Source organism: Pectobacterium brasiliense (genome assembly GCF_016950255.1).
Taxonomy (GTDB): Bacteria; Pseudomonadota; Gammaproteobacteria; order Enterobacterales; family Enterobacteriaceae; genus Pectobacterium; species Pectobacterium brasiliense.
On the sequence record NZ_JACGFN010000001.1, the window covers coordinates 2648042 to 2878727 of the forward strand.

Here is a 230686-nt window from a genome sequence, read left to right on the forward strand (position 1 = left end):
CAACCACTCTGCCCTATCACCCAGATGTAAACCTACAGGTGTAAAAAAAGGAACGCGGTTTGAACGTCCGCGCTCCTTCTTACAACACAACCCTTGGCCGTTATTTAGCGGCAGCGGTTTCCGCACCGACCAGGCCGACCTTGAGGTAGCCCGCTTTACGCAGTGAATCCATCACGCTCATGATGGTTTCATAATCGACGCTTTTATCCGCCTGAAAGAAGATGGTCGTTTCTTTGTTGGCACTGGTTTTCGCATCCAGCACCTGCGCCAGCGACTGCTCGCTAACCACCTCTTCACCCAGGAACATTTGCTTATCTGCTTTTACCGTCAGATAGAGCGGTTTTTCAGGTCGCGGCTGCGGTGCTGCTGATGAGGCCGGCAGATCGACACGAATGTCTACCGTTGCCAGCGGAGCCGCCACCATGAAGATAATCAGCAGAACCAACATGACGTCAATGAACGGCGTGACGTTAATGTCATGCATTTCACCGTCATCACTCACGTCCTCCTTCAAATGCATCGCCATGACTTAACCCACCCGCAGTTTATGCGCTGCTGAAGACGCCCGGTTATCGTTGCTGGCAGCCACGTCGAGATCGCGACTTTGCAGCAGCAGCACTTGTGCAGCCACATCGCCGACCATCGCTTTGTAGCCAGCAATCGAACGAGCAAAGACGTTATAGATGACCACCGCAGGAATCGCAGCAACCAGACCAATCGCCGTCGCCAGCAGGGCTTCGGCAATACCCGGAGCAACGACCGCCAGGTTAGTGGTTTGCGTCTGTGCGATACCGATGAAGCTGTTCATGATGCCCCATACCGTACCGAACAGCCCAACGAACGGGGCAACCGCGCCGACCGTCGCCAGATAGCCGTTACCACGCCCCATGTGACGCCCGGTAGCCGCCACGCGACGTTCCAGACGAAACGCGGTGCGTTCTTTAATTCCGTTGTTGTCATCAGAACGTGCGGAAAGCTCCAGTTCGTTCTGCGCATCAATCAGCAATTGCTGTGCGACGCTACCGGCTTTGAACGCGTCTGCGGTTTCCAGCGCGTCGTCCAGCGTTTTAGCCTGTTCCAACGCCAGATACTCACGGCGCAGGCGGCGTTTCGCGCCAGACATCTCAACGCTTTTACTGAAGAAGATCGCCCAGGTAATTACGGAGGCCAGCAGCAAACCGATCATCACCGTTTTCACCACGGCGTCGGCGTGCTGGTACATACCCCAGACGGACAAATCGGTTTTCATCAGGTTATTGGTGCCCGGTGCCGCACTGGCAGGCAGCGAGAGGGCTGACGTTGGGGCCTGCGCATCGGTCGTCACAGGAGCGGAAGGCGACGCAGCAGCAGGCTGAGCGACGGGTGCTGCATTCTCTGTCGATAACGGTGCCGTTGCTGGAGCCGCAAACGCATTTCCACTTAGTCCCGCCGTACACAGCAGGATAACCAGCACGCTACGGGAAAATGCGCTGAACGCACCACGTTTTTTTTGCCAGGTTGATAACACCTGTTGAGTTGTATTACTGACAGCCATCTTCACGCTGTGCCTCCACCATTCATTCAGTACGATACCCGCAGGTACTATGACGCAATAACGCAGCCTGAAATGATACCAAACCCTGAACGAATTGATAGTCGTTCTCATTATTATTTACATCAGATAACGCACTTTCCTTGCGTTTTGACAGGGTTTAAGGGGGTATTTCTCGAACATCGATAGGAAAAGCATAAGAACGACAAGAAGAAGAGCATTCAGGAATATATCAGGCGGGAGATCCCCTAAAACACGGTGCGATAGCCACGGTTTTTACGATCGGTTTTTTGTGATCAACATTAAGTTATCACACCATTTCATGATGACTGGCGATAAGTTCACTGAAATAAATAGATACATATGCACATAATAAGATAAATAAAAACACCAAGTTACGTATATTCCTATAAGTCAAATAGGAAAAAAGCCCATATAAAACAGCATTTCATATTAGCTTTTTCTTTTGTGACACGAGTCATTCTACGAAGTTGTATAATAGGTTAGCTTAATTCACAGAGAATACTGACTCACGCCACAATAATACGTAATAGGCGGTCTTCTTCTCATCATTAAACCCACTCTTCATTACGCTATTTTCATGGGTTTATATTTTTAAATCACCCTTTGATTATCGATAATCTCACCCACCTCTGGAGATAATTCAATGAAGCTGTCGAAAACATTGATCGGCGTTTGTCTGGGTTCTACTGCACTCCTGCTGAGCCAAGCGATTCAGGCACAACAAATTAAAGCCTCTGATGTTCACCCTGAAGGTTACCCTAATGTCGTTGCCGTTCAGAAAATGGGAGAAAAATTAAAAGCCGCTACAAATGGCAGGCTGGAAATTAAAACCTTCCCCGGCGGGGTATTAGGTGATGAGAAACAAATGATTGAGCAGGCGCAGCTCGGTGCGATTGATATTATCCGTGTATCCATGACGCCCGTTGCCGCTATTTTACCGGAAATAGAAGTCTTCACGCTGCCCTATATTTTCCGTGATGAAGATCATCTGCATAAAGTGCTGGATGGAAAAATCGGTCAGGAAATTGGTGACAAGATTACTCATAGCAGTAAATCAAAATTGATTTTTCTGGGCTGGATGGACGCAGGCACGCGTAACTTAATCACCAAACAACCGGTAGCGAAACCAGAAGACCTCAAGGGTATGAAAATTCGCGTTCAAACCAGTCAGGTTGCTCTTGCAACGCTGAAAGCCATGGGCGCTAACGCCATCGCCATGGGCACTAGCGAAGTCTTTAGCGGCATGCAAACCGGCGTGATTGACGGCACCGAAAATAATCCGCCGACCTATGTTGCACATAACTACATGCCTGTTGCCAAGAATTTCACCTGGAGCCGCCACTTCATTATTCCTGAACTGTTCCTGTATTCCAAAACCAAATGGGATAAGCTTTCCAAGGAAGATCAGGATCTTATCCTGAAGCTGGCGAAAGAAGCGCAGCAAGAACAGCGCGTGCTGTGGAATGAATATACTCAGCAATCTCTGGATAAAATGAAAGCCGGCGGCGTTCAGTTCCATGAAATTGATACCGAGTACTATTTCAAAGCCACCCAACCCGTTCGCGATCAGTTTGGTGCCAAATATCAGGATCTGATTAAAGCCGTTGCTGACGTCCAATAATCAGTACCTCATCTCAGCGGATAAATAGCCTGCTATTTATCCGCCACCATTAATAGCCTGATATCAACAATGATCCTTTGCTTATCACTCAGCGAAGTGAGTATAGGTGGAAAAATGGCACAGTCTTATCTTTCCAGTATGGATGTACTCTATCGTATTGCCATGTGGGTTTCTGGTCTGGCGTTATTAATTATGACGCTAATAATTCCTGTCGGCATATTCGCACGCTATGTTTTAAATGCGGCATTATCCTGGCCAGAACCCATTTCGATTATTTGTATGGTGACGTTTACTTTTGTCGGTGCGGCAGTCAGTTACCGTTCTAACTCACATATTGCCGTCAGCATGTTGACCGATAGATTGTCAGAATCCGGTAAGAAGGTTTGCATTCATCTATCGAATCTTCTGATGCTTTTAATCAGCCTGTTTATTCTCTATTACAGCACCGTGCTTTGCATGGAATTATGGGAACAGCCCGTTGCGGAATTTCCATTATTAACCGCAGGTGAAAGCTATTTACCACTGCCTATCGGATCGTTAATCACCGTGCTCTTTATCATCGAAAAAATGTTTTTCGGCCCGCAGGATAAACGCCCTGTGGTCATGCTTGGCAGTGCTTAATTCGGAGCCAATCCCATGGATGCATTTATTCTTGTTGCCACGCTGGCAGTGCTGTTGGCGGTCGGCGTTCCCGTCGCCTACGCAGTAGGGCTGAGCGCGATTGTTGGCGCGTTCTGGATCGATCTGCCGCTTGAAGCGGTCATGATTCAGATTACCAACGGCGTGAACAAATTTTCGCTGCTGGCGATCCCTTTCTTTATTTTGGCTGGGGCCATTATGGCCGAAGGCGGTATCGCACGGCGGCTGGTCAGCTTCGCTTACATCTTCGTCGGCTTTATTCGCGGCGGCTTATCGCTGGTTAATATTGTCGCATCGACGTTTTTCGGCGCGATATCCGGCTCCTCAGTAGCAGACACCGCCTCTATCGGTTCGGTGATGATCCCAGAAATGGAGAAGAAAGGTTATCCACGCGACTTCTCCGCCGCCGTCACCGCCAGCGGCTCCGTGCAAGCCATTCTGACACCGCCGAGCCACAACTCCGTAATCTACTCGCTGGCCACTGGCGGTACGGTTTCCATTGCTTCGCTGTTTATTGCGGGGATCCTGCCTGGCCTGCTGCTCAGCCTGACCCTGATGGTGATGTGCGTCGGTTTCGCACATCGGCGCGGTTATCCAAAAGGCGAACGCGTACCGTTCCGTCAGGCGCTGAAAATCTTTGTCGATACCCTGTGGGGGCTGATGACCGTCGTCATCATCATGGGCGGGATCCTATCCGGTATTTTTACCGCGACCGAATCTGCGGCCATCGCCTGCCTGTGGTCTTTCTTCGTGACCATGTTTATCTATAAAGATTATAAATGGTCAGAACTGCCTAAGCTGATGTACCGCACAGTGAAAACCGTCACGATCGTAATGATCCTGATCGGCTTCGCCGCCGCGTTCGGCGCCATCATGACCTACATGCAGCTGCCAAGCCGCATTACCGAGTTTTTCACCTCCATTTCGGATAACAAATACGTCATCCTGATGTGGATTAACATCATGCTGCTGCTGGTCGGTACGCTGATGGACATGGCGCCGCTGATCCTGATCCTGACGCCTGTTCTGCTGCCTGTCGCCCACTCGCTCGGCATCGATCCGGTGCATTTCGGCATGATCATGCTGGTGAACCTCGGGATCGGCCTGATTACACCACCGGTGGGGTCGGTGCTTTTCGTCGCCAGTGCGGTGAGTAAGCAGAAGATAGAACAGGTCGTTAAAGCGATGCTGCCCTTCTACTGTGGGCTCTTCTTTGTGCTGATGCTGGTCACCTATATTCCGGCCATCTCGCTCTGGCTGCCTAAGTTCTTTGGCGTCCATACGGGTTAACGCACACCCAATTGCGCTAATGTTGGTGACTAAGTATGGATTTACTCGCCCAGTTCCTGTGCTCGCCCTAACGGGCTGCCACAAGTGGCATTTAAAATGCGTTTGCATTTTATAGGGGGAAACACGGTGATGAGGTTCCCGCAGGGATGCCTCGTACCGTGTAGCCCCCGGTATCTCGATCTTTAAACGATCGGTATTGCGCTATGTTTTTTGAATTATCGCGAATAACATGGCGCTTCTTGCATTCTTCCTGAAATGTTTTCATCTACCTCCCATCTTATCCTACTTAAGCCCACACGCCGCCCAAGCCGTGATAACGTAGACCTCATCAATCGAACGCTTATAAATCCAATCGTGCCCCCGCCATTCCCTCCGCGTTCGCCGTCGGGAATCGTCGGCGTAGTGAGTCATCCGGCAGAACTGAACAGAAAAGGTGATAGTGGTTATGACAAGCAAAAAAACGGCAACAGCGTTAGTCGCCGCAGGACGCAGCAAGAAATTCACCCACGGCTCCGTCAACCCCGTTATTCAGCGCGCGTCCTCTCTGGTATTTGATACAGTACAAGACAAGAAACACGCCACGATTAACCGCGCCAAAGGTGCGCTGTTCTATGGGCGCCGTGGCACGTTGACCCATTTCTCGTTTCAGGAAGCGATGGTGGAACTGGAAGGCGGCGTAGGTTGTGCGCTGTATCCTTGTGGTGCGGCTGCCATTTCTAACGCGATCCTCTCTTTCGTGGCGGCTGGTGATCATATTCTGGTAACGGAATCGGCCTACGAACCCACGCAGGATTTCTGCACGAAAGTGCTCAACAAGCTGAACGTCGGCACCACCTATTTTAATCCGCTCATCGGTGCTGATATTGCCGAACTGATCCAGCCCAATACCAAAGTGGTTTTTCTTGAATCGCCGGGCTCTATCACCATGGAAGTCCACGATGTGCCAGCCATCGTCCAGGCCGTGCGTCGAATCAACCCCGAGATCGTTATCATGATTGATAATACCTGGGCGGCGGGCATTTTATTCAAGGCGTTCGACTTCGATATTGATATCTCGATTCAGGCTGGCACTAAATATATTGTCGGCCATTCCGATGCCATGATAGGCACTGCGGTCGCGAATGAACGCTGCTGGGCACAGCTGCGTGAACACTCTTACCTGATGGGACAAATGGTCGATGCCGATACCGCCTATGTCGCCAGCCGTGGCCTGCGCACATTGGGCGTTAGACTCAAACAGCATCAGGAAAGCAGTATCCGCATTGCGAAATGGCTGGCGGAGCAACCCGAAGTCGCGGTGGTTAACCACCCGGCCTTACCTGAGTGCAAAGGGCATGAATTCTTCGTACGCGACTTTAAGGGCTGCAACGGCTTGTTCTCTTTTGTGTTGAAAGAGAAATTAAGCAAAGAAGCGTTGGCGCACTATCTGGACAATTTTGAACACTTCAGCATGGCGTACTCCTGGGGTGGCTTTGAGTCGCTGATTCTGGCGAATCAGCCGGAAGATCTGGCCGCCATCCGTCCTGCTAGCGGCGTGGATTTTACCGGCACTCTTATTCGGTTACATATTGGACTTGAAGACAGTGACGATCTGATTGACGATCTGGCCGCGGGTTTCAGCAGGCTGAGCGCCTAGTCTGGCAAGGCGTCAGCAAGCTCACCGCTGGAAATAAAATACAGGCAGGAAACAAAATATAGAAAGTGTGACGGCCATAAAACCGCCGTATCTTGATTTCCCCTGCGGCGCGGTGGGTAATGCGTTATGATAATCATGAGTCAACGCTTACCCAAAAACCGCGTTACCTTAACCAAAACTAAGCATTAAGCCCTGTCGTATCCTCATCATGCGGCAAGGCGTTTTGCCCATATCGATCTTAGGGCTTGATAAGCAGTAGATTTCAGGTAGCCCAGCGTCCCACGCCGCAACCTGAAAGATAGTGAATATCGTCACTGGCGGGAAGTAATATGAGTGTGGTTCACGACATTATTCAGGCGCTCTGGCAGCAGGATTTTAGTGCACTGGCCGACCCCCACGTCATTTGGGTGGTTTACGGCATTCTGTTCACGACACTGTTTCTGGAGAACGGTCTGCTCCCTGCCTCTTTTCTGCCTGGCGATAGCCTGTTGCTGCTCACTGGTGCCATGATTGCCAAAGGCGTGATGAGCTTTTTCCCTACGATGATTCTGCTCACCATCGCTGCCAGCCTCGGCTGCTGGCTCAGCTACCTTCAAGGGCGCTGGTTAAGTGATACGCGTTTGGTAAAGGGCTGGCTGTTGCAGCTTCCCGCCCATTACCACCAGCGAGCCCATCACCTGTTTCACCGCCACGGCCTGATGGCGCTGCTGGTTGGCCGCTTTTTAGCGTTTATCCGCACGCTGCTGCCAACGATGGCGGGCATTTCCGGGTTAAACAATACGCGCTTTCAGATTTTCAACTGGCTCAGTGGGTTGCTGTGGGTCGGCGGGATTGTCACGCTCGGCTATGCGCTCAGCCACATCCCGCTGGTCAAACGCTATGAAGATCAGGTGATGACCGCGCTGATCCTGCTCCCGATTATTTTGCTGGTTAGCGGCCTGATCGGCATGGCTGTCATGGTGTGGCGCAAAAAGCGTGCGGTCGCCTAATCGGGCAACGGCACGCTTTCTTCACGTCTTCAGCTTTCCTCTACCGCCATGTTACTGGCCTTTGCTCTCGTGACTTCATCGCTCGGCGTCGCACCGAAATAGCGCTTAAATTCCCGGCTAAACTGCGACACGCTCTCATACCCTACGCGGGCCGCCGCAACGCCCGCTCTCAGCCCCTCGTTGATCATCAACACACGCGCTTTATGTAAGCGGTAAGATTTCAGGTACTGCAACGGCGATGTGTTGGTGACGGCCTTAAAGTTGTGATGAAACGCCGAAACGCTCATGTTCACTTCAGCCGCCAGCTGTTCCACATTCAGGCTATCGGCATAGTGGTTTTCAATACGTCGCAGAGACCTAGCAATCTGGCTGAAGTGCGTGTGCCGATTCACCAGCGCCTGTAACGCCGCACCACGTTCACCGCAGAGCATATGATAGATAATCTCGCGCACAATCGCTGGCCCCAGCACGCGAGCATCACGCGGGTTATTCATCGCATCCAGCAGCCGTTCAACGGCACATAAAATTTCATCGGTCAGCGGGGCACTGTTCACACCGCACGTACAGGAGCAAGGACGGATCGCACTGTCATCGTCACCGATGTCGATCAGCAAATCCTGAAGCATCTGGATATCGATACGGATCGCCATCCCCACCAGCGGGTGTTCAACGCTGGCTATCGTTTCACATTCGAACGGCAGCGGCACCGTCATCAACAGGTAGTTTTCCGGGTCATACTGGAACGTTTTCCCGCCCAAATAACCAATCTTTTGGCCCTGAAAAATGATGACGATCGTCGGTTCATACATCACCGGCACACGCGGATGGTGCTGTTCCGTATACAGAATTTTGACCTGCGGGACGAGCGAAGGCGTGGCCCAGCTTTTAGCTGAACACCGTATTGCCTGCTGCACGATGCGCTGCCGCACGCTTTGCTGCTGTTCTGCTGGATGCTGTGCATCTTGTTTCTGAACATCTTGTTTCTGAACAAGCTGCTCGCATTGGCTTTCCGTCGACATGCTTTGGCTGTCCGTCAACATGTATTGGGTTTGCGTCAAAATGGTGTTCTCTCGCTACGGGTTTGCTTTCCCTGTCAGAAGCCTCTCTCCTGACAGAAGAAACAAAATGACATACTCGCGAATTATTACCACCCTTTTCTCCTGTGTTTTGGAGAAATAGGCAATAAGCAAACAGAAATGTGCATTGAACGTCTTACGTGGGTTGATGACAATATTGAGCATACCGTTATCCTTTCATCCCACGGGAAAAGACATGAATAAAACGATTGAACTGTTCACCTCACACCGCAGTGAACGTAGCTATCTTGATAAAGCGATTCCCGATGACGTGCTGGATGCCATTATTCAGTCTGCGCATCTGGCACCGACGTCCGTGAACTCTCAGCAGGTCTCGCTCATCGTCACCCGCGACCCAGAACGCAAAGCACGCATTGCCGAATTGGCTGGCGGCCAGCCGTGGATTGCCCAGGCACCGGTCTTCATCACCGTAGTGCTGGATATGCATAAAACGCAGGTTGGGATTGCCATGAGCGACAAGCAGCAGCACGCGCATGAAAGCCTCGAAAGCCTGATTTCCGGCACAACGGATGTCGGCATCGCACTCGGCACGCTGATGGCCGCCGCACGCTCGTTTGGGCTGGGCATCGTCCCTATTGGCGGCATTCGTCGCGACCCACAGGCGATGATCGACTTTCTGGAACTGCCTGAACTGACGTTCCCCGTTGCAGGCGTTGCGATTGGCTACGTGGATACCCCAGCGCATCAGAAACCGCGCCTGCCGCTGAATTCCTTCCGCCATGATGAAACCTATCATCAGGACGTTCTGCCTGCGGCGATTGAGCAATATAACCACACGCTGGTGGCACACTGGCAGCAAACCGGCCGCGCAGACGGCGACAACTGGGGTGATAACACCGCCAGCTACTATCAGCACATTTATTTCCCGAAAGTCTTACCCGCGATCCTCCAACAGGGCTTTAAACTGGACAAATAACCTATGCTAAATTTCACACTTCATACCCCTACCAAGATTTTGTTTGGCGAAGGCCAGATTGCTGAATTAGGCAAAGAAATTCCTGCCGATGCCCGTATCCTCATCACCTACGGCGGCGGCAGCGTGAAGCACAATGGCGTGCTGGATCAGGTCTATCGTGCCTTAGAAGGCCGCAATGTCCGTGAGTTTTCCGGCATTGAGCCGAACCCGACTTACGAAACGCTGATGAAAGCTGTCGAGGTCGTCCGGGCGGAGAAGATTGACTTCCTGCTGGCGGTTGGCGGTGGATCTGTCGTCGACGGCACGAAATTTATCGCTGCCGCCGCAGACTATCAGGCTGCACAAGACCCGTGGCATATTCTGCAAACCGGCGGCGCGGAAATCGATCGCGGCGTCGCGATGGCGGCGGTGCTCACCCTGCCAGCGACCGGTTCGGAATCCAACAACGGCGCGGTCATCACGCGTAAATCGACCAACGATAAGCTCGCTTTCCGCTCACGCCACACTCAACCGCTTTTCGCCGTACTCGACCCAGTCGTGACGTACACCCTACCCGCTCGCCAGATCGCAAACGGCGTGGTCGATGCCTTCGTTCACACCGTTGAGCAGTACCTGACGTATTCCGTCGATGCCAAAGTACAGGATCGTTTTGCAGAGGGCTTACTGCTGACGCTGGTTGAAGAAGGCCCGCGCGCGCTGGCTGAACCGGAGAACTACAAGGTCAGAGCCAACGTAATGTGGAGCGCGACCATGGCGTTGAACGGTCTGATTGGCGCAGGCGTGCCGCAGGACTGGTCAACCCACATGCTGGGACACGAATTAACGGCGCTGCACGGCCTTGACCATGCCCAGACGCTGGCTATCGTTCTTCCTGCCATGCTGACGGCAAGAAAAGCCCAGAAGCGCGACAAGCTGCTGCAATACGCCGAGCGCGTCTGGAACCTGCGTGACGGTAGCGAAGATCAGCGCATCGACGGCGCAATTGCCGCCACACGTGACTTCTTCGAGACAATGGGCGTACCGACCCGTATGTCTGACTATCAGTTGGATGGCAGTTCCATTCCGACGCTGGTCGCCAAACTCAGCGAGCACGGCCTGACCGCTCTGGGCGAACATCGCGACATCACGCTGGAAGAAAGCAAGAAGATTTACGAAGCGGCGCGCTAAGCGCCTCTTCACCAAATCATTCGAGTTACAGGAGAAAACGCTATCGTTTAAACCACGCCTATATCAGATGATATACCCTCAATGCTGTGTCTGTTAAAGGGAGCCAATCGGCTCCCTTTATCATCAGGCACTATATAGCCGACGAATTTTTCTACTAGAATGAAATCATATGCCTGTTCCTGAGAGGGATCACGTTGCCCTATGGCCGTGGTATGAACAGGCCGCCCATCCAGTTAACCCTATGATATTTTTATGGGTTAACGGATATAAAAGGAGAATGAGATGACGCAACCGAAAGTTAAGCTGGCGGACGGCAATATCATGCCCCAGTTGGGCCTTGGTGTCTGGCGAGCAAGCAGTGAGGACACGGTGATCGCCGTGACTGAAGCATTGTCCATCGGTTATCGGGCGATCGATACCGCCGCGATTTATAAGAACGAGGAGGCCGTTGGTCAGGCACTGAGTTCCGCGAACCTGCCGCGTGAAGAGGTGTTCATCACCACCAAGCTCTGGAATGGCGATCACACCGATCCCCAAAAAGCGCTGGAAGAGAGCCTGAGAAAACTTCGGTTAGATTATATCGATCTCTACCTGATCCACTGGCCGCTCCCGCAACAGAATACCTTCGTGGATGCCTGGCGCGGACTCATCAAACTTCAGGAACAGGGTCTGGCGAAAAGCATCGGCGTCAGCAATTTCCATATTCACCACTTACAGCGGCTAAAAGAAGAAACGGGCGTCTTGCCGGTTATCGATCAGGTCGAACTTCACCCCCTTCTCCAGCAAAGGCAACTCCACGCTTGGAATGCGACGCACCATATCCAAACTGAATCCTGGAGCCCGCTAGCGCAGGGCGGCGAAGGCATTTTCGACCATCCTATTATCCGTAAACTGGCGACAAAATACGGCAAAACGCCGGCACAGATCGTGATCCGCTGGCATCTCGACTGCGGGCTGGTCGTGATTCCTAAATCGGTCACGCCGTCGCGTATCAAGGAAAACTTCGAGGTGTTTGATTTCCGTCTGGATAAAGACGAGCTGGGTGAAATTGCCAAGCTGGACTGCGGGAAACGTCTGGGATCGGACCCTGACGAACCGAGAAACGACTAATCTACCTTCGATGCCAGCCTGCACCGGGCTGGCATTTTTCTTCTCATCTAATCAGCAAACTGAATCTCATACACATCGCTACGGCAATGTGCTTCGCTGTATTCCAGCAGTTCACCCCGTTCGTTATAAACATGCAGCTGGCAATACAACGCTGGAGCCTCCGCCGCAATACCAAGAAGCGCAGCAATTTCTGCCGTACAGGCAATCGCTTTGAAACGATAGCGTTTTTTGTCCGGTGTGATGCCACGCGTAATCCAATACTGATAGAGAGACTGCTCAAGCGCTTCGGGATCGGGTAGAAATTCTTGCGGTATCCAGGTCGTTTCCAGCGAAACGGGCTCACCATTGCTGAGCCGGACGCGTCGCAGATAGGTCACGGCCTCGCCTTCCGGCAGAGACATTTTCGCGGCGATTGCAGCGGGTGGAACCTGTATTGCCTTTTCTAACCAGAGACTGCCGGCGACGCCGCCTTGTTTCAATATCAGCGCAGTGAACCCTTCATCCTCCGTGCTCAGCGCGTAGTTAAGCCGTTGAGCCACGCGGGTTCCCACCCCTTGCTGTCGCACAATCAGCCCTTTTTCTTCCAGCAGTGACAGGGAACGGGAAACCGTTACGCGCGATAATCCCAACTGCTGCGCAATCAGTCTTTCCGCGGGTAAGAACTGGCCGGATAACGTCTTACGGCGGCCGATTTCTGATTCAAGCAACGACGCGAGCTGCATGTACCGGGGCGCCGACGGCGCTCCAGCCAGTTGATCCCTGACCCAAAGCAGTAATTCCCGCATAGTGCAGCCTTTTTAGTGACACAGCGTTCTGGCTGCGTACAGGTTAAAACAGAAAGTGAACCTGATTTCATAGCGAAACGAAACGCTCAGACGCTGACATTGTTGTAATAAAAAATGTTCTTTTAGCACGAATCTGACCCGAAACAGTACGCGACGCAAAACGCCATTCACCCTTAATTAATAGCAACATCAATATATAAGGTATCGTCCGCGCGGCTCCGCATCTTTAATTTTGGTTTGTCTGAATAGAGGTGGATCACATTAAGAAACAGATGAGGATCGGGAACATTGCCGTCTGACGAGCAGGCTGCGCATCAGACGGGCTGCCGTTATCTTTGTCACGGCAAAAGGGGGAGCACGGAGAAGCTGACAGGCTAGCAGTTGGTTTACATCCCAGACTGTACGATGAGCTGTCCTGTCGAGCCGCGATCGGCCAGCTCCAGCGTCTGGCTGTAATACAGGAAGGGGAACGCCATTGAAGAAGGCTGCGTGAAATAAACCAGCAGCTCGACATCGTTATCCACCCACACCGTATCTTTCCAGCCGCTGTCTTCCACCGCCGGTGGCCGACCATTCGCGCTGCGCACCAGAAACTTGACGCCCTGAATGTGGAAAGCCTGCGGCGTATCAGCGTGGATAATCCAACGCTCGCAGCGGCCAAGCTGGGTTTGTACATCGGCACGCGTCATATCCCACATCGCGCCATTGATGCCAGGCAAGCTGTCACCCAGACGGAATTCGCGCGTGCGGCTGATGCTACCTTCAATGATGTTGTCGGCCAGCAAACGCATCGGCAGGTTATCCGTGACTAATGGCAACAGCCCCGTCGGCTTCAGCGTAAGTATTTGCGTAGAAATCAGGATGCTGGAAGGCTCAAACAGCCCGCGCAGACGATCCATAATCCCAGCCGACTCGCCTGCCGTTAGCGTCACTTCTTCGCCTTGCGACATGTCGACCAGAATTTCGCGCCGTTCACCGGGTGCGAGAGAAAGCTGGTTTACCGCCATCGGAGCCGGCAGCAACCCTTGATCGCTGGCGATCACATGCATCGCTCGCCCATCACTCAACCGCATCACGTAACGTCGGGAGTTCGACGCGTTCAGCAATCTCAGGCGAACCCAGCCACGGGACACTTCAACAAAGGGATTTTGCACGCCGTTGACGAGCAGCGAGTCGCCCACGAACCCACCGTTAGAAGGCGGGTTATAGAGAGGGACACCAAAGTTATCCAGTCGTTTATCCTGAATAATCAATGGGAAATCATCAACACCGTAATGATTGGGAAGCGGCAGGGATTTACTGGTGCTGTCTTCCACCAGCCATAGCCCAGCTAGCCCGTTATAGATATGCGGGGCCATACGGTTCGGCGTATTCGCATGATACCAGCAGGTCGCTGCTGGCTGACGAACGGGCAACACCGGTGACCAGTCGGTTCCTGGAGAGATGATGCGAGCCCCGCCGCCCATCAGCGGCCCCGGCACCTGCAAGCCGCCGATCGTCATCGCGACAGGCTCATTCAGGCGGTTGCTGTAAATCAGCTTAACGTCATCGCCATCATAAACCCGCACCGTCGGCCCTAAATAGCGGCCATTGATTCCCCAAATGGAGGTCTTACGGTCACCGGAGAATGCCCAATGGGCACGCTGCATGGTCAGAAAAAGCGGCTGGCCTCGGCGCGACTCCAGTAATGGCGGTATCGGCAATGCGGCGGGATTCCCACTGGCTTTGGCTGCCAGTGGCGTCATACCCGCACATAACGCAAGGCCCGATGCCTGAATAAACTGACGTCGGCTGAGTGACATAATGACTCCGTAAATCCAATAAACCGTAAGCAAAGTTTATCTTCCGATTCGTTCTTGAATAGACAATCGGAAGAAATAATCGCGTAACTCGATGGGGTAAGTTTATTTTTTGTCTGCGGCTTCGCGCGCCGCGACTTCCGCATCCAGCTCCGCAATCTTGGCCGCCATCACATCATGACAGTGTGCAGCCAGCTCGCGAACCTGATCTTTGGTATATGCGCGGGTATCAATCGGCGGCAACATTTCTACGATAACGAGTCCGTTATTCCAGCGGTTCAACTTCACCTTGTTGCTGGTCGTAGAAACGCAAATCGGCACAATCGGCACCTCTGCGCTAATCGCAGCATGAAAGGCACCCGTTTTGAATGGCAGCAGGCCGCGTCCACGGCTGCGTGTACCTTCGGGGAACATCCAGATAGACGTGTTGCGCTCTTTAATATGCTTCACGACCTGGGCAATGGTGCCATGCGCTTTAGTACGGTTTTCACGATCAATCAGCAAGTTACCTGTCAGCCAATACAGTGGCCCGAAGAACGGGATCCACAGCAGGCTTTTCTTGCCCACAGTAACGGTACGAGGCTGAACCGCGCTGGATACCGTGACCATATCGTAGTTGTTCTGATGATTCGCGATATAGATGCAGTTGCCGTAATGCGCAGCTTCTTCCGGTATCCGCATTTCTACTTTCAGGCCAAACACCACGGACAAGCGACCAAAAAGATGGCCGAAGGTCGCGACATGGCGGGGATTTCGAGGGCTGAACAGGCAGTAAAACAAGCCAAAAATACAGATCAAAATCGAAAAGATAACGACAATAAAAAAACGCAAAATGGATAACATAGCAACCTCATTAGCCGACAGCCGCCGCTAGTATAGCGATTTCGCGCTAAAACACACGGTGATTCAATTTGCTGCAAGATGGCAACCGGAAACTAAAGAAAGGCGGTATAACACCGCCTTTCTCAACATGCACATGACAATATAGAGGAATTATTCTTCGCTGCTGCCGGTGCTAATCTGCTGTGGTGCATCCACCTCAATTCGGTCAATGCGCTGTAGCCCACGCAGCAATGTGCCTTTCCGCCCACGCTCTCCTTGATACTTCTGAAGCTCGTTTGGACGCAGCACCAGCTTACGCTTACCGAAGTACAGCGTGACGGAAGCCTGTGGTGGAAGCAGATACAGCCAGGTCAGACGGTCTTTACCCTCCGCAAAATCAGCCGAGGAGATAGACACAATCTTGTTACCCTTGCCTTTCGACAGCTGTGGCAGATCGGAGACTGGGAACAGCAGCATTCTGCCTGCGGCGGTGATCGCCATCAGCAGATTATCGTCGCCTTTGATCTCGATCGGTGCGAACGCCTTCGCGTTATCCGGCAGCGTAATAATCGCTTTACCCGCGCGGTTACGCGCCACCAGATCGTTGAAGGTACAGACGAAGCCGTAGCCCGCATCGGATGCCATCAGCAGCGGCTGATCGTCTGCGGCCATCAGCACCTGTTCAATCGTCGCGCCCGGCGGCGGCGTGAGTTTGCCCGTCAGCGGCTCACCCTGACCGCGCGCAGAAGGCAGCGTGATCGGATCCAGCGCATAGCTACGACCGGTGGAGTCAATGAACACCACGGGCTGATTGCTCTTACCTTTCGCGGCGGCGCGGAAGCTATCGCCCGCTTTGTAACTCAGTCCGGCAGGATCGATGTCATGCCCTTTCGCGCTCCGTACCCAGCCCATTTCTGACAGCACAATGGTAACCGGTTCGGACGGCACAAAGTCGTGCTCACTCATCGCTTTCGCTTCGCCACGTTCGTGCAGCGGTGAACGACGTTCGTCACCATAGGCTTGCGCATCCGCCTGAATTTCTTTCTTAATCAGGTTGCTGAGCTTACGGTCTGACGCCAGCAGCGCTTGAAGCTGATCGCGCTCTTTTGCCAGATCGTCCTGCTCACCGCGGATTTTCATCTCTTCCAGCTTGGCCAAATGACGTAATTTCAGCTCCAGGATCGCTTCAGCCTGCGTTTCACTCAGGCTGAACTGGCGCATCAGAACGGGCTTCGGCTCATCTTCCGTGCGGATGATATGAATGACTTCATCAATATTCAGGAACGCGATCAGCAAGCCTTCAAGGATATGCAGGCGCTTGAGCACTTTTTCCAGGCGGTAGTTCAGACGGCGGCACACGGTGTCGCGACGGAATACCAGCCATTCGCTCAGGATCTCGACCAGCCCTTTCACGCTCGGGCGACCATCCAGACCGATCATGTTCATGTTAACGCGATAGCTTTTTTCCAGATCGGTCGTGGCGAACAGGTGGTTCATCACCTGATCCATATCGATCCGGTTTGAGCGTGGCACCAGTACCAGACGGGTTGGATTCTCGTGATCGGATTCATCACGCAGGTCTTCGACCATCGGCAGCTTCTTCGCACGCATCTGGCTGGCAATCTGCTCCAACACTTTGGCACCGGAAACCTGATGTGGCAGCGCGGTAATCACGACATCACCGTCTTCTTTCTTCCACACCGCACGCATACGCACGGAACCACGGCCATTCTGGTAGAGTTTGCGCACTTCATCGCGCGGCGTGATGATTTCAGCTTCTGTCGGGAAATCCGGCCCTTGAACATGCTGCAATAACTCGTCCAGCGAGGCTTTCGGGTTTTCCAGCAGCATGACCGCGGCGGCGGCAACTTCACGCACGTTGTGCGGCGGTATGTCCGTGGCCATCCCGACGGCGATCCCGGTAGTGCCGTTCAGCAGAATGTTAGGCAGACGCGCAGGCAGCATCTTCGGCTCTTGCATCGTGCCGTCAAAGTTCGGGGTGTAATCGACCGTGCCCTGCCCGAGTTCAGACAGCAGCACTTCTGCATATTTGGAGAGCCGCGATTCGGTATAGCGCATGGCGGCGAAGGATTTCGGGTCGTCCGGCGCCCCCCAGTTCCCCTGACCATCCACCAGCGGATAGCGATAAGAGAACGGCTGCGCCATCAGCACCATCGCTTCATAGCAGGCGCTGTCGCCGTGCGGGTGGTATTTACCCAGCACGTCACCCACGGTACGGGCGGATTTTTTAAACTTGGCGCTGGCATTCAGTCCCAGCTCAGACATCGCATACACGATGCGACGCTGCACAGGCTTCAGGCCATCGCCAATGAACGGCAATGCCCTGTCCATGATGACGTACATGGAATAATTTAGGTATGCATTTTCGGTAAACGTGCGCAGCGCAAGGCTTTCTGCGCCGTCATGAGTCATCTCACTCATTTATCTCACTTCCCTCACATCGCGGCGCGATGGTTACGCTTTCCGGCACGCCATAGCGGCGGTATGTTTGGCGGGAATAGTACCTTATCTGATGAGGTGATGTCACAGAGAACAATGCCACAAAACAAGGGGAAACCTGCCTTTTATCGCTAGACCGACGTAGGCGTGGCCCCCTACAGATGAAGGCTATCGCACCAGAGAATCGCGCGTGATTGTTTTAATAGACTTCGCTCCTGTCAGCGTCATCGCCACCCTCATCTCTTTTTCAATCAATGTCAGCAGATTGGCGACGCCTTCACGACCATGTGTAGCCAAGGCATAAAGATACGCACGCCCAAGTAAGACGCTATCGGCCCCCAATGCAATCATCCGAACCACATCCAAACCATTGCGAACACCGCTGTCCGCCAGAATAGCGATATCCCCTTTTACCGCATCGGCGATAGCAGGCAAGGCTCGCGCCGAGGAGAGCACGCCATCCAGTTGGCGCCCACCATGGTTAGAAACAACAATACCGTCTGCGCCGAAACGTACAGCATCACGAGCATCCTCTGGGTCGAGAATACCTTTGATCACCATGGGGCCGTCCCAAAATTCACGAATCCATTCCAGATCTTTCCAGGAAATAGAGGGGTCAAAATTTTTCGCCAACCAACCAATATAATCTTCCAACCCGGTCGGCTTACCGAGATAAGCTGAAATATTACCCAAGTCGTGTGGGCGTCCATTCAGCCCGACATCCCAGGCCCACTGCGGATGCGTTGCCGCTTGCCAGTAACGACGCAGCGCCGCATTCGGACCACTCATACCGGAATGCGCATCACGATAACGTGCCCCTGGCGTCGGCATATCGACGGTAAACACCAGGGTAGAACACCCCGCAGCTTTCGCGCGCTCCAAGGCATTACGCATGAACCCGCGATCGCGCAATACATAGAGCTGGAACCACATTGGCCGTTTAATCGTCGGCGCCACTTCTTCAATCGGGCAGACGGAAACGGTCGACAACGTAAAGGGAATGCCTTTAGCATCCGCAGCCTGTGCGGCCTGCACCTCACCACGGCGAGCATACATACCGCACAGGCCTACAGGTGCCAGCACCACTGGCATTGACAACGTTTCGTTAAATAGCCGGGTCTCCAGCGAGAGAGCGGACATATCGTTGAGAACACGCTGGCGAAGCGCTACCTGTGACAGATCTTCCACATTGTGGCGCAGGGTATATTCCGCATAGGCACCACCGTCAATGTAGTGAAACAAGAAAGGAGGCAGGATGCGCTGCGCTGCTGCCCGATAGTCGCTTGCTGCTGAAATAATCATTCGTTGTTCTCCTTAGGAATATCCATTTTATCATCTGGCAAACGGGTAATTCGCGCCTGCCGGGCAAGATCCTCATCAAAACGTTTAATCGTCGTATGGACGAAACCGAGATGGTTCATCATTGCCTGCCGTGCACCGTCGGCATTACCGGCGAGAATGGCATCCAGTATGATCTGATGCTGCTCCGTCAGTTTTGCGAATACCGGTGGAACAAGGTACATACGCTGGCGGCTCTGCTTCACGGAAGATTGCAGCAGTTCAAAGAAACCACGCATGGTCTGAAGCAATACAATGTTATGGGATGCTTCAGCGATAGCGAGGTGAAAACGCACATCCGCGCGCGAAGCAAGTTCAGGGTCTTCACTTTGCGTGGCTTCAAAACAGAGACGGATTTTTTCTTTTTCCTCCTCCGTTGCACGCATCGCGGCATGCCATGCAGTGCTGGCCTCAATCGCGTATCGGGCTTCCAGGATGTCAAAGCTGTAATCTGGATCGTCCTCCATTAACGTTTTCAGCGGCTGTACAATATTTTGCTCAGACCAGGGATCATGCTGCCAACGGACAAAGGTACCGCCGCCACGACGGCTCACCAACAGGCCTTCACTTACCAACTTAGCCAATGCTTCTCGCAACGAGTTGCGAGAAACACCAAGTTGTACCGCTAGTTGGCGTTCTGCGGGCAACCGCGAACCCGCCTCCATATTTTGTGTATTAATCAAGGCACGTACACGATCCGCAACATCGTCCGTCAAACGTCTGGGCATCACTATCATGGGATCATCCAGGTAAAAACGTAAGCCTGAAGCGTCGTGATCACACCCACAATACAAGTGAAGATCAGACTGTGTTTTACAGTGAAACGGAATAAATCCGACTCTTTGCCGATCAAACCGACTGCTGCGCAGGCAATTGCAATAGACTGCGGAGAAATCATTTTTCCGGTCACGCCTCCCGTGGTGTTCGCCGCCACCAGAAGTACGTCTGAAACACCAATTTGCTGTGCGGCCGTTGCCTGTAACGCGGCAAACAGCGCATTCGATGACGTATCAGAACCTGTCAGAAATACACCGAGCCAACCAAGGAACGGAGAGAAGAACGTGAAGGCGCTACCAGTATGTGCCAGTGCAAGTGCCAACGTGGACGATAAACCGGAATAGTTTGAAATAAACGCGAATGCCAACACCATTCCAATTGAATAAATCGGCAATGCCAGTTCTCTCAGCGTACTGCCAAAGGTGGATATCGCCTCCTTTGGCTTCATACGTAGCCATACAATAGACAGGATCGCCGCAAACAGAATGGCGGTCCCCGTAGCCGACAACCAGTCAAATTTATAAATTGCGGCATATGGCGTGGGTTCGCCAACCACCGGCGGCATACGGGCCACCATGTTGTCGAGGAACGGTACAGAAATATTGATAACCAGATCGTACAGCGCGCCGCCTTTTGCAAATAAAGCCTTAAACGGCGGCACGCTCCAGATGGTAACCGCCGCGGTGAGGAATAGAAAAGGCGACCAGGCACGAATGATCTGTCTAACCGTGTAGTGAGTAGGTGTTTGCGTTGACTCAGTTTTTGACGCATCAATATCGTCAAAGCGGAAAATGCGTACGGGTTGCCAGCGCTTCAAAAATAGCGTCAAGCACACCAGCGATACGAGTGAGGAGATAATGTCCGGCAATTCTGGGCCAAGAAAGTTAGAACTGAGAAACTGAGCGATGGCAAAGGAACCACCAGCAACAATGACGGCGGGCCAGGTTTCTTTTATACCCCGCCAGCCATCCATAATCGCCATAATCCAAAAAAGGACAATCATCGTCAGGAATGGCAACTGACGGCCTACCATTTTGCTAATTTCGAAGCTGTCCAGCCCCGTCACCTGACCCGCAACCAGAATCGGAATCCCCATAGCACCAAACGCGACTGGCGCAGTATTTACTATCAGACACAGTCCGGCCGCGTACAGCGGGTTGAAGCCGAGGCCAACCAGCAACGCGGCGGTAATCGCCACGGGTGCGCCAAAACCGGCGGCCCCTTCCAGAAATGCACCGAAAGCGAAGCCAACAATCAGCATCTGCAAACGTTGATCGGGTGTAATCGACAGTATCGACGAACGAATGACATCGAACTGTCCGGTTTTCACCGAAATTTTATAGACAAATACCGCCGCGATGATAATCCATGCAATCGGCCATAGCCCGTAGAAAAAGCCATAGAACAGGGAGGCGAACGCTTTCTCCACAGGCATGTCGTAAAGGAACAATGCGATGAGCAACGCGATAGCCACTGTCCAACTGGCAGCAACATAGCCTTTCAGCTTGAGCTTAATTAAGGCAAGGAAAAAGAACAGGATTGGCAGTAATGCGATCAGACTCGACAACCAGATATTCCCAATGGGATCGTAATTTTGTTGCCATATGTTCATGCAGGTCTCCACGGGCCATAAAAAATCACGGTGAGTCTTCGCTCATTTCTACACTGCGCGATTTGTAAAATTGGCCCTTCCAATTTATGTTGTAGGGGAAATGACAACAAATAGTTAATTGCATGTTGACCAAAAGCAATAATTATGTGATTCATTTTCGCGATATTGTGAACAAATAAACGTATTCGACGATTATTGGTTGGGCCAATAGTGAAGTGAGATGGACTGCAACAGCGTTGCCTTGACAGCGGCTATGTCAATCCCAGCAGCGCCGTGCATATCGCTGAAACATCAAGATACACAGGGAAACCATCGGGGGATCCGCCTCTGCGAGAACCCCCACTGTCTTTTTCTCTGACGCTGTCTTCTCCCTAACGTCAGACTTATGTGAACAATAATCCCCGTTTGATTTTTTATTCCCCTAACACGACTTTCTCAGATTATTTTTTTCTACACGACTCAGCGAAATAATTAATATGCAGAGGAAATCAGGGTTATCAGCATCGATAACGTGATCGCGATCTCAATTAATATTCCGTCAGCACCATGTTTTAATTTTGTCCTATTCAGCGGACAGCATTTAGTATTGTCCCTATCGACTATCACGACTAGATTAATCACTACAGCATTCTATTTAAATAAACGCACAGAGAAAATAAAACAGGAAATTATTTAGAAAAAGTTATCAATTCGATAAGCATCAGAAAATCTAAAAATTCATGAGGGTAATATGATGCAGCCACTCACCTCTCGCCAGAACCGTTTATTGAAATATCTGTTACAACACCAGGGATATGTAACGGTTAAAGATATTGCACATTACCTGGATGTGTCGGAAAAAACTGTCTATCGTGATATGCAATTTGTTGAAGCCTTCCTTTCTGTCTGGAATATTTATCCAGACAAAAAGGTCGGTGCGGGAATCATGTTAACCACGGATGACGACAGACACCTCGCGTTGCTGGAACAGCAAATTGTCGTGGACGACGGGGACACCGATGCCCTCATCAACAATGCTCGCCGCGTCAAAATTGCCTCGCAGCTGTTAAGCGATACGCCTCATGAAACGTCCATCAGCAAGCTGTCAGAACGCTATTTTATCAGCAGCGCCTCTATCGTTAACGATCTGAAAATCATCGAAAGCTGGCTACATCCACTGGGGCTGGCGCTGGTGCGCAGTCAGAGCGGCACACACATTGAAGGCAGTGAAAATCAGGTGCGTCAGGCGATGGCCTCGCTCATTAATGACGTAATGCACCATAAAGAACCCGGCCCGCTTAGCCATTCTCGTCTCGACCCCGGCAGCTATAAGGCGCTGATTAATTATTTCGGTGAAGAAGACGTGTCCTTCGTCGAATCGCTGTTACAAGGCATGGAGGGGCAGCTTTCTTATCCGCTCGGCGAGCCTTATTACATCAACATTTTCACGCATACTTTAATTATGATGCACCGGATTGCGCAGGGGAAAGCGTTAATGATGGCGGAAGAATCCGTTCATCAGCAGGTTGATAATCGCATCTTCTCTGTCGCTCAAAATATGGTGAGCCAAATAGAGCAGCGAGTCGAGAGCACGCTGCCTTCGGATGAAGTCTGGTTCATTTATCAATATATTATTTCTTCGGGCATTGTGATGGAGGAGCGGGAAAATAACCAACTGCTGCGTTATCAATTCTCTAACGGTGAATCACGCAGAATAACGCGCGCCTTGACACAGATATTTTCTGATTTAATCAATATCGACCTGCGCACGGATAAGTTATTACATGAAGGATTGCTTATTCACATTAAGCCGTTGCTGAACCGTATGAAATACCAAATACATATTCGCAACCCGTTATTAGACGATATCAAAAGCGAATTTGTCGATATTTATGAAATGACTCAGCAAGCCATGAGTGAAGTCTGTCAGCGGTTTCAATTAAAACCGGTCGCTGAGGATGAAGTCGGCTATTTGACCATTCATTTTCAAGCCGCATTGGAACGCCAAATTGCGCATAAACGTATTCTGGTGGTGTGTTCCAGCGGTGTCGGAACGTCGCATCTATTGAAAAACCGTATTCTGCGCGCGTTTCCTGACTGGATTATTGTTGGCGTGATCTCGGCCAGCAATATGCAAACGTTTTGCCAGCAGGAAGAAATTGAGCTGATTATTTCCACGATTCATCTGGAAGAACAACACATTCCTGTCGTCTATGTTTCTGCCTTTTTTAACGACGATGACATTAAGCGCGTGACCGAAAAAGTTATCACTAATCAGCTGCATCAGGCCGTCCCTCACTGATTTCTCGGCCGAACGTTAATTTTTTAATTTTATAGATGAGGTGTGCTCAATGGATATCAATAAAATACTGAATGCCAATCGCGTGAAGTTAAACATGTCCGCGACCAATAAAGATGAAGCCATTAATGAATTAACCGATCTGTTGTATGCCGATGGCGCTATTACCAATAAACAGGATTTTATTCACGATGTCTGGTTACGTGAAGCCGAAGGCTCAACCGGTTTTGAAAACCATATTGCGATCCCTCATGGGAAATCCTCCGCCGTCAAACAAACCACGCTCGCGATTGGCCGCACCCGTCAGGATATTCCCTGGGAGACGCTGGACGGTAGCCAGGTTCGCTGCATCATTCTTTTTGCCGTGCGTCTGGAAGATCAGAACACGACACACATTCGCCTGCTGTCTCAGGTTGCCAGTGCACTGGCCGATGATGAGGTGATTGCTCAACTGCTGGACGAATCCGATCCCCATAAAATTATTCGGCTGTTTAGTCAGTACGCAGAAACAGCGCCCGTCACTCCGACATAAAACGAGGCTCAAAATGAATATTGTTTGTGTTGCCGCCTGCACGGCAGGCATTGCGCATACCTATATCGCACGCGAGAAACTCATTAAGGGTGCGAACGCCTTAAATTACGCCATTAAAGTGGAAACCCAAGGCACCATTGGTACGGAGAATGAATTAACGCCCGAGGAGATAGCCGCAGCCGATGTCGTTATTTTGGCTATCGATATCAAAATAACAGGCGAAGAGCGATTTAAGGGTAAACCCGTCGTTCGAGTAAAAACGGAGGTCGTTATTAAATCTCCAATTAAATTTCTGGAAAAAGTCGCTAGTTCTTTAGCGGGTGCCTGAATAGCTAATTTTCGGGGTAATCATAATGAACACCAGAAAAATCACCGTTGGACAGGAAATAAAACGGCATCTCCTTACCGGTATTTCCTGGATGATCCCGCTCATTGTCGCCGCCGGGATCTGTATTGCCCTCGGTCAGGTGATCGGCGGCCCGGATGTCGGCAAGCAAACCGGCAGCATCGCGTGGATGCTCAACCAGATCGGCGGCTGGGGCATGGGGCTGATTGTACCGCTGATCAGCGCCGCTATCGCTTACTCCATTGCCGATCGTCCCGGCTTCGCTCCCGGCCTGATTGTCGGCTTTATCTGCGGTCAGATTCAAACCGGGTTTATCGGCGGGATTCTCGGCGGCTTCTTAGTCGGCTATACCGTGCTGCTGCTGCGTCGCTACATCAAGCTGCCCACCTCGATGCAGGGACTGATGCCTGTCATGATCCTGCCGCTGCTCAGCACCATTATCGCCGGGCTGCTGATGATGACGTTTATCGGCCAGCCCATCGTCTGGCTGCAAAAAGCGCTGATTCATCTGCTGGAATCCATGCAGGGCGGCTCGAAATTCCTGATGGGGGCGATTTTGGGGGCGATGGCAACCTTCGATTTCGGCGGACCGGTGAACAAGACGATGTCGCTCTTCGCGGACGGCATGCTGGTCGATGGCATCTACGGACCGGAAGCCGTCAAATTTGTCGGCTCAATGATTCCGCCTTTCGGCATCACGCTGTCCTTCCTGCTGACCCGCTACAAATACACCCGCGCTGAAAAAGAGGCGCTAAAAGCCGCCTTCCCGATGGGGATCTGCATGATTACCGAAGGGGTGATCCCGATTGCCGCACGCGACTTGTTCAGGGTGGTTGCCAGCTGCGTCGTCGCCTCGGCCATTGCGGGCGGACTCATCATGGTCTGGGGCGTGGAGGCGCCCGTGCCACACGGCGGCATGTTTGTGGTTCCGCTGTTTACCAAGCCGCTGATGTTCTGTCTGGCGCTCGGTATCGGCACGGTCATCTGCGGCGTGATGCTGTCGCTGATTAAGAAACGCGTCACGCAGGCAGATGAAGAGTTCGACGACGTTGACGACAGCAGCGTTCGTGACGAAGACATTAAATTCACTCTCGAATAACAGGAGCCGCCATGTATGCCGCAATGAAAACCCTCATTGATGACGCGTATCAACAGCAGTATGCCGTGCTCGCCATCAACTGTTTCAATCTGGAGACCGCACGTGCGGCCATAGCCGCCGCCGAGCAACAGCGTGCGCCGCTGATTCTTAATGTGTATCAGGGCCACAGCACGCACTTTCCGCCGCACCTCGCGGTGCCGCTAGTCAACGCGCTGGCCGAGCAGGCCACCGTTCCAGTGGCGCTCAGTCTGGATCACGGCACAGCTTTCAGCCTGATTGGGCAGGCGTTCCGCGCCGGCTTTACCGGACTGATGATCGATGCCTCCAGCCATCCGCTGGCGGAAAACATCCTGCGCACAAAGCAGGTAGTCACCATCGCGGCGACCGCAGGCGTCTGTGTGGAAGGCGAGCTTGGGCATATCGCCGATGCGCCCGTCTACGACCAAGAGGATGCCGCAGTGAAAATGACACAGGTGGAAGACGTCATTCCCTTTATCCGGCAAACCGGTATCGACCTGCTTGCCGTGTCGGTCGGCACCGCCCATGGCATTTATCCACCGGGGGTGACGCCACGGATTGATTTTGAGCGTCTCGAAGCCCTGCATCGGGAATCGACCGTGCCGCTAGCGCTGCACGGCGGTAGCGGCACCAAGGCCGACGATATTCGCCGCGTCAGCCGTCACGGTGTCGCCAAAATCAACGTTGGCGCAGCCGTTTTTGAAGCAGGAAAAACCGTGTTGCAGCGGGCGCTGCATCAGCACCCAGCGACAGAGCTGTCCGACCTGCTGGCGACGATGGAATCCGCCTGCCGCGATGTGGTCGCCGATTATCTCAGTTGGTCCGGTTCCGCCAACCAAGCCTGATCGTTCGTCCTTTACCGACTTTCGCCATCAGTGGTTTTCCACTGGTACAGGAACATTTTGCCCTTTATCCGACACAGGAGAGACATAACATGTTGATTTCAATGACCGATATCCTTAAGCCCACGCGTGAACATCGCTTCGCTATCGGCGCCTTTAACGTGGCCGACAGCTGCTTTATCCGCGCCGTGGTGGAAGAAGCCGAAGCAACGAATACTCCAGCCATTATCTCTATCCACCCGAGCGAGCTGGAATTCGTGACCGATGAATTCTTCGCCTATGTGCGAGAAAGAACATTGCGTAGCCCGGTGCCGTTTGTCATCCACCTCGATCATGGCGCGTCGATCGCACACGTCCTGCGCGCTATTCAGTGCGGATTTACCTCCGTGATGATCGACGGTTCGCTGCTGCCTTATGAAGAAAACGTGGCGCTTACGACCGAAGTGGTGAAGCTGGCACATGCCGTTGGTGTTTCCGTGGAGGGGGAATTAGGGACGATTGGTGATACTGGCACCACGATAGAAGGCGGCGTTAGCAAAGTGATCTACACCGACCCCGAGCAGGCGGAAGATTTCGTCAACCGGACGGGCGTTGATACGTTAGCCGTCGCTATCGGCACCGCGCACGGTATCTATCCCAAAGACCTGAAGCCAGAGCTGCAAATGCATATCCTGCGGGATATCTCGCAGCGGGTCTCGATTCCGCTCGTCCTGCACGGTGGTTCCGCCAACCCAGACGCCGAAATTGCCGAAGCGGTAACGCTTGGCGTGGGCAAAATCAATATCTCCAGCGACATGAAATTCGCCTATTTCCAGAAAGCGCGGGAAATCCTCAGCCGTGAAACCTGGTGGGATCCGAATGCCATCTACCCAGAACCGATTAAGGCGGCAAAAGAGGTGATTCGCTACAAAATGGCGCTCTTCGGTTCGACAGGCAAAGCCGATTTATATTGATACCCAATGCGTCAGGTTGGCATGTTCACGAAACCAATCTGGCGCTTCACGATAAAAACAACATATTAATAGTGCTAATTAATTTTATTAACCTAATTCTGAAAATCAAACGTTCTGTCTTTTCAACCCCGTCTATACTTTAATTATTTTAATCAAATAGCTTTCCAGTGTCATTTACTAACGACATGAAATAGTAGACAAAAAAGGGGATTTTATGAACGCAACAGCTGAACTTTACGAATCAAAGAAGATTTCATGGGGCAGTATCATCGCTGGCGTTGTCACCGTATTAGCCGTTTCTTTACTGCTTTCCACATTAGGCACAAGTTTCGGCCTCGCCATTGTCGATCCTTTATCGGATGAACCGGTCAGCGGCGTTGGCACCACCGTTCTACTGTGGTCGTCTTTATCTATTATCATCAGTTTGGCTGCGGGCGGATTTATTGCGGGGAGGCTGGCCGCGATTGATGGCATCATTCATGGTTTTATGGTCTGGGCAACAACACTGCTCGTGGCCGTGATTCTCGGCGGGATGCTGATTGGCGGTACACTGAAAGCAACGGGTAATGCACTAGGCTCTGTCGCTTCTGCGACAGGTAGTGCGCTGTCCGGCGCAGGTTCGGCCGTGGGAGGGGGTCTTCAAGGGCTGGCGAATCTTGGTTCTCAGGCATTTGGTAACATTGAACTAGATTCTTCATTACAACCGGAAGAAATCACTCAGGAAGTTGCCAACGCGCTGCGTAAAAGTGATATCGACTCCCTCCATCCTGACTATATGAAACAACAGTTGGAGGCCGCGAAAAAAGATATTAGCACAGCGGTGAAAGCCATCGCGGTAAACGGTGAAGACAGTGAAAAAGTGATTCAGGACCTTCTGGCCAAACTAAAAAAACGTGGTGAAGCATTAACTCAGGATGTCGATCGTGACAGCCTGACCAAAACGCTAGCGGATAATACCAGCCTGTCACAGGACGAGGTGAATAAAACCGTCGATAATCTGATTGCCGCGAAAAACAAAACCGCTGAGTTAGTGAATACCCGCTTGCAGGATGTCGAAGCCAACATTGAGCAGGCAAAACAGCAGTATGAGGCGCTAAAACAAAAAGCACGTGAGCAAGCTGCAGAAGCCGCCGCCGCAGGTGCGAAAGCCGCGCTGTGGTCCTTCTTTGCGCTGTTAATTGGTGCCATCGTCAGCCTGTTTTCTGGTCTATGGGGGGTTAAAACCAGCGCACGCTATCGCCACACTGCACAAGTATAGGGATGAACGCCGCGTGATAGTGTTTGTCACAAGACAGTAAAAAAACGGCCACGAAGATAACCTAGTGGCCGTTTTTTATCGGATAAATACACCGACGTTAGACCTCGATCTCCGCCTTGTCGCCCTTCTCTTGCAGCCAGTTGCGGCGATCTTCAGAACGTTTCTTCGCTAGCAGCATATCCATCATCGCCATCGTCTGATCGACATCGTCTTCGTTGATGGTCAACTGCACCAGACGGCGAGTGTTGGGATCCAGCGTGGTTTCACGCAGCTGTAGCGGGTTCATTTCGCCCAGACCTTTAAAGCGCTGTACGTTAGGCTTGCCTTTCTTGCGCTTAAGCTGTTCCAGCACGCCCGCTTTTTCCTCTTCGTCCAGCGCGTAGTACACCTCTTTGCCCAGATCGATACGGTACAACGGCGGCATGGCAACATAAACGTGCCCGCCCTGAACCAGTGCCCGGAAATGGCGGACAAACAGCGCGCACAGCAGCGTCGCAATGTGCAGACCATCGGAATCCGCATCCGCCAGAATACAGATCTTGCCGTAACGCAGTTGGCTGAGATCGGCGCTGTCAGGATCGATACCGATCGCGACTGAAATATCGTGTACTTCCTGCGACGCCAGAACCTCATCGGAGGACACTTCCCAGGTATTCAGGATCTTACCTTTCAATGGCATGATCGCCTGGAATTCACGTTCGCGCGCCTGCTTCGCCGACCCGCCCGCCGAATCCCCTTCTACCAGGAACAGCTCCGTCCGGTTAAGATCCTGCGAGGTACAATCGGCCAGCTTGCCAGGTAGCGCTGGCCCACTGGTCAGCTTTTTACGCACCACTTTCTTGGCGGCGCGCATACGGCGCTGAGCGCTGGAAATCGCCAGCTCGGCCAACTGCTCCGCAGCCTGTACGTTCTGGTTCAGCCACAGGCTGAAAGCATCTTTCACCACGCCGGACACAAACGCGGCGCACTGGCGAGAAGAAAGGCGTTCTTTGGTCTGCCCGGCAAACTGCGGTTCCTGCATTTTGACCGACAGCACGTAAGCACAGCGTTCCCAGATGTCATCTGCACTCAGCTTCACACCGCGCGGCAGAATATTGCGGAATTCACAGAATTCACGCATCGCATCCAGTAGTCCCTGACGCAGGCCGTTAACGTGCGTCCCGCCCATTGGCGTCGGGATGAGGTTAACGTAGCTTTCCGTCAGCAGCTCACCGCCTTCCGGCAGCCAGAGCAGCGCCCAGTCCACGGCTTCCGTATCGCCAGTAATCGACCCCAGAAACGGTTTTTCCGGCAGCGTGATCAGACCATTTACCGCCTCGCACAGGTAGTCATTCAGGCCATCCTGATAGCACCAGCGCTGCTCGGTGTTGTTAACTTTATCTTTGAAGATGATTTCCACACCAGGGCATAAGACCGCTTTGGCCTTAAGCAGATGTGTCAAACGGGAGACGGAAAAACGGGCGCTGTCGAAGAATTTTTCATCCGGCCAGAAATGCACGCGCGTTCCGGTGTTACGACGTCCGCAGGTGCCGGTCACGGTGAGTTCCTGCACTTTATCGCCGTTTTCAAACGCGATGTCGTACACCTGACCATCGCGCTTAACGGTAACTTCAACGCGGGTAGACAGGGCGTTCACCACGGAAATCCCTACGCCGTGCAAGCCGCCCGAAAACTGGTAGTTTTTACCGGAAAATTTGCCGCCTGCATGCAAACGACACAGGATCAGTTCAACGGCGGGTACGCCTTCTTCCGGGTGGATATCCACCGGCATCCCACGACCGTCATCAATGACTTCCAGCGACTGATCGGCGTGCAGAATCACATCAATTCGGCGTGCATGACCCGCCAGCGCTTCATCAACGCTGTTATCTATGACCTCTTGTCCCAGATGGTTAGGACGCGTGGTATCGGTGTACATTCCCGGACGACGGCGCACCGGTTCCAGTCCGCTGAGTACTTCAATCGCATCAGCGTTATAACTTGATTGAGCCATAGTTTGCGTTAATTCTTTGAGTTCAGTGAATGGTGTTTAACGAACCGCTTTCGGCGGATCGTTTTTCAATGCATAGGTGGCGATTCAGTCTGTCGTGAGCCCTAAAAAATTCACAATCGGTGCGAAAAAGTGCTCAAATCCGACAAAGGCATGATTGCCCCCTGACTCCACAGTTTGACGGCAGGCCGTGTAATACGCGACTGCCTGACGATAGTCCAGAACCTCATCCCCTGTCTGCAACAGCAGCCAGAGCAAATCCGGCGATTCCAGTCGGTCAACCTGCATGACCTTCAGATCGTAAACGTGCCGAGACTCTAGCACATATTTTTCACCGGTGTAGGGGTTCTGATATTCGCCAAGATGGTCCAGCAACAGTTCAAACGGCTTCACCGCAGGGTTCACCACCACGGCAGGCAGCATAAAACACTGGGACAGCCAGGTGGCATAATAACCACCGAGGGAAGAGCCAACAATGCCCACCGGACGACCGGCCCGCTCCATAATCAGCGACTCCATCATCTCAGCCGCCTCTGACGGATACGGTGGGAGCTGTGGAATCACCATATCAATTTCAGGATGCTGCTCTGCCAGCCACGTTTGCAGAGCCGTCGCTTTCGCCGACTGTGGCGTACTGTTGAAGCCGTGCAGATAAAGAAGCGTTGGCATTAGTAACCGTCCGAATCCATGTCAGGCAGGAATTCGCTGCCTGAGAGGCGATAGACCTCGGTTTCCAGACGGCCATCCGGCAGCAGGTCCAGATAGCGCCAGCCCGGTGCCACGTCATCAATGGTGAAGTTAGTACAGTGCGGTTTGAACTGTACGCAGGTCGACGGCGTGGCCAGCAAGCGGCGGCCATGCCAGTCAAAATCCATCTCCTGATGAATATGACCACACAGCACGGTGTTCACCTGCGGATAGCGATCCAGCACCGCAGACAGATTATGTGCGTTACGCAAGCTATGCTGATCGAGCCAGGTACAGCCAGAAGGATGCGGATGATGGTGCAGCAGCAGCAGCGTAAAGCGATCGGGCTGACTTTTCAGACTGCGCTCCAGCCATTCAAGCTGGTATTCGCTCAGCTCTCCGTGTGGGACGCCGAACACCTGACTGTCCAACAGGATGATCTGCCACTTGTCGCCCAGCAGCACATGCTTGGACGGTGCAATACCGGCGTCAGCCAGCGCATCGACCATCGCCGGTTGGAAATCGTGGTTACCCGGGAGCCATACGCAAGGTGCAGGGATCTGCGCAATCCCGCGAGAGAAATGGTGATAGGCTTGCAGCGTGTGATCCTGCGCCAAATCGCCCGTCGCGACGATCAAATCAAACGCATCCTGCCGAGCCTGGATGGCATTCAGCACAGCGTGATAGCTACGATAGGTGTTGATACCCAGCAAGGTTTCATGCTCGCCCGCAAAAAGATGGGTATCTGTTATTTGTAAAATCCTGACTCTGGCGCCACTCGCCACAGGCAGTGTCAACAGGCTTTCCAAATGGTGTCCTTGGTTACGTAAATCTGTCTCTACCCGTCATCTTCCAAATTGCAGAATACGCTGCCTTCCCTTGTTGGTTCGACTGTCGTCGTCCTGCGTCTTGAAATCTATTGGGTATCAAAAACCGGTATCGACATCGAACCATACGCCAAACAATACTTTAGCCAATCAGCAAGAAACTGATTAATTTGATGCTTTTCGTCACGTTGATGTAACTTCTTATTAGGATAATCATAACGTGCTTTGAAGCGAAAGATCTGCTGGCTGGCACACACTTCCGCAACCAACGCATCATGATACAACCTAACGCTCATCATTGGCAGGCTCCAGTAACTGACAGTGGGCGCTGTCTGCTTAATTTCCACCAATGAGGTATAGCGAGTAGACTCAAGAATCGTCAGTTGATAGACCGCATTATTGACGTGATAAACCGCGATTTCGCCGACTTCATCAATTTTTGGCAGCAAACGCCGCAATTGCATGAAGTTGGTTTCACATAGCCTCATCATGGCCGGGAAATCCGGAGTATAACGTTTCATAAATTCAATCCACCCACTCACGTTTCAGTTCTTCATGGTGCAACGCCAACCATTGCAAGGCAATGACAGACGCCGCGTTATCAACGATGCCTTCTTCAACCCATTGATAACTTTGTTTACGGCTCACCACATGTACGCGGATATCTTCATTCTCTTCCGCCAGACCGTGGATACCTTTCGCAGTACGCGTATCCACTTCGCCCACGATCACCGCCAGACGCTCGCTGGTGCCGCCGGGGCTGGCAAGATAGCTGATTATCGGTCGGCAACGGCCAACCCTTAATCCGGCTTCTTCCTCTGCTTCGCGCCGCGCCACTTCTTCATGGCTTTCTCCTGGCTCAATCATGCCAGCCACCAGCTCAAACAGCCAGGGAGACGCGCTGGTGTCGTAGGCAGCGATACGAATCTGTTCGATTAATACCACTTCATCACGCACCGGATCGTAAGGCAGTAACACCACGGCATGGCCACGTTCGAAGATCTCACGGCTGACCTCACCGCTCATGCCGCCATTAAACAAGCGATGACGGAAACGGTAGCGCTCCAGCGAAAAAAAACCGTCGTACAGCGTTTCGCGTGCAATAATTTCTACATCATCTTTGGTGAAAGTAACCGGACCGGATACGGAAGACGCCATGGCTGTACTCCTGTAACAAGTATTAATGGAATCCGGTATTGTATGGCGGAATCCGCTGTCATTATACTCATCATTGTTTTTGAACGTTTATTAGGCGTGACGTCGGCCAAGTGAGGGGATTCTCACCCATCGCATCACTTTTCGGTGCCTTACTGAACAGAAAAACGCCGCACTGAATCATCCAACAGGTCAATTTACCTGGACCTGTGGGCATATTCCGCTGAAAGATGGCACGTTCAGCTACCTTATCCTATTGGCAGATTCTGATAGAATCGACAATTATTCGTCTACAGACAGCGCTACCATAGCGAGATTGCTGCACAACAAGGAATGCAAATGAAGAAATTGCTCCCTCTTCTTATTGGTCTGAGCCTGGGTGGTTTTAGCGCCATGAGTCAGGCGGAAAACCTGTTACAAGTCTACCAGCAGGCAAAAAGCACCAACCCTGATTTACGCAGCTCTGCGGCAACCCGCGACGCCGCGTTTGAAAAAATTAATCAAGCGCGCAGCCCGTTACTGCCTCAACTTGGTTTAGGCGCTGACTATACCTATAACAGAGGCTACCGTGACAGCAAAGGCGTAGACAGCAACGTCAAGGGCGCTTCACTGCAATTGACCCAGACCTTGTTCGACATGTCTAAATGGCGTGCGCTGACGTTGCAGGAAAAACAAGCGGGTATTGAAGACGTTACCTATCAGACCGCTCAGCAAAACCTGATGCTGAACACAGCAACCGCCTATTTCAACGTCCTGCGGGCTATTGACTCGCTGTCCTACATCAATGCGCAGAAGCAGGCGATTTATCGCCAGTTGGATCAGACCACACAGCGTTTCAACGTGGGTCTGGTTGCGATTACCGACGTCCAGAACGCCCGTGCACAGTATGACAGCGTGCTGGCAAATGAAGTGTTGACCCGCAATACGCTGGATAACGCGTTAGAATCACTGCGTCAGATCACCGGCAATTTCTACCCACAGCTGGCCGGTCTGAACATCGAGCGTTTCTCCACCCAGAAACCTGAAGCGGTTAATAACCTGCTGAAAGAAGCGGAAAATCGCAACCTGAACCTGTTGTCCGCACGTTTGAGCCAGGATTTGGCACGTGAGCAGATTCGCTCCGCCGAAACAGGCTACATGCCGACGTTGGATCTCACCGCATCGACGGGCGTGAGCGATACCCGCTATTCCGGTTCACGGACAAATAGTGGCAACTTCAACGACAGCGACGCCGGGCAGCACAAAGTCGGCATCAACTTCACCCTGCCACTCTACAGTGGTGGCGCGACTAACTCTCAGGTGAAACAGGCGCAGCATAGCTATGTTAGCTCTAGTGAGTTACTGGAAAGCGCACACCGTTCTGTGATCCAGACAGTCCGTTCATCGTTTAACAATATTTCTGCGTCCATCAGCAGCATCAATGCTTACAAACAGGCGGAAGTGTCTGCACAAAGCTCTCTGGATGCAATGGAAGCGGGTTATCAGGTAGGCACGCGCACCATCGTTGACGTACTGGATGCCACCACTACGCTGTATAACGCCAAACAGCAGCTCTCTAGCGCTCGTTATGATTACCTGATCAATCAGCTAAACATAAAGTCCGCACAGGGCACGCTGAGCGAAACCGATCTACAAGCGCTGAATGCGTCACTGGGCCAACCGGTATCCACCACGCCAGCCGTAACTGACAACAGCGCCCCGCTGACCACTACTGCCTCGGCGCAGCGTTAATCGGTAGCCGCGTTTGAAAGCATCAAATACAGGGGAACCACGGTTCCCCTTTTTTATACCCGTGCTTTTTCCACAAAATAACGCGACAGCACCAGAAAGCAGGAACCACCTTCTTTCGCTATAAAGCGAAACGTTGCACAACAGAATGTATAGCAACGTAAAGACACCTTCAGTTACACCTATTGCCGCTTTAAATTCAAGCAGCCTTCCCCTATTCTTAGGCACACTTATTTGTTATTGGCCGTGATGCTTTGCTCTGGGATAAACACGATGAAACGTACAAAAAATATTAATCAGGAAACGTTCCGCAAGGAATGGCGGACGCACCGTCTGGCACCTGTTGCTTTGGCCGTCAGCGCCGTATTTTTCCTCGCGGGTTGCGAACAAACCGATGAAACCGTCTCCCTCTATCAGAATGCGGATGATTGTTCGTCAGCGAACCCGTCAATGGCTGCCCAGTGCACCACTGCATACAATAATGCGTTAAAAGAAGCAGAAAAAACGGCACCAAAATACGCAACGAAAGAAGACTGCGTAGCGGAATTTGGCGAAGCGCAGTGTACTCAAACGCCTGCACCAGCACAGGCCGGTATGGCAGCAGAATCTCAGCAGGGCGGCGGTATGTCCTGGATGCCGTTGATGGCCGGTTACATGATGGGCCGAATGATGGGTGGTGGTGCCGGTTTCGCACAGCAGCCGCTGTTCAGTCCAAAAACGCCAGCCAGCCCGGCCAATGGCCAGTTCGTTGATGCCGCTGGTAAAAACTACGGCAACGCGACAACAGGCCGCACGATGACCGTGCCGAAAACCGCACTGGCACCGAAGCCTGCAACGACCTCAACCATCACGCGTGGTGGCTTTGGTGAAACCGTCGCGAAGCAAAACAGCATGCAGCGCAGCAGCGCCAGTTCAAGTTCCAGCTCTTCCCGTAGCATGGGCGGCTGAGGACGTATTAGATGAAGCGGATAGATATTACAGCGCGTCCTGACTGGCAGGAAAAAGCCACCGAATTTGGTTTTCGCTTCCACACCATGTATGGCGAGCCCTACTGGAGCGAAGAGGCTTACTACCAGTTCACGCTTGCTCAGATCGAAGAGCTGGAAGAAGCCACAGCCGAGCTGCACCAGATGTGTCTGCAGGTGGTGGAAAAAGTCGTCAACAGCGACGCTCTGCTCGCCAAATTCCGAATTCCCAAACACACCTGGGAATTCGTCAGACATTCATGGCGCACCAATCAGCCTTCGCTGTATTCACGCCTCGATCTGGCATATGACGGCAAATCCCCAGCCAAGCTGCTGGAGAACAATGCGGATACGCCAACGTCTCTGTACGAAGCGGCCTTTTTCCAATGGCTTTGGCTGGAAGATCAAATCAACGCCGGAAACCTGCCGCAGAATTCAGACCAGTACAACAGCATTCAGGAAAAGCTGATCGAACGCTTTGAAGAGCTAAAGCTCAATCACGGCTTCGGCCTGCTGCACTTCGCCTGCTGTCAGGATACGGAAGAAGATCGCGGCACGGTGCAATACCTTCAGGATTGTGCGCTGGAAGCCGGTCTGCCGAGCGAATTTCTGTACATTGAGGAAATTGGCCTCGGTGAGAAAGGCCAGTTCACCGACCCTGAAAATCAGGTAATTGGTAATCTGTTCAAGCTGTATCCGTGGGAGTTCATGCTGCGCGAGATGTTTTCCACCAAGCTGGAAGATGCGGGCGTGCGCTGGCTGGAACCGGCCTGGAAAAGCATTATTTCCAATAAAGCGCTGCTGCCAATGCTGTGGGAAATGTTCCCGAACCATCCCAACCTGCTTCCTGCCTATTTCGCGGAAGATGAACACCCTGAACTAGACAGCTACGTCATTAAGCCGCTGTTTTCACGCGAAGGGGCGAACATCCAGATCGTCGAAAATGGCAAAGAGATTGCGTCAGCCGACGGCCCTTACGGCGAAGAAGGGATGATCGTCCAGCAGTACCATCAACTGCCAAAATTCGGCGACAGCTACACGCTGATTGGTAGCTGGCTGGTAAACGATCAACCTTGCGGTATCGGCGTACGTGAAGATCGCGCCCTGATCACTCAGGATCTCTCGCGCTTCTATCCGCATATCATTCTGGATTAAGCCGCAAAATTGAAACTAATAAGGCACGGTGAAAACCGTGCCTTCTCATTTCTGCCACAAAAAGCGGATTATCCCACCTGCACCGACAGCATACTCAGCGAACCCATTTCAAGCCCATCGACCGGAATGCCGATCGCCTCTTTACCGTCCCAGCTTCCCAGCACATAGAGCAGCGGGAAATAGTGATCGGGCGTCGGGTTGGATAATGCGGCACCGTCATGCTGCATAAAATTAACCAGCGGATGGTCGTCGCCCTGATAAGTCAGGTTATCACGCACAAATTGATTGAACGAAATGGCCCACGGATACGGCTCAGCGTCGCCGTCCCATTTCACCATCCGCAGGTTATGCACGACGTTGCCACTCGCCACAATCATGAAGCCTTCATCACGCAGGGCTGCCAGTTTGCGCCCTAATTCGTAGTGATACGCGGCAGGCTGCGTGCCATCCACGCTCAGTTGCACAACGGGAATATCCGCATCGGGATACATCTTGATCAGCACACCCCAGGAGCCGTGATCCAAACCCCATTGGCTCTGATCGGCGGTAACGGGATACGGTGCCAGCACCTGTTGGATCCTCGCCGCCAATTCAGGCGAACCGGGTGCCGGATACTGGGTATCAAACAGCGCCTGTGGGAAGCCGCCAAAATCATGGATGGTGCGTGGGTTTTCCATCGCCGTTACGGCGGTGCCACGGGTATACCAGTGGGCAGAAACCGCGATAATCGCCTTCGGACGCGGCAGCGTCTCACCCAGCGTTTGCCATGCCTGCGTATACACATTGTTTTCCAACACGTTCATCGGGCTACCGTGGCCGAGGAACAGTGCAGGCATCCGGGAAGTGTTGTTCATAGTCATATCCTCTGAAAGATGTCAGCGAGCGTGCAGCCGCACGCGATAGCCTTACTTTACGCGCTTTATGACACAGAAAAAGTCAGAGTTATGTGATGGAGAACATCAATTAATTTGAAAGGTATGGCATACATGGCAGGATGAAAGAAAAAGCCTCCTGCCGAAGCGGCGGTTTTATGATGAAGGGCGTTGACCGTTGAGCCGCTTTCTTTCATAAAAAGCGTCGTGGACAGTCATTCATCTTACCTGCCCCCACAAAGCAAAACCCCGCCGAAGCGAGGTTTCATAATGAAGGGCGTTGATCGTTGAGCCGCGTTCTTTCATAAAAAGCGTCGTGGACAGTCATTCATCTTACCTGCCCCCATAAAGCAAAACCCCGCCGAAGCGGGGTTTTATGATGAAGGGAGTTGACCGTTAAGCCGGGTTCTGTCGTGGACAGTCATTCATCTAGGCCAGCAATCACTCACTGGCTCAAGCAGCCTACCCGGGTTCAGTACGGGCCGTACCATGTGAACCCCTATTTGGCCTTGCTCCGGGTGGAGTTTACCGTGCCACGAACTGTTGCCAGTCGCGCGGTGCGCTCTTACCGCACCCTTTCACCCTTACCTGATCCCACTTGCGTGGGCCATCGGCGGTTTGCTCTCTGTTGCACTAGTCGTAGGCTTGCGCCTCCCAGGCGTTACCTGGCACCCTGCCCTATGGAGCCCGGACTTTCCTCCCCTCCACCTGTCTCCCCCGAAAGGGACGGCAGTGAAGCGGCGACTGTCTAGTCAACTCCGGCGCGGATGATAGGGCAAATTGCCCTACTTGTCATCCTCCGATTCACCGCTATCGCCTTCTTGCTCCAGCCCATAGCGGTAAAGCGCGTTTTTCTTCACTCCGTGAATCTCTGCCGCCAGCGCCGCCGCTTTCTTCAACGGTAGCTCGGCACGCAATAGCGTCAGCGTGCGCAACGCTTCCGCAGACAGCGCGCTGTCGTCAACCTGATGCCCTTCCACAATCAGCACCATTTCCCCTTTGCGCCGATTCTCATCTTCTTTCACCCAGGCCAGTAGTTCGCCCACGGGCGCACCGTGAATCGATTCCCAGGTTTTGGTGATTTCACGAGCCAGCACCACGTAGCGCTCAGCTCCCAGCACCTCACTGATATCCTGCAGGCTGTCCAAGAGACGATGTGTGGATTCGTAGAAAATCAGCGTACGGGGTTCTTCCCCTAGCTCACGCAGCTTATCCTTGCGACCTTTGGTTTTGGCGGGCAGAAAACCTTCATAGCAAAAACGGTCAGACGCCAGACCGGACGCGGAGAGCGCCGTTATCGCCGCGCAAGCGCCCGGCAGCGGCACCACGCGAACGCCTGCTTCACGGCAGCGTCGAACCAAATGGTAACCGGGGTCGTTAATCAGCGGCGTGCCCGCATCTGAAACCAGCGCGATGCTTTGTCCTGACTGCAATTTAGCCAGTAAGACATCCGCTTTTTGTTGTTCGTTATGATCGTGTAATGCGAACAGTCGCGCATTAATCGCAAAATGTTGTAACAGCAGACCGGTATGGCGGGTATCCTCTGCGGCGATCAGATCAACGCTCGCCAATACCGCTAGCGCACGCTGCGTGATGTCGCCCAGATTGCCGATTGGCGTGGGGACAATGTAGAGGGTAGATGCAGAAATGTCTGCTTGTTGGTCTTGATTCATTGTTTCATCCGGGTTGCCGATTTAATATTGAGCATCTTTAAAAAAAATCACTGGATACAGTATGCTTCCCTTTCATTTCGTCCGTACCCAGGCAGGGCGTGTTATCCCTGTTTTGTTAGCGGCACTGTTTCTCGCAGGCTGTCCAAGTCATGCACCGCAGAGCCCACAACCCGAGGTTCAGGGCAAAGCCGACGCATCATCCGATTATTATCTGCAACAGATGCAGCAAAGTAGCGATAATAACAAGGCTGACTGGCAATTACTTGCTATTCGTTCCCTGTTACAGGAAGGGAAAGCCCCTCAGGCAAGCCAGCAGTTCAATGCACTGCCAGAAAAGTTGAGCGCAGCGCAAAAGCAAGAACAGCAGTTACTCAGTGCGGAACTGTCCGCTGCCCAAAACAATATGGATGCGGCTAAAGCAGCGCTGAGCCAGCTTGATGTGGGCGCGCTTTCCGATGAGCAAAAGCAGCGTTACTACCAGACGCAAATCAAAACAGCACAAGGTCGTACGTCCATTGAGCTGCTGCGAGCCTATATCGCTCAAGAGCCGCTGCTGAAAGGCGACGAGCATCAGATGAACCTCGATCAGACCTGGCTGGCGTTAACGCAAATGTCGCCACAAGAGTCGAACTCTCTGCTGATTAATGCGAATGAAAATGTGCTGCAAGGCTGGATCGATCTGCTTAATAACTATCAGGATAACCGTACTTCTCCCGATCAGTTAAAGAGTGCGATTCAGGATTGGCAAACTCGCTATCCACACCATCCTGCTGCAAAAACGCTACCTACGCAGTTGAATCAGGTCATTAACTATCAGCAGTCATCGGTGAACAGCATCGCATTGCTGTTGCCACTCAATGGTCAGGCGCAGGTTTTCGCCAATGCCATCCAGCAAGGCTTTAACGCAGCCAAGAACGGTCAGATAGCCACCGCAGCCGTATCTGCGCCTGCTGCAGCACCGTCAGCGGACGCCACGCAAGCTGAACAGGTCACCCCATCGTCAGAGGGTCAGAATGCCCAATCGCCCGCGCCTTACAGCGATCAGGCGGTAGCCTCCCCGACGCCTGCATCGGAAGCACAGGCGACAAGCGCTGGGCTGTCCAGCTCACTCCCGGTTAAAGTGTATGATACGTCCTCACAACCGCTGGCGAATATTCTCACACAGGCACAGCAAGATGGCGCTTCGCTGGTCATCGGTCCGTTACTGAAAAATGAAGTCGATCAGTTGGCGAACAGCCAGTCACCACTAAATATTTTGGCGTTGAACCAGCCGGAACACGTCGAAAATAGCGCTAACATCTGCTACTTCGCCCTCTCTCCAGAAGATGAAGCCCGAGACGCGGCAAAATTTATCCATCAGCAGGGTAAACAGCAGCCGCTGATTCTAGCCCCCCGCGGAGCACTGGGTGACCGTATCATTAACGCATTCGCTCAGGCCTGGAACCAGCAAAGCGGCACCAGCGCTCTGCAACAGCGCTTTGGCAACACGGCAGAGTTAAAACAGGCCATTAATAGCGGCGCGGGCTTAAGCCTGAACGGTCAGCCTGTTAACGTGTCGCAACAGCAGGCACAGCCAGGCACCACCATCGGCGGCTTGACCATCCCGTCACAGGTTCAACCGACGACCAGTTCGTCTGTCAGCGGTAATATTGATGCGGTCTATATCATCGCAACGCCAGACGAGCTGGCGCTGATTAAGCCGATGATCGACATGCGCACCACGTCACGCGCACGTCCGGCGCTCTACGCCAGCTCACGTAGCTTCCAGGCTGGATTAGGGCCAGACTTCCGTCTCGAAATGGAAGGGTTGCAGTTCAGCGATATTCCGCTGTTAGCCGGTGCGAACCCAGCGCTGATGCAGCAGGTCAGCAGCCAGTTTAAAAACGATTACTCGTTAGTCCGTTTGTATGCCATGGGGATGGACGCCTGGACGCTCGCCAGCCACTTCGGTGAAATGCGCCAGATTCCAGGCCACCAGATCCCTGGGGCAACAGGAATGCTGAGTTCAGGGCCGGATTGCACCATCAATCGGCAGCTAACCTGGCAGCAATATCGTCAGGGCCAACTGGTACCCGTTCTCTGAATCAGCGAGCGGCTGGCGCAGTTTACGAACAACAGGCCCGGCGTTATCTTGAACGCGCGGGTCTGACCTTCACCGCTGCGAATGTTACGCTACGCGGCGGGGAACTGGATTTGATCATGCGCGATCGCCATATTTGGGTGTTTGTCGAAGTGCGCTATCGGCGCAACGCCCATTTTGGTGATGCCGCAGCCAGCGTCACCCGACGCAAACAGCAGCGGTTGTTGCATGCCGCCGCCGTGTGGTTGGCACAGCGAGGTGCCAGCTTTGACACAGTGGATTGCCGTTTTGACGTGCTGGCAATTACAGGCGAACAGTTCGACTGGCTCCCTAACGCCTTTGCCGCACAGGGATAATATTTTTACCACTCAGGGATATCTTATCCTTGATGGACTTCAATTTACGTAGGTTAATTCAACGTGCTGGATAGAATAAAAGTTTGTTTTACCGAGAGTATTCAAACGCAGATTGCAGCGGCAGAAGCCTTGCCAGACGCCATTTCCCGTGGCGCGATTGCGATGGTGCAGTCTCTGCTAAACGGCAACAAAATTCTGTGCTGCGGTAACGGAACATCAGCAGCCAATTCGCAGCATTTTGCCGCCAGCATGATTAACCGCTTTGAAGCGGAGCGCCCCAGCTTACCAGCTATCGCACTTAATGCGGATAATGTGGTCTTAACTGCGATAGCGAATGACCGCTTGCATGAAGAGGTCTATGCCAAACAAGTCAGAGCGTTAGGTCAGGCTGGCGACGTACTGCTGGCCATTTCAACCCGTGGCAACAGCCGCGATATTGTTAAAGCCGTAGAGTCTGCCGTTACCCGCGACATGACGATTGTCGCGCTGACCGGCTACGATGGCGGAGAACTGGCCGGGCTGCTCGGGCCGCAGGATGTGGAAATTCGCATCCCGTCACACCGCAGCGCCCGTATTCAGGAAATGCACATGCTGACAGTAAATTGCCTGTGCGATTTAATTGATAACACACTTTTTCCACACCAGAACGATTGAAGGAGCACTACATGAGGATAAGTTCTGCATTTGCCGTGCTGTCTATCGCCCTGCTGCTACAAGGCTGTGTCGGGGTTGTTGCTGTTGGCAGTGCCGTGGCAACCAAAACGGCCACGGACCCGCGTACCGTAGGCACGCAGGTTGACGATGGCACACTGGAAGTCCGCGTGACGAATGCAATCAGCAAAGACGAGCAGTTGAAAAAGGATGCCCGTATCGTTGCAACGGCTTATCAGGGGAAAGTATTGTTAACAGGGCAAGCACCGAGCACAGAAATGGCAAACCGGGCTAAGCAAATCGCCCTCGGCGTGGAAGGCGCAGCTGAAGTCTACAACGAAATACGCCAAGGCACGCCGGTTTCAATGGGAACCGCCTCCATGGATACCTGGATCACCACCAAAGTGCGCTCACAGATTCTGGCAAGCGACACGGTTAAATCCTCTAACGTAAAAGTCACAACGGAAAACGGCGAAGTCTTCCTGTTAGGCCTGGTGACACAGCGTGAAGGCACCTCTGCCGCAGAGATCGCCAGTAAAGTTGGCGGCGTGAAGCACGTCACTACAGCCTTCACCTACCTGCAATAACGCACTTTTTTCTTTAAAAAACAAAAAACCGCTGATGTTGTCATCAGCGGTTTTTTTATCTCTGCGCTTTTTTATCCCGATTCAGGAAAACGTATCTTCGCCCGATTAGGAACCCAACAGAATTATGGCGTAGCCGGATTAAGCAGCCAGAGTGCTCGGCGGGTTTCAACGCTGATGTGGCTCGGTTCTTTATCGCGCGCACCAGCTTCACCGGTGAGCAATTCCGCAAAGCCCGCCTGCCTGATTTGCGTCTGGTAACGAGGCGTTTTCAAACCACGATCCGCCTGCAATAACAGCGGAATCAAGCGGCTGCTTTGCCTGTCCATCGTTTTGCGCGGCCACGCCTTGTTTTCATCCAGATACGGTGCCATAAAATCCAACGCCTTTATCACGCTGCTTCCCTTCGGCGTGTGGTACTGCCAGATATTCTCGCCGACGCGGGAAGCCAGCATCGCCATACCCGTTATCGCCTGAAGGTTGAAGTAGCTGTAATGGAAAGAACGGGTACGCGCCAGCTCTTCCGGCTGAGCCCCATCCGGTTGCAGTTGGTGATCCAACTTTTCCCGCTGCAATTGCGCCATGGATTTCACCACGTCGATTTTCCCCAGATACCATGCAATCCCCGCGACCTGTACCGTATACCAGCTACCGTGGTTGTTCTGGGCGGTTGCCTCTTTTTTCCCCAGCTTGCTGGTTTGTAGCCAGTGCAGATAATCGCTCATCCATGTCTGCATCTGCTGTTCATCCTGCGCCGTCCAGCCCGGAGCGTGACGCAGCATAATCAACGAATCGACAATACGGGTGGAAAAATAGCGCCCGTCCAGCACGCCCGAGCCCCTGCCCGGCGCGATGCCCGGCACGCCCTGCGCGAAGTCGAGGTTAGGGTTCATACGCGTAGCGGGGTCGATAAACCAGGTACGGATCATCGACATGGCCTTGTCAGCATAAGCCTGTTTGCCAGAGAAGTACCACGCCAGCGTCAACGCCTGCGTTTGGGCCGTGAATTTTGCCAGCCTTACCCCATCGGTCTCCTCATCCTTGCTGGCAGGGTTTACCTGCCCATCACGACGAATCCAAGGCAAACCATCAGCTTTGTCGGGATCGGGCCACCAGTAGGCGCTGAGGCTCAAATAATCATGCTTTGAACCACTGGGTGGCGTGGATTTCTTTTCCGTCACGCTAGGGTTATTTATTTTCAGCGCGCGATCGGCTTCCGAAATAAGCTGCTCATACGCCATTCGCGTCTGCGGCTTTTCCGTTTTCTGCTGTATCTGCTGTTTTACCGAGGATAGCTGAGACTGCTGCAAGAAGGCGTAGGGATTATCGGGGGATGCCGCTTTAGGCTCCGCGTCCGCACGGGCAACAGAAGCCACACAACACAATGCAACCAGTAAACCTGACCAATAACGTAACCGCATACTTTCTCCTGGTGTCGAAAACACGACCGTTAACGCAAAAATTTCTCGGTATACTAACGAACAAAGTACCTTAATTCAGGTTGTTATCTCGCAAAAACGCGTCGCCACCCATCTGTCTCATCTGGCGCAAGATCCACTGCTGACGTTGAATAACATAGCCGGAGGGCGCATTCGCACGAAAGCGAATGGGGTTCGGCAGCACTGCCGCCAATAAGGCAGATTCGCTTGCCGTCAGCCTGCTAGCAGATTTGTTGAAATAACGTCTGGCGGCCGCTTCCACGCCAAAGATGCCGGGGCCAAATTCGGCGATATTCAGATACACAGTAAGAATCCGCCGTTTCGTCCAGACCAGCTCAACCCCGGTGGTAATACCCGCTTCAAGCCCCTTGCGCACCCAGCTACGCCCATCCCACAGGAACAGGTTCTTCACCATCTGCTGTGAGAGCGTAGAAGCACCGCGAATCCGCTGCGTATTGCGCTCGTTATGCTTCAGTGCCTGACCGATCGCATCAAGATCGAAGCCCCAGTGATCGGGGAATTTTTGATCTTCCGCCGCCATCACCGCCAGCGCCATTTCCGGGGCGATCTCCTCCATCGAAACCCAGTCAGAATGGGCAACGTAGGAGAATTCGCCTTTCAGCCATGCGCTGATCTGCCTGTCGACCATCACCGCAGAGAACGGTACAGGCAGGAAGGAAAACAGCAGGATGCCAGCCAGCCACGCACCGATGACAACCAACAGACTCCGAACAATCAGGCGCTTCAGCCACGTGAATAAGCCTCCACGCCCTCGTTTCCACCTCATTCGGTGAGATCCAATACGCGAGCAACGAGCTTATCAATGCCTTGTGCCGCTTCGCTGATGGAGTTAGCCAGCATATAGGCCGGTGTGGTCACGATTTTATGCTCTTCATCAACCACGATATCATCGACCGGACAAACCACGTGGATACCCCCCATCTCGTCGACGGCTTCAGCGGTATCGATATCGTTACCAATGGTTACGCGAACAGGTACACCCAAAATCGTTGGCAGCAGTGCGGGTGAGATGCAAATAAAACCAATTGGTTTATTTTGCTTATAAATTTCCTGTGTGAGCAATTGCAGCGTTTCATCAATCTGACACGCCGTTCCCTGCGTCGCGAAGTCACTTAAATTTTTCGCAGCGCCAAAACCACCCGGCACAATCAGCGCATCTAAATCTTGTGCATTTGCTGCAGAAAGCGGCTGGATTTTTCCTCTGGCGATCCGTGCTGATTCTGCTAAAACGTTGCGATTCTCACCAGTTACGTCACCTGTCAGGTGATTAACCACCTGTAATTGTGGTTTATCTGGCGCAAAGCAAACCGCTTGCGCGCCCGCGCGATCTAGCGCAAGTAACGTCAACACGGCTTCATGAATCTCGGAACCGTCATAAACACCACAGCCACTAAGGACAATGCCGACTCGTTTCATCATCTTTTCCTTCATTTCATTACATCAACTAATTGATTTTTTAATTGACAAACACTAATCTACATCACACATTTTAATGATTCTTGTAACAAAGATTTCTACATTTGCTATTTTGTTGCTTGATGAAGATGTACAGTAGCTAGGTTTTAGTCGTTGTTGTAAGTTGTAGTCGTTAAGAGCAACGTTGTAGTTGTTAAGAACATAGTTAAGACACGAATATCCGCACTTGCGAGTTTACAAACCCTGAGATCTAAATGCAGGTGCATGTTTTCCCTGGTGTTGGCGCATAATTCGCGCACCCCGACTTCGGTCGGGGTCATTTTTTTCTACCGTATGAAAACGTGCAAAGCCCTCGCATCCCCATCCCCCCAGAATCGTAAACACCGCTCAATCTGCCGCCGTTGGCACTTTTTGCATGATATCGCGTGAGACGAAAAAAATTGTCCAGCTGCTTTGCTCGCCACGTCCCTGTGGCCGCAACAGATGGTCTCAACGCAACAAACCGTATCAGGATTCTTTTTCTGCCTTTGCTACCCAATCACGAAGTACCTGAACGTCATGACGCCAGTCGTGCTTAAGTTCATCAACCCATTCCTGCACGTTATCCCACCATGCCGGTAGCGATGAGGTCTGAATCTGCTGGGCAACTTGCTGCAGATGCCGTAACCCAACGGAACCCGCCGCCCCTTTGATTTTGTGCCCTTCTTCCGTAATGCCTTTCTGGTCACGCGCTGTCATGTTGGAATCCAGAATCGCCAGATAGCCCGGCATCATCTGTTCAAACATCTCCAGACTCTGGTGGATCAATTTCGGTCCCACCAAATCCAGATACTGTTCCAGCATCGGGATATCCAGCAGATCTTCTTCTGCGTTTGCCATTTCATCCTCCTCCTCAACCACCGGTTCTTCCGTCCACACCGTATGCGTGTCCCAGAACTGTTTGATGACAGCCGTCAGCGCAGGCACCGACAGCGGCTTACTGAGCACGTCGTCCATACCCGCATCCAGATATTCACGTTTATCTTTCAGTACGTTCGCCGTCAGCGCCACCAGCGGTGGCATGCTGCGTTTGCCATAGCGTGAACGCAGCTGACGTGCCACGTCCAGACCGGTCATATCCGGCAGTTGGATATCGAGCAGCACCAGATCGAACTCATCGGGATCGAACATATCCAGCGCTTCCTGCCCGGTCATGGCGACATCCACGCTATTACCCAGTTTTTCCAGTACCGAACGTGCGACGACGACATTGAGCTCGATATCCTCCACCAGCAGAACGTGCAGCGCCGGTAACGGCAAATCATCGTCGTCGTCCAGACCGCTTCCCGCTTCATCGACGCTCGGAGCCGTCACTGTCAGAGTGAAACAGGAGCCCTTGCCTTGCGTGCTGGAAACCTGGATATCACCTCCCATGTTCTGTGCCAGACGTTTCGACACCGCCAGACCGATTCCCGTGCCCGTTGCGGGCTTCCCACCGTGCTGGTCTTTGACCTGATAATACATGGCGAAGATTTTTTCCAGCTCATCCGCCGGAATGCCCATCCCGGAATCTTCCACTTCAAAGCGCAGACGATCGCCCTTTTCATGCCAGACGCGCACCACGATTTCGCCTTTTTTGCCGTTCTCACCTTTCGGCGTGAATTTCACCGCGTTACTGAGCAGGTTCCACAGAATCTGCCGCAGGCGCGTTCCGTCGGTAATGACTTTCTGCGGCAACGGCTGATGCTGGTCCATAATCAGCTTCAGGCCTTTCGGTTCCGCCAGCAGGCCGCCAAGGTTTTCCAGATCCACCAGAAAACCGGTGAAATCGATCGGCTGGTTATCCAGTTGCACCTTACGGCGCTCCTGTTTGTCCATCTCAATCACGTCGTTAAAGATATTGCCCAGCGTAATCGCGCTGACGTGGATGGTTTTCAGATATTTTTGCTGTTCAGGGTCAAGTTGCGTATCCAGCAGGATGCGACTTAACCCGACAATGCCATTAAGCGGCGTACGAAGCTCGTGGCTGATTGTTGAGATAAAAGTGGTCTTCTCCCTACTGGCGTTCTCTAACGCGTCCTGGTAACGCTTACGCTCCGTTATATCGCGTCCAAATCCCATTAGCCCGTGACGTTTGCCCATCCGGTCATAAAACGGCACCTTGCGCAGCTCAAAACAGGCTTTACGGCCATCGGGATACACCAGCCATTGTTCATAGGTCAGAGAAACGTTGTGGCGGAACACTTTTTCGTCCGTCTCCATCACTTTCTCGGCAATATCGGGGGAGTAAACATCCTGTGGCGTCAGACCAATAAGCTGCTTCTGGCTTTTACCCACCAGCAGTTCCATCGCACGGTTGCAGCCTGAGAATTCTTTATCTTCGTTACGGTAGTAAACCAAATCCGGCGAGGCATCGAGGAACGAACGCAGCAGCGCAGATTGCTGCTCCAGCTCAATCTGCGCCTGTTCACGGCGGGACATCTCTTCTTTGAGTCGGCTCATCACCAGCGCGCGCGCGTCTTCCGCTTTGATACGGTCGGCGATTTCCTGATTGAGCTGCGCGATATTCTCCTGAAGCTGCGCATTCAGCTCCAGATCCCGATGGCGCATTTCTTCCAGCTTCGCTACCAGCTTCGCCAGCCGCTGGCGCGATTCTTCGAGCTGTTCCACCACCACGGAGAGAAAATAAACGGCCCAGGGCGTAATCAACAGCCCGAAGAAAATGGAGCGGACCACGTCAATATTTTCGACTTCCCCGCTGAGCAACAGTGTGACGGCCATTTGCACCACCATCGCCAGCAGCACCAAGACCGAGGCCAGCAGCAGTGAAAAACGGACAAGCCCCAGTTTTACCATCAAATCAACATAGTACTGCGCCAACAGACGAATTTGCTTCATAGCGATTTCCCTTAGTCACCCACCCGCGCATCATAACGTAAAACGACGGCTTATACGGTGCTGCCGCACAGATTCACGGCACAGCATCAGCCGCCAATGCCCCACGGCACATCACCTATCAGCATAGCGGTAAGGCGTTCCCAGCGCGGAACCCTGTACGCCATGCGTTTGCAGATAGCGATCCAGCTCCACCATGCCCGTCCAGCGGTTTTCACACCAGAGCGGTGCCAGAAGCGTCGGGCGGCGGGCGCTGGCGGAAATGCGGTGATAAATCACCTCCGGCGGCGTATGGCGGATCATCTCTCCTGCGATCTCCACGTAGCGATCCAGTGCCAGCTCCGGCAGCCTTCCCGCTCGCCAGGCCTTCGCCATCGTGCTGCCTTCCACGATATGGAGAGGATGGAGCTTAATACCCTCCACGCCAGTTTCAACCACCTGCTCCAGCGTCGATAAGCAGTGCTGTGCATCCTCTCCCGGTAAACCCACAATCAGATGACTACACACTTTCAGACCGCGTTCGCGCGCGCGCGGCGGGTGGTTTCCTGATAGCAGGCGAAGTCATGGCCGCGATTAATCCGATGCAGCGTTTTATCACACGCGCTTTGCAGCCCCAGTTCCAGCCAAACCTCGTAACCCTGTTCATGGTAGCGGGACAGCAAATCCAGTACCGCATCGGGCACGCAGTCGGGGCGAGTGCCCACGCAAATCCCTACCATTTCGGCCTGCTTCAACGCTTCCTGATACATGCTTTCCAGAACCTGAACTTCGGCATAGGTGCTGGTATACGCCTGAAAATACGCCAGATAGCGTTTGGCTCGGTTCACTTTTCCCGCCTGCGCTTCCAACTGCTGCGCGATGCTGCGTTGCTGCATCTGCTCATCGGCAAACGAGGCCACATTACAGAACGTGCAGCCGCCCCGCCCCAGCGTGCCATCGCGGTTTGGGCAGTTAAACCCACCGTGCAGCGTCAGCTTGTGGATCTTCTCGCCATAGCGACGTTGAAGATTTCCGCCAAACATATTGATTAATTTTTGCAATTGCATATTCTAACCTGCTCCCTTGAGGAACAGCAGACTACCTTTCTCTCGCCCCCTTCGCGATGACCGCGATCAATCACACACATCCCAATGAAATGCATTTTTATTCGCTTTTAGTGAAAATAAACTCACGTCGGCGCTAATTAATTTTTCTTATCCCGCATGCTCGCTTAATGAAAAGATGAAGCAATACTTAAAAATAGTTTCATGAAATCTAAAAGTAGTCATATACAGCATAATATGCTACGACGCAGAGATAACGCAGCATGGATAAGGGTTCCCGCGCTTTTGTATAGTGATACAGCTCACACTTCAATTAAACGCCATATCCATTCCATGAGATAGTTTTTCTAAAAAAATCATTATCTTTCATAGGTATAATTAAAAATTATCGCTTATCAGCACATTTTACACTGGTATTTGACCTGAACAGGCTTTCTCGCTAATTTGGAAATCCGCTGGAAGCTTTCCTGACGGGTCCATGATTCGTCATATTTATGCAGTAAATGAAGACTCCCTCTAAAAACAAGTCATTTACCACTTGTGAGACCGTCACGAGAGGCCGAAGAAGAGAGCGTAATATTAGCCGCTCGACGCCACGGTGCTTTCTCGCAGTAGGTTGTGAGAGTCACACAGAGCCTGGGGAGGTTCACTAATTATGTTGTACGATGCATCCCAAGAGAGAGATAACTGTGGTTTCGGATTAATCGCCCATATAGAAGGTGAGCCAAGCCATAAAGTAGTGCGTACCGCCATTCACGCACTCGCACGCATGCAGCACCGTGGCGCAATCCTTGCTGACGGCAAGACTGGCGACGGCTGCGGTTTATTACTTCAGAAGCCCGATCGTTTCTTTCGTCTGGTGGCGGAAGAGCACGGCTGGCGTTTAGCCAAAAATTACGCTGTTGGCATGATGTTTCTCAATCAGGACGAAGAGCTGGCTCGCGCCACACGCCGGATTGTGGAAGAAGAGTTGCAGAATGAAACGCTGTCCGTACTTGGCTGGCGTGAAGTGCCGACCAACCCGGATGTGCTGGGTGAAATTGCCTTGTCCTCCATGCCGCGTATTGAGCAAATTTTCGTTAACGCCCCGGCTGGCTGGCGTCAACGTGATATGGAACGCCGTCTGTTCATGGCGCGTCGCCGTATCGAAAAGCGTATCGAAGACAAAGAGTTCTACGTTTGTAGCTTCTCCAATCTGGTCACGATCTATAAAGGTCTGTGTATGCCGGCGGATCTGCCGCGCTTCTACCTCGATCTGGCCGATCTGCGTCTGGAATCGTCGATCTGTCTGTTCCACCAGCGTTTCTCAACCAACACCGTTCCACGCTGGCCGCTGGCGCAGCCGTTCCGCTATCTGGCGCACAACGGCGAGATCAACACCATCGCCGGTAACCGTCAGTGGGCACGCGCGCGTGCTTACAAGTTCAAAACGCCGCTGATCCCGGATTTGCAGGATGCCGCGCCGTTCGTCAACGAAACCGGTTCTGACTCCAGCTCACTGGATAACATGCTGGAACTGTTCCTAAGCGGCGGGATGGATATCATCCGCGCTATGCGCCTGCTGGTTCCGCCAGCCTGGCAGAACAACCCTGATATGGATCCAGAGCTGCGTGCCTTCTTCGACTTTAACTCCATGCACATGGAGCCGTGGGATGGCCCGGCCGGTATCGTGATGTCCGACGGGCGCTATGCTGCCTGTAACCTGGATCGTAACGGCCTGCGCCCTGCACGCTACGTCATCACCAAAGATAAGCTGATCACCTGTGCGTCTGAAGTCGGTATCTGGGATTATCAGCCGGACGAAGTGGTTGAAAAAGGCCGTGTCGGTCCGGGCGAACTGATGGTGATCGACACCCGCAGCGGCCGCATCCTGCACTCTGCCGAGACCGATGACGATCTGAAAAGCCGCCACCCTTACAAAGAGTGGATGGAGAAAAACGTTAAGCGTCTGGTGCCGTTTGAAGAGTTGCCAGACGATCAGGTCGGCAGCCGTGAATTTGACGATGAGCTGCTGGAGACCTTCCAGAAACAGTACGGTTACAGCAGCGAAGAACTGGATCAGATCATCCGCGTGCTGGGCGAGAACGGTCAGGAAGCCACAGGGTCGATGGGCGATGACACGCCGTTCGCCGTGCTGTCCAGCCGTCCACGCATCATTTATGACTACTTCCGTCAGCAGTTCGCGCAGGTGACCAACCCGCCGATCGATCCGCTGCGTGAAGCACATGTGATGTCGCTGGCGACCAGTATTGGTCGTGAGATGAACGTCTTCTGTGAAGCGGAAGGTCAGGCTCACCGTCTGAGCTTTAAATCGCCGATCCTGCTTTACTCCGACTTCACCCAGCTGACGTCGCAGGACGAACTGCACTATCGCGCCGACACGCTGGATCTGACGTTTGATCCGTCGCAGCAAACGCTGCAACAGACAATCGAGAAGCTGTGTGACGAAGCAGAAAGCAAAGTCAGAGACGGTGCCGTGCTGCTGGTGCTGTCCGACCGCGGCATTAGCGAATCACGCTTGCCTGTCCCTGCGCCAATGGCTGTGGGTGCCGTTCAGCGCCGTCTGGTCGAAAAGAGCCTGCGCTGTGACGCCAACATCATTGTCGAAACCGCCAGCGCGCGCGATCCGCACCACTTTGCCGTGCTGTTAGGCTTTGGTGCGACGGCTATCTATCCTTACCTCGCCTACGAAACGCTGGCACGGATGGTGGATAACCACACCATCGACAAACCTTATCGTGCCGTGATGCTGAACTACCGTAACGGCATCAATAAAGGCCTGTACAAGATTATGTCCAAGATGGGCATCTCGACGATTGCGTCTTACCGTTGCTCCAAGCTGTTTGAAGCTGTGGGCCTGCATAAAGATGTGTCGACGCAATGCTTCCTGGGCGTCGTCAGCCGCATCGGCGGTGCAAACTACAGCGACTTCGAACAGGATCTGTTGAACCTGTCTAAGCGTGCCTGGCTGAAACGTAAAACGCTGGAACAGGGCGGCCTGCTGAAATTTGTTCACGGCGGCGAATACCATGCCTACAACCCGGATGTCGTCACCACGCTGCAAACCGCGGTGAAAACCGGGGAGTACAGCGATTACGAGCAATACGCCAAACTGGTTAACGAGCGTCCAGCCGCGACCTTACGCGACCTGCTGGCACTGAAACCGCAAGAAGGCGCGGCTATCGCAATCGACAGCGTTGAACCCGCTTCTGAAATGTTCAAACGCTTCGATACCGCGGCCATGTCCATCGGTGCACTCAGCCCTGAAGCCCATGAATCGCTGGCAGAGGCGATGAACGGACTGGGCGGCTTCTCCAACTCCGGTGAAGGCGGCGAAGATCCGGCGCGTTACGGCACCAATAAAGTGTCCCGTATCAAGCAGGTTGCTTCTGGCCGCTTTGGTGTGACGCCAGCCTATCTGGTTAACGCCGATGTGATTCAGATTAAAGTGGCGCAGGGCGCGAAGCCGGGCGAAGGCGGTCAGTTACCGGGTGATAAAGTCACGCCGTACATTGCTCGTCTGCGCTATTCCGTGCCGGGCGTGACGCTGATTTCACCACCGCCGCACCACGATATTTACTCTATCGAAGATCTGGCACAGCTGATTTTCGATCTGAAGCAGGTCAACCCGAAAGCGATGATTTCGGTAAAACTGGTGTCCGAACCGGGCGTCGGAACTATCGCTACAGGCGTTGCCAAAGCGTACGCCGATTTGATCACCATTGCTGGCTACGACGGCGGCACGGGTGCAAGCCCGCTGTCCTCCGTGAAATACGCGGGATGCCCGTGGGAGCTGGGTCTGGTTGAAACGCAACAGGCTTTGGTCTCCAACGGTCTGCGTCACAAAATCCGCCTTCAGGTAGATGGTGGCTTGAAAACCGGTCTGGATATCGTTAAAGCCGCGATTCTGGGTGCAGAAAGCTTCGGCTTCGGCACCGGACCAATGGTTGCGCTGGGCTGTAAATACCTGCGTATCTGTCACCTGAATAACTGTGCGACAGGTGTTGCAACGCAGGATGAGAAGCTGCGCCGCGATCACTACCACGGCCTGCCTGAGCGTGTAACCAACTACTTCCAATTCATCGCGCATGAAACTCGCGTGCTGATGGCAGAACTGGGCGTTAGCCGTCTGGTGGATCTGATTGGTCGTACCGATTTGCTGGTCGAGCTGGACGGTTTCAGTGCGAAACAGAACAAGCTGGATCTGTCGCCGCTACTGCACGCGGCACAGCCTCAGCCGGGCAAAGCGCTGTACTGCACTGAAAGCAATCTGTCGTTCGATAAAGGCTTGTTGAACAAAGAGCTGCTGGCACAGGCACAGCCGCACATTGATGCGAAACAGGGTAAAGCGCTCTACTTCGACATCCGTAACACCGATCGCTCCGTCGGCGCGACGCTGTCCGGTGCAATTGCTGAGAAACATGGCGATCAAGGGCTGGCGGGCGATCCAATTAAAGCGCACTTCTCCGGTACCGCAGGACAGAGCTTTGGCGTCTGGAACGCCGGCGGCGTAGAGCTGAAATTAACTGGCGATGCCAACGACTACGTGGGCAAAGGCATGGCGGGAGGCAGTATCTCCGTGCGTCCTCCAGTCGGTTCTGCCTTCCGCAGCCACGAAGCCAGCATCATCGGTAACACCTGCCTCTACGGTGCTACCGGCGGTAAGCTGTTTGCCGCGGGCCGTGCAGGTGAGCGTTTCGCCGTACGTAACTCCGGCTGTATCACCGTAGTAGAAGGTATCGGCGATAACGGCTGTGAATACATGACAGGCGGTATCGTCTGCGTACTGGGTCGTACCGGTGTGAACTTTGGCGCAGGTATGACCGGTGGATTCGCCTACGTGCTGGATGAAGACGGTGAATTCCGCAAACGCGTTAACCCGGAACTGGTGGAAGTGCTGGATGTCGAAGAACTGGCTATTCATGAAGAACATCTTCGTGGCCTGATCACCGAGCACGTGCAGAATACCGGTTCACACCGCGGAGAAGAGATCCTCGCTAACTGGCCGACCTGGGCACCGAAGTTTGCTCTGGTGAAACCGAAGTCAAGTGATGTGAAGGCATTGTTGGGTCACCGTAGTCGTTCCGCAGCCGAGCTGCGGGTTCAGGCGCAGTAAGAGGTCATCATGAGTCAGAATGTTTACCAGTTTATCGACTTACAGCGCGTTGATCCGCCCAAGAAACCGCTAAAGATTCGTAAAATTGAATTTGTTGAGATCTACGAGCCGTTCTCAGAAAGCCAGTCCAAAGCCCAGGCAGACCGTTGCCTGGCGTGCGGTAACCCTTACTGTGAGTGGAAGTGTCCGGTACATAACTACATCCCGAACTGGCTGAAGCTGGCGAACGAAGGCCGTATTATCGAAGCGGCTGAGTTATCGCACCAGACCAACAGCCTGCCGGAAGTCTGCGGTCGCGTATGCCCGCAGGACCGTCTGTGTGAAGGGTCTTGTACGCTGAATGATGAATTCGGCGCGGTCACCATCGGCAACATCGAACGCTACATCAATGATAAAGCGATAGAGATGGGCTGGAAGCCAAGCGTTGCCAACGTCAAACCGACCGGCAAACGCGTCGCCATCATTGGCGCAGGCCCAGCAGGGCTGGCGTGTGCTGACGTGTTGGCACGCAATGGCGTACAGGCTGTCGTGTTCGATCGTCATCCTGAGATCGGTGGCCTGCTGACCTTCGGTATCCCTTCTTTCAAGCTGGAAAAAGAAGTGATGGTGAAACGTCGTGAGATCTTCACCGAGATGGGCATCGAATTCCGTCTGAATACCGAAGTTGGTAAAGACGTGCAGATGAAAGCGCTGCTGGACGAGTACGATGCCGTCTTTCTCGGCGTCGGCACCTATCAGTCTATGCGTGGCGGATTGGACAATGAAGACGCTCAGGGTGTCTACGATGCGCTGCCGTTCCTGATCGCTAACACCAAGCAGCTGATGGGCTTTGAAGCCGCAGTAGACGAGCCTTACATCAGCATGCAAGGTAAACGCGTTGTGGTGCTGGGCGGTGGCGACACCGCGATGGACTGCGTGCGTACCTCGATTCGTCAGGGCGCAACGCACGTTACCTGCGCCTATCGTCGTGATGAAGAGAACATGCCAGGCTCCAAGCGCGAAGTGAAAAACGCGCGTGAAGAAGGCGTCGAGTTCAAATTCAACCTGCAACCGTTAAGCGTCGAGATCAATGGCGCAGGCAAAGTGTGCGGCGTGAAAATGGCACGTACGGCACTGGGCGCACCAGATGCCAACGGGCGTCGTCGTCCTGAAATCGTAGAGGGTTCCGAGCACGTACTGGAAGCTGATGCGGTCATCATGGCGTTTGGCTTCCGTCCGCACAAAATGGCGTGGCTGGCAGAACATGACGTCAAGCTGGACGATCAAGGTCGCATTGTCGCACCAGAAAGCTGCGATAACGCCTTCCAGACCAGCAACCCGAAAATTTTTGCGGGTGGCGATGCAGTACGCGGTTCCGATCTGGTGGTTACCGCCATCGCAGAAGGTCGTAAAGCCGCTGACGGCATCATGAACTATCTGGAAGTATAGAACGTAACACTTCTTTTAAGGGCAGCGCTGGCTGCCCTTTTCTTTTTCCGTCGTTACCTGAAATTTCGGTTAGCGGTCGATAGCAATCAGCTCTATATTTTCCCCTACGGCATATCACACCAGGCAGACTAATAAAACCTTCGTCTTTCCACTGGGTTCTAAAGAACCTTTCGTAATAAATCCTGCAATATCACATTAACGACCTACACTTACCTCCGACATTGATTTGTCTTTATTGAGATTGGATTTCATTAAGGAGGAAGGAACTATGACAGTCGAAGTGGCCCTTGTAACAGGAGCCGGTCAAGGTATTGGCCGCGCTATTGCTCTCAGACTGGCGGCCGACGGTTTTGCCGTCGCTATTGTGGACTACAATCAGGAAACGGCGCACAGTGTGGCGCAGGAAATCGAAAAAGCTGGCGGACAGGCCATCGCACTACAGGCCGACGTCGCAGATCGTGAGGCGGTTTTCGCTGCCGTAGCAGCAACCAAAAAGCGCTTTGGTGATTTTAACGTCATCGTCAATAACGCCGGTGTTGCCCCGTCAACCCTGATTGAAGACATCACGCCAGACGTTGTCGATCGCGTTTATAACATCAACGTCAAAGGCGTCATCTGGGGTATTCAGGCTGCGCTCGATGCCTTCAAATCCCTGGGACACGGCGGTAAAATCATCAATGCCTGTTCGCAGGCGGGGCATGTGGGCAACCCCGAACTCGCCGTCTACAGCTCAAGTAAATTCGCAGTTCGTGGCTTAACGCAAACTGCCGCACGCGATTTAGCGCCGCTGGGCATCACGGTCAATGGTTACTGTCCGGGTATCGTAAAAACGCCAATGTGGGATGAAATCGATCGGAAGATCTCCGAATCCGCAGGGAAACCGCGTGGCTATGCGACGGAAGAGTTCGCCAAACGCATCACGCTGGGCCGCCTTTCCGAACCGGAAGATGTCGCTGCCTGCGTGTCCTATCTGGCCAGCCACGATTCCGACTATATGACGGGGCAGTCGCTATTGATTGATGGCGGAATGGTGTTCAGTTAACCGCATAGTCCGCGAACAACGGGAGTAAGAAAGGGCACCACAAGGGTGCCCTTAAACATTACTTCACGACCCGTAGCGAAGGTCGGCCACCTTTAGGCGGCTGTGGTGGTTCATCATCAGAATCCGAGCCATCGCCAGGCGCTTCAGAATCAGGTGAGCTATCGACAATCGACATGACCGTCCCTGAAGCGGGTACGCCTTCCTGAAAGTCTTCATACTCACCTGCAGATTCGTAAGCAGGTTCGGACTCAAACATCGTTCCAGCCCCGTTCTCACGTGCATAAATCGCCATGACGGCCGCCATCGGCACATAAACCTGACGCGGTACGCCGCCAAAACGGGCATTGAAACGAACGCTGTCATCAGCTAACTCAAGGCCGCCAACAGCGCGCGGTGCGATATTCAGCACGATCTGGCCGTCACGGGCGAACTCCATCGGCACCATAACATCCGGCAGAGTGACATCTACCACCAGATGAGGCGTTAATTGGTTATCCAGTAACCAATCATAAAAAGCCCGTAATAAATACGGACGACGCGGAGACAGTTGAGACAACGCCATACGGTTTAACCTCGGGTTTGCAAACGCATTTCACGTTCCACTTCTGTCAGGGAAGCCAGGAACGCATCACGCTCAAAGACGCGAGTCATGTAGCCTTTCAGCTCTTTCGCACCCGAACCACTCAGTTCAATGCCTAACTGCGGCAGACGCCACAGCAGCGGAGCCAGATAACAATCCACAAGGCTGAACTCTTCGCTCATGAAATAAGGCGCTTCATTGAACACGGGGGCAATGGCCAGCAGTTCTTCACGCAATTGCTTACGTGCTGCGTCCGCTTCCTGAGCGCTGCCGTGCGTAATTTTCTTCAGCAAAGAATACCAGTCGCTCTCAATGCGGTGCATCATCAGGCGGCTGTTACCGCGCGCAACCGGATAGACAGGCATTAACGGCGGATGAGGAAAACGTTCATCCAGATACTCCATGATAATACGTGATTCATAGAGCGTCAGTTCACGATCGACCAGCGTTGGCACGGAACCGTAAGGATTGAGGTCAATAAGATCCTGAGGCAGATTATCCATGTCTACCTGCTCAATCTCGACACTCACACCCTTTTCCGCCAATACGATGCGGACCTGATGGCTAAAAATGTCGGATGGACCAGAAAACAGCGTCATTACCGAACGTTTGTTGGCAGCGACAGCCATGAAAACCTCCAAGTTTATCGAGAAAATATGGCGAATAACCGCGCAGTCAGTAACCTGCAAAACGCTATTCGAAATGCTGCTCGCCAATGTGTGTAAACGTCACAGGACAAAAATCCTAGCGGTTTTAAACAGCTACACGGTAGCTAACACACAGGCATAAAATCGGCGGGTAGTTTATCAGATTTTGTTCGTTTTGTGGGGATATAAGCGGAAAATCTTATTTAACAAAATGATAAATAAGTGTTTTTTTATTAAATACAAATTTTTCATTTGCAATAGCGAAGTCTAAACAACACCGCCAGAGAATAATCTCTCCCCTGCATTGACCTGCGCTGAGTCGTCAATCGCCCAGAAGCCGACGAGGCCCGTCGGCTTCTAAGTAAGCGAAATTAAAGCAAATTGACGCCGTTAAGCCGGTGGTTAAGGTCGTGCCGCCGTGCCATCCGGCAAACGTGCATTCGTCCATGACGGCAATCCACCTTCAACAGGGAATTGCTTCGCTTTTTGCTCATCGATATCAATCCCTAATCCTGGCTTATCGTTCAGATACGCGTATCCACCTTCAATATCCGGGCAACCGGGGAAAACGTCCCGCAGCGCTTCATTCATCGGCGTATATTCTTGAATACCCAGATTAGTAATGCTCATATCAATGTGCATATTCGCGACTACACCGACAGGTGAGATATCCCCCGGACCATGCCAGGCGGTTCTCACGCCATGAAATTCGGCGAGTGTCGCCAGTTTTTTGGCTGGCGTAATCCCACCGATCATACTGATATGGCAGCGAATAAAATCAATCAGATGATTGGTTATCAGGTGCTTGTATTCGGCAACATGAACAAACAGTTCTCCCATCGCGATTGGGGTGGATGTTTGTTGGCGCATCACGCTTAGGAAATCAACATTCTCTGGAGCAACGGGGTCTTCAAGATAAAAGAGCTTGTAATCTTCCAGGGATTTCGCCATTTGCAACGCGGTAACCGGCGATACCCGCTCATGAACATCATGAATAAATTCAACATCAAACCCAATCTTATTGCGCAGATGATCGAAGAAGGCCGGAATGCTTCTGGCATAAGCGTCAGGATCGAAATAAATACCGGGCGTCTTCGTTCTTGGTGAGCGCTTCGGCGTGATATTGGCTTTATCCAACTGAGTGGCAATCAGTTTGAGGTCTTCCGTCCCTGCTCCACCATACATACCCATCTGACAACGAACATACTGATACCCTTCTTCCATTGCCGCACGGATGTTATCTTCCGCCGCGACCGCATCTGCACCATCGCAATGACGATAAAGCGGAATACCGTCACGGCATTTGCCGCCCAGCAATTCATAAACCGGTAAGTTAGCGACTTTACCCTTGATATCCCACAGCGCCATATCGATAGCCGAGATCGCATTGTTCATCACCGGCCCATTGCGCCAATAGCCGCTCACGACCGCGGACTGCCAGATATCTTCAATACGAGAAGGATCTTTCCCGATCAGGAAAGGCTTCATGTACTCATTAATCGCCGCTTCAACCGCGAAAATACGTTGGGTAAAGGTTGCACATCCCAAACCGTATAAACCGTCCTGATTGGTTTCGACCTTGACGACAACCAGATCAATGCCACCCGGTGCCGTTAGAATTGTCTTTACGTTTGTTACCTTTATCATGCAAAAACTCCTGTGATAGCCACAATCAGATTATGTAGAATCTCATTTGTTGTATGACATCATATCTCTTGAGATATTACTATCAAAAGAAAAAAATAAAAGCAACTTATATCGAGGAGAAAACAGGGAAGTACAGCGGGCTGAAGGGGGTGTCACTAAAGGTAATCATTTTAATAAATTAGATAATAGTGGATCACTACGGGGATATTTCAGATACAAAAATATCGCGAAGTCACATCAATTGCTGATGCTACAAAGCAAGCATCAGCAGGCCGTTACTGACATAGGAATAAAGGAGAGGTAAGCGACCTGAGAAATAGGGTAATATTTACGCGTTAGTTATTATCAAGATTGTTAATCATAACAATGTTACATTCCATCGCCTGATCCAGGCATAGCTTAGCGGTTTCAACATCACGATTTTTTATCGCCATAAAAATTTTGATATGCGCATCAATACTATCCAACGTTATGCCTAGCACGCGGTTTAACTCTTCCAGATAGAAATAGTACATATTTTTCACATACTTAATTGCATGTGAAAACACCTTATTGTGCGCCGCATTGATAATCGCCATGTGGAAATCCAGGTCGGCCTGAGAGTATTTTTTATAGTCGTTTTTGTTGACCAGCATTCGGTTAAGTGCATCTTCTATAAGAGCAATATCCTCATCCGTTGCATTTTTTGCCGCCAGCTCGATGCACTTAAATTCCACCGTTTGCCGAAACACCATCATGTCCATGAATTCACCTTTCGTCAGGTGAAGAATCGGCTTGTCATTCGCCTGCATACGGAAGCTTTCAATTTCATTTGAAACAAAAGAACCTCGACCATGTTTGGTATAGATGATTCCCAGGTTTCTCAATTTTTGCACCGCACTGCGAATACTCGTTCTACTTACTTCAAAAGCTTCACTTAATTCAAACTCAGACGGTAATTTCTCACCCTGTTTCCACTCACCGCTGAGTATTTTTTTCTGCATCTTCTGATAAACGGCTTCAGCAATATTATTTCTTGGTATTGATTCTATATTGTCCATAACGCCTCAAATCAATTATTGGAATCATGATCACAAAAAAACGCTTTGACTGTTGATTGAAGTATAACAAAGCGACACCATCACTTCCACTTATTAGTTGTATGACAACATGATGTATGACAATACTACCTCTTTAAAAATAACCTATTCACTACTCAATAATCAGTTAAGGAGTTGATAATGGATGCCGCAAAACTATTTGATCTATCAGGGAAAACTGCACTCATTACCGGTTCTGCAAGAGGCCTCGGTTTTTCCTATGCAGAAGGATTAGCATCGGCCGGTGCCGCCATTGTGCTCAGCGACATCAGAGAAGAAACGCTGAACGAGGCGGTACAAAAGCTAACGGCAAAGGGCTATAACGCTAAAGGTTACGTGATTGATGTCTCAAAAGAAGACCAGATCGTCAATGCATTCAACCAGATGGATGCCGCCAGTATAGAAATCGACATTGTGATTAATAACGCAGGGATCCAACATCGTCAACCGTTAGTCGACCTTGCGCTACAGGACTGGCAGCGCGTCATGGACATTCACCTGACAGGGACATTCCTCGTGTCGCGCGAGGCTGCAATCCGCATGATAAAACGCGGCCGCGGCGGCAAATTTATCAATATCTGTTCACTGACCAGTGAACAAGCACGCCCTACCGTCGCCCCTTATACCGCCGCTAAAGGCGGAATCAAAATGTTGACGCGTTCCATGTCGGCAGAATGGGCAGAATATAACATTCAAGCGAACGCAATCGGCCCCGGCTACATACTGACTGACATGAATGAAGCCTTAATTAAAGATGTTGAGTTCGATAAGTGGGTCAAAAGTAGCAACCCAACTAAACGTTGGGGAAAAACCGAAGAACTTATCGGTACGGCTATTTTCCTGTCTGCTGATGCATCGAATTATATCAATGGTCAGGTCATCTATGTCGATGGCGGATGGTTAGCGGTACTCTGATTCTCAGGAAACTAATATTTGTCAGAGATGATTGATAAGTCAACGTGTGGTTTTAATTCCCTCCACCGCGACAAAGGAAAATCACACTATATTATTTTAGAGGTATCAAGATGAAACAAGATACGCTTACCTTTGATGCATGTATTGTTCATGGGAAAAAAGACGTAAAAGTAGAAAGTCGTGAACTGACTTATACCGAAAACGATATTGTCGTTAACGTTGAATGCGGCGGTATTTGTGGTTCAGATATTCATTATTATCATGAAGGCCATGCCGGTTTATCTGTAATAAAACATCCCATGGTCATTGGTCACGAATTCGTTGGCAGAATTCATCAGGCCCCTACCAATAGTCAATTAAAAGTCGGCCAAAAAGTTGCGATCAATCCTTCCCAGCCTTGCAACAAATGCGACTATTGTCTGGAAGGCAAACAGAACGAATGCGCCAGTATGCGATTCATGGGAAGCGCCCAATTTAATCCGCACGTACACGGCGGTTTTGCTCAATATGTCACGGTTTCCGCACAGCAGTGCTATCCCTATGACGAAAGTGTCCCTTCGCAAATTATGGCACTGGCGGAGCCAACGGCGGTTGTTATTCATGCCATCAACGTCGCAGGCAGCCTGGTCGGTAAAAAGGTCCTGGTCATCGGAGCAGGTCCTATTGGTGCCTTGACGATTGCCGCAGCGAAAGCTTCAGGTGCCGTAGAGATTGTCGCATCCGACATCAGTGAAAGGTGCAGAAACATCGCGTTGGAAATGGGAGCCGATGCTTCCGTCAATCCGCTTGATGAAAGTGCAATGGAAATCTATAACCAAAATAAAGGCTACTTTGATGTGACATTCGAAGCCAGCGGTGCGCCTGCGGCAATCGCCTCATCGGTCTTTGCGACACGCCCTAATGGTTTGATTGTACAAATTGGTATGGGACCAAGCCCTGTTCAATATCCCGTTGCACAAATGCTAGTAAAAGAACTCTCGTGGAAAGGATCATTCCGATTCATTAATGAATTTGCTACTGCGGTTAAATGGCTGGAGAAAGGCATTATAAACCCACAGCCCATTATCTCCGCTGAATATTCTTATCATGATGTTGAGAATGCATTAATTGCGGCAAGTGATAAAAACATTTCCTCAAAAGTACTCGTTAAATTTTAATAAAGTATCACCTTTAATTTTAAATCGGAATTATACGGCAAAGGAATGCTGACAATACGCTATTGACCAAAAATCAAGATGTGGTGTTTTTTTCTTATTCTTCTACCGATTAATTATTTCCACATATTGTCTGGAAATGATTTTTCGTGTGTGCCACCAGGTATTTATACCTCACCACATATTGAATTAAATCTAATAATCATATGGTGACACAATGAACTCATCTCCAGTTAAGGTTAAAAGAAGCACCTCCGATCTCGCCAGGGCATCCGTTTCTGGCTGGCTCGGTACCACACTAGAATTCATGGATTTCCAGCTCTATTCTCTTGGTGCCGCACTGGTCTTCCATGAAATTTTCTTCCCTGAACAATCGGCTGCTATGGCATTAATTCTCGCGATGGGAACCTACGGTGCAGGATACATTGCCCGTATTGTCGGTGCCGTCTTCTTCGGGAAAATGGGAGATAGAGTAGGCAGGAAAAAGGTTCTGTTTATTACTATTGCATTAATGGGTATTTGTACCACATTAATAGGCGCACTCCCAACTTACCAGCAGGTTGGCATTCTGGCACCGATTCTATTGGTGGTGCTCAGAGTTATTCAGGGACTAGGTGCCGGTGCAGAGATCTCTGGTGCCAGTACCATGCTGGCAGAATATGCACCTGAAGGTAAAAAAGGCATTATTGCCTCACTGGTTGCCATGGGAACCAACTGCGGAACATTGAGCGCGACGGCCATTTGGGCTGCGATGTTTTACTTCTTTAGCAATGAAGAGATCATTGATTGGGCGTGGCGTCTTCCCTTCCTGGCGAGTTTCGTGGTGATGGGGTTTGCTATCTGGTTACGTCTGAATCTGAAAGAAAGCCCGGTATTTGAAGGGGTACAAGAAACAAAAGAAGTCGCCCACCAGCACACTCCTTTTTGGTCTTTGCTAAAAGGGAAAGCGTTTTGGATTGCAACAGGACTGCGCTTCGGACAGGCGGGGAACTCAGGTATTATCCAGACTTTCCTGGCTGGCTACATGGTACAAACACTACTATTTAGCAAGGCCGTTCCAACCGATGCCATCATGATTAGTTCAATCATCGGCTTTCTGACAATCCCATTGATGGGGTGGCTATCAGATAGAATCGGGCGCCGCATTCCTTATATCATCCTGACGCTGGGCTCTATCCTTCTCGCTTATCCGATGATTTCAATCATCGTGAATAAAGAGCAGGCAGTTGCCACGATAACAGTATGCTTAATCCTGATTCATAACATCGCGGTGCTGGGGCAAGCCGCTATCGAAGGAATCACGATGGCAGAGATGTTCGGTTCGAAAAACCGCTTCTCCCAAATGGCAATTTCCAAAGAAATCGGTGGGTTATTCGCTACGGGTCTCGGGCCTTTGCTCGCGGGTATTTTTTGCCAAATAACGGGGTCGTGGTATCCCATCGCTGTGATGCTCATTTGCTACTCCTGCATTGGCTTGCTATCCGCCCTTTTGATGCCAGAAGTCAAAGATCGCGACCTGCATGATGTAAAAAACGCAACGGAATAGCAGTAAAGGTAAACGCTAGACATAAAAAAACCCGGTGACCAGCACCGGGTTTTTTGCATTGATTTCGCTGCAAAGCAGCCAGAAATTAACGCTTGGAGAACTGAGGACGACGACGTGCTTTACGCAGACCGACTTTCTTACGTTCAACCTGACGAGCATCACGAGTAACGAAACCAGCTTTACGCAGTTCGCTACGCAGAGACTCATCATACTCCATCAGAGCGCGGGTGATACCGTGACGGATCGCACCAGCCTGACCAGAGATACCACCACCTTTAACGGTGATGTACAGATCAAATTTACCAACCATGTCGACCAGTTCAAGCGGCTGACGAACTACCATGCGGGCAGTTTCGCGACCGAAGTACTGTTCCAGACTACGCTGGTTGATAACGATGTTACCGTTGCCCGGTTTGATGAACACGCGAGCGGCGGAGCTTTTGCGGCGACCAGTGCCGTAGTATTGATTTTCAGCCATTGCCTATAATCCCGATTAAATGTCCAGAACTTGCGGTTGCTGTGCCGCGTGATTGTGCTCGGTGCCCGCGTAAACTTTCAGTTTACGGAACATAGCACGACCCAACGGGCCCTTCGGCAGCATGCCTTTAACCGCGATTTCAATCACACGCTCAGGACGGCGGGCAATCATCTCTTCAAAGGTCGCTTGTTTAATACCACCGATGTGACCGGTGTGATGATAATAAATCTTGTCAGTACGCTTGTTGCCAGTTACAGCAACTTTGTCAGCGTTCAGAACGATGATGTAATCACCCGTATCAACGTGCGGAGTGTATTCCGCTTTATGCTTGCCGCGCAGACGACGAGCCAGTTCAGTAGCGAGACGGCCTAAAGTTTTACCGTTCGCATCAACAACGTACCAGTCGCGTTTTACGGTCTCTGGTTTAGCTGTAAAAGTTTTCATTAAAAGCTTACCCAATAATTAGTTACACGTTGGTGAACACCCAAACGCTCGAAAACAGTTGAGGCTCACACGACCATCAAGTCCAGCAAACCTACCCCTTCGAATAGCCATTGCCGGCACTATAAAGTTTTTGGGAAAAAAAACTTTGTTGTAACGTGGGGTCGCAAGATTATAGAGAAGTCATTCTCAAAGATCGACCTTTTTTCACACGCAAATGACTAAAAAACCGCAGCCTGCGTTACGCCAAATGTGGCTGCCGTAAGTACTCTTCGCTCTGCATTTCCTGCAAACGGGATAAACAGCGCTGGTATTCAAATTTCAGGTGCTCTCCCTGATAGATCTCAAACATCGACGCCTGCGCAGAAATAATCAATTTGATACGGCGATCGTAGCACTCGTCCACCAGTGCCAGAAAACGGCGAGCGGTGTTCTCTTCCTTCGTTTCCATCACCGTCACATTGTGCAACAGCATCGTGTGGTAGAGGCGCGACAGTGCGATGTAATCATTCTGGCTACGCGCTTCGGTACACAACGTATGGAAATCAACCGCCAGCACGCCGTCACTCGCGCCAAGTGTCGATAACGGACGATGATTGATCTCCAGCACCGGCCCCGGCGTCTGCCACGCTTTCCCGGTCAGGCGGGTAAACATCTGCTGCATCGCAGCATCCGTCTCTTCATTCAGCGGCGAGAGATAAAGGTGTGCCTGCGTCAGCGTACGCAGACGATAATCGATACCCGCATCAACATTACGCACTTCGCAATACTGCTTAATCAACTCAATCGCAGGCAAAAAACGCGCGCGTTGCAGTCCATTACGGTAGAGGTCGTCTGGCGGAATATTCGACGTCGCCACCAGCGCGATACCACGAGCAAACAGCGCTCGCAACAACTCAGCCAGCAGCATCGCATCGGTAATGTCAGAGACGAAAAATTCATCGAAACACAGCACATCCGTTTCGGCCTTAAAACCGTCCGCCACTTTCTCCAGTGGATTTTCCTGCCCCTGAAACTGGTTCAGTTCTTCATGCACACGCAACATAAAACGATGAAAGTGCAGGCGCATCTTGCGCTCAGCGGGCAAGCTGTGGAAAAACATATCCATCAGCCAGGTTTTACCGCGCCCGACGCCGCCCCACATGTACAGCCCTTGAACCGACGCAGATTCACGTTTATTACGCCTCCCCAGCCAGCTACGCCATTTCCCCACGCGGTCGGATGCCCCGGCATCACCATCAGCAGCGCGTTCACATAACGCCTGATGTATCGCTTCCAGGCGCACAACGGTTTGCCGTTGCACCTCGTCCGGCTGATATTCACCAGCGGAAAGCGCCTGCTGATAAAGCGCCAAGGGTGTTATTTGCTGTTGTGTTGTCTGTGGAATAACCATAGCCATCGCAATCCCTGAGAAAAAAGTTAGTCGTGTTTTGCTGTGTGTTATCGTCGATTTAAGCCGTAATCGTCGCAGTTAACAACCTTGATGTCTGCGATAGGTCAACATTCCTTTCTCTCATCGAGTATCAGGATTCCACTCAGGCAAGATTAACGGTTATAGTGACTATTATTAAGTGAAAAACCCTACGGGACAACGACGTCAAAATAGGAGCTATTATGACTTGGGAGTATGCGCTGATAGGTTTAGTTGTCGGTATTATTATTGGTGCTGTAGCCATGCGCTTTGGTAACCGTAAGCTGCGGCAACAGCAGGTATTGCAGAATGAGCTGGAGAAAAGCAAAACCGAACTGGAAGATTATCGTCAGGAATTGGTAGGTCACTTCGCCCGCAGTGCGGAGCTGTTGGATAACATGGCGGATGATTATCGTCAGCTTTATCAACACATGGCGAAAAGCTCCAATAACCTGTTACCTAACGTTCCCGGCCAGGATAATCCGTTTAAATATCGTCTGACCGAATCAGAAGCGGATAACGATCAGGCTCCGGTGAACATGCCGCCGCGCGATTATTCCGACGGTGCATCAGGCCTGCTGCGGGGCGAACGCCCGATTCGCAAGTAATTCAGTTTCCCCCCTAGCGTGAGGCTTTCTGTCTCACGCTTTCCCCTCTCTTGTTCTACGCTTAAAACGCTTGTACGTTTAAGACGCGTACCGCAGGCTGCCATCGTCCAATCACGCATTAAAAACGCGATAGTTACAATCTGCTGACGAAACAGCAGTGAACTTTACACATTGATCGCCAGTCTGACTCTTCACCGTGTCTTTAAGTTTATATATCATCGTTTTATTCATCCGCAGGCCGTGAGAGAGTTAATAACAATGAAAAAAACATCATTACTATTTAGTGCACTGGCAATGAGTATAGGTTTGACCCTGTCCACGCTTCCCGCTGCAAATGCTGCGCTGCCTGCCGTGGTTCAAGGTCAACAGACGCCAAGTCTGGCCCCGATGCTGGAGAAAGTCTTGCCAGCCGTGGTCAGCGTGCATGTTGAAGGTACACAGGTACAGCGCCAGCGCGTACCGGAAGAATTCAAGTTCTTCTTTGGCCCTAACTTCCCGACGGACAAACAAAATTCTCGCCCGTTTGAAGGACTGGGCTCTGGCGTCATTATTGATGCCGCGAAAGGTTACGTGCTCACCAACAATCACGTGATCAATAACGCCGACAAGATCCGCGTCCAGCTTAATGACGGACGTGAGTATGAAGCGAAATTGATTGGGCGTGATGAGCAGAGCGATATCGCCCTGCTACAGCTGAATAACGCCAAGAATCTGGTCTCTGTAAAAATGGCCGATTCCGATCAACTGCGCGTGGGTGACTTCGCCGTTGCCGTGGGTAACCCGTTCGGCCTTGGTCAGACCGCGACGTCCGGTATTATCTCCGCGCTGGGACGTAGCGGCCTGAATCTTGAAGGGTTAGAAAACTTCATCCAGACCGATGCTTCCATCAACCGCGGTAACTCCGGCGGTGCGCTGGTTAACCTTAACGGCGAACTGATCGGTATCAATACTGCGATCCTGGCACCGGGCGGCGGAAACATCGGTATCGGTTTCGCTATCCCTAGCAACATGGCCCAGAATCTGGCGCAGCAATTGGTTGAATTTGGCGAAGTGAAACGCGGGCTACTGGGTATTAAAGGCAGCGAGATGACGTCGGAAATGGCGAAAGCCTTCAACGTCGACGCGCAGCGCGGTGCCTTCGTCAGCGAAGTCTTACCGAAATCTGCCGCAGCCAAAGCCGGTATCAAGGCGGGCGACGTGTTGACGACGCTGGATGGTAAACCCATCAGCAGCTTTGCCGAACTGCGGGCCAAAGTCGGCACTACCGCACCGGGCAAGACCGTGAAAATCGGCCTGCTGCGTGATGGTAAACCGCAGGAAGTTTCCGTCGTGTTGGATAACAGCTCATCGGCATCCACCAGCGCTGAAACGCTTTCACCGTCATTGCAAGGGGCTTCTCTGACTAATGGTCAATTGAAAGACGGCAGCAAAGGCGTACAGATCGATAACGTTGCTAAGGACACCCCTGCGGCGCAGGTCGGTCTGCAAAAAGGCGATGTCATCATCGGCGTGAACCGCGAGCGTATTGAAAACATCACGCAACTGCGCAAGCTGCTGGAAGCGAAGCCTTCCGTTCTGGCCTTGAATATCGTCCGGGGTGAAGAAACGATTTATCTGCTGCTACGTTAATCGCTTGCCGTCTTTTTCGGCAGCTTAACTGGCCAGAACATCGCTAATGTTAAAAAATCGGACACCGAGCCATGCGGTGTCCGAACTTCTCGTGATATCCTCCCCTTATCTCCCTTTTTCCACAGTAAATCACGGCCATGCTTGCTAAGTTATTACGTTCAGCGCTCTTTGGTGCCCTCGTCGCCGGTATTATTCTGGCCGTACTGCCCTTTGTTGGGTCTGGCACGTCGTTTCTGAAAGGCAATGACAAAAATAGTGATGGTTCGCCCATAAGCTACCATCAGGGAGTCAGCCATGCGGCGCCTGCTGTGGTGAACGTTTATAACCGGGTTGCCAAAGAGGGGAAACCTAGCGAAGTCGCCATTCATCCTCTCGGATCCGGCGTCATCATGAATGAAAAAGGGTATATTTTAACCAACAAGCATGTGATTAATAACGTACAACAAATCCAGATAGAGCTATCAGACGGCAGATTGTACGAAGCCCGCGTGATCGGCTCCGATAGCCTGACGGATCTGGCTGTATTGCAAATTGATGGCATCAACCTGCCCGTTATTCCGATAAATCCAGACCGTATACCGCACGTCGGCGATGTCGTGATGGCGATCGGCAACCCTTATAATCTGGGGCAAACCGTCACTCAGGGCGTCATCAGCGCCACTGGCCGCGTCAGCCTCAGCGCTTATGGTCAGCAAAGAAGTCAGGTAGGACGCCAAAACTTGCTGCAAACCGATGCCTCAATTAACCACGGGAATTCCGGTGGTGCGCTGGTCAATACGCTCGGTGAACTGGTCGGTATTAACACCCTCTCATTTGATAAAAGTAGCAACGGTGAAACACCGGAAGGCATTAGCTTCGCCATTCCCGTCGCGCTGGCGACCAAGGTGATGGGCAAACTCATCCGCGATGGTCGCGTGGTGCGTGGCTATATTGGTGTCAACGGCGTACAGATCGAGAATATTGAGAACAGCACATCGACCAGCAATCGTGATGCGCAAGATAGATTAAGCGGGATTCTCGTTCAGACTATCGATCCAGGTGGGCCAGCGGATAAAGCAGGTATTCGTGTCGAAGACGTCATCGTTAGCGTGAACAATAAGCCTGCACGCTCGATTATTGAAACCATGGAACAGGTTTCAGAAATACGCCCCGGCACTGTCATTCCCGTCACGATTGTGCGTGATAAAAATCAAGTCACGCTGCAAATGACGATTCAGGAATTCCCTACCCAATAACGGCAGGCAGGCCGTTGATAAAGTCACATCGGCAAGTAAACAAGAAACCGGGTGGGAACCCACCCGGCTAACAAACCTAATTAAACCTAATTGTGAAGATAAACCAGCTAAAACGCTTACTCGTGCTCTTTAACGCGCTCGATATTCGCACCTAACGCACGCAGCTTATCTTCGATGCGGTCATAGCCACGATCGATGTGATAAATACGATCGACTATCGTCACACCTTCTGCGATACAACCGGCTAATACCAGACTGGCTGATGCACGTAAGTCGGTCGCCATCACCTGCGCGCCAGACAGCTTATCAACGCCGTGGCAAATCACCGTGTTGCTCTCAATTTCCGCCTGTGCGCCCATACGGATAAGCTCAGGCACGTGCATGAAGCGGTTTTCGAAGATGGTTTCAGTAATCACGCCCGTCCCTTCCGCAACCAGATTCAGCAAGCTGAACTGCGCTTGCATATCGGTCGGGAACCCCGGATGCGGCGACGTGCGAACGGTAACGGCTTTTGGACGCTTACCGTGCATATCCAGACTGATCCAGTCTTCGCCAATTTCGATCTCCGCACCCGCTTCGCGCAGCTTCGCCAATACTGCATCCAACGTATCAGGACGGGTATTGCGACACATAATTTGACCACGAGATACCGCAGCCGCGACCAGGAAAGTCCCGGTTTCAATACGGTCAGGCACCACGCGGTAGACACCGCCGCCCAGACGCGCAACGCCTTCAATGGTGATTTTATCCGTGCCTGCACCGCTGATTTTCGCACCCAGCGTATTCAGGAAATGTGCCGTATCGACAATCTCCGGCTCACGCGCCGCGTTCTCAATAATCGTGGTGCCTTCCGCCAGCGTCGCCGCACTCATGATGGTGACCGTGGCACCCACGCTCACTTTATCCATCACGATGTGCGCACCTTTCAGGCGGCCATCAACCGTTGCTTTGACATAGCCTTCTTCCAGTACGATCTGCGCACCGAGCTGCTCAAGGCCGTAAATGTGCAAATCTACCGGGCGCGCGCCAATCGCACAGCCGCCGGGCAGCGAGACCTGACCTTGACCAAAACGCGCCACCAGCGGCCCTAAAGCCCAAATAGAGGCGCGCATGGTTTTCACCAGATCGTACGGCGCACAGAACACGTTTACCTCGCTGGCATCCACATGGACGGAACCGTTACGCTCAACGCGCGCACCCAGTTGACCAAGCAGCTTCATGGTGGTATCGATATCGCGCAGTTTCGGTACGTTCTGAATTTCTACCGGCTCTTCTGCGAGTAGCGCAGCGAACAGGATGGGCAACGCAGCATTCTTGGCGCCAGAAATGGTCACTTCCCCCGCTAAGCGGGTTGGGCCCTGAACACGAAATTTATCCATAGTCTTTGTATCTCAATGTCTTAATTCAATATGTCGTCACACTGATACCGGCAGTTTATTCCCACTCGCAGGGGGAATAATACTTAGAAGCCGTTCAGTTTACGGTCGCGTTGCCACTCTTCCGGCGTATAAGCCTTGATCGACAGCGCATGAATACGGTTATCCGCGATGTACTCCATCAGCGGCGCATAAACAGCCTGCTGTTTTTTGACTCGGCTCATTCCAGCAAAAAGTCCGCCCACTACGATGACCTGAAAATGGCTGCCATCACCAGAAACATGGGCTTCTTCCAGTGCCAATGCGTTCATCAGCACGTCTTTAATTTCGTTATTTTCCATCGCTCTCGATTTCTATGTCAGGGGGAGATGATTTACAGGGAGGTATCTTAGATGAATATGACGCTATCTTAAACAAAGAATACGCCCCTTCAGACGATGCCTAAAGGGGCGAATCCGGTAAACCGCGTTACCGTTTAAGACACAGGAATGATTTCATTCAGGTTATAGAGCGCAATGAGCGTTTTTAGCCGATCGCTGGCACCGACAATCGTTATCTCTCCGCCTGAAGACGGCTGCTGATAAACATGCATCAGCAATGCTAACCCGGCAGAATCAACGCGGTTTAATCCAGACACATCCAGCGTCGTTTTACCCGCCAGCAACGATTCACGCTGCTGCCAGAACGGTAACAGCGTTTCACGATCCAGATCGCCCGTTAACGCCAGCGTTGATTCCTGTGCCTGCCAGTTCAATGCGTTCGCCATGTTCGTACCCAAATTACTTTTTCTGATCCAACGTGATGGTCTGCTTCGCCGAAGATTCCAGCTGTTTAGTCAGGCCATCCACGCCGTTCTGACGCAATATTGCCGCCCACTCGTTCTGCTTGGTGGTGATCATACTGACACCTTCGGCAATCATGTCGTACGCCTGCCAGTTACCGGTTTTACTGTTCTTACGCCATTGGAAATCCAGACGTACCGGAGGACGGCCGCCGTTATCAATGATGGTGACGCGAATAGAAACGATATCGGCATCGCCCAGCGGTTTCTCAGGGGCGATCTGATAGGTCTGCCCGTTATACATCGCCAGCGCCTGGCCGTAAGCCTGCTCCAGATAGGCTTCAAACGCTTTGAAATAGGCATCACGCTGTGCCGGTGTCGCATCTTTGTAGTAACGACCCAGAACCAGCGCACCAGCGTATCTCACCTGAACATACGGCAGCAGCTCTTCACGTACGACGGTACGCAAATAATCAGGGTTTTGTTTGATCTTTGGCTGTTCGTTCTTTAAACGATCAAAAGTTTTTTCCGCCGCTTCATTCATTAAACGATAAGGGTTCGTTTGATCCGCCGCGTTGGCTAATGGCGCGACCACCAGTAAAGCCACCATCAGTAAACGTTTAAACATGCAGATATCCTCTTATGGATGTGAAGGAACAGGTTCGTTGTTGTGTTCAGGGGTTACCGCAGGATTGGCACCCGGCTCCGTACCTGATTGACCACCATTATCTTCGCTATTACTGCCGCTCTTATATAGGAATTGACCGATGAGATCTTCAAGCACCATCGCTGACTTGGTGTCCTGAATTACACCTCCGTCTTTCAGGATCGCTGTGCCCATTTCTTCATCTTCAAACCCAATGTTCAGCGCCAGATACTGTTCGCCCAGCAAGCCGGAGGTACGAATGGCCAGAGAGCTGGTATCAGGAATATGATCGTAGCGCTGCTGAATATCCATCGCCACGCGTGGCAGGTACGTTTTCTCGTCCAGCGAAATATCCGCTACGCGGCCAACCACTACGCCGCCAATTCTGATCGGAGAACGCGCTTTCAGCCCGCCAATGTTGTCAAACGTCGCATACAAGCGATACGTTGGCTCGCTACCGATCGATTTAAGATCGGCGACTTTCAGGCATAAAAAGAGGATGGCTGCCAGCGCGATCAACATAAACACACCAACCCAGACTTCAGTTTTCTTTGTTTGCATCGACTCAGTTCCCAAACATCAGTGCTGTCAGCACAAAATCCAATCCCAGTACCGCTAACGACGAGTGCACGACGGTTCGGGTCGTTGCACGGCTGATCCCCTCAGACGTCGGGATCGCGTCATAGCCGTTAAACAGTGCAATCCAAGTCACGGTAATCGCAAATACGATACTTTTAATCACGCAGTTCAAGACATCCTGACGCCAGTCAACCGCGCCTTGCATGGCAGACCAGAAGAACCCACTGTCGATGCCTTTCCAGTCCACACCGACCAGCGCGCCGCCCCAAATGCCCACCGCGACAAAAATCACCGCCAGCAGCGGCATGCTGATTAACCCTGCCCAGAAGCGCGGCGCGACAACGCGGCGCAGCGGATCGACCGCCATCATCTCCATGCTGGAGAGCTGCTCTGTCGCCTTCATCAGGCCAATTTCTGCCGTCAGCGCGGAACCCGCACGGCCCGCGAACAGCAATGCCGTCACCACCGGACCAAGTTCACGCAGCAGCGACAGTGCCACCATCATGCCCAAGCTGGCCTCAGCGCTGTAAGTCGTCAGGATGATATAGCCCTGTAACCCCAGCACCATACCGATAAACAGGCCGGAAACCATGATGATAAGCAGCGACTGCACGCCAACGCTGTAAAGCTGTTTCACCAACAGCGGCCACTGTTTTCTGAATTCGGGTTTACCCACCAGCGCATTAAACAGCATCAGGCCGGCGCGCCCAAACGAGGCGCTGGTGGAGATTCCCTGACGCCCCAACGACGCCAACGTCCGTAATAACATGACTGCGTTAACCCCCTGAACCGAGCAGCGACGTTTTATAGTCGCCGGCTGGAAAACGGAAAGGTACTGGTCCGTCGGCGATACCATCCAGGAACTGACGAACCTGCGGGTCACTGTTTGCTCTCAGTTGATCCGCGGTCCCTTCCCCGATCACCCGCTTATCGGCCACGATATACGCATAATCGGCAATGCTCATCACCTCTGGCACATCGTGAGAAACCACAATGCAGGTCACGCCCAATGCATGATTCAACTCGTCGATGAGCTTCACCAGCGTCCCGAGCGTAATCGGATCTTGCCCGACAAAAGGCTCATCAAACATAATCAACTGCGGGTCGAGCGCGATGGCTCTCGCCAACGCCGCGCGCCGCGCCATGCCGCCGGAAAGCTCCGCTGGCATCAGTTTCTCCGCGCCGCGTAGTCCCACCGCCTCCAGTTTCATCATGACGATGCTACGCAACAGTTCTTCCGGTAGTTTGGTATGTTCACGCAGCGGCCAGGCGACATTATCAAACACGTTCAAATCGGTGAATAACGCACCGGACTGAAACAACATGCTCATTTTCTTGCGCGCGTTGTACAACTCACTGCGCGACAACGTCGGGATATTCTCACCATCAAACCAGATTTCGCCGCTGTCTGGCGGTAGCTGTCCGCCAATCAGGCGCAACAGCGTGGTTTTACCGATGCCGGAAGGCCCCATGATCGCGGTGACCTTGCCTTTAGGCACATTCAGCGTGATGTCCGTAAAAATCTCTCGCTCTCCGCGCCGAAAGCTAAGACCACGGATCTCGACCAGATTAGTTGCCTCATGGTTCATTATTTCCATTCCTTACCCATCAGTACGCTCATACAGAGGTCTTTCACTCCAGCCTAACGGCTGCCTTTCATCAAGGTGCGAGTTTTACAAAAACTTACCGTAAGTTCTTGTCCAAAATGGCGGCACAAATCGTTACTGGGTTTTACTTATCGCGACAGGTTTTACTTTTTCGCCAAGCACCGTCAGAATTAGCACTCATCACAGAACATGCTTTTTGTGCGAAAATTGTCCAGAAATACTGACTTATTCGACAACAGGCCAGTGATTATATCCTATTAAAGGACGCTGCATGCTTTTTGCAACACTACTCTTGTTCGTTGGTTTGCTATTACTGGTTTACGGTGCCGATCGTCTTGTCTATGGTGCCGCCGTGCTTGCGCGTTCTCTTGGCTTACCGCCTTTCGTTATCGGCATCACCATTGTCGGCTTCGGCACTTCGCTACCCGAGCTGATCGTTTCGGTTACCGCCGCGTTGAACGCTCAGAACGATATGGCCGTCGGTAATGTTCTGGGTTCCAATATCACCAATATTTTACTCATTCTCGGCAGCGCGGCACTCATTCGCCCGCTAACGGTACATTCAGCCATCCTGCGCCGGGAATTGCCGCTCATGTTGTCCGTCACTTTATTGTGTGGCGTTTTACTGCATGATAGCTACCTGAGCCGCACCGACGGCATCATGCTGCTCTTTGCCGCCATTCTGTGTCTGGTGTTGATACTTCGCATGGCACAACAGGCACAGCGGGAAGGCGGCGATAGCCTGACGCGCGAACAGCTGGCGGAACTCCCGCAGGATGACAGCAGCCAGATGGTCGCGGTGCTGTGGTTGATTCTCGGCATGATTATTTTACCCATGGCCGCTCGTATGGTGGTGGATAACGCGACCGTCATTGCACGCTACTTCGATGTCAGTGAGTTGACTATCGGGCTGACCATATTGGCGATTGGCACCAGCCTGCCTGAGCTTGCTACCGCCATCGTCGGGACGTTGAAGAAAGAAGATGATATTGCGCTGGGTAACCTGATTGGCTCGAACATTTTTAATATTGCGATTGTGCTGGGCGTGCCTGCTCTGCTCTCGCCGGGCGCACTGAACCCTCAGGCTTTTCAGCGCGACTATTGGGTCATGCTGGCGGCGAGCGTGCTGTTAACCGCACTGTGCCTCAGCAAAAAACGCCGTATAGGACAGGGCGCAGGCGCATTATTATGCTGCGCGTTCATCGCCTATCTGACGGCTCTGTTTTGCTTTTCATAAGAAGTTTTGTTTTTCATAAGACGCTCTGTTTTTCATCATAATCAGGACTATTGGTATGTCACAGTTTGAACAAGATGCTCATCTAAAACAGCAGTCTGACCGTGCACTATCCGATCATGCACTACGAGCCGATCATGGCTCACAAACCGGCCATAGGTTACAAAAGGCTCATGAACTACCAGCAGATTTCGATTTCCAGCAAGCGGGCAAGCAGGTACTGAGTATCGAGCGCGATGGGCTTGCGCAATTAGACCAGTACATTGATGACAACTTTACCCTCGCCTGCAAAAAGATATTCGATTGTCAGGGCAAAGTGGTGGTGATGGGAATGGGCAAATCCGGCCACATCGGCTGTAAAATTGCCGCGACCTTCGCCAGCACCGGTACGCCTGCTTTTTTTGTTCATCCGGGCGAAGCCAGCCACGGTGATCTCGGCATGGTGACACCGCACGATATCGTGATCGCCATTTCCAACTCTGGCGAGTCCCATGAAATTCTGTCGCTGATTCCGGTTCTGAAACGCCAGAAAGTGTTCCTGATCTGCATGACCAGCGCACCAGAAAGTACGATGGGCAAGGCCGCAGATATTCACCTGTGCGTTCACGTCCCGCAGGAAGCCTGCCCGCTCGGCCTGGCACCCACCACCAGCACCACCGCAACGCTGGTCATGGGAGACGCGCTGGCGGTGGCGTTGTTACAGGCGCGCGGCTTTACTGCCGAAGATTTCGCCCTTTCTCACCCCGGCGGCGCACTCGGCCGCAAACTTTTACTGCGCGTCAGCGATATCATGCATTCGGGCGATGAGATTCCCCATGTCCCACACGATGCCTCGCTGCGTGATGCGCTGGTGGAAATTACGCGCAAAAATCTGGGTATGACGGTAATCTGCGAGGCGGATATGAAAATTCAGGGCATCTTTACCGATGGTGACCTGCGCCGCATCTTCGACATGAATATTGACTTGAACAGCGCGCGCATTGCTGATGTGATGACCGCGGGCGGCATCCGGGTCGCACCGCAAACGCTGGCGGTGGATGCACTTAACCTGATGCAGTCGCGCCATATCACCTCAGTGCTGGTGGCAGAAAACGATCGTCTGGTCGGGATCGTCCACATGCACGATATGCTGCGGGCTGGCGTGGTTTAAAAAGAAAGGATAATAGTGAATGAGTGAAGTCAGGGCGCAAACCGATACCTGCTATGGGCCTGTCGATCAACAGGTACTGGGTAAAGCCCGTGAGGTTCGCCTGTTAATTTGCGACGTTGACGGCGTGATGTCCGATGGTCTGATTTACATGGGTAATCACGGCGAAGAACTGAAAGCCTTTAACGTCCGCGACGGCTATGGCATTCGCTGCTTGCTGACGTCTGATATTGAGGTTGCCATCATTACCGGGCGTTCAGCAAAATTGCTGGAAGACCGGTGTAAGACGCTGGGCATTAACCATCTTTATCAGGGGCAATCGGATAAGGTTTTGGCCTTCAACGATCTGTTGGATAAACTGTCAGTAACGGCAAATCAGGTGGCATATATCGGCGACGATATGATCGACTGGCCAGTGATGGCGCAGGTCGGGCTGAGCGTTGCCGTGGCTGATGCCCATCCGCTGCTGTTACCACGCGCAGATTATGTCACCCGCATTGCGGGAGGCCGTGGCGCAGTACGTGAGCTGTGTGATTTGATTCTGTTCTCGCAGGACAAGCTGGAGCATGCCAAAGGGTTGTCAATATGAGTAAAACCAAGCGTTGGCTCACCGCTTTTCTGGCCCTGTTAGTGCTTATCCTCATCGGCTGGAATATTGCGGATGACGACACGGTAGCAGCACCGGATGCAAACGACCCCGCCGTGCCGGTTTATACCAGCGAAAAGACGAATACGCAGGTATACAGCCCTGCGGGTAAGCTGAGCTACAGACTGATCTCGGAAAAAGCGGAGTATTTCAACGAGGAGCAGTTGAGCTGGTTTACCACGCCTGTTGCCACGCTGTTCAATGAACAAGGCACCGCAACCTGGTCAGTACGCGCCGATCGCGCCAAGCTGACAAAAGACAAGATGCTCTATCTGTACGGCAACGTTGAGGTGAATAGCCTGACGAAAGACGCACAGCTTCAGCGCATCACAACGAATAATGCCCAGGTGAATCTGGTCACGCAGGACGTCTCTTCCGATGATGAAGTCACCCTGTACGGCGCCAGCTTCACGTCAAGCGGAATGAAAATGCGCGGGAATCTGCGTAACAAAACGGCCGAGTTGATCGAAAAGGTAAAAACCTCTTATGAAATCCAAAACCAATAATCTGATGCGTAACACCCTGATCGCCAGCTCGCTGTTCGCCGTCAGCGTTTCCGCCTTTGCCGTGACCGGCGATAGCAATCAACCTATTCACATTGATTCAGCACAGCAATCTCTGGACATGCAGGGCAACACGGTAACCTTCACCGGTAATGTTGTCGTGAAGCAAGGCACGATTGAAGTAAAAGCCGACAAGGTCGTCGTGACGCGTCCACAGGGCACGCAAGGCAGTGAAGTGGTGGAAGGTTACGGCAACCCCGTGACGTTCTATCAGATGCAGGACAACGGCAAACCGGTGAAAGGTCACGCGCAGAAAATCCGCTACGAGCTGGCCAAAGACTTTCTGGTGCTGACAGGTGATGCTTATCTGGAACAGCAGGACAGCAATGTCAAAGGCGATCGCATCACTTATCTGGTGAAACAGCAGCAGATGGAAGCGACCAGCGACAAAGGAAAACGCGTGACGACGGTGTTGGTTCCTTCCCAGCTTCAGGATAAAGAAAACAAGAGCCAGCCTTCTCGTTCTCAGCAACCGCAACCACGGGTCACTGAATAAGTTATGGCAACATTAACCGCAGAAAATCTAGCCAAGGCGTACAAAGGCCGTAAGGTCGTGGAAAACGTCAGTCTCACCGTGAATTCCGGCGAAATCGTCGGCCTGCTAGGGCCGAACGGTGCTGGCAAAACGACAACGTTCTACATGGTCGTGGGCATTGTTCCGCGTGATGAAGGACGCATCGTCATTGACGATGATGACATCAGCCTGCTTCCTTTGCACGAACGCGCGCTGCGCGGCATCGGCTATCTGCCACAGGAAGCCTCTATCTTCCGTCGCTTAAGCGTGTATGACAACCTGATGGCGGTGTTACAGATCCGTAAAGATCTGACAACCGAACAGCAGGAAGATCGTGCCAATGAGCTAATGGAAGAATTCCATATTATTCATTTGCGCGATAGTCTGGGACAATCGCTGTCCGGTGGAGAAAGACGCCGCGTAGAAATTGCGCGTGCGCTGGCAGCGAATCCGAAGTTCATCCTGCTGGATGAACCGTTTGCGGGCGTAGACCCGATCTCCGTACTGGATATTAAAAAAATCATTGAGCATCTGCGTGACAGCGGGCTTGGCGTGTTGATTACCGATCATAACGTCCGCGAAACGCTTGATGTCTGTGAACGAGCCTACATCGTGAGTCAGGGCAACCTGATCGCCCACGGTTCACCGACCGATATTCTGGCCGATGAACAGGTGAAACGCGTCTATCTGGGCGAAGGTTTCCGACTCTGATAGGGTAATATTTTATCTTTGCAGTACTTATGGGACGTTAGCGCGATTTATGAAGCAAGGTTTGCAACTCAGGCTTAGCCAGCAACTGGCCATGACTCCACAGCTCCAACAGGCGATCCGCCTGTTGCAACTGTCCACGCTTGAATTGCAACAGGAAATTCAACTGGCGCTGGAAAGCAATCCGTTGCTCGAACAAACGGATCAGCACGACGAAATCGAGTCATTTGAAAAGGCAGACAGCGATTCACTGGATACCGGCGAAGCTCTTGAACAAAGAGACATGCCGGAAGAATTGCCGCTCGATGCCACCTGGGATGAAATCTACTCCGCAGGCACGCCGTCGGGCACCGGCACCGACTATCGCGATGAAGAACTGCCAATTTATCAAGGCGAAACCACGCAAACGCTTCAGGATTACCTGATGTGGCAGGTCGAGCTAACGCCGTTTTCCGACACCGACGCGGCTATCGCGACCTCTATCGTCGATGCGGTCGACAACACAGGTTACCTGACCGTACCGTTGCAGGACATTCTTGACAGCATCGGTGACGACGACGTGACGCTGGAAGAGGTTGAAGCCGTACTCAAACGCGTGCAGCGCTTCGATCCCGTTGGCGTCGCCGCTCGCGATCTGCGTGATTGTCTGCTGGTGCAGCTTTCCCAGTTCGCCGACGACACGCCACGTCTAACCGAAGCCCGCCTGATCGTCAGCGATCATCTCGATCTGTTAGCCAACCATGATTTCCGCAGCCTGATCCGCGTTACTCGTCTGAAAGAAGAGGTGCTGAAAGAAGCGCTGGCGCTGATCCAGTCGCTCGATCCCCGTCCAGGACAATCGATCAACACCGGTGAATCCGAATACGTGATTCCTGACGTGCTGGTACGTAAAGTTCAGGGGATCTGGGCCGTCGAACTGAATACCGACAGCGTTCCCCGGTTGCAGATTAACCAGCAGTATGCCGCGCTGGGTAACAGCGCGCGTAACGACAGCGACGGGCAGTTTATCCGCAGCAATCTGCAAGAAGCCCGCTGGCTCATCAAAAGCCTGGAAAGTCGCAATGACACACTGCTGAAGGTCACCCGCTGCATCGTCGAACAGCAGCAGGATTTCTTCGAGCAGGGCGAAGAATTCATGAAGCCCATGGTACTGGCAGACATCGCTCAGGCGGTGGATATGCATGAATCCACCATCTCACGCGTGACGACACAGAAGTTCCTGCACAGCCCGCGCGGCATTTTTGAGCTAAAATATTTCTTCTCCAGCCACGTTAATACCGATAGCGGCGGAGAAGCCTCGTCAACGGCAATCCGCGCGTTGGTGAAGAAGCTTATTGCAGCGGAAAACCCCGTGAAGCCACTGAGCGATAGCAAGCTTACGGCACTGCTCTCCGATCAGGGCATCATCGTGGCGCGTCGAACCGTTGCAAAATACCGAGAGTCTTTATCTATCCCACCATCAAATCAGCGTAAACAACTGGTTTGATCTCAACAGAGAAGGAAGACACTATGCAGCTCAACATTACCGGACACCACATCGATATCACTGAACCACTGCGTGATTTTGTGAATGGCAAGTTTGCCAAATTAGAGCAGTATTTTGACCGGATTAATCAGGTCAATGTGGTATTGAGGGTGGAAAAAGTTCAGCAAATTGCCGAGGCCACGCTCCACGTGAATGGCGGCGAGCTGCATGCAACCTCAGAGGCGGCAGATATGTACGCCGCGATAGATTTATTGATTGATAAGCTGGCGAGACAGCTCAATAAGCATAAAGATAAACTCAAGCAGCACTAATTTTCTTCTTTGCCATTTGGCAAAGGACAAACTCGGCCCATCCATCGGGTGGGTCGGGATCACCAGAAGTGAAAGCGTCGTTAAGTGAAAATAAAATGAACCACGATCCCGTATTGCAGCTCAGCACCGTATTACGTCCTGAGTGCACCCGAAGCACCGTCCACTGCCAGAGTAAGAAACGGGCATTGGAAATTATCAGTGAGCTGGCCGCCAGGCAGCTTAACATTCCTTCGCAGATTATCTTTGATGCCATCCTGACCCGGGAGCGGATGGGCAGCACAGGAATCGGCGGCGGCATTGCCATTCCTCACGGTAAGCTGGAAGACGATAATGCGCTGGGTGCCATCGGTGTTTTCATCCAGTTAGAGCAACCGATCGCTTTCGATGCCATTGATAATCAGGCCGTTGATCTGCTTTTTGCCTTGCTGGTTCCAGCGGAACAATGTAAAACCCATTTGCATACCCTGTCGCTTGTTGCCAAGCGGTTGGCGGATAAAACGGTTTGCCGACGCCTGCGTGCGGCGCAAAGCGATGAAGAGCTGTACCAGATTATGACGGAAGCCGGTTAAGCCGAATGGTTGTCATGTTCACGATGACGGGCGATTCGCCGTGGATTCAGAGAATGCTTGCAATCCCTGCGCTAAGCCGTCATTTTTTTAGCTATACATCACTTTTTTATAAAAACAGTGGCAATGAAAATTCGCCATCACGTTGCCAGAGGGGAGTCGTCAGATGGTGCTGATGATTGTCAGTGGTCGCTCAGGTTCAGGGAAATCTGTCGCCCTGCGCGCACTGGAAGATATGGGGTTCTACTGCGTAGATAACCTGCCAGTGGTTCTACTGCCAGAACTGGCTAATACGCTTGCAGCACGTAACATTTCCGCAGCGGTCAGCATTGACGTGCGCAATATGCCGGAATCACCCGAGATCTTCGAGCATGCCATGGAGCAACTGCCGCCAAGCTTCTCGCCTCAACTGCTGTTTCTGGATGCCGATCGCAATACGCTGATCCGTCGCTACAGCGATACCCGTCGCCTTCACCCGCTCTCCAGCAAGAATTTGTCACTGGAAAGCGCGATTGATGAAGAAAGCGACCTGCTGGAGCCGCTACGTTCACGCGCCGACCTGATTATCGACACCTCAGAGATGTCGGTACATGAACTGGCCGAAATGCTGCGTACCCGTCTGCTCGGCAAGCGAGAACGCGAGCTCACGATGGTGTTCGAATCGTTCGGCTTCAAGCACGGTATCCCTATCGATGCGGATTACGTCTTTGACGTGCGCTTCCTGCCGAATCCACATTGGGATCCGAAACTGCGCCCGATGACGGGTCTGGATAAGCCCGTTGCGTCCTTCCTCGACAGGCACACCGAAGTTCACAACTTCATCTACCAGACTCGTAGCTATCTGGAACTGTGGCTGCCGATGCTGGAAACCAATAACCGCAGCTACCTGACCGTAGCCATTGGCTGTACCGGCGGTAAACACCGCTCCGTCTACGTCGCCGAACAGCTGGCAGACTACTTCCGCTCACGCGGTAAGAACGTACAGTCTCGCCACCGTACGCTGGAAAAACGTAAACCCTCGTAAGAGTCGGCAAACCAGACCAATCAGGTAACCTATGACAGTCCAGCAAACGGTCGAAATCAAAAACAAGCTGGGCATGCACGCTCGCCCAGCCATGAAGCTGTTCGAGCTGGTGCAGAGCTTTGATGCAGAAGTAATACTGCGTAATGACAGCGGCACCGAAGCCGAAGCCAGCAGCGTGATTGCCATGCTAATGCTGGACTCGGCCAAAGGGCGACTCATCGAGGTAGAAGCGACGGGCCCGGATGAAGAACAGGCGCTTGCCGCCGTCATCGAACTGTTCGAAGCCGGGTTCGACGAGGACTAGCATTTCCTTAGCAGTCTATCTGCGAGCTTTCGTAACAAGGAGCGCTTCACTTTCCCTTCCGAACCTCCTACTATCTACCTCTATAAATCATAATATTTTCTTATACCCCCTGCTCCTTTGGGCGCGGGGGTTATTTTTATATCATCTAAAAATACCAACTGGAGAGGAGTATGACGAAACCTAACCTGACAATCAGTGAATTGGATGCAGAACGTCTGGATATGTTATTGGAGCAGCCCGCCTTTGCGGACAGTGATATCGCACAGGCGTTGAATGAGGAGCTGGATCGGGCGGACATTCTGCCTGCGGCATCGATTCCCTCACATGTCGTCACCATGAATAGTCGGGTGCGTTTCCGCGATCTGAATACCAACGAAGAGCACATCCGTACGCTGGTTTATCCGGCCGCGGTGAAGGACAGTCAAGAACCGCTGTCGGTGATGGCTCCGCTGGGTGCGGCACTATTGGGAATGCATGTGGGAAACTCGATCACCTGGCAGTTGCCAAACGGTGAAGAAACACGAATTGAAGTACTAGAACTACTCTATCAGCCAGAAGCCGCAGGCGAGTACCACCGCTAAACCAGCGAGGTGCTACTCTGCTATAAATGCGTGCTAATAAGGCATAGAGTAACAGCCGTCGGACACTGCCGACGGCGACGGTTACTCACAAAGAGCAGGCTTATTCCCCTGCGATCTTCATCTCTGGCAGCAGCACGGAACCACACTGGATATTGCTTCGGGTTTCGATATCATTCCCCACCGTCACAATATTGCGCAGCATGTCTTTCAGGTTACCCGCGATAGTAATCTCGCTGACCGGATACTGAATTTCGCCGTTTTCGACCCAGAAACCGGATGCTCCACGGGAATAATCCCCCGTCACACCGCTCACACCCTGCCCCATCAGTTCGGTCACCAGCAGGCCTTTGCCCATCTGTTTCAACATACCGTTGAAATCCAGCCCCTGTCCGGCAATCCGCCAGTTATGAATGCCACCCGCATGGCCGGTGCTCTGCATTCCCAGCTTACGCGCGGAGTAGCTTGTCATGAGCCAGGTCTGCAACACGCCCGCCTTCACAATGTCACGCGCCTGCGTCCGCACGCCTTCGCTGTCGAACGGCGTAGAGGCCAGCCCTCTCAGCAGATGCGGCTGTTCCTCAATCGTCAGCCACTCCGGCAGAATCTGCTGACCCAGCTTATCCAGCAGGAAAGTGGATTTACGATAAACGCTGCCGCCGCTGATGGCGCCAACCAAATGGCCAAACAGGCCCGTTGCCACTTCCGCAGAAAACATCACCGGAGCCTGCATGGTAGGCAGCTTACGCGGTGACAGGCGGGATAACGTGCGGCGCGCGCACTCTTCGCCCACCCATTCCGGGCTGCGCAAGTCATCCAGCGCCCGGCCGACGGTGTAGGCATAATCTCGCTCCATATCGCCATTCACTTCGGCAATCACACAGCTGGACATAGAATGACGGCTAGAGCAGTAACTTTTCAGCAGACCGTGGCTATTACCGAACACCTTAACGCCGTAGTGGCTATTAAAGCTGCCGCCTTCGGTGTTGGTAATGCGCTTATCCGCCTGTAATGCGGCCTGCTCTGCGCGAGCGGCTAATTCAATACCGCGATCCGCATCCAGCTCGGTTGGGTGGAACAGATCCAGATCCGGCGCGTCGAACGCCAGAAGATCGCGATCCGCCGGGCCAGCAAAAGGATCGACAGAGGTATAGCGAGCAATATCCAGCGCGGCCTGTACGGTACGAGCTATCGCATCTGGACTGAGATCGGTAGACGATGCGCTGCCTTTACGCTGTTGGTGATAAACCGTAATGCCCAACGCGCCATCGCTGTTGAATTCAACATTTTCAACATCACCATAACGGGTACTGACGCTAATGCCCGTCGTTTTTGACACCGCGACTTCTGCCGCATCAGAACCGGCACGCGCCAGTTCCAGCGCCTGAGCAACCGCGAGTTCCAGCGCTTTACGCTGCTCTGCAACCTGAGTAGTTATCGTCATTGTTCTGCCATAATGAGTGGAAGAAAGCTCACCATCATCATCCCCGCAACGAGCACAAAAGGGGCGTATACTCTCTATACTTCGCGCAGCCAACACGTAGGTAACGTGAAGTATGGGGAGCATAAAATGGTGTAGCATAATGCTTTCTAGTCTAACAGGATCTACGGACAATTTCGCACAAAGCCCAAACCTGTTAGTATCAGCCTCTTTTTTCTGGTGGGCACGCTGTTCACCATCCCGGAGCCGCTACGCGTAGCGTTAAGAATTGCTCCTGGACACTTTTTAGGAGCCAACCATGAAGCAAAAGTACGAAGACTGGCTGAATGACGTCCCAGATAACCAAGAAGACGACGAAGATGATGAAATTATCTGGGTCAGCAAAAGTGAAATAAAGCGCGATGCCGAAGCGCTGAAAGATCTCGGCGCGGAGCTGGTCGATCTGGGCAAAAACGCGCTGGAAAAGATCCCGTTGGATGACGATCTGCGTGCGGCGGTGGAACTGGCTCAGCGGATCAAGAAAGAAGGTCGCCGCCGTCAGCTACAGCTGATTGGTAAAATGCTGCGCGCCCGCGATCCAGAACCGATCCAAACCGCGCTGGATAAGCTGAACAACCGTCATAATCAGCAGGTAGCGTTATTCCACAAACTGGAACAGCTGCGCGACCGTCTGATTGAAGAGGGTGACGATGTGGTTCCCGATATTCTGGCGCTGTATCCTCACGCTGACCGTCAGCAGTTACGTTCTCTGGTGCGCAATGCGCAGAAAGAGAAAGCGACGAATAAGCCGCCAAAATCCGCCCGCCAGATCTTCCAGTATCTGCGCGAACTGGCTGAAACCACAGACTAATGGCAATCGTGGGATGAGGAGTCTGACTCACTCATCCCACGTATTACCTATCTTGTTTTCCGGTATTCAATCGGATTCGATCAATGCCGATCGCAACATCCCTTCAGATCACAACCCGCCCAAATGCCAGGTTTTCACTTCCAGAAACTCGTCCAGCCCCAGAACCGAGCCTTCGCGACCTAATCCTGACTCTTTCACACCGCCGAAGGGAGCTAATTCGGTTGAAACCGCGCATTCGTTAATACCAATCATGCCGCTCTCCAGCGCTTCAGCCACGCGGAACACACGCTGCAAATTCTGGCTGTAGAAGTAGGCGGCCAGCCCAAACGGCGTATTGTTGGCGCGCTGAATCACCTCTTCTTCCGTTTTGAAGCGGAAACAGGGAGCAACCGGACCAAACGTTTCTTCCTGCGCCAGCAGCATCGCTTCGTTAGCATCAACAATCACCGTTGGCTCAAAGAAGCTATGGCCCAGCTTGTGCCGTTTACCACCGACAACCGCCTTGCCTCCCTTTTCCACCGCGTCATTGACGTGCTTTTCCACCTTCTCGACCGCAGCATCATCAATCAGCGGACCGAGCACGACGCCGTCATCCATACCGTTGCCGACCTTCAGCTTCTTCACTTCTTCTGCGAGCAGAGAGACAAACTCATCGTAGACGCCGTCCTGAATATAAAACCGGTTGGCGCTAACACAAACCTGACCTGCGTTACGGAAACGGTTAGCTATCGCACCTTTTACTGCGGCCTGAATATCTGCGTCATCAAACACGATATAAGGCGCGTTGCCGCCCAGCTCCATCGACACTTTCTTCATAGTCTCTGCGGCATTGCGCACCAGCGTTTTCCCTACTTCAGTCGAACCAGTGAAGGAAATTTTGCGCACTTTATCGCTCGCCATGACGGTATCGCTGATCGCCTGCGTGTCGCCCGCCACGCCGTTGAGTACACCATCCGGCACACCCGCCTGCTGTGCCAATGCCAACAGCGCAAACGCAGACAGCGGCGTGTTGTTGGCGGGTTTTATCACACCGGTACATCCTGCGGCTAGCGCCGGCCCCAGCTTACGCGTCAGCATCGCCAGCGGGAAATTCCACGGTGTAATGGCGACAACGACGCCAACGGGTTCACGCGTGGCGTAAATCTTCGATCCGGGTTTCGCAGGCGGAATAATCTCACCGTTCGCACGCTTGCCCTGCTCAGCAAACCACTGAATGAAATTCGCCGCGTAGACGACTTCACCTTCGGCTTCCTCCACGGGCTTACCCTGCTCGGCGGTCATCAGCTCCGCCAGATAACGTTTATTTTCCAGAATCAGTTCGTACCAGCGATACAGAATTTCAGAACGTTCTTTCGCGGTTTTACGCTTCCAGGCAGGAAACGCGGCATACGCGGCGTCAATCGCCGCCTGCGTCTCTTTCTTTCCCGCTTTCGCCACGCTGGCAATCGACTCGCCCGTCGCCGGATTCACGACCTCAAAGGTAGCGCCGCTCTGCTGCCATTTCCCCGCAGCAAAGTAGCCCGTTTTAAACAGTTCATGATCCTGCAAGTTTTGTCCTGACATCGTGTTACCTCCTGAAAAGGGTCATATTCCATGACGTTATGAGGGAAGCTATAGATCATTCAGTATAGAAGTGATGGGCGAGAGCTGCGGTACTCTCGGATTAATCGTCAGAGTTACCGATCCACCTCGCCCACTGAGGTTAGTTGCTCAGCGCATGCTGATAATCACGCAGGATCCCAGTTAATCGCCCTACAGGCGCTGTCACGCTCGGCGGTAGTTGCTGTTCTGTCAGCATCTGCTGATAGCGTTCAAGCTCGTCCAACAGCTGCGTGAAATAGCGGCTGCGAGTGCTATCGCGTCGGGCCGAAATCACCTGCTCCGCCGTTGCACGAATCTGGCGATGAAAGGCAGAGAGCACCGCGTTTTGCGGAATATCCAGCGTTCTCAGACGCTGGTGCATGATGATCAGCCACAGTGCGAGGCGATATTTGGCAATATCGTCAGGGAAGCGGTTCAGCAGCAGGAACAGCTGTTGATACAGCGCAGGCAGGTGGTTTTCTTTGCGACGCGCTGTGTTGGTCGTCAGCGCCGAGACCGCGCCATACACAAAGCGGTTCAGCAGCGTTCTTCCCGTGTGTGCTTTGGTGTTATCCCGGATCAACAGGATCACCATCAACGCCAGAAAACAACCGATGATCTGGCCGATCGCACTATCCAGAAACTGACTGACGTTGAACGTCATCGGGTTATCTAATACCAGAATATTGATCGTACTGGCCAATGCACCCAGTGAGCCGAGTCGACGTTTTTGCACTTCAAGGCCGAGGAAGAAGGCCATTGCTCCCAGACTCAGGCATAGCAACAGCATACTTTGTTGCGTTGACGGCATGATAAACATAAACATCAACGCCCCCAGCGGCAGCGCGTAGATCGTCCCGAAAAGAAAATCCTTCGCCATCATCTGCGGGTTCGGCAACCGCATGGCAAGCGACGTCACCACCGCAATCATCACCATACACACGCTGCCAGAGGTCCAGCCCGTGCTCAGCCAAAATAGGCAGCCCAGCGCCGTCGCCACGCCAGTGCGTAAGCCATTAATCATGGCGTGATGCGTTTCGGCCGATGGCACTTTAATTTCCACCTCGCTGTTAAGCACGTCGGCTTCAATCGTATTGATACGCCCGTTGGTCTGCACGCCCTTCGCCAACAGCAGGTAGCGCGTCGCCGCTCCGACCCAACTGATCAGCATCGGCGGCACGTCACGGCTGTCCGCCGCAATCAGGTGGCGCAATGCTTTCACACGGCAATGCACATCGCGAAACGACTCAACAGGCTGATCCAATACCAGTTTCAGGCTGCTTTTTACGGGAGTCGGGGCGTCCTGCAAAATCAGGTAGGTTTCACACGCCTGTGTAATCATCGTGAGCGATTGCGTATGCAACGACGTTAAGCGGCGATTGCTGTTCTGCCAGCGCGAGGACTCCAACATCAGGCTGCTGCGCATGCCGTTTAGCGCGGTTGTTTTGCGCACCAATGCGTGCCATGCCGCGTCTATCGCGTCTTTCTCCGCCCCGCTCATGCAGAGTTGCAGTAACCGATACTGATCCACCAATAGTTCACCGATACTGCGGTCAACGTCCTGCTTGATCGAGCGCGGCGAGAACAGTAAATCCGCCAGAATCGCACAGACGATGCCCAACACAATCTCGCTACAGCGTTCCACGGCAAACTGCGGCGTCAGCAGCGGTGTACCCTGCGTCGACACAATAATAATCAGTGCGGTATAGCCCGCCAGACCGAACACATAGGCGTTTTCGACTTTAACCAGCGAGGAAACCCAGGTGCAGAAGCCCGCCCAAATACAACACAGCATCAACATCACAACCGGTGCGCGAACGGTAGCAATAATGATGATAAGTGCGCCGATACAGCCGATAAAGGTGCCGACAACACGTAGCATGCCACGGTGGCGAATGGCACCAGAAAATGGCTCACCGCCCGCAGCAAACGCCGGACCAGCAGCGACAATCGCCGCCGTCAGCACCGACCAGCGCGGCGTTTCCAACTGGAGATGGAACCCCAGAAACAGGGACAGCACGATCGCGAAGCTCAGCTTGAAAGCGAAGCGCAAGCGTGCAAACTGTGGCGTCGTAAAGAACATAGGGCCTGTTAGCGACGTAGTTTTCATCATCGCCTCACTTAGCCGAACTCACGCAGACGATACAGGAGACGAATGAGCGGCGAAGGCGCTTTATCATTGTTGACCTGCTCACCGGTGATCACCACGGTGGCCGTGGTGCCAGCCGGGTAGAGGTCGCCCATTTGGCGATCGAGGCGAATTTTTACCGGCACACGCTGCGCCAGACGCACCCACTCCAGATTGGAATCCACGTTCGCCAGGCCTTTACTGTTCGCGCTGTTACTGTTGTTATTCACCCCAGCCGCCACGCTATCAACCGTGCCGTAAAATATCTTTTCGCTACCCAGCGGCGTAATTTCAACACGGTAGCCACGACGCACGCCTTCAAGCTTGGTTTCTTCCATGTACGCCAGCAGATAGAACGAATCCTTCTTCACCAGCGCTACCGCCGTGTTACCTCGTTCAATGAACTCACCGCTCTGCACATGCAGATTGGTCACCCAGCCGTCGGCAGGGGCGCGTACCACGGTGCGTTCCAGCTCCAGTTGCGCCAGTGACAATACCGCCTGCGCTTTAGCAAGCTGGTGCGTGGCGGTTTCCAATGCATTACTGGACTGATCGATATTTTCCTGTGACATCGCACTGATGCCCAGTCGCGCCCGACGTCCTGATTCCCGACGTTTTTCCGTCACCAGCGCCTGATAGTAGGCAACATCGGCTTCCGCCTGCGCCACGGCCTGATGGTAGCGCGGCTGATCGATGACAAACAGCACGTCACCTTTGTTCACCAGCTGATTGTCCGTCACGCGAACATCGCTCAGTAACCCGCTGACGTCCGGCGCGATTGCCACGACATCCGCCGTAAATTTGGCATCACGCGTCCAGGGCGATTCGGTATAGAACGCCCAGACACGAAAAATGGCCACAATCGCACACAGTACAATCACCAGCGTAATGGCCACGCGGCTCAGTTTTTTGATCAGCACGGCCTGCTGTCTAAACAAGGGTAAAAAGAACGCTTTCACAGACACCTCACAGACCGTAACGGAACAGTAAATAAAACAGACAGCAGAACAGCGCGCTGTTAAACAGCGCAGGATGCCAGACAAAGTCATAGATCCCCGTCGGTTGCAGCAGGCGATTCACGACAAAAAACAGGGTCAGCGATACCAGCAAGATAAAAAATACGGGGGGAAATGACAGCCCGAACAACACCATAACCGGGAGTGAACTCATCCTCTTTTCCTTTTTCTATTAGAGAGCGGTAACGAGCAGGTGCGCTACCGAGTGGTAAATTATGTCGTCTGGCGCGGCCTTTCAGCACCGACAACAGAGCCTCATCCCGCAGGCGAGTAGCCAACGGATGGAATAGCGTTAAACTGATGAATAGCGATGTCAGCAAGGACTGACTAACGATGGGAAATCAGCGTATTACTCTAATTGAGTAAATAAACACAATCATTGAATGGCTCTGTTCTGCCCAGAACCACCGGATAGGCTATATTATGGATGCTTATTATCACCTTATCTACATAGTGTGATCTAAATCACTTTTAAGCCAGAGTGAATAATGGAAAGACTAAAGAGTATGTCGGTGTTTGCCCGCGTAGTGGAATTTGGTTCTTTTACCGCTGCAGCCCGTCAGTTACAGATGAGCGTATCCGCCGTCAGCCAGACCGTTACCAAGCTTGAAGATGAGCTACAGATTAAGCTGCTTAATCGCAGTACGCGCAGCATTGGTTTGACCGAAGCCGGGAAAATTTACTACCACGGCTGTCGCCGGATGCTACATGAGGCGCATGAGGTCCATGAGCAGCTTTATGCCTTCAACAACACGCCGATCGGCACGCTGCGCATCGGCAGTTCTTCTACGATGGCGCAGAATGTATTGTCCACCATGACTGCCGCCATGCTGAAGGAATATCCTGGTTTGTCCGTCAATCTGGTCACCGGAATTCCCGCTCCCGATCTGATTGCCGACGGGCTGGATATCGTTATCCGCGTCGGCGCGCTACAGGATTCCAGCCTGTTCTCGAAACGCTTAGGCTCGATGCCGATGGTGGTCTGTGCCGCAAAAAGCTATCTGGTACAGCACGGCACGCCGGATAAACCGGCAGATATGGTGAATTTTTCCTGGCTGGAATACAGCGTACGGCCCGACAGCGAATTCGAGCTGATCGCTCCGGAAGGCATTTCGACCCGTGTCACGCCACAAGGGCGCTTTGTCACTAACGACCCACAAACGCTGGTGCGTTGGCTTAAGACCGGCGCGGGTATCGCGTACGTGCCGCTCATGTGGGTGGTCGACGAAATTAACCGCGGTGAAATCGAGATTCTGTTCAACCGCTACCACTCCGATCCGCGCCCGGTCTACGCGCTCTACACCCGCAAAGACAACCTGCCGCTGAAAGTACAAGTCTGCATTAACTACATGACGGAATACTTCAAAAACGTCGCCCTGACATATCAGGGCTATCGGCAGGATCATAGCGAGGAAAAAAGGTAGGCTTTGCAAAGAGGAAAATGCGAGGCGTTTCCCTCTTTCATACAAAATACATCCCGATCCCACCATCCTTGCGTTATATCTCTTCCCTTCGTTCAGGAAAGCAAAATCACATGGATAACGTACGAATAAATTCGTACAATATAGGTGAGAAATGGGATTCAAGGATGCCAAAAAGCAGCTTATTGTCTGTTTGCAGTCAGGTAATGTGCTGCATGAAGCCATAGGGAATATCAGCACGAAGAATTTTCTGGCAACCGGACAAACATCAATAACAGAACTCATTGATATTATTTATCAATCTGCCGGGCCATCTTACTCCTCTTCACCCCACCATTTTGCAGCGCATATTGATGCTCATATCATCCGTTGCCGCTATCGGGGAATACCGTGGTATATCAAATGGTATTTTACCGAGCCGGATTGTGTCTTTATTAGCGTCCACCATTGAGGCGATGACATGAAAATTTTCAAAGTCGGCGATACACAAGCTGCTCTCTGTAACACATGCCAGTCACTTGAAACTGCGACGTTTCGACTTAAAGACGTCCCGTTCAGCGATAATAGCGGCGTGGTGAGACAGGTTTTGGTTGGGGTTTGTGAACGCTGCGGAAATGTTGCCATCATCCCCCATCAATCGACCCCCATGATTAAGAAAGCGCTGGATGTGCAGCGTAAAGCACTGGAAAGTCGAGTGCCCGCGCACATGATAGACATCCTGAATCTGGCAAGTTGCGAATTAGGTGGGGAGCCCGATTTTATTCCCACGCTGATGAAATATTATCTGCACACGCTGGCAGCTGACCACGCAGCGGCAAAAGATATCCCGCGTTTTCTACAAAGTGATTTGGCAAAAGGAAAATCCGAGAAACGTCTTTCGCTTAAAGGCAGGCATGTCGCGACAGATATTGATGCACTAAAAGCCGCGACAAACATCTCCAGCACCACAGATCTGTTAAAAGGCATTGTTCTCAAGATTAAGGAAGACGTTTTGGTACAGCGGGATGAAATACACATCAAGCAGCTCAAATCGATTATTGCCGCGGTGTCCTGATTGTGTGTTCCGCTATATAGCAACCCCTGAAAAAAACCGCGCTAATAAAGCGCGGTCTTAAAGGAACTCAGGACTCAGAGCAAATTACGCAGTGCCGCCGACAGTCAGGCTTTCCAGCTTCAACGTAGGCTGACCCACGCCGACAGGCAGACTTTGCCCCTCTTTGCCGCACACGCCGACGCCTTTATCCAGCGCCAGATCGTTGCCGACCATCGAGATCTGCTGCATCGCTTCAATGCCGGAGCCAATCAGCGTGGCACCTTTGACTGGTGTGGTGATACGACCTTTTTCGATCAGGTAGGCTTCGGATGTCGAGAAGACGAACTTGCCAGAGGTAATATCGACCTGACCGCCGCCAAAGTTTGGCGCATACAGGCCGTATTCGACGCTGGAGATAATCTCTTCCGGCGTGGATTTCCCGGCCAGCATATAGGTGTTCGTCATACGCGGCATCGGCAGATGCGCATAAGATTCGCGACGACCGTTGCCCGTTGGCGCAACGCCCATCAGACGCGCATTCAGCTTGTCCTGCATGTAGCCTTTCAGAATACCGTTTTCGATCAGGACATTGTATTGCCCCGGAACGCCTTCATCATCCATCGAGAGCGAACCACGACGCCCGGTCAGCGTGCCGTCGTCCACCACCGTACACAGCTCTGACGCAACGAGTTTCCCCATCTGCCCGCTGAATACTGACGTACCGCGACGGTTAAAATCACCTTCCAGACCATGACCAACGGCTTCATGCAGTAGCACGCCCGGCCAGCCAGCGCCCAACACCACAGGCATTGGCCCGGCAGGAGCGGCCACCGCCGACAGGTTAACCAGCGCCATCCGCACGGCTTCTTTTGCCCAGGCGTCGACGCGTGCTTCGCCGTCAGCTACTTCCCAGAAATAGTCATAGCCGCCACGCATGCCGCCGCCGCTGGAACCGCGTTCACGTTTACCCTCAGATTCGACCAACACGCTGATCGACAAGCGAACCAGCGGGCGTACATCCGCCGCCAGCGTACCGTCCGTCGCTGCCACCAGCACCAGCTCATACACGCCGGTCAGGCTGGCTGACACTTCCTGTACGCGCGCATCTGCGGCACGCGCGACCGTGTCGGCACGCTGCAACAGCGCAATTTTGTCCTCACGCGTCAGGCTATCCAGCGGGTTCAACGTGGGATAAAGCGCATTATGCGATACCGCTCCCAACGTGTGCGCAGTCCCTGTGCCTTGTTCCCGCACAATGCTGCGTGCAGCCTGCGCGCTCTGATGCAATGCGTTCAGCGTGATCTGATCGGCATAAGCAAACCCGGTCTTTTCACCGTCAATCGCACGGATACCCACGCCCTGATCGATATTGTAAGAACCGTCTTTAATGATGCGATCTTCCAGTACCCAGGACTCATGGTAGCTGGACTGGAAATAGAGATCGGCATAGTCCAGTCGACGCTCATTAAGCGACCCCAGCACAGCGGCAAGATCGTCAAGATTCAATTTGTTGGCGGTGAGTAACTGCTCACTGACAAACGAAAGGCTCATAGTTTTTCACTCTTTATCAGATAATCGGCTGAGTACGCTGCGCTGCCCCAACGGCATTATTCGCCTTTCTTCTTGTTCGGCTCACGCAGCACTTCCTGAATCTTTGGCTGATCGAGGCTACCGGAAATCTGGTAGCGAATCAGCGAAATCTTGTTCCATAGCGGTGCCAACACTTTACTGGCAGCAAACACCGCGGCCCCGACAACCGGGTTAACGGCAAATGCGGTCGCCACCCCCACCGTCGCGGAAATTTCCGGGGCGATAACCGCTTCCATATTGACCTGTCGTTTAGCGAGATCGAGATCGCCTTTTATCGCGATATCGGCCTCCAGCCCGTCGACCAACATATCATCAGTATGCAACACGCCGTCTTTAATCCATGCCGTGTTGCGAATCGAGTCGAAGTAAAATCCGCGACCAAACGTATCGCTAAAATCGAACCGCAGCTTACGCATCAGCGCATCGAAGCTCAATAAACGCAGCAATTGACCCGCCTGACCCGCGCCCACTTCGGCAATTTCACCTTTACCAATGCGCGTGTGCAATATTCCGCTCAGGCTGGCAATATCCGGTGCCCAAGGGGTACCGCGCCAGTACAGATCGTAGTCCACATCGAAAGAACCGGCCTTCAACGGTGAATCAACGCCAAACCAGTTAGCGTTCTGTTCCAGACTATCTCCCGTCAGACGGCCTTTTAGCGCCGTCCGCACGCCTTCCGCGTTTTCCTGCCAGGAACCGTTTACCGTCAGACGGGCTTTGCCCGTATCAATGATACCGTCTGCCAGCGTTAATTTTTCCTTTTCTGGCAGCAGCGTCCCCTGAATACGTCCCATATTCTGCCCGATAATCCAGCACTGCCGACAGTTAACCGCCAGCGACGGCCAGTCTTCAAAGCTGATACTCGGGTCGTTTAGCGGTGATTTTTTCTCTGCTAATGCCACCGGGTTGGTCGCTTCATTCCCTTTCCACTGAGGATTGTAGTAGAGATAATTGATGTCGCTGCGCCACATGCCACGATTGGGTATCTCAACCGTTCCGTCAATTTCGCGTCCTTTTGCCTGCACTTCACTGCCAGCAAGCGTATTTTTACGCGTGATTTCCAGATCGTGCCACTGTTGTCCCAGCAGCTGTAGCTCAGGCGTCCGCAGCGTCACCGCTTCAGGAAAACGGAAAGTGCTATGCGCTTTTTTCCCTTCCGCCGATGTCGAGGTTCGCAGCGAAGGCAGAAGCCCCAGCCAGCTTTCAGCATCCAGCGGCGGAAGATCGAGCACCAGCGAGGAATCTTCTGGCAATGCAGGTGCCACCGTTGCCCCGTTCTGCCAGCTTGCCCGCGCCAGCGTCACGGTATCGCCTTTCAGCAGCCATTGGCTATTGAAGTGGTTATCCTTACCCAGTCGTCCCTGCATCGCGAAACCATTCAGGTTACCGCTGGCTTTTACCTCCAGCGGCAGGCTCTCGTCAGCGGGTTTACTTAGCGGGTTAGGTAAGTGACTACTTACTTTATTGAGATCAGCCTGTACATCAACATCATACGTTGTTTTACCGGAATACGGCAGGTTGACGGCTACCGTACTCTTCCAGCCAGCCGTGCCGGACAGGGCTTTGCTTGCCGATGCCGGTAAACCGGGCAAGAGCGCAGGCTGCCAGTCGCCCTGCAAGCCAACATTCACCAGAAAAGCCTTCGCTTGCTCTTCCGTCGTGAAATTGACCGTCATCGGCTGATTCATCCAGTTCGCCTGAAGCGTGTCACTGCGTAAGTTGCCGTTTTCATAGCGGAACTTACCGGTGAGATTCTTAATCGTGGTATCCAGCGGCTTGATGTAGAGGCTGTTATTGTTCAGCGCGATATCACCACTGGCGCGGACATCATCACCAGCAAGCGGAATATCCAGATGCAGTGTGCCTTTCACCGGCCCGCCAATTTTCAGCTCATCTAGCGCCGCACCCAGCGAGGATTTCAGCGGCGTCTGATTAAAATAGTTCCCCACTTCCGGCCCCGGGCCGTCCAGTTCACCATCGACGAGCAGCATCTCTTTTTCATAATCGGGAATGACCGCGCTAATGTTTTTGCCTTCCACCTTGCCCAGCCAGGTTTGCGGTGCAAACATCCACAGGCCGTTGTTGGCAAAGTCCAGATTGATATCCAGCGGCGTCAGCGCAGGCCAGCCCGGCTGAAATTCGAAGGTGGCCTCTTTAACCGGCACCCAGACTTCAAACTGGCCTTCGTTGTGCGTATACGGGAAATGCTGCGGATTCCCAGCAAAGATCAGCGTGGCGTTATCGACACGGCCGCCTTTCAGCGCACCGCTCAGATAGTCCACCAGCTCGGTGCCCATAAACAGTTCAGGATAATAGCGCCAGGCATCCGCCGCATCGGTCAGCCGAATGCCCGCCAGAATATCCAGCTTCGGCTCCTGCTTAGCGGGCTGTTCATAGCGGAAATCGCCGTTAGCCCATAACGATTTCGCCTGCACATCCAGCCCGTGACTCCAGAGCGCCAGACCCTGTGCATCATTACGCCAGTCAATCGTGCCGCTGGCCTGCTTGATTTCCAGCGGCGCACGGAACATATCCACATAGGGCAGCGTGCTCTGTTTTAATTCGACGCTGACCTGACCACGCTCGGCGCTGCCGCGGGCAGAACCAGAGAAATGATCGACCCCCGGCAGTAATTTCCACTGCTTCCAGCTCACATCCTGCCAGTTGGCCTGAAAGCGGGTTCGCTCCGGTTGTTGCAGAGGGATATCGACAACAACGGTATTCAGTGTGCCCGTCGGTTGCAGTTCATCCCAGCGCGCTTTCAATTCTGGGGTCGTCCCGGACAGCAATGGGAGCAGCGTACTGACCCGCTCCAGCGCCAGATTGCTGGCTCGAACGCGCAGCGCTTCCTGTCGATCGGGCCCTAACATGTGTTCATTCTTTGGCAGCCAGAGAGCAGAGAGCTGACCTTTCGGCCAGGCAACACCATCCGTTGCCAGATTCAACTCAGGCACATCGACCTGCCAGCCATTTTCCTGACGACTGACGTGCAGCGTCATGTCATCCACATTCAGGCGATGCGCATCGCTGCCTTCACCCCAATTGGCCGTTCCGTGATTGAGGAACACATCACCGCTGTGGATATCGCCGTCACGGACGTTCAACCAGGCTGCCAGACTAAAATCGGCACTTTCCAGCCCGGTCGTGTTTTTCATCCAGCGGCTGAGCCAGGGCTTCATATCGATATTGTCAGCCTGCAGGTAGAACGTGCCGTTGCTGAGCAACCCCTGATCGTCGTGCAAGTCCATACGCATCTGCACGACGCCGTGCTGACCATTAAAACTCGACAGGCTGATCAAGCCTTCTGCCCGGTGGCGCTTCTCGGAATTCAGCCAGGTCAGTTGCGGGATGCTCAGCTCCGCGCGGGAACCGGAAGGGGTAAGAAAGGTAATGTGGCTATCACGCAGGTCAAAGTGGTCAAACTGACGCAGGAAAAGATCGCTGACCTTCCCTGACTCCAGCAGTTTGCTATCCTGCTGCTGCCCGGTAAATTGGCTATTAATATCCAGTTTTAATTGGTGAAACGTGAGATCGCGAAACTGCCAGCGCCCGTGCAGCAGCGACTGCCACACATCCAGCGCCAGCGTAATGCGGTCAACCTGCCAGTCCGATTCCGGCAGGGACGTGCGAAGCTTTTCAATTTCCAGCGTGGGGCCAAAGGACTCCCAGCGCCCCGTCATCGAGCCGATTTCTAACGGAACACCGGCAGCAGACTGCGCCCAGGCCACCAGCTGTGGCCGGAAGTGATCGAGCTGTGGCAGCACCAGTCTTAAGCCGCTGACTAACAGCGCTACCATCACGACAAGAGTGGCACCCGTGATGATGAGTATTCCGGGCAGTCGCCTCACTAATTTCTCCTTCTTTCGTCGCCGACGACGAGCGCACGAATTTACATCATGACAACGTCAAACTGCTCCTGGCTATACAGGGGTTCGATTTGTACTTTGACCTGTTTGCCGACGAAAATCTCAACCTCAGCTAACGCGTGCGACTCTTCACTTCTCAGCGCTTCCCCGACTGCCGGTGAGGCATAGACCAGGAAACGATCGGTGTCATAAGCGTGGTGGACACGCACGATTTCACGCATGATTTCATAGCAGACGCTTTCTACCGTCTTCACCGTGCCACGCCCATGACACGTCGGGCATTCATGACACAGCACGTGTTCGATACTCTCACGCGTGCGTTTGCGCGTCATCTCTACTAATCCTAGTTGAGAGAAGCCGCTAATACTGGTTTTGACCCGATCTTTACTCAGCGCCTGCTCAAGGGAATGCAGCACCCGCCGACGGTGATCCTCATTATTCATATCGATGAAGTCGATAATGATGATGCCACCGAGGTTACGCAGACGCAGCTGTCGTGCAATCGCCTGCGTCGCTTCCGTATTGGTATTGAAAATGGTTTCATCCAGATTGCGGTGGCCGACGAATGCTCCCGTGTTGATGTCGACGGTCGTCATCGCTTCGGTCTGATCGATGATCAAATAGCCACCGGATTTCAGTTCAACCTTTCTGTCCAGCGAGCGCTGAATCTCATTTTCCACGTCAAACAGGTCAAAAATAGGCTGTTTACCCGCATAGTGTTCAAGTTTGCGGGTCATCTCCGGGATGTATTCGCCGGTAAATTCCAGCAGCGCTTCATACGTCAGTCGGGAGTCAATCCGAATGCGATCCAACGCGGCACCCGCAAAATCACGCAAAATTCGATGGGCGAGCGCCACTTCACCGTAGAGCTTACATTTGGTCTGGTTGCGCTTTTTACGCTCCATCACCTTGCCCCACAGACGCTTCAGGAACGCCGCATCCTGCGAGAGCTCTTCTTCACCAACGCCTTCCGCAGCGGTACGAATGATGAAACCACCGTCATCATCGCAATACTCTGCGACCGTTTTCTTTAAGCGCTCGCGTTCCGCTTCGCTCTCAATCCGCTGCGACACGCCAACGTGCGATGCGCCGGGCATAAACACCAGATAGCGCGACGGCAGCGTGATATCGGTCGTCAGACGTGCGCCTTTGGTTCCCAGCGGGTCTTTGACCACCTGCACCATGAGATCCTGCCCCTGGCGCACCAGTTCAGCGATATCACGGACGTGAAAATTCTTCTGTTCATCACCAGCAACGCATTCGGTGTGCGGCATGATATCGGACGCGTGCAGGAATGCCGCTTTATCCAGACCGATATCCACAAACGCCGCCTGCATGCCCGGCAGGACGCGACTCACGCGGCCTTTATAAATGTTGCCGACAATGCCGCGCTTCGCATCACGCTCAATATGAATTTCTTGCAGAATGCCGCCGTCGATATAGGCAACGCGCGTTTCTGACGGTGTAACGTTTACCAGTAACTCAGCAGTCATGTTTTCCTCTTGCACTCCGCAACGCAGCAAAATTACTGAATAGCTCATGGGTTTCTACCAGCGGCAGCCCAACCACCGCGTAATAGCTCCCGTTAAGCGACCGGACAAAGCATCCACCTTTGCCCTGAATACCGTAAGCCCCGGCTTTATCCATCGGTTCGCCACTGGCGATATACCGTTCGATATCCTGCTGCGAGAGCGGACGGAAGACGACATCGGTTACTACCAGACAGCTCAATACATCGTCTTTATCTGCCAGCGCGACGGCTGTCATCACCTGATGTGGTTTTCCGGACAGCTGCCTCAGCATCTCTGCCGCATGGGCTTCATCCTGTGGTTTTTCCAATACCTGACCGTTCAGTACCACAATGGTGTCGGCACCCAGAACCGGTAAATCAGACGGTGCCGCCACGACACCCGCGGCCGCTTTCTCATGTGCCAGACGCCGGACATAAACTTCCGCTGCCTCCTCCGGTAACCGCTGTTCTTCCACCGCGACATTCAGTACAGAAAAAGGAATATCGAGCTGCGTGAGCAGTTCGCGACGGCGGGGAGAGGCGGATGCCAGATAAAGCTGAGTCATGAATCACCTTATTGCACAGTAAACTGACGACGAATTTTACGCATCAGCAGGAACAGCCACGGCCAGAGTACGCCATCAACGACGCTATTCCAGAATGTTTCCGGTCGGAAAGAGACATTAATAACTAAAAATTCTGCCCAGAATACCGTGAGGTCCATCAGCAGCGACAACAACATGACGATTAACGCCTGCTGCCAGAGCGCCATATTTCGGAATAGCTGGAATTTAAAGGCGACCAGATAAGCCACAATGCTCAACGCCAGCGCCCGTACTCCCAGTGTAGACCCAAGAATCAAGTCCATAATCAGACCTAATATAAATCCTGTGCCGACATTCACCCGATGTGGCAATGCCATCACCCAATAAATGAGAAACAGCGTCAGCCAGGAGGGGCGAAACATGTAGATTTCATCCGGCCACGGCATAATCTGCAAAACCATAGCGATCAGAAAAGAAAGCCAGATAATCCAGTTGCCATGCCTGCGATAACGATTCATTGGCGGCCTCTTTGCGGCTCGGCGGTGGGCGCAGCGGTATCAGGAGGAAGCGGGGGTCCCATGTCATCAGGCGACGGTAAAACCTGCGGCATCATCTGCATCAGACGTTCATTGGCAACCCGATGGACTTCCGCTGGCGGCAACGCTGTATTGGAGTTATTTTCCACGCCCCACAGTAAGAGCAGATAGCGCAGACGCTGTAGCCCCGCAGTCGGACGTGCCTGAATAATCGTATAGGCTCGCTGTGTATCGGCCTTGACCGATGACACAACACCAACGGGATACCCTTCGGGGAAGCGACCGCCCAGACCCGATGTGACCAGTACGTCACCTACTCGGATATCGGTATTGTTAGGCAAGTGTTCGAGTTGCAGATCGTCGGCGCAGCCATTGCCGGCAGCAATCACGCGGATATCATTGCGTAGCACCTGAATCGGCAACGCGTGGGAAACATCACAAATCAACAAAACCCGGCTGGTAAACTGACCAACCGCCACAACCTGACCCACCACGCCTTTATCGCTGATGACCGGTTGCCCTTCATACACGCCGTTCGCCTGACCTTTATCAATCACCACCTGATCGCTATAAGGGTCGGTTCCGGCGGACATCACCTGCGTCACCATCTTCTGCTCATCCTGACGCAGCGGTGAGCCAAGCAGTTCACGTAAGCGCGCATTTTCCTGCTTGAACTGGCCTAGTAGCAACAGGTCACTGTTTTTCATCAACAGTTCCTGACGCAGCGCGGTATTTTCAAGGGCTAATTGCTCACGGGTTGCCAGTGAGGCAGACATATTGTCCAGAACCTGACGGGGCCCATTCGCCAGAAAATAGAATGGACTGACGGAGGTGTCCATGTACGTTCTGATTTTGACGAACGAACCGAGCCGACTGTCCGCAACGATCACGACAATCGCGGTAACGACAGCAAGAAAAAGTCGTAATTGCAGGGAAGGCCCCCTGCTAAAAAGCGGCTTCATAAAATTTGCGTATTCCTCGACAGCAACCTCAAATCGCCCCTGGCGATTTTTAACGTCACAAAGCGGTGCCCCATAGGGCGAATTTCATTGCTCAGACAAATAAAAAAGGGGTAACCACGAAAGATGAAAAACGCAGGCGTTCATCCATCCGGTCCCCCCTTTTCCAGACAGGATTACTCCTCGCTGAACAAATCGCCACCGTGCATGTCGATCATTTCCAGCGCCTTGCCGCCACCACGGGCAACACAGGTCAGCGGATCTTCAGCTACCACAACCGGAATACCGGTTTCTTCCATCAGCAAACGATCCAGGTTACGCAGCAGCGCACCGCCGCCGGTTAACACCATACCGCGCTCGGAAATGTCGGAGGCCAGTTCAGGTGGACACTGTTCCAACGCCGCCATGACCGCACTGACGATACCCGTCAACGGCTCTTGCAGCGCTTCCAGAATTTCGTTGGAGTTCAGCGTGAACCCACGCGGTACACCTTCAGCAAGGTTACGGCCGCGCACTTCAATCTCAAGCACTTCGTCACCCGGATAAGCGGAGCCGATTTCATGCTTGATACGTTCTGCCGTCGCTTCACCAATCAGTGAACCGTAGTTACGACGAACGTAGTTGATGATCGCTTCATCAAAGCGGTCACCACCAATACGTACAGAAGAGGAGTACACCACGCCGTTCAGCGAGATCACCGCGACTTCCGTGGTACCACCACCGATATCCACCACCATGGAACCGGTCGCTTCGGATACTGGCATGCCAGCACCAATCGCAGCCGCCATCGGCTCTTCGATCAGGAACACTTCGCGGGCACCAGCACCCAGCGCGGATTCGCGAATGGCACGACGCTCAACCTGCGTTGCACCTACTGGTACACATACCAGCACGCGCGGGCTTGGACGCATAAAGCTGTCGCTATGCACTTGTTTGATGAAGTGCTGCAACATTTTTTCTGTGACCTGGAAATCGGCAATCACACCGTCTTTCATTGGGCGAATCGCCACGATATTCCCAGGCGTTCTGCCCAGCATCTGCTTAGCGTCATGGCCGACTGCCGCCACGCTCTTTTGAGAACCGGCACGATCCTGACGAATCGCAACCACAGAGGGTTCATTCAGTATGATGCCCTGCCCTTTAACATAAATCAGGGTATTGGCGGTACCCAGGTCGATGGACAAGTCGTTGGAAAACATGCCACGAAATTTCTTAAACATAACTAAAGGATAATCCTGCAAGCTGGGGGCGAAAAATAAATCCGCCTACTTTACCAACCACACGAAGCAGCGACAAGGCACGAAAAGGCTCTGCTTCGGTGAAAAATAAGTCTGAGTTGCGCACGTCGGCGTCAGGGAGAAGGCACGGCATGCTTTCTCCTCAGGCGGCAAGGCATCTTACCACTGTCCACCCGACAGAATTGCGCTAACACAGGACATAAAATCTAACATTTAATCGGATTGCCGCTAACGTAAGCACACACTAACCGATTTAACAACCGCCTCATTCTACGTCAATTTGAACGGGACGTTTATATTAAACACGATGCCGCGGTGAATATTTTTTCAGCTCATCCGTTACAGGGACTGATGCGGCAAAAAAATCGCCTTGCCCACCATAAACGCCCTTGCCCAACAGCATCCGCCACTCCTCTTTGGTTCGCACGCCAGCGGCAAACACCCGCGTTTGCGTCCCTTTACAGGCCTCGGTCAGGCTTTGTACAAACAGCTGATTTTCCGGGCGGCGCTCAAGACTGCGGACCAAACCAGGATGAAGCTTGATGATCTCCACGGGGAGTGACTTGATATACGTCGTACTCACCAGCGTCAACCCCGCCTGCGTAACCGCCAGGCGACAACCTAATCCCAGGATCAAATTGAGAACCGGGCGCAGGCGGCCGATATATTGACAGACATCTGCCTCTGCAAGTTCAAATAAAATGCACTGACGCTGCGTTTTCGGACATTGCAGCAATATTTCTTTTAGCCAGCGCAGGAAAGGCTTTTGCAAAAGTGAGTCCACACTTACCGGTAAAGCCAGTGTTTCTCCCGGCCAGCTCGCTGACAGATCAATAATTCGTGCTACAAGCTGACGATCATAACTTGCTGCCAGCCCCAGTTGCTGAACCAGCGGCATATACTCCGCCGCGAGCAGTTCCTGTTCTCCGTCATAAATCCGACTCATCATTTCGCGATGGTGTACCACGCCCTCTTTTGTCACCGCAGGTTTCTGATACAGCCGTGGGCCACCGCGCGCTAGCGTCTGTTCCAGCAAGGTCCGCCATTTCACGCTACCGCGCCCTTTTTCAGGCACCTGCCTGTCAAACACGCACCAGCTGTTACCGCCCTGCAACACCGCATTACGCGTCGCGTCTTCCACGCTCTCCATCACCTGCTCGGCGCTTTGCCCGCCGCGATAGGCACAAATACCAATGTGGAGAACATCCTCGCGATCGATCAACGGGCAGCTGGGGAGAATATCGATAGACTTCACCAGCTGCGTGGCAATCGCAGTGGCTTCCTTCAGCGTGCTGTGGGGGAGCAATACGGTGAAATCGCTGCTGAAATAACGCGCCAGCAGCGCAGAGGGATAGCGCATGACAAACGTCGATAGCAGATTGACCAGCGTGAACCGGTAATCCTGAATCGCACTGGTATAGCCGTGCGTTTCTTGCAAGGTTTCAAAATCTGGTACGCGAATCATCATGACGACGCCGTGCGTCCCCACTTCTTCGCCATCTTCCAGCTGTGTGGTCAATTGATTATCAAAAAACAGACGATTACTCAGCCCGGTTTCAGCATCCTGCGCAGCGAAAGCACGAATTAACGTATCAACCCGCCCGCGTTCCTCACGCGCTTCCACTAAATCAGACAGCAGTTGATCGAGCGCCCCGCTGGTCTTAACTGGCCATTCACGTACCGAGCCCTGCATAACCGATTCTCGCTCGCCCTTGAGAATACGCTGTGCGCGTTTTTCCAACTCTTCCTGTCCGGCAGCCTGCCGACGCAGCCAGCGAATGGAAAAGTACAGCATAAGGAGCATCAGGCCCGCGGCCAGCAATACCGATAGCGTCGACACCAGAAAACGCGGTAAACCAATCAGCGGGTCGACATATTTCAAAGCGATCGTCATGTTCAAATGATGCATCAGCGGAAATTCGACCTCATGATAGAGGTGCGTACGTTCCCAGCCGGCCTCAGGCAGCTGTATTGAATAGAGGGTCGAATCGTTATCCTGAATATCCAACGCCACAATGCCTGCCGTTTTCATCATTCCCGGCAGCCAATATTGAATATTTTCGGGCGATTGCACTAATAGCGCCTGATCGATACTGGCCGTGACCTCGCGTAGCTGCTGCTCGGTTCGCAACTGGCTATAATAACAGAGGCTAAATATGCTACTGAAAAGCATAAGAAAAATAGCGAGAACCGTCAGCAATACTATGAGTATCGAGAACCTGGTCGTAAATCCCATCCCTGCGTCCTATTCCAAATAATTGTTATTTCTGCGAGTTTGTTGTTTTTTATCAGTTCGCATAGGCCAGCTACATAGTACCTTTTTTAACAAGCAGTACCTTTTAACAAATAGTACCTGTAATAACTATAGTCGTTAATGACTTCCCCATTTTTCATCCTGCTACAGGAGATAGCCCATGCAGGCTTTAGTTCTTGAACAGTCAGACGGACTGACCCACGCTCAGATTCGCGAGATTGACGCCGAGCAGCTTCCCACCGGGGATGTAACTGTTGATATCAACTGGTCCGGCATTAACTATAAAGATGCGCTTGCCATTACCGGCAAAGGCAAAATTATCCGTAACTTCCCGATGGTTCCTGGAATCGACTTCGCAGGAACCGTACGCCACAGCGACAGCGATCGGTTTAGCGTCGGCCAGTCTGTCATCCTGACCGGTTGGGGCGTGGGTGAAAACCACTGGGGCGGATTGGCACAACAGGCTCGCGTGAAGAGCGACTGGCTGGTTCCACTGCCCGCGTCGCTGGATGCGCGCAAGGCCATGATTCTTGGCACAGCAGGCTTTACTGCAATGCTGTGCGTGATGGCGCTGGAAGACGGTGGTATCACCCCGGAAAGCGGCGACATTATCGTGACCGGTGCCAGCGGCGGCGTCGGCAGTACGGCTGTCGCCCTGCTTGCAGAGCTAGGTTATCAGGTCACTGCCGTCAGCGGCCGTGCCGACAACACCGATTATCTGAAAAAGCTGGGTGCCAAACAGGTGTTGGATCGCAGCGAATTCAGCGGAAGCCCTCGCCCACTGGAGAAACAACGTTGGGCTGGCGCGGTGGATACCGTCGGCGATAACGTGTTGGCGACGCTGCTGGCGCAGATGGATTACAACGCGACGGTCGCCGCGTGCGGTCTGGCTGGCGGTGTTGCGCTGCCGACTACCGTGATGCCATTTATTTTACGCAATGTTCGCCTGCAAGGCGTGGATTCCGTGATGGCACCGCTAGCTCGCCGTCAGCAAGCGTGGGAGCGTCTGGCTACCATTCTGCCTGAATCGTTCTATCAACAGGTGACGCAGGAAATCGGGTTGGAAGACGTCCCTGCCACTGCCGCTGCGCTGCTGGAAAATAAAGTCACCGGCCGCACGCTGGTGAAAATCAGCTAACGTCTTTTGTTGACGCACTCAGCCACCTTCGGGTGGCTGTTACACCCTGCAAAAAAGTATTTCATCTCTCTTGTCGCGGTTTCTACCGCAATTAATCTATAACTAAGTGAACGGTAAGCATTAAAAACGCCACTTTGCGTCAACAATAATAATGACTGGCGGGAGTTCACATGCACAAACATCGCAAGTTCACGGAAGCCGACGTTACCCCGGAATCCCTCTTCTATCAGCGTCGGCGCGTCTTAAAAGCGCTGGGTATTTCCGCTGCCGCACTTTCACTGCCATTTTCTGCACAGGCTGACCTGCTGGCCTGGTTTAAAGGCGGTGATAAACCGAAAGCGCCGCCGGGTAAACCGCTCACATTTAGCCAGCCTGCCGACTGGAAACTCGATCTGCCGCTCACGCCGGAAGATAAGGTCACGGGTTATAACAACTTCTATGAATTTGGATTGGATAAAGCCGATCCGGCAGCCAATGCTGGCGGGTTAAAAACTGAAGGCTGGACCGTCAAAATAGACGGCGATGTCGCCAACCCCCTCACGCTGGATATCGACGATTTACTCAAACGTTTTCCACTGGAAGAACGGATCTACCGTTTCCGCTGCGTAGAAGCGTGGTCGATGGTGATTCCGTGGGTCGGGTTTGAGTTAGCTAAACTGATTAAATACGCCGAACCCACCAGTAACGCCCGCTACGTCGCGTTTCAGACGCTTTACGACCCGAAACAGATGCCGGGACAAAAAGATCGCTTCATGGGCGGCGGTCTCGACTATCCCTATGTAGAAGGGTTACGCCTCGATGAAGCCATGAACCCGTTGGCACTGCTGGCCGTCGGCGTTTATGGCAAGACGTTACCGCCGCAGAACGGTGCCCCCATCCGCTTAGTCACGCCATGGAAATACGGCTTCAAGAACATCAAATCTATCGTGCATATCCGGCTTACTCGCGAGCAGCCCCCGTGCACATGGAATCTGGCGGCACCGGATGAATATGGTTTCTATGCCAACGTTAACCCGCATGTGGATCACCCGCGCTGGTCGCAAGCGACAGAACGCGTCATCGGTTCCGGCGGGCTACTTAACGTTGAGCGCCAACCCACGCTGTTGTTCAACGGCTATGCCGATCAGGTCGCCTCGCTGTATCGCGGTCTGAATCTGCGCGACAATTTTTAGTTAACAACACAAAACATCTAGCGAATAACACAAAACTTCTCGCCACCGCCTCCTGTCAGGATAGGAATTTACATCAGCATGAGACTGACGTTACAACACATTACCCGGTTAAAAGTGCTACTCCATCTGGCTGGTTTTCTGCCGCTGCTGTGGCTGATATTGTCCGTTGACCAAGGGTGGTTCAGCGCCGATCCAGCCAAGGATATCCAGCACTTTACCGGAAGAATGGCGCTGAAATTGCTGCTGGCGACGCTGCTGGTTACACCATTAGCACGCTACGGCAAACAGCCGCTGCTTATTCGCTGCCGACGTCTCCTCGGGCTGTGGTGCTTTTTCTGGGCGACGTTACATCTGGTGAGCTATGCGCTGCTGGAGCTGGGCCTGGATCATCTGGCGCTGCTGGGCAAAGAACTGATATCCCGACCGTATTTAACGTTGGGAATCATAAGCTGGCTGATTTTGCTGGCGCTGGCGGTGACATCGCCACAGATAGTGATGCGCAAGTTGGGATCGCAATGGCAAAAACTGCATAATTTCGTCTATTTAGTCGCCATCCTTGCGCCTATCCACTATCTTTGGTCAGTTAAAACGCTCTCACCGCAGCCTATTTTGTATGCGCTCGCGGCGCTGATATTGCTGCTGCTTCGTTATAAGAAATTTCGCCAATGGTGGCGCTAAGCGCCGCAGCAACACAGGAAAAGCCGATAACGGACCGCAGCAAGATTCACGCCTTCTCACGGCCTGGCGCAGGAATATCTCCGCAGATAAGACCAGTATTTAGCTGCGAATTGCCACGATATGGTTATAATGCACGACTTTAATTTCTCGGGCCGGACAATTTGCATCACGAAAGGTGACAAACGAATAGCTTCGCGCTATTTTGTGCGACACGGTTTTGCCAATCTTGGTCAATCGCGGGAGATAGCAGCACAATGGCAGAAAAGTTTCACATTTTGCTCTTGAACGGTCCAAACCTGAATCTGCTAGGAACCCGAGAGCCCGACAAATACGGTAAGACGACGTTAGCAGACATTGTCAGCGAGCTGGAAACACAGGCGCAGGCATTGAACGTGGAGTTTTCCCATCTGCAATCCAATGCGGAACATGTCCTGATCGATACCATCCATCAGGCCAGAGGAAACACAGACTTCATTCTGATTAACCCAGCGGCATTTACCCACACCAGCGTTGCGCTGCGTGATGCCTTGCTGGCCGTCGCGATTCCGTTTATCGAAATTCATCTGTCCAACGTGCACGCACGTGAGCCTTTTCGTCATCATTCCTACCTTTCTGATGTTGCGGTAGGCGTGATATGTGGCCTGGGGGCAGATGGTTATCAGTATGCTTTACAGACGGCGGTAAAACGCCTGTCAACTTCCAATTAAACAAAAGAGTACGGAACCACATCCATGGATATTCGTAAAATCAAAAAACTGATCGAACTGGTTGAAGAGTCCGGCATCGCCGAACTGGAAATTTCTGAAGGTGAAGAATCAGTACGTATCAGTCGTGCCCCAGCAGCGGTTAACTACCCGATGATGCAACAGGCTTACGCTACGCCGATGATGCAGCCACAGCCTGCACTGGCAGCCGCCGTTGCACCAGCGCCAGTGGAAGCTGCAGCAGCACCGGCTGCCATCAGTGGACACATCGTTCGTTCTCCAATGGTTGGAACCTTCTATCGCACCCCAAGCCCGGATGCTAAAGCCTTCGTGGAAGTGGGTCAGCACGTCAATGTTGGCGATACCCTGTGTATCGTCGAAGCCATGAAAATGATGAACCAGATCGAAGCCGACAAATCAGGCGTGGTTAAAGCCATCCTGGTCGAAAGCGGTCAGCCGGTTGAATTTGACGAGCCACTGGTTGTCATCGAATAACGAGGCTTATCATGCTAGATAAAATCGTTATCGCTAACCGCGGAGAGATTGCGCTGCGTATTTTGCGTGCCTGTAAAGAACTGGGCATCAAAACCGTCGCCGTTCACTCCAGTGCGGATCGCGATTTGAAACACGTATTGCTGGCGGACGAAACCGTGTGTATCGGCCCGGCTCCGTCAACAAAAAGCTATCTGAATATCCCAGCGATTATTTCCGCAGCGGAAATCACGGGTGCCGTCGCGATTCACCCTGGCTACGGTTTCCTGTCCGAAAATGCGGATTTTGCCGAGCAGGTTGAACGCTCTGGCTTTATCTTCATCGGCCCACGTGCAGAAACCATTCGCCTGATGGGCGACAAAGTGTCTGCCATCACCGCCATGAAAAAAGCGGGTGTTCCAACCGTACCAGGTTCTGATGGCCCTCTGACCGACGACATGGACGCTAACCGTGTTCATGCAAAACGCATCGGCTATCCGGTCATCATCAAAGCCTCTGGTGGCGGCGGTGGTCGTGGTATGCGCGTCGTGCGCAGCGACAAAGAGCTGGAACAATCCATCAACATGACCCGTGCGGAAGCCAAAGCGGCTTTCAACAACGACATGGTCTACATGGAAAAATATCTGGAAAACCCACGCCACGTGGAAATTCAGATTCTGGCCGATGGTCAGGGCCACGCCGTCTATCTGGCCGAGCGTGACTGTTCCATGCAGCGTCGTCACCAGAAAGTGGTGGAAGAAGCGCCAGCACCGGGCATTACGGACGAGCTGCGTCGCAATATCGGCGATCGCTGTGCCAAAGCCTGTATCGATATCAACTATCGCGGTGCGGGTACGTTTGAGTTCCTATACGAAAACGGTGAGTTCTACTTCATTGAAATGAACACCCGTATTCAGGTGGAACATCCGGTAACCGAAATGATTACCGGCGTGGATCTGATCAAAGAGCAGCTGCGCATCGCTGCCGGTCTGCCATTGTCCATCAAGCAGAAAGACGTCAAGGTTCGCGGCCACGCGGTGGAATGCCGTATCAATGCGGAAGACCCGAACTCGTTCCTGCCAAGCCCGGGTAAAATCACGCGTTTCCACGCGCCGGGTGGCTTTGGTGTCCGTTGGGAATCGCATATTTACGCCGGTTATACCGTACCGCCGTATTACGATTCCATGATCGGCAAGCTGATCACCTACGGCGAAACGCGCGAAATCGCGATTTCCCGTATGAAGAACGCGCTGGCTGAACTGATCATCGATGGCATCAAAACCAACATCGAACTTCAGATGAAGATCATGAGCGATGAAAACTTCCAGAGAGGTGGCACGAACATCCACTATCTGGAGAAGAAACTCGGCTTGCAGTAAACACTGCGCAATCGAGTCAAAAGGCCAGCTTATGCTGGCCTTTGTTATTTAGGGTATATATGCCCTCGGGGATTAATACTGGTAAGCAACGCCTAACCAATAATTACGTCCTTCCTCAACATAACCTTCCTGATAAGCGTAAGCCGTATCAAACAGGTTGTTGACCGACGCATTCACGCTAAAGCCGGCACCCAGACGATAGTCCACCCGCACATTGGTCACCGCAAATCCGCGCGTTTTATCGTTATTATCTGAATTATTGAATCCCCAGCTACGCGCTTCTTCCATCACCGTAATGCTGACCGGTTCGATAGGCGTGATCGTTGCCCAGGCAAACACCTTATGCTTCGGCAGATCGACAATGTTGCCGATTTCTTCGCGTTTCACATCGCTATGAATCAGCCCATAGTTAACCCCGACGGTTAACCAGTCTTTGACATCACCGTGAATACCCAGATCCATACCGTAGTAATCTACCCGGCCGCTGTTACGGTTTTGGATCAAACTCGGCGTAATGTTATGTGACAGAATCGCATTTGATACCCGGTTGTAGTACACGCTGGCATCGTAGCCCCAGCCCTCGGTCAAGCCGCCGCGATAGTTCAGCTCAAGGTTTTGCGCACGCTCGGGTTTGAGGTTCGGATTAACCAGCGCATCCTGATTTTTGGCTGGCTTAGAGGTGGTGTAACGCTCTTTCAGCGTCGGGAAACGGCTACGTTCAGACAGCGATAATTGCAGTTCATCGCGATTATCGAAGCGATACTTCGTCATCATCTGCCAGTTGAATGCATCCTGATTGTTTTGGTCATAATTCGTTAGCGTGCCGTTCTTCTCATGCTTCATGCCCTGCTTGCTGTCGCGCCAGTCGTAGCTCACGCCAAATACCGCATCCAGCTTATCGGACACATTCCACTGGTATTCGCTTGCCATCGACCAGGTACGGTCCTTATAGCGATCGTATGGCGCGTTAATCGCCCCTTTCTCGCGATGCACGTCATCTTTCCAGTGTACGGCGAACGACAGCAAATCCAGTTCTCGCATATCAATCCCTAATTGCAGCGCCGCGCCGTTACTGAAATCCGCATAGTGGCTATAGTTACCGCTCTTATTTTTGAAATCCGCCAGCGTTTTATACATCAGCAAGGTATTTTCAAATTCATCGTGATAGAAGCGGCTTTTCAGCGTCATTCTGTCGCTTAGCTTTGTGGTGCCCTGATAGTAATAGCTTTCTTTGTTGTAGTCCGGCCATTGCCAATAGCGTCCTGACTGACCGCTATTGCCCGCATAAGGTGGCGTATTCTTCTCACCTTCCTGATTGATGTAGGTAAACGTATACTCATCGGATTCCCGCGGCGTAAACCCGACCTTAAGCATGCCGCGCTTGTCATCGTTGCCGGAATTCATCCGCTGACCTTCGCTACCAGCAGTCGCGTTATCAACCCCGTGAGGCAACCCGGTAAACCGCTGCTTCTGACGACTGCCGCTAATCTGGAAGAACCCCAGATCGCTTTTCCCGCCAAACGACGCATCCATGTTATGCGCATTGTCACGCCCGCGCGCCCAGCCCTGATTCAAGCGCACGTTCGCTTCCAGCTCTTTTTTCGGCCGCAGCGTCGTCAGATTAATCGCGCCCCCCATTTGATTCGGGCCCTGCAACAGCGAGGTATATCCTTTAGACACCTCGACCGCCGCCAGATCGGAAGCCTGAAAACGGCCAAGATCCAGATTCCCGTCGTAGGGAACATAAATCGGCACGCCGTCGAGGAAAACCGGCACCTGCCGGCTATCAAAGCCGCGAACTTTCACCTGTTGTTCGCTGCGCCCGCCTGACTTTTGTAGCGTCACTCCCGGCACGATATTCAGCGCTTCCGCCACATTGCGCCGGTTTAGCTGGTTAATCTGCTCCTGATTCACGATATCGTTAGTCGCCGCAACCGGGCTGCTCCACACCGTCATCACGTCTTTATCCTTCGTATTCTCAACCGCGTCACCAGAGGCGGCATAGACGCAAGAGACAGGTAATAAACTGGCGGACAACAACCAACTTAATTTTCTTATTTGCATGACATTGTTCCCTTAAAAAAACACATTGCTGTATAAAAATTTATATAACGATAGATGTCGCCACTTCCCGTCATCCGGGCGTTCGGAATGATGGCGTTAGCGTTTTGGCGTTAAAACGACACGAATATCGGCAGAGGGCGCGTGGTAAGGCGCAGACGTGACGAGCAGGGCAACACCGGTTTCAGCATAGCGCTGAACCGTTTGCAGGTTGATTCCTCCCGCTGCTGACACCTTACACGCGGGCGCATGGCGTGCAGCGTAAGACAGCGTGGCGATCACCTGTTCAGGCGTAAACTTATCAAGCTGTAGAATGTCAGGCCCGGCGCTGAGTGCCATCATCGCCTCATCGGGGCTATCCACTTCCACAATGATGACTTTCTCCGGTGCCGCGTGGCGTAGTTGAGCAACATGGGTAGCCCAATCATCCTGATTCGGCAAAAAGCGACGATGGTTCGTGAATAACAGCACCGTTTCTGCACAGCCCAAACGATGCACAATCCCGCCCCCGGCCAGCACGGCTAAGATCGAAAGCAGCTTCGTACCCGGAATAATTTTGCGCGTACAGGCAATTTGCCCGGATGGCACCTCACGGGTATAAATGGCTTTCATTTGATGCAGATACTCGCTGACGCCACAGCACCACTCCAGCACGTTCTGCGTGACTTTCCATCCCTGATGTAACGCAGCGACATTTCCCGTTGCGGCAAGCATCGCTTCACCGGGCTGCACGCGTTCCCCTTCCTGAACGCAATGCGTCACCCGCAGCCCCAGCCGCTGTAGCAGACGTTCCGCCACCGGCATTCCGCTCACACACCCGCCCTGACGATGGAAAAACGTGATCTCCCCTTCCCCTTGCCCTATTCCCAGCGCACGCGTAGTAACATCACCGTACTGAATATCTTCCTGCAAGAGCTGGTCAAGGTACGCATCCGGGATATAAATCATCGTGCGAACTCCGCATGTGGCACCACATCCCAGTAGACAAACGCCCAATCCCGCGTCGGTGAAACGAGCGGGATATCATCATCCTGATGCGCATCGTAATAGACTCTCAGGCGCTGTTTTTCTTCCTCACTCAACTTGCCTAATGACCAGGCCACGCCTTCCGCAAAACGCTCGAAGGTTTCGGCATGCCTTTGGCAATTCTGCCCGCGAATAAAGCTCACGTTGGCGTGAATGCCCATGCGATAGAGAATATTCACAGCATAGATATAGTTCGGTAGCGATGTCGACGTTCGCCCGATTGCCGCCGAAATCCGTGGATCGACAAACGTAGGGGAAACCGTGTGGGTGGTGTACACCCGCAGGCGAGCTTTCTGATTCAGCTTGTAGAGCGCGGCCGCCAGATCCATGACCAGCGTCGATCGCGATGCCACCACAATGTCGCAGTCGGGCAGATCCGCCCAGTCGTCTTCCCAGGCACGGTGAGCAAATGTCGCATTTCCTATCCCCATTGCCTCTGCCCGACGACGCGCCACGTCCAGCATGCCCTCGCTGTAATCAATGCCGTAAACCTGTTCAAGCCGCGACGCCACATTGAGGCACACCGATCCCGGCCCGCATCCAACGTCCAGCAGCGTTTTAGCCCCTGAGAAATCCATGTTGGCGATGAACCGCTCCAGATACGGATCGCGTGGCCCAGCACATGCTATCGCCATGTTTTCTGCGCGCTTATCCCAGTGTTCCGGGGTTTTGGCGGTTCTAGCCGCCCGCGCCATATGCGCCTGATAAAGCGCGGGAAAATCAATCTCGTCGATAATCATATTCTCTTCCTGATTTCTCTTTTATTCGATGCCGTTTACCTGCACGCGCAGGGCATCAGGTACGGAAATGGGCGTGAATATCCGCTTCTTGTACGCCGTACAGCGCCGCCAGCTTCGTCGGCGTCAGCAGAGCGTCCGGGGTTCCCTGTTCCGTCCCCGCGCCGGGATGCAGCAAAACCACGTTATCCGCCACGGCCCGTGCATGCTGAGGATGGTGCGTGGACATCAGCACCGCGATACTGCTTTCTTTAAGCCGCTTAATGTGTGCCAATAATCGAATCTGGTTGCCAAAATCCAGACTGGCCGCCGGTTCGTCCATCACCATCAGCGCAGGCTGCTGCACTAAGGCACGGGCAATCAGTACGCGCTGCCGCTCTCCCCCGCTCAACGTCGCGTATGAACGCTGGCTCAGCGACAGAATCCCAAGCTGTGATAGCACCGCTTCAGCACTCGCGATCTCACGTTTTCCAGGCGTGGAAAAGAGCGACAAACGGGGGTGACATCCCATCAGCACCATATCCAGCACGCGAAAGGCAAAGGGAGAGTCATGTGCCTGAGGCACATAGGCTGCGACCTGTGCGAGCGCTCTGGCAGACCATGCGGCAATAGGTTTTTCGGCGATGTGTATCTGACCGGAAAAGGCAGGAATCAAGCCTAGCAGAGTGCGCATCAGGGTGGTTTTACCGCTGCCATTGGTGCCCAGCAAACAGGTAATCTGCCCGGATGGCAGTGAAAACGAGATGTCGTGGTTCACCACGGTGCGACCATATCCGACGCTAACCGCCTGAAGCGTAGCGATGCTGCTGCCTGTCATGCTCTTTCCCCCCTCAACAGCAGGAGCAGAAAGAAGGGTGCACCGATGGACGACGTCAGAATGCCTAGCGGCAGTTCAATCGCAGCGATCGTTCGCGCTAGCGTGTCTGTGAGTAACAGCAGCAGCGCCCCAACGGCAATAGAAACGGGCAATAGCCGATTGAAATTGTCGCCGACGATCAAACGGCAGATGTGCGGCACCACCAGCCCTATCCACCCGATGATTCCCGCAATCGACACCGCGCTGGCGGTAATTAACGTCGCTGCAAAGATGAATAACAGCCGCGTATAACGGATATTCACACCCAGCGTGCGGGCTTCTTCATCCGGCAGGCTCAACAGATTCATACGCCAGCGCAGTAAAATAAGCGGGGCCAACCCAATCACAATCAGTATTGCGGCAACGTTTAAGTCCTGAATGGTGATGGCGGAGAGCCCACCCAATAGCCAGAAAGTAATAGACGGTAGCTGAGTATAGGGATCGGCCAGGATCTTGATCAGTGCGATCGCCGCGCCGCCTAATGCGCCGATCGCCATGCCCACCAGCACCAGTGCCAATACGGGATCGTGTCGTTTCGCCATACGGGCAATCAGGCAGACCAGCGTCACCGCGCCTAGCCCACCGACAAACGCCAGAAGCTGAATAAACAGCATCGGTAAGCCAAGGAAAATCCCAAGCGTCGCCCCTACGCCAGCACCGGCAGAGACGCCAAGAATATCGGGGGAAACCAGAGGATTACGGAACATGCCCTGATAAGCTGCGCCGGCGGCAGCCAGCCCGGCACCAATCAGCAGCGCCGCCAGCAGGCGCGGCACGCGAATGTTCCAGAATACCGTCGCTTTACGTGGCTCGATCGACACCGTTCCCTGCGGAGCAGCGATAATTTGCAGGATTTCATGCACAGAGAGGGAATAGTGCCCCACCGCTAACGCAAGCAGCGCGCTGCCGATCAGTAAAACCCCCAGTACCAGAGTAATGGTATGGCTTTTCATACCACTCTCAGCAGTTGCTCAAGCTGCGCATCATTCAGATCGGTATGGTAAAACAGGCGGAAAAACGTTCGGGTATCACTTTTGAGCTGCTGAGCAGCAGCAGGGTCAAAATGGCTTTGTAAGCGGCACAGCCCCAGCAGCCGGTTCAGACCGGGCGGTGCATCCAGCCAGCCAAACGGCAAGCCGGACATCAGGATCACGCGCTGCTGCGCAACCGCATGCACGCCCCGCCATTGCTCCGAGTGCATAATGTGCTGATAGCTCTGCACATCCTGCGTGATAATAAGCTCCGGGTTCCACCGCAGAATGTGCTCCATCGACACCTGAGTCAGCATTTTTAATTCCCCTGCGGTCGCGACGTTCTTAAAACCCAGCAGTTCCACTGCTTCGGTATGGAGAGAACCACGCAGGCCGGTTTCCAGCCCCATCGCCCCGCGAGCGAAATAGAAGCTCGGTTTCTCGGTTTGTGCGCTTGTACGGTAAGCATTTGCACGCTGCAAAATAGCATCGGCAAACTGTGCCTGCTGTTCCGCCCGCGCCACGACATTCAGTAGTTGCCCCACCTGCCGGAGCTGTGAAGGCGTATCCAGTAAGCCGCCATCCACCAACACGTAAGGCACACCGGTCTGCTGTGACGTCCTCTGCGCCAGCGAGCGATACGTTTCATCGGCGCTTCCACAGTCAATGATGATATCTGGATTCAGCGTCAGCAGTTTTTCCAGCGATAACGTACTGGCTCGGCCTGATAAGCGCCCTAAACGCGGCAATCGGCGTACGGTTTCAGAAAACAGCGCCCCCGATTCGCCCGACAAATCAAACGATGAAAACCCAAGCAGCTTTTCTGGCGCCAGTGCTAACAGTAGCAAATCCGCAGGTGGCCCCGCGCTGATAACACGCTGAATATCAGAAGGGTTGGGAATCTGACCAAACCGTCCGGCAATGCGGTCAAACGCATGTGCAAAGGACGCAGGCAAAAGAGGTAAAGCAGACACTGTCGCCAGATACGATAAAAAAGTACGCCTGTTAATTCCCATGATGATCCCAGAGTTAAATAATATCCGCTCTAAATAATTCAAATTTCAGGCAGGCGGCAAGCGAAGGCATCCCGATGAGCTTACTCAGGTAAGTGATTCGGGTGACTAAGCGCAGCCAACGTACATGCAATTTGAAGTATGACGAGCATCGTTATATATATTTTTATATATCAATATTATCCACACACAAAATTCAGGGTCAATCATCCAGATCACATTTCCGGCGATAGTTGATGTGGGTCATTTGAGCAACGAAATAAGAGACGTTTTATGCGGGGGATACATCGAAGGAGAAAGCATTTACGGTAAAAAAACATTTTCGATAAACAATAAGCCGATAAACCCGTGTATGTCGGTCGTTTATCGGCTGGAGCGGTATAATTCGCTAAAGAAATCGGCAATTATTTCCGGGTAGCCAGAATAATACTGGATGCTTTAACCAGAGCGATTAATTCGCTGCCCACATCAATGTTCATCTCTTCCAGACTCTCATTGGTCACGGTTGAGGTCAGCGTCAATCCACCGGCAGTCACCAGTTGCACCGTCGAGTTGACGGCACCTTTCGTAACAGAACTCACCTTACCGTGAAACTGATTGCGGGCAGAAAAATTCAAACCACATTCGGCGGATGCCAGAATGACCCAAGGGGCTTTCACCAATGCAATGGCCGGTTTGCCAACGGCAAGGTCCATAGACTGACAGCTGGCTCGTGTAATCACCGTCGTTAACTTATCCCCACTTTCCAGAGTCAATGCGACTTCATTGTTTACCGCACCCTCAACAATGGAAGACACAACACCCGAAAGCTGATTTCTTGCTGAAACTGACATAACGACTCCTTTGGTTCATCTTTAACATAAAGTAACGACTAAATAACCCAGGCAGCAGGAAGTCGCGACACGATAATTACCTGATGCACAACAGCGCCGGCGCTATTATTACGTTTCTTTCGTATCACAACTATTCCACGTTGGAATAACAGACGACAAATAATAGCCCTATAGTAAACGTTCTCCTGAGAAAATTATGCGATGTGACGTCCATCATTCGCCAATTACCTCAAGATCAATAAGCCAAGATACTCATTTAGTATTATTTTGTGACGAGATAGATTCTATTTTCGCTGTTATTTACTGGTGATGTTACCGAATCAAGTAAGGTAATCTGGCACGCAACACTTCCTTTTCCCCCATAACGACGCGGATTTTTTCACCACGCGATGAGTCCCCCCGCGGCTGGCTTTTACGCTGATGGCGTAATTCTTACTAGTCAATTGGCCCACATGCCGTAAAATTCCCGCTTTCGTCATCACGACGTTCATAACGATACCCATTCTCCCATTCACGGTGGAGCAGAACATGGATACACGCTTTCCTCAGGCACACAAAGAGGCCCGCTGGGCGTTTGGCCTGACGCTGGTTTATTTAGTGGCCTGGGTGCTTGCCGCCTATTTGCCTGACAACACACAAGGGATCACCGGCCTTCCACACTGGTTTGAGATGGCCTGCCTGCTGCTGCCGCTTGTGTTTACGCTGCTGTGCTGGCTGATGGTTCGCGTCATTTTCCGCGATATCTCACTGGAGAGTGACGATGCAAATTGAAATTTTATTGCCGCTGATTGGCTATCTTCTGCTGGTCTTCGGGCTGTCGGTCTATGCCTACCGTCGCCGTCAGGCGGGTAACTTTCTTAACGAGTATTTTCTCGGCGGCCGTTCTATGGGCGGGTTTGTGCTGGCGATGACGCTCATCGGTACTTACGTCAGCGCCAGCTCGTTTATCGGCGGGCCGGGTGCCGCGTATAAATACGGGCTGGGCTGGGTGCTGTTGTCGATGATCCAGCTTCCCACCATGCTGCTGTCGCTGGGCATTCTGGGAAAAAAATTCGCCATTCTGGCGCGGCGCTACAACGCCATTACGCTGAACGACATGCTGTACGCCCGCTACAACAGCCCGCTGCTGGTGTGGTTCGCCAGCATCAGCCTGCTGGTCGCGTTTATCGGTGCGATGGCCGTGCAGTTCATCGGCGGCGCACGCCTGCTGGAAACCGCGGCTAACATTCCTTACGACATCGGCCTGCTGATTTTCGGCGTCACTATTGCGTTGTACACCACGTTTGGCGGCTTCCGTGCTAGCGTGCTGAATGATGCGATGCAGGGCATTGTGATGCTGATCGGCACCGTCATCCTGCTGGTCGGCGTAATCTATGCCGCTGGCGGTTTGCACAGCGCGGTGGATAAGCTGCAACAGATCGACCCAATGCTGGTCTCGCCGCAGGGCAGCGGCGGTATTCTGTCGATGCCGTTTATGGCCTCATTCTGGGTGCTGGTCTGCTTCGGCGTTATCGGCCTGCCGAACACCGCCGTTCGCTGTATCTCTTACCGCGACAGCAAAGCGCTGCACCGCGGGATTATCATCGGCACGATCGTCATCGGCATCCTGATGCTCGGCATGCATCTGGCTGGGGCGCTGGGTCGTGCCGTGATGCCAAATCTGACGATCCCCGATCAGGTGTTACCCGCGCTGATGGTCACCGTACTACCGCCGCTGGCCGCTGGGATCTTTCTCGCTGCGCCAATGGCCGCTATCATGTCCAACATTAATGCGCATCTGCTTCAGGCTTCCGCCACGATCATCAAGGATCTCTATCTCAGCGTGCGCCCAGAGCAGATCCATAACGAACGCCGCATCAAGATCCTGTCCAGCATGACTACGCTACTGTTGGGTCTACTGGTGCTGCTGGCCTCCTTGCGGCCACCGGATATGATCATCTGGCTGAACCTGCTGGCGTTTGGCGGACTGGAAGCGGTGTTCCTGTGGCCGCTGGTGCTGGGCCTGTACTGGGAACGCGCGAACGCTGCGGGGGCGCTTAGCGCCATGTTAACCGGGGCGATTTGCTATACCTTACTGGCTAGCTTCAATCTTCAGCTGGCTGGATATCACCCGATTGTGCCATCGCTGTTACTCAGCCTGATGGCGTTTATTATTGGCAACCGCTTTGGTCATAATCCACCAGCGCCAGTTGCCGCTTCATCTTCACTTTAAATGTAATAGAGACTGCTATGCCGTGGATTCAACTGAAAATAAACACCTCAGGAAATGTTGCAGAACAACTGGGTGACGCCATGATGGAAAGCGGTGCGGTATCCGTTACGTTTCAGGATACGCACGATAATCCCGTGTTCGAACCGCTGCCGGGCGAAACCCGCCTGTGGGGCGATACCGACGCGATTGCGCTGTACGACGCCGAAACCGACATGAACGCGGTTATCGCCATACTGGAGCAAGAACCGCTGCTGGGCGTCGGTTTTAAACACAAAATCGAACAGTTGGAAGACAAAGACTGGGAACGTGAGTGGATGGATAACTTCCACCCGATGCAGTTCGGCAAACGTCTGTGGATTTGCCCAAGCTGGCGTGACATTCCTGACCCGACTGCCGTCAACGTCATGCTCGATCCGGGCCTGGCATTTGGCACTGGTACCCATCCAACGACCGCACTGTGCCTGCAATGGCTCGACGGGCTGGATCTGGAAGGGAAAACCATCATCGATTTCGGCTGCGGTTCCGGCATTCTGGCGATTGCCGCTCTGAAACTGGGTGCAGCACGCGCTATCGGGATTGATATCGATCCGCAGGCGATTCAGGCCAGCCGCGACAACGCACAGCGCAACGGTGTTTCCGAACGTCTTGAGCTTTATCTGCCGAAAGACCAGCCTGCCGACCTGTCTGCCGATGTCGTCGTCGCCAACATCCTTGCTGGCCCGCTACGCGAGCTGGCACCGCTGATTAGCGATTTGCCAAAAGCAGGCGGTCACCTCGGCCTGTCCGGTGTGCTGGCAACGCAAGCCGAAGGCGTCGCAGAAGCGTACGCAGACAAGTTCACACTCGATCCGGTGGCTGAACGCGAAGAGTGGTGCCGCATTACCGGCCAACGTCGCGCCTCGTAATAACATTATCCTGCTAGTCCCGCCCACCGTACGTACAACGGTGGGCACACTTCTTCCTGCTATATCTCACGATTGATCCCCATAAACAGGCGTATTATTCAGCTCGGCAAGCGACTGGACGTCACCTGCGCCCGGCGCTCAACGATGCCATATCATTATTTTCAAGGGATGAAAAATGAAAGGTAAACTCTCTGTCGTATTGATGTTATCCGCCAGCTTTTCCGCCTTGGCGGCCGATCCGGTTCACTGGGGCTACGAAGGCAACGGCGATCCCGCACACTGGGGAAAGCTGTCCCCAGACTTCTCGCTGTGTGAAACCGGTAAAAACCAATCTCCCATTAATATCCGCCAGGCGCTGGACGCCCAGCACGCCCCTCTACAGCTGGCTTTCCAGTCTGGGACACAGCAAATTATCAACAACGGGCATACCGTTCAGGTTAACGTGGGCCCGGGGAATACGCTGGTATTGGATAACGAGACATTCACCTTGCAGCAGTTTCACTTTCACGCCCCGAGCGAGAATGAAATCGATGGTAAGCAGTTTCCGCTAGAAGGCCATTTTATCTATAAAGACGCGGCTGACGCGCTTACCGTTATTGCGGTAATGTTTCAGGAAGGAGAAGCCAATCTGCCGCTAGCCACGACATGGCAGCAAATTCCGGCTCAGGTTAATCAGGCGGAGGATGTACGCACGCCAATCGCGATTCAGAGCCTGTTACCGACGTCATTAAACTACTATCGGTTTAGTGGGTCGCTCACCACACCACCGTGTTCAGAAGGCATTCGCTGGCTCGTGTTGGATCACCCCGTCACCGCCTCTGCCGAACAAATAAACCAGTTCCGCTCGGTTATGCGTCACGCCAATAATCGCCCCGTACAGGCGCTTAATGGCCGCGTCATCATCCATTAAGCCACTCCGCGAGGCTGGTCAGAACATTTGTCGGCCAGCCGATACCCTTTTTTGCCGCATTAACCAACGCATTTCACTGATAAAGCATTGATAGGCTGCTGTATCTCCACCAAAAATGACCGCGATTGCAGATAAAATTCTGTAAGCAGATGAATATTTTATCGTTCAAAAAATCAGCACAAAAACATAACACACTGTTAAATATGAATAATATTTTCATATACCTCTACGAACTGCATTTTCATTGATCGATAGCCGTAAATTGGTCAAAGTTTGGCCTTTCATCTGACGTAAAAAATGCGTAATATACGCGCCCTTGCAGGCACAGTATGGTCAATTTTTGTCTATGCACATTGGACAATTTCAGCTTAGTAATCGCTTGATAGCAGCCCCAATGGCTGGTATTAGCGATCGCCCATTTAGAGCACTCTGTCATGCGATGGGCGCTGGAATGACCGTGTCTGAAATGCTTTCTTCCAACCCGGAAGTGTGGCGTTCAGACAAGTCGCGTTTGCGAATGGTTCATAGTGATGAACCGGGTATCAGAGCCGTGCAAATTGCCGGTTGTGACCCCGATGAGATGGCGGCGGCAGCGAGAATCAACGCTGATTCCGGCGCGCAGATCATTGACATCAATATGGGCTGCCCGGCGAAGAAGGTGAACCGCAAGATGGCAGGATCTGCATTGTTGCAGTATCCGGATTTGGTCAAACAGATCCTCTCTTCGGTAGTGAAAGCGGTAGACGTACCGGTGACACTGAAGATCCGTACCGGTTGGGCACCAGAGCATCGTAACTGTGTAGAAATTGCCAAACTGGCTGAAGACTGTGGCATTCAAGCGTTAACCATTCACGGACGCACCCGTGCGTGCCTGTTCAATGGTTTCGCCGAATACGACAGCATTCGGGCAGTTAAGCAGGCCGTTTCCATTCCTATTATTGCGAATGGCGACATTACAGACCCGCATAAAGCCAGAGCGGTTCTTGACTACACCGGGGCTGACGCCCTGATGATAGGACGAGCCGCTCAGGGAAGACCCTGGATCTTTCGGGAAATCCAGCATTATCTGGACACAGGGGAGTTGCTGGCACCAATGCCGTTGGCAGAGGTCAAGCGCTTGTTGATCGAGCATATACGGGAATTGCACGACTTTTATGGTCCAGGCAAGGGATTTCGTATCGCTCGTAAGCACGTATCCTGGTATCTCCAGGAGCATGCCCCAAACGACCAGTTTAGGCGCACATTCAACGCCATTGAGGATGCCAGCGAGCAGCTGGAGGCGTTGAAGGCATATTTTGAAAATCTTGCGTAAACAGAAAAAGAGCTGACAGAACTATGTTCGAACAACGCGTGAATTCTGACGTACTGACCGTTTCCACTGTAAACTCTCAGGCTCAGGTAACCCAAAAACCCCTGCGCGACTCGGTTAAACAGGCACTGAAGAACTATTTTGCTCAATTGAACGGTCAGGATGTAAGTGACCTGTATGAGCTGGTACTGGCTGAAGTTGAACAGCCACTGTTGGACATGGTGATGCAATACACCCGCGGTAACCAAACCCGCGCTGCCCTGATGATGGGCATCAACCGCGGTACTCTGCGTAAGAAATTGAAAAAATACGGCATGAACTGATACTAATCAGTTAATCATTTGAAAAAAGGCGCTTTACCTCTTGGGTTAAGCGCCTTTTTCTTTGCCTTCTATTTAGGCAGCAATAGCCTTAGCGTGGACGGTGTGAGCGGATTGACGCATAAAAGGGTCGGTGCAGATTATTCGGCCATGATTAATTTGCAAAAAATGGTCGTCTGATTTTCGGTTGTGAGAGTGTCGTCGGGTGTTCAAGATGAGTCCCGTATATCGCAAAGGAGATAATCATGGACTTCGCTGAACTTCATCATCAAAGCAACCCCTTACTCATCGCCAATGTCTGGGATGCAAGCAGTGCTATTGCCGCTCAGTATGCAGGCTATCAAGCCCTGGGAACATCAAGCGCGGCAATCGCCGCCATGTTAGGTTATGAGGACGGAGAAGCGATGTCATTTGATGAATTGCTATACATCGTCACGCGTATCAAATCCGTTAGTGACCTACCATTAAGCGTTGATGTTGAAGCGGGGTTTGGTAGAACAGCAAGCGAGATAACCGCGAATCTCAAGCGCCTCACCTCACTCGGCGTGGTTGGCGTAAACCTTGAGGATAGCAGAGTGGTTAATGGTGTCAGACAACTTGATGATGCCGTAGCATTTAGCAGAACCTTAAAAAGGATTCGTCATGCGTTGAGCATAGAGAATGACCAATTGTTCTTTAATATTCGTACCGATACTTTTCTTCTTGGTCATGAGCAGGCACTACAGGAAACACTAATACGTGGTCGATTATATGAAGAGGCTGGTGCAGACGGCCTTTTTGTTCCATGCCTAACGTCTGAAAATGATATTGCGATCATTTCTCGGGAGATTAATTTGCCACTCAACGTCATGTGCATGCCAGACCTCCCTGCTTTCGACAGGCTGAAGACGCTCGGTGTCAATCGCCTCTCTATGGGTAATTTTGTTCATTCCACCATTCAATCAACGTTTAAAAACATAATGCTCACTATCCAGTCGCAACAGTCATTTGCAGGAGTATTTGTTGATGAAAGTTCTCGATAATGACCAGTGCGATGTCTGGTATCAGGCACTACTTGAGCGCGATTCTGGCTATACGGGGGTGTTTTTTGTTGGTGTAATCACAACGGGCGTATTTTGTATTTCCGTATGCCGGGCACGAAAACCGAAACGTGAAAATGTCGAGTTTTATAAGGATGTTAAATCTGCTCTGGATGCAGGGTTTCGCCCCTGCAAAGTGTGCAGACCAACAGAAAACGCGCATAGCGCACCACGTTTAATTGAACAAGCACTTGAACTCGTGCGCGCCAATCCTAAAACACGTATCAGCGACACGGAGCTTCGTAAACACGACATCAGTCCAGAGCGCGTTCGGCGATGGTTTCTGCAAAATCACGGTATTACCTTTCAGGCTTTTCAACGCATGCAGCGGGTCAATGTCGCACTTCAGGAACTAAAAGGTGGGCGTAATGCGACCGAGGTGGCATTTGATAGCGGCTACGAATCATTAAGTGGTTTTGGCTACACCTATAAACGCCTCACTGGCGTGAGCCCAACCGAACAAAGTCAGGTGATTATGATTCACCGTTTTACCACGCCGCTCGGCCCGATGTTTGTTTGTGCCACCGAACGTGGTGTTTGCCTGCTGGAATTTACTGACCGTCGCATGCTGGAGACCGAATTTCGCGATCTTCAGCGCTTGCTCAATGCCCGAATAATGTCAGGTGAAAATAATCATACCCGGCAAACAGAAAAAGAGATTAGCGAGTATTTTTCAGGCACACGCCAACAATTTACTCTTTTGCTCGATACTCCAGGCAGTGATTTTCAGCGTACCGTTTGGCAGGAACTACGTTCAGTTCCTTATGGCTAAACCTCGCACTATCAGGCGCTTTCCGGGCTGATAGGGAACCCTAACGCGGTACGAGCGGTAGCTGCGGCGAACGGTGCAAACCGGGTAGCAATAGTCATTCCCTGCCACAGAATTATTGGCAAGGATGGCACGATGACAGGCTATGGCGGCGGTATCGCGCGCAAAAAATGGCTCATTGAGCATGAAAAAACAATGCTTAATCATCCGACGGAAAGCTAAACCTAATAGGGTGAGAATGCTTCCAGCACATGGCGATAAGCGATAAAACACTCTCGACTTGAGCCACGGCGAACCCAGAATCACAACACCTCAACCAGCTCAAACTCTTCAAACACCAGCAGCATATCTGGGGCGAAGGTGCCTTCTCGTTCGAAAAACGTCTGATGGCCTTCGCGCCAGAAAGCCAGGCTTTTGTCGCCTTCGCCTTCTTTCGCTGCCATCTCAGCGGTGACGTCGCAGTAGCGCACCAGCGTTAACGAGCGCGTGCGAATGACGCAGGAAGGCTGTCCGGCACCGTCCAGAACGATATTGTAATCGCCGACCTGTGGCGTTTCCTCGTTTTTGAACATGTGATACGAGCTACAGGTTGCGGTTTTATGCCCTTCGAGTACCAGTTGCAGCAGCTCATCCGCCAGCGCGGGACTGTCGCCAAATGACCAGCGTAGCGCGTCTGGGTATTGCTCTAATCCTTGCTTACTCATTATCTTCCTCTGTTTATATGGCTATGATTGCTTTGTGTTCTCACGCCATGATAGTCATAAAGCGAGCATCAGGTAATATCCACTTCTACCCAGAGCGCGGCATGGTCGGACGCCGCCGTGTCCCATGAGGTGACTTCAGGTAGCGGCGTAACGGGTTCCGCGCCCTCTTTGGCGGCAATCTTGTCGATATTATAAATGCCCCGACGCTCGACGCCCCACTCCACCACCGCCTGATGCAGCGGTGCAGATAAGAAAATGTAGTCCAGTTGGTTTAACCGAGCCCCTTTCTTTCCTCCAGAAAAATAGTAGGTGTAGCGCTCTTTTTCTGGGCGCTCAGGGTCGATAACCGGGTGTAAATCCGACAGAGAAAACAGCGGAGCCAAACTGTGCCAGGGGTTTGACGAATCCTCGTTCAAATCACCGAGAATGACCACGTAATCCTTCTTGAGATCGTAAGTCTGTTGAACAATCTCCGCCACGCGTTCGGCCTGATCGCGGCGTTTCTCTGCCCCACGCAGCCGCTCTTCTTCCGTTTGGCCGCTCTGGCTTTTGAAATGGTTACACAGAATATAAATCGGCTGTTTGAGGCCGGCATCCAGCGTCACTTCGAGACAATCACGGCTAAATACGGGATCGAAGCGCTTTCCGGCATCAAAAATATGCGTGCGGAGCTGGGCAATCCGATAACGCGTCAGGCAGGCGACATCAATACCGCGCGGATCGTTCGGGCTGTCGATCATCACGAACTGGCTGAATTTATCGTCCCCCAGCACCTGATTGTTGAAATCACGCAGGACGTCCATGTTTTCGACTTCAACCGCGCACAGAATATCGGCGTTAAGCAGGGTAATAATCTTGCCCGTATTCTTACGCTGCTGACTGCTGAACTCCTGCGCCTTAAACACGATTTCGCCGATCCAATCCCTACGTCCCCGGCAGCTTTTATTAATTCGGAACCCGGTGCCAGCGTCCTCTTTTTTCCATCGCCCCAACGTGCCTGCATCGGTGCGAATATCAATATAAGGGCGCAGTGCGATAGAAAGGCGGAACACTTTCTCTTTCAGGGCATCATCGTATTGGGGCTGTTCAAGAAGATGCTGAAGCTGCCTGACCTGCTGCAACAAGGCGTCAATCTGTTTGGAATCGGGGAGGTTGAGAATCGCGCTACGGTGGAACAGGTTCTCGACGTTATAGCTGGCGATACGGATCTTCATTGTTGTCTCCTGCTGGGTAGTGGCAAAAGCAATGATGTCCTTTTGAGAATAGAAGCACATTGTGACAGTTGGGCAGCATTCCCGGCAGCAATAGACTTTTTGTTCTTTCACTCAACATGGTTAAAACGTGTTAGACGCACTATATTCACTACAAAAGTAAGACTCGCGACAAAAGTATGCACGCCATGAGTACTATATTCACTTCTGATATAAATAATCACACAACGTGATTTATAAACAGATGTGTTGTCGCGTAGATTCGTTATTAACAAAAGTTATAAGCACATCGCTGCATACCACTCACAGGAATTCATAATGAAAAAAATACGTTTTGCTCTACTGACCAGCGCCCTGCTTGCTACCAGCGTATTCGCTCATGCCGATGACCTTAGCGCCATCAAATCCGCAGGGGTTATCAAGTTCGGGACGGAAGGCACCTACGCGCCTTATACCTATCATGATAAATCGGGTCAGTTGGTTGGTTTCGATGTGGATATTGGCCGTGCGGTGGCAGAAAAGCTCGGTGTGAAAGCTCAGTTTATTGAAGGACGTTGGGACGGTTTAATCGCCGGTATTGATGCCAAGCGCTATGATGCCGTCATCAATCAGGTTGGCGTAACCAAAGAGCGTCAGGTCAAGTATGATTTCTCTAAGCCTTATATCGATTCCAAAGCGGTGCTGGTTGTCCGTGGCGATAACACCACCCTGAAAGATTTCAGCGATCTGAAAGGCAAAAAATCTGCTCAGAGCCTGACCAGTAATTACTCTAAACAAGCCACCAGCTACGGTGCGGACATTGTGCCGACGGACGGCTTTAATCAGTCGCTGGATCTGGTGCTCAGCGGCCGTGCCGACGCCACGTTAAACGACAATCTGTCATTCCTGGATTTCAAAAAGCATAAGCCAGATGCCAACGTGAAGATTGCAGCGACCTCAAAAGACGGCGAGCCTTCCGCAATTCTGGTACGTAAAAATCAGGCTCCGCTGGTGGAAGCATTGAATAAAGCTCTGGATGAAATTAAAGCAGACGGCACCTATAAAACGATATCTATGCGATACTTCGGGGAGGATGTTTCTCAATAATCGCACTGTTATCAGCGCATACCGTTATCGGAGCTCGTTTTCATGCCGCCTTGGCTACAACTCATGGCAGACTCCTTCTGGAGTCTGCTGTCTGCGGGACTTAAATTTACCGTCCCTCTGGCGATTCTGTCTTTCATCTTTGGCTTAGCCCTCGGTATTATCATCGCGCTGGTTCGCCTTTATGGCCCCAAGCCGCTGAAATGGCTGGGTGATTTCTACGTTTGGGTTATCCGTGGCACACCGTTACTGGTGCAGCTTTTCCTGATTTTTTATGGTCTGCCCAGCGCGGGGATTACTCTGGATGCCTTCCCTGCAGCACTTATTGGCTTCACCATCAGCGTGGGCGCTTATAGCTCGGAGATCGTCCGTGGAGCCATTTTGTCTGTCCCGAAAGGCCAATGGAATGCCGCCTATTCTCTCGGCATGAATGGCAGACAGGCGATTCGCTGGGTCATCTTCCCGCAGTCCGTTTTCGTGTCGCTGCCGCCGCTCTCCAATACGTTTATTTCCTTAATCAAGGATACGTCGCTGGCCGCCGTGATCACCGTTCCTGAGATGTTTTTATCGGCTCAGCGCATCGTTTCCGTGACCTATGAACCCTTGATTCTGTATGTCGAGGCTGCGCTGATTTACCTGATGTTTAGCACGGTGCTAAGTCAACTACAGGTTAAGCTCGAAAAGTATTATCAGCGCCACATCACGCACTAATATCTCCCGCATCAGCCCACGCCATCCGCTGGGCTGATGACATTACCGTGTTCCCAAACTCTCCCTGCTCAACAGGCAAACCTGAAGACGCTTCACGATCCTCATTTTGACGCACTAAAAGAGGGCGCATCAGCCTCTTTGCATTTGTCACGGTGCGCGCCTACCTAATTAGAATTACCCACTTAGATCAATAAGCATTCCTTTTCGTCTTCATTATCAAGCAAATAGAAAATTGGCATTTTATTTGCTTTGCTCTGCTCACGTCGGCATCCCGACAGACAGGTAGGGTGCACCTCATTGTGCACCGCAACACAACGGTGTACTGCAACAACAGCAGATAACTCTAGACGCTAGGATGATTATGAAAAGAATAGTGATTTCTACTCTGGTTGCTGGCGCGTCACTCTTTGCCGCAATCAATCAAGCCCATGCGGGTGCAACGCTGGACGCCATTCAGAAGAAAGGATTTGTGCAATGCGGTATCAGTGATGGTTTGCCCGGCTTTTCCTATGCGGACGCCAGCGGCAAATACTCCGGCATTGATGTTGACGTATGCCGCGGCCTTGCTGCCGCCGTATTCGGCGATGCTAATAAAGTTAAATACACGCCGCTGACCGCAAAAGAACGCTTCACTGCGTTGCAATCCGGCGAAGTTGACGTGCTGTCGCGCAACACGACCTGGACCTCTTCCCGCGATGGCGGCATGGGCATGCTCTTTACTGGCGTCACCTACTACGACGGCATTGGCTTTCTGACGCACAACAAAGCGGGCTTAACCAGTGCAAAAGAGCTGGACGGCGCAACCGTCTGTATTCAGGCCGGCACCGATACCGAGCTGAACGTCGCTGACTACTTCAAGACCCATAAAATGCAGTACACCCCCGTCACGTTCGACCGCTCTGATGAAAGCGCCAAAGCGCTGGAGTCTGGCCGCTGCGATACGTTGGCATCAGACCAGTCACAGCTGTACGCACTGCGTATCAAGCTGAGCAAACCCGCTGAATTCATCGTTCTGCCAGAGGTGATTTCCAAGGAGCCGCTGGGCCCGGTGGTACGCCGTGGTGATGAAGAGTGGTTCTCGATCGTACGCTGGACGCTATTCGCTATGCTGAATGCCGAAGAGATGGGTGTGACCTCGAAAAACGTCGATCAACTGGCAGCAAAACCCACCACGCCAGATATGTCTCACCTGCTGGGTCACGAAGGCAGCTACGGTAAAGATCTCAAATTACCGAACGATTGGGCCTTCAAAATCATCAAACAGGTCGGCAACTACGGCGAAATCTTCGAGCGTAATGTCGGTATGGGCAGCGAGTTGAAAATTAAGCGCGGCCTGAACGAGCTGTGGAACAAAGGCGGTATCCAGTACGCGCCAGCGGTACGTTAATTATCAGAGAAACCCGGGCGCAGTGGATCGCTGCGCCCTTCAGCACCCCCGTTTCGAGGTTCAAGCATGCTACAACGCCCAACCGTAAAAGGTGATTTATCACTGACTAATCCAGCGGTGCGCGCCTGGCTGTATCAAATTGTCGTTGTTATCGCGGTATTGGCTGTCGCGGCTTACCTGTTGCACAACACCGTGACCAATCTGTCACAGAGGGGCATCACCTCTGGCTTCGATTTCCTGAATAAAAGCGCCGGCTTTGGCATCGTCCAGCACCTGATTGACTATCAACAAGGCGACACCTACGCTCGCATTTTTCTTGTTGGGCTATTCAATACGCTGCTGGTTTCGGCGCTGTGTATCGTGTTTGCGTCGATTCTCGGCTTCACTGTTGGTCTGGCACGACTGTCCGACAACTGGCTACTACGAAAAATATCTAACGTTTACATCGAGATATTTCGTAATATCCCGCCGCTATTGCAAATCTTCTTCTGGTATTTTGCCGTACTGCGAAATCTACCGGGGCCACGCCAGTCAATTAGCGCCTTTGATGTCGCCTTTCTTAGCAATCGTGGTTTCTATCTGCCCTCTCCTGAATGGGGACCGGGTGCGGCGGCATTTTTTCTTTCTCTCATTATTACGCTAGTGGTGACATGGGGTGTTTTCCGGCGTAACCAGCGCTATCACGCGTCAACCGGTCAGCCACGCAGAACCTGGCCGCTGACGTTAGGCCTGTTACTTGTGCTGTGTGCACTCAGCCACCTGATTTTCGGCCCCGCCTTTCACTGGGATATGCCGGAATTAAAAGGGTTTAACTTCCGCGGCGGCATGGTGTTGATCCCTGAACTGGCGGCATTAACCGTCGCCCTGTCGGTCTACACCTCATCGTTTATCGCCGAGATCATTCGTTCAGGCATCCAATCGGTTTCCCACGGTCAACACGAGGCTGCACGTTCTCTCGGCTTACCGAATCCCGTCACGCTACGCAAAGTGATTCTCCCACAGGCGCTGCGGGTCATCATTCCGCCACTAACCAGCCAGTACCTCAATATTGTGAAGAACTCGTCGCTGGCGGCCGCGATTGGCTATCCCGATATGGTGTCGCTGTTCGCGGGAACGGTGCTGAATCAGACAGGTCAGGCTATCGAAACTATCGCTATTACCATGTCGGTCTACCTCATTATCAGCCTACTGATTTCGCTGCTGATGAACCTGTATAACCGCAAAATCGCGTTAGTCGAACGCTAGAGGACGTCATGACGATGAACCATTATACGCAAGGCCGTCAGTCCCCTCTGTTCAAAGCGATGCAGTGGGCACGGCGTAATCTCTTCTCAAGTATCAGTAATAGCCTGTTAACGCTGTTTTGCCTCTGGCTATTGTGGGTTGCCATACCGCCGCTGCTCAACTGGGCGATCTTTCAGGCTAACTGGATTGGTACAACTCGTAATGACTGTACGCGTGAGGGGGCCTGTTGGGTCTTCATTCATGCCAGATTCGGTCATTTCATGTATGGGCTGTATCCAGCAGAGGAAGTCTGGCGCATCAACTTTGCACTCGCCATCGCGCTACTCAGTATTCTGCCGATGTTCCTGAAAACCATTCCCTATCGCGGACGTTACATTGCCGTCTGGACGGTGGCGTATCCACTTATCGCATGGTGGTTGCTTTACAGCGGTTTTGGCGGGCTCAGCAGAGTAGAAACCTATCAGTGGGGCGGCTTAACGTTGACGTTGATCATCGCCGCCGTGGGTATCGCCGGTGCGTTACCACTTGGCATCTTGCTCGCATTAGGCCGCCGCTCCACGCTGCCGATCGTTCGTATGCTTTCCGTTATCTTCATCGAATTCTGGCGCGGCGTACCGCTCATCACTGTGCTTTTTATGTCATCCGTGATGCTGCCGCTGTTTTTAACGGAAGGCACCACAATCGATAAGCTGCTCAGAGCGCTAGTCGGCGTTATTTTATTCCAGTCCGCCTATGTTGCAGAAGTGGTTCGCGGTGGCTTGCAGGCGCTACCTAAAGGACAGTATGAAGCCGCTGAATCTCTGGGCTTAGGCTATTGGCGCATGCAGGGGCTGGTCATCCTCCCGCAAGCGCTGAAAATGGTTATCCCAGGTCTGGTGAATACCATTATTTCTCTCTTTAAAGACACGAGTCTGGTGATCATCATCGGCCTTTTCGATCTCTTCAGCAGCATCCAACAGGCAACGGTCGATCCCACCTGGCTGGGTATGTCGACAGAAGGCTATGTCTTCGCCGCCATGGTCTATTGGATTTTCTGTTTCAGCATGTCGCGCTATAGCCAACATCTGGAAAATCGTTTTAACACCGGACACAAGTCACACTGAGGCCATCCATGAATCAGACTGCATTAACTCAATCAACCGATCACATGATTACCTTAGAGAATGTGAATAAGTGGTACGGGCAATTTCATGTGCTTAAAGATATTAATTTGCAGGTCCGACAGGGGGAACGCATTGTGCTGTGTGGTCCTTCCGGCTCGGGGAAATCAACCACCATACGCTGCATTAATCATCTTGAAGAACATCAGCAGGGTCGGATTGTTGTTGACGGTATTGAATTGAATAACGATTTACGCAACATCGAAAAAATTCGTACTGAAGTCGGCATGGTTTTTCAACACTTCAATCTGTTTCCGCACTTAACCGTATTGCAAAACTGCACACTGGCGCCATGCTGGGTGCGCCACACACCTAAGAAAGAAGCTGAAGAGTTAGCAATGCACTATCTGGAACGCGTGCGTATTGCCGCCCATGCGCATAAATTTCCGGGGCAGCTATCTGGAGGCCAGCAACAACGCGTGGCCATCGCACGCTCACTGTGCATGAAGCCCAAGATTATGCTGTTTGACGAGCCGACGTCTGCGCTGGATCCTGAAATGGTGAAAGAGGTACTCGATACTATGCTTGGGCTGGCGCAGGACGGGATGACGATGCTCTGCGTCACGCATGAAATGGGGTTCGCAAAAACCGTCGCTGATCGAGTGATCTTTATGGATCAGGGAGAGATCGTGGAACAAGCGCCACCGGATATCTTCTTCTCCAGTCCTCGTTCAGAGCGTACTCAGGCATTTCTCTCACAAATCCTGCACTAATCTGAAGTACTCTGCCTGCGTGTCCTACGCAGGCCTTCCCGAACATCGCCATTATCATGGATCTCACAGCTCGTGTTATCGCATAACTAACGCAAACTGGATGAGGTAGGAAGGTTTCTTCATCCCAAAAGCTGCCCTATGTCCCGTATTTGCTACGGCTATCTATCTGATACACCGTAATAAATCCACAACGGTGAGCAGCAAACCGTTGCACATAATCCCAAATTCCCCATAGCAAAAAGCCCCTGTCTTTCGACAGGGGCTTTCCACTTGTTTGATGCCTGGCAGTTCCCTACTCTCACATGGGGAAGCCCCACACTACCATCGGCGCTACGGCGTTTCACTTCTGAGTTCGGCATGGGGTCAGGTGGGACCACCGCGCTATCGCCGCCAGGCAAATTCTGTTTCATTCCAGCCGTTACTGTGCTGACTTTATCTCTCTTGTCATCACGTAACCACCAGAACCAATCTCTGAACAAGCTGAACATCGTTCTCTATGAGTCTTTCATCACCCACAAAACACCTTCGGTGTTGTAAGGTTAAGCCTCTCGGGTCATTAGTACTGGTTAGCTCAACGTATCGCTACGCTTACACACCCAGCCTATCTACGTCGTCGTCTTCAACGGCCCTTCAGGGGCATCTGGTGCCCAGGGAAGACTCATCTCGAGGCAAGTTTCCCGCTTAGATGCTTTCAGCGGTTATCTCTTCCGCACTTAGCTACCGGGCAATGCAATTGGCATCACAACCCGTACACCAGTGGTGCGTTCACTCCGGTCCTCTCGTACTAGGAGCAACCCCTCTCAATCTTCCAACGCCCACGGCAGATAGGGACCGAACTGTCTCACGACGTTCTAAACCCAGCTCGCGTACCACTTTAAATGGCGAACAGCCATACCCTTGGGACCTACTTCAGCCCCAGGATGTGATGAGCCGACATCGAGGTGCCAAACACCGCCGTCGATATGAACTCTTGGGCGGTATCAGCCTGTTATCCCCGGAGTACCTTTTATCCGTTGAGCGATGGCCCTTCCATTCAGAACCACCGGATCACTAAGACCTGCTTTCGCACCTGCTCGAGCTGTCACTCTCGCAGTCAAGCTAGCTTATGCCTTTGCACTAACCTCCTGATGTCCGACCAGGATTAGCTAACCTTCGTGCTCCTCCGTTACGCTTTGGGAGGAGACCGCCCCAGTCAAACTACCCACCAGACACTGTCCGCAACCCGGATCACGGGTCCACGTTAGAACATCAAACATTAAAGGGTGGTATTTCAAGGTTGGCTCCATGCAGACTGGCGTCCACACTTCAAAGCCTCCCACCTATCCTACACATCAAGGCTCAAGGTTCAGTGTCAAGCTATAGTAAAGGTTCACGGGGTCTTTCCGTCTTGCCGCGGGTACACTGCATCTTCACAGCGAGTTCAATTTCACTGAGTCTCGGGTGGAGACAGCCTGGCCATCATTACGCCATTCGTGCAGGTCGGAACTTACCCGACAAGGAATTTCGCTACCTTAGGACCGTTATAGTTACGGCCGCCGTTTACCGGGGCTTCGATCAAGAGCTTCGCCTTGCGGCTGACCCCATCAATTAACCTTCCGGCACCGGGCAGGCGTCACACCGTATACGTCCACTTTCGTGTTTGCACAGTGCTGTGTTTTTATTAAACAGTTGCAGCCAGCTGGTATCTTCGACTGATTTCAGCTCCATGAGCAAGTCACTTCACTTACCATCAGCGTGCCTTCTCCCGAAGTTACGGCACCATTTTGCCTAGTTCCTTCACCCGAGTTCTCTCAAGCGCCTGAGTATTCTCTACCTGACCACCTGTGTCGGTTTGGGGTACGATTTGATGTTACCTGGAGCTTAGAGGCTTTTCCTGGAAGCGTAGCATCGGTTACTTCATCACCGTAGTGACTCGTCATCACGCCTCAGTGTTAACGATGACCCGGATTTACCAAAGTCATCCACCTTCACGCTTAAACCGGGACAACCGTCGCCCGGATAACCTAGCTTTCTCCGTCCCCCCTTCGCAGTAACACCGAGTACAGGAATATTAACCTGTTTCCCATCGACTACGCTTTTCAGCCTCGCCTTAGGGGTCGACTCACCCTGCCCCGATTAACGTTGGACAGGAACCCTTGGTCTTCCGGCGTGCGGGTTTTTCACCCGCATTATCGTTACTTATGTCAGCATTCGCACTTCTGATACCTCCAGCAGCCCTCACAGGCCACCTTCGCAGGCTTACAGAACGCTCCCCTACCCAACAACACCTAAGTGTCGCTGCCGCAGCTTCGGTGCATGGTTTAGCCCCGTTACATCTTCCGCGCAGGCCGACTCGACCAGTGAGCTATTACGCTTTCTTTAAATGATGGCTGCTTCTAAGCCAACATCCTGGCTGTCTGTGCCTTCCCACATCGTTTCCCACTTAACCATGACTTTGGGACCTTAGCTGGCGGTCTGGGTTGTTTCCCTCTTCACGACGAACGTTAGCACCCGCCGTGTGTCTCCCGTGATAACATTCTTCGGTATTCGTAGTTTGCATCGGGTTGGTAAGTCGGGATGACCCCCTAGCCGAAACAGTGCTCTACCCCCGAAGATGAGTTCACGAGGCGCTACCTAAATAGCTTTCGGGGAGAACCAGCTATCTCCCGGTTTGATTGGCCTTTCACCCCCAGCCACAAGTCATCCGCTAATTTTTCAACATTAGTCGGTTCGGTCCTCCAGTTAGTGTTACCCAACCTTCAACCTGCCCATGGCTAGATCACCGGGTTTCGGGTCTATACCCTGCAACTTAACGCCCAGTTAAGACTCGGTTTCCCTGCGGCTCCCCTATACGGTTAACCTTGCTACAGAATATAAGTCGCTGACCCATTATACAAAAGGTACGCAGTCACCTAACAAGTAGGCTCCCACTGCTTGTACGTACACGGTTTCAGGTTCTATTTCACTCCCCTCGCCGGGGTTCTTTTCGCCTTTCCCTCACGGTACTGGTTCACTATCGGTCAGTCAGGAGTATTTAGCCTTGGAGGATGGTCCCCCCATATTCAGACAGGATGTCACGTGTCCCGCCCTACTCATCGAACTCACAGCTTGTGCATTTTTGTGTACGGGACTATCACCCTTTACTGTGCGACTTTCCAGACGCTTCCACTAACACACAAACTGATTCAGGTTCTGGGCTCCTCCCCGTTCGCTCGCCGCTACTGGGGGAATCTCGGTTGATTTCTTTTCCTCGGGGTACTGAGATGTTTCAGTTCCCCCGGTTCGCCTCATGACACTATGTATTCATGTCATGATAGTGTGTCGAAACACACTGGGTTTCCCCATTCGGGTATCGTCGGGTATAACGCTTCATATCAGCTTACCGACGCTTATCGCAGATTAGCACGCCCTTCATCGCCTCTGACTGCCTAGGCATCCACCGTGTACGCTTAGTCGCTTAACCTCACAACCCGAAGATGTTTCGATTGATTCATCATCGCGCTGCGATTATTTGAGAGACTCATTGACAGGCTGATTCATCATGACCCGCCCGAAGGCAGTCATCAATGTTCAGCTGTCATGTTTCAATTTTCAGCTTGTTCCAGATTGTTAAAGAGCAATATCGTAAACATGACTCCGAAGAATCATCTTTAAGATATTCGTGATAATGTCTTTCACTCATTATCGGATTGGCGTCCCCAAGGGGATTCGAACCCCTGTTACAGCCGTGAAAGGGCAGTGTCCTAGGCCTCTAGACGATGGGGACACGAAAAATCCGCACCAGGTCATAAACCCGGCACGCTCGCGTCAGCATGAGTCTACACTCATGACATCAACAGGTGCGCTTGCTCAGTATTTTCATCAGACAATCTGTGTGAGCACTTCACGCAACACACATCTTCTTGGTAAGGAGGTGATCCAACCGCAGGTTCCCCTACGGTTACCTTGTTACGACTTCACCCCAGTCATGAATCACAAAGTGGTAAGCGCCCTCCCGAAGGTTAAGCTACCTACTTCTTTTGCAACCCACTCCCATGGTGTGACGGGCGGTGTGTACAAGGCCCGGGAACGTATTCACCGTAGCATTCTGATCTACGATTACTAGCGATTCCGACTTCATGGAGTCGAGTTGCAGACTCCAATCCGGACTACGACGTACTTTATGAGGTCCGCTTGCTCTCGCGAGGTCGCTTCTCTTTGTATACGCCATTGTAGCACGTGTGTAGCCCTACTCGTAAGGGCCATGATGACTTGACGTCATCCCCACCTTCCTCCGGTTTATCACCGGCAGTCTCCTTTGAGTTCCCGACCGAATCGCTGGCAACAAAGGATAAGGGTTGCGCTCGTTGCGGGACTTAACCCAACATTTCACAACACGAGCTGACGACAGCCATGCAGCACCTGTCTCACAGTTCCCGAAGGCACTAAGGCATCTCTGCCGAATTCTGTGGATGTCAAGAGTAGGTAAGGTTCTTCGCGTTGCATCGAATTAAACCACATGCTCCACCGCTTGTGCGGGCCCCCGTCAATTCATTTGAGTTTTAACCTTGCGGCCGTACTCCCCAGGCGGTCGATTTAACGCGTTAGCTCCGGAAGCCACGCCTCAAGGGCACAACCTCCAAATCGACATCGTTTACAGCGTGGACTACCAGGGTATCTAATCCTGTTTGCTCCCCACGCTTTCGCACCTGAGCGTCAGTCTTTGTCCAGGGGGCCGCCTTCGCCACCGGTATTCCTCCAGATCTCTACGCATTTCACCGCTACACCTGGAATTCTACCCCCCTCTACAAGACTCTAGCCTGTCAGTTTTGAATGCAGTTCCCAGGTTAAGCCCGGGGATTTCACATCCAACTTAACAGACCGCCTGCGTGCGCTTTACGCCCAGTCATTCCGATTAACGCTTGCACCCTCCGTATTACCGCGGCTGCTGGCACGGAGTTAGCCGGTGCTTCTTCTGCGGGTAACGTCAATCAATAAGGTTATTAACCTTACTGCCTTCCTCCCCGCTGAAAGTGCTTTACAACCCGAAGGCCTTCTTCACACACGCGGCATGGCTGCATCAGGCTTGCGCCCATTGTGCAATATTCCCCACTGCTGCCTCCCGTAGGAGTCTGGACCGTGTCTCAGTTCCAGTGTGGCTGGTCATCCTCTCAGACCAGCTAGGGATCGTCGCCTAGGTGAGCCATTACCTCACCTACTAGCTAATCCCATCTGGGCACATCTGATGGCGAGAGGCCCTAAGGTCCCCCTCTTTGCTCTTGCGAGGTTATGCGGTATTAGCTACCGTTTCCAGTAGTTATCCCCCTCCATCAGGCAGTTTCCCAGACATTACTCACCCGTCCGCCGCTCGTCACCCAAAGAGCAAGCTCTTCTGTGCTACCGCTCGACTTGCATGTGTTAGGCCTGCCGCCAGCGTTCAATCTGAGCCATGATCAAACTCTTCAATTTAAGATTTGTTTGATTTGCTGAACTCGTCAGCGATGCTCAAAGAATTAAAACTGTTTATTCGTAATGAATTTACTGTTGTTCACTCTTCAAGACTTTTTTATATCGTTAAGATACGGTCTTGTGAGTGCCCACACAGATTGTCTGATTAAATTGTTAAAGAGCAGTGCCACTTCATCGGTGGCGCGGGCTGCATATACTATGCTTTTCCGCTGTGAAGTCAAGTCATTACTGACCGCCTTCGGTGAATCTTTTTCCTGTCACCACAACTGCGTGTCGCTGTTGCCGTGTCAGTGGAGGCGCATTATAGGGACTTCTCGGCCACTGACAAGTGCTAAATGCAAAAAAATGACCGAGTGGGGATTTTTTCAGCAAAGCGCATTAAAAGACGCCGTTATGCCGGATTTTTCGCCGCTAATTGAGCGAAATCCTGAGCGAAACGGGAAACCTGCTGCCAGTCTGTATATTCAATCTCTTTAGTGCTGTCTGTTTCCCCCCCAGTGATACGCATAATGAGTTGAATCATTATCCGATCAAACCAGCGGTAGCGTGGGTAGCGTAGAGCGCCAGCAAACACGCAGCACAAATCCGGCTGCCAGGGAGAATTCAGCAGAAATTTACGCGTATAGGCATTGGTTTGTATTGTGCGCTTTTCTGGCTTACGCGCAGTGAGGTTCACGGAGAAGAATGCGCTGGGTAGCTGCTGTAGAGAAGTCAGATGCTTATGGATAAATTGATTTACCGCAGGATGAAAGCGTCCGTATCGAATTGATGCCCCAATCAAGACCTGATCGTATTGGCTCAGATCGATATCATTCGCATTGAGTACGTTAACAACATCGCACTCTAGGGTTCCTTTCAGCGTATTTGCAATATAGGAGGCAATCGCTCTTGTTTGCCCATCCCGACTCGAAAACACGATCAATGCTTTCATTGTTCTTTATCCTTATGGGGACTATTCCCGCCAGAAAGTTGGCGTAAACAGCACTAAAAGCGTGAAGACTTCCAAACGACCAAACAGCATCGTCAGTATCAGAATCCATTTCGCCGTATCATTCATCGAGGTAAAATTCTCAGCGACAACGCCCAGCCCCGGCCCCAGGTTATTCAATGTGGCCGCGACCGCCGCAAACGCGGAGAAATCATCAACACCTGTCGCAATGACGGCCAGCATACTGACAATAAAAACCAGCGCATACGCGGAGAAGAATCCCCACACGGCTTCAAGGATGCGTTCAGGCAACGCCCGATGACCCAGCTTAATCGTATAAACCGCATTCGGATGCACTAACCGCTTAAGCTCACGCGACCCTTGTAAGAAAAGCAGCAGGATACGAATCACTTTCAAGCCGCCCCCGGTTGAGCCCGCACACCCGCCAATAAACGCAGAACACAGAAGCAAAACCGGCAGGAAAAGCGGCCACGATGCGATACTGTCTGTCGTAAACCCTGCCGTTGTCGCCATAGAGACAACCTGGAAAAACGCCTGGTTGATCGTCTGCATCCCGCTGTCATAAACGTGGTGGAACCACAGGACAATCGTACACACGGCCACCAGCGACAGTTGAACAAAGATGAACATGCGGAATTCCGGGTCACGCCAGTATACCTTCAGGCTGCGACCGCTCAGCAGGGCAAAGTGCAAGCCAAAGTTACAGCCGGAAATCAGCAGGAATATCGCGATGATGGTGTTGATCGTTGGACTATTGAAGTAGCCGATACTGGCATCGTGGGTAGAGAATCCTCCGACGGACACCGTAGAGAAGCTGTGGCCAATCGCATCGAATATCGGCATACCCGCCAGCCAAAGCGCGACAGCGCAAGCGATGGTAAGTAAGAGATAAATCAGCCACAGCGTTTTTGCCGTATCGGCAATACGCGGGCGCATTTTGTTTTCCTTCAACGGCCCCGGCATCTCCGCGCGATAAAGCTGCATCCCACCAACACCAAGAATCGGCAGGATGGCAACCGCGAGTACGATGATCCCCATCCCACCAAACCATTGCAGCATTTGTCGATAAAACAGGATGGCTTTAGGCAGTGAATCCAGCCCGACCAGCGTAGTGGCACCCGTTGTCGTTAGGCCAGAGAACGATTCGAAAAAAGCATCCGTTACGCCCAGATTAGGATGTTCAGCAAACAGGAAAGGCAGCGCACCAACGCTTCCCAGCACCGTCCAGAAGAGAACAACGATCAGAAACCCTTCGCGAGATTTCAATTCATGCTTCTGTTTGCGGTTTGGTAACCACAGCATGATGCCAATCGCCAGCGCGACAATAAATGTCTGCGTAAACGCTCGGCCTGCGCCATCGCGGTAAATTAACGCCACCAGTCCGGGAATAACCATTGTCCCGGAAAACAGGATAACCAACTGGCCGACAATACGAGTTATGGCGCGCAAGTGCATCGCAGGGAATTCCTTAATGATTCATAAAAAGCGCTGGGATTATTATGGAACCGGCAATAAATGCAACGCGCCGCGGCTTAAATCACGCAATTTCATTGCCGCCTCCTCGGTTCCCCTAACGGGGATAGAGAACCGCAATACGACTTCCACGCCATACTCACTATGCAGAACTTTTCCACCAAGTTGGAAGATCAGGGATTCCACCTGGGGCAACAGTGCATAGTCACATTGTAAGCCATACTCTTTTTGCAATACTTTCTCTTGCAGCGATAGCAGCTTCAGCGCTTGCTGAACGCCACCGCCATAAGCCTTCACTAATCCACCCGTGCCCAGCGGGATTCCGCCATAGTAGCGTACGACCACAGCCGTAATCTCACCGATACCGCTTCCCATCAGTTGCGACAGCATCGGCTTACCCGCCGTGCCGGAAGGCTCACCATCGTCAGAAAAACCAAGCTGCTGGGAATCGTCAGGTGCACCCGCAACAAACGCCCAGCAGTGGTGACCCGCCGAAGCATGCTCTTCTCTGACATGCTGGATAAACGCTTTTGCCGCGTCGATTCCCGGCGTTGCCGCCAGGATCGTCGTAAAGCGGCTTTTCTTGATTTCCTCGCTGAAGCTCACTGGCGCAGCAGGAATGGGGTACGCTTGCATCAGGCCAGATTCAGGTCGCGGGTCATGTTCTCCACACGCCCGTCATGAATGACAATATTATCCTCAATACGGATACCACCAAACGGTTTCAACGCATCGATTTTTTGCCAGTCAAAGTGCTGACTCAATTCGCCCTCACGCCACGGAGCGAGTAAGGATTCGATGAAGTAGATGCCCGGTTCGATCGTCATGACCATGCCGGGTTCAAGCACACGAGTACAACGCAGATAAGGATGCTGCGACGGTGCTGCCAGATGTGTGCCGCGATCGTCTTGCATAAATCCGGCGACATCATGCACCTGCAAGCCCAGCGGGTGGCCAAGACCGTGCGGCAGGAAAGGCGATGTCAGCCCCTGCTCCACCATGGCCTCTTCGCTGATGTCCCGCACCAGTTGATGTGATTTCAGTAGCTTCGCAATCCGCTGATGCATCTGAATATGGTAATCGGTATAGCGCACTCCCGCCTGAACGGTATCAATCAATGACAGCATTTCCTGATTGAGATCTTTAATCAGCGAGCCAAACGCGCCATCGCTCTGCGCAGAATAGGTACGCGTCAGATCGGCGGCATAGCCGTTATATTCGGCACCCGCATCAATCAGGAAGCTACGGACATCGGAAGGCACCTGATGATCGAGCTGGGTATAGTGCAACACTGCGGCATGTTCATTTAGCGCGATGATATTACCGTAAGGGACATCGATATCACGATGACCAGTGGCCGTCAGATACGCTAGGTTAATATCGAATTCGCTCATCCCGGACAGGAACGCTTCATGCGCCGCCCGGTGACCGACAACGGCGGTCTTCTGCGCTTCACGCATGCAGGCCAGCTCGTAATCCGTTTTATAAGCCCGATGGTAGTGTAGATAATCCAGCACGCCCTGAGGGTTAATATTTTCTGCACGAATCCCCAAATCCTGCGCACGCTGCGGGGCATAGCCGATGTAGGCAACACGTTCGCGCGGCGATGGAAGCAGTTGCCCAATATCATCAGCATTCCGTAGCACGGTAATATCGATGTCTTCAGTCCAAAAACTCTCGGGAACCGGTGCAACGTTATGCCAGTAATCCACCGGCGAGTAGAACCACAGTTTTGGCGGGTTAACGCCGTCAACCCATAGCCAGCAGTTCGGCACCTGCGTGACGGGCACCCAGGCTTTAAATTGCGGGTTAACTTTAAAAGGATAGTCGTGATCGTCCAGAAAAACGGTCAACAGCTCACCAGAGTGAATCAGTAATGCGTCAAGCTGATGGCGCGCTAAAACCGCCTGAGCACGCGCTTGCAGCGTAGCCAGATGGTGATGATATAAAGAAGCCAGCTTTTCCATGAGTATCCTTGTACGTCACGACATGATCTCTCCATTTTAACACAGGCATTCCCCGAGGGCAGCGTCCGGTGCTTTGTGATCGATTCGGCAAAAAATTAATCTCTCGTTTGCAAAACGTTAACATTAAAACCACAATTCGATTATCTGGTCATACCAGATCACTCACACAAACAGCGGAGATAAACATGCTTTATCAAGGTGAATCCCTCTACCTTAACTGGCTTGAGGACGGCATTGCCGAGCTGGTATTTTCTGCCCCTGGCTCCGTAAACAAGCTAGATACCCGCACGGTTGCCAGCCTGGGTAAAGCGTTGGACGCTCTGGCGGAACAGCCAAACCTGAAGGGCTTACTGCTACGTTCTGACAAACCGGCATTTATTGTCGGTGCCGATATCACAGAATTCCTTTCCCTTTTTGCCGCCCCGGCCGAAAAGCTGCATGAATGGCTTGTCTTCGCCAACAACATTTTCAGCCGCCTTGAGGATCTGCCCGTTCCCACGCTGTCTGCCATTAATAGCTATGCGTTGGGCGGCGGATGTGAATGTGTGCTGGCAACCGACTTTCGTTTAGCGACGACAGATGCACGCATCGGGCTGCCTGAGACCAAACTGGGGATCATGCCGGGCTTTGGCGGCACGGTCAGGCTGCCACGCCTGCTGGGCGCGGACAGCGCGCTGGAGATTATCGCCGCAGGCAAAGACATCGGTGCAGCCGATGCTTTAAAAGTGGGACTAGTGCAAGCCGTTGTCGCCAATGACAAGCTGGTTCACGCCGCCATCAAGATGTTGAAACAGGCGATTAATGGCTCACTGGACTGGCAGGCTTACCGACGTCCGAAACTTGAACCGCTGAAGCTCAATAAGATCGAAGCCATGATGAGCTTTACCACCGCCAAAGCGATGGTGCTACAAACTGCGGGCAAGCACTATCCGGCACCGATGCTAGCGGTAAAAACCATCGAAGCTGCCGCGACCATGACACGCGATGACGCATTGCAGCTTGAGACGCAGCACTTCGTTCAACTGGCGCGTTCCAATGAAGCCCGCGCACTCGTCGGCATTTTCCTCAACGATCAGTATGTTAAAAGCAAAGCGAAGAAGCTGGTTGGCGAAACATCCGTACCGCAGCAGGTCGCCGTGCTAGGGGCAGGCATTATGGGCGGCGGCATTGCCTATCAATCTGCGTTCAAAGGCGTGCCGATTCGGATGAAAGATATCAACGAGAAGCCGCTCGCGCTGGGGATGAATGAAGCAGCCAAGCTCCTGAATAAGCAGATGGAACGAGGCAAGCTGGACGGAATGAAAATGGCGACGATTCTGGCCAGTATTCAGCCAACGCTGGATTACGCCGGATTCGAGCGCACCGACATCGTGGTTGAGGCCGTGGTTGAGAACCCGAAAATCAAAGCCAGCGTGTTGGCAGAAACCGAATCGCACGTGAGTGAGAATACGATTCTGGCCTCGAATACCTCAACGATCCCAATCGCTTCACTGGCTGCATCGCTAAAACGACCGCAAAACTTCTGTGGTATGCACTTCTTCAACCCGGTACACCGCATGCCGCTGGTCGAAATCATTCGCGGCCCTCAAACCAGCGACAACACCATCGCCAGCGTGGTGGCTTACGCCAGCAAGATGGGCAAAACGCCAATTGTCGTGAACGACTGCCCTGGATTCTTCGTGAATCGGGTGCTGTTCCCCTATTTTGCTGCGTTTAGCCTATTGCTCAGAGACGGTGCCGATTTCCGCGATATCGATAATGTCATGGAGAAAAAATTCGGTTGGCCGATGGGCCCGGCCTATCTGCTGGACGTTGTCGGTATTGATACCGCTCACCATGCTCAGGCCGTGATGGCTGAGGGCTTCCCACAGCGCATGGCGAAAGACTATCGCGATGCGATTGATGTGCTGTTTGAACACCAGCGTTTCGGGCAAAAGAATGGTCACGGCTTCTACCGTTATCAAACCGATAGCAAGGGAAAACTGCGTAAAGAACAGGATGAGGCTGTAGATGCGATCCTTCAGGACATCAGCCAGCCGAAAAAAGCGTTCAGCGCAGAAGAGATTATCGCCCGCATGATGATCCCGATGATTAATGAAGTCGCTCGCTGTCTGGAAGAAGATATCGTCGCCAGCCCCGCCGAAGCGGACATGGCGCTGGTATATGGGTTAGGTTTCCCTCCCTTCCACGGCGGAGCCTGCCGCTATCTGGATACCTTGGGTAGCGAACGTTATGTCGAGATGGCGCAACAGCTGGCGCACCTCGGCGCCATCTATCAGGTGCCTGACGGCTTGCAGCAAAAAGCCAAAAGCAATGAAGGCTATTATCCGTCGGTCGCGCCACACGCGGACGTTTCTTACGGTCAACCGGCATGAGGACAGGAAATATGGAAAAGGTAGTAATTGTTGATGCCGTACGTACGCCGATGGGGCGATCCAAAGGCGGCGCTTTCCGTCAGGTGAGAGCCGAAGACCTGTCTGCACACCTGATGCGTAGCCTGCTGAGCCGTAACGCGGCGCTGGACGCCCGTGAGATCGATGATATCTATTGGGGATGTGTGCAACAGACGCTGGAGCAAGGCTTCAACGTCGCCCGTAATGCCGCTTTGCTGGCAGAAATTCCGATGAATGTCCCTGCGACCACGGTTAATCGGCTGTGCGGTTCCTCCATGCAGGCGCTCCACGATGCCGCCCGTGCCATTATGGTGGGCGACGCACATGTCTGCTTAATTGGCGGCGTTGAGCATATGGGGCATGTGCCGATGAATCATGGCGTCGATTTTCATCCGGGGCTAAGCCGCATCACGGCTAAAGCTGCGGGTATGATGGGACTGACAGCTGAGATGCTGGCGCGTATGCACAATATTGGTCGTGAGATGCAGGACCAGTTCGCCGCACGTTCGCACCAGCGTGCCCACAGCGCCACCCAGTCAGGAGCGTTTCGTCATGAAATCATCCCCACGGCGGGCCATGATGCAGACGGTGCGTTGCAACGCTTCGATTATGATGAGGTCATTCGTCCAGACACCACCGTCGATAGCCTGGCCGCACTCAAACCGGCATTCGATCCGGTTAACGGTACGGTGACAGCCGCATCGTCCTCGGCGCTATCCGATGGTGCCGCAGCCATGTTGATCATGAGCGAATCCCGCGCGGCATCATTAGGCTTACCGGTACGGGCTCGCATTCGGGCGATGGCCGTCGTTGGCTGCGATCCTTCGATCATGGGTTACGGCCCCGTCCCCGCGACTAAACTGGCATTGAAACGGGCAGGGCTCAGTCTGGCCGATATCGGTATCTTTGAACTGAATGAAGCATTCGCCGCCCAGACGCTACCCTGCATTAAAGATCTGGGGCTGCTGGAACAGTTGGATGAAAAGGTCAATCTCAATGGCGGCGCGATTGCGCTGGGGCACCCGCTCGGTTGCTCAGGCGCACGCATCTCTACCACGTTGATTAATCTGATGGAAGGCCGCGACGCTCAGTTTGGCGTGGCGACGATGTGCATCGGGCTGGGACAAGGCATTGCGACGGTATTTGAGCGCGTCTAAACACAGAAAAGCTCTGCCAGAGCACGACTAGAAACCAAAAATCCCACAGCCGTGGGATTTTTATTTTGCTGCTTATGTCTTTCTGCTATCGACTGCTTTAAATAAACGAAAACGCATCGCTGAACATATGCGCTGTCAGCGCACCGCGCTCGTTACAAAAACGCTCACGTGCAATTTTCGCCATTTCAAAGCGACCAGCAATATAGATATCCTGCTCTGCCAGTGAGCCGTAATCCTGTAATACCGCACTCAGGACTGTTCCCGTTCTGCCATCCCATCCTGCTTCCGGCTGCTCGACTACCGGCACTACGCGCAGATTCGGGTGCTTGGCCGCAAAGCCTTCAAGCTCGGTTAAGTCATACAGATGCTGGGATTCACGTCCACCCCAGTAAATAGCGATATCACGCTCGGGTTGCTGCGCCAGTGCGGTCAGCAGAATAGAACGCACATACGAAAATCCGGTTCCGCCCGCAATCAACACCAAGGGGCGCGTACTCTCTTCCCGCAGCCAGGCTTCGCCGTGCGGGATATCGACCGTCAGGGATTTTTCCTTATGGATGCGTTCCATCACGGCCATCGCGTAAAGATTCAGCTCGGACGCCCCAATGTGCAACTCAATAAAGTTTTTATCCATCGGGGTCGATGCCAGTGAAAAAGGACGTTTATCTCGATCGCCCATCACCACCATCAAATACTGGCCAGCCCGAAAGGAAAACGGCGCTTCAGGTAACAAACGCACACGATAGACCGTATCGGTTATGGCTTCGACCGAAGTCACTTTACAGCTCAATGTTGTCATGCATTCCCTCTATAGGGTCATAAAAGCAAAACTGAGAACAGAGCAGCAGCCGTTAACGCTGGGGCTCTCTGTCACTAAAAATGGCCAGTTCATCCCATATTTCATCAATGCGGGCACAAACCTGTGGGTCTTTCTTGATGGGATGTCCCCACTCGCGCTGCGTCTCGCCAGGCCATTTATTGGTGGCGTCCAGACCCATTTTGGATCCAAGACCAGAAACCGGCGAGGCAAAATCAAGGTAATCTATCGGCGTATTTTCTACTAATACCGTATCGCGCGCCGGATCCATACGCGTCGTGATCGCCCATATGACGTCGTTCCAGTCACGCGCATTAACGTCATCATCGCAGACAATGACAAATTTCGTATACATGAACTGGCGTAAAAAAGACCAAACGCCCATCATGACGCGTTTAGCATGGCCAGGGTACTGTTTCTTCATGGTAACGACCGCCAGACGGTAAGAGCAACCCTCCGGTGGCAAATAAAAATCAACAATCTCAGGAAACTGCTTTTGCAGGATCGGCACGAAAACTTCGTTCAACGCCACGCCCAAAACAGCAGGTTCGTCCGGTGGCCGGCCGGTGTAAGTCGAGTGATAAATGGCATTCTGGCGCTGAGTAATATGCGTGACGGTAAAGACCGGGAAGTGATCGACTTCATTGTAATAGCCGGTATGGTCACCATAAGGCCCTTCCGCTGCCATTTCTCCGGGTTCAATATAGCCTTCCAGAACAATTTCCGCACTGGCGGGAACTTCCAAATCGTTCGACAGACACTTCACCACTTCGGTCTTATGCCCGCGCAGCAAACCCGCAAAAGCATATTCTGATAGCGTATCAGGGACAGGCGTCACCGCACCGAGGATCGTCGCGGGGTCAGCGCCCAATGCGACAGACACCGGAAAGCGCTGCCCCGGATTTTCCTGACACCATTCCTGGAAATCCAATGCGCCGCCGCGATGAGATAGCCAGCGCATGATCAGTTTGTTTTTACCCAGTACCTGCTGGCGATAGATCCCCAGATTCTGCCGCTCTTTATGCGGCCCGCGCGTTACGGTGAGCCCCCAGGTAATCAGCGGAGCAGCATCTTCCGGCCAGCACTGCATCACCGGAATCCGGCGCAGGTCAACATCATCCCCCCGCCAAATCTGTTCCTGACACGGCGCAGAAGACAGACGCTTCGTCGGCATATTCAGTACCTGACGGAACTTCGGCATTTTATCCACCAGATCGCGGAACCCCTTGGGCGGCTCCGGCTCTTTCAGAAACGCCAGCAGCTTGCCCACCTCACGCAATGCGCTGACGTCTTCCTGCCCCATTCCCAATGCAACACGTTTCGGCGTGCCAAATAAATTGCACAGCACCGGCATGTCATAGCCTTTGGGGTTCTCAAACAGGAGCGCAGGGCCTTCCGCACGCAGCGTTCGGTCGGCAATTTCCGTCATTTCAAGGTAGGGATCGATGGGCTGGGTAATGCGTTTCAACTCCCCTCTCTCTTCCAGCAGCGAGAGGAATTCGCGTAAGTCACGGTATTTCATGCTATTCATCGGGGGCAGTCTATCGTTCTGGCTATTATAAAGTCTCTTCGCCAACCTGTCGCTTCCTGCAACGCCTATTTATAGTAAGAATCTGCTCACTATCAAGACTCCGATCGCCAAAATGTGGTAACAAAAATATCTGCCGAAAATTTTTTATCCGTGCTCGCTTTTGTTATGCTTGCTCGTCGGAATCATAAGTCTGCGAAATTATGGAAGCTTGGTACTTACTGTATTGTAAACGTGGTCAACTGCTGCGTGCGAAAGAGCATCTGGAACGTCAGGATGTCACCTGCGTGAGCCCGATGATCACGCTGGATAAGATCGTTCGTGGTAAACGAACGGAAGTGTGTGAACCGCTGTTCCCGAACTACCTGTTTGTGGAGTTCGACCCCGAACGCATCCACACCACCACCATCAGCGCGACGCGCGGGGTGAGCAACTTTGTGCGATTCGGTGCACTGCCCGCTACCATTCCGCAGCAGGTTATCGATGAATTGTCACTTCGCCCTGTTCAGGGAATCATTGACCCACTGACGCCACAGCCCGGCGATAGCGTGGTCATTACCGACGGTATTTTCTCTGGTCTTCAGGCTATCTACACCGAGCCTGACGGCGAAGCCCGCTCGATGCTGTTGCTGAATATGTTGAATAAACAGGTCAGACAGAGCATCGATAACCGCGAGTTTCGCAAAGCCTAGTCCTTGTAAAATATAATCCTTTTAAAACATAGCCCTTTGAAAAAATAGTCTTTCGAAAAATGTAGCCCTTCGAAAAGCTTAGCTCGACGTTCCTTGTCCGTTCGCCCTATCCGGCGCGCTTGCCGCGCCGGATGAGAACAGACTTAGCGCTGCATATGCTGATCGTGCAGCCACTGTGCGACACGCTTGGCAAAATAGGTCAGCACACCATCTGCACCCGCGCGTTTAAAGCACAGCAGAGACTCCATCACTACTGGCTGCTCTTGCAGCCAACCATTCTGAATTGCCGCCATGTGCATCGCGTACTCACCAGATACCTGATAAGCAAACGTCGGCACGCCGAAGGTATCTTTGACACGACGCACCACGTCCAGATATGGCATCCCCGGTTTGACCATCACCATATCTGCACCTTCCTGCAAATCCTGCGCAATTTCTTGCAAGGCTTCATCGCTGTTAGCCGGATCCATCTGGTAGGTTTTCTTGTTGCCACCTTTCAGATTGCCAGCTGAGCCCACGGCGTCACGGAAAGGCCCGTAATAGCACGACGCATACTTAGCCGAGTACGCCATGATCTGGGTATTGATCAGGTTCTGCGCTTCGAGGGTGTCGCGAATAGCGCCGATGCGACCGTCCATCATGTCGCTAGGCGCAATAATTTCGGCTCCAGCTTCCGCGTGGGACAACGCCTGACGCACCAAAATCTCCTTGGTGACGTCGTTAATCACATAGCCATCTGCATCGATAATCCCGTCCTGCCCGTGCGTGGTATAGGGATCGAGCGCCACATCCGTCAGCAAACCCAGCTCTGGGACGGCGTCTTTCAATGCGCGAATTGTGCGAGGAACCAGACCATCCGGGTTATAGGCTTCTTCGGCATAGAGCGATTTCTTATCCGCTTCAATAACGGGGAACAGCGACAGCACCGGAACGCCGAGCTTAGCGATCTCTTCGGCTTCTTTCAGAAGCACGTCGATAGTCATCCGGTATACCCCCGGCATTGAAGGCACTTCCTGACGATGATTTGTCCCTTCCATCACGAAAACGGGATAAATCAAATCATTCACCGTCAGTTGATTCTCAGCAACAAGGCGGCGGCTGAAATCATGGCGGCGAATGCGACGCATACGTCGGCCGGGGAAAGTGCCGGGAAAAGCAGTGCTCATGTCATTATTCTCCTGAATCAGGCCAGCCGGAAAACCCGGCGGGCATTTTCATCTGTTGTCTGTCCCAACCATGTGGCATCTTCTCCACGCCACTCCGCAATCTGGCGAATAATATGAGGCAGATAACAGGGTTCGTTACGGCGGGAGGCCGGTTTAGGGCGAAAATCCCGGGGTAACAGATAAGGTGCGTCGGTTTCCACCAACAGCCGATCGGCAGGAATATGCGGCAGTAAGGCGCGCAGCTCAAGCCCGCGACGCTCATCGCAAACCCAGCCGGTAATGCCGACCATCAGCCCCGCAGCCAGACACTCATCCAATTCATGACGATTGCCGGTAAAGCAGTGAACGACGGCGGCAGGTAACTGACTCAACCACGGCGTCAGCAGAGAGATAAAGCGGGAATGGGCATCACGACAGTGAAGGAAAACCGGCATGGACCGTTCGGCCGCTATCGCTAGCTGCGCACTGAATGCCCGTTCCTGCTCTTCTGGCGTCGAAAAGTTACGGTTGAAATCCAACCCGCATTCACCAATAGCAACCACGCAGGCGGCGCTTGCCATCTGATGAAGCTGCTCAGCGATGTCGTCATTCCATTGGCTGGCATCATGCGGATGAACGCCTGCCGTTGACCAACAGTAATCGGGGTAGGCTTGCGCCAGTAACATGGCCTGATGGCTTTCCTGAGCGCTTGTTCCGGTGATCAAGATGCCGCTGACACCCGCTTCCTTTGCCCGGATGACGACCTGCTCTCTGTCTTTTTCAAACTGAGAACTGGTTAGATTGACACCGATATCAAACATGACTCTCACCTGCCCGTGACCGTTCGCCGATTTTACGCTGGCGAATAAAAAAATAAGACCTCTCAAAGAGAGGTCATTTTACCGTCCTACCGCAGGAAACCGTTCGTTACTGCGATGGCTCTTCGGTTTCAGCGCGTCGGCCTTTGCCAACATAAAACCGCGAGAAGAAGACGCCGATTTCAAACAGCAGATACATGGGAATCGCCAGCAGCGTCTGCGAGAAAACATCCGGTGGCGTTAGCAACATACCGACAACGAACGCGCCGACCAAAATATAGGGGCGCTTTCTTTTCAGCTCTTCCGGCGTCACCACGCCACTCCAGCAGAGCAGCACAATGGCAACTGGCACTTCAAACGATATCCCGAACGCCATGAACAGCGCCATAACAAAATCGAGGTAGTTATTGATGTCCGTCGCAATCAGCACGCCAATAGGCGCGGTTTTCGCAAAAAAGCCAAACGCCAGCGGGAACACTACGAAGTACGCGAACGCCATGCCCATATAAAACAGCAGACTACTGGAGACCAGCAACGGCATCATTAAGCGACGCTCATGTTTATACAGGGCTGGAGCCACAAATGCCCACACCTGATACAGCACCAGCGGCGCAGCGACAAACACTGAGACAATCATCGTCAGTTTTATCGGCGCAAAAAAAGGCGAGGCGACATCAGTCGCGATCATGCTGGCACCCGCAGGTAATTGCTCAATGAGCGGGGCAGAAACCAGTTGATAAATGTCGTTGGCAAAGTACACCAGCGAAATAAATACCGCCAGCACACAGATAATGCTGTTCAGTAGCCGCTTACGTAGCTCAATCAGGTGGCTAATTAGCGGTTGAGTCTCTTCATCGGCCATAAACTAACGACTATCGCTCGGTTGGCGGGCAGAAACAGCAGAAGACTGGGACTGCTCAGGTTTGACATTATCGCTGCTGACAGCGTCATCACTCGCGGCGTTGTGACCATCATGGTGATGTTCAGCCACAGTAGCGCTTTCAGGTTTAGGCTGACTGACTGCCGGACGTACTGCGGTTTCCGTTTCAATCACCCCATCGTAGGCCGCTTCGGGATCGCTCAGCGGGGTGCTGTGCTGCGGTTCCACGGTCGCGCGATGACCTTCTGACGTTTGGTGGTCATCTGGCTTTTGCGGCGACACTGTCTCGGTATAGCCACGTTTCATCGCTTCCGCCGCTTCTTTGAGTTCATCCATTGAGGCTTTCAACTCAGGCGACAGGTTCTGCAAACTGGCTTTTTCGACTTTCTTCAGGCTTTCCTGAAACTCTTGGAGTTTCAGTTCCTGCGACAGCTCATTCTGAACCGTAGACGCCAGCGAACGCAGCGTCCTGATCCAGCTTGCAACCGTTCTGACTGCCACAGGCAAACGCTCCGGCCCGAGGACAATCAGGCCAAGAACCATCACCAATAGCAATTCACCAAAACCGATATCGAACACAGATTACACCTGCTCTTTATGCTGGCTCTTCGTTTCGCCTGGCTTGACGTCTGCTTGGTTGTCAGCGATAGACTTGGTAGAGAAATCGGCATCTGGCTGCGTTTTGTCCGCGCCAGTAGACGGCTGATCGTCACCCATCGCTTTCTTAAAGCCTTTGATGGATGCACCCAGATCCGAACCCAGCGTTCTCAGCTTGTTGGTTCCGAACAGTAAGATGACGATAACTGCGATAATCAACAGGTTCCAGAGACTAATACCACCCATAACATTTACCTCTTTTCAAAAAGGGGAACGACAGAATTCTCGTTATTATATCGGGTAATTCTGACGTGCATCATGATCTGCTTCAACGAGTTCGACGCCAACCGATAATCCAGGCAACAATTCCTGCGGCCATCAACCCCGAAGGAACCATATCGGCCTCAACACGGCTGATCAGTAATAACGTACCACTGATTAGCAACGTTGCGCCAATACCCAAAAGATATCGTGACTGCCCTTGACGAGACTGCTGCGTCTTCAACTCATAGGCCAACTGATCGACGCTTTGCTTTAACATCTTATGCTGACGTAACCCGTCATAAAATAATTCAGGGACTTCCGGCAATTTTTCAGCCCAGAACGGTGCTTTTTCTTTGAGCGCACGGAAAACCGCAGGCAAACCGACCTGTTGTTTCAGCCAGTTTTCCAGAAACGGCTTGGCGGTTTTCCACAGGTCGAGCTGCGGATAAAGCTGCCGCCCCACGCCTTCAACATACAGCAACGTTTTTTGCAACAACACTAGCTGAGGCTGTACTTCCATATTGAAGCGACGCGCCGTATTAAATAGATTTAGTAATACATGGCCGAACGAAATTTCTGCCAACGGCTTCTCAAAGATCGGCTCACAGACCGTACGAATGGCAAACTCAAAATCGGCAACATTGGTGTCTGGAGGCACCCAGCCCGAATCCACATGCAGTTCGGCAACTTTGCGATAATCGCGGTTGAAGAAGGCAATGAAATTCTCAGCCAGATAGCGCTTATCTTCTTTATTCAACGAACCAACGATGCCGCAATCAATACCAATGTATTGCGGGTCTTCAGGGTGCTCGTAGCTGATAAAGATATTGCCGGGGTGCATATCTGCGTGGAAGAAACTGTCGCGGAACACCTGCGTGAAGAAAACCTGAACGCCGCGTTCTGCCAGTAGCTTCATATCCGTGCCATTGGCTGTCAGCGCGTCGACATCAGAAACAGGAATACCGTAGATTCGCTCCATCACCAACATGCCTTCGCTGCAGTAATCCGAATAAACTTCCGGCACATACAGCATCGGGCTGTTCTCAAAATTACGCCGCAGTTGGATGGCGTTTGCCGCTTCTCGCAGCAGGTTCAGCTCATCAAGCAGCGTTTTTTCATATTCCAGCACCACTTCGCGCGGACGCAGGCGACGACCATCCGGCAACAGGTGCGGCAACCACCCCGCCAGACGTTTCATCAGACGCATATCCGCCTTGATGACAGGCAAAATATCCGGGCGAATAACCTTGATAACGATCTCTTTTCCCGTGCTTTTCAGACAAGCGGTATGCACCTGTGCAATCGAGGCAGAGGCCAGCGGTTTAATGTCAAAATCATCAAACCACTCTTCAAGGGGGATTCCGCCCATCGACAGCTCAATTTGCTCACGCGCCAATTTGCCATCAAACGGCTCAACCTTATCCTGCAACATCGCCAGTTGATCGGCGATAGCCGGTGGGAACAGATCGCGGCGTGTGGACATCATTTGTCCGAACTTAATCCACACGGGCCCCAGTTCCTGAAGCGCCAAACGCAGACGTTCCCCTAAAGGCTTAGTACGGTGACGATTGGGTAACCAGAACAGCAGACGACGACCCGCACGTAGCGGCAGCGTCAGACGCATTTTAGGAATAAGTTCGTCCAGACCATAGCTCAACAGCACACACACAATGCTGTAAAGGCGGCGTAATTCACTGGGCGTCATCGTAAAGCCTCCAGCTTCGCCAGCCGTTCGGACAACGTATCGGCGGATTTATCCAGCGCAACAATTTCCTCATGGAACCAGGCGTTTTCCAGTTTTCCCGGAGCCAGTCGCCACTCTTCCGTTAGCGTCTCAGACAAGAAATGTTGCTGCTGATGGAATGAGCGTCTCAGGAAACTTAGGGTTTTCTGTGCCGTTTGGGTAAGCCCCTGAGCAACAATATCGCCCAGATAGGGGGACAACCACTCCGCCGGATCGAACTCCGCCAGATCAACCAGCACGATGAACTGTTGAACAACTTGAATATCGCCTTCTATCACCAGCTCGCCGCTGCGCATCAGCGACGAGAGCTGTTGACGATCGCGTAATTTCATCAAAACCGGAACGCGTGTTTTCAGGCAGCAATCCGCTGGCTCGCCCCATTGGCTGATCACGTCCAGCCGCTGTTCGTTAAACACCAGCACCAAAGGCATATCCAGTTCAGCCAGCTCAATCTGAAGTGTTTTTCCCTGTAAGCGCTGGCGGGCAGACTTCATGCTTCTATCACAAGAAACCGTATCGTGAAAAAGCAGCTGATTCAGCGCGGTTTCCAGCGTAGCTGTCAGAAAAGACGTTATCAGCATTGGCGTTTCCAATCAGAATTTAAACCCACGATGCAGCGCAACGATTCCACCGGTGAGGTTGAAATAATTAACACTGTCAAAACCGGCATCGATCATCATCCCTTTCAGCGTTTCCTGATCGGGGTGCATGCGGATAGATTCCGCCAGATAGCGGTAGCTCCCGGCATCACTCGCCACGGCTTCGCCAATCCTCGGCAGGATATGAAATGAATACGCATCGTAAACGGTGCTCAGCTGTTTAATGATCGGTTTGGAAAACTCCAGCACCAGCAAGCGACCACCCGGCTTCAGCACGCGATACATTGAGCGCAGCGCTTTGTTTTTGTCCGTCACGTTGCGCAGACCAAAGGAGATAGTAATGCAGTCGAAAAAGTCATCAGGGAACGGCAGCGCTTCAGCATTGGCCTGCACGTAGTTGATGTTGTCAATAATGCCTTTGTTACGCAGTTTTTCGCGACCCACTTTCAGCATTGATGCGTTGATGTCCGCCAAAATGACCTCACCACCTTCGCCAACCATGCGGGAGAATTTAGCGGTTAAATCCCCTGTGCCTCCGGCAAGATCCAGAACACGCTGGTTACGTCTTACCCCACTACATTCGATAGTGAAACGCTTCCAGACACGGTGGATACCAAAGGACATCAGGTCATTCATCAAGTCATACTTTGCTGCTACAGAATGAAAAACCTCAGCCACCATGACTTCTTTTTCATCCCTGGCGACAGTCCGAAAACCAAAGTCGGCCGTTTTCTCCTGCTCACTTGCCATCTTATCCGCCTACTATTTCAGTCAAATTTCGGGTCTACCCATTAATGGTAAGAGTGTACCAGACCCGTATAAAAACCCCACTGCACTAATTTCGCATAGCATGGTGCCCAAGCCCACGAAATTCATACCTATTTAGTATGAATCAGTACGGGTAGCGAAAGGGGTTTCCCCTTCTTCGCCCTCCGTTTTCACGGTTGGTGAAACAGCGTCGGGTGCTACGGAATCCGGTAATTCATCGCGTTCAGCGTGCTCATGGGCCGTTGCTTTTTCTGCTAATGACGGGCTGATTGTGCGTTTAATTTCTACACCCAGCGCACGGAATCCCTCAGCCTGGCCAATAAGGTTACCACGCCCAGAGGAAAGTTTATTCATCGCCTGACGATAAGTGCCCTGTGCTTTATCCAAACCCTGCCCCAGCGCTTCCATATCATCGACAAACAACCGCAGTTTATCGTACAGCCGCGACGCTTTTTCAGCGATCTGCTGTGCATTGCGGCTCTGTTGTTCATAGCGCCATAAATTGGTAATGGTGCGTAATGCCACCAGCAGCGTGGTCGGGCTGACCAGCATAATATTGTGCTTTAGCGCCTCATTGATTAATTCGGGTTGGCGATCGATAGCGACCAGAAAAGCTGGTTCGACCGGAATAAACATCAGCACGTAGTCTAGCGAACGCAGGCCCGGAAGCTGCTGATAATCTTTGCTGCTCAACTGCCGAATATGGCTGCGAACCGAGAGCAAATGTTCGTTCAACGCCACACTGCGCTCTGCGTCATCGTCGCTATTGAAATAACGCTCGTAGGCCACCAGCGACATCTTGGCGTCGATCACGACATCTTTGCCCTGCGGTAAGCGCACGATGACATCCGGTTGCAGGCGGCTATTTGTCCCCGTCTGCACACTGACCTGTGTTTGGTACTCATAGCCTTCACGCAGGCCGGAAGCTTCCAGTACGCGGCTTAACACCACCTCGCCCCAGTTACCCTGCGTTTTGTTATCGCCTTTCAGCGCTTTCGTCAGATTGATGGCCTCATGTGCCATCTGCGCGTTCAGCTGTTGCAGATTGCGGATTTCGTGCGCCAACGTGTGACGCTCGCGCGCTTCCGCACCAAAGCTGTCCTGCACCTGACGGCGGAAACCATCAAGCTGCTCACGCAGCGGCATCAGCAGCTTATCCAGACTCTGTTTATTTTGTTCATCCACTTTGCGGCCGCTGTGTTCAAAAATCCGGTTCGCCAGATTCTCAAACTGCGTCGTCAATCGCTGTTCGCTGTTTGCCAGCAGCCGCTGCTTCTCTTCCGCCGCCATACGGGTTTCTTCCAGCCGAATGGTGACCTCCCGCAGCTCCGCTTCCTGTGCGCTATTTATTTCACGCAGTGTTCGCAGTTCCTGATTGAGCTGCACGCACTCCTCACGGAGTTCACTGAGCTGTTGCAACTTTTCATGGCTCGCAGAGAGTTGAGCGTGGACCGTGCGCAGCTCCAGCTCGTTTTGCCGTAGCCGCTGTTCGTCCAGTTGCTTTGCCTGCTGCTGTTCGCTGAGCGACTGCTGAGTCTGCTGCAATGTCTGCGCCAGCAGCTGCTGTTCGGTGTCATGCCGCGACAGCTTCTGCTGATGAATCAGGCTGGCAATTAACCACCCGACCAACAGACCCACTGCACCGCCGCCCAGACCATAAAATATGCTGATATCCACTTTGCCTCCGCAGGCCTTTCACGCTGTCGGTCAAGGTAAAATGATACTGTATGGATGTCCAGAAACAATTCCGGCGGGGAAGACTCTGAGCAGAAAAATGCGAGCCACATTCCATATGAAAATGGATAGATGATAATTTGCAGAAGAATCAGATCGGTAACGGTGGAATTCCCCCAACGCGAAACACCACGCTGGGGGAACAGAACAGAGGTGGGCGAGTTACGCTAAGCGCTGCTTAGCATCACTAATCGCTTTAGCGACCTGCTGCGGTGACACGCCACCTTGTGCAGCACGCTTATCCAGGCAGGATTGTAACGCCAGAATCGGGTACACATCCTCGCCAATCACGGCGCTGAATTTTTGCAGATCGGCCAGCGGCAACGCTTCCAATGCTTTGCCCTGACGAATGGCTTCAACCACCGCTTCGCCCACGATATGGTGCGCTTCACGGAATGGAACGCCTTTCGCGACCAGGTAATCCGCCAGCTCTGTCGAGTTCGCGTAGCCTTGTTCGGCTGCTTCTTTACAGCGCGGACGCTTCACCTGAATGCCTTCCAGCACCAGACCCGCCATCATCAGGCAGTCGTGCCAGGTATCCAGCGCGTCAAACAGCCCTTCTTTGTCTTCCTGCATATCTTTATTATACGCCAACGGCAGGCCTTTAAGCGTCATCATCATGCCGGTTAACGCGCCCTGTACGCGACCACATTTACCGCGAATCAGCTCCAGCGCATCCGGGTTTTTCTTCTGTGGCATCAGGGAAGAACCGGATGTCACACGGTCAGACAGCTCAACGAATGCCGCTTCACCGCTGTTGAAGAAGATCAGATCTTCGGCAAAACGCGACAGGTGGATCATACCGATCGAGGCATCGGACAGCAGTTCCAGTACATGATCGCGATCGGAAACCGTATCCAGACTGTTACGTGTGGCCGAGGCAAATCCCAGCCAGCCCGCCAGTTGCTCACGGTCGATCGGATAAGCCGTTCCCGCCAGCGCGCCACAGCCCAGCGGGCTGACATCCAGACGCTTCAGCGTATCTTCCAGACGGCTTTCATCACGCGCCAGCATCTCGTGGTAAGCCAGACACCAATGTGCAAACGTCACTGGCTGTGCGCGCTGCAAGTGGGTATAACCCGGCATCACCGCATCCTGATTGGCTTCCGCCGTCGTGACCAGCGCCTGACGCAGCTGGCGTACCGACAGCAGCAGCTCTGAAATCTGCGCCTTGCACCACAGTTTCAGGTCGGTCGCGACCTGATCGTTACGGCTACGACCGGTATGCAATTTTTTACCTAAATCGCCGACTTTCTCAATCAGGCGCTGTTCAACCCAGCTGTGAATGTCTTCTGCATCGCTTTGCAGGATCATCTCAGGGTCAGCCTGTACCTCAACCAGCAGCGCATTCAGCGCCTGTTCCAGTTGCTGCTGCTCCTGCTCGCTGAGCACATTGACCGTCACCAGCGCTTTCGACCAGCCGATCGAGCCAACGATGTCCTGTTCCGCCAGACGGTAATCAAACCGCAGTGAGTCATTAAATTGTTTAAAACGCTGATCTGCTGCCTGACTAAACCGACCGCCCCACAAAGCCATAACGATTACTCCCAGAATTTAATTCATGTTGGTATCGCATCATGCCATACCCAGAAACGACTTACGCCAGAATACGTGTACCAATCGCCACGCCGTTGAACAGCGCAGGTAGCTGCTCGGCATGACGCCAGCTGGCGATATCAACCGGACGCCCCAGCGCACGCGCGGCATCCAGCGCGGCGTTGACCTTAACAATCATGCCGTCGGTAATAATGCCCTGAGCAATCAGTTGCTCGGCTTTCTCTGCCGTCATTTCGGCAATACGCTGGCCTTTACCGTCCAGAATGCCGCTCACATCAGACAGCAGGATTAAATCCGCGCCCAGCGTTTGCGCCAGTGCCGTCGCCGCCTGATCGGCGTTGACGTTCATCAGGTCGCCCTGCGCCGTAATACCGATGGAGCTAACGACAGGCAGGTAACCCGCAGACAGCAGCGTATTCAGCAGCGCAGGCGATCCCGCTTCCGCTTTACCCACAAAGCCCAAAGACTCATCGAGCTGCGTGACCGTCGTGCTGCCGCCATCGCCCAGGCACAGGCCGACTGCGTTGATATCATGCTTCTTCGCCCATGAAAGCAGCGTCTTGTTGGCGGAACCCGCCAGCGCACCGGTGATGATGTCGATCTGATCGGCTGGCGTAACGCGCAGGCCGTTTTTCTTCACAACTGGCAGCGCCAGCTTCTTCATCAGATCATCCACCAGACAGCCGCCACCGTGCACAATCACCAGCGGACGCTGATGTTCCTGACGGTAAGCCACCAGTGCGGTGAACAGACGCTCCAGCGCTTCTTCGCTATCCAGTAAAACGCCACCTAATTTGATAATTAACGGATTCATTATGCTTCGCGCCTCGAAATGTCGGGACCAGTAGTCATTAAATTAACGATTGGGTTTCAGGGAAACCAAAACGAATGTTCATGCATTGCACAGCCTGCGCCGCCGCGCCTTTCAGCAGGTTATCTTCGGTTGCCACCACGATGAGGTGCTCACCGTCAACGGAGAAACCAATATCGCAGAACGGCAGGCCAACAACGGATTTCAACGCCGGAACGCCCTTGTCATACAGGCGAACCAACGGCTTATCGTGATAGGCGTTGTGATAGGCTTCGGCCACATCCTGCTGGGTGACGCCCGGTTGCAGGCGGCAGGTGATGGTTTCCAGAATACCGCGAGCGAAGTTGCCCAAATGCGGCGTGAAGATCACTGGCGTGCCGAGATGCGTTGAAATTTCAGGTTCATGACGATGGTTGAAAATACCGTACGGTTGAAAGCTGACTTCGCAGAAGCTGTTGGTCATAGACGCTTTACGCCCCGCCCCGCTCACGCCGCTCACGGCGTTAATCACCGGCCATTGCGCCGGGTTCAGCAACTGAGCGTCCAGCAGCGGCTTCAGCGCCAGCTGTGCGGCCGTTGGATAACAGCCCGGCACCGCAATCAGCTGCGCGTGTTTTACGCTTTCAGCACGCCATTCGGCCAGCCCGTAAACCGCTTTTGCCAGCCAGTCAGAGTGCTGATGCTCAAAACCATAGTAGCGACGATAAAAATCGGCATCCTGTACGCGGAACGCGCCGGATAAATCAAAAACGGTGCAGCCTGCCGCCAGAAAAACAGGGGCCAGATCGTGGCTGACTTTATGGTCGGTCGCCAGAAAAACGACATCCACGCCTTTCGCCGCTTCTTCCGCATCGGTCAGCGGTTTTACCGGTACATCAATGATGCCTTTGAGCTGCGGATGTAAATCAGAAATCAATTTTCCTGCATCGACACTTTGCGCAGAAACCATCAAAGCGGTTATGTTCATCTGTGGGTGACGGTTCAGGTAGAGCGCAAGCTCAGCGCCGGTATAACCACTTGCACCAACAATCAGCGTATTCAGCATGGGATCCGTATACCTTCTTACTTATCTATGGAACAGGTAACAGGGCTCACCAGCGTCGGTACGCTGTTCACCCGCGAAACTCAGTGAAAGTGACGAATCGCCATCGTCGTACCTTTGGGTTTCCTTTCGCCGAGCATTATTGTATTTTTATTCAAAATAAATGCATGAATATTGATACTATCCTAACCAGAGGCTGTCAACAGTGAAGATGAATTTACCCCCTTTTATTGAGCTATATCGGGCATTGATCGCCACACCGTCTATCAGTGCCACCGACAGCGCGCTCGATCAAAGTAATCATACCTTAATCAACCTGCTGGCAGGCTGGTTCGGCGATCTCGGCTTCCATGTGGAAGTCCAACCGGTCCCCGGCACCCTCAATAAATTTAATATGCTGGCGCGGATTGGTGAAGGAAAAGGTGGCTTATTGTTGGCAGGCCACACCGACACCGTCCCGTTCGACGATGGTCGCTGGACGCGCGACCCATTCACGCTGACCGAACATGACAACAAACTGTACGGCTTGGGTACGGCGGATATGAAAGGCTTCTTTGCCTTTATTCTGGATGCGTTACGCGATATCGATCCGACTAAGCTAACGAAACCGCTCTATGTGCTGGCAACGGCAGATGAAGAGACGACCATGGCCGGTGCCAAGTATTTCTCCGAATCCACGCAGATTCGCCCGGACTGCGCCATCATCGGCGAACCGACGTCGCTGCAACCGGTGCGCGCCCACAAGGGTCATATGTCCAACGCAATCCGCATTCAGGGGCAGTCCGGTCACTCCAGCGATCCTTCGCGTGGCGTGAACGCGATTGAACTGATGCACGAAGCCATTTCTCATCTGCTGGTATTGCGTAACACGCTACAGGAACGCTATCACAACCCGATTTTCCACATTCCTCACCCGACCATGAACCTCGGCCACATTCACGGCGGCGATGCCGCTAACCGCATCTGCGGCTGCTGTGAACTGCATATGGATATCCGTCCGCTGCCGGGCATTACGCTTAACGATTTGGATGGACTGCTGTCAGAAGCGCTTGAGCCCGTTAGCCAGCGCTGGCCGGGTCGGTTGACCATCAGCGAGCTGCACCCTCCGATTCCTGGCTATGAGTGCCCGCCCGATCACCGTCTGGTGTCAGTCTTAGAGAAGCTGCTGGGGACGAAAACGGAAATCGTGAACTACTGCACCGAAGCGCCGTTTATTCAGACGCTATGCCCGACGTTGGTTCTGGGACCGGGATCGATCGAGCAGGCGCACCAGCCGGATGAATATATTGATACCAAATTTATTAAACCAACGCGGGAGCTGATCTCGCAGGTGATTCATCACTTCTGTCACCACTGATCCGATGCAAACGGCCTTGTCAGCCACGCTGGCAGGGCTACTTTGAGACAGCTCATGAAAAAGAAAGACTTCATCGCGCAGGATTTACTGAGCAAAATCTATCAGCACACCGATCCGCTGCCGGAAAAGCTGCCGCCGGAACGCCAACTGGCGGAGGAATACGGCGTGTCGCGTTTTACCATCCGTCAGGCGCTGGAAAAGCTCGCCAGCATCGGCGCGATCCATATGGTACAGGGCTCGGGTAACTTCATTAATCAGGGCGTACGCAGCAATCCGCTGGTATATAACTCGATTACCGAAAAGAAATTTAATCAGATTTCATTCCGTCTGCTTAGCCTGCATAAGCGGCTACCGACGCGAGAAGAGCAACAGGTTTTTGCTATCAGCGAAAATACGTTCATCTGGGAATTCAGCCGGTTACGCTACGTCGATAACCGCAAGGTGCAGATCGAGATATCGAAAATGCCCGCCGCGGATTTCCCAGACATGAGCCAGAAGATTATTGAAAGCTCGATTCAGCAGTATGTGCTCAGCAAGGGCTACGCGATTTCACACTACCTGACGCATTATCAGGCGGTTAATGTCACCAAAGCACAGGCTGAGCTGCTGGGCTGCAAGAAAGGCACGGCGGCGATGCATATCCTTAATCGCGGTATTTTACAGGGCGGTCGCGTGTACGAATCGAGCGACATCATCGACATTAACTACGCCTGTACCTACGTCATCCCCTTCAACCGCGATAACCTGACCTTCCGCCAGTCACCGTAAGACTCAAGGCGTATGCATCGTGCCATCTGGCAGGCGGCTTTGCGTCCACTCGTGCGGACGATAGACGACGGGGAACTGCCGTGCCGCGTCCAGATCGATCCCAACGCCGATACCGGGGCGTTCAATCGGATACAGATAACCCTTCTCCGGCTCCACCGCCTGCGGGAAGACCTTGCGGGTATTTTCCGGGTAAGCGACAAATTCCTGAATAGCGGCGTTATGCAAATGGATATTCAGATGAATGTTGACCGCCGCGCCGATAGGCGTCATATCCGGCGGGCAGTGCCAGGCCAGACGAACGCCAAAGTTCTGACAGAACGCGCCCAGCTTCAGCGCTGGTGTGATCCCGCCAATCTGTGAGACATGGCAGCGAATGAAATCAACCTGACGGTTAATCACCAGATTCTGCCACTCGGCAGGGTTATTAAACAGCTCCCCAGTCGCCAGCGGCACCGCGCTCTGGCTGCGGATCTGCGCTAGCCACTCATTTTGCGCAGGCGGCAAAATGTCTTCGATAAAATAGGGACGATACACTTCTACCGCTTTAGCGAACTGCACTGCCTGGTTCGGGAACAAACGCTCATGAACATCATGCAGGATATGGAAACGATCGCCGTATTTCTCACGCAGCGCACGGAACATGGCGAGCGTGTTAGCCATGTACTGCTCCTGATCGTAATAGGCTCCCTCCGTTGGCTGCCGCGTGCTGTGCAGCGCATCGGGATTGCCGCCATAGAATCCTAGCTGACAGCGGATATGGCGATAGCCCTGCGCATACAGCCGATCCACTTCCTGATAAAGCCCGTCCAGCGTATCGCTGGCTGCATGGCTGTAAGCGGCAATGGCATCGCGGGATTTCCCACCAAACAGGTGATAAAGCGGCATATCCGCCAGCTTGCCCTTGATGTCCCACAGCGCCATATCGACGCCCGCCACCGCATTGTTGATAACCGGCCCGTTACGCCAATAGGCGTTAACCATCATCATGTGCCACAGATCTTCAATGTGGTTAGCATCTCGTCCTAGCAGCAGCGGTTTGAGGTACTCATCCACCATCGCTTTGACGGCCAGCGGGCGCTGCTGGAAGGTCGCACAGCCATAACCCGTCACGCCTTTATCCGTGTGAACCACCACCGTCACTAAATTATGACGGTCGGGACGGGTAACAAGACATTCAATGTCAGTAATGATTGTCGGCAACACAAAAATATCCTCCAGAGCATTTACCGGAATAGCGCTACCCGGCAAAAACACAGTCTAAAATTAGTTTCTTTTTTTGTTTTCTACTTATTTTTTCTTTTATTGTAAACCTATTATTTAAAAGATTTATTTTGGTTTGAAAAAGCCATCTAATTGATTAAAAAACCAGACCAATTATAGAATAATGGCAACAAACAACCCCTTATAGACTAACCATGTGACGAACTTCATATTTTATTGGTTTGTTTTTTCTTCTTTAAGTTTTTACTATCGGTGGAAATAATTCGGCCAAAAATAACATCAGGCTATGCGGGGAGTTTATTTCATGGGAAAAAACGACGTTATTCAGTCAATCATTAAACTGGTTGGCGGAAGCGAAAACATTAATAAAGCCTGGCACTGCATGACGCGGCTTCGGTTTGATTTAATTGATGAAAGTAAAGTGCAGACCGAAGCGATCAAGAATCTGCCAGGCATATTAGGTGCGCAACACCAGAGTGAACAGTTTCAGATTATTATCGGGCCGCAGGTCAATGAGTATTACGAATTGCTAAACGCCCAACTTTCCTCCACAACGCTTTCGCCTGCAACGACATCGCAGCCAGAGGTGCAGAAGCAGAAGAAGGGGCTGATTTCGCTGTTCATGGATACCGTTTCCGGCGTATTTGGTCCTATCGTCCCTGCTATCGCGGGTGCGGGGATGATCAAAGGGCTGCTGGCAGGGCTGATCGCCTTAAAAGTGGTCTCTGCCAAAACCGATACCGTGATCGTCCTCGACCTGATCGCCAGCGGTGTGTTCTATTTCTTACCTTTCTTCCTCGCCATCTCCGCAGCCAGGATATTTAAAACAAGCGAATATCTGGCAGCGGCTGTTGCAGCCTGCCTGATGTACCCGTCGTTGATAGAAGCGGCGAAGGCACTGGCCAGCAATAGCCCTAATGCGGTCAGCGCCTTTTACTTCATCGGTGTGCTCCCCATTCCAGTGTTCAACTATGCCGCCAGCGTCATCCCGGTGATTTTCTCCGTGCTGGCACTGAGCTACATCCATCGTTGGGTCGACCGCATCATGCCTTCGGTGCTGAAAACCGTGTTTACCCCAACGCTGACGCTGTTTATCGCCGCACTGGTGTCGCTCACCGTTATCGGACCATTCGGGATCTACCTCGGTAAACTACTGGCACTGTTTATTCAGAGCCTGTTCGATGTGTCGTCTATCTTTGCTGGTTTCGTGGTCGGTGCGATTCGGCCTGTCGCGATTCTGACTGGTATGCATCACGCGATGACGCCCATTGCGCTGCAAAATTTCAGCAATCAGGGCTTTGATATGCTGATGCCAATGATGTGTATGGCTAACATGGCGATTGCGGGTTCCACGTTTGCCATCTACTTCCATGCCAAAACCCGTCAGGACAAATCTGTCGTGCTGTCTGCTGGGGTTTCCGCGCTGCTCGGTATTACCGAACCTGCACTCTTCGGCGTACTGACCAAGTATAAAAAAGCGTTTATCTCCGCGACTATTGCCAGCTCCATCGCCTCGGCCTTTATCGCGTACTTCGGTGTCCGGCTGTATGGCTACATCTTGTCGAGTATTTTCAGCCTGCCAGCCTATATCGGCCCGTACTTTAGCTACGCGGTATCTGGCATGGCCATCGCCATCGTGCTTTCTTTCACGCTGACTTATATTCTGGTCGTCAGAGCGTCCAAACAGGCGTAACCGCACTCGCGGGGCCTTTGCGCCCCGCCATCCTTCCCCTCTAATTAGCTGTCCTAATATCCGCGCGTCTGTAATTAAATTTCACAAATTGCCAAGCCCGCCTCAATGCAAGTACAAAGAATAAGGAGAAGAAAGAATCGTCAATTGACGAATCCGCCTTATCGTGGCTAGATGGAGGCAGTGCGTCAAAATATGTCAAGTGAAATAAACTTACAAAAATGGTAGGGATGGTCAGGGTAACTATGAACGAACAATATTCCGCAATGCGCAGTAACGTCAGTATGCTCGGCAAGCTTCTCGGCGATACCATCAAGGAAGCGCTGGGTGAAAACATCCTTGATAAAGTCGAAACAATCCGCAAGCTGTCAAAGTCTTCCCGCGCAGGTAATGAGAAACATCGTCAGGAGCTGCTGACCACGCTGCAAAACCTGTCTAACGATGAACTGTTGCCCGTTGCCCGCGCATTCAGCCAGTTCCTTAACCTGACCAATACCGCTGAGCAATATCATACGATTTCACCGCACGGTGAAGCGGCGAGTAACCCGGCACAGCTTTCCCACGCGTTTGAACGCCTAAAGGAAAGTAAAGATTTGACCGAACGCGATATCCGTGACGCGGTAGAATCCTTGTCGATCGAGCTGGTGCTGACCGCGCACCCGACCGAAATTACCCGTCGGACGCTGATCCACAAACTGGTGGAAGTGAATACCTGCCTCAAGCAGCTCGACCATAACGATCTGGCTGATTATGAACGTAATCAGATCATGCGCCGCCTGCGCCAGCTGATCGCGCAGTCCTGGCATACCGATGAAATCCGTAAAATTCGTCCTACCCCGGTAGATGAAGCCAAGTGGGGCTTTGCCGTGGTGGAAAACAGCCTGTGGGAAGGTGTACCTGCGTTTTTACGCGAGCTGGATGAACAGCTGGAACAGGCTTTCGGCTACCGTCTGCCCGTTGATGCGGTTCCGGTGCGCTTTACGTCCTGGATGGGCGGCGACCGCGACGGTAACCCGAACGTCACCGCGGAAGTCACTCGCCATGTGCTGTTACTCAGCCGTTGGAAAGCAGCCGATCTGTTCCTGCGTGATATTCAGGTGCTGGTTTCCGAGCTGTCGATGTCCGAATGTACGCCGGAACTGCTGGAGCTAGCCGGCGGCAGCGAGGTACAGGAACCGTACCGCGCCATCATGAAGTCACTGCGTTCACAGTTGAGCAGTACGCTGAGCTATCTGGAAGCACGCCTGACGGGTGAAGAGCGTCTGCCTCCTAAAGATCTGCTGATTACCAATGAACAGCTTTGGGAACCGCTCCACGCTTGCTACCAGTCGCTGAAAACCTGCGGCATGGGCATTATCGCCGATGGTCGTCTGCTGGATACGCTGCGTCGCGTGCGCTGCTTCGGCGTGCCTTTGGTACGCATCGATGTCCGTCAGGAAAGTACCCGCCACACCGAAGCGCTGGCCGAAATTACCCGCTATCTGGGTCTGGGCGACTACGAAAGCTGGTCAGAGTCCGATAAGCAAGCCTTCCTGATCCGTGAACTGAGCTCCAAGCGCCCGCTCCTGCCGCGCTACTGGGAGCCGAGCGCGGATACCAAAGAAGTGCTGGATACCTGTCGTGTCATCGCCAAAGCGCCAATCGGTTCAGTCGCAGCCTATGTCATTTCAATGGCACGCACGCCTTCCGACGTGCTGGCCGTTCATCTGCTGCTCAAAGAAGCGGGCTGCCCGTTTGCCTTGCCGGTCGCGCCGCTGTTTGAAACGCTGGACGACCTGAACAACGCCGATGATGTCATGAAGCAGTTGCTGAGCATCGACTGGTATCGCGGCTTTATCCAAGGCAAACAGATGGTCATGATCGGCTATTCCGACTCCGCGAAAGACGCGGGCGTGATGGCCGCTTCCTGGGCGCAATATCGTGCACAGGACGCACTGATCAAAACCTGTGAGAAAGCGGGTATCGCACTGACGCTGTTCCACGGACGCGGCGGTTCCATCGGTCGCGGTGGCGCACCGGCTCATGCTGCGCTGTTGTCACAACCGCCGGGTAGCCTGAAAGGTGGCCTGCGCGTGACGGAACAAGGCGAGATGATCCGCTTTAAATACGGCCTGCCGGAAGTCACCATCAGCAGTCTGGCGCTGTATACCGGTGCGATTCTGGAAGCAAACCTGCTGCCGCCGCCGGAACCAAAACAGGAATGGCATGAGGTGATGGATGAGCTGTCCCGCGTGTCCTGCGATATGTACCGTGGATACGTGCGTGAGAACCCGGATTTCGTTCCTTACTTCCGCGCCGCGACGCCGGAGCTGGAGCTGGGTAAACTGCCGCTGGGTTCACGTCCGGCCAAGCGTCGTCCGAACGGCGGTGTGGAAAGCCTGCGTGCTATCCCGTGGATTTTCGCCTGGACGCAGAACCGTCTGATGCTGCCAGCGTGGCTGGGTGCAGGTGCCGCGTTGCAGAAAGTGGTGGATGACGGCAAGCAGGAACAGCTGGAAGCCATGTGCCGCGACTGGCCGTTCTTCTCAACGCGTATCGGTATGCTGGAGATGGTATTCGCCAAAGCCGACCTGTGGCTGGCGGAGTATTACGATCAGCGTCTGGTAGAAGAGAAACTGTGGCCGTTAGGGAAACAGCTGCGCGATCAGCTGGCCGCCGATATCAACGTCGTGCTGGCGATCTCCAACGACGATCACCTGATGGCGGACCTGCCGTGGATCGCCGAGTCGATCGCATTGCGTAACGTCTATACCGATCCTCTGAACGTGTTGCAGGCCGAGTTGCTGCATCGTTCACGTCAGCAGGAAAAACCGGATGCCGATCTGGAACTGGCGCTGATGGTGACGATCGCCGGTGTCGCGGCGGGTATGCGTAATACGGGTTAATTGCGCATCCAGCAAAAAACTACACAGCAAAACTATACATAGCAAAACAAAGGCCGGTCAGTTGACCGGCCTAAAACAAAACCTCACGCCAGATATTTATCCTGCAAATAGTTCCGCGCGCGATTATCCAGACCGTATTCCGCCTCAAGCCAGCTATCGATTGAGCCATGCCGTTCGTAGATAGCCTGCAACGCCGTCACGATGAACTCTTCCTGCACCGACAATACATAAGAGAACTGTCCCAGCGCTTTCTCATTCAGCGTTGCCGACAGATGTGTCAGTAACTGCTGGCGGAATGGCGTCAGCGTCGTCTCGGTGAGCAGGTAATCTTCCATCACCGTCTGCTCATCCGCCCCCAGCGCAAACATCACCAGCGCCGAACCGATACCAGTGCGATCTTTACCGACGGCACAGTGCTGTACCAGCCCACCCTCATCCGGCCCCAATAGCAGCGATACCAGCTGTTTATAGGCTGAGTTATTGAAAGGCAGACGGCGGTAAAGCTCCAACATGAATGCGCGGGAATCAAACGCCGCCAGCACATCAGATCCCAATGAATCCAGATTAGCCGTCACTTCATGGCGCAATGGGTTGGCTGGGTAAGCGTGATAATTAGCCCCCGTCCACAAGACGTCGGGCTTCTGCGCAATTTCATCGGCATCCCGATAATCCACCACGTGAGCAATCGGCACGCCAGCAAGGTGTTCGCAGTCAGCCGGACTCAGCAGATCCAGCGAGCCGGAGCGAAAAAGTTTACCGTGTCGGATAAGCCGCCCATCAGCAGCGCGGTTGCCGCCTAAATCGCGGAAGTTGATTCCGCCGTCCAGCGGTAATAAAGAGGGATGAAGCAACGTTGGTTCGGTCATACATCTCCTTGCGAGGTTGAAAGGCGAGCAAGGCAACTTGAGCTATTTAGTGTATACCCTAAATAATTCGAGTTGCAGGAAGGCGGCAAGAGAAGGAATCCCGATGAGCTTACTCAAGTAAGTGATTCGGGTGAGCGAACGCAGCCAACGCACATGCAGCTTGAAGAATGACGGGTATATCAGGATACGGGCTGGCATCGACGATGACCAGCCCAAAATACCATCAATTTTTGTGCTTATTCAGCGGCTAACAAACGACGAGTCGCGTCCAGCAACACCTTGATGACGGTGGTTTCGGCCAGCTTCATGGTCGCCGCATCTGGGATTTCCTGCTGGGTACGGTTCACGATCACGCCCGCGATCATGCCCGCTTTCAGCCCCTGACTGGCGCACATCGTCAACAGCGTGGCGGATTCCATTTCATAGTTCAGAACGCCCATGCTCTGCCATTCTTCCATCGAACCGCGGAAGCGACGGACAACGCGTCCAGAGAAGGTGTCGTAGCGTTCCTGACCGGGATAGAACGTGTCGGAAGATGCCGTAATCCCTACATGCAACGCCGCCCCCGATGCCTTCGCCGCTTCCACCAGCGCGGTAGTACAGCCAAAATCGGCAACGGCTGGGAATTCCATTGGCGCGAAGTGAAGGCTCGCCCCATCAAGGCGAACGGCTGCCGTGGTTACTAGCACATCGCCGACATTGATACCGGACTGAATCGCCCCCGTCGTACCGACGCGCAGGAAAGTACGGATGCCGAGCTGCGCCAATTCTTCGACCGCGATTGACGTTGACGGGCCACCAATACCGGTCGAGCAAACAATCACTGCCTTGCCGTCCAGCTCCGCACGCCAGGACGTAAATTCACGGTGTGATGCCAGATGTACCGGGTTATCCATCAGGCGAGCAATTTTTTCAACACGCTCAGGATCGCCGGGGACGATAGCCAGCGTCGCGCCCTGTAAATCGTTCTTGACCAGACCAAGATGGAACACATCAGATGTAGACATAACTGCCTCCCGGGCAATCAATTGGGTATTCAGAGAAATCGCGCCGGACGCTTCATCTATGCTACCTTTCGCAGCCAGTCAGCGTCCGTTCAATAAAAAGACTCTAGCGCATCATGACGTTTTTTTAAGTGACGAGAGTCACCGATGAAAAAGAAACAAACATCAACATACATAAAAAATGTGACTTAAATCACCATTTATTAGATAGGGAATTCATTTTTGCCGATTAATTGTCTTCTAGTGTAGATTCTTTAATCATTGATAGTATTTATGATGGATATTCTGAGATCCCTCTTTCACATGAAAATCGGCCGATAACAGGAGAGCGCGTAATGAAGACTGATGAACAGACGACCTTCAAACATCTTCCTCAGGGGCTATCCCCGGCGGTAGAACCGCAGACCTCCTCCATCATTACGACGGATTCTGTCGGTATCATTGCCAGTGAAACCACTATTTCTTCTCAGGGTGAGCAGTTGCCTGCGTATATCGCCAGACCGGCGAACCATGACAAACCGCTCCCTATCATTCTGGTGGTGCAGGAGATTTTCGGCGTTCATCAACACATTCAGGACGTTTGCCGCAGGCTGGCCAAACAAGGCTATATGGCCATTGCGCCAGAGCTGTATTTTCGTCAGGGCGACCCCAGCCACTATAACGATATTCAGCAAATCCTGACCGAACTGGTGTATAAGGTGCCCGATACGCAGGTGCTCTCCGATCTCGATCACACGGCCAACTGGGCGATTAAACAGGGTGGTGACGCGAGTAAGCTGGCGATAACGGGTTTCTGTTGGGGCGGACGCATCACCTGGCTCTACGCCGCACACAACCCGCAACTCAAGGCGGCCGTTGCCTGGTACGGTAAATTTACTGGTGAGAAAACGCTGAATAGCCCCAAACATCCGGTCGATATCGCAACAGAATTGGAAGCGCCTGTGCTGGGATTATACGGCTCGAAAGACGGGAGTATTCCGCTAGAACAAGTGGATATTATGCGGCAGGCGCTACGTGCGGCCAATGCGGAGGCAGACATCATCGTCTACCCCGATGCCGGGCATGCTTTCCATGCCGATTACCGCCCCAGCTATCATGAAGAGTCCGCACGCGACGGCTGGCAGCGTATGCTGGCATGGTTCCAGAAAAACGGCGTGGCGTAACACCTTCACACGTTTTGCCTCTTATTCCACGATCTAAAACGCCACCGAACAACGGTGGCGTTGGTGTTTTACCTGTTGACGATTTTACAGAGACAGACAGTCTTAGAACGTCGTCCAGTCGCCGTCATTACCCTTATTTTTCGCCGTCGCTGGCGCTAAAGACAGCGCTGGCGTGCGCGTTGGTGCCGATGCATAAGAAGCGGTTTTGCCGCTGCCATATGGCTGCAACTTAAACGCGCTTACCGCTTCCGCGAGCACAGAAGCCTGTGATTGCAGAGACAGCGCCGCAGAGGCCGACTCTTCAACCAGAGCCGCATTCTGCTGGGTCGTGGTATCAATCTGCCCTACTGCCAGATTCATCTGGTTAATCCCATCGCTCTGTTCACGGCTAGCCTGCGAGATTTCGCTGATGATCTCATTCACATCGCGCACATAGCCTGTTAATCCGCTCATCGTTTCTTCAGCGGTATCCACCAGCGACATGCCTTCCTGAATTTTGCTCACGGAGTCGTCGATCAAATCTTTGATCTCACGCGCGGCGGTCGCACTGCGCTGTGCCAGAGAACGGACTTCCCCTGCCACCACCGCAAAACCACGCCCTTGCTCGCCCGCACGCGCGGCTTCAACCGCGGCATTCAGTGCCAAAATATTGGTCTGGAACGCAATGCCGTCAATCACGCCAATGATTTCCGCCATACGCTGGGATGAGTCACGAATGCCGCGCATTTTCTGCGTCACAGAAACCATAACGTCGCCGCTTTGCTTCGCCGCACCAGAGGCTTTATTCGCAATGTCTGTTGCCTGCTGGGTGTTTTCCGCCGTGTTCTTAATGGTAGACGTCAGCTGTTCCATCGACGCCGCGGTTTCTTCCAACGAGCTGGCCTGCTCTTCGGTGCGTGATGACAAATCCTGATTACCTGCGGCAATTTGCGAGGCCGCCGTTGAGATGGTTTCCGCCCCGTCACGCACCTGCCCAACAATCGTGCTCAGGCTGGTGTTCATGTGATCCAACGATTGCAGCAGCAATCCGGTTTCATCTTTGCTGGTAACAGTGATACGTGAGGTCAGGTCGCCCTGTGCCACTCTGTCTGCGACTTGCAAAGCCTGCTGTATCGGTCGGGTTACGCTACGCGTAATTGACCAGGCAATCAGCGCACCAAATACGGCACCCAGCGCTAAAATGAGCAGTAGAATAATGCGGGTATCGCTGTACACCTCAGCCATGGCTTCAACAGAGGTATCCATCGCATCATCTTGATAGTTAACCAATTGTCTTACCGCATCACGGTACTGACGTTGGACAACATTCAGGTTGTTGTTGAATTCCTCAATCGCCGCTTCTCGATTACCTGCCACCACTTCGCTGATAATTTTGTCACCGGATTTCAAAAATTCGGCACGGATCGCGCGGATAGCTCGCAGCTGAGAGATTGAACGCTCTTCAACCGTCTGGCTGTCCAGCTTATCCAGCAAGCGACCAATCTCCTGGCGGAATCCATTCACACGATCGACGTTTTCCTTGATTTTATCCTCACCTGAAACCAGCATCAGCCGCTGATACGCAACCAGAATGCTGTTTACATTATCAATAAGACTGTTTGAATCAACCGTTTGTGGATAAACCTCTTTCACAATGCCTCTGGCACCATCCTGGAAACCGGATAGCTTAGACAGGGAAAAAATACTCACGACAAACAACATCAAAATCAGGACAGCAAACCCAGCCCCCAGTCGATAGCCGATACGCCAATTCGCTAAATTCATGTCTCACTCCTTTTAGATAATGCATAGCAATGTCAATTGCGCACATGCCGCAGATTGATGGAACCACAGGGCGGAGAATGGTTGGCGATCCGAAGGCGAACAGACCTTCTGAAGCGCCAGAGATACCTTGAGATAGGCATTTTACGCACGCTCTCAGCATGAGAGGCGCTATCAAAAATCAAATAATTTCCCTCGGGTATTGAGGTGAAAAAGTGGAAATAAATCTAACAGTGCTACAAATACAACGGATAAGACCGCAGAGACGTTATTGAGGTGATAATAATGGTCTTCCCTCTCCGTACTCATGCAGACATGGCCGCTCCTGTGTTATCCATCTTATCGGCACACCACCCATGATCTTTATCATTTGATCGTTTAAATCATTCAAAAGTAAATAATAAATAGCCAATGACTATCAAATAGTAAATTTCGATCGGAAAAAACACATATTAATCTACGAACCATTAACAGAAATAACGCCCCAATTACATAAAAGGATAGTCAGATATAGTTGATATTAAAAATAAAGAGGTGGGAATATTTCTTAGTAAAGGATAACAAACTGAATAAGCTGGAGAAAAAACGTATTTACGTTACATAGCACATGAAAAGAATCAGGGAGGCTGTCGCCTCCCTGTGGGAATAGGCGCTACGTTACAACACCGTCAAATGATGCAGTCATTTACTCTTTGTTTGCCAGCGCCAAAGACAGCGCGGGTGTGCTCATCGACATCGGCGCATAAGACCCAGCGTTGCTACTGCCGTATGACTGTATTTTAAATGCACTCACCGCTTCCGCCAAAACGGAAGCCTGTGCTTGCAGAGACAGCGCCGCAGAGGCTGATTCTTCAACCAGGGCCGCATTCTGCTGGGTCGTGGTATCAATCTGTCCAATCGCCAGATTCATCTGGTTAATCCCGTCACTCTGTTCACGGCTGGCCTGAGAAATCTCGCTGATAATGCCGTGTACGTCCTTCACGTGGGCCGTTAATCCACCCATCGTTTCTTCAGCGGTATCAACCAGTTCCATCCCTTCACGAATTTTACTTACGGAGTCGTCGATCAAATCCTTGATCTCCCGCGCGGCGGTCGCACTGCGCTGTGCCAGAGAACGCACTTCTCCCGCCACCACCGCAAAACCACGCCCTTGTTCACCCGCACGCGCGGCTTCAACCGCGGCGTTCAGCGCCAGAATATTGGTCTGGAAAGCGATACCGTCGATCACACCGATGATTTCAGCCATACGCTGGGATGAATCACGAATGCCGCGCATTTTTTGCGTCACGGAAAGCATGACATCACCGCTTTGTTTCGCCGCACCGGTCGCCTTATTGGCAATCTCCGTCGCCTGTTGGGTGTTTTCCGCGGTGTTTTTAATGGTGGATGCTAATTGCTCCATTGAGGCAGCGGTTTCTTCCAGCGAGCTGGCCTGCTCTTCAGTACGCGATGACAGATCCTGATTCCCTGCTGTGATTTGTGACGCCGCCGTCGAGATCGTTTCCGCGCCATCACGCACCTGGCCGACAATCGTGCTCAGGCTGGTGTTCATGCGATCCAACGATTGCAGCAGCAATCCGGTTTCATCCTTGCTGGTCACCGTGATGCGTGAAGTCAGATCGCCCTGCGCCACTCTGTCTGCCACTTGCAAAGCCTGCTCTATTGGACGGGTTACACTGCGCGTGATCGCCCAGGCAATCAGCGCCCCAAATACGGCACCCAGTGCTAAAATAATCAGCAAAATCATGCGAGTATTGTGGTATACCTCAGCCATGGTCTCGACAGAGTTATCCATCGCATCATTTTGGTAATTCACCAACTGCTTCACCGAGTCACGGTAATTGCGCTGAATTACGTTCAGGGTGTTATTGAATTCCGCGATAGCGACGTCGTTATTACCCGCCAGCGCATCACTAATAATTTTATCGCCAGACTTGATGAACTCGGCACGAAATCCGCGGACAACCCCCACTTGTTTACGGGCAAGCTCGCCTGAAGCATTGTTTTCCAGATTGTCGAGAAGACGACTAATTTCCTTGCGGTACGCCATAATCCGATCGACATATCCTTGACGCTGTTCCTGACCGGATACCAGCATCATCTGCAAATAAGCGACAAAATGCCCATTCACGTTATCGATGAGGTCATTCGCATCTACCGTTTGCGGATAAACCTCTTTGACGATATCTCTGGCACCATCCTGAAAAGAGGACAGTTTAGACAAAGAAAAAATACTCACGGTAAATAACATCAGAATCAAGATGGCAAATCCGCCTCCTAATCGATAGCCAATTCGCCAATTCGCTAAACTCATGTCTCACTCCTTTTAGGTAATACATAATAATGACTGCTGCTCGTCTAATAACGCCGCAGAGTGGGAAATTATCTTTTTTTCGGGAAAATAAATATGCTTTATGGGTGTATATAAATACCCACAAATGAGTAATTGCAGATGCACTTTCAACATAAATAAAACGTTAAAAAATACAAACAATCTCGCTCTATTGGTAACCCCAGAGCCGCCTCCATGCCGTCTACCTTATCGGCACAATATTCCCTAGCTTTATGACGGCGTCGATTAACTCCGCCGAAGAATAAATATATTGATAGCGGATAAATAATCCTTTTCGAGAAATAACCTACCAGTCGATGCAGAAAAACAAGGGGGATAGCGCGGCGATTTTATTAAAGGAAAGACAATATAGTTAATTTTCAGGAAGGAAGAAAATTTGCAGGGGAGAAATAATAAACAATCGAGATACGACGAAAAATAGTGCGTATTTTTATCTACTCGTTAGCTATACCCTAAATAATTCGAGTTTCAGGCAGGCGGCAAGGGAAGGAATCCCGATGAGCTTACACTGGTAAGTGATTCGGGTGAGTGAGCGCAGCCAACGCACATGCAACTTGAAGTATGACGGGCATATAAAAAAATCAGGGAGGCCATCGCCTCCCTGATTACATTAGCCATTAACTCTTACTGGGTTTCACGCAGACGCTGTGCTGCCTGAACCATATTCGCCAGAGCCTGACGCGTTTCCGGCCAGCCACGGGTTTTCAGACCGCAGTCCGGGTTCACCCACAGGCGTTCAGCAGGGATACGCTGCGCCGCTTTCTTCAACAGAGCTTCCATCCATTCCACGCTCGGGACGTTCGGGGAGTGGATATCATAAACGCCCGGACCGATTTCATTCGGGTACTCGAATTCTTCAAACGACTCCAGCAATTCCATATCGGAACGAGAGGTTTCAATCGTAATCACGTCAGCATCCAGCGCGGCGATAGAATCCATGATGTCATTGAACTCGCAATAACACATGTGGGTATGGATTTGCGTATCATCTTTCGCCACCGCGGCATTCAGACGGAAGGCATCCACTGCCCAGGCCAGATAAGCATCCCAGTCAGAGCGGTGCAGCGGCAGACCTTCACGCAGCGCCGGTTCGTCAATCTGGATGATACCAATGCCTGCGGCTTCCAAATCGGCCACTTCATCACGCAGCGCCAGTGCAATCTGCTTAGCGATGGTTTCACGCGTGACGTCTTCACGCGGGAAAGACCAGCACAGGATCGTCACCGGACCTGTCAGCATGCCTTTCATCGGCTTGTCGGTCAGAGACTGTGCGTATTTCGCCCATTCGACGGTGATCGCTTCTGGACGACTCACATCACCAATGATGACTGGCGGTTTCACGCAGCGAGAACCGTAGCTCTGCACCCAGCCGTTCTGGGTAAAGACGAACCCATCGAGATGCTCACCGAAGTACTCCACCATGTCGTTACGTTCGGCTTCACCGTGCACCAGTACGTCCAGCCCCAGACGCTCTTGCTCAGCCACGGCCTGCTTGATGTGCTCGGAAATGCCGGTGCGGTAGTTATTGCCATCCAGACGACCCTGTTTGAAATCCAGACGCAGGCCACGAATTTCGGTGGTTTGCGGGAAAGAACCAATCGTCGTCGTCGGCCATGCTGGCAGATTAAAGCGCTCACGCTGGGCATCCGCACGAACCGAATACACGTTCTGACGCTGGCTGTCCTGTGCAGTAATCGCCGCCAGACGCTGAGCAACGGCCGCGTTATTCACACGCGTCGAGGTACGGCGAGCGCGAATCGGCGCGCTGTAGGCGTCCAGTGCCTGCCCGTTGCCGCTGTTCAATGCCTGAGACAGCAGTGACAGCTCCGCACATTTCTGGATGGCAAAGGCAAACCAGCTCTTCACTTCATCATCCAGACGCACTTCCACACTCAAATCGATAGGGCTATGCAGCAGTGAACATGAGCTGCCCAGCCACAGATCGCGCGTCCCCACCAGCGGTTGCAGACGCTCGAACCAGTTACTCAGGTCAGCACGCCATACGTTACGGCCGTTAATCACCCCCAGAGACAGTACCCAGTTAGCAGGCAGTTGGGCGCTCAGCGTAGCGGCATCATCCTTACCGTGAACCAGATCGACATGTAGACCCTGAACCGGCAGCGTTTTGATCGTTTCCAGATTCTGGCTAACGCTATCGAAATAGGTCGTCAGCAGCAGTTTCACCTGACCTTGCAGGGCATCGTAAGCCGGTTTAAACGCGGCCAGCCACGCTTGCGGCAGTTCCAGCACCAGTGCAGGTTCATCAATCTGCACCCACTCAATGCCGCGCTTCGCCAGCTCAGCCAGCACCTGCTGGTAAACGGGCAGAATGTCCTGCAGTAGCGACAGACGGTCGAACTGCTCGCCTTTCACTTTGCCCAGCCATAAGTAGGTAACCGGGCCTAGCAGAACAGGCTTCACGTTATGGCCCAGCGCCAGTGCTTCGTCAACTTCATCCAGCAGTTGTGTCCAGGTCAGCTTGAACTGCTGCCCTTTGGTGAATTCCGGCACCATATAGTGATAGTTCGTGTTAAACCACTTGGTCATTTCTGCCGCAGCAGCAGGTTGACCGGTTGGCGCACGTCCGCGGCCAATACGGAACAGCGTATCCAGATCGACCGAGCCGTCTTTATTCTGATGGCGTGCAGGTACGTTACCCAGCAGCAGACTCGTGGTCAGCACATGGTCGTACCAGGCGAAATCACCCACTGGCAGCAGATCAACGCCAGCATCCTTCTGTTGTTGCCAATGGCGCGCACGTAGCTCGCGGCCAACGGTCAGCAACTCCTCCTGTGTCGCGTTACCTGCCCAGTAGCTTTCCTGCGCTTTTTTCAGTTCACGGCGTAATCCAACGCGCGGAAAACCCAGTGTGTGATTCACAATCGCCATCGTTAATTCCTCATTTAGCCGTCCAGATGTTTACACATCCATAATCCGCAGGTAGTGTAGTAAGCACAAGCGCAATTTATTCACTGTCACTGTGAAGGACTCTCATGATCGAATTCAAACACCTGCGAACGCTGCAAGCACTGCGCAATACCGGATCGTTAGCCGCCGCTGCCTCTGCACTTCACCAAACTCAATCGGCGTTATCCCACCAGTTCAGCGATCTGGAACAGCGCCTTGGGTTCAGGCTATTCGTGCGTAAAAGCCAGCCGCTGCGCTTTACGCCTCAGGGAGAAATTCTGTTGCAGCTGGCAGAGCAGGTGTTGCCGCAAATCCAGCAGGCGTTGCAATCGTGCCATGAGCCACACCAAACCACGCTACGTCTGGCTATTGAGTGCCATAGCTGTATTCAGTGGCTGACGCCTGCGCTAGACGAATTCCATCAGCACTGGCCGCAGGTGGCGATGGACTTTAAATCAGGCGTGACGTTCGATCCTCAGCCAGCACTTCAACAAGGCGAGCTGGATCTGGTTATGACCTCCGACATCATGCCGCGCAGTGGCCTGCACTATTCACCTCTGTTTGATTTTGAAGTCAGGCTGGCACTGGCTCCCGACCATCCGCTGGCAGGAAAAGAGAAGATCGAACCGGAGGATTTCACTGCCGAGACTCTGATGATCTATCCGGTACAGCGGCAACGGCTGGACGTCTGGCGTCACTTTTTGCAACCAGCAGGCATCAGTCCGACGCTGAAAAGCGTGGATAATACGCTGCTGCTGATTCAGATGGTCGCCGCCCGCATGGGCATCGCCGCGCTACCGCACTGGGTGGTGGAAAGCTTCGAGCGTCAGGGGCTGATTGTGACTAAATCGCTGGGTGACGGGCTGTGGAGCCGGTTGTACGCTGCCGTCCGCGACGGAGAGCAGCGCCAACCGGTGATTGATGCGTTTATTCGTTCGGCGCGTCAGCACGCTTGTGAGCACTTACCGTTTGTAAAGGACGCTTCACGACCCAACGCTGGTGTACCCACAGTGAGGACGTAATAATTATCGTCCCTACGATAAAGCTCAGCCAGTCTGGCGTTTTATGCCAGATAGCGAAGTTGACCAAGAGTCCAGCCGGCACGTGAAAGTTGTTCATTATGCTAAGCGTTCCGGCATCGACCTGAGTTGCGCCGTAGTTCCACATAAAATAACCCAGGCCAGAAGCGCCAACCCCAAGCCAGAGCAGAACACCCCACTGCAAGGTTGTGGTGGGTAATTTATCCAGATTGCCGAAGAGCAGCCACGCAACTATCGTTACGATTGACGCCCCCAGATAAAACCAGGAAAACGCGCAGTGCTGCGGCACCGGATAGAGCTCCATCAAGCGCTTATAGCCCACCTGACCCGCAGCAAAACATACGTTCGCCGCCTGAACCAGCAAGAACCCCCACCAGAAATGTTCACTCACGCCGTGATAGTGGATCACCGCCGCCCCGAATACTGCCAGCAGAGCGCTCATCACGTAACCCCAGCGCAGGCGCTGTCGGGCAAGCAAATCGTAAATCAGCGTGACGTACAGCGGTGTCATCACCGTGAAGAGTAAGAACTCAGGTACGGTCAGGTACAGGTAAGCCTGGAATACGAACAGGTACATGATACCCAGTTGGCAAGCACCCACTAACATATACAAGAAAATGACGCGCGGCGTGTAACCCCGCAAGCGTAAGAACGGCAAAAACACCACTGCCGCCGCCGTCAGGCGGAACATCGCAGAAAACCAGCTATCAACCTGACCCGCCAGATATTCGCCAATCAGGCTGAATGAAAATGCCCACAAAATAGTGGTGATAGTAAGTAATGGCACGACAGCATCCACTGAGAAAAAAGTATCGCCATTGTAACGGAGATGGCTGAATGGATTTCAGGCAATATGGTTTACATTAGAACAAATAACAAACAAATGAGAGCACTCCGTTTTCATACCACTCTCATGATGAAGAAGGGAACCCGAGGAAAAGTAAAATCTATCCTACAAAACAAAATTATCAGTACAAAAAACCATATTAATAAATATTCTATTTTATAAATTTAATATCAACGCCGACATCCCTATAATTAACATGGCTATACCATTATATATTTTAACAGGGACGAATTTATGAAAAGTATTTTATTGGCAACCCTTGCTTCATCACTTTTTTTCTCCTCATGGGTTAATGCTGAGGAAACGAAAACGGCTCCAGAAAATGAAGCTGCTGTTCAAGAAACTATAAAAGTAGCCATTGTAAACGCTAAACTCACTGATTCTAGTGAAGGATGTGATTGTAGTTATACAATAAAAAACCTGGCAAGCAGCCCACTAAAAAATTTTACGGCTTCAATTGTTATTAAGAATGAAGAAAGACTATTCAGATGTGATGCTGGTCATATCAACTATAAAAATCCAATACAGCCCAACGAATATAATGTCTCAACGAACCTAGCACTAGGCGGATCATGTGGAAAAAACCCAAAATTAACAATACTTTTTGTTCACAAATGTGAATACAGCGACCATTCTGAATGTAGTGATGAAAATGTTGACATCCGTGGTTCAGGACTTAATTGGCCGGAATAACACCAAAAATGAACCTCATTACATCATAGACTATGATGTAAAATTCCGTATTAACAGATAAATCCAGTATTATAATAACCAACACAGCTTTAATGACCTCAACATTCGAAGCCGTTAAAGCTGATAGCACGTATTCTTCATGCTTCAAGTGACTTGTGCGTTGACTATGCTGCCCAAATTATTCCGAGTGTAGATGTCATCTTTTTCTCAAAATATTCCAAGAAACCCACTAAATCTGCCATCTGAACCAGGCAAAGAAAACATTACCGTTATTGTATGTTCCGGGAATGTAAGTCGCCTGGAAAGAGAGCTTGCTGTAGCTTATTGATGCCAAAGGTAATAAGACGGGAATTGGAATATAGTTCCAGTTATCACGCATCGTGAAACCCGCCGTAAAGCCCAACCCCAGTTGAAAATCCTGATCGCTGGTTGGCCGCCAGCGCTTTTCATATCCATAGCCACCGATAGGCTCCCATTTGTTGTAGGAGTCTTTGAATGCCATGAGATAAAGCCCGTGCCAGTCCCCATCCTTATCCAGACGGGAAACACCATAGCCCGCGCCCCACGGTCTTTCATTGTACCTATCCGTCTTTTCTTTATCGTACGTCCAGCGGTTATGCCAGGTGATCGCCGGGATATAAATATCGTGGCTCTGCGGCGAATTCCAGGTCGTAGACAGATTATTTTTACTTCTCTGCCACCAGCTTTCATCCTGCTTATCCGACGCCGACTCACTGGAATCAACCGCGGCAGGTGCGAGATTTGCCGTGCTACTCGTATTATTTATGCTTTCTGCTGCGTAACTCAAAAAAGGGACAATGGGTAGTGTAATCAAACTCAACGTGATTAAAATTCGCTTCAAATACATATAAGGTTCTCTGTAACAGCGTCACGATTCCATTCAAACAAAGGTGATCCAAACAAAATTATTTTGGTTGTTACCAAAATATATAGTTCAGTTTACGTAATCTGCCTATATAGACGGGAAACTAAAGCAGCCTATTATGAAGGGATAAAGAGCAACTGTACTTAAATAGATAGCGGGTTCAGAGGTGCTTTCAGACGTTTCTTAGCCAAAATAACAAAAAACCACCTTATTTATCGGTGGCTTATATTCAGGTTGAGACACGTTCGAGATAGATAGACAAAACAGTGAATCGCCTGCGCAGTGGGATTAGATACCATCGCCATATTCGAAGCCGCGATTGATCCCGTTGAAATACTGATCCATATCCATAGCAGGTTTATCGCTTTCCGGGCGGCCGACAATACGAGCCGGAACACCTGCCGCCGTCGTATGTGGAGGCACCGATTGCAACACGACAGAACCAGCGCCAATTTTAGCGCCACAGCCAACCTCAATATTCCCCAGAATTTTCGCACCTGCGCCAATCATCACGCCCTCGCGAATTTTAGGGTGACGATCGCCGCTCGTTTTACCCGTACCGCCCAGCGTCACGGATTGCAGAATGGAAACATCGTTTTCAACGACAGCCGTTTCGCCGATCACAATGCCCGTTGCGTGATCGAGCATGATCCCGCAGCCGATTCTCGCCGCCGGGTGAATATCGACACCGAAAGAAACCGAGATCTGGTTCTGGAAATAGACCGCCAGCGCTTTACGATCCTGCGACCAAAGCCAGTGGCCAATGCGGTAAGCTTGTAATGCATGAAACCCTTTCAGGTAGAGCAGCGGCGTCGAATATTTATCCACCGCGGGGTCGCGCAGGCAAACGGCCTGAATATCGCGCGCGGCAGAAACGATCATCTGTGGATCGGCGCGGTAGGCTTCTTCCACGACTTCACGAATAGCAATCGCGGGCATGATCGCATTCGCCAGTTTGTTCGCCAGCATATAGCTCAATGCGCTACCCAGATTCTCGTGCTTCAGCAATGTGGCATGAAAAAAGCTGGCCAGCATCGGTTCACAGTCCGCGAGACTGCGCGCTTCTGCCTTGATATTGGTCCAGACCAGTTCCAGTTCTTCTGTCGACATTGCCTTACTCTCCGAGATACCACACACCACAACGTATATCTGTTCTCAAACAGTGGGCTTATTAGCACCACCGCTCGTATACAAGAAAATGAAGATACTATGAGCCTCCAGGATTAGGAAGCCCAGCATAGAACGACGTGTTTTATAACCTAGCGGTTTCGTCTTTACGCGTGCGCCCCAATAGGCTCAGCGCCGCCTCTCGGGCGTCTTTCCCACAATACAGCACCTGCCAGAGTTGCTCAGTAATCGGCATTTCAACACCGTAGCGCTGTGCTAATGCCAGCACCTCTTTCGTATTGCGGTACCCTTCAACAACCTGACCAATGCTATCCTGCGCGCTCTGTACATCCATTCCCTGCCCCAGCATCATGCCGAAGCGCCGGTTACGGGACTGATTATCAGTACAGGTCAACACCAGATCGCCAAGCCCCGCCATCCCCATGAAGGTGGTAGGATCGGCACCCAGCGCCGCACCAAGCCGGGTCATTTCTGCCAGCCCGCGGGTGATCAACGCGGTACGCGCATTCGCGCCAAACCCAATGCCGTCAGACATCCCGGCACCGATCGCAATGACGTTTTTCACCGCACCGCCCAGCTGCACGCCGATAAAATCGGGGTTGCTGTAAACGCGGAAGCTCTTCCCACAGTGCAGCAGCCGTTGCAGGTCGTCAGCAAATTCACTGTCCGTTGATGCCAGCGCAATCGCCGTCGGCATGCCCGCCGCTAATTCTTTGGCAAATGTCGGGCCGGATACCACCGCAAGCGGGATGGTTTCACCCAACGCTTCGCGTGCGACATCTTGCAACAAACGTCCCGTTTCCGCTTCCAGCCCTTTGGTTGCCCACACGATACGCGCATCGGCACGCAAGTGAGGTTTCAATTGACGCAGGACATCACCGAACACATGGCTCGGCACAACGACCAACACGTTTCTGCTGGCAGCAAGCGCCTGCGCGAGGTTGGTTTCCAGCTGTAGCGAATCGGGGAAAGGCACATCCGGCAGGAATGCCTGATTACAGCGAGCGGCCTGTAACGCCTGAATGTGCACAGGGTTGTGACCCCACAACACGACTCGATGGCCATTACGCGCCAGCGTAATGGCCAATGCGGTGCCGTACGAGCCGGCACCGATGACGGTCATTGAAGCGTCAGACGCGTTCATCAGGCATCCTGAGGCTGCGCAGCACCTTCACCTTCGGTCTGCTGCTGCAGGTAATTCATGAACAGCGCATCAAAGTTAACCGGTGCCAGGTTCAGTTGCGGGAAGGTACCGCGAGAAACCAGGCTGGTGATGCACTCACGCGCGTAAGGGAACAGAATGTTCGGGCAGTATGCGCCCAGGCAGTGCGCCAGTTGAGTTCCTTCGATACCGCCAACGGTAAAGATACCACCTTGCTGAACTTCACACAGAAATGCAGTTTCTTCACCCAGAGAAGCCGTTACGGTCACACGCAGTACGACTTCATAGATATCATCAGCCAGCTGGCTAGAGGCCGTATCCAGATCCAGTTTTACTTCTGGCTGCCATTCCTGCTGGAACACCTGAGGCGCATTCGGCGCTTCAAAAGAGATATCTTTGGTGTAGATACGCTGGATTTGGAAAGCCATTTCTGTGTTGTTTTGTTCAGACATGTTAAGTAATACCCTTTTGTTAGATTCTCTTGACGTCTTCCGTCGTCATAAGTGGGCGGACGTCAGCACATTTCTGTCATTGTCATACTGCAATCACTGTAGTTGCAATAACGGTAGTACTGCAATCAGCCTGTCGATTATCCTGCAAAATCGCCGCCATTTTCACGGTGTATGATTGATACACCTGGCACGATGCGGATAGTTTTACCACAAACCGTTTTATTTGCCGCGGACTAAAGGCAGATTCTCACCGCTCCAGCCAGCCAGACCGTCTTTCAGTACCTGCACACGCTCAAAACCGGCTTTGTGCAAATTCTCGGCGGCTTCGCGTGAAGAGAGACCGTTGGCGCATACCACGATAATCGGCTGCGACTTATGTTTTTCAAGCTCACCTACGCTGCCGTTCTTGATGTCGTTCGGCAACAGGTTAAATGCGCTGGCAATATGGCCACGGCGATAGTCGTCACGATTACGGATATCAACGACGACAGCCTCTTCTTTATTAATCAGTCGGATCGCTTCACCGCGAACCACTTCCTTCACGTTCGACAGTTTACTCTTCACAGTAAGCACAATGACCGCAACCAACAGGGCAACCCAGGAAATGCTCAAAATAGGGTGCTTGCTAATGAATGGCATAATCTCTTGCATGGGGTGTAACGACTCCCGGATCAGTTAAGCAACAAAAATATAAGGTTCCTGAGTATACCTGCGCGATACGGCAATTACAGCCAGTAAGCCAATATAGCGTATCGAATCTGCGGTGAGCTTTCCATTTATCTCTATATTGATGCGCCCAGACGCCCGCCTTTGTGCCATGCTTGTCACGTCTGGAAATAGAAATCAGACAAGAGACAACTGGTAAGCTGCTGTTCATCGTGGAATAATTCACCGCTATGAGTAAAAACGCGTTATTTGTACAGAGTCGAGTAGCATGTAGCGCCGATCGCCATTTATCCGCATTACAAAAGCTACTAACCCGCTGCGTCAGCGCACTCTGCGTTGGCGTTTTGCTGTTGCCCGCGCTCAGCCAGGCTGAAGATAATCAGGCACAGCTTAAGACCCTGCAACAAGATATCGCCGCGAAAGAAAAAAGCGTTCAAGAACAACAAAAGCAGCGCAGTGCCTTAATCCAGCAGTTGAAAAAGCAGGAGCAGTCCATCTCTCAGGCCAGTCGTCAACTGCATGAAACGCGCAATACGCTGTCTACACTCAATAAAGAATTAGCTAGCCTCAGCGCCTCTATCGCCAAACTGCAATCTCAGCAGGATAAGCAACAAACGCTACTTTCCCGTCAGCTTGACGCCGCCTTCCGGCAAGGTCAGCACAGCGCACTGCAATTAATGCTGAGCGGAGAAGAAAGCCAGCGCAACGAGCGCATCCTCGCCTACTTCGGCTACCTGAATGAAGCGCGGCAGAAATCTATCCATGAATTGCAGCAAACGCGCGTAGAACTGGCTGACCAAAAGCGTCAGTTGGAACAAAAACAGGCACAGCAAAAAACGCTGCTGGGCGACCAACAGCAACAACAGCAGACGCTGGAGCAGGCACAGTCCGATCGGAAGAAAACGCTGTCGACGCTGGAAAGTTCGCTGGAAAAAGATCAGCAGAAGTTGACGGAACTGCGCCAGAATGAAACGCGGTTGCGCGATCAGATCGCCCGCGCTGAGCGAGAAGCGAAAGCCCGTGCCGAACGGGAAGCGCGCGAGGCCGCCAAAGTTCGCGCTAAAGAAGAGCAGGCCAAACGCAGCGGCAGCAGTTACAAACCGACTGAAGGTGAACGCTCACTCATGGCCCGAACCGGCGGTTTAGGACGACCTTCAGGTCAAGCCATCTGGCCGGTTAACGGCCGTATTGAGCATCGTTTCGGTGAACCGTTGCAGGGCGAACTGCGCTGGAAAGGCATGGTGATTACCGCACCCGAAGGAACGGAAGTGAAGGCGATCGCCGACGGAACCGTACTGATGGCTGACTGGCTACAGGGCTACGGGCTGGTCGTTGTTGTGCAGCATGGTAAAGGCGATATGAGCCTGTACGGTTATAACCAGAGCGCATTGGTTTCCGTTGGAACTCAGGTCAAGGCAGGCCAACCCATTGCGCTGGTCGGCACCAGCGGCGGGCAGAGTCAGCCTGGACTGTATTTTGAAATCCGTCGCCAGGGTCAGGCGGTCAATCCACAACCTTGGCTGGGAAGATAGCCTTGTCTTATTTAACCAAAACACCACTATTGGCGTTGAGTCTGCTCGCCCTGTCTCCTTTGGCACTGGCCGGAAAACTTTCCATCGTTATCGATGATTTCGGCTATCGTCCGCATAATGAGAACCAGATTTTGGCAATGCCGACGGCGATTTCCATCGCGGTATTACCCAACGCGCCGTACGCCCGTGAAATGGCGACCAAAGCTCACCAGCAAGGGCGAGAAGTGCTGATCCATCTGCCGATGGCACCGATGAGCAAGCAGCCGCTGGAGCGCGATACGTTACGCCCGGACATGAGCAGCGAAGAAATTCAGCGCATTATCCGCCAATCGGTCAATAACGTGCCTTACGCTGTGGGATTGAATAACCATATGGGCAGCGCGATGACCGCCAGCCTGCCCGGCATGCAAAAAGTCATGCAGGCGCTGAGCGCCTACCAGCTCTATTTCCTCGATAGCATGACCATTGGCAGCAGCCAATCGAGCCAGGCCGCGGCAGGAACGAACGTCAAAGTCATCAAACGCAAAGTCTTTCTGGATGATTCGCAAAACGAAGCCGAGATTCGCAAACAGTTTACCCGTGCGGTGCAAATCGCCCGCCGCAGCGGTTCCGCTATCGCTATCGGGCATCCACACCCTTCAACCATCCGCGTCTTGCAGCAGATGCTGCCGACGCTAGATACCGATATTGTCTTAGTCCGCCCTAGCCAGTTACTGAATGAGCCGACGCGGCAGTCTGAGCCTCAGCCGCAGCAGCCCGTCAAACCGCGTAATCCGTTCCACGGTATACCGCAGTGCCAAGTCAAACGGCCGCCGGAAGCGGTGAAGAACGATGTGTTCTTCAAGCTAGTGAGCAGCAGCATTCGGGAAAGCGCCCCCGTGCTATTTATCAAGCACCGCTGGCAGACCTGGATTGCTCCAGCCGAGACCGAAGCGCCCAAGCAGCCATAATGTCAGGCGCGCGTTTCTCTTTTGCCACCGCGCGGGTTCGCTTCGGCAGGGCTATGCCTCATCCCAATTGAGAATCACCTTGCCCGACTGACCCGAGCGCATGGCATCGAACCCTTTCTGAAATTCATCAATGTGAAAGCGGTGGGTGATAATCGGTGACAAATCCAGTCCAGACTGAATCAGCGCCGACATCTTGTACCAGGTTTCGAACATTTCCCGTCCGTAGATCCCTTTGATAAACAGCCCTTTAAAAATTACCTCTCCCCAGTCAATCGACATCGGTTCATGCGGAATGCCCAGCATGGCAATGCGCCCACCGTGATTCATCGCTTTCAACATGGCACGAAAGGCCGATGGCGCGCCCGACATCTCTAACCCGATATCAAATCCCTCGGTCATGCCTAGTTCCATCATCACATCAGCCAGCTTTTCTTCTGCCACATTGACGGCACGTGTTGCCCCCATTTTACTGGCAAGATCCAGACGGTACGCATTCACATCGGTAATCACGACATTCCTTGCACCAACGTGGCGACATACCGCCGCTGCCATTATGCCTATCGGCCCCGCGCCAGCGATCAAGACATCTTCTCCCACAAGATCGAAGGACAGTGCGGTATGCACCGCGTTACCGAAGGGATCGAAGATGGCGGCTAGCTCATCAGAAATATTGTCGGGAATGCGAAACGCGTTGTAAGCAGGGATCACCAGATACTCCGCGAACGAACCGGGACGATTTACCCCGACGCCAATAGCATTACGGCATAAATGACGCCGTCCGGCACGACAGTTGCGACAGTAGCCACAGGTAATGTGCCCTTCGCCAGAGACCCGATCGCCAATATGAAAACCGTTAACCTCCTGACCGATAGCGACAATTTCGCCAACGTACTCATGCCCGACGACCATTGGAACGGGAATCGTCTTCTGCGACCATTCGTCCCAGTTATAGATATGCACATCCGTTCCGCAGATCGCGCTTTTGCGGATTTTAATCATGATGTCGTTATGCCCGAGCTCCGGCGTGGGCGAGTCCACCATCCAGATGCCTTCTTCCGGCCGCAGTTTTGCCAATGCTTTCATGATGGTTTCCTCAGATGATCACACCCAGACGTTTGCCCACACGGATAAAAGCCTCGATGGCGAATTCGATTTGCTGCGGCGTATGGGCGGCCGACATTTGGGTGCGAATACGTGCCTGACCGAGGGGGACAACGGGATAGAAAAAGCCGGCGACATAAACACCTTCCCGCTGTAGCGCCTGCGCAAAATCCTGTGCCAGTTGCGCCTCACCCAACATGACGGGAATAATGGCGTGATCGGCACCTGCCAGCGTGAACCCTGCGGCCGTCATCTTTTCACGGAACAGACGGGCATTTGTCCACAGACGCTCACGCCGTTCGCCACTCTGTTCCAGCAAATCCAATACCCTGAGCGACGCGGTGACAATGGCAGGCGCGAGCGAGTTGGAAAACAGATAGGGGCGAGAGCGCTGGCGCAACCAGTCGATCACCTCGCGCTTGCCCGCCGTATAGCCACCTGACGCACCGCCCAGCGCCTTACCTAGCGTGCCGGTGATGATGTCAACACGATCCATCACTCCGCAGTGTTCATGCGTTCCGCGCCCTTGTTCACCGACAAATCCCACCGCATGCGAATCATCCACCATCACGAGCGCATCATAGCGATCCGCCAGATCGCAAATCCCCTGCAAATCTGCAATGACGCCATCCATCGAGAAAACGCCGTCGGTGGCGATCATGACGTGCCTTGCCCCTTCCGCTCTGGCCAGTTGCAGCTGTGCTTCCAACTGACTCATATCGTTATTGGCATAGCGGTAGCGCCGCGCCTTCGATAGCCGAATACCGTCGATGATTGAGGCATGATTAAGCGCATCGGAAATAATCGCATCCTCCGGCCCCATCAGCGTTTCAAACAGCCCACCGTTAGCATCAAAACAGGAGGAATAGAGAATCGCATCGTCCATTCCCAGAAACTCTGCCAGCTTATGCTCCAGCGCTTTATGGATATCCTGCGTTCCACAGATGAATCGCACCGAAGCCATACCAAAACCGTGGCTGTCCAATCCGGCTTTTGCAGCGGCAATCAGCTCAGGGCTGTCCGCCAGACCAAGATAATTATTGGCACAGAAATTGAGCAGGCGGTCGCTATCCATCACCTCGATTTCAGCCTGCTGTGCAGAGGTAATGATGCGCTCCTCTTTGAACACCCCTTCGGTGCGTGCAGCCATAATTTGTGCAGTAAGTTGTTGATAAAAAGCGGCAGGCATAGCGTCACTCTCCAATAAAAAGATTGCGTTATGGTTTTTAAGCTAGCGGATGTGGGCAGAAATGCGGGGTAAACAGTCTGAAAATGCTGGCTTCGTCACGGCCTGAATCATCTTAAAAACGTGGGGGCAACACGTGATAAATTAAGCTCTGGCTGCTTGCGGTAAAATGAAATGCTATTATAGCGGTCATAAACAGTGTGGGGCGCGGTGCCTCACCGGCAAGATTAATAAAGGTCGCGCCCATGATTATCGTTACTGGCGGTGCCGGTTTTATCGGCAGCAATATCGTAAAATCTCTGAATGACATCGGCTATCGGGACATTCTGGTTGTCGATAACCTGAAAGACGGCACCAAGTTCGCCAATCTGGTCGATCTGGACATCGCAGATTACGTGGATAAAGAAGATTTCATCGCCAGCATCGTTGCAGGTGACGATCTGGGCGATATCGATGCCGTATTCCATGAAGGCGCTTGCTCTTCCACCACCGAGTGGGATGGCAAATACATGATGGATAACAACTATCAGTATTCTAAAGACGTGCTGCACTACTGCCTCGATCGCAACATTCCGTTCCTGTATGCCTCTTCTGCCGCAACCTACGGCGGCCGCAACGATAACTTTATCGAAGAGCGCCAATACGAGCAGCCGTTGAACGTTTATGGCTATTCCAAATTCCTGTTCGACCAGTACGTGCGTGAAATTCTGCCGGAAGCGGAATCGCAGATCTGCGGTTTCCGCTATTTCAACGTCTACGGACCGCGCGAAGGCCATAAAGGCAGCATGGCGAGCGTCGCATTCCACCTGAATAACCAGATTAATCAGGGTGAAAATCCGAAGCTGTTCTCCGGTAGCGAGAACTTCCAGCGTGACTTCATCTACGTCGGTGATGTCGCGGCCGTCAACCTGTGGTTCTGGCAAAACGGTGTTTCCGGCATCTTCAACTGCGGTACGGGTCGCGCCGAATCCTTCCAGGCTGTCGCGGACGCCACCCTCGCCTTCCATAAAAAAGGCAGCGTGGAATACATCGCGTTCCCTGAGAAGCTGAAAGGCCGCTATCAGGCTTATACACAAGCCGACCTCACCAATTTGCGTGCCGCTGGCTATGACAAGCCGTTCAAAACCGTCGCCGAAGGCGTGGCGGAATATATGGCCTGGCTGAACCGTACCGTTTAATCGGATAAGGATTCAAAAGCGGTATGAAAATTTTGGTCATCGGCCCTTCCTGGGTCGGCGATATGATGATGTCGCACAGCCTTTATCGCACGTTGAAGGCTGAACACCCGGAAGCGGTCATTGACGTGATGGCACCGGCCTGGTGCCGTCCGCTGCTGGCACGGATGCCGGAAGTCAATCAGGCGTTAGCCATGCCATTAGGTCACGGTGCACTGGAGCTGGGCGAACGTCGCCGTCTTGGCGTATCGCTGCGCGGTGCGGGCTATGACCGCGCTTACGTGCTACCTAATTCCTTTAAATCCGCGCTGGTCCCCTTCTTTGCCAACATTCCGCAGCGTACAGGCTGGCGTGGCGAAATGCGTTACGGGCTGCTGAACGACGTACGCGTGTTGGATAAAGCCGCATTTCCGCTGATGGTTCAGCGCTATGCCGCGTTAGCCTACGATCGTAGCCGTATTCATCGTGCTGAGGATCTACCGCAGCCGCTACTGTGGCCGCAGTTGCAGGTCAATCAGGCCGAAATTGCGGACGTGATGCAGGCCTTCGAGCTCAGCGATACGCGTCCCATCATCGGCTTTTGCCCCGGTGCCGAGTTTGGCCCCGCCAAACGCTGGCCGCATTATCACTATGCGGCGTTGGCACAAGCACTGATCGAGCGCGGCTACCAGATAGCGCTGTTCGGTTCGGCCAATGACCGTTCGGCCTGTGACGATATCCTTCAGGGATTAACGGAAGAGGCGCGACAACATTGCGCCAATCTGGCGGGGAAAACCTCGCTGGAACAGGCGGTAGTGCTCATTGCCGCTTGCCACGCCGTCGTCAGCAACGATTCTGGGCTCATGCACGTTGCGGCGGCACTTCATCGTCCGCTTGTCGCGCTTTATGGCCCAAGCAGCCCCGATTTTACCCCGCCACTGTCCCATCAGGCCGAGGTGATTCGCCTGATTACCGGCTATCACCGAGTGCGCAAAGGGGATGCCGAACAGGGTTATCACCAGAGTTTGATCGACATTCAGCCCGAACGCGTGCTCAACGCACTGGATAAGTATCTCATTCCGGGAGCGGACGCATGAGAGTGCTGATTGTGAAAACATCGTCGATGGGCGATGTGCTGCATACATTGCCCGCCTTGACCGACGCAATGCAGGCTATTCCCGGTATCCAGTTCGACTGGGTGGTTGAAGAAGGTTTCGCGCAAGTTCCCAGTTGGCACCCGGCGGTTTCTCGCGTGATTCCCGTCGCAATACGCCGCTGGCGCAAAAGCTGGTTCAGCGCCCCGATACGTCAGGAGCGTGCAGAGTTCACACGCCAGCTACGCCAGTATCGCTATGATGCGGTTATTGATGCGCAAGGGCTGATTAAAAGCGCGCTGCTGGTGACGCGACTCGCCAACGGAAAGAAGCACGGATTGGATTGCAAAAGTGCGCGTGAACCACTGGCAAGCTGGTTTTATAACTACCGCCACCCAATAAGCCGTCGGCAGCATGCCGTCGAGCGCGTACGGGAACTGTTTGCCGCCAGCCTGAACTATCGGAAACCCACCGAGCGCGGCGACTATGCGATTGCCTCACGTTTTCTCTCCCAGTCGCCCGCAGACGCCAATCGCTATCTGGTGTTTCTCCACGCCACGACGCGTGATGAAAAACACTGGCCGGAAGCGCACTGGCGTGAACTGATTGCCCTATTGGCACCGAGTGGATTACGCATCAAACTCCCTTGGGGAGCGTCGCATGAGCACCAGCGTGCATTACGGCTGGCGGAAGGCTTTCCGCACGTTGACGTCTTACCACGCCTCACGCTGCAACAGGTCGCCGAGGTGCTTGCGGGTGCCAAAGCAGTCATTTCCGTCGATACCGGGCTTAGCCATCTGACGGCAGCGCTGGATCGTCCGAATATCACCTTATACGGGCCAACTGACCCAGGGCTGATTGGCGGCTACGGGATGAATCAGGTGGCGGAAATGTCCGAAAGCCAGAAAATGGAGACAATTCCCGCTAACCTCGTCCATCAGAAATTAGAGAAGCTGATAGAATTACCTGCATCAGGCGAGTGATATCGCTCCCGACTGTGAACAAATACATGCTCAATGAATTAAGGTACGAACTGGGAAAAGCGCCCAGTATAAGTGCGGCTATCGCACTGAAAGCGATTTTCCCAGGCTGTTTACTCACATTAGCTATCATGCCATTTAGTAGCATTATTGCCGGGTGGCTTTTTTATCTCACAGGTGCGCTGTCTATTTTTTATGTAGCGACACATTTAAGAACAATAATTGCAGCTAAACGGCGGTTACTGATTCCACTTTGCCTGCTGGCTATCGGCTTAACCAATCTCATTTGGTATCACCATTATTATCAATCAGAGAGCCTTTTCTCTTATGTGTATAACGCCTATAGGACATCCGCGCATGCCGGGATTCTGGGTGCATTTATCCTGCTGACAGCCCTGCATATCTCGCAAAAAAATCAGCGACACTCACTCTTCTGCATTATCGCAATATGTGTATTCACACTGGGCTATGCATTCTATCAGTCCTTGTTCAGTGGAATGCACCGTATTGGGCTGGTATTTGGCACTGCAACTAGCGCAGCCTATTTTCTAACCTTCATTGGTGCGTTAAGCGCACAGGCACTGCTTAAGCTCGATTCGGCTTATAAATATTACCTTTATCTAGGGCACTTTCTGTTAGTCACCATCGCTATTTTTCTGACAGAAACCCGGGCTGCCATACTCGTCTATCCCATTGTTGGCGCAACCATTTTATTGTCCGAGGTGAGACACAATAAGCGATTGTTTATCAAGGCATTCGTCGGCTCAGCAGCCACCCTGCTCCTGTGCTTATTCCTCTTCCAAGAGACGATTCATCAGCGTGTCAACGATCTGATTAATGACGTACACAGCTATAGTATGAATAACAGCAGAACCTCGGTTGGTGCACGAATCGCGATGTATCAATCAGGTATCGAAGCCGGGGAAGAAGCGTTATTGGGGCAGTCCGCCGAACAGCGCGCAGAGCGAATCGTTGCACAAGCAGAACAAAAACCGAACTTAGCGGGTGCGGTGGAATATCTGGATGTCCATCTGCATAACGAAGTGATTGATGCCTTCTCCCTTAAGGGACTACCAGGAGCAATATTGCTTGTGTTGCTCTATGCCTCTTTATTTTATTTTTCATTTTTTGTTCTACGTAGCCATCTCTCTGCTGCGCTGCTTTTTGCCCTGCTGATGTATGGACTTAGCGATGTCATTCTCTATTCACGAGACATGCTCATTGCGTGGCTTATGGCGTTTTGCCTTGGCACAACGCTGACCGGAAAATGGCTAAAGAATTAGCCCTGTTATAATTAGCATATGGCAATAACATTTACCTCTGTGAGAGGGATGTGGGTTTTAGTACCATACTGGATTTGAATACGTGCGCGATAAATTTGCGCACCGCAAATCGCCGCGACATTTCGGATCATCTCAGTCAACTGGTAGCTGTCGAGCCAGGGGCGGTAGCGTGCCTGTAAAAAACAACCATTTGATTACATGAAGGAAAGCGAGTGAGTCAACGCATCATCCCTTATCACCGGATTCTCGTGGTAAAGCTCAGATATCATGGCGATATGCTGCTGACCACTCCGCTCATCAGCACGCTGAAAGCCAATTACCCTGACGCCAAAATTGACGTATTACTGTATCAGGATACGATGCCGATTCTCTCCGCCAATCCAGAGATAAATCAGCTTTATGGGCTCAAAAGAAAGACTGGCTCGCTTTTGGAAAAGATCGCTGATTTCAAAGAAATCAGGCAAGAACTCAAGAAAAACAATTACGATTTGATCGTCAATCTGGCCGATCAGTGGCCCATTGCCCTATTGGTAAAATCATTGGGATGTCACAGTATTGCTCTCGATCGGGGCGATAATCTGAAGGGAAAGATTTGGCGCTCATTTTTCAGCACCTGCGTTCCGCCAATGGGGGCGCATATTGTTGAGCAAAACCTTCATCTCCTCACCCCGCTCAACCTGCCGGCGTCAAATACACGTTCTACATTATCGCTGCATTATCGTCAGGAAGATGCCCAAAGTATCGTTGATCAACGCTCTACACTTTTAACGCAACGCTACGTCGTCATTCAACCCACGACTCGCCAATATTACAAATACTGGGACAACGGCAAATTCGCTCAGGTCATTGACTACCTTAAAGCAAAAAATCTGGAAGTCGTTTTGACCTGTGGTCCTTCAGAAGACGATTTAAACGTGGTGCGCGACATTCACTCACAGTGCACGCATAAACCCGATATGGCCTTTGCGGGTAAAACGAGTTTTCTTGAGCTGGCGGCGTTAATTGACAACGCGGTGTTGTATATCGGTGTGGATTCAGCTCCGATGCATATGGCTGCCGCATTGAATACACCGCTAGTGTGCCTGTTTGGCCCAACAGACTACAAATTATGGCGCCCGTGGTGCGATCGCTATAAGCAGATTTGGGCAGGTGAATATCAGCAGATGCCAGCCCAACAGAATTACGATCAGACGGTTAAATACTTGTCCTGCATTCCTGCACAAGCGGTTATTCAGGCATCAGAACACATGCTACAAGAGTCGCAGGAAGAGAACATCAAATGAAAATCGCATTCTGCGTCTATAAATTCTTTCCTTTCGGCGGGCTACAGCGGGATTTTCTGAGCATTGCACTAACGTGCCAAAAACAAGGCCACGACATTCGTGTTTACACCAGCGAATGGCAAGGCGACAAACCTGAAGGGTTCGACATCGTTCTCGTGCCTATCTCTGGGCTGGGTAATCATACGCGCCATCGCCGTTTTTCAGACTGGATACAACGCCATTTACAACAATCCCCGGTCGACCGTGTTGTCGGATTTAGCAAAATGCCAGGACTGGACTTCTACTATGCTGCTGAAGGATGTACGGCAGAAAAGGCGGTTCAGGAAAAATGCTTCTTTTATCGACTAACACCCCGCTACCGCGGCTACGCAGCACTTGAACGAGACGTATTCGATAAAAACAGCCACACGCGCATGCTGATGCTGACGCCACGACAAATTGCTCATTTTCAGAAGCATTACGGCACACAAGATGAACGCTTTTTTATGCTACCGCCGGGTATTTCGCTGGACAGAAAATACAGCACGCGCTCTCCAGCTACGCGATCACGCTTCCGTCAGCAGAACCAACTGGATGAAAATGGATTTGTTCTATTACAAGTCGGTTCCGACTTCAAACGCAAAGGCGTTGGCCGCAGTCTGGCTGCTATCGCCAGCTTGCCACAGGAACTGCGTCAACGCGTAACGCTGCTGGTTGTCGGCCAGGACGACCCAAAACCGTTTCAACAACAGGCAGAGCAGCTCGGCATCGGTAAACAAATACAGTTCTTCTCTGGCCGAGACGACATTCCTAACTTCATGGCAGCCGCGGATTTGTTACTGCATCCGGCTCATCAGGAAGCCGCAGGCATCGTTTTACTTGAGGCTATCGCGGCTGGATTACCGATACTTGTCACCGATGCGTGCGGTTATGCTTTTTACATTGAGCGTTCGCGGGCCGGACAGGTCATTCCTGAGCCTTTTAGCCAGACAGCACTGAATCACGCGTTGTCACATGCACTCCGTCAGCCAGAAACGCTTAAACAGTGGGCAGAAAATGCCCGCCATTTTGCCGATACAGAAGATATTTACAGTCTGCCAGAAAAAGCGGCACAGTTGATTACCAGCGCAAACGCTCGTTAAACGAACGCAGTATATTGCTGCCAAAATAACGCGTTGATCCCTATTTATTTTTAAGAGCCATAACCGAGTTCACTATGTATTTTTCATCGCAAGGTGTTATAAAAAGAAAAGTTTCATTTATTCGCCCCTTAGCGGAAAATTCAGAATCCGATACGCTAAATATCGCTTACGGTATTGATAAAAATTTTATGTTTGGCTGCGCCATTTCAGCAGCATCAATCTTGCTCCACAATCCTGACATAAAATTTTCATTTCATATATTCACTGACTCATTAAGTGATGATGAAGAGGAAAATTTTCAAAACCTCAGCACTCAATATAATGCAGATATTAGTCTTTACATTGTAAATTGCGATGAACTGAAATCGCTTCCCAGCACCAAAAACTGGTCTTATGCCACCTATTTTCGCTTTGTGATTGCCGATTTACTTTACCCAGAAATTGAAACGCTTCTTTATATCGATGCTGACATTGTTTGCAAAGGCTCACTACATCAGCTGTTAGGAATCGAATTCAACAACAACATTGCGGCAGTGGTCGCAGAAGAAGACAAGGTTTGGTGGGAAAAACGAGCAAAGGCGCTTGATGAACCAGGAATCAATGCCGGATATTTTAATGCTGGATTCTTATATATCAACCTCGCACAATGGCAAAAAAACGATATTAGTTCACAGGCCATGTCTCTTCTTGCAGATGAGAAAATAAAGTCAAAAATATCTTATCTTGATCAAGACATATTAAACATTTTACTTATAGACAAAACAATATGGCTTGATAAAAAATACAACACACAATATAGCATTAATTATGAACTTAGTAAGCCTAAGCCAGTCAATCCTATAAAGGATGATACGGTTATGATTCATTATATTGGGCCAACAAAACCCTGGCATAAATGGGCTGAACATTACGCTTGCACGGAGTATTTTCTAGATGCTAAAAGAGCATCCCCGTGGAATCAGTCCCCCTTACTGCAAGCTACAACCACGAGTAATATGAGATATTGTGCTAAACATCAGTTTAATAATAATGAAGTTATATCAAGTATAGTTAGTTACTTAAAATACTTCTATAAAAAAGCTCTATCAAAATAAAACAATGCCATCAAACCATCAAAAGAAAAAAATTAGAGAAAAATTAGGAGCATAAATAATGAGAGCATTATTTCTAAAAAGAACAGGTGGTGGGTTGAATAATCAAAAAATGATTTTTCTTGCCCTATTAATTGAAGCTATAGAAAAAAAATCTCCCATAGCATTGCCCTACTTTATTAATTTCATCGCTAATAAAAGCAAAAAAAAACTGAGAGATAAAATTTATTTCTCTTACATATATAAACTCTTCTATAGAGACATAGATCTATTCACAGTATTCGATAAAAAATCAATGGATGTTTTCTTCGAAAAGTACAATATAAAAATAAACAACTATATTACTTCTCGATATACAGGGAAAAAACTCAACCCTGACAAACTATTTTTCAAAGGCGAATCTATCGTCAACGAATTTATAAACAATAAAAACTATGAACATAGAAATATAGTAATAGATTTTTTTAAATATTTGACACCATCTAAATACATAGAAGACAAGATAGAGTATTTTATTTCACACGCACATCCATATGATGCTGTTTGTCAATTACGAATAGAAAGTGATTGGCCGTTAGACATTGAAGACTCATGGGAGAAAAAACCCAATGGGGTTAACTCAACACCATTAGAGCGTTGCAATCACATATTTAGTAAAATAAAAAAAACCTTACCTTCTCTAAAAACACTTTATATTACTTATGATAAAAGTGCTCTAACCTGCTCATTCGAGGATATAGAACATTTAGCAAGAGATGGATTTGGATTAAAACTAAAAGAGAAAAATACAGCTACCGAGAATGAGTTCAACCCTAAAAATGCATTAGAAGCATCGATCATTGATTTTGAAATTGCAGCACGCAGCGATATATTTATCGGCACGGACATGTCGACATTCACATCAATATCAGCGGTAACTAAATTTTGTAGAGATGGTCATCCACCTAAAGACAGATATTTATATAATTTACCGGGTGAGTTTTTGATTTTAGATGATAAAACAAAAACTGCTGAAAATTAATTTTTTTAATTAAATTTTGTTATGATAGATAACATAGAGAATGAAACATAGGTTGTCTGTATGAAGATAAACGCAGTTATCGTCACTTACAATACTGAAGTAACAAAATCAGAAACTGTAAAATCCGTATTTGAAGCAAAATTAGATAATATCGAACTAACTATTACCATATGGAATAATGGTCCAAAATTACTGGAAAATAGAGATTTAGAAAAATATATCGAACAGTGTAAATCATTAAAGATATCTTCTGATATATATCAGGATATTAGAAATACATCTTTAAGCAAAGTATACAACTTCCTTTTAAAAAAAGGAAAACATGATTTTTTTGTAATTTTAGATCAAGATACAAAAATAAATCCAGACTTCTTCTATAATATAATTGAAAATAGCGACAGTGAAATCATCTGCCCCCAAGTATACCTAGAGAATCACAATAATCAGCTTGATACACCAGTCTATAGAGACACCCTCAAACATGTTCCTCTCGGTAACTTCAACGCTAAGAACATACTAACATGCGGTTCTGGGTTAGCAATATCTCGCTCTTTGTGTGAGAAAACCCTCAGCCATTCTGGCTTTATATTTGATGAACGGTATGCTTTTTATTTAGCAGATGACAGTTTTTTATTAAATATAAACAGATTCGATGATGTAAAGGGAACCTGTATTGGCGAAATACATCATAACTTATCAGGATTCGGATGCAATTATAAGGAAATGAAAGAAAGTTCAAAACTTGAGCATGGATATGCCTTAATACTAAGAAAAACAAATCAAAGAAATAAAAACAGCATAGCAAAAAACATATTCCACTCTGTAAAGTATATTTATAAATCAAAATGCACCTATACTACTGCACTAAAAATATTTAAATGTGCATTAACAGGAAAACACCCAAGATCAAAATATGAAATTGACGAAAACAAAACAACAGCGATTAGTTTTCATATCTAAAGATATATAACTTTAAATAAAGTCACTTTAGATTATGTGAAATCAAAATAAATAACACTGGAGTCAACGATGCATCGCCCTCGTCTCTCTGTTGTATTGATCAGTTTGAATGCTGAAGAAATACTTGCTGATTGTCTCTCATCCGTTGGCTGGGCTGACGAAATCGTCGTACTAGATTCCGGTAGCAATGATAATACACAAGCAATTGCATACCAATATGGTGCAAAATTTTTCAAAAACACGTCATGGCCTGGCTTTGGAAAACAGCGGCAACTTGCTCAACAATATGCCACTGGCGATTATATATTAATGATCGATACCGATGAGCGCATCACACCTGCTTTACGTCAATCTATTGAAGCGGTATTGAATTCACCAAAAAAAGATACCGTGTATCGATTTGCTCGCAGTAATTTATTCTTGGGACGCTTTATGCGTCATAGTGGTTGGTATCCTGATCACGTTATTCGCCTTTATCCTAGTAATTATTATTATAATGGCAATGATGTACATGAATCCCTTGATTATGGAAAAGCAGAAGTAGTTACTTTACAGGGCGACCTTGAGCATCTCACCTGCCGTGATTTTTTTTCCTTTCAAGAAAAGCAGTTAATGTACGCAAAAATCTGGGCGAGGGAACGATTCCAGAAAGGTAAACATTGTAGTTATTTAGCTATTTATACCCACGCTATTTCTGCATTTATAAAAACGTGGATATTACGTGCAGGCTTTCTCGATGGAAAACAAGGATTATTACTTGCCATAGTGAATTTTCAATATACGTTTAATAAATATGCTGGCCTTTGGGAACTAAATAACAGAAAAAAACCAGAAAATTAAATTTAGACACACCATAGAGGAATTTTTTATTTTCAGGACAAATAGCCATTTAGTAAAATAAAAATAATCCATCTGACAAACACTCTAAAGAGGCTATATGAAAATAAATTTATTACAATTACAAACGCATGGAGATGAACGAGGTTCACTTATTGCGTTGGAGAAAGATAAAAACATTCCATTTGAAATTAAACGTGTGTATTACATGTTTAATACTAAAGAAGAAGTCAGGAGAGGATTTCATGCTCATCGACAACTAAAACAGGTAGTTATCGCCGTGAGAGGCTCCTGCCGTTTTCTTCTGGATGATGGAATAGAAAAAATAAGTATATTACTAGATAATCCCGCACAAGGGCTTTTAATAGAATCATTTATGTGGAGAGAAATGTATAATTTTTCTGACGACTGTGTACTCATGGTACTAGCCGATAGCTTATATGATGAATCTGACTATATAAGAAATTATGATGAATTTATAAGAATAACAAAGAGTGAAAGCTAATATTTACTCAAAATATGCACCAGATATTTTTCAATTATTTAATAATGATTTATAAGGAAAATTAATTATGGTTAATTTTTTAGATTTAAAAGCCATCAATAATAAATATCAAAAAGAACTGAAAGACGCTTGTGCAAGAGTCATAGATTCAGGATCATACATTTCTGGAAGCGAACTTATACGATTCGAAGAAGAGTTCTCTTCTTTTTGCGGTACCAAATATGCCATTGGAGTTGCAAACGGTTTAGATGCATTAATCCTTATTCTTCGCGCATGGAAAATACAGGGTAAATTAAAAGATGGCGATGAAATAATTGTTCCCGCAAACACCTATATAGCATCGATCCTGGCTATTACAGAAAATAATTTAACACCAGTATTAGTAGAGCCTGATTGTAGCACCTATAATATTGACATAGCCAACATCAAGGCTGCAATTAGTAAAAAAACAAAAGTTATTCTTCCTGTTCACTTATATGGTCAGCTAGCGCCTATGGAGGAATTACTAGAACTAGCCAAAGAACACAATTTATTAGTCCTTGAAGATAGTGCCCAAGCACATGGCGCACATATATCTGGCCGTAAAGCAGGAAACTGGGGCGATGCATCTGGTTTTAGTTTTTATCCTGGTAAAAATCTAGGTGCTTTAGGAGATGCTGGTGCAATAACAACAAACGACTATGAATTAATGGAAACAGTTAGAGCACTTAGAAACTACGGCTCACACGAGAAATATAAAAATATATATTGTGGTCTCAACAGCCGATTAGATGAAATTCAGGCCGCTATGCTATCTGTGAAGTTAGCGTATCTTCCACAGGAAACAGCACGTCGGCAAGAAATAGCAAATAGGTATTTAAAAGAGATAAAAAATGAAAAGATATCATTGCCGTTTATCAAAAATCAATCATCCCACGTCTGGCATTTATTTGTTATTCGATGCAAAAAAAGAAAGGAACTTCAAGAGCACCTCATACTGAATGGTGTTCAAACACTAATCCATTATCCTATTCCTCCTCATAAACAGGGTGCCTATAGAGAATGGTCAGACATCAGTCTCCCTATAACAGAAAAGATTCATAATGAAGTCATTTCCCTGCCAATTAGTCCTGTTATGAGCGATGAAGAAGTCCAGAAAGTCGTGGAGGTTATTAATGCCTGGATATAATAAAAATTTATTATCGATATGTTGTCTAGGCTATAATCACGCCTCTTTTTTAGCAGAGAATATAAAATCCATTTGTAATATCGATTACCCTAACATTGAAATCATTGCCATTGACGATGGTTCTCAAGATAACAGTGTGAATCTTTTACGTGAATTATCACAAAAAATCCCATTAAGAATGGAAGTTATTTCTCAAGAAAACACGGGTAATATAGGAAAGAATTTTAATAACGCATATAAAGTTGCCAAAGGTGAACTCATAACATTTATAGCTCTGGATGACGTATACAATCCTAATGTTATGTTAAAACAAATAGAGGCGATGAATAACTCACCAGAATTAGCATTTTCTGCCTCATCAAAAGCAGTTAGCATTAATAATGAAGGGTATGTAAACGAGAATTTCCAAGCGCTTTCTCTTTATTCTCAAGAAACACAAAATATTGACGATCTGCTAGAATTTGAATATTCCGAATTTGGTGCGTTTTATATTCAAGGCTCCATTTTTAAAAAGTCAGTAATTGATGCAGTCGGTGGTTTCGATGAAGATATGACGGGAGATGATCTAGTTCTTCGAACTAAAGTATTTAGATATATTCAGGAAAACCCTCACTACAGTTTTTTAATACAAAAAGATAACTCCTGTTTTTATAGATTGCATGATGGTAACGTACACAAAAATACGATTAGGCAACTGAAAATAGTTACAGAATATCTTGAGAGGTACTGGCCAGAAAGAGAAAACCCAAAAACATTAATTGATTGGTATAGTGCATATATATATAGCGAAAAATTTGATGTTTATATTAAATCGTTTTCCCTTAACAATAGAGCAGCAGGATTATTAAAGGAAGCTCGTGTAATTAGTGAAATAAAAAAATCAGTAAAAAAAGAATTCAGCACCATTATAAAATGGTGGGGGAGGATTCTTAAAAGAAACAGATTCCCTGATGGAAAAAGAGAAATAACAATACTTTCTTTATTTACAATAAAATACAAAAAATCCATGAAGAAAAAAAAACCACAGGTACATTACTCAGATTACATCTAGTAAGTTGTTCTCTTCCCCTTATTCAAGGTTTTCTAATTTAGTCGAAAACCAATATTGGGAAGAGGAAAAATACCGTAATATTACCAAAGAGGCACTAAGAGAACTTAACAAAAACCACTACAGTAAACTCAAAGACTCTATTGTAATTCTGGAAAGAAAAGATAAATTACACTACCGATCATGGTTATTTTTACTCTTTTCAGCGGCTAAAGAATAATATTATTAATGAAAGCAAAGGTGCCATAAGAAAAATAAAACGTATCTTACACAAAAACTCAAAATAGATACAAACGTCTCATAATTCAGGTGCGTGTGGATTATAGTTGGATCTTCTAGCTTGTTCAGTTGTCTGTTTATCCCGTATCAGATTCAACGATTGTGGCCATTGCGCGCATCTGCCAGCGATTTTTAGAAAAATCGGTTGGGGAATAAACGACATCCGTTTTACAAATAGCCTTATCCTCACGAACCCGATAAAATCATCCCAGCGATAACCGATAACAGTAAATCTTATGCTACAAACTCTCTACACCATTATCCTGTACCTCATCCAACCGTTGATTTGGCTTCGTCTGTGGCTTCGTGGCCGCAAGGCTCCTGCCTATCGTCGGCGCTGGGGTGAACGTTACGGCTTTTGTGCAGAGAAGGTTAAGCCAGACGGTATCATGCTGCATTCGGTGTCGGTGGGTGAAACGCTGGCCGCCATTCCCTTAGTGAGAGCGCTGCGCCATCGTTATCCCAATCTGCCTATTACAGTAACAACCATGACGCCAACCGGTTCCGAGCGCGTGCGTTCAGCGTTTGGCGACACGGTCTATCACGTTTACCTGCCTTATGATTTGCCCTGTGCCCTGAAACGTTTTTTTGACCAGGTTCGTCCGAAAATCGTCATCATTATGGAGACCGAACTGTGGCCAAATCTGATCGCAGAGCTACACAAACGCGACATTCCGCTGGTCATTGCGAATGCCCGGCTGTCAGAACGCTCTGCTGCGGGTTATAAAAAGATCGGGAAACTCATGCGCCATATCTTGCGGCGCATTACCCTCGTCGCCGCACAGAATCAGGAAGACGGGAATCGATTTATCGATCTTGGCTTGAAGCGCTCCAGCCTGAAAGTGACTGGCAGCCTCAAATTTGATATTTCCGTGACGCCAGAACTGGCGGCACGAGCCATTACATTACGTCGACAGTGGGCGCCACACCGTCCGGTATGGATAGCCACCAGTACGCACGAAGGTGAAGAAGCGATCGTTCTGGCCGCTCACCGACAGCTGCTTGCCACCTACCCTGACTTACTCCTCATTCTTGTGCCTCGCCACCCGGAACGTTTCGCCACCACGCAGGCACTGACAGAGAATCTGGGATTCACCTACACGCTGCGCAGCAGTGGTGAACAGCCTCCTGCAAACACGCAGGTCGTCATTGGGGACACCATGGGCGAGCTGATGCTGTTATATGGCATCGCCGATCTGGCTTTTGTCGGTGGAAGCTTGGTTGAACGAGGCGGGCATAACCCGCTAGAAGCGGCAGCTCATGCTATCCCGGTATTGATGGGGCCACACACGTTCAATTTCAAAGATATCTGCAACAAACTCGATCAGGCCGACGGGCTGATTACCGTGACCGATGCAGACTCACTTGGAAAAGAAGTCGGGAAACTGCTCGCTGACGAAGATTATCGTCTTTACTATGGTCGACATGCCGTGGAAGTGTTACACCAAAACCAGGGTGCACTACAGATGCTGCTTACGCTACTGGAACCTTATTTACCCCAGCGGACACAGTAAAACAGCGTTACCAAGACAGTGAATGAAGGGCTGACGTGATGACAACCAAAGCGATTTATCCTGGAACGTTCGATCCACTAACCAATGGTCATTTGGATCTGCTGACGCGTGCATCACGACTGTTCGACCATGTGGTGCTGGCCATCGCTGCCAGCCCGAGCAAGCATACGCTTTTCACTCTGGATGAACGCGTAGCGCTGGCAAAGGGTGCGACGCAACATTTATCGAACGTCGAAGTCGTCGGTTTCAGCGATCTTATGGTGCACTTCGCACAACAGCAAAAAGCCAATATTCTTGTGCGTGGTTTGCGAGCCGTTGCCGATTTCGAATATGAACTCCAGCTCGCAAAAATGAATCACCACCTGATGCCTACTCTCGAAAGCGTGTTCCTGATGCCATCAGAAGAGTGGTCGTTTATTTCATCTTCTCTGGTCAAAGAAGTGGCTCGTCACGGTGGTGACGTATCGCATTTCTTACCCGATGCCATCGTTAGTGCCTTACAGGACAAACTATCAAAGAAGATGTAGATGCATTATTTTTTCTTTGAATATTGGTAAACCGTAAAATAAAAACGTAAGGCATACCAAAAATCATTAAATGACGTCATTCCTTTGAATAAATTCCCACCAATACCCGTAGAGATAAATTTTTCAGCTAGCTGTTGCCGGATAGCAGGTGATGATATTTTTTTACGCAAAAGCCCAAAGAAATGACGACTCTCTCGATTAACATGACGAATTAACGCTTTATTTAAAGTAGCATTATCTTTGTTCTGAGTCGCGAGAGAAATCAGCCCCTGCATGATATCAATATAGCTGTTTGCTCTGCGGGTTATTTTCTCAATTGATGATGACTTTGTGATCGAATGCGTATTACCAACGCGATAACCATAACTCATCTTTTCACAGAAACCGACTCGCTTGGTTACCAGCGCTAAATTCGCCGTCCATAGAATGTCTTCATGCATCATATCTGGAATAAAGCTTAAATTGTTCAATGAGATAACATTGCGACGTATGAGCTGCAACCAGGCAAAGTGGCACCATTCATTATGTTTTACACCCCGAATAATCCATTCATCGCCGCTGATTACCTCACCCCATGGCTGCTTCGTCTGAATCGGTTCTTTTACTTCTTGTTCTGGATTTTCATTAAACTTGAAGCCATTACCTATCAAGAGATCGAGATGTTGTTCCTTAGCTTTTTCGAGCCATGTTGATAGCGTATCTTTTTCCAACCAGTCATCGCCATCAACAAATGCAATCCACTCTCCATTCGCGTGCCGAATCCCTGTATTTCTCGCTTCCGACAATCCTTTATTTTCCTGGCTGACAACAATCAAATTCGTAGCCGATTTGCCTATCTCATTCAATTTCACAAGGCTGCCATCGGTGGAACCATCATTGACTGCAATAATTTCAAAAGAGACATTATCCTGAGCAAGCAACGATGAAAAAAGAGGCTCGATAAACTCTTCGCAGTTATATATCGGAACAATGACGCTGATATCCACACGACTCATAATGCCCTCTGAAAATTTTTATATTTAGGCTATAACAGTGAAAAAGAAAAATAGGATTACTTCTGACAGCGGCGACAGAAAAATGTGCTGCGCTGCCCATGCTTCGCGATTTCTATCGGCGTTCCGCATGTACGACAAGGTTCACCATTGCGGCCATAGACTCGCAGCTCCTGCGCGAAATAACCGGGTTTACCGTCTGATTGCAAAAAATCACGCAACGTCGTGCCACCCTGCTCAATCGAAAGCTGTAGCACCTGTTTAATCACGCCCACCAATATGGCTGCGTCGCTTTCATTTAGCGATCCAGCCGTTCTGTCAGGATGGATGCCCGCCGCAAACAGCGATTCGCTCGCGTAAATATTGCCTACGCCGACGACGACTTTGTTATCCATAATCCACTGTTTGATTGCCGTCTTTTTACCGCGTGACGCCTGATAAAGATAATCGGCAGAGAATTCCGCCTCTAGTGGTTCTGGCCCCAGATGCGCCAATACCGAGCAGGTTTCCAGATTATCCGTCCACAGCCAGGCACCAAAACGTCGGGGATCGGTGTAACGCAGCACCTTACCGCTGTCCATCACCAAATCAACATGATCGTGCTTCTCCGGCTCGCTATATTCCGGCAACACCCGCAGGCTGCCAGACATGCCGAGATGCACAATAATCCAGCCGCGAGTCAGTTCAATCAGCAGATATTTTGCACGTCGACGCACGCTGAGCACCGGCTCATCACTCAGCGAGAGGATCTCAGCCGATACCGGCCAGCGCAGACGTGAGTTCCTCACTTCAGCATAAAGGATGGTGTGATCGACAAGATACGGTGAAATTCCCCGACGACTGGTTTCAACCTCTGGTAATTCAGGCATGTGCGTCTCCTGATAAAGGTGGCTATGTTAGCATAAACAGCAGGATACCCTCTGTGACAGCCCGAAAAACAGGGGATACGATGAGAAACAGAGTCACTGCTGGCGTATTTTATCCACAGTGTTTAACACAAAATCGTTAAATCAAATCGACATGCTGGCTGGTATGTGGCGAAAAAAAACCCGACCAAGGCCGGGTTTTTATCAAGAAGCAGAAATTACTTAATTTTAGCTTCTTTGTAGAGAACGTGCTGACGGACAACTGGATCGAATTTCTTCAGTTCCAATTTTTCCGGCTTAGTACGCTTGTTCTTCGTAGTGGTATAGAAGTGACCAGTACCAGCAGAAGAAACCAGCTTGATCTTCTCGCGAACACCCTTAGCCATGATTCAGTTCCTTAATACTTTTCACCACGGGCACGCAGATCGGCCAGAACCGTCTCAATACCCTTCTTATCAATAACACGCATACCTTTAGCAGATACACGCAGTGTTACAAAGCGCTTCTCGCCTTCAACCCAAAAACGGTGTGAATGCAGGTTCGGCAGAAAACGGCGTTTGGTCGCATTCAGTGCGTGGGAACGGTTGTTCCCGGCCACCGGACGCTTGCCAGTAACTTGGCAGACTCGGGACATGTCTATTCTCCAAAAATCAAATCAGCTCGAGCTTCGTATAGGGTTTGGCCGCCTCGTCAGGCTTTAGAGCCCATCTCAGCAACTTCACTGAAAAGACTCTGTCATCAGGATAAACCTGCTGAGATAGGCTCTTAACGCCACACCCAAGATTCTCAAAGGTGGCGTAGTATACGCTCTGAAGCGTAAGTGCTCAAGTCCCGAACAGCTAAAGATCCCATTGGATCGCGGAAATATCTGTTAAATCCAACCACGCTCGGCAAAAGAAACGTATTCGCCGTGCCCAATAACCAAATGATCGAGCACGCGGATCTCCATTAACAGACAGGCTTTAACAATCTGTTCGGTTATCGCACGGTCAGCCTGACTCGGCTCCGCTTTTCCCGACGGATGATTATGCGCCAGTATTAGCGCGGCAGCATTTGCTTTTAGCGCTTCACGCACAATTTCACGCGGGTGGACTTCCACGCTGTTAATCGTACCAACAAACATCTCCTGATGGCGAATAACGTGGTGCTGATTGTCCAAAAATAGAACTAAAAAAACTTCACGCTCACGCCGAGACAACAGCAACTGTAAATATTGGCCGGTCGCTTCCGGGTTCAGCATGGCGTCCTCTTTCGCCAGACGAGAGAAAAATAGCCGCCGCGACAGCTCTGCGATCGCCTTGAGCTGCGTATATTTTGATATCCCCACGCCTCTGGCATGATGAAACGCTGACTGGTCGGCCGCCATCAGTTGATAGAGCGAGCCAAAATGCGTCAACAAATCCTCTGCCAACTGCATCACATGCACGCCCGGCAACCCTGTGCGCAAAAAAATCGCCAACAATTCGACATCCGTCAGTGATTCCGCCCCTAAACGCACCAGTTTTTCACGCGGTGCCAATCCCTTTTCCCAGCCCATCACCTTCTCCCTATACCGCTCGACGGCATCATGTCACGCCCGTAAAAACCGGACGACACCGGTGACAAAAGGCTGCGAAGCGCTTCGCAATCTTCTTAGGGAAACCACGGTAACCACCTTAAGATTCCTATCTGACTGCAAGGTTATGGTAAAATGGCGCATCTTGTGACTTTCAATCGGACCATGATGATGACGGAATTTTCCAGCCTGAATGCACTCTCCGGAAAACGAATCGTGCTGGGCATCAGCGGCGGCATCGCCGCGTATAAGTGCCCGGAACTGGTGCGACGCCTGCGCGATGGCGGAGCCGATGTACGAGTTGTCATGACCTCTGCCGCTAAGGCTTTCATCACGCCGCTGACGCTGCAAGCCGTCTCCGGCTACCCAGTATCAGACGACCTGCTTGACCCCGCGGCGGAAGCCTCAATGGGTCACATCGAGTTAGGAAAATGGGCTGATTTAGTCATTCTCGCCCCGGCGACCGCCGACCTGATCGCACGAGTCGCCGCCGGCATGGCGAATGACCTGCTGACCACGATCTGTCTGGCGACATCTGCCCCTATCGCCGTTGTCCCTGCGATGAATCAGCAGATGTATCGCGCAGAGCCCACGCAGGACAACCTGCGCACGCTGGCCGCACGCGGTTTACCGATCTGGGGGCCGGATAGCGGCAGTCAGGCGTGTGGCGACGTTGGGCCGGGCCGCATGATCGACCCAATGGAGATTGTCGGGCTGGCGCAGCGTCATTTTTCTGCCATCAACGATCTGCAACATCTGAACATTCTGGTCACCGCCGGGCCGACGAGAGAAGCGCTGGATCCCGTTCGCTTTGTCACCAACCACAGCTCCGGGAAAATGGGCTTTGCTATCGCACAGGCCGCTGCCGCCCGTGGTGCGAATGTCACACTGGTAAGCGGTCCAGTGTCGCTCGCCACACCGCAGGGCGTCACACGTATTGACGTCGGCAGCGCGTTGGAGATGGAGCACGCGGTGATGGAACACGCAGCCCAGCAGCACATTGTTATCGGCTGTGCCGCGGTTGCTGACTACCGCGCCAAACACATCGCCGATGAGAAGATTAAAAAACAGAACCAGCAGGGCGATGAAATGACTCTCACTCTGGTCAAAAATCCAGATATTATCGCCGGTGTCGCCGCCATGACGAAAAATCGTCCTTATGTTGTCGGGTTTGCTGCCGAAACCCAGAATGTGGAAGAATACGCCCGGCAAAAACTGGCGCGTAAAAAGCTGGATCTGATTTGCGCGAACAACGTCTCTCTTTCCGGGCATGGTTTTAACAGTGAAACCAATGCGTTACACCTTTTTTGGCAAGGTGGAGACACGCCGTTGCCGCAGTGCGACAAGCGTCTTCTTGGCCAAAAATTAATCGACGAGATTATCAGCCGTTATGATGAAAAAAATCGACGTTAAGATTGTTGACCCACGCGTTGGGCAGCAATTCCCGTTACCAACCTATGCCACACCAGGTTCTGCCGGGCTCGATCTGCGTGCCTGTCTGGATCAGGCGATTGAACTCAAAGCAGGGGAAACCACGCTTATTCCAACCGGGCTGGCGATTCACATTGCCGATACCGGGCTGGCGGCGGTTATCCTGCCTCGCTCCGGACTGGGCCACAAGCACGGCGTGGTGCTGGGGAATCTGGTGGGGCTGATTGATTCGGACTACCAGGGACAGCTGATGGTTTCCGTCTGGAACCGTGGTCAACAAACGTTCACGGTTGAACCGGGCGAGCGCATCGCACAGATGGTTTTTGTGCCCGTCGTTCAGGCCGAATTTAATCTGGTCGAAGACTTCGTCGGCAGCGAACGTGGAGAAGGCGGCTTCGGCCACTCCGGCCGTAGCTAACGCGATCCAGCCACCCATAGTGTAAAAAATTCCTATAAGCCACAGCGCCTATCTATTCAAAAGGAAATGGCTACTGTGGCGCTAACGGGTGCTTGTCAGTCAAATATTTAGCAAGGGTCTTTTCAGACATGGCAGAAAAAGAAAATACGAAAAGGAATCGCCGCGAGGAAATTTTGCAGGCGCTGGCGCAGATGCTGGAATCCAGCGACGGTAGCCAACGCATCACCACAGCAAAACTGGCTGCGAATGTTGGCGTGTCCGAAGCGGCGCTCTACCGGCATTTCCCCAGTAAAACGCGGATGTTTGATAGCCTGATTGAATTTATTGAGGATAGCCTGACCACCCGCATTAACCTGATTCTGCAAGACGAAAAAGAAACGTTTAATCGTCTTCGTCTGATTTTGCTGCTTATTTTAGGGTTTGCGGAACGGAATCCGGGGCTGACTCGCATCATGACCGGGCACGCGCTGATGTTTGAACAGGATCGCTTGCAAGGGCGTATTAACCAGCTGTTTGAGCGTATTGAATCGCAGCTGCGTCAGGTATTGCGCGAGCACAAGCTACGCGATGGCAAAGGTTTCCAGCATGATGAAACGCTGCTAGCCAGCCAGCTGTTAGCGTTTTGCGAAGGGATGCTGTCGCGCTTCATTCGTTCTGAATTCCGCTATCGTCCGACGCAGGAATTCGACACCCGCTGGCCGCTGCTGGCCGCACAGTTGAACTAAACACCACGATTAAAGCCCGCCAGATATTTCTGGCGGGCTCCTGATTCACAACGTTAAACCCCGAACTGCTCACGATAGGCTTTCACCGCATCCAGATGCGCCGCCATCTCTGGTTTTTCCGCCAGATAGGCGATCAAATCCGTTAACGTAATAATCGAAATCACCTTGCACTGATAGTCGCGTTCCACTTCCTGAATCGCGGAAAGTTCAGCACGGCCACGTTCCTGACGATCCAGCGCAATCATCACACCCGCCAGCGTCGCCCCGTGTGCACCGATAATTTCCATCGATTCACGAATCGCCGTACCGGCCGTAATCACGTCATCCACCAGCATCACCCGGCCCTGTAACGGGCTACCGACCAGGCTGCCGCCCTCGCCGTGATCTTTGGCTTCTTTGCGGTTGAAGCAGTACGGCAGGTCACGATCGTGATGTTCTGCCAGCGCGACAGCAGCGGTAGTCGCAATCGGAATGCCTTTGTAAGCCGGCCCGAACAGCAGATCGAACGCCACGCCAGAATCAACCAAAGCTTCCGCATAAAAACGCCCCAGTAAGGCCAGGTCACGTCCGGTATTAAACAGCCCGGCGTTAAAGAAATAGGGACTGATACGCCCAGATTTCAGGGTGAACTCGCCAAACTTCAATACCTGCTTGCTGAGTGCAAACTCAATAAACTGGCGCTGGTAGGCTTTCATTACGGCATCTCCTCGTCTTCAAATATAAAAAAAGCGACCAATTGGTCGCTTATAAAATCAATCGATTAAGGCCGCTTTCTGCGCCTGAACGATGGTATCAATTCCCCCTCGGGCTAGCGCCAGCAGGGTGAGCAATTCGTCGTGGCTGAACGGTTCGCCTTCGGCCGTCCCTTGCACTTCAATCATGCGACCGTCTTCGGTCATGACCACATTCATGTCGGTTTCCGCAGCGGAATCTTCCACATATTCCAGATCGCACAGCGCTTCGCCGTTCACGATGCCGACGGACACGGCGGCGATCATGCCTTTCATCGGGTTCTTTTTCAGCTTACCCTTAGCAACCATCTGGTTCAGCGCATCGGCCAACGCCACGCAGGCACCAGTGATGGATGCCGTACGCGTGCCGCCATCCGCCTGCAAGACATCGCAGTCGAGCGTAATGGTGTATTCGCCGAGCACTTTCAGGTCGATTGCCGCACGCAGGGAACGCGCAATCAGGCGCTGAATCTCCAGCGTCCGACCACCCTGCTTACCTTTGGCGGCTTCACGCGAGTTACGGCTGTGCGTCGCACGCGGCAGCATGCCGTATTCGGCGGTGACCCATCCTTGTCCCTGGCCTTTCAGAAAGCGCGGAACACCCTCTTCTACCGTGGCATTGCATAACACTTTGGTATCGCCAAATTCGACTAAAACGGAACCTTCAGCGTGTTTCGTGTAATGACGGGTGAATGTAAGGGGGCGTACTTGCTGTGCACTTCGGCCTGTTGGGCGCATGGCTCATCTCCGGTGGGTCAATGAAAACTGCCGCGCATTATACACGAAATCACTCACGTTGCGGGAAAGCGGCATCAGAAAGCCATACCTCAAACTTATGGTATAACCTGAGGTTATACCCTACTGATGAACAAGTATTCGTCAGTGATGATGCATCATGAAATAGTCCGTTCATCCCCTGAGCGTTGATGAGAAAAAATCATGATGCGGCATATGCAAATTGAAACGGTCAATCTGCCCCTAGCCCGTCCTATGGCGGCTGAAAACGGGACGCGTCGTGCGGTTACCGTTATCCGCGTCGCGTTGGAAGAAAAAGGATTTATTGGACAAGGCGAATGTACGCCACTCGCCCACTATGGCGAGTCCGCCGACAGCGTATGTCGCCAGCTCTCTGCGGTCCGTGAGGCAATAGAACACGGTCTGACCATCGAACAGCTCCAGAAAGATTTATCACCGGGTGCGGCCAGAAATGCGCTGGACTGCGCACTGTGGCGGCTCAACACCGCATTGGAAAAACAGACGCTGTGGCAGCGCATCGGCATTTATCCCCCCACATCCGTGATCTGTGCGCAAACGTTGGCGCTCGACAGCGTGGAGAGAATGGCGGCCGCCGCCTCCAATGCCGTTTCCCACGGTGCCCTGCTGCTAAAAATCAAACTGGATCGCGAGCTGATTCTGGAGAAAGTCGCCGCCATTCGTGCTGCCGCGCCCAACGCCAGATTGATTATCGACGCGAGAGCGAGCTGGAGCGGGCTGGATTTACATAGCCTGTCCACCGCTCTGCTGCCTTATCAGGTCGCCATGATTGAGCAACCGCTTCCTGTCGGTAAGGACGAGGATTTACAGCGGTTTTCTCACCCGATTCCGATTTGCGCGGACGAAAGCTGCCGCCACAGCGGAGACATCGTCGGGCTGCGCCGTCGTTACGACATGATCAACATCAAGCTGGACAAGTGTGGCGGGCTAACCGAAGCGCTGGCGATGGTGCGTGAGGCTCACTTTCACGGCCTGCGCATTATGGTCGGCTGCACGCTGGGCTCGTCGATGGCGATGGAGGCCGCCCTGCCGGTCGCCGCCGATGCTGAACACGTCGATCTCGACGGCCCTATCTGGCTGGCCGCCGACAGTTCGCCTTATCTGACCTACAACCTTGGCCGAATTTGGCTATGACGCCATTAACCGCAGCAATCCTAAATCATCAACCGGAGTGACCATGACGGATATCATGCACGCGGGTGCCGCCACAGCACCCGGTAACGCCCCCAGGCCTGTACTGGAAATCGACGATCTGAGCGTCAGCTTTAGCGGCCGTTCCGGCACGCACCAGGCGCTAAAAGGCATTTCCTTTACCGTGAATAAAGGGGAAGTGGTCGCCGTGGTCGGCGAAAGTGGTTCAGGCAAGTCCGTAACCTCACTCGCCGTGATGGGGCTGTTGGCGGACTCAGCCAACATCGAACGTGGCGCACTCCGTTTCACCGCACGCGACGGCAAGCAGCATGACCTGCTGAGTATGAAAGCAGAAGCGCGTCGTAAGCTGCGCGGCCGCGATCTCGCCATGATTTTTCAGGAGCCGATGACTTCGCTTAATCCGGTACTAAAAGTCGGCGATCAGCTCACCGAAGCGCTGCTTGACCACAAAATTTGCGATGCCGCCAGCGCGGACAAAAAAGCCCGTGAGCTACTGCACAAGGTGCGCATCGCAGACGTCAATCGCGTGATGAAAAGCTACCCGCACTCGCTGTCCGGCGGGATGCGCCAGCGTGTGATGATTGCACAGGCGCTAGCCTGCGATCCGCAGCTGTTGATTGCCGACGAACCGACCACTGCTCTGGACGTCACCGTACAGGCACGCATCCTGCAAATCCTGCGCGACCTGCAACAGCAGAGCGACATGGCGGTGCTGTTTATCACCCACGACATGGGCGTGGTGGCGGAAATCGCCGATCGCGTGGTGGTGATGTACCGCGGCGAGATTGTGGAACAAGGCACCGTCGAACAGATTTTTGCCGCACCGCAACATCCTTATACCCAATCGCTGCTGGCTGCTGTACCGAAGCTGGGCGACATGCGCGATAGCCTGTGGCCAAAGCGCTTTCCTTTACTGGGACAGGCTGCCGATCCGGAAAATAGTGAACAGGTTACCGCCCGCTATGACGCCGAGCCGCTGTTGGATATTCGCGGACTGAGCGTGTATTACCCCATGCGCAGCGGGATTTTATCCACCGTTACTCACCACGTTCATGCGGTAGAGCAGATTGATTTCAACGTCTGGCCGGGCGAAACGCTGGCTATCGTCGGGGAAAGCGGCTGCGGCAAGTCCACCACCGGACGCGCGCTGCTGCGTCTGGTACAGAGCCAAGCCGAAAGCATTCATTTTCAGGGTAACGAGATTTCCCAGATGAAAGAGCGGGATTTCCAGCCGCTGCGCCGGGAAATGCAGATGGTGTTTCAAGACCCGTACGCCTCGCTCAACCCGCGTCTGACGGTTGGCTTCACCATCGCCGAACCGCTGCTGCTGCACGGGCTGGTGAAATCACTGGAAGAAGCGACACCGCAGGTGCAGGCGCTGTTAAAAAGCGTCGGTCTGCTGCCAGAACACGCACGTCGTTATCCGCACGAGTTTTCCGGCGGGCAGCGTCAGCGTATCGCGATTGCTCGCGCGATGGCGCTACAGCCGCAGGTCATCATTGCTGACGAAGCCGTTTCGGCGCTCGATGTGTCGATTCAGGCGCAGGTCGTCAATCTGATGATGGACCTCCAGAAGAAAACCGGCGTGTCGTGGATTTTCATCTCGCACGATATGGCCGTCGTCGAGCGCATCGCCAACCGCGTCGCGGTGATGTACCTCGGCCAGATCGTGGAAATCGGCCCGCGCCAGTCGGTGTTTAACGATCCACAGCATCCGTATACCCGCCGCCTGTTGGCTTCGGTTCCGATTGCCGATCCAACCCGTCGCGGCGCACGCCAGTTTGACGACAGCGAAATCCCCTCACCCTTGCGTAAAGCAGGCGAGGCCGTCGCCAAAACGCGCTACCGAGAGGTCGCGCCGCAGCACTGGGTCGCCGACAACGAATCGGCCGCCTGAAACACGATGCCATGACAATAAAATAGTCATAAAAAACAACGTATTAATAAAACACAACACACGTTCATAGCTGACCAGGAGAGAAACCATGAAGCCATTCGTTCGCCGCTCTGCCGTTGCCCTCGGGCTCTCACTGTGTCTGGCGGCTGTCGCCCAGGCGCAAGACCTTCGCATTTCCATCTATGCCGATATTACCGGACTCGACCCGCACGATACCTCGGACACGCTGAGCTACTCCATTCAGAGCGGCATCTTCGAGCGTCTGTTCCAGTTCGATAATAAAATGAAGCTAGTGCCGCGTCTGGCGACGGGCTACACCAGTAATGACACCGCCACCGAGTTCGTCATTACGCTGCGCGAAGGCATCACCTTCCAGGACGGCGCGCCGTTCAACGCCGACGCCGTTAAAGCTAACCTCGACCGTCTGGCCGATCAGAGCAAGGGCTTAAAGCGCAACAGCCTGTTTAACATGGTGCAAAGCGTCACCGTGCTGTCGCCGACGCAGGTCAAAATCGAGCTGAACAAATCCTTCGGTGCCTTTGTGAACACGCTGGCGCACCCGTCTGCCGTCATGCACAGCCCGGAAGCGCTGAAGAAATACCCAGACGAAGCACAGCTGCGCGTGAATCCGGTCGGTACTGGCCCATTCAAGTTCACCGAATGGCAGCAGGGTAAAGACGTGAAACTGGTGAAATTCGACAACTACTGGCAGAAAGGCTGGCCGAAAGTCGACAGCGTGACCTTCTACCCAACGCCGGAAGATTCCACTCGCGTGGCATCACTGAAATCCGGCCAGGTAGATGCCGTTTATCCGCTGCCTTCCGATCTGATCGGTACCGTACAAAACGACAGCAAGCTGGCGATTCAGCGTGACCCAAGTATTTATCAATTCTGGCTGGCGATGAACAACCTGCGTCCGCCACTGAACGATATCCGCGTACGTCAGGCGCTCAACTACGCCATCAACCGCGACATCTGGCTGAAAGTCGGCTTTGCCGGCATGGGCGTTCCTGCCTCCTCTGCGATGGCACCGGACGTACAGTTCTTCGCACGTCAAAGCTCGCCGAACTACACCTATAACCCAGAAAAAGCCAAGGCGCTGCTGAAAGAAGCGGGCTACGCCAACGGCCTGAGCCTGAAGCTGTGGACAACGAACCGTACCGACTACATCCGTAGCGCGCAGTTCTTCAAGCAGCAGTTAGAGCAGGTCGGCATCAAGGTCACCGTCACCCCGATGGATTCCGGGATGCGTAACGCCAAGCTGTTTGGTGTTAAAGATCCGAAAGACGCTGAATTTGACCTGTTCTACAACGGCTGGTCTCCGTCTACCGGTGATGCTGACTGGGCGCTGCGTCCACTGTTCGCCACCGAGTCCTGGGTTCCGGTTGCGTATAACGTCTCCTACTACAGCAATTCGGTAACGGATAAAGCGATTACCGCTGGGTTGGCGACGGCCGATGCCGACAAACGTGCCGCCGCTTACGCGGATGCACAGCGTCAGATTTGGCAGGATGCACCTGTAGTCTTCCTGGGCTCGCCGGACAACGTTGTCGGCAAAACCAAGAACCTCGACGGCGTCTACATGCTGGCTGATGGCTCACTGATCTTCGATCAGGCTGAATTTAAGTAATCGGTCAGGGAGAACGCCATGTTTGCTTATATCGTCCGACGTTTGCTGGAAATGATCCCGGTTCTACTGGTGGTCTCCCTGTTAGTGTTCGGTTTTATAAAACTGCTGCCGGGTGACCCGGCACGTATTTACGCCGGTGCTGACGCGACCATTGAGGCGGTGGAAGCCGCCCGTCAGCAGTTAGGATTGAACGACCCGCTGCCGCAGCAGTATGTCCACTGGCTCGGCGGCCTGTTCAGCGGCGATCTGGGTGTGACGTACCGCACCCAGCAGCCGGTTATCGACGTCATCAGCAAGAGTTTCATGCCCACGATGTGGCTGGCGCTGGCGGGCTTTGTCTGGTCGGTGCTGCTCGGCCTGCTGATTGGCGTGGTTTCCGCGCTCAAGCGGGGCAAATGGCAGGACTGGACACTGATGAGCTTCGCGGTTGGCGGGATTTCCATGCCGCCGTTCTGGCTCGGCCTGTTGCTGATTCAGTTTGTCGCCATGCCATTCGGCGTCTTTTCCGTCAGCGGCTTTAATCAGCCCAGCGACATCATTCTGCCCGCGCTGACGCTCGGGGCATCGGTGGCGGCCGTTATGGCACGCTTTACCCGCTCCGCGTTTCTGGAGGTCGCGCAGGAAGACTACGTCCGCACCGCTCGCTCCAAGGGGCTGCGCAATCGGCTGGTCACCTGGAAGCATGTGATGCGTAATGCACTGATCCCGGTCATCACCATGCTGGGGCTGCAATTCGGCTTCCTGCTCGGTGGCTCCATTGTGGTCGAAAGCGTGTTTAGCTGGCCGGGTCTAGGCTGGCTGCTGATTGAATCAATCAAGACGCAGGATCAGCCGGTCATTCAGGCGCTAGTGATGCTGTTCGTGTTTGAATTTATTGTCATTAACCTGTTGGTCGACCTGCTGTACGCGGTGGTCAATCCGGCGATTCGCCTACGTTAGGAGACACGATGAACCTTCCTCCCGAACCCGTCGTGGCCGTTGCCACGCTTGATGAAGAGACGATACGTTCGCCGTGGCGCGACTTCGTTCAGGTCTTTATCCGTAACCCAATGGCGATAATTTCCAGCAGCTTCGTCCTGCTGCTGGTGTTGGTCGCCATTTTCGCCCCGTGGCTGGCGCCGTGGAACCCGATGGAGCCCGACTGGACGGCGCTGGCTTCACCACCTTCAGTGGCGCACTGGATGGGCACAGACGATCTCGGACGCGATGTGATGAGCCGCATCATCTACGGCGCACGTATCTCGCTGTATATCGGTATTTTCTCCGTCACGCTGGGCATGGTGGTCGGCATCGTGCTTGGCCTGCTGGCAGGCTACTACGGCCGCTGGGTCGATACCCTGATCATGCGCGGTTCCGACGTGCTGTTCGCCTTCCCCGGCATGCTGCTGGCGATTGCAGTCGTCGCCATCCTCGGCCCCGGCCTGAATAACGTGATTATCGCCGTCGCGGTCTTCAGCGTACCGGTCTTCGCCCGCATCGTGCGTGCTTCTACGCTGTCGCTGAAACAGGCAGCCTATGTAGAAGCGGTACGCTGCGCCGGGGCGCCGGATCGCATCGTGCTGATGCGCCACATCCTGCCCGGCACACTGCCTAACGTGATCGTCTATTTCACCATGCGTATCGGTACCAGTATCCTGACCGCAGCAGGCCTGAGCTTCATCGGCCTTGGCCCAGAGCCGGACGTACCAGAATGGGGCAATATTCTGGCGATGAGCCGCAGCCTGATGATGGCAGGTGCTTGGCACGTCAGCGTGTTCCCAGGTCTGGCGATCTTCTTCACCGTGCTGGCGTTTAACCTGCTTGGGGATGCGCTGCGTGATACGCTCGATCCCAAACTGAAAAGCTGAGGAAGGCGATGCACGGCGATCATCAGATGAACGACTATCACCAGCAACAGCAGGCACTGTTGCTACAACGCTGGAAAACGACGCGGCAGTTGGGTACGCCGCGCTCGGCTAGCGGAACGCGTAACAGCATTAGCGATGTGGCAGGCGTGCGCGTCGGCCACTGCACGCTGGCGGCGGGGGAAGTGCAAACTGGCGTCACGGCGATTCTGCCGCCCGGCGAGAACCTGTTTACCCAGCCTCTGCCCTGCGGCGCGGCGGTGCTGAACGGCTTCGCCAAACCCGTCGGACTGGTACAGGTCGAGGAGCTGGGGCTGCTGCAAACGCCTATCCTACTAAGCAACACGCTGGCAACCGGTACGCTGTTTACCACGCTGGTACGCAACGCCATTTCTCGCAACCCTGAACTGGGTCGCACGCTGCCGACGGTAAATCCGCTAGCGCTGGAGTGCAACGACGGCTGGCTGAACGACATTCAGGCGCTGGCGGTGACGGAACACATGGCGCGACAGGCGCTGGACAGTGCCGCAGACAGCTTCGCACGCGGCAGCGTCGGTGCCGGACGCGGGATGAGCTGCTTTAGTCTGAAAGGCGGCATCGGCACCGCATCACGCCTGATTCCTGAATTGAACGCTACGCTCGGCGTGCTGGTGCTGGCAAACTTCGGCACGCTTTCCTCACTGACGCTGGACGGCGTACAAGTGGGAGACGCCATCGCGCCTATCCTGCCAGAGCTTGCGCCGCAGCAGGATGCCGGATCGATCATCATTATTATGGCGACGGATGCCCCGCTCGATGCCCGCCAGCTCAAGCGTATCGCCAAGCGTGCCGGTGCAGGATTAGGCCGGCTCGGCAGCTACTGGGGACACGGTTCCGGTGATATCGCCGTCGCGTTCTCCACCTGCCCGCAGCCGCAGCCGCCGGAGGATGCGCAGCTTGAATCGCTGTTAAGCGCCGCCGCCGACGCCACTGAACACGCTGTACTCGACGCCATGCTTCAGGCAGACGCCGTGACCGGTTTTCGCGGCCATCATCGTCCGACGCTGCCACAGGCGTTGGATCGGCTGGCTGCGACTCTTTATCCATAAGCAAATTCTCCCGTAGGAAACTGATGATGAAAGTGTTTATCTCTGCTGATATCGAAGGGATCGCTGGCGTGATGCGCCCAGAACAGTGCAGCCCTGGCACCGCGGAATATCAACTGGCACGTGGCCTGATGGAGCAGGAAGTGAACGCCGCGATTGACGGTGCGTTCGCGGGTGGCGCAACAGAGGTGGTGGTCGCCGACAGCCATGCGGCAATGGTCAATCTGCGCGCGGAGAACATCGACGCTCGCGCCCGACTGGTACAGGGCAAACCGCGCTGCTATTCGATGGTAGAAGGGCTGGAGCAGCAGCAGTTCGACGGCCTGATGTTCATCGGTTATCACAGCGCCGCAGGCGAGTTTGGCGTGCTGTCGCATACCATCAACGGCCGTGCGTTCTACCGCGTGCGCATCAACGGTGAAATCATGGGCGAGAGCGACATCTACGCTGCCGCCGGCGTGGAACAGAAGACGCCGCTCTGGCTGGTCAGCGGTGACGACACGCTCCAGAGCTGGATCGCCCGCTACTACCCCGCCACCGACTATGCCTGCGTCAAGCGCGCTATTTCGCAGCATGCGGCTGAATCCCTCAGCACTGAACAGGCGCGTCAGGTGATTCGTGACGCGGCAAAAGCGGCGGTGGAAAAAGCGCACCGGACGCTGAACTCGCGGATTCAGGCCCCCTACCGCCTCGAACTGATGGTGGCAAAACCGGTACTGGCCGATCTATTCTGTCTGCTGCCGAATGTGGAACGTTTGGATGCCATAACCGTAGGTTATACGGCGCAGAGCATGCGGGAAATCACCAGCCTGCTGGGTGCCTTTTCCTATCTGGCTACGACGCAAAACTGATTCCAGTTTATCCGCCCCTTATTCCGGGGCGTAAACCGACTGAAAAGAGAATTTATCGCATGACGAAACCCGTGATTGTGATCCACGGTGGCGCAGGTGCGCTGACCCGCTCGGCTATGAGCGCTGAAAAAGAGCAACGCTATCTGGCAGCGCTGTCCGAGATTGTCGCCAGCGGACAGCGCATTCTGGCTGAAAACGGCAGCGCACTGGATGCCGTGACGGAAGCCGTTCGCCTGTTGGAAGAGTGTCCGTTATTCAATGCCGGACACGGTTCGGTTTTCACCCACGCGGAAACCCACGAACTGGATGCCAGCATTATGGACGGACGCTCACTGGATGCCGGTGCGGTGAGCTGCGTCAGCCATATCCGTAACCCGATTCTGGCTGCGCGTACCGTACTTGAAGCCAGCCAGCATGTGATGTTTACTGCCGACGGCGCAGAGGCATTTGCACAGCAGCATGGTCTGGAGATGGTTGATCCTACGTTTTTCTCCACCGACGAACGCCGCCAGCAGTTGCATAACGCGCAGGCAGGCTCAGGCCGCGTCATCCTCGACCATGACGGCCAGAACGACCCTATCGATCCCGACCGTAAATTCGGTACCGTCGGCGCGGTAGCTCTCGACAGCGCGGGTAACCTCGCGGCGGCAACCTCAACGGGCGGCATGACCAACAAACAGGCCGGACGCGTGGGCGACAGCCCGATCATCGGCGCAGGCTGCTACGCTAACAACCAGACGGTGGCGGTTTCCTGCACCGGCACCGGTGAAGTCTTTATGCGTGCCGTCGCCGCCTATGACGTCTCGGCGCTGATGGAATATGCCGGACTGACGCTACAGCAGGCCAGCGATCGCGTAGTCATGGAGAAACTGCTGCAAATGGACGGCAGCGGCGGACTGATTGCCGTCGATAAAGCGGGCAACATTGCCCTGCCGTTTAACAGCGAAGGGATGTACCGCGGCTATGGCTATGTGGGAGAAGCCCCCGTCGCCGATATTTATCGCTAAATCTGTCGCCTTACCTATCCAGGTCGAATTGCACCATTTTCGACCATAACGCACAACTATGGAGCATTACGCACCATAATTGTGCATGAGTATTATTAAGAAACGCCGCTGGCCGCGCAGGAACGAAATTAGAAACTGGCGTAATAATTGCAGGCATTTTGATTATTACTCATACGACGCTCACCAGAAAGCGTCAGCCGGAGCCTGCACCCATGCGACTACGCCATATTGAAATCTTCCAGGCCATTGTTCAGGCAGGCACCATCAGCGGCGCTGCCCGCTTGCTCAATGTCTCGCAGCCGAACGTCAGCCGGGTGTTGAATCACGCAGAGCAGCAGCTCGGTTTTTCCCTGTTTGAACGTCGTACGCAGGGAATGATTGCCACCGAAGAAGGGCTGCGCCTGATACCGAAAGTGCAGGAACTTTTCAGCCATCTGCAAAGCATCAGTTCACTCACCGAACAAATCAAAACCAGCAAGGCACACTCCGTACGGCTGGGTGCGGCACATGCGTTCGGGCAAATGATCGTGGCCCCAACGCTGGTGGAATTTCATAAGCAGGCCGCCTTGGTTAACGTTGAACTCGTCACCGAACACTTCAGCACGCTGTGCCAGAACATCCTGCAAAACCAGCTCGATTTCGCGCTGATCTTTGGTCAGCAGGTGCCGTCCGAGCTGCTGGCAGAACCGCTGTTCCAGTCCACGATGGTTGCCCTATTGCCGAAAGACAGCCCGATAAACGGCCCTGTCTCGCTGGAATGGCTATGCAACAACAATCTACTGATGATGCAGCATAAGGATCCGCTCGGTCAGGTGTTACACCGTGCGCTGCGCGACAAAGCGCTACAGCCGGCGGCTTCGCTCTACATCAAAACCTACTCGGTGATTGCCGACATGGTGCTGGCGGGCGGCGGTACGGGCATCGTCGATCTCTTTACCGCCTGTCGCTATGCTGACCAGCTCAAAATCGTCCCTATCGACCAGCCGCTGCCTTTTGAAGTCACGCTGATCAGCCGCCGCGATAACCCGCAATCACAGGCGACGCTACAGCTGAAGCAGATGATGAAAAATCGCTGTCGCGACATCGCCAGACAGAACGAAACGCTGCTTTACGCCGCCTGATTCCCGACGGGCGACACCGGGCAGGCGGTTTTTTTCTATCCCCTGCGCGGGACTCAACGCTATAATCCTTCTCATCATTTGCTTTACAGGTATGCACCAATGATTCGCAGCATGACCGCTTACGCCCGCCGAGAGATCAAGGGCAACTGGGGAAGCGCAGCCTGGGAACTGCGTTCCGTTAACCAGCGCTATCTGGAAACCTATCTTCGTTTACCGGAACAATTCCGCAGTCTCGAACCTGTCGCGCGTGAGCGCATCCGCGCCCGTTTGACCCGTGGCAAAATCGAATGCAACCTGCGCTTTGAGCTCGACCCGAGCGCGCAAAGTGCGCTGATCCTGAACGAAAAACTGGCGAAACAGCTGGTTAATGCCGCCAACTGGGTCAAAATGCAGAGCGACGAAGGGGAAATCAACCCGGTTGATATCCTGCGCTGGCCCGGTGTGATGTCGGCGGAAGAGCAGGATCTGGACGCCATCAGCGCCGAACTGCTGACCGCGCTGGAAGGCGCGTTGGATGACTTCATCGCCGCCCGTGAAAGCGAAGGTAATGCGCTGAAAGGTCTGATCGAACAGCGTCTGGCTGGCGTCAGCGCCGAAGTCGTCAAAGTCCGTGCCCAGATGCCGAACATCCTGCTCTGGCAGCGTGAACGTCTGCAAAGCAAGCTGGAAGATGCGCAGGTACAGCTGGAAAATAACCGTCTGGAACAGGAACTGGTGTTGATGGCACAGCGCGTCGATGTCGCCGAAGAACTCGACCGCCTCGATGCTCACGTCAAAGAAACCTACAAAATCCTGAAAAAAGAAGAAGCCGTCGGCCGCCGCCTCGACTTCATGATGCAGGAATTCAACCGCGAATCGAACACGCTGGCCTCAAAATCCATCAACGCCGACGTCACCGCGTCAGCCATTGAATTGAAAGTGCTGATCGAGCAAATGCGGGAACAGATCCAGAATATTGAGTGATCTCCACCCTGTTCCACTGACTGCTACAACGCCCTGTTTTCAGGGCGTTATTATCAAAAATATTCAAAAAAAATAAATGCCGAAATTTTTATTAACCCACACTAAAAATGCTTTTTTACAAACATGGCTATTTTTAATAAAACAAAAAAACCCTATAAAAAGGAAAAATATTTTTATGAAAACAATAACTCTGAAATATTTCTAAATTTCTCTTGATAAAATCGCATCAAGCATAATAAAACGCTAGACATATTAAAAACAGAGTGGGAATATAATAGCCACCTTAGAATAAAAATTGATACGCATAAAAAACTGGCATGCTAATTCTTATTTTTAAATTTAAAAAATAATCTTATAGAATAAAAAATAGCATAAAATCGATTAAATAAGGAAATGATATGCAGAATGAAAATGAACTTAACCCCTTCATACTTAATACATTAAAAAACAGATCAATGCTTACAAGAGCAATAACTGTTTCACTTATAATATTACTTATAATATCAGCAAGCACTATATCTATACTTATTGCCACAGGAAATGACTCACAAAAAGCCTCTATAGAGAGATTACTAGGATTTAAAAAAGAACTATTAAATCCTGGGGATATAGTATATTTAAACACACCAAAAGAAAAAAACAACATTGGTGTTTACTTGGGTAACACAGAAAGCATTCAGCCGTCTGAAAATAAAATAAAAAATATCAAAACCAATGAAATAAAAAATTATGATTCGAAATTAAGTGACTCTTTAGAAATACAAAATTCAACAATCAATGAATTAAGTAAACGCATTGACTTAAAAAATAAATTTATAAATGATTATGCTTCTTGGAAGGGTGTACAATACAGACTAGGTGGCGATGGAAGAATATCAAAAATAGCAGAATCCATATCTGCCGTATTACTTAACCTATCTGTAATAGTATTTCTTGGTTTTGTGATGCGAGCTGTTCTAGTTTTTATCAGATACTATATGCAATTAGGCACTGATTACGAAAACCAAAGGTTAGCCTACATTCTTAGCAAAGGTGACAACAATAAATTTAGTGACATACTCTACACTCTAAGAGAAAATAAAATAAATTTTGAAAAAACACCGTCACCACCGCAAGAAAAAATAATTTTATCCGCACTCGAATTATTAAAACAAAAAAATAAAAACGGGTAATAAAAAACATAAAAACCCGAATGGCAAATTAAATTAATAATAACACCCTTAATAAAGCGGAATTATTAGATATAAAAATCATATTTCCACTCATCCTAATAGGGCAGAGTTTAATGTTATGTTTCTAAAAACCAACTAATATCCTCCGGTACTATTTTAAAAAAATTCACTTTATTCTTACGTTTAATAATGTTAACAGCTACGAAACTCGTAGTATCTGAACTCATAAAAAGCATCGACAATTGGCGACACTAACTTTCAAGGAGGATCGCCAATGACCACCATAAATGCTGCCGCTACCGAGAGTTCCATTACCGTTTTCCGAGATCTGATCGCTTCGTTACCCGTTGAGCACCTTAGTCGTGCTCAACGTGACGATTTCAGCGCAATCGCTGCAGAGTCGGTTGAAGGGTTGTGCCAC

At 52.0% G+C, this 230686-nt stretch carries 204 protein-coding genes, 1 tRNA gene, 3 rRNA genes, 1 other RNA gene and 2 pseudogenes (1 of these 211 only partly in view); 109 read left to right on the plus strand and 102 right to left on the minus strand.

The window, feature by feature from the left end; genetic code table 11:
* Positions 1–100: 100 nt before the first annotated feature.
* Both exbD and exbB read right to left on the minus strand, forming a co-directional pair.
* Entirely contained in the window at positions 101–526 is a 426-nt protein-coding gene (exbD, locus tag H4F65_RS11725) for a TonB system transport protein ExbD (protein WP_010280259.1), read from the minus strand.
* Positions 527–529: 3 nt separating this feature from the next.
* Complete coding sequence (gene exbB / locus H4F65_RS11730; protein ID WP_072152307.1) at positions 530–1540, minus strand: tol-pal system-associated acyl-CoA thioesterase; 1011 nt, start codon at positions 1538–1540, stop codon at positions 530–532.
* Positions 1541–2198: 658 nt separating this feature from the next.
* On the opposite strand from exbB, the gene H4F65_RS11735 reads away from it, so the two are divergent.
* The 5 genes from H4F65_RS11735 (at position 2199) to H4F65_RS11755 (ending at position 7730) form a co-directional block, all read left to right on the plus strand.
* Positions 2199–3176: a TRAP transporter substrate-binding protein gene (locus tag H4F65_RS11735; RefSeq protein WP_010280257.1), complete on the plus strand. Its 978-nt coding sequence runs from the start codon at positions 2199–2201 to the stop codon at positions 3174–3176.
* A 114-nt stretch (positions 3177–3290) separates the two neighbouring features.
* Entirely contained in the window at positions 3291–3797 is a 507-nt protein-coding gene (locus H4F65_RS11740) for a TRAP transporter small permease (RefSeq protein WP_010280256.1), read from the plus strand.
* 15 nt (positions 3798–3812) lie between these two features.
* Positions 3813–5105 carry a TRAP transporter large permease gene (locus H4F65_RS11745; protein ID WP_010280255.1) on the plus strand — a complete coding sequence of 431 codons (1293 nt, stop codon included), beginning with the start codon at positions 3813–3815 and terminating at the stop codon, positions 5103–5105.
* A gap of 445 nt (positions 5106–5550) precedes the next feature.
* Positions 5551–6741, plus strand: coding sequence for a cystathionine beta-lyase (gene metC / locus H4F65_RS11750; protein WP_010280253.1), 1191 nt, complete (start codon positions 5551–5553; stop codon positions 6739–6741).
* A 329-nt stretch (positions 6742–7070) separates the two neighbouring features.
* The gene (locus H4F65_RS11755; RefSeq protein ID WP_010280252.1) at positions 7071–7730 is read left to right on the plus strand and encodes a DedA family protein; all 660 of its coding nucleotides are present in this window, start codon (positions 7071–7073) and stop codon (positions 7728–7730) included.
* A gap of 29 nt (positions 7731–7759) precedes the next feature.
* Here H4F65_RS11755 and H4F65_RS11760 read toward each other — a convergent pair whose 3' ends face one another.
* Positions 7760–8770: an AraC family transcriptional regulator gene (locus H4F65_RS11760; protein ID WP_010280251.1), complete on the minus strand. Its 1011-nt coding sequence runs from the start codon at positions 8768–8770 to the stop codon at positions 7760–7762.
* 232 nt (positions 8771–9002) lie between these two features.
* Here H4F65_RS11760 and H4F65_RS11765 point away from each other — a divergent pair, with 232 nt between their 5' ends.
* The 3 genes from H4F65_RS11765 to dkgA all read left to right on the plus strand — a co-directional run bounded on the left by H4F65_RS11765 (position 9003) and on the right by dkgA (position 12020).
* Positions 9003–9743 carry an NADPH-dependent oxidoreductase gene (locus H4F65_RS11765; protein WP_010280248.1) on the plus strand — a complete coding sequence of 247 codons (741 nt, stop codon included), beginning with the start codon at positions 9003–9005 and terminating at the stop codon, positions 9741–9743.
* A gap of 3 nt (positions 9744–9746) precedes the next feature.
* The gene (gene yqhD / locus H4F65_RS11770; protein WP_010280246.1) at positions 9747–10910 is read left to right on the plus strand and encodes an alcohol dehydrogenase; all 1164 of its coding nucleotides are present in this window, start codon (positions 9747–9749) and stop codon (positions 10908–10910) included.
* 282 nt (positions 10911–11192) lie between these two features.
* Complete coding sequence (gene dkgA / locus H4F65_RS11775) at positions 11193–12020, plus strand: 2,5-didehydrogluconate reductase DkgA (RefSeq protein WP_010280244.1); 828 nt, start codon at positions 11193–11195, stop codon at positions 12018–12020.
* Between the two features lie 47 nt (positions 12021–12067).
* On the opposite strand, the gene H4F65_RS11780 is transcribed toward dkgA, so the two are convergent.
* The 7 genes from H4F65_RS11780 to lldP all read right to left on the minus strand — a co-directional run bounded on the left by H4F65_RS11780 (position 12068) and on the right by lldP (position 21613).
* On the minus strand, positions 12068–12805 hold the full coding sequence (locus H4F65_RS11780) for a GntR family transcriptional regulator (RefSeq protein ID WP_039318999.1): 738 nt from the start codon (positions 12803–12805) through the stop codon (positions 12068–12070).
* 386 nt (positions 12806–13191) lie between these two features.
* A complete protein-coding gene (ftsP, locus tag H4F65_RS11785) occupies positions 13192–14607 on the minus strand; it encodes a cell division protein FtsP (protein ID WP_010280242.1) in 1416 nt (471 codons plus the stop codon).
* Positions 14608–14709: 102 nt separating this feature from the next.
* The gene (locus H4F65_RS11790) at positions 14710–15447 is read right to left on the minus strand and encodes a 1-acylglycerol-3-phosphate O-acyltransferase (RefSeq protein WP_010280241.1); all 738 of its coding nucleotides are present in this window, start codon (positions 15445–15447) and stop codon (positions 14710–14712) included.
* A gap of 150 nt (positions 15448–15597) precedes the next feature.
* Positions 15598–17868 (minus strand): DNA topoisomerase IV subunit A, encoded by a 2271-nt coding sequence (parC, locus tag H4F65_RS11795; protein WP_010280238.1) that lies wholly within the window; start codon positions 17866–17868, stop codon positions 15598–15600.
* A gap of 186 nt (positions 17869–18054) precedes the next feature.
* Positions 18055–19188 (minus strand): FMN-dependent L-lactate dehydrogenase LldD, encoded by a 1134-nt coding sequence (gene lldD / locus H4F65_RS11800; protein WP_010280236.1) that lies wholly within the window; start codon positions 19186–19188, stop codon positions 18055–18057.
* Entirely contained in the window at positions 19185–19961 is a 777-nt protein-coding gene (gene lldR / locus H4F65_RS11805; protein WP_010280235.1) for a transcriptional regulator LldR, read from the minus strand. The genes lldD and lldR overlap by 4 nt, the downstream gene beginning before the upstream one ends.
* A complete protein-coding gene (gene lldP, locus H4F65_RS11810) occupies positions 19958–21613 on the minus strand; it encodes an L-lactate permease (protein ID WP_010280234.1) in 1656 nt (551 codons plus the stop codon). The genes lldR and lldP overlap by 4 nt, the downstream gene beginning before the upstream one ends.
* Before the next feature lie 730 nt (positions 21614–22343).
* Between lldP and H4F65_RS11815 the strand changes: the two genes are divergently transcribed.
* The 7 genes from H4F65_RS11815 (at position 22344) to H4F65_RS11845 (ending at position 28939) form a co-directional block, all read left to right on the plus strand.
* On the plus strand, positions 22344–23894 hold the full coding sequence (locus H4F65_RS11815; protein ID WP_010280232.1) for a BglG family transcription antiterminator: 1551 nt from the start codon (positions 22344–22346) through the stop codon (positions 23892–23894).
* A 49-nt stretch (positions 23895–23943) separates the two neighbouring features.
* A complete protein-coding gene (locus tag H4F65_RS11820) occupies positions 23944–24423 on the plus strand; it encodes a PTS sugar transporter subunit IIA (protein WP_010280230.1) in 480 nt (159 codons plus the stop codon).
* Between the two features lie 13 nt (positions 24424–24436).
* Positions 24437–24751, plus strand: coding sequence for a PTS fructose transporter subunit IIB (locus H4F65_RS11825; RefSeq protein ID WP_010280229.1), 315 nt, complete (start codon positions 24437–24439; stop codon positions 24749–24751).
* A gap of 25 nt (positions 24752–24776) precedes the next feature.
* Positions 24777–25868 (plus strand): PTS fructose transporter subunit IIC, encoded by a 1092-nt coding sequence (locus H4F65_RS11830; protein ID WP_010280227.1) that lies wholly within the window; start codon positions 24777–24779, stop codon positions 25866–25868.
* A gap of 11 nt (positions 25869–25879) precedes the next feature.
* Entirely contained in the window at positions 25880–26731 is an 852-nt protein-coding gene (locus H4F65_RS11835; protein WP_010280226.1) for a class II fructose-bisphosphate aldolase, read from the plus strand.
* A gap of 89 nt (positions 26732–26820) precedes the next feature.
* Positions 26821–27681 (plus strand): ketose-bisphosphate aldolase, encoded by an 861-nt coding sequence (locus tag H4F65_RS11840; protein ID WP_010280225.1) that lies wholly within the window; start codon positions 26821–26823, stop codon positions 27679–27681.
* A gap of 214 nt (positions 27682–27895) precedes the next feature.
* Positions 27896–28939, plus strand: a complete 1044-nt coding sequence (locus H4F65_RS11845; RefSeq protein WP_010280224.1) for a hypothetical protein — start codon at positions 27896–27898, stop codon at positions 28937–28939.
* A 97-nt stretch (positions 28940–29036) separates the two neighbouring features.
* On the opposite strand, the gene parE is transcribed toward H4F65_RS11845, so the two are convergent.
* The 5 genes from parE to nudF form a co-directional block, all read right to left on the minus strand.
* A complete protein-coding gene (gene parE / locus H4F65_RS11850; RefSeq protein ID WP_010280223.1) occupies positions 29037–30932 on the minus strand; it encodes a DNA topoisomerase IV subunit B in 1896 nt (631 codons plus the stop codon).
* An 84-nt stretch (positions 30933–31016) separates the two neighbouring features.
* On the minus strand, positions 31017–31598 hold the full coding sequence (gene yqiA / locus H4F65_RS11855) for an esterase YqiA (protein WP_010280221.1): 582 nt from the start codon (positions 31596–31598) through the stop codon (positions 31017–31019).
* Positions 31598–32425: a 3',5'-cyclic-AMP phosphodiesterase gene (gene cpdA / locus H4F65_RS11860; RefSeq protein ID WP_010280220.1), complete on the minus strand. Its 828-nt coding sequence runs from the start codon at positions 32423–32425 to the stop codon at positions 31598–31600. The genes yqiA and cpdA overlap by 1 nt, the downstream gene beginning before the upstream one ends.
* Before the next feature lie 107 nt (positions 32426–32532).
* The gene (locus H4F65_RS11865; protein ID WP_010280219.1) at positions 32533–32964 is read right to left on the minus strand and encodes a DUF1249 family protein; all 432 of its coding nucleotides are present in this window, start codon (positions 32962–32964) and stop codon (positions 32533–32535) included.
* A 4-nt stretch (positions 32965–32968) separates the two neighbouring features.
* On the minus strand, positions 32969–33601 hold the full coding sequence (nudF, locus tag H4F65_RS11870; RefSeq protein WP_010280218.1) for an ADP-ribose diphosphatase: 633 nt from the start codon (positions 33599–33601) through the stop codon (positions 32969–32971).
* A 336-nt stretch (positions 33602–33937) separates the two neighbouring features.
* Between nudF and tolC the strand changes: the two genes are divergently transcribed.
* The 3 genes from tolC to H4F65_RS11885 all read left to right on the plus strand — a co-directional run bounded on the left by tolC (position 33938) and on the right by H4F65_RS11885 (position 37446).
* Positions 33938–35329 carry an outer membrane channel protein TolC gene (tolC, locus tag H4F65_RS11875; RefSeq protein WP_010280217.1) on the plus strand — a complete coding sequence of 464 codons (1392 nt, stop codon included), beginning with the start codon at positions 33938–33940 and terminating at the stop codon, positions 35327–35329.
* A 270-nt stretch (positions 35330–35599) separates the two neighbouring features.
* Positions 35600–36274, plus strand: coding sequence for a DUF1190 family protein (locus H4F65_RS11880; protein ID WP_010280216.1), 675 nt, complete (start codon positions 35600–35602; stop codon positions 36272–36274).
* 11 nt (positions 36275–36285) lie between these two features.
* Positions 36286–37446 carry a glutathionylspermidine synthase family protein gene (locus H4F65_RS11885; protein WP_010280214.1) on the plus strand — a complete coding sequence of 387 codons (1161 nt, stop codon included), beginning with the start codon at positions 36286–36288 and terminating at the stop codon, positions 37444–37446.
* A gap of 68 nt (positions 37447–37514) precedes the next feature.
* Here H4F65_RS11885 and ygiD read toward each other — a convergent pair whose 3' ends face one another.
* From ygiD to rsmI, 3 genes are all read right to left on the minus strand, one after another.
* Positions 37515–38300 (minus strand): 4,5-DOPA-extradiol-dioxygenase, encoded by a 786-nt coding sequence (gene ygiD / locus H4F65_RS11890; RefSeq protein WP_010280213.1) that lies wholly within the window; start codon positions 38298–38300, stop codon positions 37515–37517.
* Positions 38301–38699: 399 nt separating this feature from the next.
* Positions 38700–39078, minus strand: an RNA gene (gene rnpB / locus H4F65_RS11895) — RNase P RNA component class A.
* Positions 39079–39103: 25 nt separating this feature from the next.
* The gene (gene rsmI, locus H4F65_RS11900; RefSeq protein ID WP_010280211.1) at positions 39104–39991 is read right to left on the minus strand and encodes a 16S rRNA (cytidine(1402)-2'-O)-methyltransferase; all 888 of its coding nucleotides are present in this window, start codon (positions 39989–39991) and stop codon (positions 39104–39106) included.
* 61 nt (positions 39992–40052) lie between these two features.
* On the opposite strand from rsmI, the gene H4F65_RS11905 reads away from it, so the two are divergent.
* The 4 genes from H4F65_RS11905 to dolP all read left to right on the plus strand — a co-directional run bounded on the left by H4F65_RS11905 (position 40053) and on the right by dolP (position 43665).
* The gene (locus tag H4F65_RS11905; protein WP_010280206.1) at positions 40053–42074 is read left to right on the plus strand and encodes a penicillin-binding protein activator; all 2022 of its coding nucleotides are present in this window, start codon (positions 40053–40055) and stop codon (positions 42072–42074) included.
* Entirely contained in the window at positions 42071–42427 is a 357-nt protein-coding gene (locus tag H4F65_RS11910) for a YraN family protein (RefSeq protein WP_039279491.1), read from the plus strand. The genes H4F65_RS11905 and H4F65_RS11910 overlap by 4 nt, the downstream gene beginning before the upstream one ends.
* 63 nt (positions 42428–42490) lie before the next feature.
* Positions 42491–43081, plus strand: a complete 591-nt coding sequence (gene diaA, locus H4F65_RS11915) for a DnaA initiator-associating protein DiaA (protein WP_005975525.1) — start codon at positions 42491–42493, stop codon at positions 43079–43081.
* 11 nt (positions 43082–43092) lie between these two features.
* Positions 43093–43665 (plus strand): division/outer membrane stress-associated lipid-binding lipoprotein, encoded by a 573-nt coding sequence (gene dolP, locus H4F65_RS11920; RefSeq protein WP_010280203.1) that lies wholly within the window; start codon positions 43093–43095, stop codon positions 43663–43665.
* Between the two features lie 122 nt (positions 43666–43787).
* Here the strand turns inward: dolP and H4F65_RS11925 are convergent, their stop codons facing one another.
* The 5 genes and pseudogenes from H4F65_RS11925 to mnmL form a co-directional block, all read right to left on the minus strand.
* Positions 43788–45083: an alginate lyase family protein gene (locus H4F65_RS11925; protein ID WP_010280202.1), complete on the minus strand. Its 1296-nt coding sequence runs from the start codon at positions 45081–45083 to the stop codon at positions 43788–43790.
* Between the two features lie 70 nt (positions 45084–45153).
* Positions 45154–45888 (minus strand): monofunctional biosynthetic peptidoglycan transglycosylase, encoded by a 735-nt coding sequence (mtgA, locus tag H4F65_RS11930; RefSeq protein ID WP_010280200.1) that lies wholly within the window; start codon positions 45886–45888, stop codon positions 45154–45156.
* Positions 45885–46538 carry an isoprenoid biosynthesis glyoxalase ElbB gene (gene elbB / locus H4F65_RS11935; RefSeq protein WP_010280199.1) on the minus strand — a complete coding sequence of 218 codons (654 nt, stop codon included), beginning with the start codon at positions 46536–46538 and terminating at the stop codon, positions 45885–45887. Before elbB ends, mtgA begins: the two co-directional genes overlap by 4 nt.
* A 507-nt stretch (positions 46539–47045) precedes the next feature.
* Positions 47046–49415 (minus strand): aerobic respiration two-component sensor histidine kinase ArcB, encoded by a 2370-nt coding sequence (gene arcB / locus H4F65_RS11940; protein ID WP_010280197.1) that lies wholly within the window; start codon positions 49413–49415, stop codon positions 47046–47048.
* A 111-nt stretch (positions 49416–49526) separates the two neighbouring features.
* Positions 49527–50458, minus strand: a pseudogene (gene mnmL, locus H4F65_RS11945) (tRNA modification radical SAM protein MnmL/YtqA).
* Between the two features lie 652 nt (positions 50459–51110).
* On the opposite strand from mnmL, the gene gltB reads away from it, so the two are divergent.
* The 3 genes from gltB to H4F65_RS11960 all read left to right on the plus strand — a co-directional run bounded on the left by gltB (position 51111) and on the right by H4F65_RS11960 (position 58041).
* The gene (gene gltB / locus H4F65_RS11950; protein ID WP_010280194.1) at positions 51111–55571 is read left to right on the plus strand and encodes a glutamate synthase large subunit; all 4461 of its coding nucleotides are present in this window, start codon (positions 51111–51113) and stop codon (positions 55569–55571) included.
* Positions 55572–55580: 9 nt separating this feature from the next.
* Complete coding sequence (locus H4F65_RS11955; RefSeq protein ID WP_010280193.1) at positions 55581–56999, plus strand: glutamate synthase small subunit; 1419 nt, start codon at positions 55581–55583, stop codon at positions 56997–56999.
* A 268-nt stretch (positions 57000–57267) separates the two neighbouring features.
* Positions 57268–58041, plus strand: coding sequence for a (S)-acetoin forming diacetyl reductase (locus H4F65_RS11960; RefSeq protein WP_010280192.1), 774 nt, complete (start codon positions 57268–57270; stop codon positions 58039–58041).
* A gap of 58 nt (positions 58042–58099) precedes the next feature.
* Here H4F65_RS11960 and sspB read toward each other — a convergent pair whose 3' ends face one another.
* The 4 genes from sspB to H4F65_RS11980 form a co-directional block, all read right to left on the minus strand.
* Entirely contained in the window at positions 58100–58603 is a 504-nt protein-coding gene (gene sspB, locus H4F65_RS11965; protein ID WP_010280191.1) for a ClpXP protease specificity-enhancing factor, read from the minus strand.
* Between the two features lie 5 nt (positions 58604–58608).
* A complete protein-coding gene (gene sspA, locus H4F65_RS11970; protein WP_005975503.1) occupies positions 58609–59250 on the minus strand; it encodes a stringent starvation protein SspA in 642 nt (213 codons plus the stop codon).
* Positions 59251–59670: 420 nt separating this feature from the next.
* Complete coding sequence (locus H4F65_RS11975; RefSeq protein WP_010280188.1) at positions 59671–60915, minus strand: enolase C-terminal domain-like protein; 1245 nt, start codon at positions 60913–60915, stop codon at positions 59671–59673.
* A 335-nt stretch (positions 60916–61250) separates the two neighbouring features.
* Complete coding sequence (locus tag H4F65_RS11980) at positions 61251–61955, minus strand: FadR/GntR family transcriptional regulator (protein WP_010280187.1); 705 nt, start codon at positions 61953–61955, stop codon at positions 61251–61253.
* Positions 61956–62135: 180 nt separating this feature from the next.
* Between H4F65_RS11980 and H4F65_RS11985 the strand changes: the two genes are divergently transcribed.
* The 3 genes from H4F65_RS11985 (at position 62136) to H4F65_RS11995 (ending at position 65609) form a co-directional block, all read left to right on the plus strand.
* Positions 62136–62909 (plus strand): SDR family oxidoreductase, encoded by a 774-nt coding sequence (locus tag H4F65_RS11985; protein WP_010280186.1) that lies wholly within the window; start codon positions 62136–62138, stop codon positions 62907–62909.
* Positions 62910–63019: 110 nt separating this feature from the next.
* A complete protein-coding gene (gene idnD / locus H4F65_RS11990) occupies positions 63020–64066 on the plus strand; it encodes an L-idonate 5-dehydrogenase (protein WP_010280185.1) in 1047 nt (348 codons plus the stop codon).
* A gap of 214 nt (positions 64067–64280) precedes the next feature.
* Positions 64281–65609, plus strand: a complete 1329-nt coding sequence (locus H4F65_RS11995; protein ID WP_010280183.1) for an MFS transporter — start codon at positions 64281–64283, stop codon at positions 65607–65609.
* A gap of 85 nt (positions 65610–65694) precedes the next feature.
* On the opposite strand, the gene rpsI is transcribed toward H4F65_RS11995, so the two are convergent.
* From rpsI to zapE, 3 genes are all read right to left on the minus strand, one after another.
* Complete coding sequence (gene rpsI / locus H4F65_RS12000) at positions 65695–66087, minus strand: 30S ribosomal protein S9 (RefSeq protein WP_010280182.1); 393 nt, start codon at positions 66085–66087, stop codon at positions 65695–65697.
* 15 nt (positions 66088–66102) lie between these two features.
* Positions 66103–66531, minus strand: coding sequence for a 50S ribosomal protein L13 (gene rplM / locus H4F65_RS12005; protein ID WP_005975488.1), 429 nt, complete (start codon positions 66529–66531; stop codon positions 66103–66105).
* Between the two features lie 238 nt (positions 66532–66769).
* On the minus strand, positions 66770–67921 hold the full coding sequence (zapE, locus tag H4F65_RS12010) for a cell division protein ZapE (RefSeq protein WP_010280177.1): 1152 nt from the start codon (positions 67919–67921) through the stop codon (positions 66770–66772).
* 221 nt (positions 67922–68142) lie between these two features.
* Here zapE and zapG point away from each other — a divergent pair, with 221 nt between their 5' ends.
* The 3 genes from zapG (at position 68143) to degS (ending at position 71411) form a co-directional block, all read left to right on the plus strand.
* Positions 68143–68547: a Z-ring associated protein ZapG gene (gene zapG, locus H4F65_RS12015; RefSeq protein ID WP_005975485.1), complete on the plus strand. Its 405-nt coding sequence runs from the start codon at positions 68143–68145 to the stop codon at positions 68545–68547.
* Between the two features lie 258 nt (positions 68548–68805).
* Positions 68806–70176 carry a serine endoprotease DegQ gene (gene degQ / locus H4F65_RS12020; protein ID WP_010280173.1) on the plus strand — a complete coding sequence of 457 codons (1371 nt, stop codon included), beginning with the start codon at positions 68806–68808 and terminating at the stop codon, positions 70174–70176.
* Positions 70177–70313: 137 nt separating this feature from the next.
* The gene (degS, locus tag H4F65_RS12025) at positions 70314–71411 is read left to right on the plus strand and encodes an outer membrane-stress sensor serine endopeptidase DegS (RefSeq protein WP_010280172.1); all 1098 of its coding nucleotides are present in this window, start codon (positions 70314–70316) and stop codon (positions 71409–71411) included.
* Between the two features lie 116 nt (positions 71412–71527).
* Here the strand turns inward: degS and murA are convergent, their stop codons facing one another.
* The 7 genes from murA to mlaF all read right to left on the minus strand — a co-directional run bounded on the left by murA (position 71528) and on the right by mlaF (position 76382).
* Positions 71528–72790 carry a UDP-N-acetylglucosamine 1-carboxyvinyltransferase gene (murA, locus tag H4F65_RS12030; protein ID WP_010280171.1) on the minus strand — a complete coding sequence of 421 codons (1263 nt, stop codon included), beginning with the start codon at positions 72788–72790 and terminating at the stop codon, positions 71528–71530.
* A gap of 83 nt (positions 72791–72873) precedes the next feature.
* On the minus strand, positions 72874–73128 hold the full coding sequence (gene ibaG, locus H4F65_RS12035; protein ID WP_010280170.1) for a BolA family iron metabolism protein IbaG: 255 nt from the start codon (positions 73126–73128) through the stop codon (positions 72874–72876).
* Between the two features lie 134 nt (positions 73129–73262).
* Complete coding sequence (gene mlaB, locus H4F65_RS12040) at positions 73263–73553, minus strand: lipid asymmetry maintenance protein MlaB (RefSeq protein ID WP_010280168.1); 291 nt, start codon at positions 73551–73553, stop codon at positions 73263–73265.
* 13 nt (positions 73554–73566) lie between these two features.
* Positions 73567–74196, minus strand: coding sequence for a phospholipid-binding protein MlaC (gene mlaC / locus H4F65_RS12045; RefSeq protein ID WP_010280165.1), 630 nt, complete (start codon positions 74194–74196; stop codon positions 73567–73569).
* 12 nt (positions 74197–74208) lie between these two features.
* Positions 74209–74775, minus strand: coding sequence for an outer membrane lipid asymmetry maintenance protein MlaD (gene mlaD / locus H4F65_RS12050; RefSeq protein WP_010280164.1), 567 nt, complete (start codon positions 74773–74775; stop codon positions 74209–74211).
* Positions 74776–74779: 4 nt separating this feature from the next.
* Positions 74780–75562 carry a lipid asymmetry maintenance ABC transporter permease subunit MlaE gene (gene mlaE / locus H4F65_RS12055; protein ID WP_010280162.1) on the minus strand — a complete coding sequence of 261 codons (783 nt, stop codon included), beginning with the start codon at positions 75560–75562 and terminating at the stop codon, positions 74780–74782.
* A 7-nt stretch (positions 75563–75569) separates the two neighbouring features.
* A complete protein-coding gene (gene mlaF, locus H4F65_RS12060) occupies positions 75570–76382 on the minus strand; it encodes a phospholipid ABC transporter ATP-binding protein MlaF (protein WP_010280161.1) in 813 nt (270 codons plus the stop codon).
* 289 nt (positions 76383–76671) lie between these two features.
* On the opposite strand from mlaF, the gene H4F65_RS12065 reads away from it, so the two are divergent.
* From H4F65_RS12065 to rnk, 12 genes are all read left to right on the plus strand, one after another.
* Positions 76672–77637, plus strand: coding sequence for a calcium/sodium antiporter (locus tag H4F65_RS12065; RefSeq protein WP_010280160.1), 966 nt, complete (start codon positions 76672–76674; stop codon positions 77635–77637).
* Between the two features lie 55 nt (positions 77638–77692).
* Positions 77693–78784: an arabinose-5-phosphate isomerase KdsD gene (kdsD, locus tag H4F65_RS12070; protein WP_010280159.1), complete on the plus strand. Its 1092-nt coding sequence runs from the start codon at positions 77693–77695 to the stop codon at positions 78782–78784.
* Positions 78785–78803: 19 nt separating this feature from the next.
* Positions 78804–79370, plus strand: a complete 567-nt coding sequence (gene kdsC / locus H4F65_RS12075) for a 3-deoxy-manno-octulosonate-8-phosphatase KdsC (protein ID WP_010280156.1) — start codon at positions 78804–78806, stop codon at positions 79368–79370.
* On the plus strand, positions 79367–79933 hold the full coding sequence (gene lptC / locus H4F65_RS12080) for an LPS export ABC transporter periplasmic protein LptC (protein ID WP_010280154.1): 567 nt from the start codon (positions 79367–79369) through the stop codon (positions 79931–79933). Before kdsC ends, lptC begins: the two co-directional genes overlap by 4 nt.
* Positions 79914–80486, plus strand: a complete 573-nt coding sequence (gene lptA / locus H4F65_RS12085; RefSeq protein ID WP_039313775.1) for a lipopolysaccharide ABC transporter substrate-binding protein LptA — start codon at positions 79914–79916, stop codon at positions 80484–80486. Before lptC ends, lptA begins: the two co-directional genes overlap by 20 nt.
* A gap of 3 nt (positions 80487–80489) precedes the next feature.
* Complete coding sequence (gene lptB / locus H4F65_RS12090) at positions 80490–81215, plus strand: LPS export ABC transporter ATP-binding protein (RefSeq protein WP_010296638.1); 726 nt, start codon at positions 80490–80492, stop codon at positions 81213–81215.
* Positions 81216–81264: 49 nt separating this feature from the next.
* Positions 81265–82698: an RNA polymerase factor sigma-54 gene (gene rpoN / locus H4F65_RS12095; protein WP_010681574.1), complete on the plus strand. Its 1434-nt coding sequence runs from the start codon at positions 81265–81267 to the stop codon at positions 82696–82698.
* Positions 82699–82721: 23 nt separating this feature from the next.
* Positions 82722–83009: a ribosome hibernation promoting factor gene (gene hpf / locus H4F65_RS12100; RefSeq protein WP_010296634.1), complete on the plus strand. Its 288-nt coding sequence runs from the start codon at positions 82722–82724 to the stop codon at positions 83007–83009.
* A 95-nt stretch (positions 83010–83104) separates the two neighbouring features.
* Positions 83105–83578, plus strand: coding sequence for a PTS IIA-like nitrogen regulatory protein PtsN (gene ptsN / locus H4F65_RS12105; protein ID WP_039279069.1), 474 nt, complete (start codon positions 83105–83107; stop codon positions 83576–83578).
* 163 nt (positions 83579–83741) lie between these two features.
* Entirely contained in the window at positions 83742–84599 is an 858-nt protein-coding gene (gene rapZ / locus H4F65_RS12110; RefSeq protein ID WP_010296630.1) for an RNase adapter RapZ, read from the plus strand.
* A 31-nt stretch (positions 84600–84630) separates the two neighbouring features.
* Positions 84631–84903, plus strand: coding sequence for a PTS phosphocarrier protein NPr (gene npr, locus H4F65_RS12115; protein ID WP_010681572.1), 273 nt, complete (start codon positions 84631–84633; stop codon positions 84901–84903).
* A 170-nt stretch (positions 84904–85073) separates the two neighbouring features.
* On the plus strand, positions 85074–85484 hold the full coding sequence (gene rnk, locus H4F65_RS12120) for a nucleoside diphosphate kinase regulator (RefSeq protein WP_010681571.1): 411 nt from the start codon (positions 85074–85076) through the stop codon (positions 85482–85484).
* Positions 85485–85584: 100 nt separating this feature from the next.
* Here the strand turns inward: rnk and pmbA are convergent, their stop codons facing one another.
* The gene (gene pmbA / locus H4F65_RS12125) at positions 85585–86925 is read right to left on the minus strand and encodes a metalloprotease PmbA (RefSeq protein ID WP_010681570.1); all 1341 of its coding nucleotides are present in this window, start codon (positions 86923–86925) and stop codon (positions 85585–85587) included.
* 295 nt (positions 86926–87220) lie between these two features.
* Here pmbA and yjgA point away from each other — a divergent pair, with 295 nt between their 5' ends.
* Positions 87221–87772 carry a ribosome biogenesis factor YjgA gene (yjgA, locus tag H4F65_RS12130; protein ID WP_010681569.1) on the plus strand — a complete coding sequence of 184 codons (552 nt, stop codon included), beginning with the start codon at positions 87221–87223 and terminating at the stop codon, positions 87770–87772.
* 108 nt (positions 87773–87880) lie between these two features.
* On the opposite strand, the gene H4F65_RS12135 is transcribed toward yjgA, so the two are convergent.
* From H4F65_RS12135 to aaeX, 4 genes are all read right to left on the minus strand, one after another.
* Positions 87881–89335, minus strand: a complete 1455-nt coding sequence (locus H4F65_RS12135; RefSeq protein WP_010681568.1) for an NAD-dependent succinate-semialdehyde dehydrogenase — start codon at positions 89333–89335, stop codon at positions 87881–87883.
* A 139-nt stretch (positions 89336–89474) separates the two neighbouring features.
* Positions 89475–91436: a p-hydroxybenzoic acid efflux pump subunit AaeB gene (aaeB, locus tag H4F65_RS12140; RefSeq protein ID WP_373370736.1), complete on the minus strand. Its 1962-nt coding sequence runs from the start codon at positions 91434–91436 to the stop codon at positions 89475–89477.
* A gap of 38 nt (positions 91437–91474) precedes the next feature.
* Entirely contained in the window at positions 91475–92440 is a 966-nt protein-coding gene (gene aaeA, locus H4F65_RS12145) for a p-hydroxybenzoic acid efflux pump subunit AaeA (protein WP_010681566.1), read from the minus strand.
* 7 nt (positions 92441–92447) lie between these two features.
* Entirely contained in the window at positions 92448–92651 is a 204-nt protein-coding gene (aaeX, locus tag H4F65_RS12150; RefSeq protein ID WP_010681565.1) for a p-hydroxybenzoic acid efflux pump operon protein AaeX, read from the minus strand.
* Positions 92652–92985: 334 nt separating this feature from the next.
* On the opposite strand from aaeX, the gene aaeR reads away from it, so the two are divergent.
* The 3 genes from aaeR to H4F65_RS12165 all read left to right on the plus strand — a co-directional run bounded on the left by aaeR (position 92986) and on the right by H4F65_RS12165 (position 94972).
* Positions 92986–93921: an HTH-type transcriptional activator AaeR gene (aaeR, locus tag H4F65_RS12155; RefSeq protein WP_039313788.1), complete on the plus strand. Its 936-nt coding sequence runs from the start codon at positions 92986–92988 to the stop codon at positions 93919–93921.
* Positions 93922–94072: 151 nt separating this feature from the next.
* Positions 94073–94369: a hypothetical protein gene (locus H4F65_RS12160; protein WP_072014187.1), complete on the plus strand. Its 297-nt coding sequence runs from the start codon at positions 94073–94075 to the stop codon at positions 94367–94369.
* Positions 94370–94378: 9 nt separating this feature from the next.
* Positions 94379–94972 carry a hypothetical protein gene (locus tag H4F65_RS12165; protein ID WP_010681563.1) on the plus strand — a complete coding sequence of 198 codons (594 nt, stop codon included), beginning with the start codon at positions 94379–94381 and terminating at the stop codon, positions 94970–94972.
* An 84-nt stretch (positions 94973–95056) separates the two neighbouring features.
* On the opposite strand, the gene tldD is transcribed toward H4F65_RS12165, so the two are convergent.
* From tldD to csrD, 8 genes are all read right to left on the minus strand, one after another.
* A complete protein-coding gene (gene tldD / locus H4F65_RS12170; RefSeq protein WP_010681562.1) occupies positions 95057–96502 on the minus strand; it encodes a metalloprotease TldD in 1446 nt (481 codons plus the stop codon).
* A gap of 56 nt (positions 96503–96558) precedes the next feature.
* Complete coding sequence (yhdP, locus tag H4F65_RS12175; RefSeq protein ID WP_039319012.1) at positions 96559–100389, minus strand: AsmA2 domain-containing protein YhdP; 3831 nt, start codon at positions 100387–100389, stop codon at positions 96559–96561.
* 41 nt (positions 100390–100430) lie between these two features.
* Complete coding sequence (gene rng, locus H4F65_RS12180; RefSeq protein ID WP_010681560.1) at positions 100431–101900, minus strand: ribonuclease G; 1470 nt, start codon at positions 101898–101900, stop codon at positions 100431–100433.
* Positions 101890–102483, minus strand: a complete 594-nt coding sequence (locus H4F65_RS12185; RefSeq protein WP_010681559.1) for a Maf family protein — start codon at positions 102481–102483, stop codon at positions 101890–101892. The genes rng and H4F65_RS12185 overlap by 11 nt, the downstream gene beginning before the upstream one ends.
* An 8-nt stretch (positions 102484–102491) precedes the next feature.
* Positions 102492–102980: a rod shape-determining protein MreD gene (gene mreD / locus H4F65_RS12190; RefSeq protein WP_010300327.1), complete on the minus strand. Its 489-nt coding sequence runs from the start codon at positions 102978–102980 to the stop codon at positions 102492–102494.
* A complete protein-coding gene (gene mreC / locus H4F65_RS12195) occupies positions 102977–103960 on the minus strand; it encodes a rod shape-determining protein MreC (protein WP_010681557.1) in 984 nt (327 codons plus the stop codon). The genes mreD and mreC overlap by 4 nt, the downstream gene beginning before the upstream one ends.
* 173 nt (positions 103961–104133) lie before the next feature.
* Positions 104134–105177 (minus strand): rod shape-determining protein MreB, encoded by a 1044-nt coding sequence (gene mreB, locus H4F65_RS12200; RefSeq protein ID WP_010300322.1) that lies wholly within the window; start codon positions 105175–105177, stop codon positions 104134–104136.
* Positions 105178–105493: 316 nt separating this feature from the next.
* Positions 105494–107431 (minus strand): RNase E specificity factor CsrD, encoded by a 1938-nt coding sequence (csrD, locus tag H4F65_RS12205; protein ID WP_039313803.1) that lies wholly within the window; start codon positions 107429–107431, stop codon positions 105494–105496.
* Positions 107432–107609: 178 nt separating this feature from the next.
* On the opposite strand from csrD, the gene acuI reads away from it, so the two are divergent.
* The 6 genes from acuI to accC all read left to right on the plus strand — a co-directional run bounded on the left by acuI (position 107610) and on the right by accC (position 112991).
* Positions 107610–108587, plus strand: a complete 978-nt coding sequence (acuI, locus tag H4F65_RS12210; protein ID WP_010681555.1) for an acrylyl-CoA reductase (NADPH) — start codon at positions 107610–107612, stop codon at positions 108585–108587.
* A 170-nt stretch (positions 108588–108757) separates the two neighbouring features.
* The gene (gene msrP, locus H4F65_RS12215; protein ID WP_010681554.1) at positions 108758–109759 is read left to right on the plus strand and encodes a protein-methionine-sulfoxide reductase catalytic subunit MsrP; all 1002 of its coding nucleotides are present in this window, start codon (positions 108758–108760) and stop codon (positions 109757–109759) included.
* A 78-nt stretch (positions 109760–109837) separates the two neighbouring features.
* Complete coding sequence (msrQ, locus tag H4F65_RS12220) at positions 109838–110437, plus strand: protein-methionine-sulfoxide reductase heme-binding subunit MsrQ (protein WP_010681553.1); 600 nt, start codon at positions 109838–109840, stop codon at positions 110435–110437.
* Positions 110438–110691: 254 nt separating this feature from the next.
* Positions 110692–111144: a type II 3-dehydroquinate dehydratase gene (gene aroQ / locus H4F65_RS12225; protein WP_010681552.1), complete on the plus strand. Its 453-nt coding sequence runs from the start codon at positions 110692–110694 to the stop codon at positions 111142–111144.
* A 24-nt stretch (positions 111145–111168) separates the two neighbouring features.
* A complete protein-coding gene (gene accB / locus H4F65_RS12230; protein WP_010681551.1) occupies positions 111169–111636 on the plus strand; it encodes an acetyl-CoA carboxylase biotin carboxyl carrier protein in 468 nt (155 codons plus the stop codon).
* A gap of 11 nt (positions 111637–111647) precedes the next feature.
* On the plus strand, positions 111648–112991 hold the full coding sequence (gene accC / locus H4F65_RS12235; RefSeq protein WP_010681550.1) for an acetyl-CoA carboxylase biotin carboxylase subunit: 1344 nt from the start codon (positions 111648–111650) through the stop codon (positions 112989–112991).
* A gap of 72 nt (positions 112992–113063) precedes the next feature.
* Here the strand turns inward: accC and H4F65_RS12240 are convergent, their stop codons facing one another.
* The 7 genes from H4F65_RS12240 to H4F65_RS12270 all read right to left on the minus strand — a co-directional run bounded on the left by H4F65_RS12240 (position 113064) and on the right by H4F65_RS12270 (position 120488).
* Complete coding sequence (locus tag H4F65_RS12240) at positions 113064–115055, minus strand: TonB-dependent receptor plug domain-containing protein (protein ID WP_039319017.1); 1992 nt, start codon at positions 115053–115055, stop codon at positions 113064–113066.
* A 96-nt stretch (positions 115056–115151) separates the two neighbouring features.
* Complete coding sequence (gene modD / locus H4F65_RS12245) at positions 115152–116000, minus strand: ModD protein (protein ID WP_010681548.1); 849 nt, start codon at positions 115998–116000, stop codon at positions 115152–115154.
* Positions 115997–116818, minus strand: a complete 822-nt coding sequence (locus tag H4F65_RS12250; protein ID WP_010681547.1) for a class I SAM-dependent methyltransferase — start codon at positions 116816–116818, stop codon at positions 115997–115999. The genes modD and H4F65_RS12250 overlap by 4 nt, the downstream gene beginning before the upstream one ends.
* Before the next feature lie 55 nt (positions 116819–116873).
* Positions 116874–117632 (minus strand): ABC transporter ATP-binding protein, encoded by a 759-nt coding sequence (locus tag H4F65_RS12255; protein WP_010681546.1) that lies wholly within the window; start codon positions 117630–117632, stop codon positions 116874–116876.
* Entirely contained in the window at positions 117629–118624 is a 996-nt protein-coding gene (locus H4F65_RS12260; protein ID WP_010681545.1) for a FecCD family ABC transporter permease, read from the minus strand. The genes H4F65_RS12255 and H4F65_RS12260 overlap by 4 nt, the downstream gene beginning before the upstream one ends.
* The gene (locus H4F65_RS12265; protein WP_010681544.1) at positions 118621–119658 is read right to left on the minus strand and encodes an ABC transporter substrate-binding protein; all 1038 of its coding nucleotides are present in this window, start codon (positions 119656–119658) and stop codon (positions 118621–118623) included. The genes H4F65_RS12260 and H4F65_RS12265 overlap by 4 nt, the downstream gene beginning before the upstream one ends.
* A gap of 401 nt (positions 119659–120059) precedes the next feature.
* A complete protein-coding gene (locus H4F65_RS12270) occupies positions 120060–120488 on the minus strand; it encodes a TOBE domain-containing protein (protein WP_010681543.1) in 429 nt (142 codons plus the stop codon).
* A gap of 528 nt (positions 120489–121016) precedes the next feature.
* On the opposite strand from H4F65_RS12270, the gene H4F65_RS12275 reads away from it, so the two are divergent.
* From H4F65_RS12275 to H4F65_RS12310, 8 genes and pseudogenes are all read left to right on the plus strand, one after another.
* Positions 121017–121259 carry a YhdT family protein gene (locus H4F65_RS12275; RefSeq protein ID WP_010681541.1) on the plus strand — a complete coding sequence of 81 codons (243 nt, stop codon included), beginning with the start codon at positions 121017–121019 and terminating at the stop codon, positions 121257–121259.
* Positions 121249–122700 (plus strand): sodium/pantothenate symporter, encoded by a 1452-nt coding sequence (panF, locus tag H4F65_RS12280; RefSeq protein ID WP_010681540.1) that lies wholly within the window; start codon positions 121249–121251, stop codon positions 122698–122700. The genes H4F65_RS12275 and panF overlap by 11 nt, the downstream gene beginning before the upstream one ends.
* 17 nt (positions 122701–122717) lie before the next feature.
* The gene (gene prmA / locus H4F65_RS12285; RefSeq protein WP_010681539.1) at positions 122718–123605 is read left to right on the plus strand and encodes a 50S ribosomal protein L11 methyltransferase; all 888 of its coding nucleotides are present in this window, start codon (positions 122718–122720) and stop codon (positions 123603–123605) included.
* A 175-nt stretch (positions 123606–123780) separates the two neighbouring features.
* Positions 123781–124515 (plus strand): carbonic anhydrase, encoded by a 735-nt coding sequence (locus H4F65_RS12290; RefSeq protein ID WP_010681538.1) that lies wholly within the window; start codon positions 123781–123783, stop codon positions 124513–124515.
* Between the two features lie 346 nt (positions 124516–124861).
* Entirely contained in the window at positions 124862–125827 is a 966-nt protein-coding gene (gene dusB, locus H4F65_RS12295; RefSeq protein ID WP_010681537.1) for a tRNA dihydrouridine synthase DusB, read from the plus strand.
* 23 nt (positions 125828–125850) lie between these two features.
* A complete protein-coding gene (gene fis / locus H4F65_RS12300; protein WP_005975342.1) occupies positions 125851–126147 on the plus strand; it encodes a DNA-binding transcriptional regulator Fis in 297 nt (98 codons plus the stop codon).
* Between the two features lie 242 nt (positions 126148–126389).
* Positions 126390–127166 (plus strand): isocitrate lyase/PEP mutase family protein, encoded by a 777-nt coding sequence (locus H4F65_RS12305; RefSeq protein ID WP_010681536.1) that lies wholly within the window; start codon positions 126390–126392, stop codon positions 127164–127166.
* Positions 127150–128214 (plus strand): annotated as a pseudogene (locus tag H4F65_RS12310) (bifunctional transcriptional activator/DNA repair enzyme AdaA). The gene H4F65_RS12305 and the pseudogene H4F65_RS12310 overlap by 17 nt, the downstream one beginning before the upstream one ends.
* An 80-nt stretch (positions 128215–128294) precedes the next feature.
* Here the strand turns inward: H4F65_RS12310 and H4F65_RS12315 are convergent.
* Together H4F65_RS12315 and H4F65_RS12320 are read right to left on the minus strand one after the other, a co-directional pair.
* Positions 128295–128696 carry an ASCH domain-containing protein gene (locus H4F65_RS12315; protein WP_010681533.1) on the minus strand — a complete coding sequence of 134 codons (402 nt, stop codon included), beginning with the start codon at positions 128694–128696 and terminating at the stop codon, positions 128295–128297.
* A 68-nt stretch (positions 128697–128764) separates the two neighbouring features.
* Positions 128765–129910 (minus strand): endonuclease/exonuclease/phosphatase family protein, encoded by a 1146-nt coding sequence (locus H4F65_RS12320; protein ID WP_010681532.1) that lies wholly within the window; start codon positions 129908–129910, stop codon positions 128765–128767.
* A 315-nt stretch (positions 129911–130225) separates the two neighbouring features.
* Between H4F65_RS12320 and H4F65_RS12325 the strand changes: the two genes are divergently transcribed.
* The 6 genes from H4F65_RS12325 to H4F65_RS12350 all read left to right on the plus strand — a co-directional run bounded on the left by H4F65_RS12325 (position 130226) and on the right by H4F65_RS12350 (position 136206).
* Complete coding sequence (locus H4F65_RS12325; protein ID WP_010681531.1) at positions 130226–130993, plus strand: amino acid ABC transporter substrate-binding protein; 768 nt, start codon at positions 130226–130228, stop codon at positions 130991–130993.
* 42 nt (positions 130994–131035) lie between these two features.
* Complete coding sequence (locus H4F65_RS12330; RefSeq protein ID WP_010681530.1) at positions 131036–131701, plus strand: amino acid ABC transporter permease; 666 nt, start codon at positions 131036–131038, stop codon at positions 131699–131701.
* A 361-nt stretch (positions 131702–132062) separates the two neighbouring features.
* Positions 132063–133088: an amino acid ABC transporter substrate-binding protein gene (locus tag H4F65_RS12335; protein WP_005975324.1), complete on the plus strand. Its 1026-nt coding sequence runs from the start codon at positions 132063–132065 to the stop codon at positions 133086–133088.
* A gap of 66 nt (positions 133089–133154) precedes the next feature.
* Positions 133155–134333, plus strand: coding sequence for an amino acid ABC transporter permease (locus H4F65_RS12340; protein WP_010681529.1), 1179 nt, complete (start codon positions 133155–133157; stop codon positions 134331–134333).
* Positions 134334–134341: 8 nt separating this feature from the next.
* Positions 134342–135436 carry an amino acid ABC transporter permease gene (locus tag H4F65_RS12345; RefSeq protein ID WP_039319023.1) on the plus strand — a complete coding sequence of 365 codons (1095 nt, stop codon included), beginning with the start codon at positions 134342–134344 and terminating at the stop codon, positions 135434–135436.
* 8 nt (positions 135437–135444) lie between these two features.
* Positions 135445–136206 carry an amino acid ABC transporter ATP-binding protein gene (locus tag H4F65_RS12350; RefSeq protein WP_010681527.1) on the plus strand — a complete coding sequence of 254 codons (762 nt, stop codon included), beginning with the start codon at positions 135445–135447 and terminating at the stop codon, positions 136204–136206.
* Between the two features lie 279 nt (positions 136207–136485).
* Here the strand turns inward: H4F65_RS12350 and rrf are convergent.
* The 8 genes from rrf to pepQ all read right to left on the minus strand — a co-directional run bounded on the left by rrf (position 136486) and on the right by pepQ (position 146022).
* Positions 136486–136601, minus strand: a 5S ribosomal RNA gene (gene rrf / locus H4F65_RS12355).
* A 140-nt stretch (positions 136602–136741) separates the two neighbouring features.
* A 23S ribosomal RNA gene (locus tag H4F65_RS12360) occupies positions 136742–139648 on the minus strand.
* Between the two features lie 227 nt (positions 139649–139875).
* Positions 139876–139951: transfer RNA gene (locus H4F65_RS12365), tRNA-Glu, on the minus strand.
* Between the two features lie 140 nt (positions 139952–140091).
* Positions 140092–141633 (minus strand): 16S ribosomal RNA (locus tag H4F65_RS12370).
* Together the 16S, 23S and 5S rRNA genes with 1 tRNA gene alongside form the textbook arrangement of a ribosomal RNA operon.
* A 391-nt stretch (positions 141634–142024) precedes the next feature.
* Entirely contained in the window at positions 142025–142564 is a 540-nt protein-coding gene (hemG, locus tag H4F65_RS12375; RefSeq protein ID WP_010283834.1) for a menaquinone-dependent protoporphyrinogen IX dehydrogenase, read from the minus strand.
* A gap of 21 nt (positions 142565–142585) precedes the next feature.
* The gene (gene trkH / locus H4F65_RS12380) at positions 142586–144037 is read right to left on the minus strand and encodes a Trk system potassium transporter TrkH (RefSeq protein ID WP_005973457.1); all 1452 of its coding nucleotides are present in this window, start codon (positions 144035–144037) and stop codon (positions 142586–142588) included.
* Between the two features lie 42 nt (positions 144038–144079).
* A complete protein-coding gene (locus H4F65_RS12385) occupies positions 144080–144691 on the minus strand; it encodes an IMPACT family protein (protein ID WP_010283832.1) in 612 nt (203 codons plus the stop codon).
* Positions 144691–146022: a Xaa-Pro dipeptidase gene (gene pepQ, locus H4F65_RS12390; protein WP_010283829.1), complete on the minus strand. Its 1332-nt coding sequence runs from the start codon at positions 146020–146022 to the stop codon at positions 144691–144693. Before pepQ ends, H4F65_RS12385 begins: the two co-directional genes overlap by 1 nt.
* Positions 146023–146207: 185 nt before the next feature.
* On the opposite strand from pepQ, the gene fadB reads away from it, so the two are divergent.
* Positions 146208–148397 (plus strand): fatty acid oxidation complex subunit alpha FadB, encoded by a 2190-nt coding sequence (gene fadB / locus H4F65_RS12395; protein ID WP_010283827.1) that lies wholly within the window; start codon positions 146208–146210, stop codon positions 148395–148397.
* Positions 148398–148408: 11 nt separating this feature from the next.
* Positions 148409–149572, plus strand: coding sequence for an acetyl-CoA C-acyltransferase FadA (gene fadA / locus H4F65_RS12400; protein WP_010283826.1), 1164 nt, complete (start codon positions 148409–148411; stop codon positions 149570–149572).
* 97 nt (positions 149573–149669) lie between these two features.
* Here fadA and fre read toward each other — a convergent pair whose 3' ends face one another.
* Positions 149670–150371 (minus strand): NAD(P)H-flavin reductase, encoded by a 702-nt coding sequence (gene fre / locus H4F65_RS12405; protein ID WP_010283824.1) that lies wholly within the window; start codon positions 150369–150371, stop codon positions 149670–149672.
* A 52-nt stretch (positions 150372–150423) separates the two neighbouring features.
* Positions 150424–151920 (minus strand): 4-hydroxy-3-polyprenylbenzoate decarboxylase, encoded by a 1497-nt coding sequence (ubiD, locus tag H4F65_RS12410; RefSeq protein ID WP_010283822.1) that lies wholly within the window; start codon positions 151918–151920, stop codon positions 150424–150426.
* A 200-nt stretch (positions 151921–152120) separates the two neighbouring features.
* Here ubiD and rfaH point away from each other — a divergent pair, with 200 nt between their 5' ends.
* Positions 152121–152609: a transcription/translation regulatory transformer protein RfaH gene (gene rfaH / locus H4F65_RS12415; protein ID WP_010283819.1), complete on the plus strand. Its 489-nt coding sequence runs from the start codon at positions 152121–152123 to the stop codon at positions 152607–152609.
* 143 nt (positions 152610–152752) lie between these two features.
* On the opposite strand, the gene hemB is transcribed toward rfaH, so the two are convergent.
* The 12 genes from hemB to argC all read right to left on the minus strand — a co-directional run bounded on the left by hemB (position 152753) and on the right by argC (position 164571).
* Positions 152753–153775, minus strand: a complete 1023-nt coding sequence (gene hemB / locus H4F65_RS12420; RefSeq protein WP_010283816.1) for a porphobilinogen synthase — start codon at positions 153773–153775, stop codon at positions 152753–152755.
* A 17-nt stretch (positions 153776–153792) separates the two neighbouring features.
* Positions 153793–154575: a 3'-5' ssDNA/RNA exonuclease TatD gene (gene tatD, locus H4F65_RS12425; protein ID WP_010283814.1), complete on the minus strand. Its 783-nt coding sequence runs from the start codon at positions 154573–154575 to the stop codon at positions 153793–153795.
* Between the two features lie 106 nt (positions 154576–154681).
* The gene (gene tatC / locus H4F65_RS12430) at positions 154682–155434 is read right to left on the minus strand and encodes a Sec-independent protein translocase subunit TatC (RefSeq protein ID WP_010283812.1); all 753 of its coding nucleotides are present in this window, start codon (positions 155432–155434) and stop codon (positions 154682–154684) included.
* Positions 155435–155437: 3 nt separating this feature from the next.
* Complete coding sequence (gene tatB, locus H4F65_RS12435; protein WP_010283810.1) at positions 155438–156031, minus strand: Sec-independent protein translocase protein TatB; 594 nt, start codon at positions 156029–156031, stop codon at positions 155438–155440.
* Between the two features lie 3 nt (positions 156032–156034).
* On the minus strand, positions 156035–156295 hold the full coding sequence (gene tatA, locus H4F65_RS12440) for a Sec-independent protein translocase subunit TatA (protein ID WP_010283808.1): 261 nt from the start codon (positions 156293–156295) through the stop codon (positions 156035–156037).
* Between the two features lie 82 nt (positions 156296–156377).
* A complete protein-coding gene (gene ubiB / locus H4F65_RS12445) occupies positions 156378–158018 on the minus strand; it encodes a ubiquinone biosynthesis regulatory protein kinase UbiB (protein WP_010283806.1) in 1641 nt (546 codons plus the stop codon).
* Entirely contained in the window at positions 158015–158638 is a 624-nt protein-coding gene (ubiJ, locus tag H4F65_RS12450; protein ID WP_010283805.1) for a ubiquinone biosynthesis protein UbiJ, read from the minus strand. Before ubiJ ends, ubiB begins: the two co-directional genes overlap by 4 nt.
* A gap of 12 nt (positions 158639–158650) precedes the next feature.
* Positions 158651–159406, minus strand: coding sequence for a bifunctional demethylmenaquinone methyltransferase/2-methoxy-6-polyprenyl-1,4-benzoquinol methylase UbiE (gene ubiE, locus H4F65_RS12455; RefSeq protein ID WP_010283801.1), 756 nt, complete (start codon positions 159404–159406; stop codon positions 158651–158653).
* 132 nt (positions 159407–159538) lie between these two features.
* Entirely contained in the window at positions 159539–161101 is a 1563-nt protein-coding gene (gene rmuC / locus H4F65_RS12460) for a DNA recombination protein RmuC (protein WP_010283799.1), read from the minus strand.
* A 219-nt stretch (positions 161102–161320) separates the two neighbouring features.
* Positions 161321–162694, minus strand: coding sequence for an argininosuccinate lyase (gene argH, locus H4F65_RS12465; RefSeq protein WP_010283797.1), 1374 nt, complete (start codon positions 162692–162694; stop codon positions 161321–161323).
* 61 nt (positions 162695–162755) lie between these two features.
* The gene (gene argB / locus H4F65_RS12470; RefSeq protein WP_010283794.1) at positions 162756–163529 is read right to left on the minus strand and encodes an acetylglutamate kinase; all 774 of its coding nucleotides are present in this window, start codon (positions 163527–163529) and stop codon (positions 162756–162758) included.
* A gap of 37 nt (positions 163530–163566) precedes the next feature.
* Positions 163567–164571, minus strand: coding sequence for an N-acetyl-gamma-glutamyl-phosphate reductase (argC, locus tag H4F65_RS12475; RefSeq protein ID WP_010283792.1), 1005 nt, complete (start codon positions 164569–164571; stop codon positions 163567–163569).
* 202 nt (positions 164572–164773) lie between these two features.
* Between argC and argE the strand changes: the two genes are divergently transcribed.
* Together argE and H4F65_RS12485 are read left to right on the plus strand one after the other, a co-directional pair.
* Positions 164774–165925, plus strand: coding sequence for an acetylornithine deacetylase (gene argE, locus H4F65_RS12480; RefSeq protein WP_146235398.1), 1152 nt, complete (start codon positions 164774–164776; stop codon positions 165923–165925).
* Between the two features lie 54 nt (positions 165926–165979).
* Positions 165980–166693: a GntR family transcriptional regulator gene (locus tag H4F65_RS12485; protein ID WP_010283786.1), complete on the plus strand. Its 714-nt coding sequence runs from the start codon at positions 165980–165982 to the stop codon at positions 166691–166693.
* A gap of 3 nt (positions 166694–166696) precedes the next feature.
* Here the strand turns inward: H4F65_RS12485 and H4F65_RS12490 are convergent, their stop codons facing one another.
* Entirely contained in the window at positions 166697–167896 is a 1200-nt protein-coding gene (locus H4F65_RS12490) for a starvation-sensing protein RspA (protein WP_039320490.1), read from the minus strand.
* A 322-nt stretch (positions 167897–168218) separates the two neighbouring features.
* On the opposite strand from H4F65_RS12490, the gene H4F65_RS12495 reads away from it, so the two are divergent.
* Together H4F65_RS12495 and ppc are read left to right on the plus strand one after the other, a co-directional pair.
* Positions 168219–169607 carry a PTS transporter subunit EIIC gene (locus H4F65_RS12495; protein WP_010283782.1) on the plus strand — a complete coding sequence of 463 codons (1389 nt, stop codon included), beginning with the start codon at positions 168219–168221 and terminating at the stop codon, positions 169605–169607.
* A gap of 242 nt (positions 169608–169849) precedes the next feature.
* Positions 169850–172489 (plus strand): phosphoenolpyruvate carboxylase, encoded by a 2640-nt coding sequence (ppc, locus tag H4F65_RS12500; protein ID WP_010283781.1) that lies wholly within the window; start codon positions 169850–169852, stop codon positions 172487–172489.
* Positions 172490–172572: 83 nt separating this feature from the next.
* Here ppc and H4F65_RS12505 read toward each other — a convergent pair whose 3' ends face one another.
* A complete protein-coding gene (locus tag H4F65_RS12505) occupies positions 172573–173355 on the minus strand; it encodes a tyrosine-protein phosphatase (protein ID WP_010283779.1) in 783 nt (260 codons plus the stop codon).
* A 236-nt stretch (positions 173356–173591) separates the two neighbouring features.
* Positions 173592–174362, minus strand: a complete 771-nt coding sequence (gene udp / locus H4F65_RS12510) for a uridine phosphorylase (RefSeq protein ID WP_010283777.1) — start codon at positions 174360–174362, stop codon at positions 173592–173594.
* Positions 174363–174694: 332 nt separating this feature from the next.
* Between udp and H4F65_RS12515 the strand changes: the two genes are divergently transcribed.
* On the plus strand, positions 174695–175522 hold the full coding sequence (locus tag H4F65_RS12515) for a dienelactone hydrolase family protein (RefSeq protein WP_010283753.1): 828 nt from the start codon (positions 174695–174697) through the stop codon (positions 175520–175522).
* A gap of 102 nt (positions 175523–175624) precedes the next feature.
* On the opposite strand, the gene H4F65_RS12520 is transcribed toward H4F65_RS12515, so the two are convergent.
* From H4F65_RS12520 to metE, 3 genes are all read right to left on the minus strand, one after another.
* Entirely contained in the window at positions 175625–177286 is a 1662-nt protein-coding gene (locus H4F65_RS12520) for a methyl-accepting chemotaxis protein (RefSeq protein ID WP_010283749.1), read from the minus strand.
* 682 nt (positions 177287–177968) lie between these two features.
* Positions 177969–179597 (minus strand): methyl-accepting chemotaxis protein, encoded by a 1629-nt coding sequence (locus H4F65_RS12525; RefSeq protein ID WP_010283746.1) that lies wholly within the window; start codon positions 179595–179597, stop codon positions 177969–177971.
* A gap of 663 nt (positions 179598–180260) precedes the next feature.
* On the minus strand, positions 180261–182525 hold the full coding sequence (gene metE, locus H4F65_RS12530; protein WP_010283745.1) for a 5-methyltetrahydropteroyltriglutamate--homocysteine S-methyltransferase: 2265 nt from the start codon (positions 182523–182525) through the stop codon (positions 180261–180263).
* 104 nt (positions 182526–182629) lie between these two features.
* On the opposite strand from metE, the gene metR reads away from it, so the two are divergent.
* A complete protein-coding gene (metR, locus tag H4F65_RS12535; protein WP_010283744.1) occupies positions 182630–183565 on the plus strand; it encodes an HTH-type transcriptional regulator MetR in 936 nt (311 codons plus the stop codon).
* On the opposite strand, the gene H4F65_RS12540 is transcribed toward metR, so the two are convergent.
* Positions 183471–184370 (minus strand): carboxylate/amino acid/amine transporter, encoded by a 900-nt coding sequence (locus tag H4F65_RS12540; protein ID WP_010283741.1) that lies wholly within the window; start codon positions 184368–184370, stop codon positions 183471–183473. The genes metR and H4F65_RS12540 overlap by 95 nt on opposite strands.
* A 294-nt stretch (positions 184371–184664) precedes the next feature.
* On the opposite strand from H4F65_RS12540, the gene H4F65_RS12545 reads away from it, so the two are divergent.
* A complete protein-coding gene (locus tag H4F65_RS12545) occupies positions 184665–185123 on the plus strand; it encodes a hypothetical protein (RefSeq protein ID WP_146235397.1) in 459 nt (152 codons plus the stop codon).
* 229 nt (positions 185124–185352) lie between these two features.
* Here H4F65_RS12545 and pagP read toward each other — a convergent pair whose 3' ends face one another.
* From pagP to H4F65_RS12570, 5 genes are all read right to left on the minus strand, one after another.
* Positions 185353–185991, minus strand: coding sequence for a lipid IV(A) palmitoyltransferase PagP (pagP, locus tag H4F65_RS12550; RefSeq protein ID WP_010283740.1), 639 nt, complete (start codon positions 185989–185991; stop codon positions 185353–185355).
* Positions 185992–186297: 306 nt separating this feature from the next.
* The gene (gene cysE, locus H4F65_RS12555; protein ID WP_010283739.1) at positions 186298–187119 is read right to left on the minus strand and encodes a serine O-acetyltransferase; all 822 of its coding nucleotides are present in this window, start codon (positions 187117–187119) and stop codon (positions 186298–186300) included.
* A 142-nt stretch (positions 187120–187261) separates the two neighbouring features.
* A complete protein-coding gene (gpsA, locus tag H4F65_RS12560; protein ID WP_010283738.1) occupies positions 187262–188281 on the minus strand; it encodes an NAD(P)H-dependent glycerol-3-phosphate dehydrogenase in 1020 nt (339 codons plus the stop codon).
* Positions 188281–188751 carry a protein-export chaperone SecB gene (gene secB / locus H4F65_RS12565; RefSeq protein ID WP_010283737.1) on the minus strand — a complete coding sequence of 157 codons (471 nt, stop codon included), beginning with the start codon at positions 188749–188751 and terminating at the stop codon, positions 188281–188283. Before secB ends, gpsA begins: the two co-directional genes overlap by 1 nt.
* A 219-nt stretch (positions 188752–188970) precedes the next feature.
* On the minus strand, positions 188971–189402 hold the full coding sequence (locus tag H4F65_RS12570; protein WP_010283734.1) for a rhodanese-like domain-containing protein: 432 nt from the start codon (positions 189400–189402) through the stop codon (positions 188971–188973).
* 245 nt (positions 189403–189647) lie between these two features.
* Here H4F65_RS12570 and envC point away from each other — a divergent pair, with 245 nt between their 5' ends.
* Together envC and H4F65_RS12580 are read left to right on the plus strand one after the other, a co-directional pair.
* Complete coding sequence (gene envC, locus H4F65_RS12575) at positions 189648–190949, plus strand: murein hydrolase activator EnvC (protein WP_010283732.1); 1302 nt, start codon at positions 189648–189650, stop codon at positions 190947–190949.
* A gap of 2 nt (positions 190950–190951) precedes the next feature.
* Positions 190952–191899: a divergent polysaccharide deacetylase family protein gene (locus H4F65_RS12580; RefSeq protein ID WP_010283730.1), complete on the plus strand. Its 948-nt coding sequence runs from the start codon at positions 190952–190954 to the stop codon at positions 191897–191899.
* 51 nt (positions 191900–191950) lie between these two features.
* Here H4F65_RS12580 and tdh read toward each other — a convergent pair whose 3' ends face one another.
* A complete protein-coding gene (tdh, locus tag H4F65_RS12585; protein ID WP_010283728.1) occupies positions 191951–192982 on the minus strand; it encodes an L-threonine 3-dehydrogenase in 1032 nt (343 codons plus the stop codon).
* Between the two features lie 10 nt (positions 192983–192992).
* Positions 192993–194189 carry a glycine C-acetyltransferase gene (locus H4F65_RS12590; RefSeq protein WP_039320452.1) on the minus strand — a complete coding sequence of 399 codons (1197 nt, stop codon included), beginning with the start codon at positions 194187–194189 and terminating at the stop codon, positions 192993–192995.
* Between the two features lie 242 nt (positions 194190–194431).
* On the opposite strand from H4F65_RS12590, the gene rfaD reads away from it, so the two are divergent.
* From rfaD to coaD, 15 genes are all read left to right on the plus strand, one after another.
* Positions 194432–195364: an ADP-glyceromanno-heptose 6-epimerase gene (gene rfaD, locus H4F65_RS12595; protein ID WP_010285737.1), complete on the plus strand. Its 933-nt coding sequence runs from the start codon at positions 194432–194434 to the stop codon at positions 195362–195364.
* A 23-nt stretch (positions 195365–195387) separates the two neighbouring features.
* Positions 195388–196437 (plus strand): ADP-heptose--LPS heptosyltransferase RfaF, encoded by a 1050-nt coding sequence (rfaF, locus tag H4F65_RS12600; protein WP_010285736.1) that lies wholly within the window; start codon positions 195388–195390, stop codon positions 196435–196437.
* Positions 196434–197417, plus strand: coding sequence for a lipopolysaccharide heptosyltransferase RfaC (gene rfaC / locus H4F65_RS12605; protein WP_010285735.1), 984 nt, complete (start codon positions 196434–196436; stop codon positions 197415–197417). The genes rfaF and rfaC overlap by 4 nt, the downstream gene beginning before the upstream one ends.
* A gap of 26 nt (positions 197418–197443) precedes the next feature.
* The gene (locus H4F65_RS12610; protein ID WP_236146239.1) at positions 197444–198697 is read left to right on the plus strand and encodes an O-antigen ligase family protein; all 1254 of its coding nucleotides are present in this window, start codon (positions 197444–197446) and stop codon (positions 198695–198697) included.
* Between the two features lie 212 nt (positions 198698–198909).
* Positions 198910–199980 (plus strand): lipopolysaccharide core heptosyltransferase RfaQ, encoded by a 1071-nt coding sequence (rfaQ, locus tag H4F65_RS12615; protein WP_010285733.1) that lies wholly within the window; start codon positions 198910–198912, stop codon positions 199978–199980.
* Positions 199977–201101: a glycosyltransferase family 4 protein gene (locus H4F65_RS12620; protein WP_010285732.1), complete on the plus strand. Its 1125-nt coding sequence runs from the start codon at positions 199977–199979 to the stop codon at positions 201099–201101. Before rfaQ ends, H4F65_RS12620 begins: the two co-directional genes overlap by 4 nt.
* A gap of 74 nt (positions 201102–201175) precedes the next feature.
* Positions 201176–202195 (plus strand): lipopolysaccharide 3-alpha-galactosyltransferase, encoded by a 1020-nt coding sequence (waaO, locus tag H4F65_RS12625; protein ID WP_010285731.1) that lies wholly within the window; start codon positions 201176–201178, stop codon positions 202193–202195.
* Between the two features lie 58 nt (positions 202196–202253).
* Positions 202254–203213: an O-fucosyltransferase family protein gene (locus H4F65_RS12630; protein WP_039320456.1), complete on the plus strand. Its 960-nt coding sequence runs from the start codon at positions 202254–202256 to the stop codon at positions 203211–203213.
* Positions 203214–203273: 60 nt separating this feature from the next.
* Positions 203274–204173 carry a glycosyltransferase family 2 protein gene (locus H4F65_RS12635; RefSeq protein WP_010285727.1) on the plus strand — a complete coding sequence of 300 codons (900 nt, stop codon included), beginning with the start codon at positions 203274–203276 and terminating at the stop codon, positions 204171–204173.
* A 69-nt stretch (positions 204174–204242) separates the two neighbouring features.
* Entirely contained in the window at positions 204243–205013 is a 771-nt protein-coding gene (locus tag H4F65_RS12640) for a glycosyltransferase family 2 protein (RefSeq protein ID WP_010285726.1), read from the plus strand.
* 97 nt (positions 205014–205110) lie between these two features.
* On the plus strand, positions 205111–205515 hold the full coding sequence (locus H4F65_RS12645; RefSeq protein ID WP_010285725.1) for a sugar 3,4-ketoisomerase: 405 nt from the start codon (positions 205111–205113) through the stop codon (positions 205513–205515).
* Positions 205516–205582: 67 nt separating this feature from the next.
* Complete coding sequence (locus H4F65_RS12650) at positions 205583–206683, plus strand: DegT/DnrJ/EryC1/StrS family aminotransferase (RefSeq protein WP_010285724.1); 1101 nt, start codon at positions 205583–205585, stop codon at positions 206681–206683.
* Complete coding sequence (locus tag H4F65_RS12655) at positions 206670–207734, plus strand: glycosyltransferase family 2 protein (protein WP_010285723.1); 1065 nt, start codon at positions 206670–206672, stop codon at positions 207732–207734. Before H4F65_RS12650 ends, H4F65_RS12655 begins: the two co-directional genes overlap by 14 nt.
* A 512-nt stretch (positions 207735–208246) precedes the next feature.
* Positions 208247–209524, plus strand: a complete 1278-nt coding sequence (waaA, locus tag H4F65_RS12660) for a lipid IV(A) 3-deoxy-D-manno-octulosonic acid transferase (RefSeq protein WP_010285722.1) — start codon at positions 208247–208249, stop codon at positions 209522–209524.
* Positions 209525–209562: 38 nt separating this feature from the next.
* Positions 209563–210051 carry a pantetheine-phosphate adenylyltransferase gene (coaD, locus tag H4F65_RS12665; RefSeq protein ID WP_010285721.1) on the plus strand — a complete coding sequence of 163 codons (489 nt, stop codon included), beginning with the start codon at positions 209563–209565 and terminating at the stop codon, positions 210049–210051.
* 5 nt (positions 210052–210056) lie between these two features.
* Here coaD and H4F65_RS12670 read toward each other — a convergent pair whose 3' ends face one another.
* The 5 genes from H4F65_RS12670 to radC form a co-directional block, all read right to left on the minus strand.
* Positions 210057–211046, minus strand: coding sequence for a glycosyltransferase (locus tag H4F65_RS12670; protein WP_010285720.1), 990 nt, complete (start codon positions 211044–211046; stop codon positions 210057–210059).
* Between the two features lie 56 nt (positions 211047–211102).
* Positions 211103–211912, minus strand: coding sequence for a bifunctional DNA-formamidopyrimidine glycosylase/DNA-(apurinic or apyrimidinic site) lyase (mutM, locus tag H4F65_RS12675; RefSeq protein ID WP_010285719.1), 810 nt, complete (start codon positions 211910–211912; stop codon positions 211103–211105).
* Positions 211913–212127: 215 nt separating this feature from the next.
* The gene (gene rpmG, locus H4F65_RS12680) at positions 212128–212295 is read right to left on the minus strand and encodes a 50S ribosomal protein L33 (RefSeq protein WP_002208990.1); all 168 of its coding nucleotides are present in this window, start codon (positions 212293–212295) and stop codon (positions 212128–212130) included.
* An 11-nt stretch (positions 212296–212306) separates the two neighbouring features.
* Positions 212307–212543 (minus strand): 50S ribosomal protein L28, encoded by a 237-nt coding sequence (gene rpmB / locus H4F65_RS12685; RefSeq protein WP_005967968.1) that lies wholly within the window; start codon positions 212541–212543, stop codon positions 212307–212309.
* Between the two features lie 237 nt (positions 212544–212780).
* Positions 212781–213446 (minus strand): RadC family protein, encoded by a 666-nt coding sequence (gene radC, locus H4F65_RS12690; RefSeq protein WP_010285712.1) that lies wholly within the window; start codon positions 213444–213446, stop codon positions 212781–212783.
* A gap of 153 nt (positions 213447–213599) precedes the next feature.
* Here radC and coaBC point away from each other — a divergent pair, with 153 nt between their 5' ends.
* The 3 genes from coaBC to slmA all read left to right on the plus strand — a co-directional run bounded on the left by coaBC (position 213600) and on the right by slmA (position 216038).
* The gene (coaBC, locus tag H4F65_RS12695; RefSeq protein ID WP_010285711.1) at positions 213600–214877 is read left to right on the plus strand and encodes a bifunctional phosphopantothenoylcysteine decarboxylase/phosphopantothenate--cysteine ligase CoaBC; all 1278 of its coding nucleotides are present in this window, start codon (positions 213600–213602) and stop codon (positions 214875–214877) included.
* On the plus strand, positions 214855–215313 hold the full coding sequence (gene dut / locus H4F65_RS12700; protein WP_010285710.1) for a dUTP diphosphatase: 459 nt from the start codon (positions 214855–214857) through the stop codon (positions 215311–215313). Before coaBC ends, dut begins: the two co-directional genes overlap by 23 nt.
* A 128-nt stretch (positions 215314–215441) precedes the next feature.
* A complete protein-coding gene (slmA, locus tag H4F65_RS12705) occupies positions 215442–216038 on the plus strand; it encodes a nucleoid occlusion factor SlmA (protein ID WP_005967978.1) in 597 nt (198 codons plus the stop codon).
* Positions 216039–216091: 53 nt separating this feature from the next.
* Here slmA and pyrE read toward each other — a convergent pair whose 3' ends face one another.
* Together pyrE and rph are read right to left on the minus strand one after the other, a co-directional pair.
* Positions 216092–216733 (minus strand): orotate phosphoribosyltransferase, encoded by a 642-nt coding sequence (gene pyrE, locus H4F65_RS12710; protein ID WP_010285703.1) that lies wholly within the window; start codon positions 216731–216733, stop codon positions 216092–216094.
* 57 nt (positions 216734–216790) lie between these two features.
* Entirely contained in the window at positions 216791–217507 is a 717-nt protein-coding gene (rph, locus tag H4F65_RS12715) for a ribonuclease PH (RefSeq protein ID WP_010285702.1), read from the minus strand.
* 204 nt (positions 217508–217711) lie between these two features.
* Here rph and ycjG point away from each other — a divergent pair, with 204 nt between their 5' ends.
* The 12 genes from ycjG to H4F65_RS12775 all read left to right on the plus strand — a co-directional run.
* The gene (gene ycjG, locus H4F65_RS12720) at positions 217712–218677 is read left to right on the plus strand and encodes an L-Ala-D/L-Glu epimerase (protein WP_172645019.1); all 966 of its coding nucleotides are present in this window, start codon (positions 217712–217714) and stop codon (positions 218675–218677) included.
* A gap of 43 nt (positions 218678–218720) precedes the next feature.
* Positions 218721–220592, plus strand: a complete 1872-nt coding sequence (locus H4F65_RS12725; RefSeq protein WP_039320462.1) for an ABC transporter ATP-binding protein — start codon at positions 218721–218723, stop codon at positions 220590–220592.
* A gap of 88 nt (positions 220593–220680) precedes the next feature.
* Positions 220681–222222: a glutathione ABC transporter substrate-binding protein gene (locus H4F65_RS12730; RefSeq protein WP_010285698.1), complete on the plus strand. Its 1542-nt coding sequence runs from the start codon at positions 220681–220683 to the stop codon at positions 222220–222222.
* 18 nt (positions 222223–222240) lie between these two features.
* Positions 222241–223161, plus strand: a complete 921-nt coding sequence (locus tag H4F65_RS12735; protein ID WP_014913740.1) for an ABC transporter permease — start codon at positions 222241–222243, stop codon at positions 223159–223161.
* A gap of 8 nt (positions 223162–223169) precedes the next feature.
* On the plus strand, positions 223170–224069 hold the full coding sequence (locus H4F65_RS12740; protein ID WP_010284281.1) for an ABC transporter permease subunit: 900 nt from the start codon (positions 223170–223172) through the stop codon (positions 224067–224069).
* An 8-nt stretch (positions 224070–224077) separates the two neighbouring features.
* Positions 224078–225154, plus strand: a complete 1077-nt coding sequence (locus H4F65_RS12745; protein WP_010284280.1) for a DmpA family aminopeptidase — start codon at positions 224078–224080, stop codon at positions 225152–225154.
* Between the two features lie 26 nt (positions 225155–225180).
* The gene (locus tag H4F65_RS12750) at positions 225181–226002 is read left to right on the plus strand and encodes a M55 family metallopeptidase (protein WP_010284278.1); all 822 of its coding nucleotides are present in this window, start codon (positions 225181–225183) and stop codon (positions 226000–226002) included.
* A gap of 59 nt (positions 226003–226061) precedes the next feature.
* Positions 226062–227009, plus strand: coding sequence for an isoaspartyl peptidase/L-asparaginase family protein (locus H4F65_RS12755; RefSeq protein WP_010284276.1), 948 nt, complete (start codon positions 226062–226064; stop codon positions 227007–227009).
* 212 nt (positions 227010–227221) lie between these two features.
* Positions 227222–228130 carry a LysR family transcriptional regulator gene (locus H4F65_RS12760; RefSeq protein WP_010284274.1) on the plus strand — a complete coding sequence of 303 codons (909 nt, stop codon included), beginning with the start codon at positions 227222–227224 and terminating at the stop codon, positions 228128–228130.
* Positions 228131–228229: 99 nt separating this feature from the next.
* Complete coding sequence (locus tag H4F65_RS12765; RefSeq protein ID WP_010284271.1) at positions 228230–229093, plus strand: YicC/YloC family endoribonuclease; 864 nt, start codon at positions 228230–228232, stop codon at positions 229091–229093.
* 398 nt (positions 229094–229491) lie between these two features.
* Positions 229492–230265 (plus strand): hypothetical protein, encoded by a 774-nt coding sequence (locus tag H4F65_RS12770; protein ID WP_039320466.1) that lies wholly within the window; start codon positions 229492–229494, stop codon positions 230263–230265.
* 274 nt (positions 230266–230539) lie between these two features.
* On the plus strand, positions 230540–230686 hold the start of the coding sequence (locus tag H4F65_RS12775) for a hypothetical protein (protein WP_010284265.1). Its footprint extends 177 nt past the window's final position; only the first 147 of its 324 coding nucleotides appear in the window; it begins with the start codon at positions 230540–230542; its stop codon lies beyond the right edge, outside the window.

Bases quoted from the DNA above. Each gene is read 5' to 3' on its own strand.
- aaeX (WP_010681565.1), bottom strand. From the start codon at position 92,651: ATGAGTTCACTCCCGGTTATGGTGTTGTTCGGGCTGTCATTTCCCCCC.
- H4F65_RS12185 (WP_010681559.1), bottom strand. From the start codon at position 102,483: ATGACTCAGCTTTATCTGGCATCCGCCTCTCCCCGCCGTCGCGAACTG.
- zapE (WP_010280177.1), bottom strand. From the start codon at position 67,921: ATGGTTATTCCACAGACAACACAACAGCAAATAACACCCTTGGCGCTT.
- H4F65_RS12545 (WP_146235397.1), top strand. From the start codon at position 184,665: ATGAAAAGTATTTTATTGGCAACCCTTGCTTCATCACTTTTTTTCTCC.
- prmA (WP_010681539.1), top strand. From the start codon at position 122,718: ATGCCGTGGATTCAACTGAAAATAAACACCTCAGGAAATGTTGCAGAA.
- H4F65_RS11815 (WP_010280232.1), top strand. From the start codon at position 22,344: ATGATGCAGCCACTCACCTCTCGCCAGAACCGTTTATTGAAATATCTG.
- rapZ (WP_010296630.1), top strand. From the start codon at position 83,742: ATGGTGCTGATGATTGTCAGTGGTCGCTCAGGTTCAGGGAAATCTGTC.
- rfaC (WP_010285735.1), top strand. From the start codon at position 196,434: ATGAGAGTGCTGATTGTGAAAACATCGTCGATGGGCGATGTGCTGCAT.
- accB (WP_010681551.1), top strand. From the start codon at position 111,169: ATGGATATTCGTAAAATCAAAAAACTGATCGAACTGGTTGAAGAGTCC.
- H4F65_RS12770 (WP_039320466.1), top strand. From the start codon at position 229,492: ATGCAGAATGAAAATGAACTTAACCCCTTCATACTTAATACATTAAAA.
- H4F65_RS12650 (WP_010285724.1), top strand. From the start codon at position 205,583: ATGGTTAATTTTTTAGATTTAAAAGCCATCAATAATAAATATCAAAAA.
- rnk (WP_010681571.1), top strand. From the start codon at position 85,074: ATGACGAAACCTAACCTGACAATCAGTGAATTGGATGCAGAACGTCTG.
- msrQ (WP_010681553.1), top strand. From the start codon at position 109,838: ATGAGACTGACGTTACAACACATTACCCGGTTAAAAGTGCTACTCCAT.
- H4F65_RS11835 (WP_010280226.1), top strand. From the start codon at position 25,880: ATGTATGCCGCAATGAAAACCCTCATTGATGACGCGTATCAACAGCAG.
- tldD (WP_010681562.1), bottom strand. From the start codon at position 96,502: ATGAGCCTTTCGTTTGTCAGTGAGCAGTTACTCACCGCCAACAAATTG.
- H4F65_RS11820 (WP_010280230.1), top strand. From the start codon at position 23,944: ATGGATATCAATAAAATACTGAATGCCAATCGCGTGAAGTTAAACATG.
- H4F65_RS12620 (WP_010285732.1), top strand. From the start codon at position 199,977: ATGAAAATCGCATTCTGCGTCTATAAATTCTTTCCTTTCGGCGGGCTA.
- H4F65_RS12385 (WP_010283832.1), bottom strand. From the start codon at position 144,691: ATGCAAGCGTACCCCATTCCTGCTGCGCCAGTGAGCTTCAGCGAGGAA.
- H4F65_RS11780 (WP_039318999.1), bottom strand. From the start codon at position 12,805: ATGCGGGAATTACTGCTTTGGGTCAGGGATCAACTGGCTGGAGCGCCG.
- fadB (WP_010283827.1), top strand. From the start codon at position 146,208: ATGCTTTATCAAGGTGAATCCCTCTACCTTAACTGGCTTGAGGACGGC.
- ftsP (WP_010280242.1), bottom strand. From the start codon at position 14,607: ATGTCACTCAGCCGACGTCAGTTTATTCAGGCATCGGGCCTTGCGTTA.
- fre (WP_010283824.1), bottom strand. From the start codon at position 150,371: ATGACAACATTGAGCTGTAAAGTGACTTCGGTCGAAGCCATAACCGAT.
- H4F65_RS12345 (WP_039319023.1), top strand. From the start codon at position 134,342: ATGACGATGAACCATTATACGCAAGGCCGTCAGTCCCCTCTGTTCAAA.
- metR (WP_010283744.1), top strand. From the start codon at position 182,630: ATGATCGAATTCAAACACCTGCGAACGCTGCAAGCACTGCGCAATACC.
- H4F65_RS12325 (WP_010681531.1), top strand. From the start codon at position 130,226: ATGAAAAAAATACGTTTTGCTCTACTGACCAGCGCCCTGCTTGCTACC.
- ubiJ (WP_010283805.1), bottom strand. From the start codon at position 158,638: ATGCTGATAACGTCTTTTCTGACAGCTACGCTGGAAACCGCGCTGAAT.
- H4F65_RS12485 (WP_010283786.1), top strand. From the start codon at position 165,980: ATGAAAAAGAAAGACTTCATCGCGCAGGATTTACTGAGCAAAATCTAT.
- H4F65_RS11765 (WP_010280248.1), top strand. From the start codon at position 9,003: ATGAATAAAACGATTGAACTGTTCACCTCACACCGCAGTGAACGTAGC.
- H4F65_RS12330 (WP_010681530.1), top strand. From the start codon at position 131,036: ATGCCGCCTTGGCTACAACTCATGGCAGACTCCTTCTGGAGTCTGCTG.
- H4F65_RS12250 (WP_010681547.1), bottom strand. From the start codon at position 116,818: ATGATTATCGACGAGATTGATTTTCCCGCGCTTTATCAGGCGCATATG.
- idnD (WP_010280185.1), top strand. From the start codon at position 63,020: ATGAAACAAGATACGCTTACCTTTGATGCATGTATTGTTCATGGGAAA.
- parC (WP_010280238.1), bottom strand. From the start codon at position 17,868: ATGAGTGAGATGACTCATGACGGCGCAGAAAGCCTTGCGCTGCGCACG.
- yjgA (WP_010681569.1), top strand. From the start codon at position 87,221: ATGAAGCAAAAGTACGAAGACTGGCTGAATGACGTCCCAGATAACCAA.
- degS (WP_010280172.1), top strand. From the start codon at position 70,314: ATGCTTGCTAAGTTATTACGTTCAGCGCTCTTTGGTGCCCTCGTCGCC.
- zapG (WP_005975485.1), top strand. From the start codon at position 68,143: ATGACTTGGGAGTATGCGCTGATAGGTTTAGTTGTCGGTATTATTATT.
- H4F65_RS12590 (WP_039320452.1), bottom strand. From the start codon at position 194,189: ATGCCTGCCGCTTTTTATCAACAACTTACTGCACAAATTATGGCTGCA.
- H4F65_RS12505 (WP_010283779.1), bottom strand. From the start codon at position 173,355: ATGACCGAACCAACGTTGCTTCATCCCTCTTTATTACCGCTGGACGGC.
- ubiD (WP_010283822.1), bottom strand. From the start codon at position 151,920: ATGAATAGCATGAAATACCGTGACTTACGCGAATTCCTCTCGCTGCTG.
- arcB (WP_010280197.1), bottom strand. From the start codon at position 49,415: ATGAAGCAAATTCGTCTGTTGGCGCAGTACTATGTTGATTTGATGGTA.
- dut (WP_010285710.1), top strand. From the start codon at position 214,855: ATGATGAAAAAAATCGACGTTAAGATTGTTGACCCACGCGTTGGGCAG.
- tdh (WP_010283728.1), bottom strand. From the start codon at position 192,982: ATGAAAGCATTGGCAAAACTGCGGCCGGAAGAAGGCATCTGGATGGTG.
- dolP (WP_010280203.1), top strand. From the start codon at position 43,093: ATGAGGATAAGTTCTGCATTTGCCGTGCTGTCTATCGCCCTGCTGCTA.
- H4F65_RS12645 (WP_010285725.1), top strand. From the start codon at position 205,111: ATGAAAATAAATTTATTACAATTACAAACGCATGGAGATGAACGAGGT.
- coaD (WP_010285721.1), top strand. From the start codon at position 209,563: ATGACAACCAAAGCGATTTATCCTGGAACGTTCGATCCACTAACCAAT.
- argC (WP_010283792.1), bottom strand. From the start codon at position 164,571: ATGCTGAATACGCTGATTGTTGGTGCAAGTGGTTATACCGGCGCTGAG.
- hpf (WP_010296634.1), top strand. From the start codon at position 82,722: ATGCAGCTCAACATTACCGGACACCACATCGATATCACTGAACCACTG.
- trkH (WP_005973457.1), bottom strand. From the start codon at position 144,037: ATGCACTTGCGCGCCATAACTCGTATTGTCGGCCAGTTGGTTATCCTG.
- H4F65_RS12630 (WP_039320456.1), top strand. From the start codon at position 202,254: ATGAGAGCATTATTTCTAAAAAGAACAGGTGGTGGGTTGAATAATCAA.
- H4F65_RS12260 (WP_010681545.1), bottom strand. From the start codon at position 118,624: ATGAAAAGCCATACCATTACTCTGGTACTGGGGGTTTTACTGATCGGC.
- rpsI (WP_010280182.1), bottom strand. From the start codon at position 66,087: ATGGCTGAAAATCAATACTACGGCACTGGTCGCCGCAAAAGCTCCGCC.
- lldR (WP_010280235.1), bottom strand. From the start codon at position 19,961: ATGATAGTGATGCCCAGACGTTTGACGGACGATGTTGCGGATCGTGTA.
- cysE (WP_010283739.1), bottom strand. From the start codon at position 187,119: ATGTCGACAGAAGAACTGGAACTGGTCTGGACCAATATCAAGGCAGAA.
- pyrE (WP_010285703.1), bottom strand. From the start codon at position 216,733: ATGAAAGCCTACCAGCGCCAGTTTATTGAGTTTGCACTCAGCAAGCAG.
- H4F65_RS12255 (WP_010681546.1), bottom strand. From the start codon at position 117,632: ATGACAGGCAGCAGCATCGCTACGCTTCAGGCGGTTAGCGTCGGATAT.
- H4F65_RS12515 (WP_010283753.1), top strand. From the start codon at position 174,695: ATGAAGACTGATGAACAGACGACCTTCAAACATCTTCCTCAGGGGCTA.
- H4F65_RS12735 (WP_014913740.1), top strand. From the start codon at position 222,241: ATGTTTGCTTATATCGTCCGACGTTTGCTGGAAATGATCCCGGTTCTA.
- envC (WP_010283732.1), top strand. From the start codon at position 189,648: ATGAGTAAAAACGCGTTATTTGTACAGAGTCGAGTAGCATGTAGCGCC.
- H4F65_RS12525 (WP_010283746.1), bottom strand. From the start codon at position 179,597: ATGAGTTTAGCGAATTGGCGAATTGGCTATCGATTAGGAGGCGGATTT.
- hemB (WP_010283816.1), bottom strand. From the start codon at position 153,775: ATGAGCACTGCTTTTCCCGGCACTTTCCCCGGCCGACGTATGCGTCGC.
- H4F65_RS11995 (WP_010280183.1), top strand. From the start codon at position 64,281: ATGAACTCATCTCCAGTTAAGGTTAAAAGAAGCACCTCCGATCTCGCC.
- H4F65_RS12570 (WP_010283734.1), bottom strand. From the start codon at position 189,402: ATGCAAGAGATTATGCCATTCATTAGCAAGCACCCTATTTTGAGCATT.
- tatA (WP_010283808.1), bottom strand. From the start codon at position 156,295: ATGGGTGGTATTAGTCTCTGGAACCTGTTGATTATCGCAGTTATCGTC.
- H4F65_RS11825 (WP_010280229.1), top strand. From the start codon at position 24,437: ATGAATATTGTTTGTGTTGCCGCCTGCACGGCAGGCATTGCGCATACC.
- degQ (WP_010280173.1), top strand. From the start codon at position 68,806: ATGAAAAAAACATCATTACTATTTAGTGCACTGGCAATGAGTATAGGT.
- waaA (WP_010285722.1), top strand. From the start codon at position 208,247: ATGCTACAAACTCTCTACACCATTATCCTGTACCTCATCCAACCGTTG.
- H4F65_RS12315 (WP_010681533.1), bottom strand. From the start codon at position 128,696: ATGAGTAAGCAAGGATTAGAGCAATACCCAGACGCGCTACGCTGGTCA.
- H4F65_RS12270 (WP_010681543.1), bottom strand. From the start codon at position 120,488: ATGTCAGTTTCAGCAAGAAATCAGCTTTCGGGTGTTGTGTCTTCCATT.
- fadA (WP_010283826.1), top strand. From the start codon at position 148,409: ATGGAAAAGGTAGTAATTGTTGATGCCGTACGTACGCCGATGGGGCGA.
- rfaD (WP_010285737.1), top strand. From the start codon at position 194,432: ATGATTATCGTTACTGGCGGTGCCGGTTTTATCGGCAGCAATATCGTA.
- H4F65_RS11735 (WP_010280257.1), top strand. From the start codon at position 2,199: ATGAAGCTGTCGAAAACATTGATCGGCGTTTGTCTGGGTTCTACTGCA.
- lldD (WP_010280236.1), bottom strand. From the start codon at position 19,188: ATGATTATTTCAGCAGCAAGCGACTATCGGGCAGCAGCGCAGCGCATC.
- ygiD (WP_010280213.1), bottom strand. From the start codon at position 38,300: ATGAACAACACTTCCCGGATGCCTGCACTGTTCCTCGGCCACGGTAGC.
- sspB (WP_010280191.1), bottom strand. From the start codon at position 58,603: ATGGCGTTGTCTCAACTGTCTCCGCGTCGTCCGTATTTATTACGGGCT.
- aroQ (WP_010681552.1), top strand. From the start codon at position 110,692: ATGGCAGAAAAGTTTCACATTTTGCTCTTGAACGGTCCAAACCTGAAT.
- H4F65_RS11985 (WP_010280186.1), top strand. From the start codon at position 62,136: ATGGATGCCGCAAAACTATTTGATCTATCAGGGAAAACTGCACTCATT.
- lptB (WP_010296638.1), top strand. From the start codon at position 80,490: ATGGCAACATTAACCGCAGAAAATCTAGCCAAGGCGTACAAAGGCCGT.
- slmA (WP_005967978.1), top strand. From the start codon at position 215,442: ATGGCAGAAAAAGAAAATACGAAAAGGAATCGCCGCGAGGAAATTTTG.
- H4F65_RS12725 (WP_039320462.1), top strand. From the start codon at position 218,721: ATGACGGATATCATGCACGCGGGTGCCGCCACAGCACCCGGTAACGCC.
- H4F65_RS11960 (WP_010280192.1), top strand. From the start codon at position 57,268: ATGACAGTCGAAGTGGCCCTTGTAACAGGAGCCGGTCAAGGTATTGGC.
- rpmB (WP_005967968.1), bottom strand. From the start codon at position 212,543: ATGTCCCGAGTCTGCCAAGTTACTGGCAAGCGTCCGGTGGCCGGGAAC.
- gltB (WP_010280194.1), top strand. From the start codon at position 51,111: ATGTTGTACGATGCATCCCAAGAGAGAGATAACTGTGGTTTCGGATTA.
- H4F65_RS11790 (WP_010280241.1), bottom strand. From the start codon at position 15,447: ATGTTATCCATTTTGCGTTTTTTTATTGTCGTTATCTTTTCGATTTTG.
- H4F65_RS12670 (WP_010285720.1), bottom strand. From the start codon at position 211,046: ATGAGTCGTGTGGATATCAGCGTCATTGTTCCGATATATAACTGCGAA.
- rfaH (WP_010283819.1), top strand. From the start codon at position 152,121: ATGGAAGCTTGGTACTTACTGTATTGTAAACGTGGTCAACTGCTGCGT.
- rpmG (WP_002208990.1), bottom strand. From the start codon at position 212,295: ATGGCTAAGGGTGTTCGCGAGAAGATCAAGCTGGTTTCTTCTGCTGGT.
- H4F65_RS12760 (WP_010284274.1), top strand. From the start codon at position 227,222: ATGCGACTACGCCATATTGAAATCTTCCAGGCCATTGTTCAGGCAGGC.
- pmbA (WP_010681570.1), bottom strand. From the start codon at position 86,925: ATGACGATAACTACTCAGGTTGCAGAGCAGCGTAAAGCGCTGGAACTC.
- H4F65_RS11865 (WP_010280219.1), bottom strand. From the start codon at position 32,964: ATGAAACGTTATACTCCGGATTTCCCGGCCATGATGAGGCTATGTGAA.
- H4F65_RS11745 (WP_010280255.1), top strand. From the start codon at position 3,813: ATGGATGCATTTATTCTTGTTGCCACGCTGGCAGTGCTGTTGGCGGTC.
- lptA (WP_039313775.1), top strand. From the start codon at position 79,914: ATGAAATCCAAAACCAATAATCTGATGCGTAACACCCTGATCGCCAGC.
- H4F65_RS11740 (WP_010280256.1), top strand. From the start codon at position 3,291: ATGGCACAGTCTTATCTTTCCAGTATGGATGTACTCTATCGTATTGCC.
- H4F65_RS11955 (WP_010280193.1), top strand. From the start codon at position 55,581: ATGAGTCAGAATGTTTACCAGTTTATCGACTTACAGCGCGTTGATCCG.
- H4F65_RS12640 (WP_010285726.1), top strand. From the start codon at position 204,243: ATGCATCGCCCTCGTCTCTCTGTTGTATTGATCAGTTTGAATGCTGAA.
- H4F65_RS12320 (WP_010681532.1), bottom strand. From the start codon at position 129,910: ATGAAGATCCGTATCGCCAGCTATAACGTCGAGAACCTGTTCCACCGT.
- H4F65_RS12065 (WP_010280160.1), top strand. From the start codon at position 76,672: ATGCTTTTTGCAACACTACTCTTGTTCGTTGGTTTGCTATTACTGGTT.
- H4F65_RS12745 (WP_010284280.1), top strand. From the start codon at position 224,078: ATGCACGGCGATCATCAGATGAACGACTATCACCAGCAACAGCAGGCA.
- H4F65_RS12135 (WP_010681568.1), bottom strand. From the start codon at position 89,335: ATGTCAGGACAAAACTTGCAGGATCATGAACTGTTTAAAACGGGCTAC.
- H4F65_RS12240 (WP_039319017.1), bottom strand. From the start codon at position 115,055: ATGCAAATAAGAAAATTAAGTTGGTTGTTGTCCGCCAGTTTATTACCT.
- mutM (WP_010285719.1), bottom strand. From the start codon at position 211,912: ATGCCTGAATTACCAGAGGTTGAAACCAGTCGTCGGGGAATTTCACCG.
- rng (WP_010681560.1), bottom strand. From the start codon at position 101,900: ATGACTGCTGAGTTACTGGTAAACGTTACACCGTCAGAAACGCGCGTT.
- csrD (WP_039313803.1), bottom strand. From the start codon at position 107,431: ATGGGATTTACGACCAGGTTCTCGATACTCATAGTATTGCTGACGGTT.
- H4F65_RS12635 (WP_010285727.1), top strand. From the start codon at position 203,274: ATGAAGATAAACGCAGTTATCGTCACTTACAATACTGAAGTAACAAAA.
- pepQ (WP_010283829.1), bottom strand. From the start codon at position 146,022: ATGGAAAAGCTGGCTTCTTTATATCATCACCATCTGGCTACGCTGCAA.
- H4F65_RS12290 (WP_010681538.1), top strand. From the start codon at position 123,781: ATGAAAGGTAAACTCTCTGTCGTATTGATGTTATCCGCCAGCTTTTCC.
- tatD (WP_010283814.1), bottom strand. From the start codon at position 154,575: ATGTTTGATATCGGTGTCAATCTAACCAGTTCTCAGTTTGAAAAAGAC.
- aaeB (WP_373370736.1), bottom strand. From the start codon at position 91,436: ATGTTCTTTACGACGCCACAGTTTGCACGCTTGCGCTTCGCTTTCAAG.
- coaBC (WP_010285711.1), top strand. From the start codon at position 213,600: ATGGCGCATCTTGTGACTTTCAATCGGACCATGATGATGACGGAATTT.
- parE (WP_010280223.1), bottom strand. From the start codon at position 30,932: ATGGCTCAATCAAGTTATAACGCTGATGCGATTGAAGTACTCAGCGGA.
- mlaF (WP_010280161.1), bottom strand. From the start codon at position 76,382: ATGAACCATGAGGCAACTAATCTGGTCGAGATCCGTGGTCTTAGCTTT.
- H4F65_RS12350 (WP_010681527.1), top strand. From the start codon at position 135,445: ATGAATCAGACTGCATTAACTCAATCAACCGATCACATGATTACCTTA.
- H4F65_RS12275 (WP_010681541.1), top strand. From the start codon at position 121,017: ATGGATACACGCTTTCCTCAGGCACACAAAGAGGCCCGCTGGGCGTTT.
- elbB (WP_010280199.1), bottom strand. From the start codon at position 46,538: ATGAAACGAGTCGGCATTGTCCTTAGTGGCTGTGGTGTTTATGACGGT.
- kdsC (WP_010280156.1), top strand. From the start codon at position 78,804: ATGAGTGAAGTCAGGGCGCAAACCGATACCTGCTATGGGCCTGTCGAT.
- H4F65_RS12730 (WP_010285698.1), top strand. From the start codon at position 220,681: ATGAAGCCATTCGTTCGCCGCTCTGCCGTTGCCCTCGGGCTCTCACTG.
- H4F65_RS12520 (WP_010283749.1), bottom strand. From the start codon at position 177,286: ATGAATTTAGCGAATTGGCGTATCGGCTATCGACTGGGGGCTGGGTTT.
- acuI (WP_010681555.1), top strand. From the start codon at position 107,610: ATGCAGGCTTTAGTTCTTGAACAGTCAGACGGACTGACCCACGCTCAG.
- metE (WP_010283745.1), bottom strand. From the start codon at position 182,525: ATGGCGATTGTGAATCACACACTGGGTTTTCCGCGCGTTGGATTACGC.
- tatC (WP_010283812.1), bottom strand. From the start codon at position 155,434: ATGGCCGATGAAGAGACTCAACCGCTAATTAGCCACCTGATTGAGCTA.
- yqhD (WP_010280246.1), top strand. From the start codon at position 9,747: ATGCTAAATTTCACACTTCATACCCCTACCAAGATTTTGTTTGGCGAA.
- H4F65_RS12750 (WP_010284278.1), top strand. From the start codon at position 225,181: ATGAAAGTGTTTATCTCTGCTGATATCGAAGGGATCGCTGGCGTGATG.
- argB (WP_010283794.1), bottom strand. From the start codon at position 163,529: ATGAATCCGTTAATTATCAAATTAGGTGGCGTTTTACTGGATAGCGAA.
- modD (WP_010681548.1), bottom strand. From the start codon at position 116,000: ATGATTTATATCCCGGATGCGTACCTTGACCAGCTCTTGCAGGAAGAT.
- rpoN (WP_010681574.1), top strand. From the start codon at position 81,265: ATGAAGCAAGGTTTGCAACTCAGGCTTAGCCAGCAACTGGCCATGACT.
- ptsN (WP_039279069.1), top strand. From the start codon at position 83,105: ATGAACCACGATCCCGTATTGCAGCTCAGCACCGTATTACGTCCTGAG.
- H4F65_RS12340 (WP_010681529.1), top strand. From the start codon at position 133,155: ATGCTACAACGCCCAACCGTAAAAGGTGATTTATCACTGACTAATCCA.
- H4F65_RS12765 (WP_010284271.1), top strand. From the start codon at position 228,230: ATGATTCGCAGCATGACCGCTTACGCCCGCCGAGAGATCAAGGGCAAC.
- ubiE (WP_010283801.1), bottom strand. From the start codon at position 159,406: ATGGCAAGTGAGCAGGAGAAAACGGCCGACTTTGGTTTTCGGACTGTC.
- H4F65_RS12160 (WP_072014187.1), top strand. From the start codon at position 94,073: ATGGGATTCAAGGATGCCAAAAAGCAGCTTATTGTCTGTTTGCAGTCA.
- argH (WP_010283797.1), bottom strand. From the start codon at position 162,694: ATGGCTTTGTGGGGCGGTCGGTTTAGTCAGGCAGCAGATCAGCGTTTT.
- tolC (WP_010280217.1), top strand. From the start codon at position 33,938: ATGAAGAAATTGCTCCCTCTTCTTATTGGTCTGAGCCTGGGTGGTTTT.
- dusB (WP_010681537.1), top strand. From the start codon at position 124,862: ATGCACATTGGACAATTTCAGCTTAGTAATCGCTTGATAGCAGCCCCA.
- ycjG (WP_172645019.1), top strand. From the start codon at position 217,712: ATGCGGCATATGCAAATTGAAACGGTCAATCTGCCCCTAGCCCGTCCT.
- rfaF (WP_010285736.1), top strand. From the start codon at position 195,388: ATGAAAATTTTGGTCATCGGCCCTTCCTGGGTCGGCGATATGATGATG.
- H4F65_RS12305 (WP_010681536.1), top strand. From the start codon at position 126,390: ATGGACTTCGCTGAACTTCATCATCAAAGCAACCCCTTACTCATCGCC.
- lptC (WP_010280154.1), top strand. From the start codon at position 79,367: ATGAGTAAAACCAAGCGTTGGCTCACCGCTTTTCTGGCCCTGTTAGTG.
- mreC (WP_010681557.1), bottom strand. From the start codon at position 103,960: ATGAAGCCGCTTTTTAGCAGGGGGCCTTCCCTGCAATTACGACTTTTT.
- ppc (WP_010283781.1), top strand. From the start codon at position 169,850: ATGAACGAACAATATTCCGCAATGCGCAGTAACGTCAGTATGCTCGGC.
- mlaD (WP_010280164.1), bottom strand. From the start codon at position 74,775: ATGCAAACAAAGAAAACTGAAGTCTGGGTTGGTGTGTTTATGTTGATC.
- rplM (WP_005975488.1), bottom strand. From the start codon at position 66,531: ATGAAAACTTTTACAGCTAAACCAGAGACCGTAAAACGCGACTGGTAC.
- udp (WP_010283777.1), bottom strand. From the start codon at position 174,362: ATGTCTACATCTGATGTGTTCCATCTTGGTCTGGTCAAGAACGATTTA.
- sspA (WP_005975503.1), bottom strand. From the start codon at position 59,250: ATGGCTGTCGCTGCCAACAAACGTTCGGTAATGACGCTGTTTTCTGGT.
- fis (WP_005975342.1), top strand. From the start codon at position 125,851: ATGTTCGAACAACGCGTGAATTCTGACGTACTGACCGTTTCCACTGTA.
- H4F65_RS11975 (WP_010280188.1), bottom strand. From the start codon at position 60,915: ATGATAAAGGTAACAAACGTAAAGACAATTCTAACGGCACCGGGTGGC.
- H4F65_RS11760 (WP_010280251.1), bottom strand. From the start codon at position 8,770: ATGTTGACGGACAGCCAAAGCATGTCGACGGAAAGCCAATGCGAGCAG.
- murA (WP_010280171.1), bottom strand. From the start codon at position 72,790: ATGGATAAATTTCGTGTTCAGGGCCCAACCCGCTTAGCGGGGGAAGTG.
- exbD (WP_010280259.1), bottom strand. From the start codon at position 526: ATGGCGATGCATTTGAAGGAGGACGTGAGTGATGACGGTGAAATGCAT.
- yqiA (WP_010280221.1), bottom strand. From the start codon at position 31,598: ATGCCAACGCTTCTTTATCTGCACGGCTTCAACAGTACGCCACAGTCG.
- mlaC (WP_010280165.1), bottom strand. From the start codon at position 74,196: ATGTTTAAACGTTTACTGATGGTGGCTTTACTGGTGGTCGCGCCATTA.
- kdsD (WP_010280159.1), top strand. From the start codon at position 77,693: ATGTCACAGTTTGAACAAGATGCTCATCTAAAACAGCAGTCTGACCGT.
- secB (WP_010283737.1), bottom strand. From the start codon at position 188,751: ATGTCTGAACAAAACAACACAGAAATGGCTTTCCAAATCCAGCGTATC.
- H4F65_RS12165 (WP_010681563.1), top strand. From the start codon at position 94,379: ATGAAAATTTTCAAAGTCGGCGATACACAAGCTGCTCTCTGTAACACA.
- H4F65_RS11980 (WP_010280187.1), bottom strand. From the start codon at position 61,955: ATGGACAATATAGAATCAATACCAAGAAATAATATTGCTGAAGCCGTT.
- H4F65_RS11905 (WP_010280206.1), top strand. From the start codon at position 40,053: ATGCTTCCCTTTCATTTCGTCCGTACCCAGGCAGGGCGTGTTATCCCT.
- H4F65_RS12740 (WP_010284281.1), top strand. From the start codon at position 223,170: ATGAACCTTCCTCCCGAACCCGTCGTGGCCGTTGCCACGCTTGATGAA.
- waaO (WP_010285731.1), top strand. From the start codon at position 201,176: ATGTATTTTTCATCGCAAGGTGTTATAAAAAGAAAAGTTTCATTTATT.
- ubiB (WP_010283806.1), bottom strand. From the start codon at position 158,018: ATGACGCCCAGTGAATTACGCCGCCTTTACAGCATTGTGTGTGTGCTG.
- H4F65_RS12265 (WP_010681544.1), bottom strand. From the start codon at position 119,658: ATGGGAATTAACAGGCGTACTTTTTTATCGTATCTGGCGACAGTGTCT.
- H4F65_RS11755 (WP_010280252.1), top strand. From the start codon at position 7,071: ATGAGTGTGGTTCACGACATTATTCAGGCGCTCTGGCAGCAGGATTTT.
- mlaB (WP_010280168.1), bottom strand. From the start codon at position 73,553: ATGGCGAACGCATTGAACTGGCAGGCACAGGAATCAACGCTGGCGTTA.
- H4F65_RS12495 (WP_010283782.1), top strand. From the start codon at position 168,219: ATGGGAAAAAACGACGTTATTCAGTCAATCATTAAACTGGTTGGCGGA.
- msrP (WP_010681554.1), top strand. From the start codon at position 108,758: ATGCACAAACATCGCAAGTTCACGGAAGCCGACGTTACCCCGGAATCC.
- npr (WP_010681572.1), top strand. From the start codon at position 84,631: ATGACAGTCCAGCAAACGGTCGAAATCAAAAACAAGCTGGGCATGCAC.
- panF (WP_010681540.1), top strand. From the start codon at position 121,249: ATGCAAATTGAAATTTTATTGCCGCTGATTGGCTATCTTCTGCTGGTC.
- rsmI (WP_010280211.1), bottom strand. From the start codon at position 39,991: ATGAATCAAGACCAACAAGCAGACATTTCTGCATCTACCCTCTACATT.
- H4F65_RS11885 (WP_010280214.1), top strand. From the start codon at position 36,286: ATGAAGCGGATAGATATTACAGCGCGTCCTGACTGGCAGGAAAAAGCC.
- H4F65_RS12335 (WP_005975324.1), top strand. From the start codon at position 132,063: ATGAAAAGAATAGTGATTTCTACTCTGGTTGCTGGCGCGTCACTCTTT.
- rph (WP_010285702.1), bottom strand. From the start codon at position 217,507: ATGCGCCCAACAGGCCGAAGTGCACAGCAAGTACGCCCCCTTACATTC.
- hemG (WP_010283834.1), bottom strand. From the start codon at position 142,564: ATGAAAGCATTGATCGTGTTTTCGAGTCGGGATGGGCAAACAAGAGCG.
- dkgA (WP_010280244.1), top strand. From the start codon at position 11,193: ATGACGCAACCGAAAGTTAAGCTGGCGGACGGCAATATCATGCCCCAG.
- mtgA (WP_010280200.1), bottom strand. From the start codon at position 45,888: ATGAGGTGGAAACGAGGGCGTGGAGGCTTATTCACGTGGCTGAAGCGC.
- H4F65_RS12610 (WP_236146239.1), top strand. From the start codon at position 197,444: ATGCTCAATGAATTAAGGTACGAACTGGGAAAAGCGCCCAGTATAAGT.
- H4F65_RS11840 (WP_010280225.1), top strand. From the start codon at position 26,821: ATGTTGATTTCAATGACCGATATCCTTAAGCCCACGCGTGAACATCGC.
- gpsA (WP_010283738.1), bottom strand. From the start codon at position 188,281: ATGAACGCGTCTGACGCTTCAATGACCGTCATCGGTGCCGGCTCGTAC.
- H4F65_RS12655 (WP_010285723.1), top strand. From the start codon at position 206,670: ATGCCTGGATATAATAAAAATTTATTATCGATATGTTGTCTAGGCTAT.
- H4F65_RS11880 (WP_010280216.1), top strand. From the start codon at position 35,600: ATGAAACGTACAAAAAATATTAATCAGGAAACGTTCCGCAAGGAATGG.
- mreB (WP_010300322.1), bottom strand. From the start codon at position 105,177: ATGTTTAAGAAATTTCGTGGCATGTTTTCCAACGACTTGTCCATCGAC.
- accC (WP_010681550.1), top strand. From the start codon at position 111,648: ATGCTAGATAAAATCGTTATCGCTAACCGCGGAGAGATTGCGCTGCGT.
- pagP (WP_010283740.1), bottom strand. From the start codon at position 185,991: ATGTATTTGAAGCGAATTTTAATCACGTTGAGTTTGATTACACTACCC.
- nudF (WP_010280218.1), bottom strand. From the start codon at position 33,601: ATGGCGTCTTCCGTATCCGGTCCGGTTACTTTCACCAAAGATGATGTA.
- mreD (WP_010300327.1), bottom strand. From the start codon at position 102,980: ATGAATCGTTATCGCAGGCATGGCAACTGGATTATCTGGCTTTCTTTT.
- radC (WP_010285712.1), bottom strand. From the start codon at position 213,446: ATGGGCTGGGAAAAGGGATTGGCACCGCGTGAAAAACTGGTGCGTTTA.
- lldP (WP_010280234.1), bottom strand. From the start codon at position 21,613: ATGAACATATGGCAACAAAATTACGATCCCATTGGGAATATCTGGTTG.
- H4F65_RS11845 (WP_010280224.1), top strand. From the start codon at position 27,896: ATGAACGCAACAGCTGAACTTTACGAATCAAAGAAGATTTCATGGGGC.
- ibaG (WP_010280170.1), bottom strand. From the start codon at position 73,128: ATGGAAAATAACGAAATTAAAGACGTGCTGATGAACGCATTGGCACTG.
- H4F65_RS12755 (WP_010284276.1), top strand. From the start codon at position 226,062: ATGACGAAACCCGTGATTGTGATCCACGGTGGCGCAGGTGCGCTGACC.
- aaeR (WP_039313788.1), top strand. From the start codon at position 92,986: ATGGAAAGACTAAAGAGTATGTCGGTGTTTGCCCGCGTAGTGGAATTT.
- H4F65_RS11925 (WP_010280202.1), bottom strand. From the start codon at position 45,083: ATGCGGTTACGTTATTGGTCAGGTTTACTGGTTGCATTGTGTTGTGTG.
- H4F65_RS11830 (WP_010280227.1), top strand. From the start codon at position 24,777: ATGAACACCAGAAAAATCACCGTTGGACAGGAAATAAAACGGCATCTC.
- mlaE (WP_010280162.1), bottom strand. From the start codon at position 75,562: ATGTTATTACGGACGTTGGCGTCGTTGGGGCGTCAGGGAATCTCCACC.
- metC (WP_010280253.1), top strand. From the start codon at position 5,551: ATGACAAGCAAAAAAACGGCAACAGCGTTAGTCGCCGCAGGACGCAGC.